Origin of the sequence: Paenibacillus sp. HWE-109 (assembly GCF_022163125.1) — a bacterium.
Classification (GTDB): Bacteria; Bacillota; Bacilli; order Paenibacillales; family NBRC-103111; genus Paenibacillus_E.
The window spans coordinates 1-230686 of the sequence record NZ_CP091881.1 but is presented as its reverse complement, the minus strand read 5'-3'; the positions used below and the strand labels follow the sequence as shown (position 1 = coordinate 230686).

At 46.2% G+C, this 230686-nt stretch carries 214 protein-coding genes, 3 pseudogenes, 1 riboswitch and 1 other annotated feature (1 of these 219 cut by a window edge); of the genes and pseudogenes, 72 read left to right on the top strand and 145 right to left on the bottom strand.

Annotated elements, in window-relative coordinates; genetic code table 11:
- The 6 genes from LOZ80_RS01075 to LOZ80_RS01050 all read right to left on the bottom strand — a co-directional run.
- Positions 1–141 carry the start of a chemotaxis protein CheW gene (locus tag LOZ80_RS01075; protein WP_238169699.1) on the bottom strand. The gene continues 2370 nt to the left of window position 1, outside the view, so the window shows 141 of its 2511 coding nt (coding positions 1–141); the start codon lies at positions 139–141; its stop codon lies off the left edge, out of view.
- On the bottom strand, positions 134–580 hold the full coding sequence (locus LOZ80_RS01070; RefSeq protein WP_238169698.1) for a chemotaxis protein CheW: 447 nt from the start codon (positions 578–580) through the stop codon (positions 134–136). The genes LOZ80_RS01075 and LOZ80_RS01070 overlap by 8 nt, the downstream gene beginning before the upstream one ends.
- A gap of 16 nt (positions 581–596) precedes the next feature.
- Complete coding sequence (locus LOZ80_RS01065; RefSeq protein ID WP_238169697.1) at positions 597–2168, bottom strand: methyl-accepting chemotaxis protein; 1572 nt, start codon at positions 2166–2168, stop codon at positions 597–599.
- A gap of 23 nt (positions 2169–2191) precedes the next feature.
- Positions 2192–2596: a hypothetical protein gene (locus tag LOZ80_RS01060; RefSeq protein WP_238169696.1), complete on the bottom strand. Its 405-nt coding sequence runs from the start codon at positions 2594–2596 to the stop codon at positions 2192–2194.
- 252 nt (positions 2597–2848) lie between these two features.
- A complete protein-coding gene (locus LOZ80_RS01055) occupies positions 2849–3346 on the bottom strand; it encodes a CYTH domain-containing protein (RefSeq protein WP_238169695.1) in 498 nt (165 codons plus the stop codon).
- Between the two features lie 72 nt (positions 3347–3418).
- Positions 3419–4228: a helix-turn-helix transcriptional regulator gene (locus LOZ80_RS01050; RefSeq protein ID WP_238169694.1), complete on the bottom strand. Its 810-nt coding sequence runs from the start codon at positions 4226–4228 to the stop codon at positions 3419–3421.
- 110 nt (positions 4229–4338) lie between these two features.
- Here LOZ80_RS01050 and LOZ80_RS01045 point away from each other — a divergent pair, with 110 nt between their 5' ends.
- Positions 4339–6045 (top strand): glycoside hydrolase family 2 protein, encoded by a 1707-nt coding sequence (locus LOZ80_RS01045; protein ID WP_238169693.1) that lies wholly within the window; start codon positions 4339–4341, stop codon positions 6043–6045.
- A 148-nt stretch (positions 6046–6193) separates the two neighbouring features.
- Here LOZ80_RS01045 and LOZ80_RS01040 read toward each other — a convergent pair whose 3' ends face one another.
- Positions 6194–6934 (bottom strand): FlxA-like family protein, encoded by a 741-nt coding sequence (locus LOZ80_RS01040; RefSeq protein WP_238169692.1) that lies wholly within the window; start codon positions 6932–6934, stop codon positions 6194–6196.
- 211 nt (positions 6935–7145) lie between these two features.
- On the bottom strand, positions 7146–7970 hold the full coding sequence (locus tag LOZ80_RS01035) for an AraC family transcriptional regulator (protein ID WP_238172873.1): 825 nt from the start codon (positions 7968–7970) through the stop codon (positions 7146–7148).
- Positions 7971–8158: 188 nt separating this feature from the next.
- Here LOZ80_RS01035 and LOZ80_RS01030 point away from each other — a divergent pair, with 188 nt between their 5' ends.
- On the top strand, positions 8159–8941 hold the full coding sequence (locus LOZ80_RS01030; protein WP_238169691.1) for a sugar phosphate isomerase/epimerase family protein: 783 nt from the start codon (positions 8159–8161) through the stop codon (positions 8939–8941).
- Between the two features lie 184 nt (positions 8942–9125).
- A complete protein-coding gene (locus LOZ80_RS01025; protein ID WP_238169690.1) occupies positions 9126–13337 on the top strand; it encodes a glycoside hydrolase family 9 protein in 4212 nt (1403 codons plus the stop codon).
- A gap of 729 nt (positions 13338–14066) precedes the next feature.
- On the opposite strand, the gene LOZ80_RS01020 is transcribed toward LOZ80_RS01025, so the two are convergent.
- Complete coding sequence (locus LOZ80_RS01020; protein WP_238169689.1) at positions 14067–15167, bottom strand: glycoside hydrolase family 88 protein; 1101 nt, start codon at positions 15165–15167, stop codon at positions 14067–14069.
- A gap of 25 nt (positions 15168–15192) precedes the next feature.
- Positions 15193–17592 (bottom strand): glycoside hydrolase family 2 TIM barrel-domain containing protein, encoded by a 2400-nt coding sequence (locus LOZ80_RS01015; protein ID WP_238169688.1) that lies wholly within the window; start codon positions 17590–17592, stop codon positions 15193–15195.
- Between the two features lie 189 nt (positions 17593–17781).
- Between LOZ80_RS01015 and corA the strand changes: the two genes are divergently transcribed.
- Genes corA through LOZ80_RS01000 form a run of 3 tightly spaced genes read left to right on the top strand, consistent with a single transcriptional unit; the run spans position 17782 to position 23040 of the window.
- Positions 17782–18732 carry a magnesium/cobalt transporter CorA gene (gene corA, locus LOZ80_RS01010; RefSeq protein WP_238169687.1) on the top strand — a complete coding sequence of 317 codons (951 nt, stop codon included), beginning with the start codon at positions 17782–17784 and terminating at the stop codon, positions 18730–18732.
- Positions 18733–18744: 12 nt separating this feature from the next.
- On the top strand, positions 18745–21861 hold the full coding sequence (locus LOZ80_RS01005) for a hybrid sensor histidine kinase/response regulator (RefSeq protein WP_238169686.1): 3117 nt from the start codon (positions 18745–18747) through the stop codon (positions 21859–21861).
- 24 nt (positions 21862–21885) lie between these two features.
- A complete protein-coding gene (locus tag LOZ80_RS01000) occupies positions 21886–23040 on the top strand; it encodes a response regulator (protein ID WP_238169685.1) in 1155 nt (384 codons plus the stop codon).
- Positions 23041–23087: 47 nt separating this feature from the next.
- Here the strand turns inward: LOZ80_RS01000 and LOZ80_RS00995 are convergent, their stop codons facing one another.
- The 5 genes from LOZ80_RS00995 to LOZ80_RS00975 form a co-directional block, all read right to left on the bottom strand.
- A complete protein-coding gene (locus tag LOZ80_RS00995; RefSeq protein ID WP_238169684.1) occupies positions 23088–23966 on the bottom strand; it encodes an AraC family transcriptional regulator in 879 nt (292 codons plus the stop codon).
- Between the two features lie 75 nt (positions 23967–24041).
- Positions 24042–25052 (bottom strand): zinc-dependent alcohol dehydrogenase, encoded by a 1011-nt coding sequence (locus tag LOZ80_RS00990; protein ID WP_238169683.1) that lies wholly within the window; start codon positions 25050–25052, stop codon positions 24042–24044.
- A gap of 270 nt (positions 25053–25322) precedes the next feature.
- Positions 25323–26117: a nucleotidyltransferase domain-containing protein gene (locus LOZ80_RS00985; RefSeq protein ID WP_238169682.1), complete on the bottom strand. Its 795-nt coding sequence runs from the start codon at positions 26115–26117 to the stop codon at positions 25323–25325.
- A 66-nt stretch (positions 26118–26183) separates the two neighbouring features.
- The gene (locus LOZ80_RS00980) at positions 26184–26801 is read right to left on the bottom strand and encodes a hypothetical protein (protein ID WP_238169681.1); all 618 of its coding nucleotides are present in this window, start codon (positions 26799–26801) and stop codon (positions 26184–26186) included.
- 38 nt (positions 26802–26839) lie between these two features.
- Positions 26840–27403, bottom strand: a complete 564-nt coding sequence (locus LOZ80_RS00975) for a hypothetical protein (protein ID WP_238169680.1) — start codon at positions 27401–27403, stop codon at positions 26840–26842.
- Between the two features lie 686 nt (positions 27404–28089).
- Here LOZ80_RS00975 and LOZ80_RS00970 point away from each other — a divergent pair.
- The 4 genes from LOZ80_RS00970 to LOZ80_RS00955 all read left to right on the top strand — a co-directional run bounded on the left by LOZ80_RS00970 (position 28090) and on the right by LOZ80_RS00955 (position 32949).
- Positions 28090–28854 carry an NAD-dependent epimerase/dehydratase family protein gene (locus LOZ80_RS00970; RefSeq protein ID WP_238169679.1) on the top strand — a complete coding sequence of 255 codons (765 nt, stop codon included), beginning with the start codon at positions 28090–28092 and terminating at the stop codon, positions 28852–28854.
- 54 nt (positions 28855–28908) lie between these two features.
- Positions 28909–29724 (top strand): SDR family oxidoreductase, encoded by an 816-nt coding sequence (locus tag LOZ80_RS00965; RefSeq protein ID WP_238169678.1) that lies wholly within the window; start codon positions 28909–28911, stop codon positions 29722–29724.
- Positions 29725–29769: 45 nt separating this feature from the next.
- Complete coding sequence (locus LOZ80_RS00960; protein WP_238169677.1) at positions 29770–31530, top strand: alpha-glycosidase; 1761 nt, start codon at positions 29770–29772, stop codon at positions 31528–31530.
- 459 nt (positions 31531–31989) lie between these two features.
- Entirely contained in the window at positions 31990–32949 is a 960-nt protein-coding gene (locus tag LOZ80_RS00955) for a cation diffusion facilitator family transporter (RefSeq protein ID WP_238169676.1), read from the top strand.
- A gap of 51 nt (positions 32950–33000) precedes the next feature.
- Here the strand turns inward: LOZ80_RS00955 and LOZ80_RS00950 are convergent, their stop codons facing one another.
- The 7 genes from LOZ80_RS00950 to LOZ80_RS00920 form a co-directional block, all read right to left on the bottom strand.
- Positions 33001–34059: a LacI family DNA-binding transcriptional regulator gene (locus tag LOZ80_RS00950; protein WP_238169675.1), complete on the bottom strand. Its 1059-nt coding sequence runs from the start codon at positions 34057–34059 to the stop codon at positions 33001–33003.
- Positions 34060–34253: 194 nt separating this feature from the next.
- Entirely contained in the window at positions 34254–35066 is an 813-nt protein-coding gene (locus tag LOZ80_RS00945; protein ID WP_238169674.1) for an ABC transporter ATP-binding protein, read from the bottom strand.
- Positions 35067–35069: 3 nt separating this feature from the next.
- Positions 35070–35888, bottom strand: a complete 819-nt coding sequence (locus LOZ80_RS00940; protein ID WP_238169673.1) for an ABC transporter permease — start codon at positions 35886–35888, stop codon at positions 35070–35072.
- A gap of 19 nt (positions 35889–35907) precedes the next feature.
- On the bottom strand, positions 35908–36930 hold the full coding sequence (locus LOZ80_RS00935) for an ABC transporter substrate-binding protein (RefSeq protein WP_238169672.1): 1023 nt from the start codon (positions 36928–36930) through the stop codon (positions 35908–35910).
- A gap of 64 nt (positions 36931–36994) precedes the next feature.
- Positions 36995–37104: riboswitch (guanidine-I (ykkC/yxkD leader) on the bottom strand.
- Positions 37105–37512: 408 nt separating this feature from the next.
- On the bottom strand, positions 37513–38277 hold the full coding sequence (gene sdhB, locus LOZ80_RS00930; RefSeq protein ID WP_238169671.1) for a succinate dehydrogenase iron-sulfur subunit: 765 nt from the start codon (positions 38275–38277) through the stop codon (positions 37513–37515).
- A gap of 2 nt (positions 38278–38279) precedes the next feature.
- Complete coding sequence (gene sdhA / locus LOZ80_RS00925; protein WP_079409780.1) at positions 38280–40043, bottom strand: succinate dehydrogenase flavoprotein subunit; 1764 nt, start codon at positions 40041–40043, stop codon at positions 38280–38282.
- Positions 40044–40059: 16 nt separating this feature from the next.
- Complete coding sequence (locus LOZ80_RS00920; RefSeq protein ID WP_283214730.1) at positions 40060–40713, bottom strand: succinate dehydrogenase cytochrome b558 subunit; 654 nt, start codon at positions 40711–40713, stop codon at positions 40060–40062.
- Between the two features lie 294 nt (positions 40714–41007).
- On the opposite strand from LOZ80_RS00920, the gene LOZ80_RS00915 reads away from it, so the two are divergent.
- The gene (locus LOZ80_RS00915) at positions 41008–41904 is read left to right on the top strand and encodes a LysR family transcriptional regulator (protein WP_238169670.1); all 897 of its coding nucleotides are present in this window, start codon (positions 41008–41010) and stop codon (positions 41902–41904) included.
- Between the two features lie 726 nt (positions 41905–42630).
- Here LOZ80_RS00915 and LOZ80_RS00910 read toward each other — a convergent pair.
- The 4 genes from LOZ80_RS00910 to LOZ80_RS00895 form a co-directional block, all read right to left on the bottom strand.
- Positions 42631–43365 (bottom strand): response regulator transcription factor, encoded by a 735-nt coding sequence (locus LOZ80_RS00910; protein ID WP_238169669.1) that lies wholly within the window; start codon positions 43363–43365, stop codon positions 42631–42633.
- A gap of 77 nt (positions 43366–43442) precedes the next feature.
- Positions 43443–44711: a cation:proton antiporter gene (locus LOZ80_RS00905; RefSeq protein WP_238169668.1), complete on the bottom strand. Its 1269-nt coding sequence runs from the start codon at positions 44709–44711 to the stop codon at positions 43443–43445.
- Positions 44711–45373 (bottom strand): potassium channel family protein, encoded by a 663-nt coding sequence (locus LOZ80_RS00900; RefSeq protein ID WP_238169667.1) that lies wholly within the window; start codon positions 45371–45373, stop codon positions 44711–44713. Before LOZ80_RS00900 ends, LOZ80_RS00905 begins: the two co-directional genes overlap by 1 nt.
- Before the next feature lie 10 nt (positions 45374–45383).
- On the bottom strand, positions 45384–46736 hold the full coding sequence (locus tag LOZ80_RS00895; RefSeq protein WP_238169666.1) for a TrkH family potassium uptake protein: 1353 nt from the start codon (positions 46734–46736) through the stop codon (positions 45384–45386).
- A 209-nt stretch (positions 46737–46945) separates the two neighbouring features.
- Between LOZ80_RS00895 and LOZ80_RS00890 the strand changes: the two genes are divergently transcribed.
- Entirely contained in the window at positions 46946–48580 is a 1635-nt protein-coding gene (locus tag LOZ80_RS00890) for a CPBP family intramembrane glutamic endopeptidase (RefSeq protein WP_238169665.1), read from the top strand.
- On the opposite strand, the gene uvrC is transcribed toward LOZ80_RS00890, so the two are convergent.
- The 3 genes from uvrC to LOZ80_RS00875 form a co-directional block, all read right to left on the bottom strand.
- Positions 48540–50504, bottom strand: a complete 1965-nt coding sequence (gene uvrC, locus LOZ80_RS00885) for an excinuclease ABC subunit UvrC (protein ID WP_238169664.1) — start codon at positions 50502–50504, stop codon at positions 48540–48542. The two genes, LOZ80_RS00890 and uvrC, sit on opposite strands and share 41 nt — an antisense overlap.
- A gap of 95 nt (positions 50505–50599) precedes the next feature.
- Positions 50600–50914 carry a thioredoxin gene (gene trxA / locus LOZ80_RS00880; RefSeq protein WP_189011412.1) on the bottom strand — a complete coding sequence of 105 codons (315 nt, stop codon included), beginning with the start codon at positions 50912–50914 and terminating at the stop codon, positions 50600–50602.
- A 144-nt stretch (positions 50915–51058) separates the two neighbouring features.
- Complete coding sequence (locus tag LOZ80_RS00875) at positions 51059–51466, bottom strand: MerR family transcriptional regulator (RefSeq protein WP_337950991.1); 408 nt, start codon at positions 51464–51466, stop codon at positions 51059–51061.
- Between the two features lie 179 nt (positions 51467–51645).
- Here LOZ80_RS00875 and LOZ80_RS00870 point away from each other — a divergent pair, with 179 nt between their 5' ends.
- Together LOZ80_RS00870 and LOZ80_RS00865 are read left to right on the top strand one after the other, a co-directional pair.
- The gene (locus LOZ80_RS00870; RefSeq protein ID WP_189011414.1) at positions 51646–51789 is read left to right on the top strand and encodes a YqzM family protein; all 144 of its coding nucleotides are present in this window, start codon (positions 51646–51648) and stop codon (positions 51787–51789) included.
- A 143-nt stretch (positions 51790–51932) separates the two neighbouring features.
- Positions 51933–52934, top strand: coding sequence for a globin-coupled sensor protein (locus LOZ80_RS00865; RefSeq protein WP_238169663.1), 1002 nt, complete (start codon positions 51933–51935; stop codon positions 52932–52934).
- A 541-nt stretch (positions 52935–53475) separates the two neighbouring features.
- Here LOZ80_RS00865 and dnaI read toward each other — a convergent pair.
- The 3 genes from dnaI to LOZ80_RS00850 all read right to left on the bottom strand — a co-directional run bounded on the left by dnaI (position 53476) and on the right by LOZ80_RS00850 (position 56594).
- Complete coding sequence (gene dnaI, locus LOZ80_RS00860) at positions 53476–54426, bottom strand: primosomal protein DnaI (RefSeq protein ID WP_238169662.1); 951 nt, start codon at positions 54424–54426, stop codon at positions 53476–53478.
- A 98-nt stretch (positions 54427–54524) separates the two neighbouring features.
- The gene (locus LOZ80_RS00855) at positions 54525–56045 is read right to left on the bottom strand and encodes a replication initiation and membrane attachment family protein (protein ID WP_238169661.1); all 1521 of its coding nucleotides are present in this window, start codon (positions 56043–56045) and stop codon (positions 54525–54527) included.
- A gap of 180 nt (positions 56046–56225) precedes the next feature.
- The gene (locus tag LOZ80_RS00850) at positions 56226–56594 is read right to left on the bottom strand and encodes a winged helix-turn-helix transcriptional regulator (RefSeq protein WP_238169660.1); all 369 of its coding nucleotides are present in this window, start codon (positions 56592–56594) and stop codon (positions 56226–56228) included.
- A gap of 125 nt (positions 56595–56719) precedes the next feature.
- Here LOZ80_RS00850 and LOZ80_RS00845 point away from each other — a divergent pair, with 125 nt between their 5' ends.
- Positions 56720–57754, top strand: coding sequence for a zinc-binding alcohol dehydrogenase family protein (locus LOZ80_RS00845; protein WP_238169659.1), 1035 nt, complete (start codon positions 56720–56722; stop codon positions 57752–57754).
- 60 nt (positions 57755–57814) lie between these two features.
- Here the strand turns inward: LOZ80_RS00845 and LOZ80_RS00840 are convergent, their stop codons facing one another.
- Entirely contained in the window at positions 57815–58696 is an 882-nt protein-coding gene (locus tag LOZ80_RS00840) for an alpha/beta fold hydrolase (protein WP_238169658.1), read from the bottom strand.
- Between the two features lie 73 nt (positions 58697–58769).
- Positions 58770–59060, bottom strand: a complete 291-nt coding sequence (locus LOZ80_RS00835; RefSeq protein WP_238169657.1) for a YuiB family protein — start codon at positions 59058–59060, stop codon at positions 58770–58772.
- 195 nt (positions 59061–59255) lie between these two features.
- Here LOZ80_RS00835 and hemQ point away from each other — a divergent pair, with 195 nt between their 5' ends.
- A complete protein-coding gene (gene hemQ, locus LOZ80_RS00830; RefSeq protein WP_189011428.1) occupies positions 59256–60002 on the top strand; it encodes a hydrogen peroxide-dependent heme synthase in 747 nt (248 codons plus the stop codon).
- Positions 60003–60120: 118 nt separating this feature from the next.
- Here the strand turns inward: hemQ and LOZ80_RS00825 are convergent, their stop codons facing one another.
- A complete protein-coding gene (locus tag LOZ80_RS00825; RefSeq protein ID WP_189011430.1) occupies positions 60121–60402 on the bottom strand; it encodes a hypothetical protein in 282 nt (93 codons plus the stop codon).
- A gap of 27 nt (positions 60403–60429) precedes the next feature.
- Positions 60430–61620: an NAD(P)/FAD-dependent oxidoreductase gene (locus LOZ80_RS00820; protein WP_238169656.1), complete on the bottom strand. Its 1191-nt coding sequence runs from the start codon at positions 61618–61620 to the stop codon at positions 60430–60432.
- A 418-nt stretch (positions 61621–62038) separates the two neighbouring features.
- Between LOZ80_RS00820 and LOZ80_RS00815 the strand changes: the two genes are divergently transcribed.
- A complete protein-coding gene (locus LOZ80_RS00815; protein WP_238169655.1) occupies positions 62039–63040 on the top strand; it encodes an NAD(P)/FAD-dependent oxidoreductase in 1002 nt (333 codons plus the stop codon).
- 330 nt (positions 63041–63370) lie between these two features.
- On the opposite strand, the gene LOZ80_RS00810 is transcribed toward LOZ80_RS00815, so the two are convergent.
- Positions 63371–63526: a sporulation histidine kinase inhibitor Sda gene (locus LOZ80_RS00810; protein WP_238169654.1), complete on the bottom strand. Its 156-nt coding sequence runs from the start codon at positions 63524–63526 to the stop codon at positions 63371–63373.
- Positions 63527–63867: 341 nt separating this feature from the next.
- Here LOZ80_RS00810 and LOZ80_RS00805 point away from each other — a divergent pair, with 341 nt between their 5' ends.
- A complete protein-coding gene (locus LOZ80_RS00805) occupies positions 63868–64029 on the top strand; it encodes a mechanosensitive ion channel protein MscL (RefSeq protein ID WP_189011436.1) in 162 nt (53 codons plus the stop codon).
- Positions 64030–64073: 44 nt separating this feature from the next.
- On the opposite strand, the gene LOZ80_RS00800 is transcribed toward LOZ80_RS00805, so the two are convergent.
- From LOZ80_RS00800 to LOZ80_RS00775, 6 genes are all read right to left on the bottom strand, one after another.
- Positions 64074–64754 (bottom strand): glucosaminidase domain-containing protein, encoded by a 681-nt coding sequence (locus tag LOZ80_RS00800; protein ID WP_238169653.1) that lies wholly within the window; start codon positions 64752–64754, stop codon positions 64074–64076.
- 440 nt (positions 64755–65194) lie between these two features.
- A complete protein-coding gene (locus tag LOZ80_RS00795) occupies positions 65195–65608 on the bottom strand; it encodes a HesB/IscA family protein (RefSeq protein WP_238169652.1) in 414 nt (137 codons plus the stop codon).
- 191 nt (positions 65609–65799) lie between these two features.
- On the bottom strand, positions 65800–67221 hold the full coding sequence (locus LOZ80_RS00790) for a hypothetical protein (protein ID WP_238169651.1): 1422 nt from the start codon (positions 67219–67221) through the stop codon (positions 65800–65802).
- Positions 67222–67463: 242 nt separating this feature from the next.
- Positions 67464–68291, bottom strand: coding sequence for a hypothetical protein (locus LOZ80_RS00785; protein ID WP_238169650.1), 828 nt, complete (start codon positions 68289–68291; stop codon positions 67464–67466).
- A gap of 501 nt (positions 68292–68792) precedes the next feature.
- On the bottom strand, positions 68793–69164 hold the full coding sequence (locus LOZ80_RS00780; protein WP_189011440.1) for a HesB/IscA family protein: 372 nt from the start codon (positions 69162–69164) through the stop codon (positions 68793–68795).
- A 149-nt stretch (positions 69165–69313) separates the two neighbouring features.
- Entirely contained in the window at positions 69314–69490 is a 177-nt protein-coding gene (locus tag LOZ80_RS00775; protein ID WP_238172870.1) for an aspartyl-phosphate phosphatase Spo0E family protein, read from the bottom strand.
- Positions 69491–69830: 340 nt separating this feature from the next.
- Here LOZ80_RS00775 and mqnE point away from each other — a divergent pair, with 340 nt between their 5' ends.
- Entirely contained in the window at positions 69831–70931 is a 1101-nt protein-coding gene (mqnE, locus tag LOZ80_RS00770) for an aminofutalosine synthase MqnE (protein ID WP_189011442.1), read from the top strand.
- Positions 70932–70975: 44 nt separating this feature from the next.
- On the top strand, positions 70976–72040 hold the full coding sequence (locus tag LOZ80_RS00765) for an NAD(P)/FAD-dependent oxidoreductase (protein ID WP_238169649.1): 1065 nt from the start codon (positions 70976–70978) through the stop codon (positions 72038–72040).
- Between the two features lies 1 nt (position 72041).
- Here the strand turns inward: LOZ80_RS00765 and LOZ80_RS00760 are convergent, their stop codons facing one another.
- Complete coding sequence (locus tag LOZ80_RS00760) at positions 72042–72296, bottom strand: YuzB family protein (RefSeq protein WP_238169648.1); 255 nt, start codon at positions 72294–72296, stop codon at positions 72042–72044.
- A 95-nt stretch (positions 72297–72391) separates the two neighbouring features.
- Between LOZ80_RS00760 and LOZ80_RS00755 the strand changes: the two genes are divergently transcribed.
- Positions 72392–72637, top strand: a complete 246-nt coding sequence (locus LOZ80_RS00755) for a NifU family protein (protein ID WP_028558591.1) — start codon at positions 72392–72394, stop codon at positions 72635–72637.
- A gap of 418 nt (positions 72638–73055) precedes the next feature.
- Here LOZ80_RS00755 and LOZ80_RS00750 read toward each other — a convergent pair whose 3' ends face one another.
- From LOZ80_RS00750 to LOZ80_RS00690, 13 genes are all read right to left on the bottom strand, one after another.
- Positions 73056–73847 carry an SDR family oxidoreductase gene (locus tag LOZ80_RS00750; RefSeq protein ID WP_238169647.1) on the bottom strand — a complete coding sequence of 264 codons (792 nt, stop codon included), beginning with the start codon at positions 73845–73847 and terminating at the stop codon, positions 73056–73058.
- A 7-nt stretch (positions 73848–73854) separates the two neighbouring features.
- Positions 73855–74565, bottom strand: coding sequence for a Cthe_2314 family HEPN domain-containing protein (locus tag LOZ80_RS00745; protein WP_238169646.1), 711 nt, complete (start codon positions 74563–74565; stop codon positions 73855–73857).
- Positions 74566–74599: 34 nt separating this feature from the next.
- Positions 74600–75562 (bottom strand): DMT family transporter, encoded by a 963-nt coding sequence (locus tag LOZ80_RS00740; protein ID WP_238169645.1) that lies wholly within the window; start codon positions 75560–75562, stop codon positions 74600–74602.
- Entirely contained in the window at positions 75559–77319 is a 1761-nt protein-coding gene (locus tag LOZ80_RS00735; RefSeq protein ID WP_238172869.1) for a UbiD family decarboxylase, read from the bottom strand. Before LOZ80_RS00735 ends, LOZ80_RS00740 begins: the two co-directional genes overlap by 4 nt.
- Before the next feature lie 442 nt (positions 77320–77761).
- A complete protein-coding gene (locus LOZ80_RS00730) occupies positions 77762–78661 on the bottom strand; it encodes a COX15/CtaA family protein (RefSeq protein ID WP_238169644.1) in 900 nt (299 codons plus the stop codon).
- A gap of 248 nt (positions 78662–78909) precedes the next feature.
- Positions 78910–79254, bottom strand: a complete 345-nt coding sequence (locus LOZ80_RS00725; protein WP_238169643.1) for a thioredoxin family protein — start codon at positions 79252–79254, stop codon at positions 78910–78912.
- A 153-nt stretch (positions 79255–79407) separates the two neighbouring features.
- Positions 79408–83334, bottom strand: a complete 3927-nt coding sequence (locus LOZ80_RS00720; RefSeq protein WP_238172868.1) for an FG-GAP-like repeat-containing protein — start codon at positions 83332–83334, stop codon at positions 79408–79410.
- 236 nt (positions 83335–83570) lie between these two features.
- Positions 83571–84191, bottom strand: coding sequence for a VOC family protein (locus LOZ80_RS00715; RefSeq protein WP_238169642.1), 621 nt, complete (start codon positions 84189–84191; stop codon positions 83571–83573).
- 241 nt (positions 84192–84432) lie between these two features.
- Positions 84433–85377: a copper amine oxidase N-terminal domain-containing protein gene (locus LOZ80_RS00710; protein ID WP_238169641.1), complete on the bottom strand. Its 945-nt coding sequence runs from the start codon at positions 85375–85377 to the stop codon at positions 84433–84435.
- 233 nt (positions 85378–85610) lie between these two features.
- On the bottom strand, positions 85611–86018 hold the full coding sequence (locus LOZ80_RS00705; RefSeq protein ID WP_238169640.1) for a DUF6210 family protein: 408 nt from the start codon (positions 86016–86018) through the stop codon (positions 85611–85613).
- A gap of 801 nt (positions 86019–86819) precedes the next feature.
- Positions 86820–87182: a hypothetical protein gene (locus LOZ80_RS00700; protein WP_238169639.1), complete on the bottom strand. Its 363-nt coding sequence runs from the start codon at positions 87180–87182 to the stop codon at positions 86820–86822.
- Positions 87183–87360: 178 nt separating this feature from the next.
- Entirely contained in the window at positions 87361–88395 is a 1035-nt protein-coding gene (locus LOZ80_RS00695; protein ID WP_238169638.1) for an aminoglycoside phosphotransferase family protein, read from the bottom strand.
- A gap of 130 nt (positions 88396–88525) precedes the next feature.
- Positions 88526–89875, bottom strand: a complete 1350-nt coding sequence (locus LOZ80_RS00690; protein WP_238169637.1) for a hypothetical protein — start codon at positions 89873–89875, stop codon at positions 88526–88528.
- 772 nt (positions 89876–90647) lie between these two features.
- On the opposite strand from LOZ80_RS00690, the gene LOZ80_RS00685 reads away from it, so the two are divergent.
- The 3 genes from LOZ80_RS00685 (at position 90648) to LOZ80_RS00675 (ending at position 92140) form a co-directional block, all read left to right on the top strand.
- Complete coding sequence (locus LOZ80_RS00685; protein WP_238169636.1) at positions 90648–91487, top strand: SPFH domain-containing protein; 840 nt, start codon at positions 90648–90650, stop codon at positions 91485–91487.
- An 11-nt stretch (positions 91488–91498) separates the two neighbouring features.
- Positions 91499–91693 carry a type II toxin-antitoxin system antitoxin gene (locus LOZ80_RS00680; RefSeq protein ID WP_238169635.1) on the top strand — a complete coding sequence of 65 codons (195 nt, stop codon included), beginning with the start codon at positions 91499–91501 and terminating at the stop codon, positions 91691–91693.
- 72 nt (positions 91694–91765) lie between these two features.
- The gene (locus tag LOZ80_RS00675; RefSeq protein ID WP_238169634.1) at positions 91766–92140 is read left to right on the top strand and encodes a hypothetical protein; all 375 of its coding nucleotides are present in this window, start codon (positions 91766–91768) and stop codon (positions 92138–92140) included.
- A 66-nt stretch (positions 92141–92206) separates the two neighbouring features.
- Here the strand turns inward: LOZ80_RS00675 and LOZ80_RS00670 are convergent, their stop codons facing one another.
- From LOZ80_RS00670 to LOZ80_RS00655, 4 genes are read right to left on the bottom strand one after another with little or no spacing between them, the layout of a single operon-like run.
- Complete coding sequence (locus LOZ80_RS00670) at positions 92207–93436, bottom strand: hypothetical protein (RefSeq protein ID WP_238169633.1); 1230 nt, start codon at positions 93434–93436, stop codon at positions 92207–92209.
- 12 nt (positions 93437–93448) lie between these two features.
- A complete protein-coding gene (locus tag LOZ80_RS00665) occupies positions 93449–94282 on the bottom strand; it encodes a hypothetical protein (protein WP_238169632.1) in 834 nt (277 codons plus the stop codon).
- A complete protein-coding gene (locus LOZ80_RS00660) occupies positions 94279–94968 on the bottom strand; it encodes an ABC transporter ATP-binding protein (protein WP_238169631.1) in 690 nt (229 codons plus the stop codon). The genes LOZ80_RS00665 and LOZ80_RS00660 overlap by 4 nt, the downstream gene beginning before the upstream one ends.
- On the bottom strand, positions 94965–95351 hold the full coding sequence (locus tag LOZ80_RS00655) for a GntR family transcriptional regulator (RefSeq protein ID WP_189011470.1): 387 nt from the start codon (positions 95349–95351) through the stop codon (positions 94965–94967). The genes LOZ80_RS00660 and LOZ80_RS00655 overlap by 4 nt, the downstream gene beginning before the upstream one ends.
- A gap of 194 nt (positions 95352–95545) precedes the next feature.
- Here LOZ80_RS00655 and LOZ80_RS00650 point away from each other — a divergent pair, with 194 nt between their 5' ends.
- Positions 95546–96811, top strand: a complete 1266-nt coding sequence (locus LOZ80_RS00650) for a DUF2515 family protein (protein ID WP_238169630.1) — start codon at positions 95546–95548, stop codon at positions 96809–96811.
- A gap of 43 nt (positions 96812–96854) precedes the next feature.
- Here the strand turns inward: LOZ80_RS00650 and LOZ80_RS00645 are convergent, their stop codons facing one another.
- The 11 genes from LOZ80_RS00645 to LOZ80_RS00595 all read right to left on the bottom strand — a co-directional run bounded on the left by LOZ80_RS00645 (position 96855) and on the right by LOZ80_RS00595 (position 109055).
- On the bottom strand, positions 96855–98543 hold the full coding sequence (locus LOZ80_RS00645; protein ID WP_238169629.1) for a putative polysaccharide biosynthesis protein: 1689 nt from the start codon (positions 98541–98543) through the stop codon (positions 96855–96857).
- 29 nt (positions 98544–98572) lie between these two features.
- Positions 98573–99052: a DUF456 domain-containing protein gene (locus LOZ80_RS00640; protein ID WP_238169628.1), complete on the bottom strand. Its 480-nt coding sequence runs from the start codon at positions 99050–99052 to the stop codon at positions 98573–98575.
- Positions 99053–99096: 44 nt separating this feature from the next.
- Positions 99097–99840: a Cof-type HAD-IIB family hydrolase gene (locus LOZ80_RS00635; protein WP_189011478.1), complete on the bottom strand. Its 744-nt coding sequence runs from the start codon at positions 99838–99840 to the stop codon at positions 99097–99099.
- 36 nt (positions 99841–99876) lie between these two features.
- Complete coding sequence (gene asnB / locus LOZ80_RS00630; protein ID WP_238169627.1) at positions 99877–101751, bottom strand: asparagine synthase (glutamine-hydrolyzing); 1875 nt, start codon at positions 101749–101751, stop codon at positions 99877–99879.
- 735 nt (positions 101752–102486) lie between these two features.
- Positions 102487–102924, bottom strand: a complete 438-nt coding sequence (locus LOZ80_RS00625; protein ID WP_238169626.1) for a hypothetical protein — start codon at positions 102922–102924, stop codon at positions 102487–102489.
- Positions 102924–103145 (bottom strand): hypothetical protein, encoded by a 222-nt coding sequence (locus LOZ80_RS00620; RefSeq protein ID WP_238169625.1) that lies wholly within the window; start codon positions 103143–103145, stop codon positions 102924–102926. The genes LOZ80_RS00625 and LOZ80_RS00620 overlap by 1 nt, the downstream gene beginning before the upstream one ends.
- A 1120-nt stretch (positions 103146–104265) precedes the next feature.
- Complete coding sequence (locus LOZ80_RS00615) at positions 104266–106332, bottom strand: peptidoglycan D,D-transpeptidase FtsI family protein (RefSeq protein ID WP_238169624.1); 2067 nt, start codon at positions 106330–106332, stop codon at positions 104266–104268.
- A gap of 18 nt (positions 106333–106350) precedes the next feature.
- Positions 106351–107076, bottom strand: a complete 726-nt coding sequence (locus LOZ80_RS00610; protein WP_238169623.1) for an HAD-IA family hydrolase — start codon at positions 107074–107076, stop codon at positions 106351–106353.
- A 160-nt stretch (positions 107077–107236) separates the two neighbouring features.
- Positions 107237–108385 carry a transglutaminase family protein gene (locus tag LOZ80_RS00605; RefSeq protein WP_238169622.1) on the bottom strand — a complete coding sequence of 383 codons (1149 nt, stop codon included), beginning with the start codon at positions 108383–108385 and terminating at the stop codon, positions 107237–107239.
- Between the two features lie 26 nt (positions 108386–108411).
- The gene (locus LOZ80_RS00600) at positions 108412–108846 is read right to left on the bottom strand and encodes a hypothetical protein (protein ID WP_238169621.1); all 435 of its coding nucleotides are present in this window, start codon (positions 108844–108846) and stop codon (positions 108412–108414) included.
- 53 nt (positions 108847–108899) lie between these two features.
- Positions 108900–109055 (bottom strand): hypothetical protein, encoded by a 156-nt coding sequence (locus LOZ80_RS00595; protein WP_189011499.1) that lies wholly within the window; start codon positions 109053–109055, stop codon positions 108900–108902.
- A 111-nt stretch (positions 109056–109166) separates the two neighbouring features.
- On the opposite strand from LOZ80_RS00595, the gene LOZ80_RS00590 reads away from it, so the two are divergent.
- Both LOZ80_RS00590 and LOZ80_RS00585 read left to right on the top strand, forming a co-directional pair.
- Complete coding sequence (locus tag LOZ80_RS00590) at positions 109167–110333, top strand: MFS transporter (RefSeq protein WP_238169620.1); 1167 nt, start codon at positions 109167–109169, stop codon at positions 110331–110333.
- A gap of 168 nt (positions 110334–110501) precedes the next feature.
- Positions 110502–110855, top strand: coding sequence for a toprim domain-containing protein (locus LOZ80_RS00585; RefSeq protein WP_238169619.1), 354 nt, complete (start codon positions 110502–110504; stop codon positions 110853–110855).
- A 28-nt stretch (positions 110856–110883) separates the two neighbouring features.
- On the opposite strand, the gene LOZ80_RS00580 is transcribed toward LOZ80_RS00585, so the two are convergent.
- The 8 genes from LOZ80_RS00580 to LOZ80_RS00545 all read right to left on the bottom strand — a co-directional run bounded on the left by LOZ80_RS00580 (position 110884) and on the right by LOZ80_RS00545 (position 117492).
- Positions 110884–111516 carry an SCO family protein gene (locus LOZ80_RS00580; RefSeq protein WP_238169618.1) on the bottom strand — a complete coding sequence of 211 codons (633 nt, stop codon included), beginning with the start codon at positions 111514–111516 and terminating at the stop codon, positions 110884–110886.
- Between the two features lie 17 nt (positions 111517–111533).
- Positions 111534–112511: a heme o synthase gene (cyoE, locus tag LOZ80_RS00575; protein ID WP_238169617.1), complete on the bottom strand. Its 978-nt coding sequence runs from the start codon at positions 112509–112511 to the stop codon at positions 111534–111536.
- Positions 112512–112776: 265 nt separating this feature from the next.
- Positions 112777–113637 (bottom strand): urease accessory protein UreD, encoded by an 861-nt coding sequence (locus tag LOZ80_RS00570; RefSeq protein ID WP_238169616.1) that lies wholly within the window; start codon positions 113635–113637, stop codon positions 112777–112779.
- Positions 113630–114289, bottom strand: a complete 660-nt coding sequence (ureG, locus tag LOZ80_RS00565; RefSeq protein WP_189011510.1) for an urease accessory protein UreG — start codon at positions 114287–114289, stop codon at positions 113630–113632. The genes LOZ80_RS00570 and ureG overlap by 8 nt, the downstream gene beginning before the upstream one ends.
- 36 nt (positions 114290–114325) lie before the next feature.
- Positions 114326–115048, bottom strand: coding sequence for an urease accessory protein UreF (locus tag LOZ80_RS00560; RefSeq protein ID WP_238169615.1), 723 nt, complete (start codon positions 115046–115048; stop codon positions 114326–114328).
- Between the two features lie 36 nt (positions 115049–115084).
- A complete protein-coding gene (ureC, locus tag LOZ80_RS00555; protein WP_238169614.1) occupies positions 115085–116800 on the bottom strand; it encodes an urease subunit alpha in 1716 nt (571 codons plus the stop codon).
- Entirely contained in the window at positions 116781–117164 is a 384-nt protein-coding gene (ureB, locus tag LOZ80_RS00550) for an urease subunit beta (RefSeq protein ID WP_238169613.1), read from the bottom strand. Before ureB ends, ureC begins: the two co-directional genes overlap by 20 nt.
- Positions 117165–117189: 25 nt before the next feature.
- A complete protein-coding gene (locus LOZ80_RS00545) occupies positions 117190–117492 on the bottom strand; it encodes an urease subunit gamma (protein ID WP_189011518.1) in 303 nt (100 codons plus the stop codon).
- A gap of 281 nt (positions 117493–117773) precedes the next feature.
- On the opposite strand from LOZ80_RS00545, the gene urtA reads away from it, so the two are divergent.
- The 7 genes from urtA to gerQ all read left to right on the top strand — a co-directional run bounded on the left by urtA (position 117774) and on the right by gerQ (position 124261).
- Positions 117774–119048, top strand: a complete 1275-nt coding sequence (gene urtA / locus LOZ80_RS00540; RefSeq protein WP_238169612.1) for an urea ABC transporter substrate-binding protein — start codon at positions 117774–117776, stop codon at positions 119046–119048.
- Between the two features lie 94 nt (positions 119049–119142).
- A complete protein-coding gene (gene urtB, locus LOZ80_RS00535) occupies positions 119143–120048 on the top strand; it encodes an urea ABC transporter permease subunit UrtB (protein WP_238169611.1) in 906 nt (301 codons plus the stop codon).
- 19 nt (positions 120049–120067) lie between these two features.
- The gene (gene urtC, locus LOZ80_RS00530; protein ID WP_238169610.1) at positions 120068–121144 is read left to right on the top strand and encodes an urea ABC transporter permease subunit UrtC; all 1077 of its coding nucleotides are present in this window, start codon (positions 120068–120070) and stop codon (positions 121142–121144) included.
- A 47-nt stretch (positions 121145–121191) separates the two neighbouring features.
- Complete coding sequence (urtD, locus tag LOZ80_RS00525) at positions 121192–121983, top strand: urea ABC transporter ATP-binding protein UrtD (protein ID WP_238169609.1); 792 nt, start codon at positions 121192–121194, stop codon at positions 121981–121983.
- Positions 121976–122671, top strand: coding sequence for an urea ABC transporter ATP-binding subunit UrtE (gene urtE, locus LOZ80_RS00520; protein WP_238169608.1), 696 nt, complete (start codon positions 121976–121978; stop codon positions 122669–122671). The genes urtD and urtE overlap by 8 nt, the downstream gene beginning before the upstream one ends.
- Before the next feature lie 223 nt (positions 122672–122894).
- Positions 122895–123584 carry a response regulator transcription factor gene (locus LOZ80_RS00515; protein WP_238169607.1) on the top strand — a complete coding sequence of 230 codons (690 nt, stop codon included), beginning with the start codon at positions 122895–122897 and terminating at the stop codon, positions 123582–123584.
- Between the two features lie 221 nt (positions 123585–123805).
- On the top strand, positions 123806–124261 hold the full coding sequence (gene gerQ / locus LOZ80_RS00510; protein ID WP_238169606.1) for a spore coat protein GerQ: 456 nt from the start codon (positions 123806–123808) through the stop codon (positions 124259–124261).
- Positions 124262–124311: 50 nt separating this feature from the next.
- On the opposite strand, the gene LOZ80_RS00505 is transcribed toward gerQ, so the two are convergent.
- On the bottom strand, positions 124312–124605 hold the full coding sequence (locus LOZ80_RS00505; protein ID WP_238169605.1) for a hypothetical protein: 294 nt from the start codon (positions 124603–124605) through the stop codon (positions 124312–124314).
- Positions 124606–124761: 156 nt separating this feature from the next.
- Here LOZ80_RS00505 and LOZ80_RS00500 point away from each other — a divergent pair, with 156 nt between their 5' ends.
- Positions 124762–125745 carry a metal-dependent hydrolase gene (locus LOZ80_RS00500; protein ID WP_238169604.1) on the top strand — a complete coding sequence of 328 codons (984 nt, stop codon included), beginning with the start codon at positions 124762–124764 and terminating at the stop codon, positions 125743–125745.
- A 47-nt stretch (positions 125746–125792) separates the two neighbouring features.
- Here the strand turns inward: LOZ80_RS00500 and sigJ are convergent, their stop codons facing one another.
- From sigJ to LOZ80_RS00485, 3 genes are all read right to left on the bottom strand, one after another.
- The gene (gene sigJ, locus LOZ80_RS00495) at positions 125793–126653 is read right to left on the bottom strand and encodes an RNA polymerase sigma factor SigJ (RefSeq protein ID WP_238169603.1); all 861 of its coding nucleotides are present in this window, start codon (positions 126651–126653) and stop codon (positions 125793–125795) included.
- Between the two features lie 54 nt (positions 126654–126707).
- Complete coding sequence (locus tag LOZ80_RS00490) at positions 126708–127892, bottom strand: NAD(P)/FAD-dependent oxidoreductase (protein WP_238169602.1); 1185 nt, start codon at positions 127890–127892, stop codon at positions 126708–126710.
- Positions 127893–128030: 138 nt separating this feature from the next.
- On the bottom strand, positions 128031–128264 hold the full coding sequence (locus LOZ80_RS00485; RefSeq protein WP_079409854.1) for an alpha/beta-type small acid-soluble spore protein: 234 nt from the start codon (positions 128262–128264) through the stop codon (positions 128031–128033).
- 153 nt (positions 128265–128417) lie between these two features.
- On the opposite strand from LOZ80_RS00485, the gene LOZ80_RS00480 reads away from it, so the two are divergent.
- Positions 128418–128600 carry a DUF5325 family protein gene (locus tag LOZ80_RS00480; RefSeq protein ID WP_189011538.1) on the top strand — a complete coding sequence of 61 codons (183 nt, stop codon included), beginning with the start codon at positions 128418–128420 and terminating at the stop codon, positions 128598–128600.
- Between the two features lie 70 nt (positions 128601–128670).
- Here LOZ80_RS00480 and trpS read toward each other — a convergent pair whose 3' ends face one another.
- Positions 128671–129651, bottom strand: coding sequence for a tryptophan--tRNA ligase (gene trpS, locus LOZ80_RS00475; RefSeq protein WP_238169601.1), 981 nt, complete (start codon positions 129649–129651; stop codon positions 128671–128673).
- 45 nt (positions 129652–129696) lie between these two features.
- Positions 129697–129965: a binding site (T-box leader), on the bottom strand.
- 158 nt (positions 129966–130123) lie between these two features.
- Here trpS and LOZ80_RS00470 point away from each other — a divergent pair.
- On the top strand, positions 130124–131389 hold the full coding sequence (locus LOZ80_RS00470; RefSeq protein ID WP_238173239.1) for a permease: 1266 nt from the start codon (positions 130124–130126) through the stop codon (positions 131387–131389).
- 697 nt (positions 131390–132086) lie between these two features.
- On the opposite strand, the gene ilvD is transcribed toward LOZ80_RS00470, so the two are convergent.
- From ilvD to LOZ80_RS00440, 6 genes are all read right to left on the bottom strand, one after another.
- Positions 132087–133772: a dihydroxy-acid dehydratase gene (gene ilvD, locus LOZ80_RS00465; protein ID WP_238169600.1), complete on the bottom strand. Its 1686-nt coding sequence runs from the start codon at positions 133770–133772 to the stop codon at positions 132087–132089.
- Positions 133773–133895: 123 nt separating this feature from the next.
- Complete coding sequence (locus tag LOZ80_RS00460; protein WP_238169599.1) at positions 133896–134882, bottom strand: ABC transporter permease; 987 nt, start codon at positions 134880–134882, stop codon at positions 133896–133898.
- A 1-nt stretch (position 134883) separates the two neighbouring features.
- Positions 134884–136395, bottom strand: a complete 1512-nt coding sequence (locus tag LOZ80_RS00455) for a sugar ABC transporter ATP-binding protein (protein ID WP_238169598.1) — start codon at positions 136393–136395, stop codon at positions 134884–134886.
- Between the two features lie 69 nt (positions 136396–136464).
- The gene (locus LOZ80_RS00450) at positions 136465–137562 is read right to left on the bottom strand and encodes a sugar ABC transporter substrate-binding protein (RefSeq protein WP_238169597.1); all 1098 of its coding nucleotides are present in this window, start codon (positions 137560–137562) and stop codon (positions 136465–136467) included.
- A 164-nt stretch (positions 137563–137726) separates the two neighbouring features.
- The gene (gene rnhA, locus LOZ80_RS00445) at positions 137727–138374 is read right to left on the bottom strand and encodes a ribonuclease H (protein ID WP_238169596.1); all 648 of its coding nucleotides are present in this window, start codon (positions 138372–138374) and stop codon (positions 137727–137729) included.
- On the bottom strand, positions 138361–138873 hold the full coding sequence (locus tag LOZ80_RS00440) for a hypothetical protein (RefSeq protein WP_238169595.1): 513 nt from the start codon (positions 138871–138873) through the stop codon (positions 138361–138363). The genes rnhA and LOZ80_RS00440 overlap by 14 nt, the downstream gene beginning before the upstream one ends.
- A gap of 162 nt (positions 138874–139035) precedes the next feature.
- Here LOZ80_RS00440 and LOZ80_RS00435 point away from each other — a divergent pair, with 162 nt between their 5' ends.
- Entirely contained in the window at positions 139036–139275 is a 240-nt protein-coding gene (locus LOZ80_RS00435; RefSeq protein WP_079409863.1) for an alpha/beta-type small acid-soluble spore protein, read from the top strand.
- 80 nt (positions 139276–139355) lie between these two features.
- Here the strand turns inward: LOZ80_RS00435 and LOZ80_RS00430 are convergent, their stop codons facing one another.
- The gene (locus tag LOZ80_RS00430; RefSeq protein ID WP_238169594.1) at positions 139356–139724 is read right to left on the bottom strand and encodes an O-methyltransferase; all 369 of its coding nucleotides are present in this window, start codon (positions 139722–139724) and stop codon (positions 139356–139358) included.
- A 292-nt stretch (positions 139725–140016) separates the two neighbouring features.
- Between LOZ80_RS00430 and LOZ80_RS00425 the strand changes: the two genes are divergently transcribed.
- Positions 140017–141267 (top strand): methyl-accepting chemotaxis protein, encoded by a 1251-nt coding sequence (locus LOZ80_RS00425; protein ID WP_337951044.1) that lies wholly within the window; start codon positions 140017–140019, stop codon positions 141265–141267.
- A gap of 53 nt (positions 141268–141320) precedes the next feature.
- Here LOZ80_RS00425 and LOZ80_RS00420 read toward each other — a convergent pair whose 3' ends face one another.
- The gene (locus tag LOZ80_RS00420) at positions 141321–143126 is read right to left on the bottom strand and encodes a M3 family oligoendopeptidase (RefSeq protein WP_238173238.1); all 1806 of its coding nucleotides are present in this window, start codon (positions 143124–143126) and stop codon (positions 141321–141323) included.
- Positions 143127–143283: 157 nt separating this feature from the next.
- Here LOZ80_RS00420 and LOZ80_RS00415 point away from each other — a divergent pair, with 157 nt between their 5' ends.
- The 3 genes from LOZ80_RS00415 to LOZ80_RS00405 are packed head-to-tail and all read left to right on the top strand — an operon-like array spanning position 143284 to position 144847.
- Positions 143284–143448, top strand: a complete 165-nt coding sequence (locus LOZ80_RS00415) for a YycC family protein (protein WP_238169592.1) — start codon at positions 143284–143286, stop codon at positions 143446–143448.
- A gap of 3 nt (positions 143449–143451) precedes the next feature.
- Positions 143452–143694, top strand: a complete 243-nt coding sequence (locus LOZ80_RS00410; RefSeq protein ID WP_189011562.1) for a hypothetical protein — start codon at positions 143452–143454, stop codon at positions 143692–143694.
- Positions 143695–143725: 31 nt separating this feature from the next.
- Entirely contained in the window at positions 143726–144847 is a 1122-nt protein-coding gene (locus tag LOZ80_RS00405; protein WP_238169591.1) for a GGDEF domain-containing protein, read from the top strand.
- A gap of 66 nt (positions 144848–144913) precedes the next feature.
- On the opposite strand, the gene LOZ80_RS00400 is transcribed toward LOZ80_RS00405, so the two are convergent.
- Entirely contained in the window at positions 144914–145618 is a 705-nt protein-coding gene (locus LOZ80_RS00400) for a DUF2225 domain-containing protein (RefSeq protein ID WP_238169590.1), read from the bottom strand.
- Positions 145619–145660: 42 nt separating this feature from the next.
- On the bottom strand, positions 145661–146053 hold the full coding sequence (locus tag LOZ80_RS00395) for a globin domain-containing protein (RefSeq protein WP_238169589.1): 393 nt from the start codon (positions 146051–146053) through the stop codon (positions 145661–145663).
- Between the two features lie 311 nt (positions 146054–146364).
- Between LOZ80_RS00395 and ylbJ the strand changes: the two genes are divergently transcribed.
- From ylbJ to LOZ80_RS00375, 4 genes are all read left to right on the top strand, one after another.
- Positions 146365–147570: a sporulation integral membrane protein YlbJ gene (ylbJ, locus tag LOZ80_RS00390; RefSeq protein ID WP_238173237.1), complete on the top strand. Its 1206-nt coding sequence runs from the start codon at positions 146365–146367 to the stop codon at positions 147568–147570.
- A 1-nt stretch (position 147571) separates the two neighbouring features.
- Positions 147572–150172 (top strand): alpha-glucan family phosphorylase, encoded by a 2601-nt coding sequence (gene glgP / locus LOZ80_RS00385; RefSeq protein ID WP_238169588.1) that lies wholly within the window; start codon positions 147572–147574, stop codon positions 150170–150172.
- 100 nt (positions 150173–150272) lie between these two features.
- A complete protein-coding gene (locus tag LOZ80_RS00380) occupies positions 150273–150917 on the top strand; it encodes a flagellar brake protein (RefSeq protein ID WP_238169587.1) in 645 nt (214 codons plus the stop codon).
- A gap of 11 nt (positions 150918–150928) precedes the next feature.
- Entirely contained in the window at positions 150929–151741 is an 813-nt protein-coding gene (locus LOZ80_RS00375; RefSeq protein ID WP_238169586.1) for an NAD kinase, read from the top strand.
- A gap of 65 nt (positions 151742–151806) precedes the next feature.
- Here the strand turns inward: LOZ80_RS00375 and LOZ80_RS00370 are convergent, their stop codons facing one another.
- Positions 151807–152130, bottom strand: coding sequence for a YutD family protein (locus LOZ80_RS00370; protein ID WP_238169585.1), 324 nt, complete (start codon positions 152128–152130; stop codon positions 151807–151809).
- A gap of 42 nt (positions 152131–152172) precedes the next feature.
- Positions 152173–153048, bottom strand: a complete 876-nt coding sequence (gene lipA, locus LOZ80_RS00365; RefSeq protein ID WP_238169584.1) for a lipoyl synthase — start codon at positions 153046–153048, stop codon at positions 152173–152175.
- 157 nt (positions 153049–153205) lie between these two features.
- Between lipA and larE the strand changes: the two genes are divergently transcribed.
- The 3 genes from larE to larC (LOZ80_RS00350) are packed head-to-tail and all read left to right on the top strand — an operon-like array spanning position 153206 to position 155671.
- Positions 153206–154054, top strand: a complete 849-nt coding sequence (gene larE, locus LOZ80_RS00360) for an ATP-dependent sacrificial sulfur transferase LarE (protein WP_443147004.1) — start codon at positions 153206–153208, stop codon at positions 154052–154054.
- A complete protein-coding gene (gene larB / locus LOZ80_RS00355; RefSeq protein WP_238169583.1) occupies positions 154051–154827 on the top strand; it encodes a nickel pincer cofactor biosynthesis protein LarB in 777 nt (258 codons plus the stop codon). Before larE ends, larB begins: the two co-directional genes overlap by 4 nt.
- A 10-nt stretch (positions 154828–154837) precedes the next feature.
- Positions 154838–155671 carry a nickel pincer cofactor biosynthesis protein LarC gene (larC, locus tag LOZ80_RS00350; RefSeq protein ID WP_238169582.1) on the top strand — a complete coding sequence of 278 codons (834 nt, stop codon included), beginning with the start codon at positions 154838–154840 and terminating at the stop codon, positions 155669–155671.
- 28 nt (positions 155672–155699) lie between these two features.
- On the opposite strand, the gene larC (LOZ80_RS00345) is transcribed toward larC (LOZ80_RS00350), so the two are convergent.
- Positions 155700–156188: a nickel pincer cofactor biosynthesis protein LarC2 gene (larC, locus tag LOZ80_RS00345; RefSeq protein WP_238169581.1), complete on the bottom strand. Its 489-nt coding sequence runs from the start codon at positions 156186–156188 to the stop codon at positions 155700–155702.
- A gap of 117 nt (positions 156189–156305) precedes the next feature.
- Here larC (LOZ80_RS00345) and LOZ80_RS00340 point away from each other — a divergent pair, with 117 nt between their 5' ends.
- Positions 156306–157325, top strand: coding sequence for a M23 family metallopeptidase (locus tag LOZ80_RS00340; protein WP_443147003.1), 1020 nt, complete (start codon positions 156306–156308; stop codon positions 157323–157325).
- A 14-nt stretch (positions 157326–157339) separates the two neighbouring features.
- On the opposite strand, the gene yunB is transcribed toward LOZ80_RS00340, so the two are convergent.
- Positions 157340–158113 carry a sporulation protein YunB gene (gene yunB / locus LOZ80_RS00335; protein ID WP_238169579.1) on the bottom strand — a complete coding sequence of 258 codons (774 nt, stop codon included), beginning with the start codon at positions 158111–158113 and terminating at the stop codon, positions 157340–157342.
- Positions 158114–158923: 810 nt separating this feature from the next.
- On the opposite strand from yunB, the pseudogene LOZ80_RS39345 reads away from it, so the two are divergent.
- Positions 158924–159094: pseudogene (locus LOZ80_RS39345) on the top strand (transposase); the annotation flags it as partial.
- Positions 159095–159169: 75 nt separating this feature from the next.
- Positions 159170–159772 (top strand): hypothetical protein, encoded by a 603-nt coding sequence (locus LOZ80_RS00330; protein WP_238169578.1) that lies wholly within the window; start codon positions 159170–159172, stop codon positions 159770–159772.
- 197 nt (positions 159773–159969) lie between these two features.
- Here the strand turns inward: LOZ80_RS00330 and LOZ80_RS00325 are convergent, their stop codons facing one another.
- The 4 genes from LOZ80_RS00325 to LOZ80_RS00310 form a co-directional block, all read right to left on the bottom strand.
- Positions 159970–160224 carry a hypothetical protein gene (locus tag LOZ80_RS00325; protein WP_238169577.1) on the bottom strand — a complete coding sequence of 85 codons (255 nt, stop codon included), beginning with the start codon at positions 160222–160224 and terminating at the stop codon, positions 159970–159972.
- A gap of 372 nt (positions 160225–160596) precedes the next feature.
- Positions 160597–162249, bottom strand: a complete 1653-nt coding sequence (locus LOZ80_RS00320) for a fibronectin type III domain-containing protein (RefSeq protein WP_238169576.1) — start codon at positions 162247–162249, stop codon at positions 160597–160599.
- A 21-nt stretch (positions 162250–162270) separates the two neighbouring features.
- Positions 162271–163134, bottom strand: a complete 864-nt coding sequence (locus tag LOZ80_RS00315) for a hypothetical protein (protein ID WP_238169575.1) — start codon at positions 163132–163134, stop codon at positions 162271–162273.
- A gap of 104 nt (positions 163135–163238) precedes the next feature.
- Positions 163239–164138, bottom strand: a complete 900-nt coding sequence (locus LOZ80_RS00310) for a LysR family transcriptional regulator (protein ID WP_238169574.1) — start codon at positions 164136–164138, stop codon at positions 163239–163241.
- A 169-nt stretch (positions 164139–164307) separates the two neighbouring features.
- Here LOZ80_RS00310 and LOZ80_RS00305 point away from each other — a divergent pair, with 169 nt between their 5' ends.
- Genes LOZ80_RS00305 through LOZ80_RS00290 form a run of 4 tightly spaced genes read left to right on the top strand, consistent with a single transcriptional unit; the run spans position 164308 to position 169393 of the window.
- Positions 164308–165270, top strand: a complete 963-nt coding sequence (locus LOZ80_RS00305) for an ABC transporter ATP-binding protein (protein WP_238169573.1) — start codon at positions 164308–164310, stop codon at positions 165268–165270.
- Positions 165271–165308: 38 nt separating this feature from the next.
- Positions 165309–166412 (top strand): ABC transporter substrate-binding protein, encoded by a 1104-nt coding sequence (locus LOZ80_RS00300; protein WP_238173235.1) that lies wholly within the window; start codon positions 165309–165311, stop codon positions 166410–166412.
- A 24-nt stretch (positions 166413–166436) separates the two neighbouring features.
- Positions 166437–168092, top strand: a complete 1656-nt coding sequence (locus LOZ80_RS00295) for an ABC transporter permease (protein ID WP_238169572.1) — start codon at positions 166437–166439, stop codon at positions 168090–168092.
- Positions 168092–169393: an MBL fold metallo-hydrolase gene (locus tag LOZ80_RS00290; protein ID WP_238169571.1), complete on the top strand. Its 1302-nt coding sequence runs from the start codon at positions 168092–168094 to the stop codon at positions 169391–169393. Before LOZ80_RS00295 ends, LOZ80_RS00290 begins: the two co-directional genes overlap by 1 nt.
- Positions 169394–169404: 11 nt before the next feature.
- Here the strand turns inward: LOZ80_RS00290 and LOZ80_RS00285 are convergent, their stop codons facing one another.
- The 15 genes from LOZ80_RS00285 to LOZ80_RS00215 all read right to left on the bottom strand — a co-directional run bounded on the left by LOZ80_RS00285 (position 169405) and on the right by LOZ80_RS00215 (position 182135).
- Positions 169405–169977 carry a 5' nucleotidase, NT5C type gene (locus LOZ80_RS00285; RefSeq protein WP_238169570.1) on the bottom strand — a complete coding sequence of 191 codons (573 nt, stop codon included), beginning with the start codon at positions 169975–169977 and terminating at the stop codon, positions 169405–169407.
- Positions 169978–170002: 25 nt separating this feature from the next.
- Positions 170003–170647: a pentapeptide repeat-containing protein gene (locus LOZ80_RS00280; protein ID WP_238169569.1), complete on the bottom strand. Its 645-nt coding sequence runs from the start codon at positions 170645–170647 to the stop codon at positions 170003–170005.
- Between the two features lie 39 nt (positions 170648–170686).
- Complete coding sequence (locus LOZ80_RS00275; protein ID WP_189011623.1) at positions 170687–171295, bottom strand: sigma-70 family RNA polymerase sigma factor; 609 nt, start codon at positions 171293–171295, stop codon at positions 170687–170689.
- 24 nt (positions 171296–171319) lie between these two features.
- Complete coding sequence (locus tag LOZ80_RS00270; RefSeq protein WP_238169568.1) at positions 171320–171895, bottom strand: hypothetical protein; 576 nt, start codon at positions 171893–171895, stop codon at positions 171320–171322.
- 253 nt (positions 171896–172148) lie between these two features.
- Complete coding sequence (locus LOZ80_RS00265) at positions 172149–173171, bottom strand: ATP-grasp domain-containing protein (RefSeq protein WP_238169567.1); 1023 nt, start codon at positions 173169–173171, stop codon at positions 172149–172151.
- Positions 173168–173995 (bottom strand): HAD family hydrolase, encoded by an 828-nt coding sequence (locus LOZ80_RS00260; RefSeq protein ID WP_238169566.1) that lies wholly within the window; start codon positions 173993–173995, stop codon positions 173168–173170. Before LOZ80_RS00260 ends, LOZ80_RS00265 begins: the two co-directional genes overlap by 4 nt.
- A complete protein-coding gene (locus LOZ80_RS00255) occupies positions 173992–175125 on the bottom strand; it encodes a cysteine protease StiP family protein (protein WP_238169565.1) in 1134 nt (377 codons plus the stop codon). The genes LOZ80_RS00260 and LOZ80_RS00255 overlap by 4 nt, the downstream gene beginning before the upstream one ends.
- Positions 175098–176519 carry a phosphoribosyltransferase family protein gene (locus tag LOZ80_RS00250; protein ID WP_238169564.1) on the bottom strand — a complete coding sequence of 474 codons (1422 nt, stop codon included), beginning with the start codon at positions 176517–176519 and terminating at the stop codon, positions 175098–175100. The genes LOZ80_RS00255 and LOZ80_RS00250 overlap by 28 nt, the downstream gene beginning before the upstream one ends.
- Complete coding sequence (locus LOZ80_RS00245) at positions 176464–177567, bottom strand: HpcH/HpaI aldolase/citrate lyase family protein (RefSeq protein WP_238169563.1); 1104 nt, start codon at positions 177565–177567, stop codon at positions 176464–176466. Before LOZ80_RS00245 ends, LOZ80_RS00250 begins: the two co-directional genes overlap by 56 nt.
- Positions 177568–177633: 66 nt before the next feature.
- Entirely contained in the window at positions 177634–178371 is a 738-nt protein-coding gene (locus LOZ80_RS00240; protein WP_238169562.1) for a TerC family protein, read from the bottom strand.
- Positions 178372–178402: 31 nt separating this feature from the next.
- Positions 178403–179662, bottom strand: a complete 1260-nt coding sequence (locus LOZ80_RS00235; RefSeq protein WP_238169561.1) for a TerD family protein — start codon at positions 179660–179662, stop codon at positions 178403–178405.
- A gap of 71 nt (positions 179663–179733) precedes the next feature.
- The gene (locus tag LOZ80_RS00230; RefSeq protein WP_238169560.1) at positions 179734–180321 is read right to left on the bottom strand and encodes a TerD family protein; all 588 of its coding nucleotides are present in this window, start codon (positions 180319–180321) and stop codon (positions 179734–179736) included.
- A 26-nt stretch (positions 180322–180347) separates the two neighbouring features.
- Positions 180348–180929: a TerD family protein gene (locus LOZ80_RS00225; RefSeq protein WP_238169559.1), complete on the bottom strand. Its 582-nt coding sequence runs from the start codon at positions 180927–180929 to the stop codon at positions 180348–180350.
- Between the two features lie 46 nt (positions 180930–180975).
- Entirely contained in the window at positions 180976–181575 is a 600-nt protein-coding gene (locus LOZ80_RS00220) for a TerD family protein (protein ID WP_238169558.1), read from the bottom strand.
- A gap of 113 nt (positions 181576–181688) precedes the next feature.
- On the bottom strand, positions 181689–182135 hold the full coding sequence (locus LOZ80_RS00215) for a tellurite resistance TerB family protein (RefSeq protein WP_238169557.1): 447 nt from the start codon (positions 182133–182135) through the stop codon (positions 181689–181691).
- A gap of 176 nt (positions 182136–182311) precedes the next feature.
- On the opposite strand from LOZ80_RS00215, the gene LOZ80_RS00210 reads away from it, so the two are divergent.
- From LOZ80_RS00210 to LOZ80_RS00190, 5 genes are all read left to right on the top strand, one after another.
- Positions 182312–183832, top strand: coding sequence for a spore germination protein (locus LOZ80_RS00210; protein ID WP_238169556.1), 1521 nt, complete (start codon positions 182312–182314; stop codon positions 183830–183832).
- On the top strand, positions 183825–184718 hold the full coding sequence (locus LOZ80_RS00205) for a GerAB/ArcD/ProY family transporter (protein ID WP_238169555.1): 894 nt from the start codon (positions 183825–183827) through the stop codon (positions 184716–184718). The genes LOZ80_RS00210 and LOZ80_RS00205 overlap by 8 nt, the downstream gene beginning before the upstream one ends.
- A gap of 191 nt (positions 184719–184909) precedes the next feature.
- Complete coding sequence (locus tag LOZ80_RS00200) at positions 184910–186106, top strand: Ger(x)C family spore germination protein (protein ID WP_238169554.1); 1197 nt, start codon at positions 184910–184912, stop codon at positions 186104–186106.
- A 12-nt stretch (positions 186107–186118) separates the two neighbouring features.
- The gene (locus LOZ80_RS00195; RefSeq protein ID WP_238169553.1) at positions 186119–186346 is read left to right on the top strand and encodes a hypothetical protein; all 228 of its coding nucleotides are present in this window, start codon (positions 186119–186121) and stop codon (positions 186344–186346) included.
- 12 nt (positions 186347–186358) lie between these two features.
- Complete coding sequence (locus LOZ80_RS00190; protein WP_238169552.1) at positions 186359–187453, top strand: GerAB/ArcD/ProY family transporter; 1095 nt, start codon at positions 186359–186361, stop codon at positions 187451–187453.
- Positions 187454–187474: 21 nt separating this feature from the next.
- Here the strand turns inward: LOZ80_RS00190 and LOZ80_RS00185 are convergent, their stop codons facing one another.
- The 3 genes from LOZ80_RS00185 to tdh all read right to left on the bottom strand — a co-directional run bounded on the left by LOZ80_RS00185 (position 187475) and on the right by tdh (position 190660).
- Positions 187475–188227, bottom strand: a complete 753-nt coding sequence (locus LOZ80_RS00185; protein ID WP_337950990.1) for a 6-phosphogluconolactonase — start codon at positions 188225–188227, stop codon at positions 187475–187477.
- A 186-nt stretch (positions 188228–188413) separates the two neighbouring features.
- The gene (locus LOZ80_RS00180) at positions 188414–189592 is read right to left on the bottom strand and encodes a glycine C-acetyltransferase (protein WP_238169550.1); all 1179 of its coding nucleotides are present in this window, start codon (positions 189590–189592) and stop codon (positions 188414–188416) included.
- A gap of 27 nt (positions 189593–189619) precedes the next feature.
- Positions 189620–190660: an L-threonine 3-dehydrogenase gene (gene tdh, locus LOZ80_RS00175; RefSeq protein ID WP_238169549.1), complete on the bottom strand. Its 1041-nt coding sequence runs from the start codon at positions 190658–190660 to the stop codon at positions 189620–189622.
- A gap of 148 nt (positions 190661–190808) precedes the next feature.
- Here tdh and LOZ80_RS00170 point away from each other — a divergent pair, with 148 nt between their 5' ends.
- The 3 genes from LOZ80_RS00170 (at position 190809) to LOZ80_RS00160 (ending at position 193837) form a co-directional block, all read left to right on the top strand.
- Positions 190809–191369: a helix-turn-helix domain-containing protein gene (locus LOZ80_RS00170; RefSeq protein WP_238169548.1), complete on the top strand. Its 561-nt coding sequence runs from the start codon at positions 190809–190811 to the stop codon at positions 191367–191369.
- A gap of 77 nt (positions 191370–191446) precedes the next feature.
- Entirely contained in the window at positions 191447–192088 is a 642-nt protein-coding gene (locus LOZ80_RS00165) for an HlyD family secretion protein (RefSeq protein WP_238169547.1), read from the top strand.
- Positions 192089–192100: 12 nt separating this feature from the next.
- Positions 192101–193837, top strand: coding sequence for a DHA2 family efflux MFS transporter permease subunit (locus LOZ80_RS00160; protein ID WP_283214810.1), 1737 nt, complete (start codon positions 192101–192103; stop codon positions 193835–193837).
- 437 nt (positions 193838–194274) lie between these two features.
- Here LOZ80_RS00160 and LOZ80_RS00155 read toward each other — a convergent pair whose 3' ends face one another.
- From LOZ80_RS00155 to LOZ80_RS00120, 8 genes are all read right to left on the bottom strand, one after another.
- A complete protein-coding gene (locus LOZ80_RS00155) occupies positions 194275–195297 on the bottom strand; it encodes an alpha/beta hydrolase family protein (RefSeq protein WP_238169546.1) in 1023 nt (340 codons plus the stop codon).
- 17 nt (positions 195298–195314) lie between these two features.
- Entirely contained in the window at positions 195315–196340 is a 1026-nt protein-coding gene (locus LOZ80_RS00150; RefSeq protein ID WP_238169545.1) for a M14 family zinc carboxypeptidase, read from the bottom strand.
- A 167-nt stretch (positions 196341–196507) separates the two neighbouring features.
- Complete coding sequence (locus tag LOZ80_RS00145; protein WP_238169544.1) at positions 196508–197374, bottom strand: carbohydrate ABC transporter permease; 867 nt, start codon at positions 197372–197374, stop codon at positions 196508–196510.
- Positions 197375–197387: 13 nt separating this feature from the next.
- Positions 197388–198296: an ABC transporter permease gene (locus LOZ80_RS00140; RefSeq protein WP_238169543.1), complete on the bottom strand. Its 909-nt coding sequence runs from the start codon at positions 198294–198296 to the stop codon at positions 197388–197390.
- An 80-nt stretch (positions 198297–198376) separates the two neighbouring features.
- Entirely contained in the window at positions 198377–199915 is a 1539-nt protein-coding gene (locus LOZ80_RS00135) for an extracellular solute-binding protein (RefSeq protein WP_238169542.1), read from the bottom strand.
- A 213-nt stretch (positions 199916–200128) separates the two neighbouring features.
- Positions 200129–202339 carry a helix-turn-helix domain-containing protein gene (locus LOZ80_RS00130; RefSeq protein WP_238169541.1) on the bottom strand — a complete coding sequence of 737 codons (2211 nt, stop codon included), beginning with the start codon at positions 202337–202339 and terminating at the stop codon, positions 200129–200131.
- Between the two features lie 226 nt (positions 202340–202565).
- A complete protein-coding gene (locus LOZ80_RS00125; RefSeq protein WP_238169540.1) occupies positions 202566–208568 on the bottom strand; it encodes a fibronectin type III domain-containing protein in 6003 nt (2000 codons plus the stop codon).
- Between the two features lie 399 nt (positions 208569–208967).
- A complete protein-coding gene (locus LOZ80_RS00120; protein WP_189011798.1) occupies positions 208968–209423 on the bottom strand; it encodes a CBS domain-containing protein in 456 nt (151 codons plus the stop codon).
- A gap of 225 nt (positions 209424–209648) precedes the next feature.
- Between LOZ80_RS00120 and LOZ80_RS00115 the strand changes: the two genes are divergently transcribed.
- The 3 genes from LOZ80_RS00115 to LOZ80_RS00105 all read left to right on the top strand — a co-directional run bounded on the left by LOZ80_RS00115 (position 209649) and on the right by LOZ80_RS00105 (position 212073).
- On the top strand, positions 209649–211550 hold the full coding sequence (locus LOZ80_RS00115; protein ID WP_238169539.1) for a sensor histidine kinase: 1902 nt from the start codon (positions 209649–209651) through the stop codon (positions 211548–211550).
- Between the two features lie 83 nt (positions 211551–211633).
- Positions 211634–211795 carry a hypothetical protein gene (locus tag LOZ80_RS00110; protein ID WP_238169538.1) on the top strand — a complete coding sequence of 54 codons (162 nt, stop codon included), beginning with the start codon at positions 211634–211636 and terminating at the stop codon, positions 211793–211795.
- A gap of 56 nt (positions 211796–211851) precedes the next feature.
- A complete protein-coding gene (locus LOZ80_RS00105) occupies positions 211852–212073 on the top strand; it encodes an alpha/beta-type small acid-soluble spore protein (RefSeq protein ID WP_238169537.1) in 222 nt (73 codons plus the stop codon).
- 76 nt (positions 212074–212149) lie between these two features.
- On the opposite strand, the gene LOZ80_RS00100 is transcribed toward LOZ80_RS00105, so the two are convergent.
- The 3 genes from LOZ80_RS00100 to LOZ80_RS00090 form a co-directional block, all read right to left on the bottom strand.
- Entirely contained in the window at positions 212150–212995 is an 846-nt protein-coding gene (locus LOZ80_RS00100; protein ID WP_238169536.1) for an ATP-dependent DNA ligase, read from the bottom strand.
- A 373-nt stretch (positions 212996–213368) separates the two neighbouring features.
- The gene (locus tag LOZ80_RS00095) at positions 213369–214517 is read right to left on the bottom strand and encodes a response regulator (protein ID WP_238169535.1); all 1149 of its coding nucleotides are present in this window, start codon (positions 214515–214517) and stop codon (positions 213369–213371) included.
- Positions 214495–216321 (bottom strand): sensor histidine kinase, encoded by a 1827-nt coding sequence (locus LOZ80_RS00090; protein WP_238169534.1) that lies wholly within the window; start codon positions 216319–216321, stop codon positions 214495–214497. Before LOZ80_RS00090 ends, LOZ80_RS00095 begins: the two co-directional genes overlap by 23 nt.
- 257 nt (positions 216322–216578) lie before the next feature.
- Between LOZ80_RS00090 and LOZ80_RS00085 the strand changes: the two genes are divergently transcribed.
- The 4 genes from LOZ80_RS00085 to LOZ80_RS00070 are packed head-to-tail and all read left to right on the top strand — an operon-like array spanning position 216579 to position 220608.
- Positions 216579–218042, top strand: coding sequence for a spore germination protein (locus LOZ80_RS00085; RefSeq protein WP_238169533.1), 1464 nt, complete (start codon positions 216579–216581; stop codon positions 218040–218042).
- 24 nt (positions 218043–218066) lie between these two features.
- Complete coding sequence (locus tag LOZ80_RS00080) at positions 218067–219257, top strand: Ger(x)C family spore germination protein (RefSeq protein ID WP_238169532.1); 1191 nt, start codon at positions 218067–218069, stop codon at positions 219255–219257.
- Between the two features lie 3 nt (positions 219258–219260).
- Positions 219261–219509 carry a hypothetical protein gene (locus LOZ80_RS00075; RefSeq protein WP_238169531.1) on the top strand — a complete coding sequence of 83 codons (249 nt, stop codon included), beginning with the start codon at positions 219261–219263 and terminating at the stop codon, positions 219507–219509.
- Between the two features lie 4 nt (positions 219510–219513).
- Positions 219514–220608: a GerAB/ArcD/ProY family transporter gene (locus LOZ80_RS00070; protein ID WP_238169530.1), complete on the top strand. Its 1095-nt coding sequence runs from the start codon at positions 219514–219516 to the stop codon at positions 220606–220608.
- A gap of 254 nt (positions 220609–220862) precedes the next feature.
- Here LOZ80_RS00070 and LOZ80_RS00065 read toward each other — a convergent pair whose 3' ends face one another.
- The 10 genes and pseudogenes from LOZ80_RS00065 to LOZ80_RS00025 form a co-directional block, all read right to left on the bottom strand.
- A complete protein-coding gene (locus LOZ80_RS00065; RefSeq protein WP_238169529.1) occupies positions 220863–221279 on the bottom strand; it encodes a YjdF family protein in 417 nt (138 codons plus the stop codon).
- A 391-nt stretch (positions 221280–221670) separates the two neighbouring features.
- Positions 221671–222070: pseudogene (locus LOZ80_RS00060) on the bottom strand (tyrosine-type recombinase/integrase).
- A 143-nt stretch (positions 222071–222213) separates the two neighbouring features.
- Entirely contained in the window at positions 222214–222543 is a 330-nt protein-coding gene (locus LOZ80_RS00055) for a hypothetical protein (RefSeq protein WP_238169528.1), read from the bottom strand.
- Between the two features lie 232 nt (positions 222544–222775).
- A complete protein-coding gene (locus LOZ80_RS00050; RefSeq protein WP_238169527.1) occupies positions 222776–223270 on the bottom strand; it encodes a hypothetical protein in 495 nt (164 codons plus the stop codon).
- Positions 223271–223277: 7 nt separating this feature from the next.
- On the bottom strand, positions 223278–223874 hold the full coding sequence (locus LOZ80_RS00045) for a DUF6973 domain-containing protein (RefSeq protein WP_443147099.1): 597 nt from the start codon (positions 223872–223874) through the stop codon (positions 223278–223280).
- Between the two features lie 337 nt (positions 223875–224211).
- Positions 224212–224481: a hypothetical protein gene (locus tag LOZ80_RS00040; protein WP_238169525.1), complete on the bottom strand. Its 270-nt coding sequence runs from the start codon at positions 224479–224481 to the stop codon at positions 224212–224214.
- A gap of 13 nt (positions 224482–224494) precedes the next feature.
- Positions 224495–225085: a polymorphic toxin type 50 domain-containing protein gene (locus LOZ80_RS00035; RefSeq protein WP_443147098.1), complete on the bottom strand. Its 591-nt coding sequence runs from the start codon at positions 225083–225085 to the stop codon at positions 224495–224497.
- A gap of 15 nt (positions 225086–225100) precedes the next feature.
- Positions 225101–225217: pseudogene (locus LOZ80_RS39340) on the bottom strand (RHS repeat-associated core domain-containing protein); the annotation flags it as partial.
- Between the two features lie 36 nt (positions 225218–225253).
- Positions 225254–226489 carry an IS110 family RNA-guided transposase gene (locus LOZ80_RS00030; protein WP_238169523.1) on the bottom strand — a complete coding sequence of 412 codons (1236 nt, stop codon included), beginning with the start codon at positions 226487–226489 and terminating at the stop codon, positions 225254–225256.
- A 162-nt stretch (positions 226490–226651) separates the two neighbouring features.
- Positions 226652–227434, bottom strand: coding sequence for a recombinase family protein (locus LOZ80_RS00025; RefSeq protein WP_238169522.1), 783 nt, complete (start codon positions 227432–227434; stop codon positions 226652–226654).
- Positions 227435–227574: 140 nt separating this feature from the next.
- Here LOZ80_RS00025 and LOZ80_RS00020 point away from each other — a divergent pair, with 140 nt between their 5' ends.
- Positions 227575–227790: a helix-turn-helix domain-containing protein gene (locus tag LOZ80_RS00020; protein ID WP_238169521.1), complete on the top strand. Its 216-nt coding sequence runs from the start codon at positions 227575–227577 to the stop codon at positions 227788–227790.
- 206 nt (positions 227791–227996) lie between these two features.
- Here LOZ80_RS00020 and LOZ80_RS00015 read toward each other — a convergent pair whose 3' ends face one another.
- The 3 genes from LOZ80_RS00015 to LOZ80_RS00005 all read right to left on the bottom strand — a co-directional run bounded on the left by LOZ80_RS00015 (position 227997) and on the right by LOZ80_RS00005 (position 230329).
- Positions 227997–228806, bottom strand: coding sequence for a replication initiation protein (locus LOZ80_RS00015; protein WP_238169520.1), 810 nt, complete (start codon positions 228804–228806; stop codon positions 227997–227999).
- Between the two features lie 442 nt (positions 228807–229248).
- Positions 229249–229776 carry a hypothetical protein gene (locus LOZ80_RS00010; RefSeq protein WP_238169519.1) on the bottom strand — a complete coding sequence of 176 codons (528 nt, stop codon included), beginning with the start codon at positions 229774–229776 and terminating at the stop codon, positions 229249–229251.
- Positions 229777–229801: 25 nt separating this feature from the next.
- On the bottom strand, positions 229802–230329 hold the full coding sequence (locus LOZ80_RS00005) for a hypothetical protein (protein WP_238169518.1): 528 nt from the start codon (positions 230327–230329) through the stop codon (positions 229802–229804).
- Positions 230330–230686 lie beyond the last annotated feature (357 nt).

Sequence of the window (230686 nt, the reverse complement as noted above, 5' to 3'; positions counted from 1 at the left end):
GATACGGAAGATCGTTTGCATCGTCTCTGGATTGGACCCGCTTTCCTCCAACTCCAACAAACGCTTATCCAGCAACAGCAACTGCTCACTTAATTCATCCAGAAACACACCCATGTACATTTCTATCTGAAAATCACTCATAGCCCCTCACCTCCTGAAGAAATAGCTCCTGAACATCCAGTATACCGATGAAACGATCTTCGTATTGACCGATCCCATGCAGATAGACACGTCCCTTATGACCGAATTCTTCGGAAACGGGTTTCGTTTCAGAGAACCGTATCACTCTGCTCACACAATCGACAACTAGCCCTAATGTCTTTCCAGCCAAATTAATAATGACGATTCGCGTTTGTTTCGTATCAGGTTCTGTTCTCAGCTGCAGCATCGAACGCAAGCAATAAATCGGGATGATATGACCTCTGAGGTTGATCACTCCGCGCAAGTTCTTATTTGCCCCGGGCAAAACTGTGATTTCATGCATTTTAATAATTTCCTGGATATACATAATCGAGAACGCGTAATATTCCTGTTTGATCTGACATTCCACATATAAGGGGGTAATTGTCGTTGTCGTCATGTATGGCCCCTCTTCCTCACACTTTAAAATTCGATACCGACTGATTCAATTCATCGGCTAGTTGTGCTAATGATTGGGAAGAACTGGCGGTTTCTTCAGCGGCTGCAGCTGACTCTTGGCTTACTGCGGCAATATTTTGAATATAAGTAAGCACTTCTTCGGATTGTGCGGATTGCTCTTCGCTTGCTGCAGCAATCTCGGATACTTGTTGTGCGGTGTTCGCAACCATTTGCACGATATTGTCAAATTGCACGCCGGTAAGCTCGGACAGTTCTGCAGCTTCGGATACAGCTTTTACACTCAGATCCGTGTTGGTTTGCATCCCTTTAATGATAATGGCAATTTGTTTCGTGGCTTCACCACTGCGTTCGGCAAGCTTCCGTACTTCCTCTGCTACAACGGCAAAGCCTCTTCCTTGTTCACCAGCTCTGGCTGCTTCAATTGCTGCATTCAAGGCTAACAAATTCGTTTGATCTGCGATATCATCGATGACCTCGATGATTTGCCCGATCTTCATGGCATCTTGTTCAAGTAAAGACATTTGCTTGGATACATTGCCCATTGACGTCACAGAAGCTTGTACAGCAACTCCGCCTTCTTTGGCGCCATTTCTTGTTTTCTCCGAAAGCTCAGCAACCACTTCCGCATTCTTTGCGACAGAATCGATAGCCACAGAAAGTTCTTTAAACAGATGATTAACCGTTTGTGTCGATTCTGCTTGATGCATGCTGCCTTTGGCAATCTGCTCTGTCGTTGCCGATATTTCTTCAGCGGCGGCGGCTACATTTTGCGAAGATGATACGGTTTGGCCAATCAGTGCACGCAAGTTATCCAACATCTCATTAAAAGATTGAGCTAAGGAACCAAGCTCGTCCTTCGTTTTCACCAATGCTTTCTCTCTTAAATCACCAGCAGAAGCTTTCATAACAACGGACAATAAGGAGTGCACCGTTTTGGAAATGCTGCTAGACAACACCAAGGCAACCGTAATCCCAACAACAATCGCAATAATCCCAAAAATAAGAATCATCAGCGTTCCTTCCTGATTTTGGTCAACCGCTGTATCGACTTCCAGCTTGGCACCTGATTTGTTATAAACAATCCATTTCTCTAACAAATCAGAAATCTGCACACGGAAGGGGCGAACTTGATCGACGATGACTTGTGCTTGTTTATCTTCATTTTTAATGGCTAATTGAATAATAGCGTCCGTTTGGCCTGTATAGGAGGAAATATTCTGAAGAAGTTGGTTATAGATAGTCGTTTCTTCACCTGGATTAACAAGTTCCGCATACTCTTTTAATTCTGCGTTTAATTGTTCTTTACTTTTGTTTATGGTCGTTTGTACGCTAGCAATTTTATCCGGCTCATCTTCCAGTATGATTTGGTGAAGCCCCACTCTGATTTCATAAAAGTTCGTTTTAATTTCATCGATTTTCAAAATGCTTGGAAGCCAATTTCCCTGAACATTCATCGCAGATGTCTGAATGGCATTCATTTTCATGATTGCTACAAGTCCTACCGCAAAAGTTAGCGCCAGTACGATAATAAAACTGGTAAGCAGTTTCATTTTAATAGTTGCTTTCATCACTAAATCCCCCTAATATCTCGTTAAATGTTTTGTATTTGTATAGCCGAGAAAACAAGATCAATAAGCTCTCCTCTTGCTTGATTCAAGAAACCCAACGATGTCTGCTGCAAAAAATCAATGCATACACAAGCTGACAACAAAATTTTATCGGCAAAATAATACATGGACAGCTCATAGGGAGAAGAAGCACTTCTGACCACATCGTGAATATTCGTTTGCTTGTAAGTGTCGGGAAGTTCAATCGTATAAATCATATACAGCGTTTCATCAGGAAATTGAGAAATCTGAAATATTTCTTTGTAAGAGGAATTCGTCTCCGAATGCCAACGAAAACCATAGTGATATAACGGGTCCTCCTCCCAATGATGTTCAAATTGTGTAATTAATTCGAGAAACTGCTGGCGATAATAGTGCTTCAAATTCATAGATGGTCACCTCTCAGTAACCACATCTTACCTAAAAGTTGTTATTTAAAATCTATTTTAAATCTTAGCTAAACATTATTTTTCCTAATAGTTAGCTAACGTAATCTAACATTTGAGCCTTACATTTGTTAGGAATCTGTAAAAAATTACCCGGTACAAAATGGAAAAGGCCGAATTTGATCCCAAGGTTCGGATCAAATTCAACCTTACAAGCTGTGTATGTTTCATGTTCTGCTAGACATGTTGCTGAAACTATAAGTCCTGCTTCTGTAAGGCCACCCACATCGATTTATTGCGAAATTCTTCCTCTTGGCCTAATTCACGCCCGAACCACGCTGGTATTTCAAAGCGCTGCGCTGCTCCTAGATCGTCGAACTCCACTTCCACCACCATCAAATCTACTTGTTTGTATTCATCAATTTCGAATTGCAATTCCTTATATGCAAGTGTCGTGCGAATCTTCTCCAACGGAATTAAACCTGTGCGCTCCAACAACTGCTTGTAGACAGATTCCGAAATGCTGTATTCAATCTCTTCTCGCACGAGCCCATGCCCTGACTTGAAGGTATGCGTGAAATAGTCGGAGCCTGAGCTATCCACCAAGTGACGAACACGGATTTCCTGATCTTCGGAAAACGCCAAATACGTTTGATAAATATATTGTTTGGATACTAGTTTTACTTCTTCACGATTCAATTCCTCCGTGGGGAAGGCTGGCAATAAAAACTTTCTTTCAATTTCTGAACCCATTGAACATCCTCTTTTCCATGTCATATCGATATCACCGTTATTTTACCACGCCACATCCAAAAAAACGTTAGCTCATTTATGCAAGGCACGGAAACGGGCCGGAGAAATCTGATTCCAAGCACGAAACATTTTGCCAAAATGAAATTCATCAGCAAAACCACAGGCATCCGCCACGGCTTTCATCGGCTCCTCTGTCAGAAGAAGCAGTGTCTTGGCCTTCTCATTTCGGATTCTATTCAAATATTCTTTGGGAGAAATGCCTAAGTGACGCATAAAAAGCTTACGTAATTGGGAAACAGAAACATGAAGCGTACGAGCTATTTCTTCCATTCGCAGAGGACGGTTATAGCAGGTTTCCATCCAGAACTTCGCTTCCTGATACGCCTTCAGGTAGGGATCCGACGAAGAATTCATATACTGAATCAGTTTTGACAAATGATATTGGAATTCCGCCCGATCTTCCTGCGGATCTGCATTGGGCGTTGCTCCTATTAGTTTCATCTGTTCGTGAATCCAGACCGCCTGTTCCGGGGAATACGTTTGGATAAAAGGAAGATGAAGCGAATCTACAGCGATTGGCTGCTGCCAAATCTGATTCTCATACGGAATATCCAGCACATCAAATAAAAGCATTTGGATATGGAGAGGGTGCTCTACCGAAGAAACCATATTTAATGTAAACCCGGGCTTCAAGTAAAGCAGAATGCCGGATTGCACATGGATCGGCCTCTCGTCCAGGGAATGAGAGAATTCGCCCTCCCCGCCCATTATCCAGTAGAACGAATGGATGTCCGTCATGTTGCGAATATCTTTCCAACCTGGCACGGGCAGCTTCTCATAGGTTAAACGAAGATGGTACATACGGTGTGATTTTGTTTCCATGGCCCACCATTCTCAAAGCGATTTTGACAAATATCAAACTACTTTCTCCATATATAATGCACTAGTTCCATGATACTCTGTACTAAACATACATGAAAGGGGATTTTCCTGTGATACGTACTTTTCACCAGCATCACCTTCGCCATACCCGACTTTTGGATGGATTATGGGATTTCGTCACGGATCCTGGTCAAATCGGATTGACCGAACAGTGGTACACGCAATTCCCCGCACAGTCGCAAAAGCTTGTCGTACCCTCATGTTGGAATAATGAACTTGGCCTCTATGAATATATCGGTGCCGCTTGGTACCGTACTTACTTCGACACCACACAAGAAGCTAATCTTCGCTTCATTTTTGAAGGGATACTTCATCATGCGGATGTCTATGTAGACGGTCAGCATCTAGGTTATCATTTCGGTGGATACACCCAGTTTGCGCTTGTACTTCCTCATCTTGCGCAGGGTAAGCATGAATTAATTATTCGTGTCGACAGCACTTTGGATTGGCAGACACTGCCTACAGATGTGGCAGACTGGTACTCTTATGGAGGTATTATCAGGTCGGTCGAACTGCAGGAATTGCCTGATGTCTATATTGATTCTTTGAAAATCGATTATACATTAAGCGGCCATACAGCCGATGTTGAGCTGCACGTCCAATTAAACTCACTTAGCTGTGCAGATCAAGAAATTGAAATCGACGTCTCCACAGAGGCGGCTATTTTCTCAACAGCAACTGTCCAGATTAGAGCAGGCCAATCCTCCAAACTTACACTGCGCGGAAGCCTGGCGAACGTTCGCATATGGGACGTAGGACAACCTGAATTGTATACATTTGCGATTCGCGCAGGTGAAGACGATCTCATCGACCGCACCGGGTTCCGCACGTTGGAAGTGTCGAATGGGCAAATTCTGCTCAATGGCAAAACGCTCTATTTGCAAGGCGTGAATCGGCACGAGGAACATCCGGAGTGGGGATTCGCTTTCCCGCCTAAACTCATGCTGAAGGACCTGGCTATTCTCCAGGATATGGGCTGCAACATCGTTCGGGGGTCCCACTATCCGCAAAGTCAGTTCTGGATCGATCTGCTCGACGAGCATGGCATGCTGCTCTGGAGTGAGATTCCGATGTGGGGATGTTTCATGAGCACCGAAACACTGGCTAGCCCGATCTTCACGGATCGCGGCGTCCATATGCTCGGCGAGATGATCAGCCGCGACTATCACCATCCGTCCATTATTTTCTGGGGGGCACATAACGAGATCGATACACGTACGAATGAAGCCCTGGAGCTTACGAAGAAATTCGTCAGCCAAATACGCAGCATGGATGACAGCCGTCTGGTTACTTACGCGACCATGCATCCCGTTGAAGACATCGTGCTGTCCTATTTCGACGTCATTGGCATCAACAAATATTACGGCTGGTACGAAGGCAGCGTCGACGGATTCCGCGACATGCTTCAGGCCTATTATCGGAATGCCGAATCGCAAGGTGCCGGCGACAAGCCGGTCATCATGAGCGAATTCGGCGCCGCGGGCATCTTTGGCGACGCTGGCTGGGAACCGCGCTTATTCAGCGAGGATTATCAAGCTGATGTCGTGCAACAGGCACTGAAGATCTTCCGTGCCGATCCGCGCATCGTCGGCACCTTGATCTGGCACTTCGCCGACATTCGCGTCGACGTGCGCAGTGATCGCCCGTACTTCCGCGATCGGGCGCGGAGCTTTAACAATAAAGGCTTGCTCAACGAGTATCGCAAGCCTAAGCTCGCTTATCGCTTGGTAAAGGAGATCTATCGATCGGAGCGGTAGGGGATTGGGGAGCGCCCAGTAAGATTTCGCTCCATCTGGAAATAACAAAAGAGGCTTTCTCTAGGTTTTCAACCTTTAGAGTTAGCCTCTTTTTGCCCAATCGCCAACCAACATAATCATAAAAGGTGGGGGTTGTAGATCCACCATTTTAAATTCTGATGTCAATCTGTTTAACCTCTATTTTCTTAATAACAACCTGTTTAACCTCATCTTCATTTTTTTTATCTGTGTCCTCTTCCCCGATGTCTTTCTTATCCTCAGTTTGAATTTGCTCGATGGTATCCTTGATTTTAGCATATGTTTTACTGATACTGTTATTTATCACAGCTTGTTTTGCTTCATTTTCTTTAACGATTTCTAATTTACTCTTTATAGTCGTTGCTTCCGCATGTTCAGTCATCACTACTCGATCAATATCATAATTAAGTCTATCCGTTACTGCAGGAGCGAGTTTAAGATACAAACGATCTGATTTTACATTATTTAAGTTATCTTTGGATTCACGCTCAAGCTGCCCATTCATTTTGTTGCTTGCCTTAATACTGTCAAAGTTAACACCGATTTTTAAAATAACATCCATTTTCGTATCATCTTTTGAAACTATATTTTTATCTGCTTCTTTCGCTTCATTTTGCTGCTTATTTAACTTCTCTAATCTTAATTGACTAATTCGCGCTTCTACTTGCTGGATTTGTTCTTGTATCTCACTAATCCTTACCATGCGTTGCTTATCGTTAAGTTCTTTATTAGCCTGAACATTTTGAATTTGCTCCTGCAACTTATCTGTTTGCTGCATTAAATCTTTGATTTGTGTATCCAATGCATCCGTTTTGGGAGCACTCGGCCGATACGCTTGAACAGAATTATTGGAATTTACATTAATATTCATAATAAAGTTTATCTTCCCTTCCAAATCATACTAAGGTATATATCGGTTTTCGATCTGGATTTATTTAGGAAAATATCCTGCTGTAAAAAAAGGGACCTAGCCAACGGGGCCAGGTCCAAAGTTTATATTAAAAAAGGGGGGTCTTGTTTATTATAATACCTCACCAATGTTAGAGGACTGTAACAGGAATGTTCCAATTGTGTTACAAATGCTACGTATGCCCATAGTACTTGGACGGCGCAATTTTATGGAAACGTTTAAATATCTTAGAAAATGTATACGGATCAGCAAAGCCAAGCTGATAGGCAATCTGCTTCACGGTCAGTTTCCCCTCGTACAAATATTCCCTGGCTCGATTCAGCTTGAGACGCGTCATATAATTTTGAGGGGTCACGCCCATTTGGGCTTTGAAAAAAGCATAGAAATATTTGGGCGACATGCCGCTCATCTCAGCCAATTGCTCCACCGCTATGCGCTCTCCGATGTGCGCCTCAATATACGCCAGCACAGGAACCAGCTTGGTAAAATGCTTCGAGTGTAGTTCCGCTCCCTGCAGCCCTATCGGAGGGTGTTTCGGAATCGATAAAAGACGGGCTAACAATGCGAGGAAGAAGCCTTTGAGCATTAATGACGCCATCGTCTCTCTGTTCTGGTAAGCATTGAAGGCCTCTCTGAATAACTCCCTCTCCTTAGTCAGACAGGCCCCGCTAATAACACCCATGAGATCAAACTCATTCAGGAAGTTAAAGCGTTCACCCAACGAGAAATCAAAGTGGACAAATATGTGACTGCAGGAATTCTGGGAACAAGATGCCGTATAGGCCACCCCAGGATTAAAAAAAACGATGTCCCCCTCTTTTGCCACAGACATGACGCCTTGAACATCAACCTCAACTTCACCGTTAGTCACCAGCCAAATATCGTAGTCAGGATGCTGTTTTGCCTCCGTCCAGCCTTTATCATGACTAGCCGTGCCGATGCTGCCTAAACGCAGCTCTACATATTCGCTCAATTCGTCTATGATATTCCGATTCACCAACGTTCATCAGCTCCCCGATGTTCTTACTTCCAGTATACGTACGAATAGACCCTTGAACAACAAAGGGTTTTATGCATATTCGCAATCGTACTGTATGACATCATTCAATACCTTTGACCATTTCCACACGTTTGTATGCTTATTACAATGAACATGAAAGCACTCATCTCAAGGAGGAATGCGACATGAATCAAATCGGTTGGTGTGCAGGAATTGAACAAGCGGAGCTGCTTGCGGCTCATGGATTGGATTATGTGGAATGTGCTCTCTCATCCCTGCAAGTTGAGGATGAACGAGCATTAGCGGAGAGAATTCCCCTGTATGTCAATTCCCCGCTTCCCGTGCGTGCCTTGAATATTTTCGCGCCAGACGGCATGAAGTTGGTAGGTCCGCAAGTGGATCGTGAGAGAATCCGGCGCTACGTCAACAAGGCTGGAGAAGCGGCAAGCCGCATCGGTGTGGAGGTTGTTGTGCTTGGCAGCGGCAAAGCCCGCATGATCCCTGAGAATTGGGAGCCTCAGCAAGCTGAAGCTCAGATGTTGGAGCTGCTGAACTGGATCGCAGAAGAATGGCAAGGAAATGGCATTACATTGACGCTGGAACCGCTGAACCGCAAGGAATCCAATTTGATGAACAACATAGCCGAGGCCGTTCATTTGGCGAAGCAAATCAATAGCCCAACGATAAGGGTGCTTGCCGACTTTTATCATATGGATGAAGAGAAAGAACCTCTGGATACGATCCTCACACACAAGGATTGGATCGCTCATATCCATCTTGCAGATACGGGAAGACATGCCCCTGGAACAGGCGTTTATCCTTATCAAAGGTTATGTGAGGTATTACAAGCCATCAACTACACAGGCAAGCTTTCTGCTGAATGCCACTGGCCTACATTAGATGGCGGACTTAGCGATAGCATCTCCTATATGAAAGAGGTGATTAGCCGCATCCATAAGGGTGCTTAACCATTTGGCTAACATTGATCACACATTGACCATGATATATCATGGCTGACATCCAGTTCTTCCACTATGATCAAAATGACAGCGATTTCAAAGAAAGGGGGGATCCATAAAGTCAGGGGTTTGCTGCAAGGCAAGCACGATACGTTCGCAAGTGTTTTGGATAATACGAAAATGGAGGTTATTCATGTTGCCAACGATTCGCAGTAAGAAAAGAGCAAGAACGTTGCTAGCCCTTTGCTTAGGTTTCCTTTTAGTGTTCAACGCCCTTATCGCTCTTCCTGGTCTTTCTTCCGCTGCCGTAGCACCGCTTCCGGGACCTGGCAATCCCATTAATTATGACGATTTTGCCAGTGGAGGTATTTTCAAAAAAAACTGGATGAATTGGTTTAACCAAGCAGGCGGAACCGGTACTTTCACGAAGTCGACCATCGATTCCCGGACGGTTGGCGTGTTCGCACAAACCCCAGCGACAAGCTCATCTTGGGCCAAGTTCCAGCCTGAGAATGAACTTATCAATTTATCCGGTTATCGTTATGTGAATGTTACGATGAAAAATCCGGGATACGCGGACGCTCGCATTCGCATAGTTGTTAATGACGGGACGGCCAGCTATAACTTAACAGCAGGCTGGGTAGCTGTGCCGACTTCTTGGACGACTAGCCAGTATGATCTCGCAACGATAGCTCCCAACCTCAAAAAAGCTACAGCTAGATTCGAAATCTGGCTCAGACAGCAAAGCGGCACCTATGGCGAGATCCTGATCGATGGGATTACAGCGACTACCGCGTCCACGGGTACGGCGCCAACATTGACATCTATCGGTGTGACTGCCAATTCGACAGGCACCTACAATCAGAATACAAGCTTTAATTTCGCTGCAACTTACTCAGATGTTGACAATGAAGCGCCGTTTGCTATGCAGTTGGTGATCGATGACACAGCTTATGACATGAAAGAAGTCGACAGCAGCGATAAAACATACTCAAACGGTAAAAATTATGCATATCCTACGAAGCTGCCGGTAGGTACCCATACGTACTATTTCCGTACGACCGATGCTACCTCCACTGAAGTTGCAACCTCCGCCCAGTCTCTTCTTATCGTTAATTCCGAACAGCTCATTGATGTCGTTGTCAGTCAGGCAGGTTACAGCGCGAATGACTTCAAAAATGCCAAGGTGACGTCGACAACGGCGGTAACCGATACCACTTATCAAATTCTGAACGGGACTACGGTCGTGGCCTCGGGCACGATGCAAGACGAAGGAGTCATATGGAACCAGCATGTTTATTCCATTGATTTCACTGCGATTACAACGACGGGCAACAATTATACGGTCAAAACAAACGGCATCTCCTCCTATCCCTTCGCGATCCAACCGAATATCTGGAACAACTACAAGGATGAGATGACAGCTTTCTATCGCATTATGCGTGCCAGCGTAGCCACTTCCGACGCTTATCCCGCAGACTACAGCACAGTGGCGCCTTCGGCTAAGGTCTTCCACCCTGCCGGACATCTCGACGATGCCGCCTCTGCTGATCGTACGCAGCATTATGATTTGACAGGCGGTTGGTACGATGCAGGCGACTATGGCAAGTACGGCGGCAATCAATGGGTCGGCGCTGAAATTGCTCTAGCCTACGTCCGCTATGCCGATGCGGCAAGTGTGAAATTCGATAATGACAGCAATGGCATTCCCGACCTGATTGATGAAGCCATCTTTGGCAGTGAATATGTCATCAAATTCGCTGACCAGCTTGGCGGGGCTATGTACAATCTGAAGAACAACGCGAGCTTCGTGCATCCGGAGAAAGCAACGGATAATGTATCCGGCACAGCCGATGATCGCGTACTCAGCGATTATGGGATTGGCGGTTCTGCCAAGTCTGCAGGAACGCTAGCGGCAACTGCACGTGCAATTCAAATCGCTATCGCTAAGGGAGATATTACTCCTTCCAAAGCAGCGGCACTCACATCCTTTGCAGCCAAATGCCAAACAGCCGCAGAGGTCTTCTACAACTACGTGCTTGCCCATCCGAATGATCCAGTAGGCTCTTATACGACCAAAGGCGGCATTGACAATTCCATGCTGCTCGCTGATGTGGAGCTTTATTTGCTCACCAATAACATCAGCTATAAGAATGCGGCAATTGCCAAAATTAACGTACTCACTCTTGACGATCTTGCTTCAACGAACTATTGGGATATGCGTCCTATGTCTTTGGCGGAATTCTATCCTGTTGCTGGCACTGCAACCCAACCTCTTATTCAAAATTTATTGAAAAAACAGGTCGATTATTTTATATCAACTTCCGATGATACGCCATACAGTGTGTTTAATCAGTTCAAAAACTTTGGCGTCAATGAACCTCATGCCTCTTACTTGGGCGATACATTAAGATACTATGAGCTTTTCCATGATCCCGCAGCGCTGCGTGCCGTGCAGAAAGGACTGTACTGGATATTCGGTGAAAATCCTTGGAATATCAGTTGGGTTTCCGGCATTGGCACCGACTATGTCGATTTCTTGCATACCCGTTTCGATGAAGAGTCGAATACCCCTACGGGTACAGGCGTCATCATCCCTGGGGCTATGGTCAGCGGACCCAATATGAAGGATACGAAGGATATGAAAAGTGTAAGCCCTTGGTACAAAGATCGCTCCCTGTACTCGGACGACACCAACCAATGGCGGTATAACGAATTCAGCATCAGTATTCAAGCAGGACTGTTGTATACGATCATGGGGCTCAGCGCAACGACTAGCACGACTTCCCCAGCCGGAACGAACCCGATCCCGCTGCCGATTCTATCACCCGTTATCGGTGACTATGTTCGTGGAAATGTAACCGTATTTGCCGGACCAGCAAACGGTTTGTCTGCAATCACTTATAAATCTGGAAGCTCCTATCTTCCGATGTCCGTTTCCGGCGCCGTCTACGCAACCACGATTGACGAAAGCTTGTCGAGCGCATATGCCAATAAGCGAGTTGACGTCAGAGGCATCGATGCGGCAGGCAATGAAAGCTACAGTTCAACGCATTACACGATTGCAGCACCATTGCCTGACCCTTCGACCCCTCTGCTGTATGATGATTTTAACGGCAAAGGACTCTGGGGCTCCATCGGTGGTAATGGCGAGTGGGTAAACTGGTATAATCAGAATGGTGGAACAGGTACCTTCAGCAGAACAACCGTAGACAGCAAGCAAGTCGGTAAATTCACCCAAACTCCGACCGCTGTCGCTTCAACCGCCAAGTTCCAGCCGTGGCATGATGCTGTTGACGTCTCAGGCTATCGCTATTTGAACTTCGCAATGAAGAATCCGGGTTACTCGGATATGCGAATGAAAATTGAACTGAATGACGGTACTAGAACACAAAATCTGACCGGCGGCTGGGCAGCAGTACCTGCTTCGTGGACAGATCTCCAAATTGATTTGAACGGATTAGCATACCCTGTCAATAAAAAGGCTGTCACGTTGTCCATATGGCTCAAACAAAATACAGTCACTTATGGCGAGCTGCTGATCGATGAAATTAAAGCATCGAATACGAACAGCGGAACCGCACCAACTTTGACTTCGGCAGGCGTAAATGCAGCATCTGGAGATCTTAACACCAATTATACCTTTAACGTCACCTATACGGATGCCGATAACCAAGCGCCTTTCGTCATGGAGCTAGTCCTCGATGGGGTTGTCCATGCCATGGCTCCGGTCCATGCAGCCGACACCACCTACACGGATGGCAAAGCCTATACGTATACAACCAAGCTTCCGCTCGGCATTCACTCCTACTACTTCCATACGACGGACACGTCCACGGATGCCATTAGTACGACCGTTCAAACAGGCCCGATCGTCAGTCAAACGCTATTCTCCGATGATTTCAACGACGGCAACGCCAATGGATGGACCTCGACCAGCGGAACTTGGAGTGTAGTAAGCAACCAATACAGCGGTCAAGCCAATTCCGCGCAAAGCCTATCTCTCGCCGGGAATGCTGATTGGACCAATTATACTTTCGAAGCGAAAGTTAACGTCACCAACAATACAAATGGAAATAAGGATGCCGGATTGGTCTTCCGCTACACGGACGACAATAATTACTATGTGCTGTTTCTGAAAAATAACGATAAAACCGGCCGCAAGATGGAACTCCTCAAAGTAGTGAACGGCGTACGAACAGTTCTGGGTTTCACTAACCCCAGTATTGCAGCAGACACTATGTATACTTACAAAATTGTCGTCAATGGCAGTTCCATTTCAATTTACAAAGACGGTAATTTGGAAATCAGCACCACGGACAGCGCGCTTGCGAGCGGCAAAATTGGAGCTCGTGTCTATGCGAATACCAAAGCGATCTTTGATGACATCAGCGTAACCCGCTGAAGCAGCAATTTAGGCTTGGATGTGAGAAAACGGCTTCGCCGCCCTGAGAGTTGAGCATCTTTCAAGCGACAGCTCCTCCTAAGGGAACTGTAGGGCGCTATTTGGGCAAATAGCAGGGATGCTCGGGGGTTAGCGGAACTACAGGGTCTTATTTCTGCGAAAACCGCTGAATTTCTACTCAAAAAGCAAAATAGCGAACTGGAGTTCCCTCTGACTCGCTTTAATGACACTTTTTGCCGGAATAGCGCACTGGAGTTCCCTTATCTCCACGCGAGACGGTTGGGATGACTCCCCATTTATAATTAAAGGCTGCCTCTTGTTTTCAATGTTGAACTACATGGAAAAGCTACCGTTATTATAGGTATTTTCGCATGAAAAGCCCATTTACATGGAAAAACTCCCGTTATTTCTGATACTTTTCCACTGAATAGCGATTTCTCTCTAAATTAGCTGGAGGTTTTCCAGTTAGATGACCGTTTAGAGCCATTAACGCTAAAATTAGCAGGAGATATTCCTGTAAGTTTTGGCTCCGTATCGAGATAAAAAAGAGGTTGCTCTCTAGGTTGGTAACCTAACGTGGATTGTTGCATTTAGAAGGTAATTGAATGAAAAAATTCCAATGAAAACAGGATGAACAAGGTTCAAACGGGGATTCTATTGGGAATTATCCAATAGGATCCAATGAAAAAGAGCTCCCTTCAAGGAAACTCAAAGGGAACTCAATTCAGCTTAGAAGATTCGCTGCGTCCAGTTTTTCAGCTTGGCTGCGGCTTCTATATAATAATAATCCCCGTAGATCAGTCCTACGTTGACGTTTTGTCCCGCCGGCTTATGCCCGGTGCCTTCTCTGAGGATCGACTCCCTCGATCCATCCAGATCCGCGTAATCCTGCGTCAGCGCATCCATGATCCGGATCGCCTGATTCCGGTATAAATCCGCTTCCTCTGCGGGTACCAGCGAGGCGATTTCAAGCAGTCCTGAAGCCGCGCAAGCGGCGGCGGACGTGTCTTTCAACTTCAAATCCGCATCACCTGTGCGGAAATCCCATAACGGAATGGGATCCACCGTGGTGTTCGCCATGAAGTAATGGGCGACCCGCTTCGCAGCAGCCAAATAACGGCTTTCCCCCGTATAGCGGTACACGTTCGCTAAACCGTGCAAAGCCCATGACTGTCCCCGGCTCCAAGCGGAGGTCGGGGAGAACCCTTGTCCGCCCAACGCCTCGATGAATGCGCCCGTGTCCGGATCAAAGCTAACGATATGACAGACGGAGCCGTCATCCCGAATGAAATGCTCCAAGACCGTATCCGCATGCGCCATGGCAATTTGTTTAAGCCGCGGATCGCCAAGCTCTTCGGCTGCCCAGAGGAGCAAGGATAGATTCAAGCTGGAATCTATAATCGCCCAGCCATGCTTGTCCTGATTCCAAGCGCGCAGGAACTGTCCGGCTTGATTGAAGCGTCCGGCAAGGAAATTCGCTGCGTGCAGCCCTCGTCTACGCCCATCCTGATCCCCTGTCATTTTGTATTTGGCTACTGCCGTAGGCAGGAATTGAAAGCCAACATCATGATGGAAATTGTTCTCCCGCAGGAAGCAAGCTTCTATTTTGGCATCCCAATCCCAGGCTTGCTGACGATACTTGTCTTCTTGGGAGACGTCATACATAATCCATAAGAGCCCTGGCCAAAAGCCTGATGTCCACCAATCCAAACGGGCATCATCGTACACGCCCTCTTTCTCCACGTGTGGAGATTTACTTCCGATTTGCTCGATCATAGTGTCAACTTTGCGTTGCAATTGCGGCCACAGATTCGAAATATTCAATTCCATCCACTCCTAACGGTTGCGTAATATGTCAACTATTCATCTTCACGAACGAAGGCTCTAATCCTTCTCCATGCACGGAGACGATCGATGTCCCGCCCTTTAAATCCACATAAATACGGGCACGTCCATTCGCAAGTTCCAGCGTTCTGGAACCTCTTACTGTTCCTAAGTTATCAAGCAGTTTCCCTGATCCCGCTAGGCCAAAATGCACCAAATTGGCCGCATCCGCGCAAAATACGCCATGCTGGTCGTACGCCAAAGCCTCGACAAAACTGCCATCATCCGGGTGTTGATAAGCGGTCAGCCGCAGTGCGGCAGCTTGTTCCCAGCTTTCCGTCTGGTATTTGAACGTAGTATCGTCTTGAACTACGATATCGCCTTCACCAGAGGCCACAGCTACAAGACGATTCTCCCCTGACGGCAAAATCACATCCCAGCGCAAACCTGCACAAGGATAGTTCTGCGTGTCTCTCGTTCGTTTCCCATAGCTCTTTCCATTGACAAAGAGTTCAACTACCGAACAGTTCGAATACACTTTGATGGTCTGCAATTCATCGGCTTTTCCCGTACGAACAGGCAGGCTTCCGCCATAAATGCGCACCATTGGCTGCTCAGACCAATAAGATTGAAAGACGTAATAGGCTTCTTTCCGTCTGAAATCCCGTTCAACGACGCCCTTCATATTCAAGTAAGGAATCGGCGAATCCGGTCGCACCGGAGTTGAGAAATCTTTGAATGACCACTGCGCAGTGCCGGTCAACCAGTCCATTCCCTGCTGCGCGCGCAAGTACCAATCAATCATGTCGCAGAAATAGGTCTCCGACCAATCCCCCAAACTGGAAACGCGCGGATCGCCGCCAGTCAGCAGGTAATCACCATCGCGCTCGTCAGCCCCTGCCCCGGTTTGGATATCCTCGAATCCTGTATATGGTTTCTTCACATGGCGTCCAGCCACATTATCTGCTCCCCATTCAACATGGAGGAATCGATCCACACTTTCAAATCCTGTACGCGTATAAGTCTCATATTCCGGATAAACACCCCGATACCATCCCGCCCAAATGGAAGGCGAATACACATCAATGATGTCTCGGCAAAAGTCGCAGCGACGAATCGCCGTCAGTCTCGTATCATCCAACGCATGGGACAACGCATGCAGCTCACGCATGAAATCCCTAATTTCCTCTACATCAAAATAGTTGAAATCCGCTTCCCAGTCGTTCTCATTGCCAAGGCCCCACAAAATAATTGAAGGATGATTGCGATGCTGCTCAATCATCGCTGTCAGCATATCCTTGCATTGCTGACGGTAGGAATCGCCGCCGATACCGCCGCGGCACCAAGGAATTTCCTCCCATACGAGCAGTCCCAGCTCGTCACACAGATCCAGGACAATCCGCGACTGCTGGTAATGCCCCAAGCGAATGAAATTCGCGCCCATCTCCTTGATGAGCCGCATTTCCTCACGAATCATCGCCTCTGTCATAGCTGCGCCTACGCCGGCATGATCTTCATGCCGATGTGTGCCGCGGAGCAGCAATCTTTGTCCATTGAGGTGGAAAGGTCCCTTCTCGATGAACTCGAAATAGCGGAGACCGAACCGTACAGCTAGAGCTGTTTCGCTTGCGACAGCCTCATCCACCGGCATCAAAGTAACTTCGCACGTATACAAATGAGGGTGCTCAGGGCTCCATAGCTGAAAATTGTCGATTTGGAAGCGGGTGATTTCGTCCTTGCCTGCCCACGTTTCGTTATCAAACACCCCTGTGAACACTACCTGTCCCGCGGCATCCCAAACTTGCAAACGCATACGTATCATCCGCTGGATCTGCTCAGGATTATACAGTTGCACCTCAACAGCAGCCTTGGCTTGATCCGCAGTCACATGCGTCACTACATGCACAGTCTCAATCGATAGGTTGGGCACATAGACCAGATTGACATATCTGTATAAACCGCCATAGAGATTAAAATCACTCACATCTGATGGAATCGTTTCCAAATTTCTCGTGTTGTCACAGCGAATAGCAATCGGCACCTGATTACCGTAGTAGGCCGGGAATTCGTTTGCCGCTAATTGATCCGTGATATCAAGGACGAACTCATCATAGCCGCCTTGATGTCCGCCGACAAGTTGGTCATACACATATAATTCCGTTTGCTGGCCTGCTCCTTCGAAATGAAGCAGTGTTCTCCCCTTCGGGTACGGGTTGTCGATCGACAATAAGGTCCTGTACCAGCCCGGTCCTTGGTAGTAGGGCTTGTCCGGATCCATAGCATCGAGTGCATTGAAACAATGCGGCAGTTCTACTTCCTGCCAAGCAAGATTATAGTGATTGTTTAATTTATCTTTGCGCCAAACTTCCCAGACGCCGCCTAACGAACTCTGCAAATACTCCCAACCCGTATTCAATCGCTTTGTAAACATAAGCTCCTCCTGATGTACATGCAGATATCTTTCCATTATAAAGAAATCCAAAACACGTCGCATGTACAAAATTAATGTCTACTTGTTTTTTTTTAAGGTGGGCGTCGGCAGAACGTTCTGATCTTCTTTCATTGTATGGTAAAATAGAGCAGATAGAAATAACGAAAATACGAATGTAGGAGTTTTTCAATGATTCGCTCCCTTGCCATAACCAAGGACTTCAAAGTCCTTCACAATGTACCCCTTGACCAACTTGAAGATCCGAATATCCAGTGGTATTGGGTTGATTTTAATAATCCCAGTGAGAAGGATGCCTTGCACCTCAAGGATCACTTCAACTTCCATCCTTTAGCCATCGAAGATTGCTTTTATTTGCTGCAGCGCCCCAAAATGGATCATTATGAACAGATTCATTTTTTCGTCATGCATGCGATTAATGCCAAAACACTGGCTGCTGAAGAAGTGGACATGTTTCTCGGGAGCAACTTTATTGTCACGTTCCACCTGCATGAGTCGCGAGAAATCGAAGATGCTTGGAGTCGTGTATCGGAACAAGAGAACCTGCGGAGTGAAGGGCATATTTATGCTGCTTATCTCGTATTGGACAACCTCGTGGATCAATATTTTCCCAGTGTTTATCAAATTGAAGACCAGCTTGACGATATTGAAAACAATTTGAACTCGGAAGCTACCGAAGTGCTGATGAGCCATATTTTCGAAATACGCGGTAAATTATTAAAATTACGTCGTACTATCGTACCTATGCGCGATCTGCTGTACAGAGTCATTAATACGGATCGGATCGATCAAATCCGCGGGCATCTTGTCTTTTTCACGGATATCCATGACCATCTGCTCAAGCTCTCCGAAATGATTGAATCCAATCGCGACATGACCGCAGATATGCGAGACAGCTACATCTCTTTGAATTCCAACCGGATGAACAGCATTATGAAAACATTAACGGTGATTACGACAATCTTCATGCCGCTAACCTTTATTGCTGGTATTTACGGAATGAATTTCGCTCATATGCCCGAGCTCGAGTGGCACTGGGGGTATTTCGGCATCCTGCTCATTATGTTCGGGATCGGATTCGGCATGTTTCTCTGGTTTCGGAAAAAAGGATGGTTTAAATAGGGGAGATTGGCTATGAACAAAACGTTTCGTTTCTCCATCGTCATGATATGCCTGCTGCTTATTATAGCCGTTGGCTACTATACATCGCAGTTAACCGCCTCTGACCGCAAAGGACCGATTGCCGCTCAAGGCATCCTTGATCTTACGAAAGCGAGCCGTGCACTCGATAATATCGTTGCTCTGGATGGTCAGTGGGAGTATTATCCGAATCAGATGTTACTGCCTGCGGATTTTCAGTTGAATGCGAACGGAACATCTGCGCCTGAATATGCACTCGTCCCTCATCGCTGGGACAAACAGCAAGATTTCAGCTCGGCGCGCTCAGCCAAAGGGTATGCGACCTTTCGCCTGCACATTCGTTTAGCGCCTTCAGACGGTGAAACACCTACCCTCTATGGCATCAAAGTCAACAATATTAAATCGTCACACAGCTTGTACATCAACGGTTCCAAAATTGGAGGAAGCGGCCAGCCGGGTACCAGTCTGGCCGCTACGACTACTTTCAATGCCCCTTATGTACGTTACTTTTCTACGGTTGGCGATACGGCAGAAATTGTTATCCAGGTCGCGAATTACGAATATTTTGTCGGTGGGATTACCCATTCTATTCTGATGGGAAGCCAGGAAAGCATTCAGACCTTGCGGGAGCGCAGTCTGCTGCGCGATACAGCTATTTCCGCTGGCCTGCTGCTTCTAGGGATTTACTTGCTTGCGCTTCACCCGCTTCGCCGCAAAGAACTGCCTTGGCTATATTTGGGTTTATTCGGTCTAGCCTGCTGTCTATTTTCCCTTACCCAAGGTGAAAAGCTGCTGACGCTGCTCATGCCGAGTTTACCTTATCCCGTATTTTTGAGAGTCCAATACCTCTCAGGGATTTTTGGTGAGTTTTTTCTTTTGCGCTATACCCAAATCACAGTAACTCATCGTCTTCATAAGGGCTTTGCTTATTTCACGAACATGATCTTCGTTGGCATTGTCCTCAGACTGATTTACATATCGGTAACACCGATGACCCTATTTTCTGCAATAGAATCCTTTTCTATCGGGTTAACTAGCTTAACTCTCCTGTTTATTGTCGGCGTCATGCTGGTTGGTGCAATCAAACGCGAAGAAGGGGCTGTCTATATGATGATTGGGGCCATGTCCATCCTAGTGCTGGCGATTCTCTATCGACTGCAAGTGCTTGGCAACACACACGTATCCCTACTGCTGCCCATTCCAGTTGCAACTGCCTTATATTCGCAGGTTTTGCTGCTCTCGAGCCGGTTGACCGAAACTTTCGAATCTGTCGAAAAGCTCTCTGGCCAATTGCTTGCTGCGGATCAGCAGAAAGACGAATTTCTGGCCAATACGTCCCACGAAATGAGGACACCGCTGCATGGGATCATTAATTTATCGCAATCTTTGCTTGATGGTGCTGCGGGTCCCATGAATGCGGAACAACGGAGCAACACCTCCCTGATTGTCGCAACAGGACAAAGGCTGGCTCGTTTAATCAATGACATTTTGGATATGTCGCGAATTCGTCATGGAGAGTTAATCCTTCGACCGCGTCCTCTGGCTCTTGCGCCTATTGTCCAGCATGTCTTTCATGTCCATCAATCTTTGGCAGCAAACAAGCCGATTCAACTGCTGCAAGATATTCCGGGCGACCTTCCGCTCCTGCAAGTTGATGAAGACCGATTGGTCCAAATTTTATCGAATTTGGTTGGCAATGCGCTTAAATTCACAGCCGCAGGAGTCATTCGAATTTCCGCTGAGCATAGAGACGAATCGATTTATGTCTCTGTCTTTGACACAGGCATCGGCATCGCTGCCGAGCGGCAAGCGGCTATCTTTGCCCCCTATGAACAGTTAAGCCCAGGCGAATACAGCGGTATCGGACTTGGACTCAGCATTACCCGCAAATTATTAGAGCTGCATGGAGGCACGATAACCGTGGAATCCCAGTTGGGCGCAGGTTCCACCTTTACTTTCTCCTTGCCTGTTGCTGATGCACAACTGAGCTCTTCCTTGCAAGCCGCCGAAAATAGGATTCCTGCTGCTTCTCCCATCGAATCAGCTTCAGAAACAGCCTTATGGGGATCAGAGTGGCCATTGACGGCAGACAGCTCCACGGCCTCCATCCTCGTTGTGGATGACGATCCTACGAATAGAAAAGTGCTCGAAAACTTGCTGTCCATTGATCGCATGTCCGTCACCTCCGTCGAAAATGGCGAACTAGCCTTGCGGCAATTAGCGAATAAGGAAGGTCACTATGATTTGGTCATTCTAGATCTAATGATGCCTGGATTATCAGGCCTTGACGTCTGCAAGAACATCCGGGAAAGGTGGTCATTGTCTGAACTTCCCGTCCTGCTGCTAACCGCTCGCAGCCGCCCCGAGGATATGCTTGCCGGCTTTGAGGCAGGGGCCAATGACTTCCTGGGCAAACCTGTCGATGCACGAGAGCTTCGCACTCGCATTCGCACGCTGCTGGCGATGAAGAAGTCGGCGAGCGAGACCGTTGCCTCCGAGCTAGCTCTGCTGCAAGCGCAAATTAAGCCGCATTTTCTATTTAATACGCTGAATACGATATTAGCCGTAAGTGATACCGACCTGCACAAGACACAGCGGCTGCTTACGCGATTAAGTTATTATTTAAGAAGCAGCTTTGACTTTCATAACCGTGAGCAAACCGTGACGCTGGAACAAGAGCTGGAACTGGTCCAAGCTTACTTATTTATTGAACAAGCCCGATTCGGTGACAGACTGCAGTTCCACTTGGAATGCGATAAGCAAGCGGTCCAACAACATATTCCAACCATGACCATCCAGCCTATTGTTGAAAATGCGGTGCGGCATGGCATCATGAAGCACGAAGATGGCGGCCTTCTTACCATTCGCATCGCCCTAGAAGAAAATTACATTCATGTGATCGTAGAGGATAATGGGATTGGACTGCCTGCAGCTTGTGACAGCTTTGCCGATTTTATCAACCAACGAACATCTTCCCCCGAACAACGTCAAGGCATCGGGCTTACGAACATTCATCGCAGGCTCGTGCACAAATATGGAGAAGGGCTGCACATGTTCAGCCGACCAGGCATCGGAACCAAAGTTAGCTTCCGCATTATCACGAATGCATAAATTGGAAAGACGAGGTGAACCCCCATGTATACTGTCATGCTCGTAGATGATGAACAGCCCGCTCTGCAAAGGCTGCGCCTGCTTCTTGAGAAACATACCGACCTGCAAGTTTCTGGTCTCTATACTAAACCATCGGAAGCGCTGGCTGCTGCAAGCAAAGAACACTTCGATGCCGCCTTTCTGGATATAGAGATGCCGGGTATGAATGGCCTCCAATTGGCTTCTGAGCTTACCCAGACGTATCCTGCGATGGAAGTTATTATGGTGACCGCTTATAACGAGTATGCCTTGCAAGCCTTCCGAGCGAATGCGATCGATTACTTGCTCAAACCGGTGGATACGGATGATCTCATCCGGGCCGTGCAAAAGCTCAAAAAGCGGCTCTCCCCCCTTCAAACAGCGCCCCCGAAAACGGACACAACGGTTGCGCATATCACTGGCTTGGGGGGCTTTGAAGTATACCCAGCCGGTCAGGAAAAGCCCCTTCGTTTTCAAACCGCCAAAGCCGAAGAGCTATTCGCTTACATGCTGGCACATGCGGATAACCATGTATCCAAATGGGTGCTATGCGAACAGCTTTGGCCTGACAATGAACCCGTTAAAGCGGAACAGAATCTGCACACCTGCGTGCACCGCCTGAAGAAAACATTAACCGAGTCTGCATTTCCTGCGCAGTGGCACTCCCAACGAGGCAGCTACCGTATGACTCTCGGGGAACAAGTGAAGTGTGATTGGCTTACCTTCGAGCAAGCGGCTGATAACGCCGTAGAATTATTGGGATTAACTGATCATCAACCAAACATTCAGATTGAACGCCTTGAACAGGCTGTGAGCGTTTATAAAGGGGGGTTGTTTGGGGGCAAAGATTACCGTTGGTGCGAGCCGCTGCGTGAGCGATTGCAACGTAAATTTGCGGACACCGCCAAGGCGCTTTCTCAATTCTACAAACAGTTGGATAAAGCTAGCAGCGCCATAGAACTGCTGCATCGTTTGGGGAACGACTTCCCTTATGATGAGGACGTACAGGAGCAAATTTTGGAGCATTATTTGCGCAAAAAGGACAGATCTGCTTTTTTGCTTCAATATGGCAAAATAGAGGCTGCGCTGCGAGATGGGCTGAACTTGCAGCCGAGCGAACGCATCGCACGCATGCATAAGCAAATGACAGCAATGAAGTGAGGATTTGGCGATGGACCTGGTTGCGGCGTTTCGAGCAGCATGCGCGCTTAATGCTTGCGTATGTCCGCGTTCATCGCCATGAACATGCTAGGCATCACGCCAACATGCGCCTTGAAAGATCGGCTAAAAAGATAAATGCTGGAATAACCCACCTGTTCCGCGATAGCTGTTAAGGTTTGATCACCAGCCATAATCCGAATCTTGGCTTGCTCAATCCGGGTATGCGTCAAATATTGATGAATCGTCATACCTAATTGATCCTTGAATAGAAAGGACAGGTGATTCGTTGAAACCCCCGCATGGCTGCTAATCGACGCATTATCGAGCTCAGGGTTAGCGAAATTCTCATTGATGTATTTTATCGTATGCTCAATAAACACCCAGCCTTTGGTGACCTTGCCCTCTTTCCCATTGACGCCTGCCTGAGCCCGCAAGAATAAAACCAATAATTCTAAGCAGATCGCTTTGGTGATCAGGGGATACCCAGGTCTTTGGGCGAGAAATTCCTGATGCAGAATCAGAAACCGTTTCTTGAGCTCCATTCGGTCCGTTGCTGATAAATGAGCGATTGGCAGCTTGGAAGAGAACTTCATCTCATTCGGGGCCACCACATTTCGTTCAGCTGTAATCGACTGATCCTTCCATAAACTCCGTTGTTCCTCATAAAATAAATCAAAATGAACAATATACTGAATCAACGGCTCCGGCGACGTCGAACGAATCAGATGCGTCAAAAAAGGGGGCATCAGCAAGACGTCCCCCTCCTGAACCTGATACGTAATGCCATCCATGAAAAACTCGGCTTCCCCTTGCTCGATATACGTATAGACATGGTCATAGTCCATCCATTTTCCTGCCAGAGATACTGATTTATGGATCTTGACCATCCTGACCCAAGGGGACAGCTCATTCATCCAAGTCTCCATACATTCCTCCCTCTCTCTGGCAGCATCATGGCTCAATGCCTCGCTTGTCATTTCTATTCTCAGTATAACGGAAGCCTATACCGTACTCCAATCAAATAATACGCCGCTGTATTGATCCTTGTTTACCTTTAACCCCTCATAAGCCTCCTTGGCTTGTTTCGGCTCCAGAACATGGCTGATCAGCGGAGCGATTTGCAGCCTATTATGCTTCATCAACTCGAAGACAATCGTCGAATTTCGGACTAAAGAATGTTTCACGAATTCATTAGGCTCAACTGGATAGCGCCATTCATGCGCCCCTTTGAACGTGATGCAGCCACGGTTATACAGATGGCAGTAATTCAGCACATCCGTGATGTCTGTCTGATACTCGCCTCGAGGACTGCCCAGAAATATGATCTCACCTAGTTTGCCGATGTACGCAAGGCTCTCCACCGCAACCTGGGGCACACCGGTAGCCTCAATATGAGTAGAAACACCCTTCGCCTGTGTAATCTCGGCTATTTTCTCCTTTACGTTGCGGTCTTTCCCGTTGATGGCAACGTGCAAACCGGACTGTTTGGCAATGCGCAGCCGCTCCTCCGATAAATCAATGCCAATCACCGTCGCGCCTTGCGCCTGCGCCAATTGAGCAGCCATATTGCCGATGAGGCCTAGCCCGGTGACGCTTACATAATCGCCAAACTCAATATTCGAAACCCGAATCGCCGTTGTTGCCACCGTCGCCATGCGTGTAAAGGGCACCCACTGCAAGTTCAAACTCTTGGGAACCTTCAGAAACGTTCCGTTTGTCCCCGTAACCTCATACTTGGCGTGATTCCCATAATGGAAAATAATATCGCCCTCTTCATAAGAGGGCACGCCTTCCCCGACTTCCACAATTTCGCTGACTGCCGCATAGCCTGGAATGCCGGGCATCTGAAACCAGGCTTCATTCCCTGAAAGCATCGCTAGCTCCGTACCTGGACTGATTAGCGTGTACAGCTTCTTGACCAACACTTCCTGCGGACCTATCTCCTGCGAAAATATCTCCTGAACCGTCTCCACTTGCCATGGACCCTGAAATACGACCTTTGTATTTTTCACCGCTGCCCAACACTCCTTATTGATTATCTCTCCTTCAATATAGTTGTTTTTGTTGGGGGTGTCTTTGACGTGGAGAATGATTTTTTATCTAAAAGTACGATGTTGGGGCTGAACTATGTTTTTTTTGAAGTTGCTAGGATAACTCCTCGCTCAGTCCAACACATATAAATTCTTTGGAAAAAAGCTTCCACTTCCACCTTACCAGGTGGCTCTGGAAGCCTTGTTCGAGAGACTAGCCAAAACGGCTTTTCCCTTATGGGCGCAGTCTATTTATTTGGTCGATAACGAGTTATAAACTTGGTTAAGGTAGGCAACGGATACTTGCTCAGCTTCTTTTTTATGCATCAAATGAGTGAGGTTTTGACGAAGTCGTTGATAGATGCGGATGCTTGCCTGCATAGCGTTGTAACAGCTCTCGGCATTGTGCGAGGGGACCGTTTCTTCAAGTTCCGTAATTGCGCCCAGAGCTTGCTGTTCCAGTTTCCTCACACCTCGTGGGAGCTGCCCATTTTCAACAAGAATCAATGGTCCTAATACCGTCCCTCGTAAAAAAGTAATCATATCTATACATTCAAATAATTCGCCTCTGCCTAGCTTGGCAGCTCCGTAGTGGACCCAGACCCAAAATCGATCTTCAATCCACTGAGGATCAGGGTAAGGGAAGTCGGGAGTCGTTTGCTCAAGAATCGTGCTCATCTCCCTGTCTCTCTCCCAAAGAACGAGAGGATCCTCTACTCTTTCTTTAAGCTCTGCGGGGGAAAGCAACTTAATATCAACATGTAGGGCAGTTGGACCGTATAAGCAAATAACCAACCTTGGTTCTCCGACATGTTCACCTGTGAATGCGGAAAGCAAGTTGCCAAAACTTCCTACAAGCGTCAATCGCTGCTCCATGATTTCTTCTTGATGAGCAGGGTCATAGACCACAATAAAATCTAAATCACTGTATTCATCCATGGAGCCCGTCAACATGGAACCTCCACCAAGCAATCCAACTAGGCGATGGTCCTGCGCAACTTGTTCTTTTACACGCTCGATAAACTGTTCGTGACCTGGTAACTTCATTGTAAACACTCCTAATATTGGGACCCATGAAAATGGGTATTACGCCATCATATCTTTTTCTAAATGTCATGTCAAAGAATTCAAAACTTTTGATTCTAATATCTTGTGAAAAATCATGATTTTCTCAACGTACTCCTTCTCATTCAAAAATAACAACCAGTTACGATCTTCATAACTCAAACACGTCTCATGTAAATTTGCTCTTTTTGTTTTAACTTTGCATGATATACAGGTGTAAAGAGCCCCGTGATCAAATATAATTTCTTCATCTTCCTTACTATAAACTACCTTACCTCCAACAAGCAGATTACTATCTGAACTTTTTCTATAGTAGTTATGCTTTTTGAGATACTCATCCATCATTGAAGTATAGATATGATGAGGATCAAAGTTTTCCAAAACTCTCTGCTTGATATAATTATCACCGTGGGAAACAAACTTTGATTTTATGTCCTCCAAAAAAACTTCTAGTTCAATCTGATTGTCAAAATTTCTAGACATATTGGAACCGTCAACGAGATAATCTAATGATTTATCGTCTATGCACGTTTTTAATCCGGCTGAGATCGATTTTCCATGAAAATATATGAGAAGGCCAACATCAAAACCGCTAACTTCTTTAAGAAACGCAATATCCCCTGAAAGTCCTGAATGCTTGCTATACTGATAACCAAAACTCTCCATTGTTTCACAAAGACTATTAAGTACTGTTTTATTAAGATTTATTTTTTATCTTCCTTTGAACCTATATAAACAATATCATCTTTTACAATACTGTCATTTGAAAGTGCTTCGAATGAAAAACCCACCAACTTCTCGATTCGCAAGGTATTTATAAATAGATCTAATACCTCTAAAATACGTTCTTCCTCATAAACTGCTTGATATAAGATCTCTTTCATTTTTGTAAATGACATTTTTTCTATTGGCAGCTCTTCAAAAAATTCAAAATTAGCCAACACTAGTTCTTCATTAGTGTAATAAGGATTCTTATCGTAATCAATTTCAAAACTTCCCTTTCTATCCTTACAATTAAACAACTCGTACTTCCAACCGTAATCCGTTGATCCCATAAAGTTTATCACATTTGTTTGAAGTTCTTTAGCAATATGACTAGCTAGTATACCTCCATATTGATCTTGGTTTTCCACTGCAACAGCGACCCATCCTTGATTGGTCTCAATAAGATAAGCAGAAGTGTTCTTTAACTCCAAAAACTTTACAGTTTTCTTAATTACTTTACTACTATTAGCTTGAATTAATATGATAGATGTAAATTGACTCATTTTTATTCTCCTTAAATTAACTATATCTATAAGGTAGCATAACCACTAGGGGTTATAGAAAAAAGATCACCCGAAGATTGATTCGGGTGATCTTTTTGATTTGTGGTGCACTGGGATGTATAAAAAAAGGAACCCAGCCAACGGGGCCGGGTTCAAAAGTTTATATTAAAAAGGGGGTCTTGGTTATTATAATACCTCCTAAACATTATGAAACCATAACAAGAATGTTTCAATTATATTACAAATTAGAAAACGCTTTATTTCCTGTCGTATTATACCTCATTATCCTGTCCCCCCTCCCATCCAGCTAACACTAACAGGAATTCCTCCAGCAAATTCAAGCCTAAGTAGCGTAATATCGTCAATTAGCAGGAAAAACTCCCTTTAAAACAGCCGAAAACCCCCTCCATAACCAGAAAAAATCAAAATTAGCTGGAGCTTTTCCCGGTAATCGGTCTCTTTCAGCAGAAAAGCGATGAAATAACAGGAGCTTTTCCAGTTAGCCTGATTTCCTACGAAGCCGCCGTCCTCTGTCACACTCTCTCTATCACTGTCCCCTCACCATCCCCCATCAAATTTACCATTCCGCCCACAACCTGCGTTTATTTTCTCCATATTGGTTAATGAATAAGATAACCATTCAACGACTCAACCACCAACCATTCATTTCCCAGGAGGAACTCCCCATGAAAATTCTAATCACCGGAGCAGCCGGCCGGATCGGCAGTGTCCTGGCCGACTACCTCAAAGACCGCTACACGCTCCGCCTCGCGGATCTCGAAACAGCATCTCTCACCCGCTATCCTAGCGGCGATCACGAATACATAGCCCTCAACATCACCGATGTCGAGGCCTGCCAACAAGCCTGTCAAGGCATTGACGTGGTCATCCACTTGGCTGCGGATCCTTCACCCAAAGCGGGATTCTACGAATCCCTCCTGGACAACAACATCAAGGGAACGTTCAACATGTTCCGGGCGGCCAAAGATCAAGGCGTAAGCCGCATCCTCACGGCCAGCAGCGTACAGACGATTGAAGGCTACCCGCTCGACTCGCAGCTGTATGCGAATATGCCGACGCGTCCCCATAATTTGTACGGGGTGAGCAAATGTTTTGCTGAGTCGCTGGCCTGCTATTTCGGGTATGCGGAGCATTTGCAAAGCATTGCGATCCGCATAGGAGCTTTCGATGACTCGCCTGCGGAGGAGGAGGACCTGACGGCCCGGGATATGAGCGCTTATCTCCATCCGGCGGACTTGTGCGATCTCATTTTCAAAACAATTCTGTCTACGAACCTAGGTCCCTTCACAATCCTGCATGCCATATCAGACAACAGCTTCAAGCGGCTCGATCTAACGGAAACCAAAACTTTGGTGGACTATGACCCAAAAGCGAATGCTTTTGAAAGGAATCACATTCATTTTCATGACAGCAAACCCGATTCGAACTAAGCGAGCAAGGGTAAATGACTATATAATCCGTTTTACTTTGAGGAGGTTCAAACGATGACCATTCAAGATCAAACCCATTCACAACCATCCGCTGAGGCGGGAAAAGTCGCCATTGTCACTGGCGCCGCATCCGGCATTGGCTTGGCTTCAGCCCTATTGTTGGCTGAAAAAGGCTACAAAGTTGGCCTGCTCAACCGCCCAGGAAGCGAACTGGATGAGGCTGTAGACAGAATTACAGCTTCCGGCGGAGAAGCGATCTCTTTACCCGCCGATATTGCCTTCGAAGAGCAAGTGAAGCAAGCCATTCAGACGGTGATGGACCACTGGGGCCGACTCGATGTCTTGGTAGCCAATGCCGGAATTAATGGCGTACTTTCGCCTATTGCGGATATGGAGCTGGACGACTGGAACGCGACGATCAATATTAACCTGACGGGGACTTTCCTGTGTGTCAAATATGCGGTAGAGCCTCTTAAGCAGCAAGGAGGCAGCATCATCATTACCAGTTCAATCAATGGCAACCGGGTATTCTCTAATTTTGGAATGAGTGCTTACAGTACGTCCAAGGCGGGGCAGGTTGCTTTTATGAAAATGGCTGCGCTAGAACTAGCCCGCTATCGAATTCGCGTCAACGCGATTTGTCCGGGGGCCATTCACACTAACATTGGCGAAAATACAGACCGCAGGCCGGAGCTTGAGGAAATTACGATTCCTGTCGAATATCCCGAAGGCGATCAACCGCTGGAGCACAAGCCCGGATCGGCCAAGCAAGTTGCTAATCTAGTGTACTTTCTCGCTTCCGAGCATGCCAGTCATATTACTGGAACACCCGTCTACATTGACGGCGCTGAATCCCTACTCCATGGATAGACCGCATACGCACGCGTTCATCTCGCAGACAAAGGAGACCCCACTATGCAGATTGAAAGCTTATACCATTCGCCCCATACCAAATGGGCCTATTCCTATGATAGCAGTACGTTCCATCTTCGCGTACGAACCAAGAAAAATGATGTCAACGAAGTAACCGCGATCACTGGCGATAAATACGATTGGGACAACTACCATAATGACTATCCGATGTTGAAAATCGCGACCGACCGTTATTTTGACTATTGGGAAACAGAGCTGTCGCCCGCGCAGAAGCGGTTCTCCTATGCTTTCCGTCTGCAGTCCGAAGAGGAAACGATTTGGATGACGGAGTCAGGAATTTATGAGGAGCAGCCCCACCCTCCTGCTGGTTATTATGAAATGCCCTATATGCACGAAATCGACGGCTTCAAGGCTCCGGAATGGGCCAAGTCAGCGATTTTTTATCAAATCATGCCGGATCGCTTCGCCAATGGGGATACCAGCAACGATCCGGAAGGCGTGCTTGAATGGGGAGAGCAGCCTACCTTAGATTCTCATTTTGGTGGTGATTTCCAGGGGATCCTGAACCATCTCGATTATTTGACGGAATTAGGCGTTACCGCTATTTATTTGACGCCAATATTTGAAGCGCCTAGCAATCATAAGTACGATACGGTGGATTACAGAAAGGTTGATCCTCATTTTGGAGACACCGCATTGCTCAAAGAATTGGTCGCAGCCTGCCATGCTCAACAGATTAAGGTTGTTTTGGATGCCGTGTTCAACCATTCGAGCGTTGACTTCCCGCCTTTCAGAGATGTGCTGACGAACGGCAAGCAATCCAAGTATGCGGACTGGTTCCATATACGCGATTATCCGGTTGAAGTCAAAAAGGAGGGGCCACTCAATTACGAAACATTCGGCTTCTTCGCTTCCATGCCTAAGCTGAATACCACGAACCCCGAGGTCAAGCAATATTTGCTGGATGTCGCCGAGCACTGGCTCCAAGAAGTGAAGATTGACGGTTGGCGGCTCGATGTGGCGAATGAAATCGACCATTCCTTCTGGCGTGATTTTCGCAAAGTCGTCAAACGCGCGAATCCGGAGGCTTATATTATTGGAGAAGCATGGAGCGATTCCCTGCGCTGGTTGCTGGGAGATCAATTCGATTCCGTGATGAATTATCCATTTTCGGATCGTGTACTGCCATTTTTCCAAGCGGAGCAGCCCAATGGACTCTCTTTCGCCGAAAATATGAATCACATTCTCATGCGCTATCCGACACCAACCAATGAGGTCCTGTTTAATTTGCTGGGCAGTCACGATACGCCGCGCGTTTTAACGATGTTCAAAGAAAATAAAAGCCGGCTGAAGCTGGCCGTTACGTTTCTGCTCACTTATCTCGGAACTCCCTGTATCTTCTATGGGGACGAAATTGGCTTAAAGGGCGAACAAGACCCCGATTGCCGCAAGTGTATGGAATGGGATGAATCCAGGCAGGATAAGGACTTATTTGATTTTTATAAGCGTTTGATTGCTCTTCGCAAGGAACATGAGGTGCTCCGTTTCGGCCGTTTCACTTTCTTGAGAGCGGATGCGGAGGATGGCAGAATTATTTATGAACGCAGCAGTGAGAAGGAAGTCTTCACGATCTGGATGAACCATGCGGAGGAGACTTCTATTCTTGCCCAGCCTGCCGATCTAGAGACAGAAGATTGGCAGGATGCTTTCAGCGGTGAACCCGTGAAGCCCAATGATGGATTTATCAGCATGGAACTCGAGCCGTTCGGATTTCGCATTTTGCGCAGATCCCTGCCTAGGTAATTGCAAGGATCAGAACGGCTTCACCACCCTGAGAGATGGGCCTCTTATAAGCAACAAATCCTAATAAGTGAACTACAGGACGCTATTTAGGCAAAAAGCAGAGATGCTGGAGCATTAGCGGAACTACAGGGTCTTATATCCGCGAAAAGCGCTGAATATCTCATCAAACGGCAGAATAGGGTACTGTAGTTCCCTCAAGCTGGCGATAATGTCAACTTTGGCGAGAATAGCGTACTGTAGTTCCCTCAGCCTCGCTACAAGCGACACTTTGGAATAAAATGGCGAGAATAGCTAGAGTAGCGACTTGGCGTATACAATAATCACTTGGAGAAAGCCTGAGAAATCAGGCTTTTTCTTGATCTTCATTATTTTTACAAGAAATTTAGTTGCACCAGCGAGGTCGCTGGCATATAATAACTATATCTTAATTAGAATAATTATAAATAAGGAGGGACCTATATGAGTATCGAATATGATTTCCACCATCTGCACCATGTGAAAGAACAGAGTAAATCAAGAAAAACGTTGTGGATCACACTCATACTGACCGCCTTTTTCACGATTGTTGAAATTATTGGCGGCGTGCTTTCGAATTCACTTGCGCTGCTGTCCGATTCCGCTCATATGATCTCTGACGTGATTGCCTTGGGACTAAGTATGATTGCCTTGCAGCTTGCTACGCGCCAACCCAATGCCAGGTTCACTTTCGGTTTCCTGCGGTTTGAGATTATCGCTTCCTTTCTGAACGGATTAGCGCTTTGTGTGATTGCTCTAGGTATTTTCATTGAAGGCATTCAGCGCATGATTAATCCTCAGCCGATTCAACTGGGCCTGATGCTCGTGATTGCTTCTATCGGTTTCGTCGTGAATCTCGTCTTAACCCTCGTCCTCCATAACAGTGTGAAAGAAGAGGATAACTTGAATGTCAAAAGTGCGCTATGGCACTTTTTCGGGGATCTCCTCAGCTCTGCTGGCGTCATTATTTCGTCCATTGCGATTTATTACTCCGGTTACCTCTGGTTTGATCCTCTCATTTCGATGGTCATTGGCGGCATTATTTTTACGGGCGGGGCCAAAATCATCAAGGAATCCTACCTGATTCTGATGGAATCCGTTCCGGATCAATTCAATCTCGATGACATTCGCGCAGCGATTAGCCAAGTGGAAGGCGTTGAAGATGTCCATGAGATGCATCTCTGGGCTGTTTCCACGGATCACTATTCCTTAACGGCTCACGTGTTCATCAGCCCGAACATTCAACCGTTCTGCGTCATTCTTGCGATTAATGAGACGCTGAAAAACAAGTATGGCATCGCACATTCCACGATCCAAATCGAACACGCCGACATTAACCCGCATGGCGAATACGGCAAGGAATTCTTGCGTCATCAGCGGCAGCTGAACGGCAACTATAGGTAAACAAAGACCGCTCCCCCGCTCTCACCAGAGAGTAGGATTGCGGTCTTTTCGTCATGCCATTGATGATTTACGCACGATCATGTCCAAATCGATTAGCAGCTCATGGCCCTGTACACGAGGCAGATGTTCTTCCAGCAGCGCCGTGCTCTCCTCGTCCAAGGGCTCACTGATCTGCTTCATCAGGAAGGCAGCAACAAGGCTGGTTTGCAGATCCACCGGCATATCGAAGCTAGTGATCGCTGGGTAACTAGCCCTTGAATACAGCTCATTGTCCATGCCGATCAGCTGCACATCTTCTGGCACACGAATGCCACGCTCGTGGCACAAGGCCAGAATTTCCAGCGCCAGCGCATCATTGAACGTATAGATGCCGATCGGTCGGCGCTCTCCGCTCAAGCGCAGCGCCTCATCCAGCGTTCCCGCTATACCCAGCTCCCCCACGTCTAGGAGCGCATGAACCGTCGTTTCCGCAGAATCGCCAAGTCCAGCAAGGAAGCCTTGGATTCGCTGCTCATTGGCTCCCATGCCATTGCGTTTGCCGACGTAGATGACGGATTGGCAGCCGCTTCGCAAGAAATACTGCACGGCTTCTACCGAAGCCTTCGCAAAGTCCAGATTCACGGCCAACTGCACGATATCACCTGGCCAGCCCCAGCCGTTAAAAATAACGAGTGGCGTCCCCACTCCAACCAACTGCTGCGTGGACTGCATACTCATCGCCAAGCCGTGGCTCACGAGACCGTCCACTCTGCGCTGCAGCAGATGTTCGAGATGGCGCTGTTCAATCTCAGCATCCATGCCGGCCGCTGAGAATACGGATAAGTGATACCCGAACCGATGCACCTTCTGTTCCAAACTCTCCGCAAAACGGCCATAATAGCCGCCAAAATGCGGGATGATAAGCCCTAATTCATAGGACCGACGCCGACTCAGATTCGTTGCCATAACATTGCGCCGATAGCCTAACCGTACAATCGCCGCCTCCACTTTACGTATCGTTTCCTGTGCCATAGGAACCTTGCGGCGGTTAATCACATTAGAAACCGTTGCAATGGAAACGCCGGCTTCTGAAGCCACATCGATAATTGTGGGCTGTTTACTTTTGTTCATCAGACTTCCCTCATTCTTAGAACGCTTTAATTCATTTTATCGAGAAGCAATTCACGCGTCAAATATCGCCATTTTGCGCAACGCTCAAAAAAAAGCCCCGAAAGCAGCCCTTGGCCGCTCGGGCTCTTTTCGGGGCTAATCTCAGGGTTGTTCTTTGGTTGATCTCAGGGTTGACATCTTTGGCAGTTCTCGTCCTATTGTTCGGCCTCCTGATGCCCAATCAACGAAATCACCTGCTTTTTCAGCTTCAGGAAAGCTTCGGAATCCCTCACGCCTTCAACCTCGCGAAGCCCCTGCGGAATGACGATTTCTTTGCGAATCGTGCCTGGATGCGCCTGCATCACATAAACGCGCTGCGACAGGAAGATCGCTTCCTCAATATCATGCGTGATGAAGACGACCGTCGTCTTCTCCTTCTCCCAAATGCGCAGCAGCAGTTCCTGCATCGCATTCTTGGTCTGCGGATCAAGCGCACCGAACGGCTCATCCATCAGCAGCACCTCCGGATTGTTGGCCAAAGCCCGAGCAATCGCAACACGCTGTTTCATGCCTCCCGAAAGCTCCTTCGGCAGCGATCTCGCGAACTTATGCAAACCGACCAACGCCATGAAATGATCGGAGATCGCCCGCTTTTCGAACAAGGGCACTCCCTTAAGCGTCAGTCCGAACTCAATATTCTCCCTCACGGACAACCAAGGGAACAGCGTATAGCTCTGGAACACCATGCCGCGATCGGCGCCAGGCCCATCAATTTCATGTCCAGAAATGCTGAGCGATCCCGTCGTCAGCGTCTCCAAACCCGCAACAATTCTCAGCAGGGAAGACTTCCCACAACCAGATGGGCCCACAAAGCTAACAAACTCATGAGCATCCACATGGAACGAAACTCTATCCAACGCAACGAACTGAGACTTCTTCGTGCTGTATACTTTTGTTACATCGGTGGCGTTAATTTTACTCACCACAGCCACATTTTCGCTCAACGGCTCTCGATTCAATGCCTGCATTTGTCAACGCCCTCCTTCCAGCCACGGGAAAAATCTCCGGTGACAATAGGCAAATGTGCGATCCGTAAGTAAACCAAGCAAGCCAATGGCGATAATCCCCACGAAAATGAGATCGGTATTGAGGAACCGCTGAGCCTTCATAATCGAGAAGCCAAGCCCGCTGCTAGCCGCAACCAGTTCCGCGACAACCAGGTACGTCCACGCCCAACCGATGATTAAGCGCATCGTATTCATTAGATCCGGCAAGAGGGCTGGGATCAGCACCTTTTCAATAGCCTGCCAGCGATTCGCCCCGAGTGTATACGAAGTTTGCAGCAAATCATTCGAGACAGACCGCGTATTATCAGCAACCATAAGCATTAGTTGGAAAAAACAGCCTATGAAGATTACAATTACTTTCGCCCATTCGCCAATACCTGCCCACACCATAATCAGTGGAATAAAAGCCGTAGCTGGCATATAGCGTATAAATTCAGTCGGAGGCACTAGCAGCGCTTCGGCGAAACGAAATGTTCCCGCCAGTATGCCAAGCGGAATCCCCAAAATACAAGCAAGCAAGAACCCTGCTCCTACGCGGAAAATACTAATTCCCACATGATGCCAAAACACAGCGTTTTGCAATTGAATGATGAATTGACGCAGCACTTGATCCGGTGTTGGCAGAAACGTGCGATTGACGAAATTGCCGTAACTAAGCAAACTCCAGAACGCCAGCACCAACACCACAATCAGCACAACACCTGAGATATACGTTTTACGATCAATATCGCCCCGTATGGCAAACAACGTTGATTTGCGTCTTTTTTTGATAGTCGTCTCCATAGAGCACCTCACTTCACTTTTATTTCTTGCGCTCCTTCAGCACTTCTTCTACAAAGTGGCTGTCCAGGAAGCTTTCAGCCTTGGGAATGGATGTTAGCATATCCAGACTCTTCAGGAACTCGGCCGTTTTCTGTGACGTGAATGCGAGAGATTCATAGGAATCGCCTTTTTGGAAAGCTTTCACGTTATCCTCAAGTTGGAAAATCTTCACGCTGTCCACACCCGCTTTGTATTCGTCAACCGGCGTTTCTGCCGCTTTGGCCATAATTTGCAAAGACTCCTCCGGATTGGCCTTCCAATAGTCAAGCGCATCGAACCAGGCATTGATGATTTTCTTCACATCTTCGGGACGATTTTTCGTGATTTCTTCTTTGAAAACGAGGAGATCAGGGATAAGTCCAGGTGTGTCTTTGGATGAAAATAAGAGTTTGCCCTTGCCCTCTTGGATCGCTTTGCTCAGGAAAGGTTCCCATAATACAGCGGCATCCAGATTGCCCGAGATGAATGCTGGACCTGCGTCGTTCACTGTCATATTCGTATAAGCGACGTCTTTCTCGCCAAGCCCTTCTTTTTCCAAGGCAGTAAGCATTAATAGATGATCGACGGTGCCCAATTCTGTCGCGACTTTTTTCCCTTTCAAATCCTTCAGCGAGTTAATGCTAGGCTTAACTACAACGCCGTCTCCGCCATTGGAATTATCGTTCACCAGCACGGCTTTCAGCTTAATGCCTTTACTCGCCGGAGCAAGCGTATCACTCAGGGTTTGGCTATTCGCATCCACCTTGCCAGAGGCTAGCGCAGATAAGGAATCGCTGTAGACCGGGAACCATACGAGGTCGACCTTAACCCCATTTTTCTCGAAGAAGCCTTTCTCCTTCACCAAATACCAGACGAACCAACCTGGCCAAGGGCTAAGCGCCAATTTGATCGGTTCTGCGCTGCTCCCTGACTTCGTGTTTGCTGCCTCTTTGCTTGCACACCCGCTAACTACCGTAAACGTCAATAACACGGCCATCATCAGAAATACCATTCTTTGTCTCATTCTGATCTCCCTCTCCCTATGAACTGGTAAAAAGAAAAGCCCAGGATGATATCATATTCTGATATCCTCCCGGGCTTTTATCCCTCCGTGTGCACGATGATGCGTCATCGTGTGTCTTCTCTTGGACCAGACCAACAGCCTTCATTCTGCCGCGGAACCCTAGAAAACATGTGTGCTATGAAATTGGTACGGAGTCTTACATTTGTTCTTATCATACTTTCAACTCGCTTATATGTCAACATATATGACACAAATAAATATTTCGTTGTCAATTGCGCCTTAATTGTAATATTATATAACATATATACATTCAATCGGAGGTGTTTACGATGTATTCGATTCACTACCATATTTATATGTTAGATATTCAGCCAATCAAAACAGCATCTGCACCCTTAGAGCATCCTGTTCAAGTTGACTTGCAAGAAACTCATCCAACTTCCCATCGTCCTCCCTATATTGCCCCTATAAATAACAGTGATTGTGCGACAACAACAGCTTTCCCCTCTTCCTCTTAGCCTCTTCACCTACGAAAAAGCCCGACACCCTGGCAATCAGGGTATCGGGCTTTATTTTTATCACTTACACGCCTAACCATTTCTTGAACAAATGTTTCGTTGTATCTGCATTCAACGCTGCGATGGAAGTCGTGAGCGGAATGCCTTTCGGACAAGAGCGTACGCAGTTTTGCGAGTTGCCGCAACCTTCGATACCACCATCTGTCATCAGGGTATCCAAACGCTCGTCTTTGTTCATTTCACCTGTCGGGTGAGCATTGAATAGACGAACTTGTGATAACGCGGAAGGCCCGATAAAGGAGTTCTTGTCATTGACGTTCGGACAAGCTTCCAAACAAACGCCGCATGTCATACATTTGGACAGCTCATAAGCCCATTGACGCTTCGACTCAGCCATACGCGGCCCAGGTCCAAGATCATACGTACCATCGATTGGAACCCATGCTTTTACCTTTTTCAAGGCATTGAACATGCGTCCGCGGTCGATAACCAAGTCACGCATTACCGGGAACGTACTCATCGGCGCTACGCGAATTGGTTGCTCCAGCTTATCAACAAGCGCTGAACAAGCTTGGCGCGGTTTGCCATTGATGACCATAGAACAAGCTCCGCAGACTTCTTCCAAACAGTTGGATTCCCAACAAACGGGCGTCGTCTTTTGGCCGCTGGAGTTCTTAGGATTACGCTGAACTTCCATCAAGCCGCTGATGACGTTCATATTGGAGCGATAAGGAATTTCAAATTCCTCGGTATAAGGTTTGGAATCCGGACTCTCTTGACGAGTCACGATAAACTTCACTGTTTTTTGTGCGCTTAGTGTCTCAGCCATGATTAATGTCCTCCCTTTTTCTTCTCCGTGGAGTAGTCACGCTTCCGCGGTGCAATCAAAGATACATCAATATCTTCATAGCTGATTTTCGGACCATCCGGCGTCCAATCGGCAATTGTCGTTTTCATGAAATTCTCATCATCACGCTCTGTGAATTCCGGCTTGTAATGCGCGCCGCGGCTCTCGTTACGCAGCAGGGCGCCAAGCGTCATCGCTTCAGCCAATTCGAACATATTCCAAAGTTGACGCGTGAACGCAACCCCTTGGTTGTTCCAACGTGCTGTATCCGTGATGTTGATGTTGTTGTATCTTTCTTTCAAATCTTTGATTTTGCCAATGGTATCTTCCAAACGATCGTTGTAACGAACAACCGTCATATTCGCGTTCATCATGTCGCCAAGCTCTTTGTGCAGAACGTAGGCGTTCTCTGTACCATTGTTCATTTTGAGCAAGTTCTCATAACGGTCCGTATGACGTTTCTTCTCACGATCAAACACGATGGAAGACGTGTCATCAGCATGTTTCTCTAGACCGCGGATATACTCAACCGCTTTAGGACCGGAAACCATTCCGTCATAGATCGCGGAAACGAGCGAGTTCGCACCCAAACGGTTTGCGCCGTGATGCTGATACTCACACTCGCCTGCTGCAAAGAGACCAGGAATGTTCGTCATCATATTATAGTCAACCCAGATTCCGCCCATGGAATAATGAACCGCCGGGAAAATCTTCATCGGGATTTTGCGTGGATCGTCGCCCATGAATTTCTCGTAAATCTCCATGATGCCGCCAAGCTTGATATCAAGCTCCTTCGGATCTTTGTGAGAAAGATCAAGGTAAACCATGTTCTCGCCGTTGATGCCAAGCTTCTGGTCCACACAGACGGAGAAAATTTCACGCGTTGCAATATCACGCGGCACCAAGTTGCCGTAAGCCGGATATTTCTCTTCAAGGAAGTACCAAGGCTTACCGTCTTTGTATGTCCAAATACGACCGCCTTCACCACGCGCGGATTCAGACATCAAGCGAAGCTTGTCATCTCCTGGAATCGCAGTCGGGTGAATTTGAATCATTTCTCCATTGGCATATTTAACGCCTTGTTGGTAAACCGCACTTGCAGCTGTGCCAGTGTTGATAACGGAATTGGTAGTTTTCCCGAAAATAATCCCAGGACCGCCCGTAGCCAAGATAACCGCATCAGCCGGGAACGTTTGAATTTCCATGCTGCGCAAATCTTGCGCTGCGATACCACGGCAAACATTGTCGTCGTCCAGAACGGAACCGAGGAATTCCCAGTGCTCGAACTTCGTGACGAGACCCGCTGTTTCCCAGCGGCGGACTTGCTCATCGAGTGCGTACAAGAGCTGCTGGCCGGTCGTTGCGCCCGCGAATGCTGTACGGTGATATTTGGTTCCACCGAAACGGCGGAAGTCAAGTAGACCCTCTGGCGTACGGTTGAACATAACGCCCATCCGGTCCATCAAGTGAATAATCCCTGGAGCTGCGTCACATAATGCTTTAACAGGCGGTTGATTCGCTAGGAAATCTCCACCATAAACTGTATCATCAAAGTGCTCCCATGTGGAGTCACCTTCACCTTTGGTATTCACCGCGCCGTTAATGCCGCCTTGCGCACATACGGAGTGGGATCGTTTCACAGGTACCAAGGAGAACAATTGCACATGAACCCCGGCTTCTGCTGCTTTAATTGTCGCCATGAGTCCCGCAAGGCCTCCGCCAACGACGATGATTTTCGAATTAGCCACTTCTGTTCACCCTCCCTTAATGCCCCGAATGTGCTTCTACCGGAACTGAAAATTCCGAACCTGTAAAAGCTACCAATGACATAATAAACATAACGGACATCACAACGAACAGAGCCATCCAAATAATGGAAGAATAACGCTGCGCGCGCGGTCCAACTGTAATCCCCCAACTAACCAAGAACGACCAAATTCCATTACAGAAATGGAAGCTTGCTGAAACAACACCAATGACATAAATCGTGAAAATAACTGGATTCGTCGCAATATCGTGCATCGTTCGGCCAAGATCCTCATGCGCTACATTGCCTAGAGCAACCTGTAAACGCGTTTCGAAGAGATGCCAAGCAACGAACAAGAACGTGATAACGCCGGTTACGCGTTGAAGCATGAACATTTGATTGCGGAAATACCCATAGCTGGACACGTTATTTCTGGCTTGATAAGCCACATAGAGACCATAAACGGCATGATAAAGAAGCGGAAGCCAAATCCCCACGATTTCCAAGAGAAGAACCAATGGCAGACCGTTCAGCCAATTAATTTGATCCACGAATGCTGCTGGACCTTTGGTTGCTTCGTAGTTAGTGAGCAAATGCTCAATAAGGAAGAAGCCCACCGGAATGACACCTAGCAAAGAGTGGATCTTTCGAAAGTAATACGAATTACCCATAATGTAACCAATTCCCCCCTCAACAAAATTCATAAACTAAAACTACCATCTGACAAGTTTAGACAAAACAAGCCACATACCATTGTACTCTCGCCGCAAACGAGCGTCAACCCATAATCATCCACGCCTATTTTGCGCCAAAGCAGTGAACGAATATACACGGCTAGCCAATAAATGTGAATAAAAAGTGACATGTACATCGTACCTCTTTCGCGCTTATAATGGAAGTGCCGTTTTTTTATATACACTTATAACTAATTCACATATATAGATGAAAAAGGAGCTGATAACGCCATGGAACTTTTGGACGTTTTCGCGGTTGTTGTCGAACAGGTAAGCCTCAACAAAGCGTCTCAATTGCTGAATATTTCGCAGCCGGCACTATCCCGTAAAATAATGAAACTGGAAGAAGAGCTGGGAGTAGAACTGTTCATTCGCAAAGGCAAAAGACTGGAGTTAACCAAAGTAGGGCAGATTTGTTACGACCACGCCCTGGAGCTTCGTCATCTGGAGCGTAAATTCAAACAAACCATCCAGATGTACAAAGCTGCGGGCAGCCACAGCTCCATCACCATCGGAGCCAGCCTCACGACCTTGCAAGCAACGCTTCCCGATCTCATTACAGACTATTTGAAGGAATATCCATTAACCGAAATTAAACTTCTGACCGGCAAAACCCATGAAATTGTCACCATGGTCAAAGAGCACAAAGTCGACATTGGTGTCGTCGCCTCCCAAATCAATGCTTCCAGCCTGCACTGCGAGCCATTGTTCGATGATCACCTCTGTCTCGTGCTGCCGCTTGGACATCCCTTCATCGATCGCAGCGCGATTACCATGGATGATTTGAACGAGCTGCCGATGATTCTGTTCTCCAAAGGGACCTGGTATCGCATCCTGATGGATGAACTCTTCCATCGTTATACGATTTTCCCCAACGTCCAAATGGAAATCGACTCCTTCGAAGCCATAATTCGGCTCGTTTCCACTTGCAAAACAGCCACCCTGCTGCCGAAATCCTATTTGCGGGAGGATTTAATTCGAAATAACGAGCTGATCTTGCGTCAACTGGTCGAATTGGAGCAAACCAAACGAACGACATCCCTGATCTACTCCGATCATACTTCCGATAACCCAGAAGCCATGAAGTTCATTAATCAGGCTGTCACCTGCTTTGCGAAGCATAAATAGCTGCATCAGACGGTAGGTCAATCATTAGAAAAACGGCTTCGCCGCCCTGATAGATCAGTCTCTTCTTAGCGGTAAAACCTTGCAAGGGAACTAGAGGACGCTAATTAGGCAAAAAGTAGGGATGCGTGCGTAATAGCGGAACTACAGGGTCTTATTTCCACGAAAACGTTGAAAATTCCCATGAAACGGCAAAATAACGTACTGGAGTTCCCTCAACCTCCCGATAATGACACTTTTGGCTAGAATAGCGTACTGGAGTTCCCTCTGCGAGAGGCAGTTGGAATAACTCCGCGTTCACTCCAAACTAGGTTTCCAAGTCACTACACCTCACAAGCCTCCTTACGAACTCAATAACCTTTATTCGGCCAAAATCACTCATTCTGAAAATCTAATGAATGCCAGATGCGCTATTTCAAGCAATTGATTACCTTTCCGCCAATAAAGTGCCCTGTAGCGCCAACTCCGTTCATTAAATCTCAAAAGCAGCCATTTTCCGGTCTATAAGCATCCTACAGTTCATTAGATGCACGTTTAGACCGAAAAGCCCTAAAGCGAATAAGTCTGCTTTGGACGTCATTAAGAAAATCCTTGCTTGCGGTGGACGCCAGCTAAAAAGAGGGAACCCCTTAACAGCAAAATAGCGCACTGGAGCTCCCTCCGCGCGAGGCCGATCCGGGTAAACCAAAAAGCCAACCCCGCATTCACCACTTGGAGTTGGCTTTTCATTTACATATATTTATACCCTACACCCCAAACCGTTCTAATTCGCTGCGGTTCCTTGGGGTTATCTTCGATTTTCTTCCTAAGATTTGCAATATGCACATCAATCGCCCGATCCGTCACATAGGAGTCGAAGCCGCGAACCGTTTGGAGCAAATCCTCTCGACTGAATACACGGCCTGGATTGTTAACGAAGCACTTCATAATTTCGAACTCCGAGTAGGTCGTCTCAACGATCTGACCACGAACCAGCATAGAGCGTGTATGCAGATTGAGCATGATACTCTTATCTCCGTCCTTCTTGGTCACCGCTGCTTTGGGCTGGGCCTCCATGAGAGCGATAGACTGCACGGCAGGAAAATCGCTTTTCTTCTGATACGTATTGGAACGGCGGATGAGCGCATGCACCCGCGCACTCATTTCATGCATGCTGAACGGTTTGCACATATAATCATCTGCGCCGGCTCCAAGTGCGTTGACCCGTTCAACGACTTTGTTCTTCATCGAAACAATCATGATCGGCACACCAGAAGTTTGACGAACCCGTCTGCAAAGTTCAAGTCCATCCATATCAGGCAGCATCAGATCAAGCAAAATAATGTCCGGGGCAAACTTATAGATCGCTTCCGCCCCGTCTTGACCGTTCTCTTTACGCATGACTGTAAAGCCTTCTTCACCTAAATACATAGATACCATATCGCCGATCATTGCGTCATCTTCAATCATTAATACTTTATACATTAGGGGTCCACCTTCGCCTCGTCATTCTCTCGTTGTGCACAGTGCTAAAGTTGAGGGCTAAAAAGTTGAGATATCCTTCATTTGACAGGTTGCGTACTTCCTTTTATATCGGTTCCCTCAGCCTTTACTTCAAGTCCTAATTTCCGGGCTACATAGGCTGTTGTGCTAGCCTGGAATAATATCGTGATCAAGACCGCCATAAATGTAACACTTGCAATTAATTCGCTATGCGCTACGCCCAAACCTGCAACCATCCCACTTAAAGCGGCAGGAATAACGCCTGTTTCTCGCACCCAAAACATAAACAAAATTTCTCGCCAAGTCCAGCCGGCTTTACGATCAGGCCATGTACAAGCTAGAACTGTAAGAGGCCGCGCAACAAAAATAAAAACAAAGATAACGCCTAGGCTCGTCCAGAGATTCGCCACAATCAAAGGAAAATTCACTTGGCTGCCCAAGAGAATGAAAATCAACATTCGCATGATAACGGTCATATTATCGGAAAAATGATCCATCTCATGCCGTTTGTCTTGCATATTCAATTTGAAGGTTTCGGCATTCCCCCACATTAAGCCAGCCGTGAAGGTTGCCATAAAACCGCTGACACCCACATATTCGCCCGCAATATAAGCCCCCAATGAAGTAACAACCATCGCAATCGTCGCATAGTCTCTCAATAATCCTAATCGCAAGTGGGCAGTCAAGTAAGTCATTCCAAACCCTATGACCGCTCCCAATGCGAGTCCGCCAAGCGCAGTCTTCACAAAATCTATAATACCTGAGGCTATAGAAATCTTCTCTGTCCCCAAAATAATCGCCAGCAAGGAGAAGGTTAAAATGGACGCTGTCGCATCGTTGAATGCGGATTCACTCTCTACCGTCTCCCTCACTTTCGTGCGGATCTTCACTTGTTTGAATACGGGAATGAGTGTGGCTGGATCCGTAGAAGCAATAATAGCACCCAGCAGCAAAGCATAAAGCCAAGGCAAATCCAAGAGCAGATGAGCTGTTACCGCGACTGCGCCGCAAGTAAGCAATACACCCGGTATACTTAATAAACCAACTGTCAGCCACACTTTACGCAGCCCAGTCAGTTTAATATTGCGTCCTCCGTCAAAAAGGATTAACGACGAACCAAGAACCAGGATGAATTGATTCGTGAACGAGGTGCTCGTCTCATCAATCCAATGAAAAGCTTGGCCTGCCATCATCCCCGCCACAAGAAATAAAGCCACATCGGGAAGCTTCAACCATTGCGCAGCTTTGCCAAATAACATGCCCAAACCAAAAATTAAAACGAGCAGAATAAGTACATGTTCAATCAGGTGGGATGTTGTATTTTCCATTACCCGATTACTTCACTCTCGAACTTATCAATTTGTTCATTCGTTCCGATAATCACCATCATATCATTCTCATTGACGACATCCGTAGAGGTCGGGGCAATAATGACACCTGTTTGTTTGTTAATAGCAACTACGCTGCAGCCAAATTTGGCTCGCGGGTCGAGTTCTTTAATCGTTAGTCCACACAATCGTTTGGGTACAGAGAGCTCTGCAATCGTGTAATCTTTGGAAATCTCGATATAGTCCAGCAAGTTCGGCGAGTTTAATTGATGCGCTACACGGATGCCCATGTCCCGCTCCGGATATATCACACGGTCAACCCCTAACTTCTGCAAGACCTTCCCATGAAGTTCAGATAACGCTTTGGCAACAACTTTTTTGACGCCCAAATCCTTGAGCACAATTGCCGCCAAAATGCTGGATTGAATGTCATCCCCAATGGCAACCACCGCACAGTCGAAATTACGTACGCCTAATGATTTGAGTACATCCTCGTCTGTAGCATCAGCTACTACGGTATGGGTAAGCACATGACTCATCTCGTCTACAGCTTCCTCGTCCCTATCGATACCAAGCACCTCGTTGCCTAGTTTGATAAGTTCTTTGGAAATACTCGCTCCAAACCGTCCGAGTCCTACGACCACATACTGCGTCTTTTTCATCTTCTTTCCCCTATCCAATCGTGATTTTACCCTCAGGGTATCTAAATAATTCTTTCTCTTGCTTAGGTTGAAGCGCATACGCCAGTGTAATCAGGCCTAATCGACCCGCAAACATCGTCAAGGAGATGAGAATTTTGCCAAATGTCGTTAAATCCGGCGTCAGCCCCATCGTTAACCCTACTGTTGCGAATGCCGAGGTGACTTCAAACAATATTTTGAGCAGCTGCGAATCCTCCGTCGTTGACAGCAGCATCGTAACCATAATGACCAGAAACAAGGCGACCATCGTTAGGGTAATCGCTTTGAGAATGCGATCCTTAGCCAAACGGTAGCGGAAGATAACGATATCTTCTTTGCCACGGATCATCGTGATGATTGCAGCTATAAGAATCGTGAACGTCGTGGTCTTGATACCGCCCCCTGTTGAACCGGGCGATGCCCCGATGAACATCAGAATAACCATGAAAAATTGCGAAGCTTGCCGCATAGCGCCAATATCTACGGTGTTCGGACCTGCTGTCCGCGGGGCAACAGATTGGAAGAATGAAGCTAGAATTTTCCCGCCCATATGCAGCGAACCTATTGTTCTGTTATTCGTATATTCGAATATAAAGATGATGAGGGCACCTAGTACAATGAGCAAGCCAGTCATGCTTAATACGACCTTTGAATGGAGCGAAAGCCGCTTGGTGCTGCGGAAATCAATAGCGTCGGACATGACAATAAAGCCAATACCCCCAAGCACGATGAGAGCCATTGCCACGAAGTTGATCACAAAATCATCCACATATCCCGTTAATGAAATGAAAGGAGCATCCACCGTTCCAAACAGATCAAAGCCTGCATTGTTAAACATGGAAATGGCATGCCAGATGCCGAAGTACAAAGCTTTTGAGAAACCCAAATCAAATGACCAACGAATCGTGAAAATGACTGCAGCTATCGCTTCAATCGTTAAGGAGTAAATCAAGACTCTGCGAATCAATCGCACGATGCCTTCCATGCTGCCTTGGTTGAAGGCTTCTTGCAGAACGAGTCTCTCCTTGAGCGTAATTTTTTTGCGAAATACAAAAGCTAGCAGGGTTGCCATTGTCATGAACCCTAAGCCGCCAATTTGAATCAAACATACAATAACAACTTGTCCAAACATCGTGTACGTGCTCCCTGTGTCCACAACAACAAGTCCTGTTACACAAGTCGCTGAAGTTGATGTAAAGAGCGCATCGATAAATGGAATGGACTGGCCTGTTGCCGAAGCAAACGGAAGCATCAAAAGGCCGGTTCCCAATAAAATAATAACGGCAAAACCCAGCACTAGAATTTGAGGCGGTGTCATTTGCCTGAATTTCATTTTTTTAATCATAACGCCTCCCGTATTAAAGCAAAAACTCTGAATTTCCAGTGCTTTCCCGGTAGGATTCCCCGTTCTCATGAAGAAATTCGGCTTGTCATGCAATTGATAGGTATTATATAACTGTTTAGGTTTCTTTACCACTGAATTGGCAATCTTTTTAAACTGTGGTAACGTGAAAAGATGGGTTTCATAATTGTGAACCAGAAGGGAAATTCACTATGCCAAGGCCAACCTTAAATCGTCATCTCCTCGTTCTTGCCAGTATCGGAATCGCGTTATATCTTGTCATAACCATTCTATACGGACTCCAAACCGAAGAAGCATCAGCCGGTGACAATCCTTCGATCACCAAGGCCGCCGCCGCAGACAGCGCGACACAATTCGTAAGTGGGCGATATGGCGTGAAAGCCTCCGATACTTTCGTGGTCTATCAGTCCAAGAAAGACCGCAGTGGTTATTTGCAAAAGGAAAATTTACTCGAAACTTATAATAAAACGTATGGGGAACGTTACCCGATTGATTATTATCAAGTTAGTGTAAATGACAAGAAAACGAATCGTCAATTCATCGTTGAAGTTAATTATACGAATGCCTCCGTCATTGGCTGGCACGAAATACTTGTCTCCCCCCAAGGTGCGCTCATCAGCAAGCAGAAAGCCGATATTTTGGCCAAGCAGGAAATGCGGACGCAGGGACTTGATCCCGATGAAATGACCCTCATCGACGTTGACAAATCAGAAACGGAGGAAGTTAACGGAACAACGCTTTATTACGAGAAAACCTCTTTGCCTCTGGGTGAGGCTAAGTTTCAGGTGCGCATGGAATTCGATGAGAAGAGCTTGGTCGGCTATACCGCTCAATTCAGCTTGCCTTCCTCTCATAAGGCCTGGATCGACCAACAGGATCACTCCGCTTCCGTGATGACCTGGATTTCTATGGGTTTCACAATCCTTATGACCCTTGCCTCTATCGTCTTCGCAATCATTTATAGAAAACATATGAGATTCAGCAGAGGCTTATATTTAACCGCCATATTCCTAGCCATTTATCTAACAAACAACTTTAATATGTATCCAGCTTTTCGGTCTGTGAGCGGTACAGTGAACGTAGAATTTGCTACTTGGGCAACCATCATTTTCATGGATGTAGTCACAGTTTTACTAGGCGTTTCGCTCTACTTCGCGCTAGTAGCCGGCAACGGTTTGTGGGCTGCCGCAGGTCAAAACAAATGGCCCGCTTGGAAAGAGAGCAAGTTCGGCAGCGATGTCTTCCACGGTATGGGACGCGGCTATTTATTGGCCCTCTTCATTCTTGGCATTCAGCAAGTGCTGTTCTATGCCGGCGAAACGAGCTTTGATGTCTGGGCCGTCAATGACCCTACAGATTCGGTTCTCAATATGCTGGAACCCCGTTTATTCCCGCTGATGGCCTGGGTTGCGGCAATTTCCGAAGAAGCAACCTACCGCTTGCTCGGCATCATTTTATTTAAAAAATTGTTCCGCAACAACTTCATTGCTGTCTTGATTCCTAGTATCATTTGGGCAGCCAGCCATACCCAATATCCAATTTATCCGGTATATACAAGGTTGATTGAGGTTACAATTATTGGCATTATTCTTGGTTATGTGTTCCTCAAATACGGCTTCATCACCGCTGTATTCGCACATGCCTGCATGGACAGCATTCTGATGGGCATGTCACTCTTCTCACTCGGGCACATCAGCGATATTCTAGCTGGTATCTTCTATCTCCTGCTTCCGGCGCTCATTGGTTTACTGCTGGCTTGGATGCATGGAAAAAGACGGCCCCCCCTTACTCCTGGGGAATTGCCGCCTCGCCTTGAAGTGCTTTGATAATTTCGCCCGCCAATTTCTCACCGATTCCCAGAGGCTTGAAGTCTTGAACTTCAGCCTCTTTTATTTTGCGCACGGAGCCGAAATGTTTGAGCAGCGCCTTGCGCCGTTTTTCACCAATACCTGGTATGGCATCAAGTTGGGACACAACCATCGATTTCGCTCTTGTTTCCCGGTGGAACGTGATGGCGAATCGGTGGACTTCATCTTGAATCCGCTGAAGCAAGTAGAACTCCTGGCTATCCCGCGGCAATGGAACGATCTCTGCGGGATCACCGATCATGAGCTGAGCCGTCTTATGCTTCGCATCCTTGACCAGTCCGCAGATTGGGATGAAGAGGCCCAGTTCATTCTCCAGTACATCCACAGCGGCCGATATCTGTCCCTTCCCGCCGTCTACAACGATCAGGTCGGGCATCGTCAAGTTATCTTTGAGCACCCGCTCGTACCTGCGCCGAATGACTTCGCGCATAGTCTCGTAATCATCCGGTCCAACGACCGTCTTCACTTTATATTTGCGGTATTCCTTGCGATCCGGCCGACCGTCTACGAAAACAACCATCGCCGACACTGGATTAGTACCTTGAATATTGGAATTATCGAACGCTTCAATCCGGCGTATCGTGCCCAGACCCAGCCATTCGCCCAGATTCTCGACCGCTTTGGTTGTCCGCTTCTCATCGCGCTCTACCAAGCGGAACTTCTCGTCCAGCGCATTGCGCGCGTTGTCCTTAGCCATATCAACCATTTGCTTCTTGAGCCCGCGCCGTGGAATATGCACCTTGACTTTGAGCCAGGATTCCAATGCTTCGCGGACATCTTTCTCCTCCGCCTCCGCTTGCGCAGCTTCCTTCGTGGGCACGGCTTCTGCCGCTTCCTCTGCGACAGGAGTCGCTTCCTCTGCGGCAGATATCGCTTCCCCTGCGGCTGAAGCCTCTCCCCCCTGCACAGGCATGGTTGGAAGGAAAATTTCCTTAGGCAGCGCCGGATTCTCGCTGTAGACTTGCGTCACATAAGTCATGAAATCACTGTATTCATCGCCGTAATAAGGGAAGAGCGAGACATGGCGCTCGATCAGCTTGCCCTGGCGCATATATTGAATGTGCACAGCCATCCAGCCCTTGTCGACTGCGTAGCCGAACACGTCGCGGTCCAGCGCATCCACGGAGTTGATCTTCTGCTTCTCCATCACCGCTTCGATGTTCAAGATATGATCGCGCAATTCCTTCGCGCGCTCAAAGTTCAGTTCCTCCGCTGCCGCCAACATCTTGGTGGTCAGCTCTTCCTTAATAACATCGTGTCCTCCGTTGAGGAAACGACTGATTTCTTGCACCATCCGCTCGTTCGTCTCCGCGGTGATATCGAATTCGCATGGCGCCAGACACTGCCCGATATGATAGTATAGGCATACTTTCTCGGGCATAGTCTTGCACTTGCGCAGCGGATAAAGCCGATCCAGCAGCTTCTTCGTCTGCTGGGCCGCAAAAGCGTTCGGATAAGGGCCGAAATACTTGCCCTTATCCTTGTAGATCCGCCGCGTGACTTCCAGGCGCGGCTGCGCTTCATTGGTAATCTTGATGTAAGGGAAAGTCTTGTCATCCTTCAACAGGACATTGTATCTGGGATGATGCTGCTTAATCAGATTACACTCGAGGATTAACGCTTCCATATTCGAGGACGTAATAATATATTCAAAGTCGCGGATTTCGCTGACTAGTTTTTGCGTTTTTGCACTGTGACTTCCCGTGAAATAGGAACGCACACGATTTTTCAATACTTTGGCTTTACCCACATAAATAATGGTGCCTTCGCGGTTTTTCATAATGTAGCAGCCTGGTTTGTCAGGCAATAAAGATAGCTTGTGCTTAATCACTTCTAAACTTTGTTCACGAACTTTGGGGTCTTCCTGTTCCTGCTCGGTCATGCTCTCGTCTCCTTTCACACAACAAAAAAGCTCTTTCTCAGCATAGCAGAAAAAGAGCTTTTTCACACGAACAATTGTTTCTAGTTTCTAACAAATTATTGATGACGGGAAACTACATTTTTGAGCGCTTCTTTGGATTGGAAGCCCACAACTTTATCAACAGGCTGTCCGTCTTTGAAAACGATCAGTGTTGGGATACTCATAACGCCAAAGCGAGCAGCGGATTCCGGATTGTCATCCACGTTAACTTTTGCGATTTTCAACGTTTCGATTTCTTTATCAAGCTCTTCCAATACAGGAGCGATCATTTTACAAGGTCCGCACCAAGGCGCCCAGAAGTCTACAAGTACTGTACCTTCTCCTTCAACTTCTGCTTTAAAGCTGTTATCAGAAACATTCACGATTGACATGATAGTTCCTCCTTCTAAGAATGGATTTGATTTATAGCATCAAGTAGGACTAAGCTACCGATGAACGTCAACAAGTAAAGTATACCACACCACTAGGTCATTTCAACCAAGCCAACATTTAGCCACCGTCAGTTGAGAGCATTCCTAAATCGTCGGTAAACCTACAGGCAGCCCCTGAAGCCTTTGCTGCTCAATAAAAGCGATACGATCCTTCAAATTCGCTTGCAGCAGCTGCAGCATTTCCATTTGTCGCTCAATGTCTTGCAGCTTCTCTGTGTAGAGTGGCAGCAAATCATCGCATAACGACTCCTGATTTTTCATGACACAGTTGAGAAAGCTTTCGATTTGTTCGGTCGTGAAGCCTAAACTTAAATAGAATTGAATGGTTTTCACACGTTCCACAACCATCTGATTGTAGACTCTGTAGCCATTTTCTTCGCGTTGTGTCGTGATGAGTCCTTTGGCTTCATAGTACCGCAATGAACGAATGCTGGCACCGGTAAGCTTGGATAATTCACTAATCCGCATCGCCATCACCTTTTCCTTGATCAAGTAAGGATATACTCATTGTAAACCATGACACTAATGTTAGAGTCAAGTCTTATTTTACAGAATCCGCTCTTAACGGTGATTGTTTTCATAATTGTCACTTCGATTAGCTTTACAACTTTCGACGAATTTGGGTATACTAAACTTAAACTACGAATGTCGGACGTTAGGGGGGTAACCACATGAGCGATCCTAAACACCCTGAGCTTCACGTGTATGAAGAACCGCGTAACGATTTAATGGATGTAGGCATTGGCTTTGGCGGATTCTTCGCAGTCTTGTTTATCATTGCAGCCATTGCTACAGTGATTCAAGTTATGAAATAGAACCGTCCAAGCCTAAGTAACAAAGCCGCTTTGCACTCACCTGTGAAGCGGTTTTTTTCTTGCAGTTTGCTTGTCCAACAGGATGTAAAATATAAGCAACGGACCACCACTTACATGTAAGACAGAAGGAGACCGATTATTCCATGATTAAAGTTCAACCAGAACGTCAGAAACTTATTTCCTTCATCGGCCTAACCGATGGGGATCTACAGCTATTGAAAAGTAAAGAAGCCGCTTTTCAGCTTGTCGTGGACAAGCTTGTAGACGAATTGTATGCAGAGATTATTAGATGGCCTGAGCTCGTCGCCCTTATTGAGAAACACAGTACCATTGAACGGCTCAAGGAAACACAACGCTGGTATTTCTTATCCATGGCATCCGGTGTGATTGATGAAGAATATATCAAAAAACGCCTTTTTATTGGCAACGTACATTCGCGAATCGGCTTAACGACTTCCTGGTACCTCGGCACTTATTTAAAATATGCAGATTTAGCTACCTTTCATTTCAAGCAGCATCTTCCCGAGGACTGGGCCCAAGTTCTTCATTCGCTGAGCAAAATGTTTAACTTGGATTCTCAGCTTGTCCTCGAGGCTTACGAGCACGAGGAGAAACAGAAGATCCAAACGCTTGCAGATGAGCAAAATAGAATGCTGACAACGATCACCAGCGCCGTCCAAGATCTTGCATCCATGATGGTTGAGCTTGGCGGCAGCAGCCAGACGGTTGCTGATACAGCGATTCAGACTGCTGAATCCCAAGAGCTCTCCAACACGCGTATCGATGAGCTCAACAATGAGATCAAAGACATCGCGAAGATGGGCTCCGTCATGAAAGAAATCTCCGATCAGACGCATCTGCTCGGATTGAACGCAGCCATTGAAGCGGCCCGTTCCGGCGAGCATGGCCGCGGCTTCGAAGTCGTCGCCAACGAAGTGCGCAAACTCGCTTCCCACTCCAGAGAATCGCTGGATCAGATTCAATCCAAGCTAAAGCTGATTACGCAGAAGCTTGATCTGGTCAAGAAAGGCTCCGAGGAAACAACGCACTATGCGCGTACCCAAGCAGCCAGTGCTCAGGAGCTGACCTCATTCGTGCAAATGATTGAGAATGTGACAGCTGAGCTGGAGAAGTTGAAGAAATAGCGAAAATGACCGTCAGGAGGGATTGTTCCTCTTGACGGTCATTTTAATTAATGCGCTTAATACCGCCAACAGTGTGCTTAATCCTGCCGATAGTATGCTCCGATACCATGCTTATCCCTCGCCGATAAGGGGATCAATTTTTCCATCCCAACCCCGCTAAAGGGAACTACGATCCTCTATTTTGTCGAAAATCGACCAAAAAGCTACCCAAGCGGAACTACGATCCCTTATTTGCCCATTTTGGCTTCTGAAGCCTGCTTATTATGGCAAATAGCGCCCTGTAGTTCCGTTTCACTGTGAATCCACGGATTTCTTCCTCATTAGCGTATCCTAGTTCCCTTTCAGCGGTCTTGCAGGTCTTGCGGGTCCTGCGGATCTTGCGGGTCTTGCGGGTCTTGCGGGTCTTGCGGGTCTTGCGATTCAAGAGTTTCCAGCTATTCCGCCTGTTCCGCCTGTTCTGTCTGTTCCGCCTATTCCGCCAATTCCGCCCGTTCCAGCTGTCCTGCCTGTCCCTGAGGTTCTAGCAGTTCCTGCTATCCCATCATTTCCCCCGCTTATTCGTCCCCGTCACCTCAACGACATCAACAAAAGGGCGAATACGGTCCATGATGCGCTGCCCTTTGTACTCCTCATCGCCATCCTTGTTGGTGAAGCTGAAATGCTTCTCCAAATCGTGAAGCGCGTAGTTCGAAGTGAAAAATGTCGGCTTCCGGTTCATCCGATGATTCACGATGGCGCCTATGACATGGTCCCGCAGCCATGGATTCAGGTTTTCCGCACCAATATCATCGAAAACCAGCAGATCCGTATCTTTCAGGAGGTCAATCGTTTCCTTGAGCTTATTCGGCTCTTGGAACATCCCCTTCAAGTCCTCGGCGAAATCCGGCATATAGACTATAGCGCCTGTCATACCAACCTTGGCCAATTGATGCAGCATGTAACCCATCAGAAACGTTTTTCCCGTCCCGAACGATCCAGAAAGGTATAATCCACGCGGCTGCAGCCCGTCCTCCATCGTGAGGCTGACATAGTCGTTGATTTGCATGACCGCTTTGGCTCGATCCAAATCCGTTTCGAGGATTTCTCCGAACGAGTAGCTGCGCGAGATCATCCGCGGATCCACGTGAAAGGTACGAATACGACTGCTGATCGCATCCTGCAACTGCTTCGCATTGAACTTCTTGCAGGCTACCTTTTCCTCATGAATAAAAGCTTTCTCATTCACGGAGTCAGCCGTAAGCATCGTATAATGTCCTGTCATATCATTGGGACATCGGTCCAAGCCGGGGCAATTCGAACAGCTTTTGAACTCGGTTACGTACTGGTAGAGCTTGTTCATATTAATCTTGACCGTATAGTCATCGACAAATGGGTACTTCTGGCGAAATTTGTGAACCAAGGCATCGTCCATAACTGCCCTGATTTTGTCTTCTGCCTTCCGTCTCCATTCCGAATTCGGCATTGATTTGAGTAAGTGCGACAGGGATTCCATGCTTGCGGCACCTCCTAATTTATCAGGCATGCTATTTAAAATTACTTATCTAAAATGTGCGGCACTCCCGTTATCTCATGGACACGCTCGGCCCTTGGCTAACTTTTGCGGTTAAAGCGCTCATCCAGCTTCTGCGCCATCCGGCGCGCTGCCTCCAGTTCTTCTTCCGTCAGCCTCGATGAGGCTGCGGCACCGGCATCCGGCACCACAATCGGGATGTGCGGCTTCTGCGTCTTGCCTTGACGGCCTCTGGTTACAGAGCCGTTGCTCGCTTTGGCTGCTTCCACCTTGGATGCGGCTTTCAGTTTGTAGCTGATCTTCTCGCGAACGTACTCGACCGCGTGCTCATAGGAACTGATTTGCTTGCCCAGCATGTCTGAAGCGACTGCTTCAATCGAAGATTTGGCCCATGAACGACGATCAATGTGCAGGAAGTGAATCAGTACATTGATGACTTCTTCCTTTAATTTATAATTCAAATCAATTTTCTCAAATATGTTAAGTACACCGTCAGGTATCGAGCCCTGAGTGAAAAACATTTTCAAGACTGCGGTATACGGCTCGTTACGCATAATGTAATTGTACTGATGGTCGGTACACTCGCCGCGCAGCTGCTGCGGCACTTCCAGGTAATACGCCATTTCAACGGACTTATCGCCCGCCGTGTCTTGGGAAATATCCGACTCTTTGCCTTGTGACTTGTCTTCTGAACGTGCTATTGTCCGCTCGCGGTCCTCATCGCGCTTCTTGCTCTGCCTGTAGAACAGGTTTGCATTGTATTGCATCAAATCCATCTGAAGCTCGCCATCTTCGGCAAAAACGCCATCCTCGTCAAGCAAACGGCATGTTTCCTGCAAAGACAGGTTGTATTTCTTAGCAACAATATTAATAGCGGCCATCTGATCCGGCTTATGCTTGAGCGCCTCGACAAATATCCGATTGCTCGCTCCGCGAGGGAACCTCATGATGATGTCGGCATACTGGAAGCCTTTGGTCGTGACATCCATTCGCGCGTCCCCCTGCTTGCTCGCAGAAGCCTCGTACAACGCTTGTTCCAGCTCATAGTCGACCACTTGGGTATTGAGACGAAACAAATCGTAGAAGGGAACCGACAAGTTCTCTTCACTGGCATCACGGCACTCTTCGGGCTCCGGCGATAAGAGATCTTCCCGCAGAGACAGCAGCATGAATTTGCCAACCTTATCGCGCAGCAGCAGCGTTAAGTGCTGATTGCGGAAAAACTCATTAGGGCTCAAAGGTTGGAACAAGGTGTAAACGAACACATAGTCTTCTTCACCTGGCAGAAACTTGCGGGTCGTTTGCAGAAGGCCAATGGCCTCCAGCTTGGAGGATTGTTCGATCAAATACTTGCGGCCGCGCTCTCCTTGTTCAAGCTCAAGCAGCAAGAATAATTTGCGCTGTTGTTCCATCGGTGAAAATCCGACTTTTTCTGCACTCATCTGCTGATAGAGAGCTTGATAGAGGCTAATTGCCAATCCGCCTATCATCGGTTGATACATCATTGCCAACATTTTATAATCCAAACTGCTCAAAGAAAACTCACGGCTCACACAAAACCTGTGATTCTCCGTGAAATGCAGCATATTCGTCATTCGCATCCCGTTACAGCACCATCCTGCCTCAACCGTTTACAGCTCCAAAAGCTACTCGGTTTCTCTCTATTAGTCTACCACAAAAATCGACAATCTTGGTATCTACCAGAGAAAAGATAATATTACCTAAAAAGAAAAAACAATGAAAAAACCAACTTCGCCGTTGGCCGAATAATTAAAAAATTTCTATTGATCTCCGGTGGACGCGCACTCCGTTTGTTTTTTGTAGCTGATGCCCCATTCTTTCATAAGCAAAATAATCGGCACCAGCGTTAGTCCAAACTCCGTCAGCGAGTATTCTACCTTTGGCGGAACCTGATGATAGACCTCACGGTGGACCACGCCATCTTCCTCCAGCTCTCTTAGCTGCAAAGTCAGCATTCTCTGGGTGATCGTCGGACAGATTCTTTTGAATTCATTGAATCTTTTGGTCCCTCCGATCAGATGGTACAGAAGCACGCTTTTCCATTTGCCGCCTATGACATCCAATGTATATTCAACTGGACAGGCTTCCTTATTCGGACTATCTCCGTATCCACTTTTGCGATTACGCAATCAGACCCAACTCCTTAACAGTATATAAATTGATACTACGTAACATCATTGTGCGTACTTACTATTCTAGAACGGATCGATTAAACTAACAACCATAGAAACAATTATTCCTAGGAGATGAGCATATGACTGCAAAAGAAACAATGAAAGCGGTGGGTCTTTATCAATATTTGAACGTTGAGCATTCAGAAAGCTTGATCGATCTGGTGCTTGAAAAGCCGGCTCCGACAGGCCGTGATATCCTCGTGCACGTCAAGGCAATTTCCGTCAACCCCGTTGATGTGAAAGTCCGCGCCCCGAAAAGCAAAACCGAAGCCTCTCCCAGAATTCTCGGATGGGACGTTGCCGGCGTTGTTGCGCAAATCGGACCCGACTGCACCCTGTTTCAGCCCGGCGATGAAGTCTATTACGCCGGCAGCATCACACGCCCAGGCGGGAACAGCGAATTCCACCTCGTCGATGAGCGCATCGTTGGGTCGAAGCCAGCAGCATTGGACTTCGCTCAAGCGGCTGCACTGCCTCTGACAGCTATCACAGCCTGGGAAGCCTTATTCGATCGGCTCGGCGTGTCCAAGACCAGAGACAACAATGCTGGCAAGAGCATCCTCATCATCGGAGCTGCCGGAGGTGTAGGTTCCATCGCCACCCAACTGGCCAAACATGTCGGACTTACCGTTGTCGGCACGGCCTCCCGTCCAGAGTCAGCCGCTTGGGTGAAAGATATGGGGGCTGACCATACGATCAACCATTATGAAGATTTCGTCCCTCAATTGAATACCCTCGGCCTGTCCAATGTCGACTACATCTTCTGCCTCAACAGTACCGAGCAGCACTGGCAGAACATGGCCGATGCGATTGCGCCTCAAGGGAAAATTTGCTCCATCGTCGAAAACGAGCAGCTTTTGAATTTGACTTTGCTCAAAAATAAAAGTGTTACCTTTGTCTGGGAGTTCATGTTTACTCGCTCGATGTTCCAAACGGCCGATATGATCGAACAACATCATCTGCTGGATGAAGTAGCTCAATTGATCGCTGCTGGAACCCTTCGCAGCACTTTAGCGGAAAAGCTCACTCCCATCAACGCTGCCAATTTGCGCAAAGCTCATGCGATCCTCGAAGCAGGCTCAACCATTGGCAAAGTTGTTTTAGAACACTTTTGACACAGAGTCACGCTCAAGCAGAAAAAAACCTCAATTCCACATAAGTGGGGCTGAGGTTTTTCAATCTTGTGCATCTTGTACATCCTGTTCGTGCGCTGCCTCCCCATACATAGCGGGATTCAGCTTTCTGGCAATCGTCCGATCCAACTGGACCCGTTCCGTTGCAACATCCTCCAAGCTCTCCACCCAAAGTCGAATCAAGTCATTCATCTTAGGCGCGCTGCGGAAAGGGATTTGATGCTTGGCATCCTTGAGAAAATAAAGCGAGCTGTGCGGCAGTTTCTCATGCAGCATGTTCGCATACCGATGGAATCCATGGTCTTTCTGACCATAGATCAGAAGCACTGGATGCTCAATGCGGGCTAAACGACGCGTGCAAGAATACGTAAGGGACTGCTCCAAATAAGCTTTGACATTGTCTGGCGCATCATGTTTAGCACTTTCAAGCTGCTGCCTATACGTCGTTTCCTTGTCCGCATTGCCATAGATGACGGCTCTCTGGAGCAGCTTCAGAAGCAGCTCTGAACCTGCCATCCGCGATGCGAGCCATACCCTGCCTTTATTGTAGACATCCGTTAATTCTGACATCCCGCTTACGACGATGCCTCCTAGGAAGCGCTGCGGGTTCGCAAGCAAGCCTTCGAGAACGACCGATCCGCCTGTCGAATAGCCGCATAGATAAGCTTTCTCAATGCCTAGATAATCCATCAGTCGGCAAATATCCTCTACAATAAGGGCATAGGTGAAAGTTCTTTGGGATGGATTGCTGGCGCCATGACCTCTAATATCAAAAGTAATAACTCGGAAATGCCCGGATAACTGTTCTTTTTGATAGGCGAATGCCTGTGAGGTCAACAAAGGCGGATGAATGAAGATGAGAGGTGTGCCCGTTCCCGTGCTTTCATAGTGCAGTATCGTCCCATTCACATAAGCGAAAGGCAAAGTTGTCTCCTCCATCAGATCAAGTTGGGCAATCCCACCTTAGCCTGACCAACTCTGCCTGCTTTTATGATAATTAAAACATTTTGAAGCCGCGGATACGCAGCGCTTTAATCGCCGATCCACTAAGAATCGCCCCTGCCAAGCCACCGATAGCCGGAACGATATCAACAATCGTAAAGCTTTCGTCGCTAGATAAAAAAGAAGCCGAAGCCGTTCCTACAGATCCATAAATCACGACCCCAACGACGAGTGCAAGGAATGCATAGAGTGGAAACCATGTCGTTTTCATTAACATGTTCAAAATAAAACCGATTCCAAAAAATAACACCATCATCAAGACAGTGGCAATAACCATTTGCAGCAATGTATGTACCCCCTTAAACTTGTCAAAACTCTTTCGTTTGCTTTACCTAACTTCCTTATAATTGTAATCTACGAAATGGTACAGGTAAAGTGTACACAAATTGAACATTTCATTCTTCACCCTTTGTTCATTTGCCCTTTCCCCATGAATTGGATACAATGTAGGGGATATTAGCCTTGAATGGAGGAACCACTCATGAGTGAAGCCGTACAAACGCTGGAAGGCTGGTATGCGCTGCATGATTTCCGTCTAATCGATTGGAACGCATGGCATGCTGCAACCCCACAAGAGCGTAAACACGCAACAGAAGAGCTGAACACTTTCCTGTCCCAGTGGCAGCAAGTCGAAAACGATAAAATCGGCAGCACAGCCGTTTATAGCATCGTTGGTCAGAAAGCCGATTTCGTATTCATGCAAATGCGTGAAACACTAGAAGATTTGAATGATCTTGAGAATGCCTTCAATAAATCCAGCTTCGCTGCTTTCACAATTCCGGTCTATTCCTATGTATCTATCGTCGAATTAAGCAGTTACCTGGCCAAACCGGGAGTTGATCCTGCGGAAGATCCGGAGCTGCAAGCACGCTTGAAGCCGATTCTGCCAAAAGCGAAGCATATCTGCTTCTATCCAATGAACAAACGCCGCGATGGCAATGACAACTGGTACATGCTCCCTGCGGATGATCGCAAAACGATGATGCGCAGCCATGGCATGATTGGACGTACATACGCTGGTAAAGTAAAACAAATCATCACCGGCTCTGTCGGCTTGGATGATTGGGAGTGGGGCGTTACGTTATTTTCCGAAGACCCGCTTCACTTCAAGAAGCTCGTTTATGAAATGCGTTTCGATGAAGTGAGCGCTCGTTTCGGCGAGTTCGGCGACTTCTATGTCGGCAACCTGCTTTCACCGGAGAAATTCGCCAAACTGATTCAAGTTTAAGATATAGTCAAAAAGTGATAGACCCCCGTGGTCTGTCACTTTTTTTGTTCATTCGCATACATCAAGTATAAAAAGAAGCACTGCCCCGTAGTGAGCAATGCTTCTTATCGCTTCAATTCTATTCCTCATCGTCATCATCGCGCAGTGCCGCCGCTAGCTCGGCTTCCAACTGCGCTTTGCGCGCCAGATAAACTTCCGTATCCCGGTCACGTTGACGGCCTTTCTCCTTGAGACGTTCAATGGCAGGAAGAATCAGAATATCTATTTCTTTTTGTACAACAGCTACATGATCGTACCGTTTCTCAGTCTCTAAGAAGTGACCGACCTCGATCAGGGCGTTGTAACGATCCAGTTCATCCCGGGTAAGAAGTCCTCTTACTTGGACACTGCAGTGCCGCATGGCGATCCCCCCGTTGTTTGAAGATGACTAGAAACGACCTTTGCGAATTACAAGCGGAATACCGCCGATAATGTAAAGGTAGCGCATATCAACCACTTTTTTCATCATGGCTGCAACGTTGCCTTTCAATTTACGGGAGCCAACAATACCGATCGCTTGACCTTTGCCAAGTGAAGCTACTGTTCCTTTATTGGAGAACTTGAATGTCTTCATTTGCGATCCGCGAATGGAAGCAATCAGGTTGTGCGCGACAGCTTCCCCTTGCTGCATCGCGATTTGCGCTGTTGGCGGGAAAGGTCTGCCTTCATCGTTCATCACGATGGAACAGTCACCTACCACATAGATGTTGTCGAATTGAGGAGCACGCAAATGCTCGTCAACTTTGATCCGGCCGCGCATCGTTTCGAAGCCTGCTTCATCCAGCATGTGGTTGCCGCGGATACCGCCCGTCCATACCACTGTTGCTGCTTTGATGAACTCATCGCCGGCAATCAGAACACCCTCAGGCGTGCATTCTTTGATTGCTGTACCGATTTTGAACGTAATGCCTTTGTCCGTCAGTACTTTCATCGCATACTCAACAAGCTCTGGATCGAAACCTGGCAGTGCGGTTGGTGCAGCTTCAATATTATAAATCTTCACGAGGGAAGGATCTACGTCGAACTCTTTGCACAGCTGTGGAATACGGTCAGCAAGTTCACCAATGAACTCGATGCCAGTGAATCCAGCTCCACCGATCACGAATGTCAGGTAATCTTTGCGGTCCGGTTCACGCTTGAATTTGGCGAATTGATATTCAATGTGCTCACGAATGAAACGAACACTATTGATACTGCGGATATTCAGTGCGTTTTCTTTAAGTCCCGGGATGCCGAAAGTTTCCGCCTCGCCGCCGAGACCGATAACCAGATAGTCGTAAGAAAGCGTACCGTCTTCGAGAATAACCTTTTTCTCGTGCGGACGGATTTGGGTTACGGTGGATTTCACGAAGTCCACTTTAAATTCATCGATTAATTTCAAAATGTTCACGCGTGCATTTTCAGGATTATCCGTTCCTGCCGCAGGCATGTGCAGATGGGTAGTGATATAATGGTAGTCATGCTTGTTTACGAGCGTAACGTCAGCTTCATTGTAATTTAACTCTTTTTGCAAACGAATCGCAGAAAGAATCCCGCCATAACCGGCGCCCAAAATAACGATTCTTGGTATTCTACTCATATCTCTCTCACTTCCATATCCGTATTTATAGTCCTATGATCTCTCTATTTTGTGAAAAATTACACAAACAGCTTCAAAAGTAGTATACTGCTTCTAGTTTGCACTCACGGGCAGCGAATTATGATGAAACAGGCTGAAATTCGTCACAACATGCGTAAAGCGATTCTCATGATATAATATAATTTTCATAAGTAAATATCAAGTGCTATTTTGGCTTAAAATAAGGCGTGAGGGGCATTCTAGCTTGTCCATGCATTGTAAGCATAACTTATCATATATATAAGCGATTTATATAAAGAAATCACACTTTTCTGTTTCCTTCATTTAAAGAGACGTTTATAATGGTATAATGATTGTGACTGTACTGAGAATTATTCTTACTCACATCAAAGGAAATGAATCGGAGGAGTTTAAGCAAATGAGCCAGAAAGAAACAAATCAAGACATCGTCGATATTATTGTAATTGGTGGCGGCCCTGCTGGGATGTTCGCTTCTTTTTACGCAGGTATGCGTCAAGCATCCGTTAAAATTATTGAAAGTATGCCGCAGCTCGGCGGGCAACTTGCAGCCCTTTATCCAGAGAAGTACATCTATGATGTAGCAGGCTTCCCGAAAGTGACTGCACAGGAGTTAGTGAACAATTTGCTTGCTCAGATGAAGCACTTTGCTATCAATGTTTGCTTGGAAGAGAAAGTTCACCAAGTCGTGAAAAACGAAGAGCGCCTGTTCGAAATTACGACAGACAAAGGTACTCATTACAGCCGCGCTGTTATTGTTACTGGCGGAGTTGGGGCTTTCGAACCACGTCGCTTGGAACTTCCTGAAGCAGCCCAATTCGAGAAAAAGAACCTGCATTACTTCGTTAGCGATTTGAATGCATTCGCTGGTCAAAAAGTATTAATCAGCGGCGGCGGCGATTCCGCAGTTGACTGGGCGTTAATGCTTGAACCGATCGCTGAGAAAGTTACCTTGATTCATCGCAGAGATAAATTCCGTGCCCATGAACACAGTGTTGAGAACTTGATGAACTCCAAGGTTAACGTCGTAACACCTACAGAAATTACGTCATTGCAAGGAACGGACCGCATTGAGAAAGTGACGCTGAAAGACATCAAATCCGGTGAAGAAACGGTGCATGATGTAGATGCCGTTATCATTAACTTCGGTTTCGTATCTTCCCTTGGACCGATCTCCGAGTGGGGCCTTGAAATCGAAAACGGCTCTATCGTTGTCGATTCCCGAATGGAAACGAACATTCCGGGTATTTTCGCTGCTGGGGATATCACAACCTACCCTGGTAAATTGAAATTGATTGCAGTTGGCTTCGGTGAAGCGCCTACGGCGATTAACAATGCCAAAGTCTACATTGATCCATCAGCTAAACTTTCACCTGGACACAGCAGCAACCTTAAATTTTAATCATCTTTCTACATAAAAAGGGGTATTCTATTCCTAATCTGCCGATTAGGAGGAATACCCCTTGTCTTATATATGTCCGGTTTGTAATGGTTGGCAAGATTGTCAAACGGAATGTCCTCAATGCGCACAGCTTGCGAATGACTGTGGTAAGTTAAGTGATTATGTCGGCCCCTACTCGCCCTACCAAGAGATTGATTCATTCACTCTCTCCTCAGTATCGGCAGAAGCCAATCAACCAGCAGAGTGTGTCCATCTGGTGGCTTGTCCCGCCTGCCAATATAGCTTTACACGCACTATTCAAACACTATGATGACTGGTTAAATTCAGGTACTAATTAAGAGGCGTCTCATCTTTCATGTACACTTGCAGCTTCAAATTCCTTCTTTGAATTTCTGCGAACAGCAGGTCAACAAAATCTGTTTCTAATCTCAAGTCCAGTGCTTTGTAGTAGGAATCGATCAATGTTTCATCGCTAATTTGTCTCACTGAAATCACCTTTATCCTATAATTTGTAATTATATTATCATGGGGGCAAAATTAGAACAAGCGTTCCGTTATCCACAGAACATTGTGTATATCCTGTGGGTAGATTGTTGATATGTCCTTAAATCTCTTTAAAAGTACAGGGTATAATGTGTATAAAGTTATACACACGCTAGGTTCCCCTCAAATCGATAAAAAAAATTGATCACTTTTTCGTGTTCTTTTAACTCTCACTTAACAAAACATTAAGGTTGTTCACATATTTGAAAAGAAATTTTAATCGTCATTTAACATTCATCGCATACAATGATAGTAGAAAGACAAATCAAAGGAGTGAACTGACCATGCTCGTATATGACATTGTAGTAAACGGAGAAATTAAAGAAACGATTAAACCTCGTAAAAACCGTCTGAAAGAAATCTATTCATTTATGTTGGAACAAAGCAAGCTTATGCAAGCTAAATATGGAGAAAACGTTAAAATTAAAGGCCGCATGGTGTATTAGGATCGTATCCTAACTTCACCCGCAGCCCTTTTTTTTACTCGACCTTAAACAATCCCCTTGCGATGCAGCACGGTTAACAATCGATAGAAATCGTAGCTGCCATTCTGCGGCGAGTCGATTAAGCCTGCTTGAATAGCTGCTTTCACTGCTGCCTCAGCCCAATCAGGTATAGTATCCAGTGCCATTCGCCCTTCCAAAGCGGCAACTTTGTTTTGCAACGCCTCGATTTGCTCCTGCAATTTCTCCAGCATGTCTGCAACCTCCTCATCGTATTGTGTTAACTGATTGGTTTGAATGATGGTCATTAGCTTCTGCGCATAGGCCGGGTCCGTGGCATATCCACTGTTGGATAAAGCTAGTGCCTGCTCACTTGGACTATCTGCCGTTCGAACACCGGCGTATCTTGACGAGCTAAATAGCAGATCCTGATCGCGAAACCCCGCTTCAATCGTGGGGTACGCCCGAAAATCACCAGGCACGTTATCCTGCCTCGTGCCATCGATGACTTCCCACGTAATCGTTGAGACGTGAGCGCCTTGCCAATAAGGTGTCAGCACCCCTCTGCCCACTTTGTAACCGACTAGGTTATTCCACGCGTTCACACTTCCACCCGTCTCCAGAATCGCCTGCGCAATGCGCACAGATGGATAAATCGGAGAACCTTCTAAACGAAGTTTCACCGCAATAGGCGCGATGAGGTCAATAAACGCTTGCCTTGTGGCCATTCCATCACCTCCTACTCCACTTCTATAGTTAACTCTTCTTTCTATATATTCTATTCTTTCATGTTCGCAAATGGTTCCGCTCATGCTGCTGATAGATCCGTCTCTTCTTAGCAGCAACACCCAGTAAGGGAACTGGAGGACGCTAATTAGGCAAAAAGTAGGCATACGAAGGGTATAGCGGAACTACAGGGTCTTATTTCCACAAAAAGTATTGAAATTCCCATGAAACAGCAAAATAGCGGACTGTAGTTCCCTCAACCTCCCGATAATGACACTTTTGGCTCGAATAGCGCACCATAGTTCCCTTACGTCCCCGCGAGGCAGTTGGAGCAACTCCGCTTTCACTCCAAAACGTATAATATTAAAAAAAGACCTTCCAATCAGTGGTTGCCCACCAATTAGAAAGTCTCATTTAAAACATCTCAATTGCAAAGAGTTTATTAAGCTTCTACCTTATCGTCGCACTTCTCAACCAGTCCCTCTTCATCCTTCACTTTGAAGGAAGGGCCGCACCCACACGATGCTACTGCATTCGGGTTGTTGATGGAGAATCCGCCGCCCATACCTGCGTCCGTGTAGTCAATTTCTACACCGTACAAAAGCGGGCTGGTTGTTATGTGGCTGCGTATTGAAGCTGACGACATGGGGTAAGTATAGATAAAAGGAACCTTACCGAAGACGAGTAAGGTTCCTTTGCGTTGTTCAATGAGGCTATATAATATAAGTATTATTTCTTTGATTTCTTTTTCTTGGATTTTCTTTCCACGTTTGAGACTGTTGTTTGAGATACACCTAAAATCTTTGCTACTTGTTTTTGGGTGAATTTTTCTTTCCTCAGGCTTATGTTGTCTCAATTCTGCTTTTCTTATCTATTGGAATCTTTATCTCCTGGTGCAAACCTTGTCCTAGTTCGGTTGTTTCAAGTGCTTGAAAACTACCTGTAAAGGACTTTAACCATTGTCTACTGGACTTCATTGTTAAGAGATCAAACAGCACTAAGATTGACTCCTATAGCGTCTGGCTATGAATAAAATACGAGTTTTATTTATTCATTATTACTACAATCACATTCATTAATTATCTTTGATATTCTATTGTAGTTCGACAAATCGACATTCGGAATACTTAATATTTTTTCTTTGTTGTTACAAATAATACGCTTGCAACTTTCTTGATAAATTTTTCCATTAGAATATGAAGAAGGATTACTTCTATAAGCCATACTATATTCTAGGCTATCAAGTGCGGAATTTAAGGTTTTAATGCACTCAATGTCCCAGTCTAAATAATTAAAACAACATTCTATGTAATGAGATTCATCTGAAACTAATTTATGATAATTATCATATTGTGAATTTGAATCTGTCTTAAAGAACCAAGGTGATTGTTCAAAAATATATTTTTTGAAGATATTATTCTGGTTAAGTATCCGCAGTTTTCTTTCGTCTGGTTCAAAGGAAGCGATTAAAGCGATGGTACGATATAAAATTTTATCGAAATAAATACCATTATACCTGTCTAATGTTTCGACTAATAATTTCCAGAACATCTTCTGATTATTATCTAAAAAATAGAAAGGTTCACATAACCAATCTGATAATCTCTCCACTATAAATTTTGAATCGACCGAAATAGCCAATTCGAGTACTTGTGGGAAATATTTATAAAAGTTAAAGAAATTAAATGGAGTTGCTGAAATTTCTTCAATAATACCTTCTATAATATTTTCATGTTTAGATTCAAGTATATCCTTCCAAAAAGTAATATTAGATTCCTTTACTAATAGCTTACTTGGCTCATTTTTTCTTAAATTAGTAAATAATTCATGGAAGAAGTTCTTGGATTTTTTCTTAATAGTTACGTTTAAATCGTTTATTATTGCGGTTACTCTTTCTGGACTCACTATATCAGGATAACTATAGTATTTATATATATTTTCCAATTCTTTTAATGTGTACTGCTCACCACCTAGGACATAAAATTTATTCAAGTTATCAATCAAGTAATTCCAAAAAGATTCTACGGTTGAACTATCAATGGTTACTTGTTTTTTTGCATGTACGCAATCATTTCTAATGTCTCTCCAATAATTATAAGCTGACTTTGTCTGTTCCCCATTAGTAAAATGTAAAATACCAATAGGTTTTCTATTGTTTTCATCCGCACAAGAAGCTTCAACAATAGTATTTAAGGAGCTTTCCCAACTATCATCATTCTCTAATTTCTTAATAAGTTCGTTTTCCCAAAACAAAGGATTTGGATTGGAACTGACAGCTTCTTTACCATAAGGACATTCTAATATTCTATTTCTTACAATAGTTTTAAATGCTAGATAAGACATAACAAATGCAGACTTATAAGCCCCAATTTTGTAGCAACGAACAGATTCTTCAAAAAAATCATGTGCAGAGTCTGATTCCTTAAATGGTTTGGTTTCCTCAGCCCATTTTTCGATTCGAAGTTTCATAAGAATAGCCCCCACTATATATTTTTTTGTAATTGTAATAAATATACAATTAATTCACTTTATAAGTAAACATTTGTCGAATAATGGAACTCTACCGTATACTACTTTGAAATCGTCTTTGTCCAAAAGATAGTCTAGAATTAATAGACGCTCAGGGACAATCCTAGAGCGTCTGATTTGATGCTATTCGCCTTCTCTCACTTTATGAAAGAAGAATTTATATAAGACATACTCCCACCAATCTATGGACTATCATACGGGACTTTTAATACTATATGTTTACTTGGTTTATAAACAACTTCTGATAAATCCAATTTTGGCATTTTATATCCACCGCTAGGCTTTGACCACTTATCTTTTTCATCCCAAAAGTATTCTTTACCTAAGTTTTTGACTACTTCTCTTTCCAAGTCAGTGCGCTTAATTAAATTTACTGGATGATCGTTAAGAGTTAGAATGAACGCACCGTTATCTAAATATTCTAGTTCACATCTATCTGAATTTATTTCTTTTTTAATATTAAGCACTTCTTTATAATCATTATTAAAATATGTCTGCCAGTGAAGTCTAGGTATACATTTGCCAAATCCCCAACCTTTGTAACCGCTACCTAAAGAATTGTCATCTATACTGCATTGACCATACAAAGCGTCTAGTTTTATGCAAAGATTTAGCCACATTTCTCTCAATATATTAAAATATTCCTTGTTCTCATAAACATCTAAGTCATTACATGCTAGATAAAAATCCACACGATTAATTGCCATGTAGCGGTTATTTTCATACATACCTTCGGGGCATTTTGTCCAAATATAACGTAGATTAAATATATCTTTAATTTTATATACTTGTACATATCCTTCATACAGATAAGTAGCCGGAACTTGGGCTATCACTTCTTCAAGTTTATCGAAGGAAAATTTGCCTTTGTTTTTATATTTATTGATCTCATATTTTGTAGGCACAAGCTGTTTCGGAAGTTTTTCTATTTCAGAAAATAAAAATCTGACCAAATCTTCTTTGCCCAAAAATTTAGTTGTATTGAGACTAAAACTAAGGTATTTCCCCATAAATTACTCCATTTCTTACTGAATCTTAGTGTCATCATTTAGGATGTTAGAATTGCATTACCATACTTCTCCACTTTTGATTTACGAATGTCGGGCTTAGAATTGTACGTTTTTGACCAAACAGTTTGTTTAATAGTGACATAGCCTATCTCCTAACATTTGTGGGGTAAAGTTTGATTGGTAGGAGTTATTACCTAACTTTACAGTAAGATTATACCATGTACTTTCAATTTTGCATCCAGTACAAACAATCTTGAATATAAAGCTACGACTCCATTAACGTAAAATGTTGATATTTAATTTTGTCTGGTTCTTAATCTTCGATCTTTCTTTTTTAACACAACAAAAAACCTCCTAAGACAAGTGTATTTGCACCATACACAAGCTTGGAGGTCGTAATCCGCAACCCAGAAATCGTATTTCTAGGGTTGTGTAAATTCAATGATTGCGGATTGTCGATTTTCCCACTCAATCCATAATCACTTCTCAATATCTTTGGTATTAAGCCTCAACCTTATCGTCGCACTTCTCAACCAAACCCTCTTCATCCTTCACTTTGAAGGAAGAGCCGCACCCACACGATGCTACTGCATTCGGGTTGTTAATGGAGAACCCGCCGCCCATACCTGCGTCCGTGTAGTCAATTTCAACACCGTACAAATATTTGGAGCTGTCATCGTCAACTACGACTTTGAGACCATGTATGTCAAATACTTTATCGTCAGCCTTCTGATCATCGTCAAAGCCCATGCCGTAGGAGAAACCACTACAGCCTCCCGCTTTTACGCCAAGACGCAAGAACAGGTTCGATGATTCTTCAGATGCTAGAAGTTCTTTAATTTTATCTGTTGCTGATTCACTAATGTTAATCATAACGGAAATCCCTCCCTAGAAGTTCTCTTTTAAAAAGAAAACTGGCATTATCCATTTGCATTTGTAATGCTTACTTTCAAGTATACTCCTAATCCACGCATAGCTCAAGGGCAGCTGCGTAGTGTTCAGTAACCAGAATAGCCAGCTCTTTACTGCTTAGGTCGCAAAGCGTAGTACTGCAAGAGCAACAGGTCCAGCTCCCGGCTGCACTGTTGGACATCTGGGTGCAGAAACCCATGTGCGTTGCCGAGGGAAACCATCTGGCTTCTTAACTGCTCGATTTCTATGTTCAATCGTTCCTGCGGTTCGGTCACGAAAAATGGCATCACGATATAATCACCTTTTAACCCTACGTAATCACATTGCAATAGTATACAGGAATTTGTTAATATTGGGAATAACATTTTCTGAAAATAAATGAAAATTTTCTATCATTTCGTAGATTGTCAATTTATCTTCATCATCCTGATGTTGCCCCTCCCAACGCGGAGGTTTATAATAGAAGGGATGGTTTGTACGTTTATGAATCAAACGGGTGTGAATTCCTGAACCGAACTGGCTGACAGGTATGCGAGCCACTCACATCGCAAGGCGCATTGAATTCTTACTGAGCTCTATGCGTCCATTCAGTATGGGCTTTATTTTGTATTCATAGGAGGAGTTAGGATGAGTGTGATCACCACAGACCCCATCAAACGGATGGCGGAGATTGCTGAGAAGGTTGAGAATGGCGAACGTCTTAGCATGGAAGATGGACTCTTTTTGTATGAGTCCGACGATCTACTGACTATTGGTCAATTAGCAAACAAAGTAAATACGCGAATGAACGGGAACAAGGTTTATTTTGTCCAAAATATGAGCTTGTACTTCACGAATGTGTGTGAAGAGCATTGTGCTTTTTGTCATTTCCGCCGCGATGAAGGTGAAGAAGGCTCCTACACGCTCACACCGAGCCAAATGTTGGATTATGTAGCCGAGAACTTCAATCCCGAAATCAGAGAGTTTCATATCAGTCAAGGGCATAACCCTCATTTGCCTTTTGAATATTATGTGGATTGCATTCGTCAATTGAAGCAAGCTTATCCGGATGTAACCATTAAGGCGCACACCGCGGCTGAAATTGAATTTTTCTCCCGGATCAGCGGACTTAGCTACCGCGATGTCCTCAAAACGCTGATGGATGCTGGCTTATCCACGCTTCCAGGCGGAGGAGCCGAAATCCTGACCGAACGGTACCGCACGAAAATGAACGTGGAAAAAGCTTCCTCTGAGGAATGGCTTGATGTTCATCGCAACGCCCACCTACTGGGCATGAAAACACATGCAACGATGCTGTATGGTTCTATCGAAACCAAAGAAGAACGTATTCGCCATATGATCCTCCTGCGAGAACTGCAAGACGAAACCGGAGGTTTCCTTGTCTTCATCCCGAATTCCATTCAACCGGCAAGCAAGAATGCGGGTCTCAAGCGACGCGTTCCTGCCTGGGACGAGCTGAAAACCATTGCGATTAGCCGATTGATGCTCGACAACTTCCCTCATATTAAAGCTTATTTCATTAATATTGGTACCAAATTAACACAGCTGTCCTTCACCTTCGGAGCATCTGATGCGCATGGAACCATCGTGAAAGAGAAAATTTCGCATGCAGCAGGGGCTCTATCGCCTGAAGGTCTTACGCGCGATGAGCTGGTTTGGTTAATTCAAGGCGCAGGACGTGTTCCTGTTGAACGTGATACCTTTTATAATGAAATCAAAGTTTATTAGTCATACTAGAGAAGAGATATTGTTCAGAAGGGATATTGGATAGCATGAAAAAGTTTGTCATTCTTGGAGGAGGTTATGGCGGTCTGACCATAGCCTTGAACATGTTGGAAAAGGATCTGCCGGAAGACACGGTGTTGGAATTGATCGACCGGAGCCCTTTTCAAGGACTAAAAACAGAATATTACGCCTTAGCTTCAGGAACTATCGCTGAAACTCATATTCGAGTTGCTTATCCGGATGACCCTCGGCTGCTTCTTACGTATGGAGAAGTCTCTTCTGTTGATTTGAACAGCAAGCAGATTACTTTCACAGACAAAGAGCCCATCACTTATGACTGGTTAGTCATCGGACTGGGCTGTGTGGACAGTTATCATGGCATCATTGGTGCAGAGGAATATTCATCCAGTATCCAAACACTTGCACAAACACGTGCTACCTATCAACGCATTAACAACATCGCCCCTTATGGACAAGTGTCAATTATTGGCGGTGGACTAAGTGGTGTAGAAATGGCAGCAGAACTGCGTGAAAGCCGGGCTGATCTGAACATTCGTTTGATTGATCGCGGGCCCAGCTTGCTCTCAGCGTTCCCGAGTAATCTACAGCAATACGTGCGCGAATGGATGACAGAGCATCATATTGAATTACGTCCACAAGTCTCGCTAGTTCGTTTGGATGGCGGGGATTTATACAATCAAGAAGAAATTATTCGCACAGATGCAACGATTTGGACAGCTGGCATTCAGCCTAATCCCATTGTCGAAGCGCTGAATGTGCCCAAAGACCGCCAAGGTCGCATCGTGCTAAATGAATACCACCAAATAGCCGAATATCCAGAAGTGTATGTGGTTGGGGATTGCGCTTCACTGCCATTCTCACCGAGCGCCCAAGCTGCGCAAGCGCAAGGCAAGCAAATTGCCGAAGCCATGCAAGCGATTTGGAAAGGCGACACACCGCGTCTAGGTAAAATAAAGCTAAGAGGCACCCTTGGATCTCTCGGCAAGAAGAGCGGTTTCGGGATTATGGGTAAACGTACGCTGATGACCGGTAAAATTGCTCGTGTTCTCAAAAGCGGTGTGCTGTGGAAATCCAAGCGCCACTTCGGGTAAATTAGTCACCAAGAAGATCGTACATCGCTTCAATCGTTTTAATTTTGGCTATAATGAGTTCGTGGAGAGCATCGGCGCTTTCAGCCGCAACAATTTCGCCATTCAACAGCGCATAGGGTTCCATATAACATTGCCCGCAATTGCCTAGGCAGCCGTATTCGATAACATCATAATCTGGATCTTCTTCCAGTGCTTTCATGACTTTGTCGGTACCATGGTGCATATTGCTTGCACAAAATTCAATGATCGGTCTCATAATAAAAATTCCACCTTATGTTGATATTCGAGTTGAAAACCATTTTCATTTAAACAGTATTGTACTATAATAATAAAAGAAAGGAGATGAATCAAATGACTGAAAAAACAAAAGAAGCAATTTATGATGAAGTCCTTGAGGTTTTAGATAAACTCCGTCCTTTTCTACAACGCGATGGCGGTGACGTTGATCTCGTTGACGTAGAAGACGGTATCGTGAAGCTGAAACTCATGGGTGCTTGCGGAAGCTGCCCGAGCTCAACAATTACGTTGAAAGCCGGTATTGAGCGTGCACTTGTTGAAGAAGTTGAAGGTATCACTGAAGTCGTACAGGTATTCTAATACGACTATATCATAAGAGCTTACCAACTGTTGTATGGATTTTTCCACAATTCCATACAACAGTTGGTATCTATAATACGAGCTTCACAGCCATCCTGCATTTGGATGGCTTTTTTTTCATTCGGGGCGAACATCCGATAGCAAATTGAGGTAAAGGGCCACACCTCGACCTCTCCATAACCTCTCCGTTAAATGCAAGAAACCTAGCCTGCGGGGCTAGGTCATCTACAATTATGCGCGAACTGAATTGGCGTTATCGAGTAGCTTACAGGTGGAATGGTGACCGTTTACATGAAATAACGCTTAGGCAATTCGCTAGATTTTCAAAATGAACGATTTTGAGCGAATAAAGGTTATTGAGTTCGTAAGAGGGCGCTGGTTCTGGTCTGGTCCCGCTCAGGTTCTGCTCAGATCCCACTCAAGTTCTGCGCTGGTTAAGCGCAGGCAACGGTTGAATCGGATCCAATCCTCCAGAGATATCCATGATATTGCCTGTAAGGAAATCAGATGCCGGCAAACAGAGGAAGTCGATTACACGAGCCACATCTTCGCCTGTCCCCGGTCTTCCCACTGGGGTCTCCTCATCGATTTCCAATCGCGCTTCCTCCATCTTACGTTCCTTGTTCTTGCCCCGAATATCTCCCGGACAAATCATATTGACCGTAATCCCATGGCTTGCCTCTTCCTCCGCCAAGGTTTTGGTGAAAGAAACCAAACCTACTTTGGCCGCGGCATAGACAGCACGATGCGTCCACCCCCTTGCCTCGGCAGCTTTGCCAAAGCCAAAGTGAATAATGCGGCCCCAGCGTCTCTCGCGCATCATGGGCAGAACGAGATGATCCAGCTCCATCACACCGAGCAAATTCCCACGCATCAAATATTCGATTTCATCGACACCATAATCAGCGAAGAAGCGCCGTTCCCGGAAAAAGGGCCCTGCATTATTGACAAGAATATCGATTGGCCCCAGCAGTGAAGCGGTTTGCTCCACCATACGGACAATATCCTCCCGCTTGGCAACATCGCCCTGAACGGCTAGGCTGCGAACACCCATATGTTCCAGTTGAAGGACTAGCTCAGCAGCTTCCTTTTCACTATTTACATAGTTAACAGCGACCTGACATCCCCGCTGGGCCAGGGTCAAGGCGGTCATTTTACCGAGCCCCTTCGCACTGCCTGTAATAAGAACGGTTCGGCCTTTTAATTCCATGGTCCACTTACCCCTTTGCCACATTTGCCGTAATATAAGTAAACGCTATAAGTAAGGTTCGGCATGCCATATCAAATCCCTGCTGGAGGTCTACAACATTGGATCTGACGTTTTCAACGTGAATCCGATCTCCTGGATACGGCTCTTTTTGCAAAAGATCATCCAGCATCTCGGCATTGATATAGTGAATCTCCATATTCCTTTGGTTACGCAAGCGATCCAGCGCGGCTTTGTGATCCATTTTCAAATTGTACAGTTGAACTTCCAATGAACCGTGAATATGTTTCTCATGCATCCGACGCAGAACGGTAAAATACGAAAATCGAGATTTCAACGTCTCCGTTTTCAACTCGAAAAGATCATTCATAAACGTACCCAATTTATCTAAAATGGAAAATAAGCGAATAAGGCCATTCTTATAAAAATATACAAAACGATGATACGATTCCATCTCCTGAGCATCCATTTCTTCAAGAAAGGCTTTGTGAATAAGCTCAGCGTAGCGTTCACAGCAATATTTGCTTTGTTCCAGCTCGTCCAGCGCATCAATAAAACCTTTGCTCCAGATGGCTTGTCTATGATATTTGGCATATTCCGATGTTACGTGGTTGTTCTCTCTCGATTCCAAATGTTCAATATATACTCTAACGGCATTGCCTGCTTCTAGAAGAAGCCCGCTATCCACCCGTTTCGGTTCATTAAACAGTACGCGCAGCATCAGGGCACCCCTCCATTGATTAAAATTGTAAAATTCAAGCTTTCTCGCTAGTATGCTCACTCATTTCTATTTTCCGCCTAATGGCTTGCGCACGGTCCCTCTGAACCAAATACATAGCTGCAAGCACCCCGACACCGCCAAATACTTGATTCAACGAAATCGATTCATGCAGAAAAAAGTAGCCTGCAACAGCTGCTGTTATTGGAAGCAAATAGCCATACGCAGAGGATTTGAACGGTCCTAGCTTGGACAGGCTCCAATTATGAATTGAAAACCCTAATGCTGTAGCCAGCAGGGAAGTATAGATTAAGGTAATCCACCCTGTGGATGAAATCGCTGCCAAGTAGGCGCCGTCTGCTCGCATAAGCACAAAGGGCAGTAAGGATAAGGCGCCTGCTGTCATTTCCAGGGAAATGAGCAAAGGCAGCGGATATCGCACGACCAAGCGATTCATCCCAATCAGATAGATGGCTCCCATCACACTGCGCATGACGAGTAAGATATCCCCTTTGAACGTATCTCCTCCGAGGTGAAAACCATCAGGTCCACCCGAAACGATGATAATGACACTGGCCAATGCAAGGGGAATCCCGAGCAGAATGCGCCAAGTGAGGCGAACCTGACCTGCGATCAAGGCAAAAATCACCGTGATGACCGGCATAAAGCCTCTGCCTAGGACGGCTCCATTGGCTGAATTGGAAAACTGCAGCGCATATTGCAGAAGTGCTTCCATGCCTACTGCATTCAGAATCCCCAATCCGCATATGAGCAAAAGATCTTTGGGATCAATCTGCATCCGGAGAGAACGGGAACGATAATAGAAGTAAGTATAGACCCAGAGGATTGGAATCATACTTGCGAAGCGAAGTCCGTTGAACACGAGGGAATCCCATTCTCTCCCCCCGATTTTTAGCGAAGCTAAATTAATCCCCCATAGTATGTAAACAAGGACGAAGCCGATGTGTGGATAAAAGGAACGAAGCCGCTCTGCATTCATGCGAAATATTCCTTCCAGCGGCGATCAACCAGTCCCACGATATCCTCGCGTGGGAACAATTCCGCAGGATGCCCCGGCTTCCTTCGAGCATCAATCACTATCGGCAATTCATAAGCGATATGATGATGTTTCACTTGCGATGCAGCATACATATCGCTAGCCGGATTAAAGCATGTGAATACCGTCCACAAGAACTTGGTTTGGTCATTCACGATGGCGCTGGCCTCATCCACCAGGATGATCAGCGGCCAATCAGTGAGACGGCTTGCCGCATTCGCCAGCAAGCGTTGAGGCAGTTCCGGCTCCGCCGCGTAGGACGCGCCTGAGACTACCAGACAGCCGCCGCAATACACGGCAATATCTTTGATCTCGGGCAGCTCGCCTGCGGCGTAAGCCCTTGGCAGCTCGCGCACAGGCACCCCTGTGCCGAGGAGCACGGCTTTACTGCCGCGATTGAGCTGGTTATCTGTATGATCAAGCGTTCCCTGCGATGTTTGGTTGAAAATGAGCAAATCCTGACCTGGATCAAAACGTTCGAGCACGCTCTCGAGCAGTTGTTTGAAATTGGCCAGTTCTACTGGCTGATCCGTGATGATCAGAAATTTCGTGAGCGACAGCTGGCCCTCGCCCAAAATCCGAAATGCCGTGCCAAGCGCTTCACGGCTGTAGCTCTCGCGGACGACAGCAGCAGTTAACGGGTGGAACCCGGTCTCAGCGTACGTCCACAGACTTTGCACTCCCGGCATCGCCAGCGGCATCACGGGCCCCAGCAGTCTTTGCAAGAATTCACCAAGGAAGTAATCCTCTTGGCGCGGTTTGCCGACGATCGTCGCCGGATAAATCGCGTCTCTACGGTGCCACACATGATTCACATGGAAAATGGGGAAATCAAGGACGCGTGAATCATACCCTAAGTGGTAGCCGAACGGCCCTTCGGCACGTCTAGTATGGGCCGGAACGACGCCGCAGATCGCAAACTCCGCCTCGGCTGCGAGGCGGTGCCCCCCATGGGGATTCTCCACCATGGGAAGCTTCTGACCAAGGATGAGCGAAGCGAGCATCAGCTTAGGCAGAAGCTCAGGCACCGGGGCAATCGCCGCAGCGGTGAGCGCGGGCGGGCCGCCCAGGAACACGGTGGCGGGCAGCGGTTTCTCCCGCTGCTCGGCTTCGTGGTAATGGGCGCCGCCGCCTTTATGTATGTGCCAATGCATCCCCGTCGTCAAATCATCATATACCTGCATGCGATACATGCCCAAATGATGATGACGGCCGTCCGGATGCTCCGTATAGACGAGCGGCATCGTAACGAACGGGCCGTCTTCTTGCCAGCTCGTCAGGACGGGCAGTCCGGCGAGCGGGTGGTCGCGCTTAAAGCCGCCAAGAATGGGCGCTTGGTTGGGCTGCAGTTTCTTCGTACCCACCTTCAGCAGGTCGAAGAGCAATGATCTCTCGCCCCAGAGCGCCTGGGGCGTAGGCGGCAGCAACGTGTTTGTTGCGTTGATAACCGCTTTCATGAATTGCTCTGGTTTCGTGCCGAACGCAAGCTCAACACGACGCTTTGTTCCGAATAGATTCGTAACGACTGGGAATGCGCTGCCTATGACATTCGTGAACAGCAAAGCCGGTCCCTGCTCATCAATGACACGGCGATGAATTTCGGCAAGCTCCAGATTCGGATCCACGGGAACCGAAATTTCAATCAATTCATTCTCGCGGCGCAACACATCCAGAAAAACTCGCAAATTCGTTGAAACGATGAGAATCTCCCCCTTTTCCAAAATCGTCGTTCCTTTAATTATCGTGTAAGAAAAACGGCTTCGCCGCCCTGATAGATCAGTCTCTTCTTAGCGGCTAAGTACAGAGGGAGGGAACTAGGGGACGCTAATTAGGCAAAAAGCAGGGCTGCGAGGGTAATAGCGGAACTACAGGGTCTTATTTCCACAAAAAGCGTTGAAATTCCCATGAAGCAGCCAAATAGCGTCCTGTAGTTCCCTCAACCTCCCGATACTGACACTTTTGGCTAGAATAGCGTACCGTAGTTCCCTTACGTCCACGCGAGGCAGCTGGAGCAACTCAGCATTCACTTCAAAACATACAAACTCTTATAATTTAATAAAAGGAAATAGCCTTCCCTAAGAAGGCCTTCTCTTCCACAAAGCTTCCTGTGCATCATGCTCCCAAGGAGCTCGCTCGACACCACTAAGCTTTGCGGTCATATAAAGTTAAGACGCACAGATAACATAAGAATCCGAACATACAAGCGACAATAACCGCATGGATCATGCCAGTGAATAGATAGGCCACTTCATTGCCCATCGACCAAGTGACAACCGCGCCGCTAGCCACTTGCAGGGAAACAAGAATGAGCGACCATTTGCTGCCAAAGCGCAGCTTGTCCGAATCGTGATAATGCTTTTTCGCTTGCAAATACAGAAACAGGATACAAATAAAGAGCAGCAGCGCCGCGATGCGATGAGTAAAAACAATCCCCGTAGAACCACTTAATTCAGGGATGACTTCGCCATTGCATAGAGGCCAGCCTGAGCAACCGCCCGACGAAACCGTATGGCGTACAAATGCCCCCAAATACACAACAACATAACTGTACACCGTTGTAATCCACACGATAGCTTTGAAGCTGCTGCGGATCGCGGTATTTCGCTGGAATTGCCCCCACGATGTAAATACAAGGGCCAAGAGCAATGAAAAAGCAAAAGCTAGCAAAGAGAGTCCGAAATGAAGCGCCAGTACGAGAGAAGACTGCGGCCATACAACAGCCATTGCCCCCATCGCCGCTTGAATCAGTGTCATCAATACGGTGGCAGAAATAAAAAATTTAGCATCTTTACGTTTCACATAGCGAAAAACAAGAATGAATGTGGCAACCAGAATTAAGGTTACGATACCAACCACTAAGCGATGGCTGTACTCGATCATCGATGAGATCGTATGCGCAGGGACGAATTTCCCATGACATAGCGGCCACTCATCTCCGCAGCCTCTGCCTGCGTCCGCCTTGGTAACCAAGGCGCCCATAGCAAGAATGAGAAACATGCCGATGGCGGAAAGATTGGCTAATCTTTGAATCAGTTTTTGCATGATTGCACCTACTTTTATGTCGTGACTTCTGTCCATCATGTCGAAAAAGGGAGTTCCGTTTTCAATTATAGCTTTAAAAACAAGGCAAATCCATTCGCAATTGTTACAAAGCTCCGAAACCAAGCTAAAGCAGGCTTGCGTGTTCATCATCTATTCACGTATTCAAATTGGCAGCTCAAAAAAATCTCTCTTCCCCGTACATCAAGGTCAAAGACCTTTTGTACAGAAAAGAGAGATTTGGGTCGGTTTTAGGTATGCAAAGCAGCCGAAACTTCCAACGCACGCCCAAGGAACTGTTCGATTTCTTCGCGTGTTTTGCGCAGTTTATTAACGAAACGGACTAGTTCTTTGCCATTCTGGAAAGCAATAAAGCTAGGAATACCGAGAATATTCAGTTGTTCGCAAAGCTCCGGCACTTCATCACGATCCAATTCAATAAAGGTGATACGCCCTGCATAGTCTTGCTCAACAGACGGCATGAAAGGATCGATATAATGGCAATCTTTGCACCACGTTGTCTTGAAGATGGCCACGGTCAAAGCAGGCTGCGAGATTAGTTCTTGGAATGCTTGGTCATTGGAAACTTTCAACATAGCGAGCACCTCACTGCATAGGAAATGTATAACTTGTAGCTTTTAGCATGCCCCAAAAGCCAGATCAAGTCAATGATTCAGGAAATAAAGTTCGTTAGTCAATGTCCAGTATTTATGAACAAAACTGCCTAGTCCGCGGCTCTCTTTATGTGATTACTTATTAATCAACTTTGCTTGCTGTAACAATCTCGTTACAATTGCAGCTGTTTGTGCACGTGTTAGGTGACTTGCTGCTGTAAGATGTTGATTATCGCCTTGCATGATATTGTTAATGACCATAAGTGCCACGGCTCTCTTCGCCCAACCAGAAACTTGTTGACTGTCCTCAAACGGACTTAATGCAGTATTCGCTTCGGCATCTGTCACAGTCGATGCAAGCGAAGTGATCGCCATCGCTCTAGATAAGATCACAGCGGCTTCTTGCCTTGTAATCGTCTGATAAGGTCTGAACGTATTATCCTCATAGCCTTGAACAAGTTGATACGTTAAAGCCGCTTGTACAACAGATGCATACCAATCTGAGGACTTCACATCCTGTGGCAAGTTGATTTGCTCCATTGACTTCAAGCCCAATGCTCTAACAACAATCGCGAGAAACTCTGCACGGTTGACATCTTGATCAGGTTGAAAGGATGTTGTTGTAACACCATCAACAATGAGGCGTGAAGCCGTATTATTGACATCATTCTGACTCCAATGTCCTTGCACATCGGCGAATTTCTTTGAGTTCCATATAATCGAATAGATACTATTCGTTAAGCTATTCATTACGGCATGTGTTTTGCCGTCTTTTGTAAAGATATTTGTTGGTATATGGGATATTGTTCCATCTGTATTTAATACAACACCAGTTGTTATTTGAGTGGAATCGATTAAATTCGGCAATACAATCTCACGTGACACATAATGATCGAATCGATCGATCTTAATGGTACGATCCCCATACGTAGCAATAATTTCAAAATTAATCGCTGGAGCAACCAAAGTCACATTTTGGTTTGCAGCGGCAGAATCTAGCGACTTCTTACTTTCAGCAGAAGGTTTTCCCATATGAATGCTTAACTTAATGTCTTCTAGTTTCACGTTATTGCCAAACTGAGACGCGATTTGATCAATCTTTAGCTGATTCGATTGGATGGTATAAATCGCATCATTGGTACGAATTTCAATAACTGTATTTGTCTTCTCCAATGATTTAATCATTTTACCGTTCAATTCTGTCTGGATTACATCTGATATAGAAGTAACTGGAATAATGAGTGTTTGATTGTTTTTACCTTCCAGAATAGCAATCAATTTCTCAGTATCAATGGACACAATCGTCGTCGATTGTCCTCCCACAACAACCTCTTTCAACGTCGTCAATTTATCAAGCTTTACACCATCCAATATAATAAGGTTGCCTGGTTGTGTGGCTGATGATCCACTATCCGAACTCGAGGATGAACGATCTTCTTTTTCAATTTGGAGTACTGCCGTTGAAGGAGTACCGATGACCGCATCTGCCGAAGGAGCACTTATTTGAACATTCAACGATTTATTGCCCGCGTCTATATGATTGTTCACGATCGGTATCATAAAAAATTGGCTAGTCTCACCATCTTGGAACTGTAACGTACCCGTAGTTGCCGTATAATCGACACCAGCTATTGCAGTTCCATCCGAAGTCGCATATACAACACTCGTTACGCCTGTACTATTGCCTTCCCTACTAACAATAACCTTCGCGCTGCCGCTATTCTCTTTAGCACTATAGGTTGTTGCAGCCAGCTTCACTTTCCATTTAGGAGGGAAGCTTTTGATAATCGTGACATTGCCGGCAAAGTCGTTTGCCGTTGCTAGATCATCTTTACCATCGTTATTATAATCGCCAGCCGCTACCGACCGAGGCGCGACATCGGTACTATAACTATTTTCCAAGCTAAAACTGCCCGTACCATCACCCATAAATACAGATATTGACTGTAATAAAGCAGGAACTGCAATATCCAACTTCTCATCCCCGTTATAATCACCAACTGCTAGTGAATAAACCTGATTCGGAAATGTAGAAATCGTTTCATCTCGGAATGTGCCCGTTTGATCACCAAAGAGAATATGAAGTGAATATCCTGACGGACCATTATTAGCAACCGCTATATCAGTCCATCCATCACGATTAAAATCACCTGTAGCAAGCTCACTTGGCTCGCTGATGCCCCCATATTCGCCACCTGAGGTAAACGTCCCATCCCCTTGTCCATACAAAATATATACTTTCTTCGTTCCCTTGTTAGCTATAGCTAGATCGATCTTGTCATCATCATTAAAATAACCCGAAACGATGGAATTGGGCGAGGCGAGGCGATTATCAGCTGGTTGATCCTCCAACTCAAATTCCCCTTTGCCGTCTCCAAGCATCACACTTAATTGGTTGGATCCTGTATGGACTGCGGCTAGATCGGGATTATTGTCCCCATTAAAATCAGCAACAGTAATTGTTCTAGCTTTAGAATTCGGTACGATGCTAGAATCAAATTTTTTGCTAATAAATGATCCTGTCCCATCGTTTAATAAACGTGTTATGGTATTATCACCCGAATTAGCAATGACCAGATCAGGTTTACCATCGTGGTTAAGGTCAACTGACAAAAGTTGAACAGGCTTACTCCCAACTGCATACTTAATGGCGGCTGCAAACTGACCTTTTCCATTACCTCGCATGATGGACACATTATTAGAATTATAATTTGCCGTTGCTATATCCAAGTTACCATCTCCGTCAAAGTCGAAACTTGTAACTGACAATGGTAGACTGCCACTAACATCATAATTAACGGATGCAAGTAAAGTTCCGTCTCCTCTACCTAGTAAAATGGCAGCAAAATTCATATTATTACCAAACTCATCATAATTTGTAGCGACTACATCCAATTTATTATCAGAATTAAAATCAGCAATAACTACCTGAGAGTAAGAACCTTGTACACTATATCGATCTGCAGCTTGCAATGATAACCTGGATCCTACGCTATCATTTAATAAAATGGATACTTGCGTTGCCTCCGAACAACCAACGGCCAAGTCAAGATCACCATCACCGTCTAGATCAGCGAGAGCAAGCGAGTATGGATCATCGAGAGCAGGTACGTATGAATTTGGACAGCTAGCCTTAAATTTAACGGCAGGTGTAAAGAAACCGTGTCCGTCACCTTGAAGAATAGAGATTCCAGCCGAATCTCCAGTAGTAACCACAACAATATCCGCATGACCATCCCCATTCATATCTCCAATAACAGATGTTTTTGGGTTATTCCCTGCAGGATATTCAGCAGTTAACATTCCCGTCAAATTTCCACGATTTGTTAAAATAGAGACTTTCCCAGCTCCGCTATGGGTAACAATAAAATCTAAGCTGCCATCCCCGTTAATGTCACCCGCAGTAATAGAACTAGGCTTATATCCTACTTGAATCGGGATCGGCTCACTAAATGCAAGCGTCCCATCGGATTCTGGAGGTTTACCAAGTAGCAATACAATGTGATATTCATTTGTACCAGTGTCACCGTTAGATACAGCCAAATCCATAATCGAATCTTTGTTGAAATCCCCTATCGTTACTGAATTAGGCGTAAATGTTTTGTATTCAGCACTATTGATATAGACATTATAGTTTACTGTGGACTTAAACTCCCCGCCTGCTTGACCTATCAGTACAGAAACCGTACTAGAATTACTAACACTATCTCCATCCCCACTGTTAGCTGTTACAATATCTACGATATTGTCCCCATTCAGATCGCCAACAGCTACATCACTGGGATTAATACCAACTGGAAATTGTTTCTCCTGATAATGACCAGCACGATCATTAAGTAGGATAGAAATCTGGTTCTCATACGAGTTCGCAGTTACTAGATCAGGTAGTCCATCTTGATTAAAATCACCAACAGCGGTCGCATTAGGCTGAGCGCCTAATCTGAAATTCTCCGCTCTTTCAAAGTTTGATATGCCTAATGCGGTAGTAGGTAGAATAAGTACAAATAAACATAAACTTACAACAATAAATTTCAATCTCCTGAAACTAACTTTCTTCGCCATAATTCTCAAAATATCCAACTCCCTTACATAATTCGACACGTTTACTAGCGCAAACATACCATAAAATATTCCAGTTGATCAATATAAAAATAGTCACCAATCTGACTCTAAATAGCATTATGAACACAATAACCAATACTTTAATGAAAACAAAAAGGAGCTGCTTCAATACAGCTCCAGCGCTATCTTTCCCCGTTAGTTGAATGGATAGTTGATTAAAGTTCACATAAAAATCATTACAATATGTGATACGGCAAATGTGGGAATGAGTATTGTCTATCGCTGTCTTTGATTTTTACCATGACTGGGAATATTTGTGCCTTATCATTTGTTGGATACCATTCACGATCTATATCTACTAAAATAAAAAGCCCATGTTCGTCACCAACAGGCTGAAATGATTTTCCATTTCCTTTCCATATTGGAAGATTAATTTCTGATTCTAACGTTGATGCTAAGTTTGAAACGTCCAATACAGGTAATCCAACTTCACTTATACAAAGTATGTCTTTGTTAGTGAATTCATCAGTAGCAGTACTTTTAATATTGTGGCGTGCAATGTATTCCACAATGTTTCCTGAGGGATCATAAAAATAAACAGCATGTGCGTTCCAATCTATAAATTCAAACTCATCATGGGATTCATTTTGCAATAAAGTTACCCTTTTTGATAAGTATTCTTTAGCTAGTTTAAATTGGCTCTCATTAATATTAACAGCAAAATGGTAAAATGGTCTGTCATCCTTTTCATCTGTTTGTATAAATGTAAGACTGGTTTCACCAACCGTTAATGTAAACGAACTATCATCTTCTTTTAATAAACCTGTGCCTAAATTCTGAACATAGAAAATTTTCAATTCCTTCAGCAAGCTAGTCTTAAATTTAACTTCTTCAAAAAATCAAGTTCTATCACTCCATTCTTCTGAGCATTCAATTTTAATAATCTATTTTAACATAAAATAGATTATGCAACGAAGGGGATCAGGGACTCTCTGTTGAGCTAATCTGCCCGTTAGCATAACGCGGCTGCCGATCCATGCCGGCAGCCGCGTCTAAGTTGATTATTAGGCTAAAAGTTCTCCGTTTAGTTTATAAGGATTACTTTTCTTGAAAATCCATACTTTCTAGAATTTCGTGGAAATCTAGAATTGAACTCTTATAAGTAACTTCATAGGATGAATTCCTAATACTATAAAACTGGGAGTCAGACTTGAATACGATGAGGGTATCAACACGCTTGTCCCAATCATTATTATTCACGTATGTCAACTGTCGAGCGTCAAATCCAAACAGCTTGATTTGTTTTTCTCCGAGGATATCAACGTTAGATATAGCTGCTTTTTTCTTGGCACGATCCAAATACTGAATCAGATCCATATCTTTAGTCTTATCTATATCCGGCTCAGCTGAAATAAATAACATGGTGTAATTAAAGTAACGTAGAGCTAATTGTAAATACTCAACATCTTCAACCATAACGAAATCTTGAACTCTTTCATCGACCTCAGATTTGATTTTATCTAGGCCCCCCATATTTCTCCAAAGACCATAAGCGGTAAAATGAAATTTGCCGTCGGCACTTGCATAATTATTCTTGCTGTAGATAACTACTGTTCGACTTGCATCATTCCATTCAACCTTTGATTCAACAGACTCCGATATGAAGCGAAGTGGAACAAATGTATTACCATCTTTTAACTTAGGGGCCACAGATAATGTTATAGAATTACCATTTACTTTGGCTACTGGGTTATCAATCTGTAATTCGATTTGTACGCCTTGCTTACGTCCTTTGACAGTGCGAGTGAACTCATTCCATGAGACTTCAAGACCCAAGTTTTCAAAAATAGGTCTGAATTGTACAAGTGTTGTGGAGTTTTCAATATATGGCGGCTCACTAAATGGAATCAAATTTGCGTCTAAGATAACACGAATATTGCTATCCGAAATATTTGAAGCTTTTACTTTGACAATTCCTGGCCCCATAAATAAAAGAGTTACTATTAATAGTAACCTTGCAGAGCTAATAAATATGTTACTCAATCAGCACACATCCCTTAATTTATAAATAAAGTAAAATCATTATAGTATTTATTCTGAACGGTGAATACAACTTCTTTTCGTCAACGCTTTATATAATAACTAGGACTTTAAGATGTTCACAAACAGCTCATTCCTACTCGTTACTTCAAAGAAAACCAGGGAGCAGATGCCACAAGGCAAATTGCTCCCTGATAATTGAACTATAGTTCCTCGTCAGTTCAATGTTTTCCAACCTAATCACTGTTACTCCAAGTCAATATTCCTTTATCTTCATCAAATCCATTAAGAAATGCTTTATCCATCGTTTCATTATCAATAATCACATTGAGCCACGCTTCCATGGAGTCGTCCAGTCTTTCTCTATCTATTGACATAAACTCCCCCGCTCTGTTTGTTCGAAGTAAGTCGTCTAAAAAATTTGCATCTTCTATCGTTAACTTTGTTTTATTAAAACAATAATCAGACAGGTTCTTCAAAAGTAGTTTTGTGTCATCATCAAGTATTGCAAGTATTCCTTCTACTGAAGGTTGTAAACAAGAATAACCACCGACTTGGTTATAGTAAAAAACTCCCGACTTTGATTTTATAATAAGTGCAAGCTGTTCCAAGCCATATAGACAGACTTTACGTTCTTTTTGCATGGGAGTAACCTCGTTTCATATCTTCATCCATTTACCATCATAATACCATAATTAGTATACACTTTGACTCTAAACTGCCCGTTAGCGGGGAAGAGGCAGCTGCTTGATGCCAGCAGCCTACACTATGTTTTATTGAACTGTCATGTTCCGATAGAGGGAGTAATACTCATTTCTCGTGCTTCGGATAATATTCTGTAAATAAATGCTTCCACTCGTTCATAAAGTCACTTTGAAAAGTTCTATTGTAATAGCTAATGTGCTCATTCCAGAAATCAATTGAATTACAGTAATAATTACCTAAAATGAACGATGGGTAGTTATGTACTGAACTTGCCATAATCCTTATCTTTTCTGTCTCTTTCCGATCAATTACATTTAATAAACTTTCTAATATGTACTTAATCGGTCTAATGCTTTGATAAATCCTTTCAATATTTTTGGTCCTGTTAAATATTCTGACCTTCTTAAGCTTAGAGATAATTGCTGCTTTATATTGGTGGTCTTCAACTAAATTTAATTCATTTATTAACTTATTAATTGAACGATTATTAATTACCAAATCTTTATGTAACCAGTATTGATACTTATGTAAAAGATTATAAAGTACAGGATTCATTGGATCAGATCTAATAAATATAAATAGGTAAAATAATGAATCCATAAAGTTTCTTGCATACATTCTCTCTAAAATAATGATCACCTATTTTTCTTTTTGTACATACATTCTGCCGATCCATGTCGGCAGCCGCGTCTAAGTTGCTTATTAAGCTAAAGTTCGCGTAATGTGTTGCCACGCACCAGTTAAATAAGATTACCTTCCCAATCAACAAAAATCAGTTGGTCTTTAGGAAGTAGGCACCATTCGATAATTGTCCTAACAAGCCTAGGTGTGATAATACGATCATCCCAAATTGGAGTTTGTACTCTAACCCATCCTTGACGATAATGATTTTCTAAGCCCCCAAACTCCTTACCCTGTATTACAATATGTGGTATCTTATCATGGTCTGACTGCGCTACATGATATGAAACAATTAATTTTTTATCTTCTGAAACAATATTAAGATTAATTCTTCCATAATCTTCGTCATCTTCTTGGACATTCCAATAATACCTCTGGCCGCTGTACTCTAACTTCCGTCTTCCTTCTGAGTTTACTCCCACAGGCTTGTTCCTCTCTTATACAGTCTTATTCGCTTTCCGTGTTTATTCGAGGCAGCATGGAAGTGTTTCCTCAATTGACTATATTCATAATAAAACCTCCCATTAGTCCTATTAAATCTAGGTTTTCTTCTAATAAGAGGTTTTAATCTGCTGTATTGAACTAGCGTTCCCCGTTAGTTTAGGCTATGTTACCAGACGTGACCAACAAGGGTATGGTCTTCATTTCATTGATTTTTTGGAGAGTATGGACATGCTTCGTCTTCTCGTCATCAGCCTCTGTGTGGAGATACCCCTCCACAAGTCTGTACCCGAATACGAGAAGGATTATCTCGTAGACACAATGATCGGCGATTCGGGATACAGCCGCATACTCCGAAAAGCCTTTGTAATACGCAGGGATGCATCGCTGGTAATGTTCGACCATGTGATTAATATCCGGTTCATCCGCGATCAGGCTTGCGAGATCCTCACCCAGGTAGCCCCATCCGCTGGTATCCCAATCGATAAGCGCGAAATTCCCGTCAGCATAGATAAGATTGGTTACCCAGAAGTCCCGGTGACATAGCACGAGGGGTAATTTTTCAATACGGGCGAATATCTCATCTGCTTGCTCATCAATGTCGATGAGCATTTGCCGCAAGTGCAGAGGCAATTCGCAGTCCTCCGATCGTATATAATCGTAGACGACCGGCCATGACCGGTAATGCAAATACGTATTCTTCATTAGATCCGCATGACTCAGGTTGGTCAGGCTCTGCAACACGGCGGGGTGCTCTGCATACAGCTTGCCTTGAAAGCGACCTAACTCCAGCGCGGCCTTTTCATACATGTCACCGGTCAGGTCTAAACCGGTTACGCCATCGATATATTCCAGCCACAGATGGTATTCAGTAACTTCGGCATTAAACTCAGCGTAATAACATATCGGCCAGCGAAGGGCTTGCGAGAAAGTCGCTCCCAAATCAGATGAATAGAGATCATATTCCCGACGCCATGAACCCGGATCGCCGTAACGCTCCCATTTGTTCTGGATTTTTAGAACTATACGGTAAGGCAATTTTTCGCCATCCACGTTTTCGGCTATCCCCGTTACCAGGCACACATTCCCCACAGTTCCGCCCTGTAATGGCATAGTTTGGAAGTCGGTGGAGATGATATTCGTCTTGAACCGTTGGCTTAAAGCATAAATCAGCTTTTCAAGTTCAATATTCATTTATTCCTCCATTTTCTTCTTTGTCGATGAGGTAGCGTGTATTATCCTTGATATACTCGTTATCATGAACTATCGTGTCCATAATCTCAACTATTTTGTGTGTAATGGACAATCAATCATTATCAAATTATTATTTCAGCGAAGCAATCGAATCGACTTCGAGCTTAACGTTTACGTAGTGCTTCAAACCGCCGGAGATGACACATTCGAATGCAAAAGGTGTCCCTTTACCAGGATTAGCAGCATCAGTAATCAGATCAAGAGGCACTGTCCCAATCACTTGACCATTCTGATCCGTGAAGGTGATTCGTCCTTTCACTTGATTCGCTCCCTTTGCATCAAGCTCGTACTGCCCTTTGATGATGCTAAATTCTCCGTCCTGTCTCACGCTTACTTTTCCAATCCGGAATTTCGGCTGTGCAGGATCGGCGATGTCCATCGGTGCAGAAGGATCAAGTTCAGGGTCCTTTTTCTCATTCATCCTAGTAATCTGTACCGTTGCGTAAACATACCCTTGATCCAAGCTGCCATCCACCAATAAATCCAACGATTTCGACTCAGCGCCGTTTAGCTCAGCGCGACCTGTTCTGGAAGCAGCGACTCGCTCTCCCTTTTCATTATATAAATTGAACTTGAAATCGACGTTCATAGCTTCCTTCACTTCACGCCACTTCGGTCCAAGCTTTACGCCTACAGTCATATGTGTCAGCTTAGGATCTTTTTCATCAATGTGCCTATAACCAAAGTTGACTTCCAAAATGTGGCGCACATCCACCGCATTCGCCTCGTACAGCTTAAACCAGACAGGTCCTAACCAGGAATCGATTCGATGCCAATTGCGCCATACTTCTTTGACCTCTACTGTTTGTGATGATAGACTGGATCCTGTTTCCAAACCGTAAGGATGTCGCATCAGTGGCGTGAGATTCAACAATTCCACTTCCTCCTGAACCTCCCTTACCCCTTCTAAAAAAAGATAAGAAGGACGAATCCATTTGTCCCCGGACTTCGTTTCGATCAAATAATGTTCATCCCATTTCGCTTTCGTTGTTACGATTTGGGGAGCCAATTGCCCGCCTGTTGGCTCTGACAGCAGAGGATCGTTATAGAGCGGTTCAATCCGACCGAGATCTAGTTTCGTCACGAACGGCTGCGGATTCCCCAGCAAAGCCCGGTTAGGAGCGATCCATCGATCACCAAGCCATGTGGAGATTAAGTAAATGGGTCTTCTGTAGCCTTCGCCATGTCCCCATCGAACCTCCCGCGTCTCCAGAATTTTCACCGTCTGCGGGCCCAGCAGTCCTACCTCTTTCCATGTTTCATCATACACAGAAGTATCTTCCAGAAAAGTGATCGTATCCCCACCTGGATGAGGAAGCTCTAAGATGGTGGATTCCGCATAAACACCGTTCGCCCTCCATTCGCCACTCATACACAGATAACAACTAATTGATAAAACTAACACCAATTTTTTTCGCATCGTTTGCTGCACCTCCATTACTTTCTTTCAGTTCCTTGTCATCATCTTCATCATGTCATCAGAATTAAATATAACAACGATGAAGAGTAGGTCATGAAGATGAACGTATCCCGCTCGATGGTCGGCATTCCCTTGCCATGCTTGTATGTTTCACAATTTTATCAATCATCCGCTTAAAGCCTGCGGCATCCCCTTATGATTATTGGGTACTCAGTATGTACGCCAATAAATGGAAAAAGTTTTCAGCTCCTCAACTATCGTTCTTCCATCAGCGCGATAGACTCGCCAATGATTAGTACTATAAAACCGGACTAGCAAGCTAAAGTTCCTGAGTAGCTAATATCCAAATGTTTTGATTCTTTTGCGAATTAGATCCCATGGTGTATTTAATTGTTTGCCATCGGGGGTCCCGCCAACCAAATGACGTAAAACCGACGACATGCCAATTTATTCCATAAGAAGCTAACTTCTGCCCGAGAGATAAACAAAGGCTCCCGAGCAAATTTACCCGGTAGCCTTTGTTTATGATTATTCCGATTGCTTAATCATACTAGAATTTTCGACGGTACCCCTCATCTAGAATTTTTTTCAAACCTTCAGCTCTTTTATTAATAAATGTGTTCCAAAATAGCTTTCCTTTTTCAGCCAGTTTCCCTTGATCAAGCCAACATGGCAGTGCTTATTTATGCGCTAGCTATATTTACATTTAAAGGAATAAGTGATATCATTTAAATATCAAAACAATATGTGAATTGAGAGAGGTTGTTGCCCGATGAAAGAAACAAGCGCTTGGTCTATCAATGGATTTCTAGGATTATTATTATTTGTTGTTGGTGCTGGAGTCGGTGTTCTGCTTCTTACGCAAGAATACTTTGCATTCGGCGTTATTTTAATCGTGATAGGCATTATTTTCGTTTCAAATATTACCGCCGTACAGCCTAACGAAGCCTCAGTCATCAATTTCTTCGGCAGTTACAAGGGGACGATTCGCAAGAGCGGACTTTGGCTGATCATCCCCTTCTCTACACGCAAGAAGATTTCATTGCGCGTGCGTAACTTTAACAGCGTCAAGTTGAAAGTAAATGATATTGAAGGAAATCCGATCGAAATTGCAGCTGTCGTTGTTTTCAAAGTCGTCGACACATACAAAGCTCTATTCGATGTAGACAGCTATGAGAAATTCGTTGAAATTCAAAGTGAAACCGCACTGCGTCATGTTGCCAGCAAATATCCCTACGACCGCTTCGATGGCGAAGGCTACTCCCTAAGAGGCAATGCCGATGAAGTAGCCGCTGAGCTCAGCCTTGAATTACAGCATCGCCTATCTGTTGCCGGTGTTGAGGTTATTGAATCCCGCTTAACACATCTGGCTTATTCCACAGAGATTGCCAGCGCTATGCTTCAGCGCCAACAGGCGTCTGCTATCTTGTCTGCTCGCCAAACCATTGTCGATGGTGCCGTCGGCATGGTTCAAATGGCTATTGCTCGCTTGGAAGCAGAAGGCCTCCATTTGGACGAAGAAAGAAAAGCGGCTATGATTAACAATTTGCTCGTTGCAATTGTATCTGACCGCTCAGCGAGCCCGGTCATTAATACCGGTTCGTTGTATTAACGGGATGCTTTATGGCACCTAAGAAAAACTTCGCACTCCGCCTCGATCCCAAGCTCTATGAGGCTTTGGAGCGTTGGGCAGAGGATGAATTCCGCAGCGTGAACAGCCATATCGAATATGTCCTGCGCGAAGCTCTTCATCGAACAGGACGCTTGCCCAAACCTGGTCCGGCACAACCCGTTTCAGATCCCGACCAAGAGCAATGAATCTCTCCGTTGTTTCTACCATTCCCGAGCAGGGTATATAAGTAGTAAATCAAGGTGAAGGAGAGATGCAGCATGCCGAAAACAACCTACTGGGTTAGCGTTGGCAGGCAAGAAGTCGTTCCCGCCAGCCAAACAGCCCTCCGCAGCAACTATGAGTTTGAAATTCGTGCTGATGAAGCCGAACTGCTTCAGTTGAACGAACAGTTTCAGGATATCAAACTTGTAGACAAACAATTGATGAACAGGGCACGTACACCTTATGAAGCTTTCCCTGAGAAAGATCAAGACATGAAAAATCGCACCTACGATGAACAACTCAAGGATATTTATTTCCTAGTTCACCGCTTAGGGACGCAAGAAACCAAAAAACATATTGAGATGATGAATCTAGGCGATTTGCCTTATTATCAGAATATCAACAGCAAGCCAGAACAGTTGAAAGCATAAAGCTATCGAAACAAAACAGAGGCCGCTCACAAGGTTTTTTAACCTTTGAGGCAGCCTCTTCTTTCTTTATTCTTTCACAGTTATGTCAGAAAACGCTAGTTTGTCCACTTTCACCATATCCTTACGCTCAATTACACCTTGGTAAATTGTCTTCTTGGTCGCCAAATCAACAATCGCAATGGCAGGATTCTGCTTCCCGAACATCAGCATATACAAGCGGTTATTGACGATTTGGAATATCCCCGTCCGTCCCCACTCACTTTGCAAGGACTGGAGTTCCAGGACCACATCACTATTCACTTTATTATCGGAGATGCTGTAGCTAAGGACTTCTGAGGGACCTGATTCTGAAAACAGATTGAAGTACACATTATCCCCCGTCTGACGGATGATTAAATCATCACCGCTTTTCATCAAAAGTTTCTGAATAGACTCATTTTGAATTTTGGTCAGTTGACCTTTCCAAATATCATAAGCAAATATCTCATGATTCAGCAGCTCGTCATTGCTTGTATCCGGCCTATGATCTTTGACATCTTTCAAGGCATAGGTCGTTTGATCAAAAATGATATATCCTTTCGCGCTCAGCGGCTGAGTTCCCCACACATTGTAAACAATCGTTCTAAGCTTCGCATCCTGCTTGGCACCTGTCTCAATTCGCTCATGCGCCACAATGCTTCGCTTGTCGAGATCGATGGTATACAGATGATACTCTGTACTTGCAAACTCCGTTTCACTGTGGAACTTAGGTTGGTAAGCCACAACCACCTTCATCGTCCGCTCTTTCACTTGAACGTCTGAAACGCTTATGAACTCATCTTTGTTTTTCTTGATTTGTACTTTGAAATCCGCGCTTTGCTTTTTCTGTCCTTTGTCATATAGAGCAATATTCAGAATATCAGATTGCTCTTTCTCTAGGCCGAACGGTGACTCTGAGCCAGCATAACCAATGACCTTTTCATCCTCAAAAAAGGCATTCACATCCCGCTTCCCTCGCATGAAAGAACGATGCTGCTCCCGCAGGCCAGCCAAGTCATCCAAGAAATAATCACTGGAATCCAACTGTTTCCAATACGTTTGATGATCACTGGGGTAATAACTACCTTGCGTTGTAACCGAAATCGCTTCAACTTCATAACTGCCTTGAACAACGACTTTTGCCGCGTTTTCTTCCTGACCAGCGATCGTTTTCAAATAATACTCAGGCTTTGGCGATTGAGCTTCTGCCACATAGTAATAACTCATAGAACATACAGAAAAAACAATCAATACAATAAGCAGCCAGTAACGTTTCATGCTGTACCTCCTTTAAACCGTAACTTTTTTGCGTAATAAATAGGAACTAAACCATAACGAAAGAATTGTGATGCCGATACCCACAATGGTTTGAAACAGCAGAACTTCGCTTGGATACAAGTGTTCATCAACCCAATTGTTTGGAAGCAGAAACGGCAATAAAATTAATACAGCAGTTGCTCCAGAGTAAATAATACCCGCCGCGATTCCTTTCCAGCGATAACTGCGTTCCAACAAAATGCTCGTAAACACCACGGCAACTCCCATCAAGCCAGCTCCGTAGTACAGAACAAACTCCGTGAAATAAGTTGGTAGTACCATATGCAACAACGTATTATTTCTAATAACATCAACGACCGATGTGACTTGTCTCAAGTCCAGTGGAATCATGCGATTGAACAGCGCAAGCTCCATCGGAAGCAGGATAAATTGCAGGGCAACGATTCCCCAGACGAATAAGATCAAGGCACTCAATTTAGCCAAATAGACATTCATTCTGGATGTAGGGAGCATAAGCAGCCTATACGCAAACGTATTTTTGCCAAGCCACTCTTTGTACCATATCCAAAAGATATACAGCAGAAGGGTAACGGCGGACACCGCAATTGAGCCTTCGAACCAGAGGGATTGGAAGTTGCCGACCATTTTGGCAGGACCAAACTGTGCCACATACTGTGCCACCGATAAGGATCGGAGCCGCATAATTTCTTGCGCATTGTTCATATAGGAATTCGCATTCGACCATATCCCGACAAATTGGGCAACCAGCGTGATTAACGCTAGAACACCATAAATTTTGCTGAAACGTAAGATTTCCCAGTTCAGCAGTTTCCTGTAGCGGCTCATCGACTATACACCTCTCTCATGACATCCACAACGGATTTACCTTCTGTCAAGCGCATATCCTCTGTGTCAAACTGCTTCATGACGCGGCCCTCATCGAGCAGAACGACCTGATCAATCAAATGTTCGATATCATGGATTTCATGTGTCGTGATCAGAACACCGCGATCCTCAATCAGATGACTGGTAAAAACGCTGGCAATCAGTTCCCGGCTAAACATATCGATACCGGAAAACGGTTCGTCCATGAGCAGATAATCCGCATCGAGCGAGAGTCCGAGCAGCAAATTGGCTTTCGCTGAATTTCCTTTGGACAAACTGCCAATTCGCTCGTCAGCTTTCAATTTGAAAAACGTTAGCAGTTCCTCTGCCCTTTGTTGATTCCAAGTCGTGTAGAAATCCTGCATAAATTGCATAGCTTCTTCAATTTTCAATTGGGGAGGCATCGTTAACGTGTCCGGTATGAAAACAACCTTCTCGTAGGTATGTTTGTCCACAGGCCTACCGTCAATCCGCATTTGACCGCTTTGAATCGGTGTCAGCCCCATAATAGCTTTCATAATCGTCGATTTTCCGACGCCGTTAATCCCGATCAGGCAAGTAATTTGCCCTTTCTCTGCCGTGAAGGAAACTTCATCAAGCACTCTCTTACGTCCGTAAGTCTTTCCTATTCGATCTACTTCAATCACTCGGTATCCCTCCCTGTGCGCTCAGATTCGTACTTCTCTTTGACAAAGCGCAAAAGTTCATCGGTTGGCAGCTCCATTTTACGGATCGATTGCACGAAGACCTCCACAGCCTCTCTGATTAGCTCCTCGCGAATCGAGTTCAAGATATGTGCATCAGTCGTAATTCGGCTGGGAGAATTACCTTCGGTTGTAATCAATTTTTGTTCCTCCATCTCTTTGTAAGCTTTCTGCGCGGTATTGGGGTTGATCTGAAACATCCCTGCCAATTCACGTCTCGAAGGAATTTCCTTGCCTGCAGCAAGCTTCCCTGTTGCGATCTCTTCTTTGAAATATCTGACCACCTGCAGATACACCGGATCGCGGTTGTTAAATGAAAGGTTCATCTATCCATCTCCTTGCTTGCGCCCAGTCTCTCTTCGATAGTGTATTACTCGATTAATACACCTCGAAGTGTACTATACACGTAATACAGCAAATGTGTCAAGCGATCTCTTGCAAACCTGCACATAGCAGCAGCAACTTGGGTGAAACATATAGAGAGACAACGGGCTGAAAGAGAGATTCGGGAGGTGAAACAGTGGGAGGAACGACAAAACAGAGGAAGTGGAAGGATACAGCACTTTGGGCAAAAATAAGGCAATTTCCTTCTCAGCTTAGAGGCTTCATCGAGCAGCACATGAAAGAAAAAACTTCGCTTTTCCAGCCTGTACCGGTATCCAAAGACACCGTTCAGCGACTGGACTCTGAATGGACGAAGCAGCTTGAACTCACACAAGGTGGTGTAGTAAGCAGCCAGGCTGCCGAGGAAGAAAGTCAGCTCCTCCAGCAGATACGGACGATTACGGAACAAAAAAACAGAAATAATGTGACGCGAACCGAAGCCTATTGGCACATATATGCGGAGAATCCGGAGCTCCACTGGGCACTCCTTGCTCACATGGTTTCCCGCAATGGCGGTTGGTGCATGACGGATTTGCAAGGGGATATGCTGCCGCGCTTGCTCCCTGCTAAGCTTGCTGACAGTTTGTTTGCTTTCTTGGAACGAGCCAACAGCTTAATTTTCCATGATGCTTACCCGCAACTGCTTCTGTATCAAGAAAGCAAAAAAAAAAACAAGCCTTTGTTCCATCTTCTCACTGCGCTGGGAGTTTCCTCATGGATGCTGCCGGTTTGGGAGGAATTTTGGCGCAGCCATGATGCTGCCGTTCTCACCATTTCGCTCATAGTTAACGAGCAAAATTTCATCGAACATCGAATCGTTCAGAATGAGCTTTATCAGAAAACGGTACTAGATCAGCTGCTTTTCAAAAGCCAAGCCTTTCTGCAACTGAACCAAGTCGCCTTTCCTTTTAAGCTGCGGTCAGCTAATGAACCGGGAAATCCCTGGCATTTTGCTGGTCTGATTCTGGAGCATTTTGCACATCTCTCAGAGCGCATTGAGTTTGGGAAAAGCTTATACGCCATTATCTACGGTGTGCCCGAAGTCCTTCAAGGCGTAGTCAGGTTCGCTTCCTCTACACCTCATACAGGATCACGTGCCGACTATTGGCCTAAGCACTACTCCCCCATAGCAAAAACCTCCCCTGATACGAAGTATCAGAGGAGGTTGGATGGTTCAGCGTGGAAAGCAAATGCCGTACCGCTGTATAGTCCGCCACTTGCTCAAGCGTGGCCAGATAGGCTCGTGGCGCCAGTAGAGCCTGGCGACTGGTTCACGGATGTGTCGAAGCCGCTATCCCATATGACGGCGATTCCTGTTCCGGTACCATTTGATATGACGAACGAAATATTTGACGGACTTAATAAATTGGAACTGGCTATATGTGCTAAGGAACTGCTGTAGTTGTAAGACAAAGTTATGTGCGCTTAAGATTGTTTAGGAGCGTTTAGGAGCGTTTCAAAACCTTGCCAGCCTTAGAGATAAGCTTCTGAACAGGTGCAGGGAAGTTCTTCACGTCGTCCTTCGTAACAACACGAGTTGCCATCAACAAAACGGGATACAAAGCAGCAGTGAAGCCACAGACGAGAATAGCATTAATCCCTTCGTTCAGACGGTACCAGCTTGTTGGCTGAATATAGGTATGTGTGAGCCATTCTGCCGCATAGCCAAGAATAACCATAACCAGAATGGTGACGAACAGGCCGATGAATCGTCGACCTAGAATCGTAAACTTGACTTCCTTGCGTAAAGTTCGCAAGTTGAGCCAAGACATCGCTATAAAGCAAAGTCCTGTCGAAATGATGATTCCATAGATACCAAGCCATGGAGCAAGCAAGAAACTTCCAGCAAGCTTAACCGCAATACCCGCGCCAACATGAAGCATTAGCGGCTTCATTCGGCCCATCCCCATCAGGACGGCGCCTGAAGTTTGCATCACAATTTGAAACATTGCGCCCAAGGTGAGCAGAGAGATCATGTAGGGTCCATGACTCATGCCATATGCCGTATCCTCATGTCCGAACATGAAAAAGTCCAGTGGGCGAGCAGCAATTGCAATCACTAGCACAGCAGGCAATCCAGATAAAATGGACAGTTGCAGCACCCTCGTGGTCTGGTGGCCAACTTGCTTCAAATCTTTGCGAGAATACGCCGCTGAGATGATAGGTACAACCGATTGACTCAAGGCTATCGCCAAAATGATCGGGATACCTGCCAACGACTGGGCCCGCCCACCAATAATACCAACCAAGCCAAGCGCCTCGCTGCGGCCAATTGTCCCCTCTAAGAGGGGGATAATAATCGATGTGTCAATGGCATAGACCAGTGTCACCGTTACCGAGAAAATAACAATTGGAATCGAGAGCTTAAGTAAGCTGCGGTAAATATCCCGATATCTCGCCGGAGCTTGTTGGGAGGCGATGCTCCCCGCTGCCGCCGTTTGGTTAACCACAGCTTGAGTAGCGCCGCCTTTCAGCGACTGCGCATCTCTGCGCTTCATTTTCCACGCATAATACAGCATGACGGCAAGGGCTGCTATACCACCCATCACACCGCCGAAAGAAGCGCCCGCAACTCCCCAGCCTAAACTGATATTTAATAATAGGAATGCAAGTCCAATGGATGTAACCAACCTGAATACTTGTTCCACAACCTGGGACACCCCGTTAGGCATCATGTTCTGTCTGCCTTGGAAATATCCTCGCATGATAGCTATAAGCGGGAAGAACAGCATCGCCGGCGCTATCGCGCGGGTAGCTAGTGTAGCATCAGGACCTCCATGCGAAATTCGTTCCGCATAAATAGGAGCAAAGAAATATAGCACAACCGTCATCAGAACACCTGCTGCGATCGCAAACCAAATGGCTGCGCGGTAGATCCGTTCTGCTTCCGCAGGCCTGCCAATGGCATACTTCTCCGACACCATCTTACTTAGTGCGCTTGGAATACCAGCTGTAGCGACAACAAGCAGGATGGAGTATAAATTGAAAGCAATGGAATAACTGCCCATGCCCCCCTCATGCAGCAGGTGCACCAGCGGAATCCGCTGAAAAACGCCGAGAAACCGCGCTACTAGCGCGGCCACGGTGAGAATGAGCGTCCCTTTCACAAGAGAATCTTTGGTTTCCTTCGTCAAATCCGTTCCTTCTCTCTCTCATTCTGTCATCAAAAAACCCAAATCAAGAAAACAATAATCATAGCCAATTGCAGGACAATTTTCACCACACTGCTGGCGAAGAAACCGACGACAGAGCCGACGCCGGCGCTGACCGCCTTTTTCCAATTGGTCCCGATGATGATCTCGCCAATGACTGCCCCGATGAAAGGGCCAATGATCAAACCGAATCCCGGGATCACAAAAGGCCCAACGATCAGTCCGATCGTACTACCGATAATCGCAGCCTTCGAACCGCCAAATTTTTTGACGCCAAGCGCGCTTACCGCGTAATCCGCCACCAAAATGATCACAACAATAATGGTCTGAATAATCCAGAACAAAACAGTGAAAGGCTCAAAGCTAATCAACCAGCCATAGAGAAAGAATGCCCCATAGATGGCTAAGACGCCAGGTAGAACCGGATAAACCGCGCCAATCATCCCGACAACAAATAAAATAATAACTAAACTCCAGCCTAAAGCGATCAAGGTCAGGACCTCCATTCATTCTTTGAGGCATTTGAATAGGCCATTTAATCTTGCAGCATATACGTACGAATGACCTTCGCAACCGCATGTTCCTCGTTCGTCACCGTTGTTACATCCGCGATGCGCTTTACTTCGTCCTGGGCATTCCCCATGGCGACGCCGAGACCTGCCTCACGAATCATCGTGATGTCATTCTCGCTATCGCCCATCGCAATAACTTCGGACATTTGAATGCCGAGCAGCTGACACACCATCTCAACACCGCTTGCCTTGCTAATGCCGCGTGGATTTAACTCAATATTGCTTGGATGCGAGTTCGTAATCTCAAGAATTCCCCAGTTTTCGACGATACCGCGAATTCGCTGCAATTTCTCTGGATTTTCCGTATAGAATCCGAACTTTAACCAAGCTTGTCCCTCAATGTCCAATTGCTCGCTTTCGCGATTAAAGACGCCTTGATCCACAGAATAAGCCCACCACCAGCAGTCGTGTTCTTGAGCCAGTGTATGCAAATTGCGCACTGTTTCTGTGGCCAGCAGGGTCCTTTTATGCAGCTTCGTCGGTGACTCCCATACTTCGCTGCCATTGACTACGACAAGAGGCGTGTTAAGCCCCAGCTCTTCAATATAGGGCATTGCGCTGATAGCCCCGCGGCCTGTAGACATAATTACAGTCTTACCCAAAGCAGTCGCCTGTTGAATCGCTTCACGATTTTCATCCGAGATTTTCTTATCCTCGTTCAGCAGTGTGCCGTCCATATCAAGAGCAATTAATTTGTAAGTTCCCACGTTCATCCATCCCCTGTCTTTACATCAGTAGTAAACCTAGTAAGCAGTGAGCACTTTCTTAGGCAGTTCTTCCATGAATGTCATATGCCAGAGGGCAAAAATATAGATAGTCCAGATCCGGCGCGCGTAGTCGCCTTGCCCATTCTTATGCTTATGGAGCATGCGTTCCACAGCTTCCATATTGATATAATCTTCGATACCGCTGGATTTGATTTGCTCGAGCAGCACATTACCCATCGAACCTTTCACCCAATCGCGCAAAGGTACCGGGAAGCCTAGCTTAGGACGATTCAGGATCGGATCCGGAATAATGCCTTCCATCGCCTTACGGAAAATGTACTTCGTCGTGCCATTCGCAATCCGGTATTTCGCCGGAATACGCCGAGCCACTTCGAACAGCTCTTTGTCCAGGAACGGAACACGCAATTCCAGGGAATGCGCCATTGTCATCTTATCGGCTTTCATCAAGATATCGCCAGGCATCCATAAATTCATATCGATGTACTGCATCCGGCTAACCGGATCCAGATGTTTCGTTTTATTATAATAATCGCCGGCAATCTGCACCGGATTCTTATAGGCACGCAGCATTTCACTGTCGAGGCGGAGCACTTCGGCTTTCATATCCTCGGAGAAAATCTTCGCGTTGCCGAGGAATCTCTCTTCGAGCGGCGTGGTACCGCGCAGGACGTAGTTGCGGCCCTTCACGCTGTTCGGCAGCATGCGCGCGAAGCGGTTCAGCATGCGCTTCACCGATTGCGGCAGCTGATCGATCGGCCGCAGCGACTGCGGCTCGCGGTAAATGCGGTAGCCGCCGAACAGCTCGTCCGCGCCTTCGCCGGACAAGACCACGGTCACGTGTTCGCGCGCGAGCTGCGCCACGTGATACAGGGCGATTGCCGAAGGATCGGCGACAGGCTCATCCTGATGCCAGATCGCCTTCGGCATCGTGTTGAAGAAATCATCCTTCGTGATGATTTTGTCGTAGTGCTCCGTGCCGAGCGTCGCTGCGGTTTGCGCGGCAATCGGCGTTTCGTTGTTGGCGCCTTCGAAGCCAACCGAGAATGTGCGGATCGGTTCAATATTCCGCATATGTGTAGCAATCGCTGTCGAGTCGATCCCGCTCGACAAGAAACAACCACGATCCACATCACTGACCATGTGGAGCTTGACCGAATCTTTCAATGTTTCACGAATTTGTTCCACATAATAATCAAACGGGCGATCCTCCGGCTCAAACATTGGGTCCCAATATTTATGTAGGGTCATCTCACCGTCAAACGTGATCTTCACGGAATGCCCAGGAGGCAGCTTGTGTATGCCATGAAACATCGTGTTAGGCTCTGGCACGTATTGAAAGGTCAAGTAGTTCAGCAAGCTGTCCGTATGGATCAACCGATTCATGCCGTCCGCAGCCAGCAAGCTCTTAATTTCTGAGCCAAACAAGAACTGACGATCATTGACATGATAGTAAAACGGCTTAATGCCGAAGTGGTCTCTCGCTCCGAACAGCTGCTTCTTTTTCTTGTCCCAAATCACGAAACCGAACATGCCGCGCATGTGCTTGACGCATTCCTCTCCATACTCCTCATAGAGGTGAACAATGACCTCCGTATCACTTTGCGTGCGGAATTGATGACCACGCTCCTGCAGCATACTGCGTAAAGCTTTATAATTATAAATCTCCCCGTTAAAAATGATCCAAACGGAATCATCCTCATTAGCCAAGGGTTGATGCCCTTCTTTCAAGTCAATGACTGACAACCGGCGAAAGCCGAGGCCAATCCGATTATCCGTCCAAAACCCGGAATCATTCGGTCCGCGATGCACAATCACATCTGTCATCTGCTGCAGCATAGCTACCGTTGGTTCTCTATCTTCAAAATACATGACACCTGTAATACCGCACATGGTGAAACTCACTCCTCCGTACCATTCATCAATCTTTCTCTAACGACAACCGATACATTAGTATACCATATCAGCCAGTCATACTGGAAATACGATGAAAGCACGGGAACAGGCGAATTCTATAGAAAAATGATGGAAATGAGTAGTCGTTTCAATGAAGCCGAGAGCCGCGTCTTTTTCATAGGACTGCACCACCTTTCCTTCATGCACAAATGTTTGCCTGAGGCAACTTTCGGGGTAGACGAAGGTCATTCCCCTTTCTTTAGGATATGCTTATGGCTGACGATTGGTGCCTCCCCTTGGATATTGCTTTAATAAGCAGCGGTGAGAGTCCGATTTTTGCATGAAAGCAAATGGACGAGTGAGTCGAATGATGAAAACTTCCGTGAGCGACGTTACGTTCCATCGACCAATGCATTTTGAGCAGTCACAACTTGCTTGTTCCACACAGGGTGCGAAGTGATCCATTATTAAAGATCTATCCCATAAACTTTCAATCCACGCACCCGCCAGAGGAAGAAGCTAACCGACTGGTAGCCATCTTAAACAAATCAATTGTACAAAAAAAAGCAAATCACTAGGAAAAAGGTGACTTGCTTTTTTGTTGTATTTTCAGGCTCAAATCCAGCGAAGCTGTTACCAAGTGCCAACATTTTATTCATAAATATTGGTTTTCTCATAGATCATGTCGGTGTAACGATGGTGAAAGCCATGATTGTTTTATAACGACAGCAATCACTTCACTTCCACTTTAATAACAAATACAACATGTCCTTCAGACCATTCAGCGAAATATGAGTACGTATGAATTCCTTCGGAATATGGAACAACAATTTCATTTTTTGAATTGTCCAGTGCAACTGATTCTTTTTCACTAAGAACTTCATGAATTCTGCCTATTTTTTTAGGACTTCTATCAAACGAAATGACGATTTTTGAATTAGGCGGTATGACGACAGGTTCAACATCAACATCAATGGCTGCCGAATCGCCATAATCCGTTTCTGCTCCCCAGCGGTAAGTATGATATTTAGCGGGAATGGCAATATCCGTGTTTTCAACATAAGCTGTAGAAGTAGGCAGTGGTTTATTGCGAATATTGCTAAACATCGATTCGCAGGAACTGAGAAGCAAACAACAACATATCCATAAACTAAATAACATGATTCTCATTAATTGATGTCCTCTCTGATTGCCAGCGCAATAATCTCATCTTCATTCTGTTGTCCCGGCTCGCCCCTGAAAAACAATGACTGCAAATGAATGGTATAGGCCAGAGGTGATTTCATCGAATCATAAATAATACCACGGATTGGTGCAAGGAAGTTCGTCTGGTTGCCGCTGCGTTTTTCTGCCGCTTTCAGCTCTTTGGCTTGGAGTTTGACCGCAGCCATGCGTCGGCTACAACGCGCGCCCAGGATTCGCACGCGTTGTGCAAAGAATAAAATATGGATCCGAAACGAAAAGTGCTGCTTTTGGGTAAGTCTTCTTCTTACCATCCATGAAGGATGATTTCATACCACTAAAGCCTTTCTTTCGCATACGCCACTTTTTAATTTCATTAAAAAGACGGAACATTTTCAAGGGGTGTTCACAATTTATGGAAAATAGTTGGAGAGAGTTTCCTCAAAGTTCAAATCTCCTTACGGGGAAGCTCCTTACGAACTCAAGAACCCTTATTTGACCCAAAATGGTCCATTTGGAAAACTAACGAATTCCATATACGTTATTTTAAAAAAATGATCACCATTCCACCTATAATCTGCTCGATAACGCCAATTCAGTTCATTAGATCTCCAAAGTAGCCAAATTCTCGTCTTTAAGCATCACACAGTTCATTAGAGTGACACAAAGATTGTGGGGCGGCTTAGTGATGGGCGGACATGCCGGTAACGCTGTTTTTCAACGTTACAGCTCTCACTTTCGCCTCAGTCGCCGCCTTAACGCTGGTTTTCAGCGTTAACTCAACTGAATTGCCCTTCATCGTGCTCATTCACTGACGGTAACGTTGTTTTTCAACGTTACAGCTCTCACTTTCGCCTCAACCGCCACCTTAACGCTGTTTTTCAGCGTTAACTCACCTGAATTGTCCTTCATCGTGCTTATTCACTGCCGGTAACGTTGTTTTTCAACGTTATAGCTCTCACTTTGGCCTCAACCGCCACCTTAACGCTGTTTTCCAGCGTTAACTCACCTGAATTGCCCTTCACCGTGCTCATCCACTGACGGTAACGTTGTGTTTCAACGTTACAGCTCTCACTTCGACCTCAACCGCCACCTTAACGCGGTTTTTCAGCGTTAACTCACCTGAATTGTCCTTCATCGTGCTCATTCGCGGACGGTAACGTTGTTTTTCAACGTTACAACTCTCACTTCGGCCTCAACCGCCACCTTAACGCGGTTTTCCAACGTTAACTCACCTGAAACCCCCTTCATCGCGCTCAGCCACCTCCGCCAACAACGCAAAAAGGCTGCTCCCCAGGTTTTCAACCTTGGGAAACAGCCTCTAATCCTTTACCACGGCTTCTTGCCGCCGCCGAGTTTCGTCAAGATGCCATCATTCGCGGCATCGTACGCTTGAAAAATCTTCGCAGCAATCGGCGACGCTCCGTAACGTCCGTATCCGCCTTCCGGTACGACGACAGCAATCGCGAGCTTCGGATTCTCAACAGGCGCGAAGGCAATGAATACGGCGTTGTCGATCGTCCCGCCTGACACAGCTTGCGTCGACGTTCCCGTCTTGCGCGCTACATTGTAGGGCAGCTCTTCGATACCTTCCGCTCCACTCTTCATCCCGTGAATGATCGTGTTCCAATCGCCTTTGGCGAATAAAGCCGTCGAGTCTTCCATGACCTCGGGCTCGACTTTTCTGACCAAGTCCCCTTCAAAGCTGCGGATTTCATCAACGAACAAAGGCTTCATTTTCTTCCCTCTGCTTGCTAATGTAGCCGCGAATTGAGCCAGCTGCAGTGTGGTCGTCTTCTCGTTTTGCCCCCATGAAGCGTAAACCATGGCAGACTGATAGCTATCTTTTTTGGCATTTTTCACAAAGTCGTTAGAGCCTGCGTTCTCACTCGGCAATCCGCTTCCGGTTTTAACGCCAATCCCGAACTTGGCTAAGTATTCCGCCCATTTATCGGTGACTTTGACGTTCTCCCCGCCATACTTCGAATAGAAGGGAATGCCCACTTTGGCCGACATATACGTATTCGAGGAATGCTCGATAGAGCCAGCGGCATCCAGATTGCCGTATGCCACTTTCCCGGAATTTGAGATTGAGCTCGTCGATCCCGTTTTACCGAACGTAAATGTTCCGGTATCGTTATAATATTGATTCGCAGGCGTAATCAGTTTCTCCGTTAAACCGATTAGTACCGACAACGGCTTAATGGTTGATCCCATGAACACGATGGAAGATGGGTGCTTCGGCCGTTCTTTATCGGTATATTTCGGATAGGCTGTAGTAATCGATCCATTTGCGATGAAAGATCCTACCTTATCCAAATTGACCTGGGAAATCCCGCCCGTCCACACATTCGAATCATAGTCGGGGAAGTTGGCCATCGTCACGATGCGCCCTGTATCGACTTCCATCGCTACCGCATAACCAGCCTCCGCATTTGCCCCGTATTTGATAAAAGCATCATTCCGCGCATAAGGCGTATGCAGGAAAGCGATTTGATCTTGAATGGCTTTCTCCGCTGTTTTCTGAATATCCTTGTTGATTGATAGGTACAGATTGTTGCCTTTGATCGGTTTGGTTACTGTCGCTCTGCCGATAATTTTCATAGCCGCGTTCACAGGATACACTTTGTACCCGTTTTTGCCGCGCAAATCATCTTGGTACATTCTTTCGATGCCGTCAAAACCAACATTTTCTGCAGGCAAATATTCTTTGCTTTCCGGATTATCCTTGTACATCTCCTGCGCAGACTGTGTCGAGTATTTATTGAGATATCCGATCAACTGCGGGGCAATTGTCGTTGTGCCGTCATCGTCCATTTCGTAAGTACGGATACTTTCTTCTGTGACTTCAAGCCATTTGAATTCATCGCGATGCTCTAATAAATACGCAATTTCTTCCTTGGAAAGGTCCGTCTTGATTTTACGGGGAACCCAATAATAGCTGGGGTCCTTTACTTTATTTTGATTAATGTCATAACCCAAATCCATGGCTAACACAATTTCTTCCGGTGTTGGCTGTACAGCCGTCTTTTTGCCGTATTTATCAAAAACATCCGTCTTGAGTCGACGTGCAAGGTTAATAATTTCTTCCTTATCTTGCTGACCAGGCTCAATCCTGAAAAATAAAGACTGCACAGGGATCGTATAAGCGAGCGGGGACTTGGTTGAATCATAAATATTGCCGCGGATAGGCGCAATTTTGTTCGTCTGATTCGTGTTCGTATTCTCGGCCGCTTTGAGATCTTTGGCTTGCACGAATTGTAAAATGGCTAAACGCACGATTAACACGGAAAACAACACGAATGTTACAAAGAAAAAAATATTGATCCGAAACGAAAAGTGCCGTTTTTTGGTGATTTCCTTTTTCTTCGGATCATCCATAATGGATGACTTCATCACTTCTCAGATCCTTTCTTACCCAATTGCTTGTTGATCTTGAAAAAGCTCGAGCAGGGTACGAATACCTTCCCCGGTATGATAGGAGTAGCGGATAATGCGAATCGCATCGATCCCTGCCTGATTTGGCGCCCAAACATCATTCGTCTCATGGTCACCGATATAGAGAACGTCCTTAGCCTCTACGCCGGCCCGCTCCAAAGCCAACTTGAAGATCGCCGGATCCGGCTTCTCCAGTCCCACCTCAGTCGATACGAGAACAGGATCAAAGTAATGCAGGATCCCCTTATCTGCCAGAATCGCTTTAAGCGTAGGCGCGAAATTACTGATAATTCCGATTCGAAAGCCTCGTTCTTTCAGCTGTTCCAGGAATGGTTTCACATCGTCAAATAGTTCATAATACTCCGGTGCTGTAAAAATATCATAGAGTTCATGACAGCAATCGAAAATCTCTTCCTCTGTCCATTCCTCGTGAATCCCTAGTTTATGAAGCACATATTTATATAGCTGAACCCAGAATTCACGATCCGATTCCGGACTGCAAACAACGAAATTATCCTGCTTATCTACGTAATAAAAAAGACGAAAAGCTTCGGTGAAAAGTTCATTGATATGGGATTCATCGCGATCCACGGACCGCAGTTGCAGATATTGTTTCAAAATCGTTTGAGCCGCTGGAATGGTGAGCAACGTGTCCCCCGCATCCAGATAAATCATAGGGTAGTCCTGAATTGCTTTGCGCATACTTTCTCCTTTTCACAATCATCAGATTGGCACCTACTTAGTGTACCACATTTATTTGGGGATGAGAAAAAGCAGCCAATGATAATTCACAAATGTAAAAAGCCCCCTCTTTAACGTTCTAAAGAAAAGGCTTCTCTGCATGCTTTATGCTAATAATCTTCTAGGCGTCTTTCACATGGGTTTGATCGAAATTCGGCGGATTGAACCAATTGCCTCCGCTTGCCACCCATGTGGAATCCAGTGGTACCCAACGATTCGTTTCCTTCAAATAAACTTCATTCCAAGCATGAGGTCCGTAGCTGCCCTGCCCATCATAGCCCAGGCCCGTCACTACTTTCACATCAAGGCCAATCGATCTGGCCATTTGGGCATATAATCGGGAATAATCAATACAAACGCCTTCGCGTGTGTTAAAGGTATCCTCTGGCGTCTGCTCCTTCCAGATTCGTTTCTCTTCATACAGCTTAACCTTGTCCCAATCATATTTAACGCGGCTGCCTACCCAGTTATACAGCAGCTTCGCCTTCTCTTCATCCGTTGTTCCGCTAGCCGTTACTTCCTTGGCGGCATCCGCGATATTGCCCGGAATCTTGGCATCAAGCACTTCATATTTGCGCTGTAAAATATTCGTGAATTCATCTTCCACAGCTCGCGTGAAAACAGGCACCTTCTCGGTTATGAAATCCCCTGTAAAGGGAGCGATGACTTCTTTAGCCCCTTTTTGATACATCTGGGAAGATTCAATATATGTTGTAACCGAGGAATGCGGGAACAGTGTCACATAGATGAACAGAACAGCAATAAGCATGAGTGCTCTGGCGAAGCCTGCAACAGAACCTATCGCTCCGCCCGAAACGGAGCTGAGCATGGATTTCCTGCGTTCCTGAGACGTATAGCGTTCAGCCAACCAAGTGCCGATTAACGGATATACCAACAGGTTAAGCAATTGCTTGACGATCATATAACCAAGCAAGAACAGCACGCCAAATCGCAGCAGCGGAAAATCGCGAATACTCGTTATCGCCGTATAGTAGGTCTGTTTCAGGATGCCAATATCAGCACTTGGAATTTGTAAGTTTTGAGCTTTAAGCCAGGTTTGAATCAAGGGAGACAACAGTTGAACGCCTTTCCAGGCGATAAACATGGAGATAACAGCGACGCCAGCTTCCACAAGCATAGAAATCAGATGCTTCGCTGATCCTGATCCACCCCGTCTAAAGCCTTGTATGATGGAACCTGCGAATAGGAGTACAATCACGATGGATATCAGATTTATTGAAGTTGCTTGGAACCACGTCGTATCCGTCATGACTTCTCACCATCCTATCTAACTACTTATGGCTTGGCATTCTTCTTCGCTTGCTCAATAAAAGTATTTATCGCAGCGTTTGCATTCATTTTGAACGTTTTTCCGAGGAAAGTAACCTGCACTTCATCAGATCCTGACTTTCCTTCCACTTTCAAACTCTTTGTTGTTATGAGAAAGGAGCCGTCCGGATTGGCTTTGAACTGCGCATCCTTGGCTTCTTCTGTCAGAGTGCTGACTGCCTTCTCCGTAACTTCATTCCCGACTTGGGAAACCACGCTTGCCCCAATATCCTTTATTTTATCCTTATAACTCGCTCCATAAACAACCAAAGCCCCGACAATCGCTATAACAACGACCCATTTTACAACGGTTTTCACAATACCAACTACGATAAAAAGCACAATAATAGCAGCTACAATTAAGTACCAACGATCCTGTGCAAAAGTAATCCACTGATCCAAACAAACCCCTCCTAATTATCCAAAAGTCCTTCCTATCATACTACAGAGGCTGCTTAGTCTTCATCTCTTTTTTTCCTTAACTGGGCTAATCGTTGCTCAATTTCTTCCGTTTTATCGATTCTGCCCCGCGTCTTGCGAAAAGCTTGTCTCAACCGGAAGATAAGAAATATCGCTACACAAGCAAGTAAAACAATGACATACGTATCCATAAAATCCTCCTTTGCGATGAATTGTGTCATTTGGTTGGAAAGGTTATATCTGTAGGACGAGCGGCGTACAACTAAAGAAGAGACAAGTTAATGAATCGAGGTGGCAAGAACATGCGAACAGCAATATGGTTGTACTTATTTATGTTTGTGGCGTTTTTTGATTTGCACGCGCAGTACCCGATTCTTTCCCCCTTCGCCTTATCTTTGGGCGCAGCTCCTTCTTTTATCGGGCTTATCATGGGAGTTTACTCCCTCACACACTTACCTGGCAATCTGCTTGCCGGCTACGGCGTGGATAAATACGGCAGTAAATTTTTTATCGTCTTTAGCCTGATTGTAGCAGGGATCATCTTGCTTTTTCAATCCAATGTTAAAGATCCATGGCACTTGCTATACATCCGCTCCATCAGCGGCTTTGTTCTCGCCTTCTTATCGCCAGCCTGCTTAACTCTGCTCGCTCGCATCGCCAAAGACCGCATCCATCAGAGCAAGCTAATGGCAGGCAACGGGCTCGTTCACACTTTGGCATCTGTCGTTTCCCCAGCCGCTGGCGCAGTCCTTGTTGCCAAAATCGGCTTCACAACGGCATTCTCTGTTTTGGGATGGGTCCTTATTATTACAGGGATCTTGGCAATCTTCGGGGTAAATGAGAAACAGATGTTGGGACAAACAGCCAATAAGTCCGTCTTATTGGATCCTCATGGGCATGAGCTGCCGGATAAAGATTCGGATGTGCCAGACGACGTGTCTATGCCTTGGCTATTTTTCCTCATTCCAATGGCTCTTTCCTGTTCGCAAGGCATCCTTTTCTTTGAGCTGCCTTTAATGAAATCCGCCAGAGAATCGATTCTTACTTCCGGGGTATTTTTCACTTTAATCAGCTTGGGCGCATTATTAAGCATCAGCTTCTGGTTCCTTAATAAAGTGCCGCCCTTTATTCGCACCGTGTGCGGCAGCTTATCCCTTGCCGTCGTTTTCTTCGGACTAGCTATTCAATGGCCAATTCCGCTTACCGTCTCTCTCTTCCTGATCGGTATGGCCAAAGGCGTCATTTATCCGGCATTAGCTGCTCTATTAGCCAGCATAACGAGCAGCAACCGCTATGGCCGCGTCTTTTCTTTGCTGTCGATTTCCTATTCTGTCGGCGCTTTTATTGGTCCGATGATGGCTGGGCAGCTCCGCGACCATATATCCTCCTATTTCATCGCTTTCTTTATCTTAATGCTCGCTCTTTCCCTTCTCCCTTTGCGTTCTTTTAAAGCACCCGTAACGACGTAAACAGCCATTTTATCGGGCGGCCTGAGCCAATCAGGCCGTCTTTGTGCTGTCAATCTGTGTCATTTCCCGGGAAATGGCAACGGATTATTTGGCAAACGTCGAATCAAATCCTTGGAACACATGCCAAAACGGGTTATACTACAAAAAAACCTGGTTGGAGGAGATCCCATGTCGATCGCTATCATTGTAGAAGGTAAAAACGACAAAAGCCGCTTAAAACGAGTGGTTGATGACAGTGTTCTCATCCTCTGTACATTCGGCACCCCCAGCTCCTTAACGCTGGACGAACTGCGGAAAAAAGCAGGCCACAAGCACGTTTACTTATTCACGGATAATGACGCTTCAGGCAAAAAAATCAGATCCTTGCTGCGTGATACGTTCCCAGACGCTGAACAAATCTATACCCGCAAAGGTTATGCCGGAGTCGAAGGAACGCCAGAGGAATATATCATCCAGCAATTAGAAAAAGCAGGCCTGGACGAGTATATTATATACCCTTCGACAGAACCTGCTGTTGAATAATTAATGCTATTAATAATTGCGTTTTGCGTTATTTCCCTTTAGACAAGGTCACCACGTCTTTGACAATGTGGTCAGCGTCTAACTCTGGCCGGCTTGCATCGTAATAATTGCGGATTTTCCCTTTGGGATCAACGAGTAAAATGGCGTTGGAATGCGAGAAGTTGCCGTCTTTCTCTTTGATGACCATAATGCCGTAATCTTCAGCAAGCTTGTGAATCTTCGCTTCTTCGCCGCGGAGGAACATCCATCCACTCGGATCCGGCTTGGACTCAAATTTGGTTCTGAATTCCTTCAGCACCTCAGGCGTATCGCGGTTTGGGTCCACCGTGATGGATAAAATTTCTGCTTTCGTTCCGAACAAACCTTTTTTCTTCAGTTCTTCCTGTACTTGTGTGAGAAGGAATGTTGTAGGCAAGCAAACATCGGGACAGAAAGAATAAAAGAAATAAACCAAACGAACCTTGCCGTCCGTATCCTGGGAAGCTACCGATTTGCCATCCAGATCCTGCAATTGAAAAGAAGGCGCTTGTTTCATTGCCGTCAACCGGGGGTCAGCTTCATTGCTGTTCGCCCACAATTTGTAGGCGAATGACGCGATCATCGCAATGAGAATGACACCAAGCGCTAATTTGAACCAATTTTTCTCAAAAAAAGTATTCATTCTGTTAGCCCTCTATTCTAGCTTATGTTCACAGTATCAACGACCATGAGGATCGATAAAAATGTTAAATACATAATTGAAAATAGGAATGTACGCTTAGCCCATTGTACTTCAGCTTCGCCTTTTTCTTTGAACCCTTTGACACACATCAACACCCAGATTAAACCAAGAACTGTTGATCCAATTAAGAATACATAGCCTAGATAACCATACGCCGTTAACATCACGGTAACAGGCACGAGCAGTACGACATAACGCACCATGCTGATTTTGGTTACATAAGAACCTTTAACAACAGGCAAAAGTGGAAAACCAGCTGCGCGGTACTCTTCCATCCGGCGAATGCCCAGCGCCCAGAAATGAGGCGGCTGCCACAAGAACAAGAAAGCAAATAATAAAATAGCTCCCGCATCCACCGTGCCGGTAACGGCACAATACCCGATTACCGGAGGCGTCGCCCCGGAGAATGCCCCTACAAATGTACTCCATACTGAGGTTCGTTTGAACCAGGCGGTGTAGAGCCACACATACAAGAACAATCCAAGCAAGCCTATAAGCGCTGCCAGCGGTGATGCAGCGGCAAAATACAAAACAGACAATCCGATTATCCCCAAAATAATGCCGTACCACAGAACGACATTTGCGCTAAGTCTGCCGCTTGGCAAGGCTCTGTTCTTGGTCCGTTCCATCTTCGCATCCATTTCACGATCCAGGAAATTGTTCAACACCGTGCCGCCTGCCATCACAAGCGCTGTACCCAGCATTGTCCATATCAGATGCATCCAACTGACATCCCATCGTGCCGCCATCCAGTATCCGGCAAATGCTGTCATCAGATTCGAATAAATAATACCTGGTTTCACCAAGCGATAAAACTCTTTTGCCGTTACAGGCTCTGCAGATGAATGTTTATTGCTAGCATCTATGGATTCGGTCCCTACAGATCCTTGTGGCGAGCCGCTAGTTATTCTGTCATAACTTGCTTGATTTTCCACGTTATTGCCCTCCCTCTATGTCGAACTTCCGAGCTATTTGAATTTAGACCACTTTCATCATACCAACCCGTACAACGTTTGACAATGAAGTGCAGCCAGTTGTCATCATATTGTCGATTCTCCTACCAGTATGCGTGTAAAAAGTGCTTACCATTCTCTGCCATTCGAAAATCCTGTGACAGAACCGGGAACAAAGTAGATTCTCCCGATCCACAGCGCCATCAAAACAAAAAGAAGCCCAAGGGCTCCTTCCAGCGAACAACTATTATTTATGCACCATTAATGGGGTTAAGGCAAACAAGCTGCGGCGAATCTCGTGCCACGCTTGCGACAACGCGATCTGCACTTCCCAGGCATGCCGTCCCAAGACCGAGACAATCAGCCCATATTTATAGGTCAGACTGGCTCCGACACGCATATGGCTGCCTTCGCCATTCAGCGTTTCCAAGCACTCCAGCAGCGCCTCGAGATGCTGGTGCTTGAGACGGTCCGAATACACGTACAGATTGCCAAGATGCGTTTCGTGCTCCCAACAGCCCGGCGCGGTCAATGGCATAACCGCCGGTTCAATTCTCTGATTTTGATAATATATCAGTTCGTTGGCGTACCGAACCTTCAACCGATTCGTATATCGGGTATAATGAAAAATTTCACCGCGCTGCGTTCGTCCAGGACAGAGGACATCTGATAAGATAAGCACAGAACCCGGAGCAAGATGAACCTCCATCTCCGCAGCCAAATTGGCATCCTTGTACAGCATCAGCGGCTCCGGTATATACTCCAGCAGCGCGTCCGCTTCCAAATACAGCGTTTGCCGCTGTGTACTCCCACTACCGGCCGCTGAAGGATGAACCTTCGTGAACGACTGGTTCGTGAGAAAAACACGGGCACCTTCCCTCAGGCGCATCGTGATTTCGTAATGATCCCCAGACATCAGGCCTGGGGAACAATCCATCATATAGACGCCCAGCTGCTCCGCAGGAGGGGTGTCCTGAGAGATAGTTTCGTTCTCGTATCGAAACGTTTTGGCAATTTTGAGCGGGGAGGCGTGATATTTGTGTACGAGCTGCGTCAAGCCGCTGCGCACCGCAAATTCCGCTTGAATCTCCCCGGTCACGCTAGGCATGGCTGAACTCCGTTTCCACCCATGCGACAATGTCATCAAGCCCTGTGCCGCCCATCAGGTTGGAGAAGATATACGGACGGTCGCCGCGCATCTTCTTCGTGTCCGAATCCATCACTTCCAGGCTGGCACCCACGTAAGGGGCGAGATCGATTTTGTTAATGATCAACATGTCGGATCGCATGATGCCAGGGCCGCCTTTGCGCGGAATTTTCTCGCCTTGCGCCACATCAATGATATAGATGAATCGGTCGACCAATTCCGGACTGAACGCCGCCGCCAAATTATCGCCGCCGCTTTCAATAAAGATAATATCCAGATTGTCGAACCGCTGCTCCAATTCTTCAATCGCTTCGAAATTCATCGAAGCATCCTCACGAATGGCGGTATGCGGACAACCTCCGGTCTCTACCCCAATGATGCGATCCTCTGGCAGCGCCTCAGAGCTAATCAAAATACGGGCATCTTCCTTTGTATAAATGTCATTCGTAATAACCGCAATGCTGTAGCGGTCATTCAGTTTACGGGCTAATCGCTCGACCAGGGCTGTTTTGCCGGAACCTACGGGACCGCCGATCCCGATACGCATCGGACGACTCCGGTCCACAGCTGGCTTTTCCCACGGGTGATGATGATGACCTTGACCTTGACACATAGCCATTCCTCCTCAAATTGGATTAGGGTGTTAGCCCTAAGACATAAACAATCGCGAATATAGGGTTTCATGCTGCATCATAGCCAAATCAGCGGCCGGCGAGTTCGTATACGCATCCAAGGGATCTAGGTGAGCCACACGCCGCCACTCCTGCTCCGTCAATGGAACCAGCTTGGCAAGCAGAATCTGCCCTTGCGTCTGCCCCATGGACATGAGCCTCAGCGCGCTGTTGATGCAGGTCATGATGCAGCTGTATAAATATCCTTCCACCGCTTGATCCAGCGGCACCCCAAGTTGATAGCTGACCCATCCATGAATCATCGGATGATTGGCACTGCAACGTCCTGCCTTCACAGCCTCATCGAGCGGCTGCCAAGGCAGATTCGGATACATGGACCTAGCTAGCTGAAGCAGTCTGCGCCCCATTTTCTGAACACCGATTCTAGTTTCGCTTGCAGCACGCTGCACGTGCAGCATGTGGTCGATCTCCCAGAGCTGCTCCCATGACTCGCTCGGCATAAGTTGATACACCGCTTTGATCACCATCGCATCTGAGGAAGCCCAGTTGTTCGCAAGCATCGTGCCGATGTAAGCTTCAAGCTCATCCACCGTTTGCAGACGACCTTGCTGAACTAACGTTTCCAAACCAAAGGAGTGAGAAAAGCCGCCAATCGGCAGAGCGGAGTCAAGCAGTTGTTGATAAGCGAGCCAGTGGAACTTTGGGGGCGTTTGCTGTGAAGTCGTTCCTGTTGCCGTCATTTATGCTCACCTCCGCCAGGGACTTCCCTTATCTTTTTAAAATAAAAAATATAACTGCGCCATCGGCAGCTCGGTCGCCGGCTCGCAGGTAATGGCTTCGCCGTCCACTTTCACTTCGTATGTTTCGGGATTCACTTCAATGGAAGGTGTCTCGTTATTATGAATCATGTCTTTTTTCGAAATATCACGACAGCCTTTCACAGGCTCTACCCGCTTTTGCAAACCTAATTTCTCCGCGATCCCGCGGTCATAGGCGGCTTGCGATACGAATGTAATGGAGCTCTGTGTCAACGCTTTGCCGAAAGCAGCAAACATCGGTCTGCCAAAGACAGGTTGCGGCGTCGGGATGGACGCATTGGGATCCCCCATTTGAGCGTAGGCAATGCTGCCTCCTTTAAGGACGAGATCCGGCTTGACGCCAAAGAACATCGGACTCCAAATAACCAAATCCGCGAACTTCCCAGGTTCAATCGAACCGACAAGATGCGAGACACCATGCGTAATCGCAGGGTTTATCGTATATTTGGCAATGTAGCGCTTGATTCGGAAATTGTCGCCTTCCTCCGTATCCGGGGACAGCGGTCCACGCTGTTTCTTCATCTTATCCGCTGTTTGCCAAGTCCGGATAATGACTTCGCCGACCCTGCCCATCGCCTGCGAATCCGAGCTCAGCATGCTGAATACGCCCAAATCATGCAGGATATCTTCCGCCGCAATCGTTTCCGGGCGAATCCGCGAATCAGCGAAAGCGACATCCTCCGGAATACGACTATCTAGATGATGACAAACCATCAGCATATCCAAATGTTCCTCGATTGTATTGATCGTGTATGGCCTCGTCGGGTTCGTGGAAGACGGGAGAATGTTAAGTTCAGCAGCCGCGCGGATAATATCCGGCGCATGGCCTCCGCCCGCTCCTTCTGTATGATACGTATGAATCGTACGGCCCTTGATTGCCGACAGCGTATCCTCCAGAAATCCCGCTTCATTTAATGTATCCGTATGAATGGCTACTTGAACGTCGTATTGATCCGCTGCTTCCAGGCATGTATCAATCGCCGCCGGTGTTGTTCCCCAGTCTTCATGAAGCTTCAAACCAATAGCTCCAGCTTCAATCTGCTCCACTAAAGGAGCGAGGAACGAGGCGTTTCCTTTGCCCGTAAAACCCAAATTCATCGGGAAGGCTTCCGCCGCTTCCAACATTCGCTGCATATGCCATGCGCCCGGTGTACATGTTGTGGCGTTGGTCCCTGTAGCAGGACCCGTTCCACCGCCAATCATCGTTGTCACCCCAGAGGACAGGGCTGTCTCGATTTGCTGCGGACAAATGAAATGAATATGAGCATCGATGCCGCCCGCTGTCACGATTTTACCTTCTCCAGCAATCACTTCCGTGCTGGCTCCTACGATCATATTGGGGTGAACGCCATCCATGATGTCCGGGTTTCCGGCCTTGCCGATTCCCACGATGTGACCGTCTCGGATACCGATATCCCCTTTGACAATGCCCCAATGGTCGATAACAACAGCATTCGTGATCAAAGTATCAAGGACGCCTTGATCGCGTGTAGCGCCGCTGGATTGCCCCATGCCGTCACGAATCACTTTACCGCCGCCAAATTTGCATTCATCCCCGTATACCGTGTAATCATGTTCAATCTGTGCCCATAATTCTGTATCAGCCAATCGAATGGCATCTCCAGTTGTAGGACCGAACATCGAAGCATAGCTCTTACGATCTATTCGATTCACCGGGATTCCCCTCCCATGTTTGCAATCTATCTTTCACCTCATTGGGCATTTGCCCTTTGACAGCCGAGCCCTTGCTCAAATTATTCAGGCCATAGGATACCTTGGCTCCGCCTAATTCAACTAACTGGACAGGCTTCTGCTCGCCAGGCTCGAATCGGACAGCAGTACCTGCCGGAATATCAAGCCGCATCCCATAGGCAAGTTCTCTCGGAAATGCCAAGGCGCGATTCACTTCAAAAAAGTGAAAATGAGAACCTACCTGTACAGGACGGTCTCCTGTATTCGTTACGATCACATCGACCGTCTGTCTGCCAACATTCAGTTCAATATAGCCTTTACCTGTTCGAAATTCTCCCGGAACCATGTTGTCGCCCCTTTCCTTTCATCATCTAGGTAATTGGTTCGTGAACGGTCACTAACTTCGTACCATCAGGAAATGTCGCTTCGACTTGAACCTCGTGAATCATTTGTGGCACTCCTTCCATGACTTGCTCAGCCCGCAGAATCGTTGTCCCGAACGACATCAATTCAGCAACGGTCAACCCGTCTCTGGCTCCTTCCATGATTTCCGATGTGATCAGCGCTATACTTTCCGGATAATTTAATTTCAAGCCTCTTCCAAGTCTTCTGCGAGCTAAGTCTGCGGCGACTGTAATGAGTAATTTTTCTTTCTCTCTCTCCGTTAAATGCACATCTTCACCTCTTCAAAAACCGAATGATGGTAATCCTTTACACTCATTATATTCGTGTATTTAACGATTGTAAATCTCATATGTCATATATAGTTACATGAAAATAAGGTTTTTCGAAGAAATATTTCGGGTTTATGTGATTGTTCCAAAGTTTTTAACGGCGTTTGTGCATAAAACACAAAAAATAATTCATTTGTGTCATATATATTGACACCATCTTCTTTTCCCACTTATCATAGGCCTTGTAATCCAAATCTTGTAAGTAAGGGAGTGGTTAGGGAATGAGAGAGATAAGAAACAAAGGTAAACTCACAGTCGCTTTGAGCATGGCTATTATGTTGGTCATCGCGGGCTGTGCCAAATCGGTTCCGACGGCATCAACATCAACTACACCTAAGGCGTCTACAGCTGCGGAGGCAAAGGCAGATTCGAAGGATGATACCGTACCTGTTGGTATTCTTCACTCTCTAACGGGAACGATGTCCATAAGCGAGGTATCTGTTCGAGATGCCGAACTGATGGCTATTGACGAAATTAATGCAGCCGGGGGACTCTTAGGCAAGAAAATCAAGCCCGTGATTGAAGACGGTGCATCCGATTGGCCTACTTTTGCAGAGAAAACTAAGAAGTTACTGCAGAAGGACAGCGTTGTAACGATCTTTGGCTGCTGGACATCAGCAAGCCGCAAAGCCGTTCTTCCGGTCGTCGAACAGAACAAAGGACTGCTTTGGTATCCAGTCCAATATGAAGGCGTGGAATCATCACCGAATATTTTCTACATTGGCGCAACAACGAACCAACAAATTATCCCCGCTGTAACCTGGCTCCTGCAAAACAAAGGAAAGAAATTTTACCTCTTAGGTTCTGACTACGTCTTCCCAAGAACTGCCAACAAAATCATTAAAGAGCAGTTGAAAGCCGAAGGCGGTACGCTCATTGCTGAAGAATACACTCCGCTTGGACACACGGATTACAACACAATCATCAGCAAGATCAAAAAAGACAAACCGGATGTCATTTTCAATACATTGAACGGTGACAGCAACGTTGCCTTCTTCAAACAATTGAAAGATGCCGGCATTACAGCCAAAGACTTAACGACGATGTCCGTCAGTATTGCGGAAGAAGAAGTGCGCGGCATTGGAGCGTCTGTCTTGGATGGACACTATACGGCTTGGAATTACTACCAAACAACGGATACGCCAGAGAACAAAAAATTCGTTGAAGCTTACAAAGCCAAATATGGGAAAGACCGTGTAACTGATGATCCCATTGAAGCAGGCTATACAGCTGTTTATTTATGGGCAGCCGCGGTCAAAAAAGCAGGTTCCTTCGAGGTCGAGAAAGTGAAAGCCGCTGCCAAGGGCATCGAATTCAACGCACCTGAAGGGAAGGTTGTTATCGACGGCGAGAATCAGCATATATCCAAAACAGCGCGTATCGGTCAAATTACGGCTGATGGGCAAATCAAAGAAATTTGGAACTCCGGCCAACCGCTTAAACCAGATCCATTCCTCAAAACATACCCATGGGGTGGAGAAGTAACGAAAAAATAAGAGCAACTTAGGAAGATCGTACTTGGAGCCAGGACTGCCTTGCGGCAGTCCTGGATTTCATCATTTACTCGGGCTTCACTGGGGGAGGATTGTTATGAGTCTGCTGCTGCTTCAACTGTTCAACGGCTTAAGCCTTAGTTCCATTCTGCTCCTGATTGCCATCGGTCTCGCGATTACCTTCGGTCTTATGAATGTGATGAATATGGCGCACGGCGAATTTATTATGATCGGCGCCTATATGGCTTATCTGGTTCAACAATGGTTTCAGAAAATGCTGCCAGCCTCTGCTTTCGGGTGGTACTTCATTGTTTCTCTGGGCGTCGCCTTTGCCGTAGCCTTCTGCATCGGCTGGCTGCTCGAGGTTTGCTTGATCCGCTTCATGTATGGAAGACCGCTGGATAGCTTGCTTGCAACCTGGGGCGTGAGCCTTGCGCTGCAGCAGCTCGCGCGCACCATCTTTGGCGCGCCGAACGTAGCCGTTAAAGCGCCGGAATGGCTGGAAGGCGGGTGGCATGTAACAGCCGACCTTATTCTTCCATACAAGCGACTCTTTATCATCGCCTTAGTGGCGCTTTGCATTCTCATTATTTATATGTATCTCTATCACTCCGCAGGCGGCAGACGCATGAGGGCTGTCATGCAGAATCGCGAAATGGCCGCTTGTTTGGGCATATCCACACGCCGGGTAGACGCTCAGTCATTCGCCTTCGGTTCAGCCATGGCAGGCATTGCAGGATGTGCTTTAACACTGTTAGGACCGATCGGACCGACCATTGGCACTTATTATATTGTTGATGCTTTCATGGTTGTTGTGCTTGGAGGTATCGGCAAGCTCATCGGAACCGTAGCAGGAGCATTAGGCATTGGCGTTTTCAATACAGCCTTGGAATACACCACGAGCGCTACGCTCGGCAAAGTGCTAGTCTTCACGCTGATTATCGCCTTCTTGCAATGGAAACCGATGGGACTTGTAACGATCCGTTCCAGATCCTTAGATTAAGAAAGGATGTGCCACCTCCATGCTCTTAGCCGGACAATCCAAACTCAAACTTATCGTGTATACCGTTTTCTTAATTGCTATCGCGCTAGCCCCACTCTTCTTGTCTGAGTTCCGTCTCTCGCTGCTCGGCAAATTTCTCGCTTATGCCATTATTGCCATGGGTATTGATCTCATATGGGGATATACAGGCATTCTAAGTCTCGGACATGGCGTTTACTTCGGACTAGGCGCCTATTGTATGGCTATGCATCTAAAGCTGGCTGCAACACCTGACCAACTGCCGGACTTCATGTCCTGGAGCGGTGTCGAGAGCTTGCCTTGGTTCTGGGTCCCCTTTCACAATGCGGGAGCGGCATTCCTGCTTGCCCTCATCGTACCGATGATTGTCGCCTTTATCTTAGGCTATTTCACTTTCCGAAACCGGATCAAGGGCGCCTTCTTCTCCATTCTGTCCCAAGCGCTCGTCATCATTACGGTCACTTTATTCGTCGGTCAACAAGGGTATACCGGAGGGACGAATGGACTCACGAATTTCAGTACGTTTCTTGGCCTGGATTTGCAAGCACAATCCACAAAACTGTTATTTTTCTATCTCACGCTTGCCATCGTTGCTCTCGTCCTGATTCTATGCAGCATCCTTGTCACCAGCCGTATAGGCAACATCCTGACTGCCATTCGCGATGGAGAGAATCGCGTTCGCTTCATTGGCTATAACCCGGTCACGTTTAAAGTATTTATTTACTGCGCATCAGCCGGATTAGCCGGGCTTGCCGGTGTGCTCTTCGTCCTCCAGGAAGGGATTATCTCCCCTGCACAAATGGGAATCGTCCCCTCCATCGAGATGGTGTTGTGGGTAGCTATCGGTGGACGTTCTACGATCGGAGGCGCTGTTCTCGGAGCTCTGGTTACCAATGCAGCGAAAACTACATTCAGTGAAGCTTATCCCGCTTGGTGGCCGATTATGTTAGGAGCCTTGTTCATTATCGTCGTACTTTTGCTGCCCAAAGGCATTGTAGGAACGATCACCCACTACACATCCAATTGGAAAAAGCCCGTGCTTCCCAAACCGATCTCTTCTTCGCAAGAAGTCAGCTAGCCCTGTAAAATCAACGTTTTTCTGAACAAAGAAGGAGGAAATTCCCCATGCTAGGACAATTAGCGAAGCATGAACCTGCAGCCAGCGAGAAGATCCTGAGCGTAAAAGGACTTGAGGTGAGCTTTGATGGTTTCAAAGCCTTACGGAACCTGGACTTTTCCTTGCAATACGGAGAACTCCGGTTCCTCATTGGACCGAATGGAGCAGGAAAAACAACGCTCCTGGATGTCATTTGCGGGAAAGTGAAACCTTCACACGGCCACGTTTATTTCAAAGATGCCATTGATTTAACGAAGCATCAAGAGCATCAAATCGCTCAACTCGGCATCGGGCGCAAATTTCAAGCGCCTTCTGTCTTCTCAACCCTCACTGTTTTCGAAAACTTGGCTCTATCCATGAAGCAAAAACGCGGTCTACTCAGCGCCCTATGGGCGAAGACTACAAGTGAGCAACTGGATCGATTGCATCTCAGACTTGGGATGATTGGTTTGCACAACAAGAGCAAGGAGCGCGCAGGCTCCCTTTCTCACGGAGAGAAGCAGTGGCTCGAAATCGGCATGCTACTGATGCAAGAGCCTGATCTGCTCCTGCTCGATGAACCGGCTGCCGGAATGACAGACAGTGAAACCGAGAAGACAGGCGAGCTGCTGCACGAGATCGCTGCCAATCAGACCATCATCGTTGTCGAGCACGATATGGAGTTCGTTCGTCAATTCGCCAGAACCGTTACTGTGCTGCATGAAGGCACTGTCCTGCGGGAAGGCACCATGCAAGAAATCCAGAATGATGACAAGGTTGCTGAAGTTTATTTGGGAAGGAGAGTGGAACGCGGTGCTTAACCTTCAGAAGTTGGAAGCCGGTTACGGCGAAAGCATGGTTGTGCGGGGCGTCAACCTCCAGGTAAAACCCGGGCAAATCGTCTGTCTCATGGGACGTAATGGTGTAGGGAAGTCTACGCTGATGAAGACGATCATGGGGATCATTAAGCCTAAGTCTGGCACAATTTCCTACAATGAGCGGGATATCACAGCGTCCCCCCCGGATCGGCGAGCCAAGGCGGGGATCGGCTACGTACCGCAAGGACGTGAAATTTTTCCTCAGCTTAGTGTTGAAGAAAACCTCTTGCTCGGCCTAGAAGCTGCAACCGATGGCCGAAAGAAATTGCCTGACTCCCTCTTCGAGACGTTTCCTATACTTGCACAGATGCTTCATCGCAAAGGAGGCGACCTCAGCGGTGGACAGCAGCAGCAATTAGCCATCGCACGCGCGTTAGCCCCCGGTCCAAAGCTGCTGCTGCTCGATGAACCGATGGAAGGCATCCAACCCTCCATTGTGATGGAAATTGAGGCGATCATTGAGTCCATTAAGCGCAATCGTGAAATCGCCGTACTGCTCGTGGAACAAAGCTTGGAATTCGCAACCAGCATCGCCGACTATTATTATGTCTTGGATCGGGGTACCATTGCTGCAGAAGGCCAGGCTGAGCATCTAAGTGAAGATCAAGTCCGAAAGCATTTGACTGTATGAATTTGGTAGTTATGACCCATCCTATACGAAGAAGCTGGAATACTTGACCTACGCAGTAGGTATCAAGTACCCCCCAGTTTCTTTTTTTCTGCAAAATGACCTATTTATTAACATAACACTGGACGTCACAAAATGGATAATGATAACATGACTATAGAAAACAATTATTTGCGTCCGGCATATCGAGGACCAAGCCTTTTGAAGGAAAGGGAGGGGAACGTTTATGTCTAAAGTTTTAATCATTGAAGATGATTTAAGCATTGGTGAAATGATGTCCATTTATTTGTACGAAGAAGGTTATCAAGTCATGCGGGCAGAAACTGGCCGCCAAGGTGAAACCCTATTCCGTGACTTTGAGCCTGATGTTATCGTGCTGGACATTATGTTGCCTGATGTGGATGGTATTCAGCTATGTACGCACTTTCGATCCGCCTCGATGATTCCTATTCTTATGGTTTCTGCGAAGAGCGAAGTTTCCGACCGTGTTAAAGGCTTGCAGACCGGCGCTGACGATTATTTATGCAAACCTTTCTCGATGAGAGAGCTAGCGGCACGCCTACAAGCTCTACTGCGCCGTTCCCATGTCTTTGTGCCGCCGACGGCTCAGACGGAGGAATCATCTGACCCCATTGTCCATTTGGATTTCGAGAAACGATGTCTGTTTGTCCAAAATAAATTGATCGAAACGACCTTCTCTGAATTCGAAATTATGAAGCTGTTGTGGCAAAATCAAGGGCGCGTATACAGCCGCGAGGAACTTCTGAACCGGGTTCGTGGCTTCGATTCTTATGTAACGGAACGTGCTATCGATGTTCACATCGCCAACCTTCGCAAGAAAATAGAAGTCGATCCCAAAGAACCGAAGTACATAAAGACCGTCTGGGGAGTCGGTTATAAATTTTTATTCTCCTGAGCCTCTTCTGAGGCTTTTTTGTTTGCCAAAAAATGCTGAAAATCAGTCACCATATAGGCAAACGCACAATATGATGATTATGGATAATGACCTTGCTGAAGCTGGCTGTTTCAAAAAGCTAAAATCGCGGCGCACAAGGTTCTAGGAAAAGCATAGTTTCGCATATCTAAGAAGATCAGAAGAATGCTTTCACAAGGAAAGCTTAAGGAGGATTTACTTTTATGTTGAATAACCCTTTCAAGATTGGCAACCAAGCCAACCCGCAAGCGCAGTACGGGTATCCCTACCCTGCCTATCCGGTTCCTACGACGATTACGAACAAAGTCGTACCGCAAACACCCAATGGCGCATTCCTGCCGCAAACTGGCAATCCTGGACCCGCAGGCGTGAACCCTCCCGGGCTTCTTCCTTTGGAAGAATCCTACATCGAGAATATTCTTCGCCTGAACTTAGGCAAAATTGCTACCATCTACATGACATACGAGAACAATTCCGAATGGAATGCCAAGATTTTCAAGGGCAAACTAGAAGCTGCAGGACGTGATCACATCATCATCAGCGATCCAGCGACAGGCATGCGCTACTTACTGCTTATGGTTAATCTAGACTACATTACATTCGACCAGGAGCTTCAATACTACTATCCATACGCGGGCGGCGCTGGCCCACAAAGATAACCGCACTATGATTGAACCGCTTGCTCGCTTGCTGAGCAGCGGTTTTTTCGCTATGTGCTCGGAACCTCAGCGAAATGCCACATATGCAATTTGCGCAAACCGCCTTCTACCCAGTCCTCCCACATTGGCTGCGCGCCTATTTCCACATCTTGGAGTCGTTCCCGCTTGAATTGGGTATACTCTTCATAGGTAACGTCATGCCAAATTTCTACATAAAGCCCCTCTTGGTCCGTTCCCTCCAATAGCTCCAAACGCCCTTCCCTCTGCCGCCATTCCTGCATATAGATGAGAAATGGCTCACGAAAAGCCGTTTTTATGGCATACTCTACAAAAACTTTAGACATTTTTAGATCTCCCTCCGATTTATTTTTTGCTCTAAAATGGTAAACTAATAAGAAGACGGAAAAAGTGGATTCATCGGAAGCCCTTTTTCCAACCGTACAATCAGCCTTGTTTACGAGAATTGTTTTCCTATGGAAAACGCTTAGGAGGAAACCAAGTTGGACACAGGAACTCACCTAGTTATTGGTTTAGGGTTAGCAGGGCTGTCGCAAATTGATCCTAGCGTTTCGGCGGATTCAGCAGCCACTACAGCGGTCTTCATCGGAACGGTCATTGGCTCACAGATTCCGGATGTGGACGGGCTGCTTCGATTCAAAGGAAACGCCACGTACATTCGCAATCATCGCGGTCGCTCGCACTCTTTACCGGCGCTATTGCTTTGGACGCTGCTTATTACCGGAGCACTCGCGCTATTCTTCCACGGAGTCCCGCTGCTGCACCTTGGGATGTGGGTAGGCATCGCCGTCTGCTTTCACGTTTTCACCGATTGTTTCAACACATATGGGACACAAGCGATACGGCCTTTTTCAGAAAAGTGGGTGTCGTGGAACATTATTCACATATTTGACCCTTTTATCTTTTCAAGCCATATCGCGGCGATCTTCATGTGGTCCTTTCACATTGCAAGTCCCAAGCTCGTATTCCCGTCGTTGTACGGAGTCCTTGCCCTCTATTATATATGGCGTTCACTTGATCATTACATTGTTGAAAAAGGGCTTTACCGCAAAGATCCAACCCATCAGCCGGGAGATAAATACACGCTTATTGTAACATTCAACCTCTATGTATGGAATGTCGTGAAACAGAGGACGGATGGCACCTATCAATTGGGTGAACTCAAAAACGCAAAGCTCAGATGGATTGATACCGTCAAATGTGAAGATCATCCAGCAATTGAAGCGTCCAAGCAGCATGAGGACATTCAAGCACTCCTCTACTTCTCATCCTTCACCTGCGCCGAGGTCAAAGAGCATCGTTGGGGCTACGAAGTCAGATGGGCGGATGTCCGTTATCGCCACCGCAAGCAATATCCTTTCGTCGGTGTCATTCTGATGGATCACAACTATCAAACGTTGGATTCGTATGTTGGTTGGGTGAATGATACCCGACTGGAGAAGAAACTGCGTGTCGATCTCTACTAGCAGGCAAACAAAAGAAGCAGCAGGCCATCAGGTCTGTTGCTTCTTTGTTAGTGTAACAACCTCAATTTATCTGGATTCCGGATGAGATACACATGACGAATCCGCTCCCGTTCTACATGAAGCAGAATAATTGAGTCGATACCTGCCCCGGTGCGAATCAGCAGTGCAGCCTGCCCGTTCACTTCCTTAAACTCCGCTTGAATAGCTTCAGCACTTTGCGCGAACTTGTTCTTGATCCCAATAAGAAAACGTGCAACACGAATACTCGTTTCTACCGGTTGAATGGCTGCTGTCACTTTACCGCCTCCATCCGAGAACAACACAACATCCTCAGAGAGCAGAGATACCAATGTATCCAGATTGCCCTGCTCAAGGGCTGACATGAAGCGGCCGACCCATTCTCCTGCGTCAGCCTTCCCTGAGACTGTTTCTTCCTCGCTAATCCCCATCTTCGCTCTGGCGCGGCTCATTAGTTTACGACAGTTCGTTTCGCTGAGATCGAGGAGACCCGCTATGGTCGGGTAATCGAACATAAGTGCTTCTCGCAGTACAAAGACAGCTCTCTCCCGAGGCGACAAACGTTCCAGCATCACTAACATCGCGTAAGACAACAAATCGTTGCGCACAACAGATTCCAATGCGTCTTCTCCTGATGTAAGGATCGGCTCCGGCAGCCAAGGTCCAACGTAATGACGCCGCTGACGTTTGACTGATCGGAGTTGATCCAGACTGCGATTGGTTACCATACGGCAGAGATAAGCCTTGGGATGCTCAACCGTTTCCAGTTGGACATCATAAGCTTTCACGAACACATCCTGAACAGCATCCTCCGCGTCTGCCGATGAACCCAAAAGCTGATAAGCAAGTGTAAATAACAGAGGTTTATATTGCGCATAAAAAGTATCCATGATCGAGTCCTTTCATCAAATCGAGCACTAGGCATGCCAGCTCAGCCTACCTAACTATTGTAACAAACTCGCTTGATCCCAGGTGAACTTTCGCACTTTCCAACCAAGTTTGCCCGTAATCATGAGATCCAAGCCCCATTTGCGGGTCCACACCATGCCATGCCCAGGGCCTAAGCCAATACAGAAAAAATCCATGAACGAAGCATGCTCAGGCGCTCGCGTCCCTTCGATGTCAGCGCTAATGACCTTAGCCAAGCGCGCAGCCTGCGCGGTCGCTTCCTTGCAAGTCAACCGATCCGCTTGCCCTGTCGCAGGATCGATGATTTGAGCGCAGTCGCCAATAGCGTAAATGCCGGCTGTTCCCTGAACCCGATAGCATGCATCCACGATCAATTGCCCCTCCTTGGTAGTGGCTAAGCCTAGCGTGCGCAGAATTGGATTCGGCAGCAAACCAAGCGTCCAAATGGATAGACCTACAGCAAGCTGCTCCCCATTCGAGAGAGTTAACCTGCCGTCCTTCTCGTACAGCGCTTTGAAGCCGTGCCGCACGATTACACCAGCATTCGTGAGTATGTGTTCAATCTTCCGCCCTACCTTAGCAGGTCCCTCTTGAAAAAGCCGCTCTTGCGCATTCAAAAGATACACTTTCACCGCCGACGGGTCCAGCCCCTGTTCCTTTGCCTCTTGCTTCATCGTGTACACCAATTCGGCAGCAGCCTCTATTCCGCTTATCCCTGCACCTGCTACAGCTACGCTGAGATGGCGTTCACGTTCTTTCTTATTCTGACAATGAATGGCTTTCTGCAAATTCGATCTCCACTGGGCCCGAATCTGTTCCGCTGTCTGCAGATTCGTCAACGCAATCCCTCCCAGATCAGGATCTGTCTGCCGAACTATGCTGCCAACCGTAATAACGAGCTGATCATAAGCCTGCGAACACGCGATACCTTTCGCACTGGTGTAATGGAGCTGCTTGCTCTCGCTATCCACCTTCATTACCGTCCCTTGAATGAATTCAACCCCTTCCGGAAATAAATCCGCCAAAGGAATCGTAATATTTTCGCCTCCAGCAGCCGGTTTGAATAACAGTACTTTACGAAGGTGATAGGATTCTTTATCGATTAAAAGAATACGGAGTTTCCTACCGGTTGGTTTCCCTTGAAATCCTTTGAGCAATGCTTTAATCGTATGAATGCCAGCATAGCCGCCACCTACAACAACACACGTTTGTTCACGCATATAATCAGCTCCTTAATTACGATTTACCCATGTAACGACAGAGCTGCCTGTTTTGTGACACATAAAAAACCCAGAGGATTGCTCCTCTAGGTTTTATTTCACCATATTCGGTAAAAGCTATGAACGAAATCAGGTTGCCTAGCTGCGGAAGCCGGATTGACCTGCTAGCGTTTGTTCGGCGATTTGTACCAACCGGCGAGTAATGTGTCCACCGATTGCTCCGGTGTCACGAGTTGCCATATAGCCATAGTAACCGTCTTGAGGAATTTGGATGCCCAGTTCTTGAGCCACCTCATACTTTAATTGATCTAAAGCTTGGTTGGCTTGTGGAACTACCAGCGTATTGCTGTTGCGAGATTGTCCTGTACCCATAAGGATCAGACTCCTTTCAGTCAGCTATGATCTTTGATGTATTTGCAAGCTTGCAAAGATAGTATGTGGAGAAAATGAACTTATATGCATAGCGCTGAAAAAAGTTTAGAATAAGAAGATATGTTTCAATCTTCTAGAAAGTAGGTCACATACATGAGCAAACCTCTCGCGCTTCTGTTCGCTGTAGTCGGCACGCTTCTGCTCGCCGGTATCAGCTTATTTATCGCCCTTCGCCAGCCTTGGCTGGTGCTTCTCTGCTGCATCGTCTCCTTGGGATTCATCGGATACGGCTTTGCTGTTAAAGCCAAAATTCGCAAAAGAAATAGCCGGCCTTAAACGCAGAAAACCCTTCACCCCATAATCGGAGTGGAGGGTTTTTCGTCACTTCTAAGTTCAGCAGCCTAATCTAAACGACAAATCCCATCCGCTTCTTCACTTCAAGCAGCGTTTGATCAGCCACTTCAGCTGCTTCCCGGGCGCCTTTTTTCAAAATATCAAAAATCTCACCCGACTTGCGGATTTCATGATAACGCTGCTGAATCGGCTCTAGGACGGCTACTACTTGCTCCGCCAAATCCTTTTTGAAAGGGCCATAACCTTGGCCGTCGTACTTAGCCTCAATCTCAGCTACACTCATATCTGCAAAGTGGGAATAGATCGAGATCAAATTACTAACCTCAGGCTTGTTCTGAGGATCATATTTCACCTCGCGCCCGGAATCCGTTACCGCACGGCTAAGCTTCTTGCGAATGACAGATGGCTCGTCAAGCATTCCAATGAAGCTGCCTGCATTCGGACTGCTTTTGCTCATCTTCTTGGACGCGTCGTCCAAGGACATGATTCTCGCGCCAATCTCCGGCGTATACGGCTGCGGCATCACGAACATTTCACCAAAACGATGATTGAAACGGTTCGCCAAATCACGCGTCAGCTCCAGATGCTGCTTTTGATCGTCGCCGACTGGGATCAGGTCAGCATTGTACAGAAGAATGTCGGCAGCCATCAAAGAAGGATAAGTGAACAAACCTGCGCCGACGGATTCTTTGCCTTCGGACTTATCCTTGAACTGCGTCATGCGCTCCAGCTCACCCATATTCGTTAAAGTCGTCATAATCCAGCCAAGTTCCGCATGCGCATGGACGTGCGATTGCAGGAAAATGGACGCCTTATTCGGGTCAAGCCCTGCTGCAATATACAGCGCAGCAGCGGATTCCGTCTGCTCCTTCAAAGCGGCAGGATCCTGCGGAACCGTAATCGCATGCATATCCACCACCATAAAATAGCAGCGGTGCAAATGCTGCAGCTTAACATAATTGCGAAGTGCGCCAATATAATTACCAATCGTCAGCTGACCGCTGGATTGCATGCCGGATAAAACTCGTTTCATCTGAAAACCCTCCTCATTTTGGAAAACGCAAAAAGGCCTCTCCCCGCAAGGGACGAGAGACCGTGGTACCACCCTAATTTGTCTGTGAACATAGCAACGTTCTGAGACCTTCAGGCTCTGATAACGGAGAGCTACCGTTTGGCATACTTAGTCAGTTGCAGATCGTTCACCGGCCTAGGTTCCGGCAACCTGCATACTGTGTTCAGCCTCAAGCTCAAGGATCCATTCGATTTGCGCGTTCCACCGGTTCACACCAACCACCGGCTCTCTGAGAAACGGGAGACAAATTTACTTGTTCCTATCATCGCTTATTGATTTTCTATTATTATACACCTTGACTTCCTAATGTCAACCAAGGACATTGTCCTATCTGGCACAACCTGTACATAGGATAGATCATACAATCTATGGACAAAGGGGTGTCGACGAATTGTCATCAACTCTATATCGATGGAGCTTACCGATCTCCACGATGATATGCGCACTGCTGCTCTTCCTAATCATCACAACAAGAGAGCTGCCGCCAATGGGCTTGGTCATGCTTCAAGGAAAGCAGGTTTTCACAGCGTTTCTGGACATTTTTCTGGATGCTTTACCGTTCATGATTCTGGGTGTCTTGTTATCCACCGTCGTCGAAAACTTCATCCCGGAAGGCTTCATCCGCAAAATGACCCCCAGACATCCCATCGGAGGCATCCTATTTGCCTGTGTGCTAGGGATCATGTTCCCACTTTGCGAATGCGGTATGATTCCGTTCGTGCGTCGTCTGATGCAAAAAGGAATGCCCGTCTACATCGCCGTCATCTTCATCTTGGTCGGGCCGATCCTCAATCCGATCGTCTTTGCCTCGACATTCATGGCCTTCCGCGGTGATCCAGCTATGGCTTACTCGCGCATGGGACTTACCTTTGGCGTCGCACTGGTCGTTGGACTCTTCCTGACACGCTTCCTGAGGAGCAATCCGCTTCGCCACCCTATCCAAATCCAATCGAATGTTGGTGATGCTCATGGGCACACGCATGTGCATAAGCGTGATGATGGCCACCGTGACCATGACCGGGATCATTTGCATCATGGCCACGACCACGATCACCAACATCTGCATCATGGCCACCACCTTGACCACGGCCACGATCGCCAACATCAGCATCACGGCCATCACCATGACCATGACCATGATCGCCAACATCTGCATCACGGCCATCACCTTGACCATGACCACGATCGCCAACATCTGCATCACGGCCATCACCTTGACCATGACAAACTTCAACACCACAACCAGGTCCGCGACCATCACGACCATCACGGTCACGCACACGCGCACGGCGGTCGAGCCATGACAATGCTCAGCCACGGTACGACGGAATTGCTCGAAATGAGCAAATACTTGATGCTCGGCGCGTTCCTAACCGCTTTGATTCAGACCTTCGTAGCGCAGGACAGCCTATCGAGCATCGGCCAAGGAGCTTTCATCTCTCACGTCTTCATGATGGGCTTCGCCTACATGCTTTCACTCTGCTCCACGACTGACGCCTTCGTGGCTGTCTCCTTTGCCAAGACATTCTCTCCAGGCTCCCTGCTCGCCTTCCTGGTCTTCGGCCCCATGATTGACGTTAAAAGCACCTTGATGCTGTTATCCATCTTTAAAGCGCGTTTCGTTCTCACCCTATCCATACTCGTTGCCGTTACCGTCTTGACGGGATCCTTGCTATTCATGCATTTCTCTTTGACCTAATCAGGCAAAAGCCAATCAACTAAAATACCGTAACCTCCTGCGAAAAGGAACTACAATCCTCTATTTGTCTCAAAAGACGATATTTGCAGTTGAAAGGGAAGTAGGATCCCTTATTTCACCTCTACAGGTGGAAAATCCATCAATTTAGACAAATTAGCGTACCCTAGTTCCGCCTGACTAGCCAAATGCCTAATTATACTAGAAATAAGGGAACATAGTTCCCTTTCATGGGTCAATGTTAGTTGAGGCAGTTGGGGCAGTTTTGGACGTCAGTTTGTTGAGGCAGTTGGGGCAGTCCGGGAGGGCAGCTAGTTGAGGCAGTTAGGGGAGATTGGGACGTCAGCTAGTTGAGGCAGTCCGGGCAGTTTAGTACGTCAGTTTGTTGAGGCAGTTGGGGCAGTTTAAGACGTCAGCTAGTTGAGGCAGTCGGGGCAGTTTAGTACGTCAGCTAGTTGAGGCAGTCGGGGCAGTTTAGGACATCAGTTAGTTGAGGCAGTTGGGGCAGTCCGGGAGCGCAGCTAGTTGAGACAGTTAGGGAAGATTGGGACGTCAGCTAGATGAGGCAGTTGGGGCAGTCCGAGAGGTCGGGGATCGAGGCTCCCTCCATCCTCACCAAGCAAGAGGCGAGCCTTGCCCCCTCAAACCTAAAAAAAGGAGCTCGCAACCATCGCGAGACTCCTTTTTTTCGATCCAATGATTAAATTTTCAAGATAGCGCCTGCGCTAGCATTCGTTACCATTTTAGTGTAACGCGCCAAATATCCGGTTTGGATCTTCGGTTCGAAATCTTTCCAACCTTCACGACGCTTCGCAAACTCTTCATCGCTGATTTGCAGCTCGATTTTGCGTCCATCCATGTCCACATCAATGATGTCGCCATCTTGTACGAAAGCCAGAGGTCCACCCTCAGCCGCTTCCGGTGACATATGCCCGATGGAGATACCGCGGGATGCGCCGGAGAAACGTCCGTCTGTGATCAAAGCGACTTTCGCGCCTAGACCCATACCGACGATTTGGGACGTTGGAGCCAACATTTCCGGCATACCAGGTCCACCCTTAGGGCCTTCGTAGCGGATAACGACAACGTGGCCTTCTTTGACTTTACCGTTCGCAATTCCGTACAACGCTTCGTCTTGGGAGTTGAAGCAGATCGCAGGACCTACGTGACGTCCGCCAACGGATTTATCCACGGCGCCAACTTTAACGATACTGCCTTCTGGAGCCAGGTTGCCGAAAAGAACAGCCAAACCACCGCGCTCGCTATGCGGGTTCGTCAAAGGACGGATAACGTCCGTATTCTGAATTTCGCATCCAGCGACATTCTCACGCAGTGTTTGCGCCGTTACGGACAAGCAATCACCGTTGAAAGCGCCTGGTTTCTTCAATAATTCATTGATAACCGCGCTCACACCGCCTGCCAAATGCACGTCTTCGATATGGTAATCGGAAGCCGGAGCAATTTTCGCAAGATGAGGCACGCGTTCTGCTACTTCGTTAATACGAGAAATAGGATAGTCCACGCCAGCTTCGTGTGCAATAGCAAGCGTATGAAGAACCGTGTTCGTGGAACCGCCCATCGCCATGTCCAAAGCGAACGCATTGTCGATCGCATCAATCGTAACGATATCACGAGGCTTGATGTCTTTCTCGATCAGCACCATCAATTGCTTCGCACAGTCTTTAACGAATTGCTTGCGCTCTTCAGCAACAGCAAGAATCGTACCGTTACCTGGCATCGCCAGTCCAAGACCTTCAGCCAAACAGTTCATGGAGTTTGCTGTGAACATACCGGAACAAGATCCGCAAGTCGGACAGCCGTATTGTTCAAGCTCTTCCAAACCAGCCTCATCCAATTTCCCCGCTTGGAAAGCTCCAACGCCTTCGAATACGGAGGAAAGGGAAATCGATTTACCGTTTTTATCTTTACCGGCTTTCATCGGTCCACCGCTGACTAACATCGTTGGGATGTTGACGCGAAGAGCCCCCATGATCATACCCGGTGTAATTTTATCACAGTTAGGAATACAAATAAGTCCATCGAACCAGTGGGCATTTACGACCGTTTCCAGAGAATCGGCAATAATTTCACGGCTTGGCAAGGAATAACGCATACCAATGTGACCCATGGCAATTCCGTCATCTACCCCGATAGTATTGAATTCGAAAGGCACGCCGCCAGCTTCACGGATCGCTTCTTTCACAATTTTGCCGAACTCTTGCAAGTGAACATGTCCTGGAATAATGTCTATATAAGAGTTGCAAACGGCAATAAACGGCTTGCCGAAATCTTCCTCTTTAACGCCGGCTGCACGCAGCAAACTGCGATGCGGAGCGCGGTCGAATCCTTTTTTAATCATGTCGCTGCGCTGTTTTGGATGAGCCATACTCAATTCCTCCTAGAATTCTTTTCGTTTGAGACAACAATGAATCTATCATACCACACTTTTCGGCAAAATTCTGCCTTTAGTGTGTTGACGCGTCAATGTGTTAGGAATTGATAGAAAACCCTAAGCTTTTTTGCGGTTCAAATGGACAAAAGTAATGGCCAAAGCGAGCACCAGGACGCCGCCTTTGACAATATCGAAGCCAAAATAAGGAACATTCAGCATCGTCAAACCATTGAGCAGGATACCAATCAGAACAGCTCCGAAAAACGTCCCGATCACATTCGGCTTCCCGGCGCCAAGCACCGAATACCCGACGAACACGGAGGCAACAGCTTCCATCAAGAGCGGCGCCCCCGCGTCAATCTGTCCGGAACCTACCCGAGAAGCATATAGAATGCCTCCGAATGCAGCAAATATACCGGATAATACGTAAGCGGCCAGACGAATTTTGTTCACGGAAATCCCAGACAAGCGAGCCGCTTCACGATTGCCGCCTGTCATGTACAGTTGTCTGCCCCAACGCGTATAGGTCAGGAAAATATGTACAGCGATAACTGCTACGAGCATAAGAAGAACCGGCACTGGCACGCCAAGAAACTTGCCTTGTCCGATCCAGAGAAACTCAGGCGTGAATTTCCCTTTGGCCACCGTTCCATCTTGGAATCTCATATTGTTATAGATGGAGAAGCCTTTGGTGTAAGTTTTTTGGACACCGCCGATGATGTACATAACAGCTAGCGTTGCCAGCAGATCCGGTATCCGGATCTTGACGATCAACAGTGCATTCAAAAGTCCAATCACAGCCCCAATGATCAGAGGAACGATAATAACGATAATCAAAGGCTGTTGGTACCACACCATCAAAGCCGCCGCACCCACTGTTGACAAGGAAACCGTCGAGCCCACGGACAAATCAAAGCCGTCTACAATCTGCGATAACGTAACCCCAATGGCGACGAACATAACAATCGAAATCGACCGCAAAATGTCAGCGATATTGTCATAGGTCATAAAATTTTCATTAATAATGGAAAAAACGACGATGACCAAAGCAATAATGAACAACGCACCGTATTTAAAGGAAAAATCCAAGCTTTTTTCTTTCATGTTATTCGGCCTCCCCCGCACTTGCATACGTTAAAATGAGATCCTGCGTCGCTTCCTCGCGGGAGAGCTCTTTCACGACAGAACCATAGCTCATCACTAAAATGCGATCAGCAATTCCTATAATTTCATTGAGTTCACACGACAAGTAAATAATACCTTTGCCTTCTGCAGCCAGTTGTCCGATGAGTCGGAAAATATCGCTTTTGGCGCCTACATCAACGCCTTTGGTCGGCTCATCGAACATATAGACATCCGCATTCGTCGGCAGCCATTTGCCTACCGCGACCTTCTGCTGGTTGCCTCCGCTGAGATGCTTAACGACGCGATTCGGATCGCCCGGCTGCACGCCGAGCTGCGACACCATCTTAGTCGCGTGCTCACTTTCCTCTCGCTGCCGCACGAAGCCCAGCGAGCTCAGCTTGCGCAGGATGGGAAGCGACAGATTGCGCTTCACGGTCTCCTCCACGAGGACGCCCTGCTTGCGGCGCTCCTCGGGCACGAGCGCGATGCCGGCGCGCACGGCATCGTCCGGCTGGCGCAGCGTGAGCTTGCGGCCGCTGAGCCACACCTCGCCGCCATCCGCGGCGTCGGCGCCAAAGATCAGTCGGCTCAGCTCCGTCTTGCCGGCGCCGACCAACCCCACGACGCCGAGGATTTCACCTCGGCGGAGGGCAAAACTAACGCCGCGCACCTTCGTGCCGCGGCGCAGGCCCTTCACCTCGAGGAGCGTTTCGCCAATGGGCACATTGGCTTTGGGAAACTCCTCGGTGAAGGTCTTGCCCAGCATCGCCTCAATAACTCCGGCGATGTCCATCGAAGCGGCCGCCTGCGTGAGCACCTGGCGGCCGTCGCGCATGATCGTGATCCGGTCCGACACGCGGAACACTTCTTGCAAGCGGTGGGAGATGAAGATAATCCCCACCCCCTCTTGCTTGAGGCTGTCCATAATCTGAAACAGCCGCTCCGATTCCTCCAGACTGAGTGGGGCCGTCGGCTCATCGAAGATCATGACCTTCGCCTTGTGCGCCATCGCTCTGGCAATCAAAACAAGCTGCTTCTGCGAAATGCTCAGCTCGTCCACCTTGCGACGCACAGAGAACGTCGCCCCAATCTTGGCAAGGATCGCTTCCGCTTCGCTATGAAGCTTGCGCCAACTGATCCAGGCTCCCCCTTGAACCATCCGATCCATCATCACATTCTCAGTAACCGTAAGTTCAGGAACTAGTGCTGTATCTACTTCCTGGTAGACGCAATAGACGCCATGAGCCATAGCTTCCTTAGGTGTTTGAATCGATTGTGCCTTACCGCTTATCGCAATCTGACCGAACTCGCAGGTATAAGCACCGGACAAGACTTTCATCAATGTGCTTTTCCCGGCGCCATTCGCACCCAGCAAGGCATGAATTTCACCCGCATGCAGGTCAAAATCAACCTCCTGCAGCGCCTTCACACCCGCAAATGATTTGGAGATGCCACTCATCTGTAATAAAGCTGCACGATCCTTCACCGACATCCGCCTTCACCTCTTTCGGCAATCTGAAAGTCCCATCGCAGATTAGGCGATGGGACCCCAGGGTTCCTCTTATTTTTTTTCTGCTGCTTTCAACCAATCCGTGTAGCCTTGTTGGCTTCCGCCCCAGCCTTTTACGAATTCGCCTAATTGCGTTGTATTCACTTGCTTGTCCTTAGGAAGTTGGTCTCTGGAAACGTACACGGGATCCAAAACGACTTTATCAGGCGTTTGATCGCCATGCAGCTTTTGGTACAGGTAACGCACTTGAACGCGTCCGATATCTTTGGGATCAACAGCAGCAGACGCTACCCATGGGCTTTTTGGATCTTGCAGAAGCTGCAAGTCTTCATCGCTCAAGTCGATGCCGTATACTTTAATCTCTGTACGGCCAGCTTGTTGAATTGCTCGGGATGCTCCTTTGGCGAACTCGTCCCAAGCTGCCCATACCGCTGTGATGTCGCCTTTGTTCGGGTATTTCTTCAAAATAGCTTCCATTTGCGTTTGTGTATCCAACGCAGGATCTTTGGCTGTACCGAAAGCCGCTACTTCTTTGATATCCGGATATTTCTTCTGGAAAGCTTGGTAAGCTTCTTGTCTGCGCTCCATAGGAGCGAAGCCTGCTACCCATACTTTAACGATATTCCCTTTGCCGCCAGCGTCTTTAGCCAATTGCTCCAACGTGGTTTCAGCCATCTTTTTGTCGCCTTGCTCCAGGGAAGTTACGCCTGGAACCGTCAGGATGGAGTCGAAGCTGACAACCGGGATTTTCTTCTCCAGCGCTTTCTTCACACCCGCTTCAAGCGCTTCAGCCGTACCATGGTCGATCAAGATGCCATCGAACTTCTGGTTAATTGCTGCATCCAGATTGGAAGCCATTTTGGCAAGATCCGTGTCCGCAACGAACACCGTTACTTTACCGCCAAGCTTCTCAACTTGCTCTTTCACACCTTCCACATATTGAGAAGAAAAAGTGCCTGTATTAAATTGCATGATAAGTGCAATTTTCTTTCCGCTTAAATCAGCAGCAGCCTTCGCAGTTTCTGTCGCTTTCGCGCTTGCCGCTGGCGTTGCTGTAGCACTGCTGCTCTCTTTTTGTCCGCAGGCTGCAAGCAGACTTCCAAATACCGCCAAAATAACAAACAAACTAATCAATCTTGTTCTTTTCATGATTACCCTCCCGATCCATGCTCATCTCTATGTCCCACCTAATCTATCGGATTAATATACCGAGTTGATTAGTAGGAATTAACTTATATTAGCATCGGAAGGATATCTCGTCAATAGTTTTGGAGAGAACTTTGCTATTTTCCACGCTATTTTTCGACATTCTTCTACTTACGTCCGAAGTCAGCCTTAATTTCTCCCCATTTCTTCGTATCCCATTTCACAATTTTATTGGTATAACGGTTGCTGTGCAGCCATTTCAAAGCACGATCAACAAGCGTCCAAATCTCTTCCGTGGATGAATCTCTAACCAAGTTCGTAGATACTTCTTTCTTCCGAATCCAGCTCAAAGCTGTCACCGAGTCCGTGTAAATCGTTTTATCACTTCCTTGCTTCTGCAAATAAGCTAACCCATGGACGATCGCCAAAAACTCGCCTAAATTATTCGTCCCTTTGGAAATAGGGCCTTGATAGAAAATGATTTCACCCGTTCTCGTATCAACCCCTTTGTACTCCACAATGCCTGGATTTCCGGAGCAGCCTACATCGACGGAAATACTGTCATAATCAACTTCCGGCGCAGTTTCAGGCGTTGCGGACTTACTGGCAGAAGTCCCTGCGCTGCTTCCTTTGCCGGAGAAATTCAGCGACTTTTGCCAGCCTTTTTCCAAAGCTTGACGGGCTTCCGCCTCCGATTCATAGGATTTAAATCTCGCCTGCGGATACCCTTTCGTCTGTGCCTGACAATCCGCCCAACTTTTATAAATACCTGGTTTATGTCCTACCCAAACCACATAAAATTTAACTGCCGCCATCTGATTCACTCCGTACTTGTTGATGTAATTGATCCACTAACCCTTCCACAACTTTTACCGTATCCGCCAAAAAGGGTCTGTAATCCAGGCCTTGAATAAATTGAAGATACGTTTCTCCAACAGCGAGCACTTGCTTCGTATAATCCTTGCTCGAAATTCGGTGTGTTTCGAGCTCGCGGTAGGTGCCGTTCGTGCGTTCTTCAACCTCAATAAGTTCAACTTGCGCGTCTGCCAAATGATGCACAACAAACGAAAACCCTCTGCATTCGGGATCTCCGCAGCCGCACACAAAGAACGGCATCCGTTCCCATTGATCGGGAGGAGCAAACCGATTCGGAGCTGTGTCGTGCAGTGCGCTGTATAGGAAAGCCGGAAGCCCAACATCCACACAAAGCGGCTCTTCTACAAGAACACTGTCATCCACCGCCATTAGGACATCCGCCTGAATAATTTGCAAATCCTTATCGTGGGACCAGCCCTTTATAGAAACATCAAACATGATCCTCGCCCCCCATCTCTTCCAAGTACTCACTTTTCCTATTATAGCAAAGACTGCCTCTGTGTGCTTTCGGCATTCAATTGCATGGTGAAAATTTCCAATTATTTCGTGAGTATATTTTTGAAAAACGATTATACTACCTATTACTGGAGGTGATATCAGATGGCATCAGGACAATCTCGCAGCAGCAACTCCCTCGTTGTTCCTCAAGCTTCACAAGCTTTGGATCAATTGAAATATGAAGTTGCTCAAGAACTAGGTATCCAAATTCCTCAAGACGGCTACTATGGGTACATGACTTCCCGTGACACAGGTTCCATTGGCGGAAGCATTACTCGTCGCCTCGTTCAAATTGCTGAACAGCAACTTGCAGGCGGTAGCGCTAATCGTTTCAGCAGATAACAGATCTTCCTATACTTACACAAAACAGCCCTAGTCATTCAAGTGACTAGGGCTGCTGTTTGCAATATGAGATATAAGTGCTAAATCGTTCTTGCCATGTTAGCCATGTTGTAATTGCTCTCAAACATAATACTTGCCGACACCATATTCTGTCTAATCGTAAAATCAAACAAAATTTCACCATGGGTCCAGCTTTTCTTCCGTTTCAAAGATTCAATCGCCATTTTGCGAAAAGATTGATACTGCAATTCCGTCAAACCTTTCATCGGAGTTGTTGGCAGTTCACCGTCTTTGCTCTCGAACGGCAGATGTTTGATACCAAACTTTCCAATTTCATTGTTGCGAATATGTACGAATACAGTCCCCGAGTTGACATGTGACAATTCCTCTTTAATCTGCCTAAATACCAAATCAATCTGCCTCGCTAATGGGATATGCTGCAAATTCATCACTTTCCTCCTTAAATTATTATTTTTTACTAATTGTGTAAATTCTATGACTGTAGACCTATTATATCCATTCAAATTGTACTTTTCAACAGATATTTTCCCAATTTTCAGCCAATTCCGTCTATTTTTTAGGTTATTTTTTTATAAATCCCAAATTTACCCTATAAATCAGACGATTATTGTCGAAATCATGTAGAATGTTTCCAAATTCAGTGTTATAATTTTCAAACATAACCCGCATTTTCCTGCATAAATAAACAAATTTCGCGAGGAGTCGGTCAGATTGGATAAAATGTCAACCCTATCGTTTAGAAAGAAGCTGCAGCTAGGTTGCTATGCACTGATTGGATTAAACTGTGTTTTCATGCTGATTCTAACGTTTGCAACGGATTGGAACCGCTTACTAGGAATTATTTTCCTGATTGTGCTTCTTGCATTAAGCTATCCTTTCATCAGATGGTTCGAGAACCAGCTAACAGAGCCTGTAGCCGATCTTTCCCGCATTGCACTTAATATTTCCAAAGGCGACTTCTCTCAAAAAGTGACCATCACCTCCGACGATACACTCGGACAATTGGGCCAATCCTTCAACAAAATGATTGATAAGCTCCGCGATATTCTGAGGGATACAGGTTCTATTTCGAAGCAAGTCTTTCAAACCAGCCGCGATATTTATGTGAAAAATGAGAACTTTCGCACGGTCCTAGAGCAAGTAAGCATTTCGGCCCATGAACTTGCCTCTGGTGCCGGACAAATTTCCGAGGAAGTATCTGGCGTTTCCATTACTTCCAAGGACATTGAAGTGCGCATCGTCAACTATGCAAGTTCCGCCAAGGAAATGAAAGAGCGTTCAGATCAAATGATGACACTGGTTGATAAAGGCCGCACATCTGTGGAAAGCCAAGGCGTTGGCATGAAGCGAAATGTAGAAGTCACACAGCAAGTGTCTGATACAATCGACATGCTCGCCAAGCAAGCAGCAGGCATCTCGACGGTAACCCGATCTATTTCTGAAATTGCCGAGCAAACGAATCTGTTGTCGCTCAATGCTTCCATTGAAGCGGCAAGAGCGGGCGAACACGGCCGCGGCTTTGCGGTGGTTGCTCAGGAAGTTCGCAAGCTCGCTGAGGAATCAACCTCCCTCACCCGTGAGGTATTCGGATTCGTCAAAAGCATTGAGCAAGGAATCCAAGAAGCGATTCGCAGCATTCAAGTCAATGAGGATGTTGTTAAGAAACAGACGGTTTTGATCGATCAAACCGAAATTGTTTTTGCAGAAATCGTTGGCAGCGTAGGCTTTATTTCTGAAGAGATCACCCGCTTCGCAGAAGAGAGCGAGCAAATGTTAGCCAGCTCCGGACAAATCGCATCGGCAATGGAGAATATTTCCGCGATTACCGAGGAATCAGCAGCAGGCACACAGGAAGTATCGGCCTCCATGAATGAGCAAATTGCCACGGTACAAGGCATCGTCTCCCAGGCTGAAGAAATGACCCGCGTCGTCACGCAACTGCAGCAAACGATTCAAGTTTTCAAACTATAAACCGTCTCCTCCAAACCAAAAAGGCTTTCCCTCACTGCGAGGGAAAGCCTTTTTTAGCCGTTGATTTTCGATTCGGTCAATGCCATGAACTGTTTCACATCTTGCGCTGCCATATCGACTGCGCTCTGCCAGAAATCAGGCTCCGTCAAATCAACGCCAAGATGTTTGTGCGCCAACTCTTCCACGTTCATGCTGCCTGTATCTCGAAGCAAAGAAATGTACTTGTCTTCAAAAGCTGCGCCTTCCTGAGCCGCTCTAGCATAAATTCCCGCGCTGAACATGTATCCAAACGTGTAAGGGAAATTATAGAAAGGGACATCCGTCGCATAGAAATGCAGCTTAGCCGCCCAGAAATGGGGATGATAGCTGCTTAAAGCATCTTTGTAAGCCAGCTTCTGAGCATCCACCATCAATTCATTCAATCGCTCTACACTTACAAGGCCTTGACTGCGTTCTGCGTAGAAATTCGTTTCGAATATGAATCTGGCGTGAATGTTCATGAAGAAGGCAATCGCACGCTGGATCTTATCTTCGAGCAGAATAATTCGCTCCTCATCTGTCGATGCGCTTTTTACTACTGCGTCCGCGACAATCATCTCAGCAAAAGTGGAAGCGGTCTCTGCCACATTCATCGCGTACTCCTGCGCCAGAGCTGGCATATCCGTCATAACATGCTGATGGTAGCCATGACCAAGCTCATGGGCGAGCGTAGAGACGTTGTTTAAAGTTCCGCCATACGTCATGAATATGCGGGTCTCTCCCGCTACAGGGAAGGACGTACAAAAGCCTCCAGGGCGTTTGCCTGCGCGATCTTCCGCTTCAATCCAGCGCTGCTCGAATGCAGCTGTGGAGAAAGCCGCAAGCTTAGGGCTGAAGCGCTCGAATTGTTCGATAATGAGACTTGCGCCCTCATCGTACGAAATCTTCTTGGAGGAATCCCCAAGCGGCGCATCCACATCGACCCAAGCTAACTTCTCAACCCCAAGCAGCTTCGCTTTGCGGTTCAAATAATCAACGAAAATCCCCTTGTTGCGGTCAATAACTTCCCACATCACATTCAACGTTTTCTCTTTCATCCGATTGATCGCAAGCGGTTCTTTATGTATGCTTTTCCAGCCTCTGTATTTATACACTTGCAGACGGAACCCGGCCAGATGATTGAGTGCTTCTGCGCAATAATCTTCTTTATCTGTCCACGCTTTTTCCCATTTTTCAAATAAAGCAAGGCGTTCTTCGCGGTTCTCTGTATGCAGCTTGTTGAACGCTTGACCGGCAGACAGCTCTACCTGTTCACCTTCTACTTCAACCGGCATGCGAAATTGACCAACGGTCGAATTATACAAATCTCCCCACCCATGATAGCCGTCTACGGCCAAATCATTGATTAGAGCCTCTTGCTCGGGCGGCAGCTTTTCTTGCGCTAGAGCACGACGCTCTTCCAGTGAAAAGGCAATAGCTGCAAATGGCTCTTGCCTAAGAATTTCTGACCATACCTCATCCGGAATTCCTGTCAGCACTTGGTCGAAGCGCGTAAGAGATGACAAATGCTCGGCAAACAAGCTTTTCACTTGACCGCTGAGCACTGGGGCCTTCTTGTCTTTCTGGTTATCAGCCAGCAAACAACCAACGAAGGAATCGGCCTCCAGAATATGTGTCAAATTATGCTGCAACAAGTCAACTAATTTCGCTAACGAATCTGAATCTGCTGCCTTCTGCGGGGAAGGTGTAGCCAATACTTGCTCTTGAAAAGAAGCGATGGAGGCTTGCAGCTCTTTCAAATGAGCTGCGAATGCGGGAGACTCGCTCCCACCTGGGAAAAAGCTTTCTAAATCCCATGTTTGATTAAGCGGTACATGCAGCAAAGTGATCACCTTTCCTTTCCTCTTTTATTAAATCATAAACGATATGCGATCGGCAACGATCGTAATCTTCCTCATTGCTTCTAGATAAAAAGTATGATTCAATAAAGTAAGTTCCTTCCACATAAATAGGAACAGAATGGTGTGAATGACAAGTATGAAACCGTTACAAATTTCGCCTGAAACAGCCGTGAAACTGGCTGAGCAACTGAAAGTACCTCTAGAACATCTCATGCATATGCCACAACATATTTTACTTCAAAAATTAGCAGAGCTCGCGAAATCTTCCACAACGGAAACCAGCGATCCAGAATCGAAGTAAGCTTTGATTCCATTTGCTAATACTTGGCCCTATGACATTATCATGAAGGACATTTATGTGGCCGAATGTCCTTTTTGCCAAAGCCCTAATGTGCTGCTGCCGCTGAAACTCCACGAACTGAAGTCCATTCACGAAGGCAAGAAAAAGCTGCTTGTGTTCCCTTGTTGTCATAGTAAACTGACGCTCGTTGATACAGACCGCGATTATTTATTGGCGGATACCGCCGTTCGGAATCATCAATCGTAGCTTTCAAGCGCAAGGAGTAAACAGATCCCGTATGAATGAGTACCTTGTTCCTTTGACAAGCGCATGTACTTTAGTCACACTTAATTACATTGCCATGAAAGTGCGCAGCAGGATGCTTTTCGAGTCCTATGAGCAATTCCTTGCCCCCTTGCTCACAGGTCTCGCTTGCATTATTATGATGCTCGAACCTTTGCCAGAGGCGCTTGGGCTCATCGATTTACGCTCCTTGCCAATCTTCATGGCGGGGCTGCGCTATGGGCTGCCGGTTGCCTTGTTGTCCACGGTTTTGCCTTCTGGTTTTAGTCTCATTTCGCACGAAGACCATGCCTGGTTCATCATCGCTCAAGACCTGCTTGCTCCCGCGTTAATCAGTTCATTATTTCATAATAAAGAATACCGCAGCGGCTTCCTGGACATTCCTATCCGCCATGCACTCCAGATCTGCTCCTACGTTTTTCTCCTTAGACTTGTCATTTATGGATTCCTTGCGAGCAAGTTAACATGGCTTTATGCCATTGATCAGTTATTTATGCTAGCTATTATGTCAGCCGCCTTCATCGTCATCACCGTCATGGTGAATGACGAGAACAAGAGCTGGCGTCTGCAGCGCCAGTTGGAACTGCAGGCGAATCAGGATAGTTTAACGAAGCTGCCCAACTTGCGCAGCTTTATGCCGATCGCTGCGAATGCGCTTCACAAACGAAGAATATCTATTATGATGATTGATTTGGATAATTTCAAACAATACAATGATCAATTCGGCCATCTGGAGGGAGATCAACTGCTGAGAGACGTCAGTAGTGTTCTTAGGCAGCATATTGATGAACAGGATTACATTGCCCGGTATGGCGGAGAAGAGTTCATCCTGCTCAGCACCGAAACCGATCCACAGCGGCTTCAAGCTTACGGAGAGCGGTTATGTTCTGTTGTGATTGAAGCGTTCCTCCATAAACACCAGCATGATTTAACATCGATCACTGTATCCATCGGCATTTCAACGGCTGATTCGCTTGAGGTCGATCTGAAACGAGTCATCTTCGAAGCGGATCAAGCTCTATATGAGTCCAAGCATTGCGGGAAGAATCGTTCAACGCTCTACGCCGATATGCAAACAGCAAGCGCATCTATAGCCAATCACAAAAAGAACGCTTAAACCTTTCAAGGGATTTACCTTTTCCCAAGAATAGTTAAGCGTTCATTTTAATTTAAAGGGCGTACATTATGTAGCTTGTTTCATCTCTTCAGGGAGCTCCATACGAATGGCAAGCATGTCCTCACGGGCTATGACCCATTGTTCACGGCTTGCTCTAATCATGGCGGCATCCATGATTTTGCGATCATTGATGATGCGCGAGAACCATTTCACAGCTTCATGGAAGCGCCCTAATCTGCGATTCAACTCACCCATTAAATACATGAGTCTGGCATTATTCAGATCCATTCCTTCCGTCTCAAACACACTGACATAGGCGTCCAAGGCAAAAGCCAGAAACCGCTTCTCTTGCTCCCAATCTCCAGACGCGCGGTACAACCATGCCAAGTGATGAAGGAGTCCGGCAATGACACGCGCTTTCTCATCTTTGATCTGCGCACTGAGGAGAGCAAGCTTGTAGCTCTGCAAAGCATCTTCTCTCGTTCTTTCTCCGCAATAATCGCGCATCGTCCATTTCTGCGAAACTTCGGTGTAGAACGCTTTCTTTTGATCCGGCTTCCATTTATCCGAAAAATTCTCCGAATGCGCATAACCACAAAACGGACAGATCCTCACTACATAATAGTCGGGGTTGATGTCTTTATAATGAACACAGAAATCCGCATCCGTTTTACTCGCTTTTTTGAAGCTGGGGCGAACCTTCATCGTCTTGAAGGCATTATCGCAAAATGTGCACTTGACTGTAATTTCATATAAAGGTTCAACCATCATGCAACCCCGCCTTTTTTCAAAAAATGGTATAGGATCTAAGAACTATTCTTCTTCACTTGTATTAATAAAATGATAGGCAGAACCTTTGAGCCGTTCTAACAAAAAATCCCGCAAATCCGGAGGTAGTCCTACCTCTGCCAACGCTTCAGCCATACAGCCTAACCAAGCATCTGCTCGCTCCTTGGTAATAGGAAAAGCCATATGTCTGGCTCTCATCATCGGGTGTCCATGGGCATCCGAATACAAGGTTGGGCCACCGAAAAACTGGCTTAGAAATAAGTATTGCTTTTCAATTACGGGCTCTATATCGGAAGGGAACAGAGGCGCTAGCAATGGATGCTGCTGCACTTTCGGATAAAAGGCATCAACAATTCGCTGAACGGTTTCTGCGCCCCCCATCAATTCGTATAACGTGCTGCGTTCACGATCTGACATGTGAAAGACCTCTCTACTCTTGGTTCTTAATAGTTTTCTAAATCCTCATCCCCTGCATGCATAAGTGTTTCCCGAATGACAAACACAAACATACAAACGAACAAACCGGCAATGATACCTGTCATTAGAATCACTCCCACTGCCTAGGATATAAGACTTTGACTAGTTCTATTTTACCATAAAATCATGCCATGCACAGTACCAAAGTCCAAGTTTTTTGGGACGGCATGTATGTCCCATTCCCTTCATATAGTTGAAGAGAAGGAGGTGTCCTATCCGTGCAGAAACGAAACTTCACTGCTGCGCTGCTGATGGCCTTTGTGGTGATTGCCATTATTCTATGCTTATTTGCGTTCCCTCATGACGGCCTTCGAGCCGCATTGCGCGGCGTTTCCATTTGGTGGGATGTGCTTTTTCCCGCACTGTTCCCGTTCTTCGTCATATCGGAAATTATGCTCGGCTTCGGTATCGTCCATTTCTTCGGGACACTGCTCGACCCGATGATGCGCCCTGTCTTTCGCATTCCCGGCATCGGCGGGTTCGTCATGGCGATGGGTTTCGCAGCCGGCTATCCTGTTGCCGCCAAATTAACATCCCAACTGTGGGAGCAGAAGTTGGTGAACCGCGAGGAAGGCGAGCGGCTTGTAGCCTTCACCACAAGCTCCGATCCCATTTTCTTGATCGGGGCCGTTTCTATCGGCTTTTTTCACGATGCCTCGTTAGCCATGATACTCGCTGTGGCTCACTACGGAGGCTCCCTGTTGATTGGTCTCATGATGCGCTTCCACGGCCGCAAGAGTCTGCCCACGCCACAGAAAAGCAAGAGCGGCGGCTGGATCTGGAAAAGAGCCTTCGATGCCATGCATACTGCGCGGATTCAGGATGGCAGGTCGCTCGGAACGCTGCTCAGCCAATCCATTATACATTCCTTTAACCTTATTTTTGTAGTAGGCGGTCTTGTCGTCTTCTTCTCCGTCGTTTTGGAAGTGCTAACCTCAGCTCACGTAATGAATATGATGTATGTTCTCATCTCATCCGTTCTACAGCTTACTGGACTGCCCAGCGAATTATCGCAAGCTGTCATGAATGGTTTGTTTGAGGTGACGCTAGGGGCCAAAGCTGCAGGTAACGCCCCGGATGCGCTGGCGCTTTCCAGCAAAGTCGCCATCGGCGCTTTCATATTGTCCTGGGGGGGCATGTCTGTTCACGCTCAAATCGTAAGCCTGCTGAGTCATACGAACTTGCGCTACTTGCCATTCTTCGTTGCTCGGCTTATTCATGCCTTGCTCTCCGCTGCTATTGTGCTCGTCATTTGGGAGCCTATGCAGGCGTTCCGCGATGCCAAAGCGGCCTTTTTCCCGCAGTATGAACCTTCATCTCCGGTTCTCAGTTATTTAAAGCTCATGCTGCCAGTCAGCGTATCGGTCACCTTAGGCGCTTTTACAGTCATCGCAGGGCTCTTCGCTGCATATTCCTTACTTAAACTCGTGTATGAAAAGGTTGGTGGAACAAGATAATATGGGTAATCACGATCACGCTAATAAAGGGAGAGAACCTCAGGATATGCAAGCAGCCTTCCAGCAAACAGTGAAACATTTGCCTCCGACCATTGAACGATTAAGCGAGTTGGCCGCCAATTTATGGTTTAGTTGGAACCATGAAGCCTTGCAGCTTTTTGCCCAAATCGATCCTGCCAAATGGGCCGCGTCCGGCCATAATCCCGTTCGTTTACTGCATGACTTGGAAGACACCCAACTTGCAGCCCTAAGTACGAATACGGATTTTATAGCAAGCTATCATCAAGTTATTAGCGCCTTTGATTCTTATTTAAACGGCACGACCTGGTTTCAAACGACATATGCCGATCGTGGCTATGTGCAAATTGCCTACTTCTCCGCAGAATTCGGCTTCCATGAATCACTGCCTATTTATTCGGGCGGCCTAGGTATCTTGGCAGGCGATCATACGAAATCAGCCAGTGACCTCGGCATCCCCTTAATCGGAGTAGGCCTCCTGTATAAGAAGGGCTATTTCACTCAAAAAATCGATGCCTCCGGCGGCCAGCAAAGCGAATTATATCCGTATGACTTCGCCAAACTGCCGATTGAGCCTGTGGTCCACAATGATCAACAGCTTACCGTGTCGATTGATATGCCCGGGCGCACCATCACCCTGCAGGTGTGGCAAGTTCGCGTTGGACGTAATCCCATCTATCTGCTTGATGCGGATCACGAAGCGAACCAGCCGGCGGACAAAGAATTGACCGCTCAGCTGTACGGGGGCAATCAAGATACACGGATTGCCCAGGAAATTGTCCTTGGCATCGGAGGCGTCAAAGCGCTTCGCGCACTGGGTGTTTACCCCAACGTGTACCATATTAACGAAGGCCACGCAGCTTTTCTCACGCTGGAGCGACTGAAAGAGCTGCTGCATCTGGGTCTTCCGTTTCACGTAGCGGTCGAAACGGTTCGTTCTGCAACGGTTTTCACAACCCATACGCCTGTACCAGCAGGCCATGATACGTTCTCGATCGAGATGGTGGAGCATTATCTCGGCCCTTTGCTGCAAGAGCTTTCGCGCCATAAGCAAGAGATCGTTGCTCTTGGTCTGGACCATCATTCGGGTCAATTCAATATGACTCATCTAGCCATGAATACAGCCGGCATGCGCAACGGCGTCAGCAAGCTTCACGGGCAGGTATCCCGTGAAATGTTCAAAGAATTTCACGGCCATATCGATGCCAGTGAAGTCCCGATCGGCTCCATCACCAACGGCGTTCACCTGGATACATGGACAGCCCCGCACTGGAAAGAGCTGTTCGATCGTTTCCTCCCTGGGACTTGGCGCGAGGAACAAGCCAACCAGCATCAATGGCAGCAGGTTGAGGTCATTCCCGATGAGTCTATCTGGAAGGTCCACCAGCAGTTGAAAGACGATTTGGTGCGTTTCGCTCGTCAGAATTTACTGGAACAACGCAGGCGCAACGGCGAATCTGAAGAGCGGATTCAGGAGGTCAGGCAGTACTTGAACCCCAAGGCACTGACTATTGGATTCGCCAGACGATTCGCCACCTACAAGCGGGCGAATCTGATTTTCAATGACTTGTACCGGCTTAAGAAGCTGATTAATGACCCGGAAAGACCGGTCCAATTTATATTTGCCGGCAAGGCTCATCCCGCCGATTACCCCGGCCAGGAACTAATCCGTGAGATTTATCGTGTTTCTCAGATGAAAGAATTCGCCGGCAAAATCGTCATGCTTGAGAATTACGATATGAATATGGCTCGCTATCTCGTCCAAGGCGTAGACGTTTGGCTGAATAATCCCCGCAGACCGCTCGAAGCCAGCGGTACCAGCGGTCAGAAGGCCGCGATGAATGGCGTGCTTAATTTTAGTGTACTTGATGGTTGGTGGGAGGAAGGCTACAACGGGACCAATGGTTGGGCCATTGGGTCAACAGGAGCCGCGGATTGGGCCACACAAGAGAAAGAAAACACACACGCCATCTATCACATTTTAGAGAAGGAGATCATTCCACTCTATTACAATCAAGGCGCGCTTCCTCATCAATGGATCAGTCGTATGAAACGCTCGATTCAATCGTTGAGTCCCACCTACAACACACATCGTATGGTGCAGGATTACACGGAAAAAGCTTATCTTCCCACAGCCGAAAGAGCCCGACTTTTCGTCGCGAACCAGTATGATGTGGCCACCAAAGTCGCTGACTACAAGCAGTTCATCCGCAATAACTGGTATCACGTCAAAATTATTGGGATTGATGATCGCTCAGCGAAATTATCCACAGAGGTACCGCTTCATGAAATAAAACCATCCATGAAGGACGTCACAGCCCAAATCCACTTCGGCCCTATTTGGCCGCAAGATACCGCGGTAGAAGTCATCTATTATGAAGAACACGGCGACTCTTGGGAGCAAAAAATTATTTCTATGGAACCTACTGGTGAGCTTATTGAACAACAGCAAAGCTTCAAAGGCACGATTCCTAGTCATTTAGTGCATGGCCCGCATTTTTCGATTCGTGTTCGACCCATTTCCGCAAACTTCGCCCATTCTTTTGAGCTTTCGCTCGTCACAAGCACCTTATCTTGGCAATAAATCCCGATTTTCCGACATAAAGCCCCGTTTGGGGCTTTTCTTATTTTCTTTTATAAATTATTATGAAAAGGGAATGCAAATCTAACCAATTGGTGATGCTATGGATTGGACTAAGAATACAGACTGTCAATTGATCGTTGTAGGAGAATCCAAAGATGGACAACCCTTCTGTTACGAAGAAAAATTCACGATCGATAAAATTGGTGAAGATTCGTTCACTGTTTTTTTAGAACTATCCGTGTTCTTTCCATTTGACAAACTTGAACACGTTTCATTCATTGAATTTTCTTTCCGAGAACGTGGAATTTTATATTACACGTATGTCGATTTACTCCAGCTTGAGGTAAAAAAGTCGATTTGCTACCTCACATTATCCATTCCCGAGGAAATTCATCAGCATCAGAATAGACAGTATAACCGAGTTAAACTCTCCCTTCGCACACCGATTACACTCCAAATTGTCGGCATTCGCGGCCTATCTGCACGCAAGGGCGTCGCCTTCACCGGACAGCTGCTTGATATTAGCGCGGGTGGTCTTTCTTTTGTCACGACAAATCGGCTATTTTACCCTTTATTCTTAGAATTCAGCTTCATCTTGCCCGGGTTTCCACATCCCATTACCGCTTATGGTGAGATTGTCAGAGTGTCGAACTTCAGCAATGACTCCTATCGTGTCGCGACAGAGTTCCGTCATACACCTGATTCCATTCTGCAAGAAATTGATAAATACTGTTCGTTGGATTAGGAGGAACACCATTGAAATACAACGTCATTGAACGTGGAGATGACATCTCCAAGGAACTGACAGAGCGCTTCCACACTCTCGCCGCACAACAGGGCATGCCTAGGGATGAAGAGAATCCCGATATCGTCCTCTCCATTGGCGGAGACGGCACGATGCTGCAAGCTTTTCATAAATATACCAAGCAATTAGATCATATCGCTTTTGTCGGCATTCATACAGGTCATCTCGGTTTTTTCGCGGATTGGAAACCTCATGAATTAGATGACCTTGCTTCCCTAATGTTTAGCGTAACTACACCCGAGGAGCTGCATGTCGTTCAGTACCCTGTTGTAGAAATTGAAATCACGACAGAACAAGGTATAGAGACCCATCTTGCTCTCAACGAATTCACCTTGCGGGGAATCGAGGTTTCCCTGGTCGCTCGCTTGCACGTCAACGATGAGATGTTCGAAATGTTCCGCGGAGACGGCATCTGCATCTCCTCTCCTGCGGGCAGTACAGCCTATAACAAAAGTTTAGGCGGGGCTATGGTTCACCCTTCGCTGGAAGCCATCCAGATTGCAGAAATCGCTTCGATCAACAACCGTGTTTATCGAACGCTAGGTTCTTCAATGATTCTGCCCAAACATCACCATTGTGATATTTATCCCAAGGCGCAGCAGAACATGCTCCTCTCCCTCGATCATTTGTACATGCAGCGCAGCGATGTCGTCTCTATTCGGTGCCGTGTTGCTTCTAACGTGAAAGTAAAGTTCGCCAGATTCCGCCCATTCCCCTTCTGGAACAGGGTTCGTGAAGCCTTCGTAGGATTAGAACTCAAATAACAGCAAACAAAGACGCCCCCATCTCGGAAGAGAGAGCGGCGTCTTTATTTTTGAACACTAGTATGTTATGGGGTCGTTGCAGTTGCAGCCACTTCAGAAGGCGCTTGTTGTTTTGCGCCATTCACTTTTTCAATAATGAAATATGCGCAGCCGAAGTTGCAGTATTCATTCAAGTAATCTTGTAGTGAAGCAATCGATGACTCCTTCGTAGCTTTGGGGTGGATTTCTTTGAAAAAACCTCTCAGCCTAAGCTGACTGTATCCCCAGTCGCCTACGATATAATCATAACGTTCCAGCACTTCACTGAATCGTTCTTTGAACACTTCAAAGTTCCAGCCATTCTTGTGATCTGTTACGAGCTCGTATGTTTTATTGGCGATATGAATCATGATGGTAGGAAGCTCTCCTTTCTTATGATCCGTTAAGTTCATCTAAGCATGAGTTGCGGCTTTCACTTGTTCATGAGCATGATAAGAGCTGCGTACCAATGGCCCTGACTCCACATGCTTGAAGCCACGCTTCATGCCTTCCTCTTTCAGCAAGGCAAACTGCTCAGGCGTATAATATTGGGATACAGCCAAATGAATAGTTGACGGCTGCAAATATTGCCCAATCGTCATAATGTCGCAGTTCACGGCACGTAAATCGTCCATCGTTTGCAGCAATTCGTCCCACTCTTCCCCTACGCCAATCATGATACTGGATTTGGTCGGGATGTTCGGAGCAATAAGTTTGGAGCGTTCAAGCAGCTCCAGCGAGCGACGATACTTAGCTTTGGAGCGGACGCGATCTGACATGCGCTCAACGGTCTCCATGTTATGGTTCAGGATATCTGGTTTCGCCTCCAGAACCGTCACTAGTGATTCTTCACGTCCCAAGAAGTCAGGGATCAGCACTTCTACCGTGCACAGCGGCAACTTTCGACGGATTGCTTTGATCGTCTCTGCGAAGATCATGGCGCCTCCATCTTTCAAATCGTCTCGTGCAACAGAAGTAACGACGCAATGACGCAATCCCATTTGGAGAGCAGCATCAGCAACACGTTCCGGTTCTTCCAAATCCAGTTCTGTGGGAAGGCCTGTCTTCACGGCGCAAAAGCGGCAAGCTCGGGTACAAATATCTCCCAATATCATAAAAGTAGCGGTGCGATTGGCCCAGCACTCATGAATATTCGGGCATTTGGCTTCCTCACAAACCGTATGCAGCGTCTTGGAACGCATCATTGACTTTATTTCTTTGAAATTCTCGTCTGTCTTGAGATTAATTTTTAACCAGTCTGGTTTTCTCTCTAATGGCTTTGTAGGCACTATAAATCCCGCCTTTTTTGTTGGTTTCTCATTGTTGTTATTATAACATGAATGACTGACAAAACAATCCACTTTGGCAGTCAGTTGTGATACACTAATCTAGATGCACCAAAACAGCTCAGCTTATGACATAAAGGCTGTATGGGAGGGAAGAAACTTGAGCATACCAGAAGTAACACGAGAGAAAGACCGCAAGCTGGGAGAAATTTTACGTGGTATGGGCCGTGTATTAATCGCCTTCTCAGGAGGCGTCGATAGTACATTTGTCCTCAAACGCGCAAAGCAAGAACTTGGCGATCAAGTCCTAGCCGTCACCGCCGCATCCGAAACATTCCCTTCACGGGAATTCGATGCAGCCGTTGAACTTGCAGAACAAATCGGTGTCCCACTGTACAAAACAGAGGTCAAAGAATTGGAGAACGCGAACTTCGTCGCCAATAATCCAGATCGCTGTTATCATTGCAAAACGGGACTTTATTCTCACTTGCAGGATCTAGCCAAAGAGTTAGGTTACCCTTATATTCTGGACGGCTCCAACATGGATGATCTCGGCGACTATAGACCGGGACTTCAAGCCAAGAACGAGCAAGGCGTTCGCAGTACACTTCAGGAATCCGGCATGACCAAAGACGAGATCAGACAACTTTCCAAAGAGTTGGGTCTGCGCACTTGGAATAAACCGTCTTTTGCTTGTCTGTCTTCACGCATTCCTTACGGAACACAGATCGAGAAATGGAAAATCGACCAACTGGATGAAGGAGAATACTTCCTGTCTCAGCTTGGCTTGTATCAAGTGCGTGTACGTCACCACGAAAAAATTGCCCGGATTGAAGTTATGCCGGATGAAATACATAAAGTCGTGGAACACCGTGACGCCATTTATGAAAAGTTTAGCAAGCTCGGTTTTACGTACGTCACGCTGGACTTGCAAGGCTATCGCACAGGCAGTATGAACGAAGTGCTGTCCAAAGAAACTAAAGATAAGGTGAAAGAAGCATCCCTATGATGGACTTGGAAAAGATTTTAAAGCTTGTCCAGACAGGTGATCTGGACGTAGAAGAAGCCAAAAAGCAAATCATCAAGGATGGCGTCGGCCAAGGGCCAGGCAACCTTGATCTTGGATTTGCGCAGCTTGATATCGATCGCGAGAAGCGAACGGGCTTCCCCGAAGTCATATTCGGGGAAGGCAAGACCGCCGAGCAGATCGAGGCCATCTTCCGGCGGCTGACAGAGCACACCGATCGCGTACTTGCTACGCGGGTCGACGCAGCCAAAGCCGCCCATGTTGTCGCTGCCGTGGAAGGCGTCACCTACCACGAAACCGCTCGGTCGCTTACTTGGTTCAAGCGACCGCTGCTCAAAGTCCACGACGGCTACATTGCCGTCGTGTGCGCCGGCACCTCCGACCTCCCCGTGGCGGAGGAGGCCGCTCTTACAGCAGAATGCCTGGGCAGCCACGTCGAACGAATTTTCGACGTGGGCGTAGCAGGCATTCACAGGCTTTTCCGCCGGCTGGACCTCATTCGCGGTGCTAACGCGATTGTGGTCGTCGCCGGCATGGAAGGCGCGCTCGCCAGCGTTGTTGGCGGGCTGGTGTCCAAGCCCATCGTCGCTGTGCCGACGAGTATAGGCTATGGCGCGAATCTTGCAGGTATCGCCCCCTTGTTGTCGATGCTCAACAGCTGTTCGCCGGGTATATCCGTCGTTAACATCGACAACGGCTTCGGAGCCGGTTACTATGCCGGGCTCATCAACAAAAATATGTCGAAACGAGCGTGAGGTTCCCACAATGCGCATTCTATATTTAGACTGCTTTTCAGGTATCAGCGGCGATATGACTCTCGGCGCGTTAGTAGACGCAGGGGCAGATCGAGTTTACATTGAAGAAGAGCTAACCAAAATCAAGCTGGAACCTTATCACTTGGAATGGAAACGCGTCGTCAAACGCGGAATTTCAGCCCTCAAGCTTGATGTCATCCAAGATCCGAATCATCCGCCCAAACACCATCGTCATTACTCGGAAATCGTCAAAGTGATTCAGTCAGCTGGATTTAATGAGCGAGTAACAGCCTTAAGCTTAGCTATTTTCGAGAAAATCGGAATCGCCGAAGCCAAAATCCATGGCATCCCGGTTGAAAAGGTCCATTTTCACGAAGTCGGTGCGATCGATTCCATCGTTGATATCGTCGGTGTTGCTCTTGCCGTTGATTCTTTGCAAATAGAACGTATCTTTGCTTCCCCGGTTCCCTTAGGTTCTGGAACCATTCATATCGATCACGGGACTTATCCGGTACCCGCTCCGGCTACATTAGAAATGATGCGCGGCTTGCCTATCGCTTCAACCAGCTATAGCCTGGAAATGACGACCCCGACAGGTGCCGGAATTATTTCCGGTATCGTCGACGAATTTTCCAAAAGCTTTCCTCCGATGATCGTCGATACAATTGGTTATGGTGCTGGTACAAGAGATTTACCTAACCAGCCTAACGTGCTTCGTGTCGTAGTAGGGAAAGTCGATCCTTATATCGGCAAATGGCAAGTAGGCCACGAACATCTTGCCCATGAGCATGGACACAGTCATGGTCACACCCATGATGATCACCATCATCATCACGATCAATAATAACGTCAAAACGCCTCTTCTGATCAAGTCAGGAGGAGGCGTTCTTTATTTTTTGCAGCCTGAAACTCGCACGAACTTCTTCGTAAACCAGCTTCAATGGAACTTGATATTCTTTCGCTATCTGCTCACATTCCTTGAACTCCGGTGCAAATTGAACCAATTTCCCTCGATGGTAGCCCACCTTCACAGTCATTGTTCCCCATTGTGTGTCTACCCTTTCAAATTCCCTGGCCAATCTATGGCAAGAAGCATGCAGATACCGTATACCAAGCGTTGTCGTTTCGCTAAAAATAATACCCTCGATATCGGATAAGCGCCCGTCTTCCACCAGTACATTCAGCATAATTCCGGGACGGCCCTTCTTCATAATAATCGGCACAACATACACATCGTTAGCACCAGCCTCAAAGAGCTTATCCATAATATAAGAAACCCACTCGGGATTCATATCATCCAAATTCGCCTGAATTAACAGCATATTTTCATCAACATGCTCATCCCTGTGATTAAAGCTCACAATCCTCACCTCTTACTGGCATCATAGCAAAAAATAGAACTTAACGGAAGATCAAGTGGATAAACATTCCCAGAAGAGCACATCCTAAGAACTAACATTTCAGGAAGGATGATAGAGATGAAAAGCAGACCGTTTTGGTCGCGGGTTCTTGTTCTTAGCCTCCTCCTATCAGCAACCGAATCCGGGAGTCTTTCAATCAAAGCTGCATCCATTGCAGATATTAAACCACCTCAGAACCTTAACGCGGAGCGAAAAGAACTTTTCGAGAAAACAAGTCTCGTATCCGGTATTCCATGGACTTACCTTGCAGCTGTTGATCAATATGAACGAACAATGAATGTTGCCAAAAAAAGAAACGTTCATCAAAGAATAACCAGCATTTACTTTACTGACTCAGAATGGACTGGCTTATTAAATCCAGATCAGCAAGATACCAATCCTAAGAGCATTTCCTTCTTTCATGGCTTTGGCCGAGATGGCTCAGGGGACGGCATCGCAGACCGAAACAACGATCTAGACCTACTTGCAGCTATGGCTCAGCTCATGACCAAAAACGGTATGCAGGAAGAAAATTTACAAATCAACCTTTGGAATTATTATCAAAACTCACGCAGTGTTGAGCGCATCAAACAATTCGCAACCATTTTTGGCACATTAAACACACTTGATGTCGGAGAGCATGCTTTTCCGTTACCCGTGAATGCAGACTACTCTTATCGCAGTACATGGGGAGATAACCGTGGATGGGGCGGGCATCGCTCTCATGAAGGAACCGACCTATTCGCCAGGTATGGGGTGCCTGTAAGAAGCACCTGTTATGGCATTATTGAAGTAAAAGGCTGGAATCCCTACGGCGGCTGGCGGATAGGCATTCGAGATGCCAGCAATATCTATCATTACTACGCCCACCTTTCCGGATTTCAAAAAGGAATCAAAGAAAACGACGTCGTAAAGCCCGGTCAAACCATCGGTTGGGTAGGCAGCTCCGGCTATGGCAAACCAGGGACGTCCGGGAAATTCCCGCCTCATCTTCACTTTGGACTTTATCGGGATAATGGACTCACAGAGTGGAGCTTCGATCCCTACCCTTCTCTTCGTAAATGGGAACGTGAAGAACTCAGCAAGCTAAAAAACTAAGAACAGCTAAGCCCTTAATGGGTAGTCTCTCCCTCTGGTTCAACCGTCGGCGTGTTTGGTTTACCTGCATTTGGTAGCTGGGGAATGGATATACTGGGTAATCCGGAGTCTTTATTGCCTCCAACAGGGTTACCTTTATTGTCATAATAATAAGTAGGCACATCGCCAACCACTAATGAATAAGAAATCGGAATTTCCGTTTCCACAATTTCAGTATCCGAATCAAACGGAATAATCACAGAAACCTCGGCAATAATTCGGACATACACCTCAAACATCACCATATTGATGCCTGCATTTTGCGAACGAGTATTCAAATCAACCTTCACACTGCCAACTGGCAGCAGCCGAATCGGAATATCTGGGCCAAAAGAGGATAGAATAGCACTGTTCAACGCCTGCCCGACGGGAATATGTTCAGAAATACTTTGTAAATTATCAAGCTCTCCCTGCACCGTTTTAATCGTCTCGGAAGTAATCCGCATATGTTCATTATAATTCAGCATAAAGCCTGTAATCTTCCCATTTTTGTCCATCTTCCAGTCAATCAACTGCTCGGCATTCGTACTCCCAGCCACATGGTCCGCTATGGCCGTATTAATAGCTTGTGTGGCAATCTGCTTTATCCGCACTTTGGCCAAATTCATTAATGGCGGCCTAAGATTGCGTTCAACGAAAATAAAAAATTGCACACCAAATAAAACAAAGATGACAAGAGCAATCAACAGTACCTTCTTGCGGCTCGTTCTCCCTGTAGGCCTGCTTCTCCATCGTCGCCTTTGCAGCATCTCATTCCCTCCCCTAGCGCGTTGTTTCATTAGTACTACCTTATGCGGACATGAATTGAAAAAGAAGGACACTTTCCATGAACTCTCCCTATCCTCATTGACTACCTGTGCCTGCTATCCTAGGCAGATGATCTCCTGCTTCCATCTTATTATCGTCGCTTCACAACCTCCTATCCCGGCAATCCAAAGCCGATGAGCTCCTGCTTCGATCCTATCATCGCTTCACAACCTCCTAATCCCACTATCCAAAGCGGATGAGCTCCTACTTCCGATCCTTTCGTTGCTTCGCAAGCTCTTATACCCGCTATCCAAAACGGATGAGCTCCTGCTTCGATCCTATCGTTGCTTTGCAAGCTCCTATACCCGCTATCCAAAACAGATGAGCTCCTGCTTCGATCCTATCGTTGCTTCGCAAGCTCCTATACCCGCTATCCAAAACAGATGAGCTCCTGCTTCGATCCTATCGTTGCTTCGCAAGCTCCTATACCCGCTATCCAAAACGGATGAGCTCCTGCTTTGATCCTATCGTTGCTTCGCAAGCTCCTATACCCGCTATCCAAAACAGATGAGCTCCTGCTTCGATCCTATCGTTGCTTCGCAAGCTCCTATACTCGCTATCCAAAACAGATGAGCTCCTGCTTCGATCCTATCGTTGCTTCGCAAGCTCCTATACCCGCTATCCCCATCCCTCAGTTCAGCACGCTCGCTTCTAGTTGGAAATAAATAGTATTTCATCTTGATAATTGATTAATTATTAGGTATAATAGAGATAGGAACATTTGTTCTAAAACCTATTTCCAGGAGACTCTCATGGACTTTTCCAATATGTCACTTGAGCAATTTAACAATCAATTCACAACTGAAAATAGCTGCGTCGATTACCTTTTTAGTGTTAGGTGGCCTCAAGGTTTCATATGCCCTCGTTGTTCTCATCGTCATGCTTATGTAACTTCTACTCGTCGACTTCCACTATATGAATGTTGTCATTGTCGATTTCAAGTTTCCCTTATTTCCGGTACCGTGATGGAAGGCAGTCGAACGGAGCTACGCAAATGGATGGTTACTTTTTTTCTGCTCGCCCGTCAAGATAAGGGGACAACCGCAGTTGAGCTCTCCCAGATCATTCAAGTTACATATAAAACAGCATGGTCAATCTTGCACAAAATCCGCTCGATGATTCATAAATCAAATAATCAAAGTCCACTGACTGGTTCCATAAGCATTAACTCAGCCGTCTATGGGCGACCCTTCAATCCCTCCGTTTACAAACACCCAAGAGAGCACCTTCTTCTTATCGCTGCATCTCCTAACTACACAGAAGAAACTACCACCTTCCTCAAAATTAAGCATGTTATCCCTGACAATCCCACATCTAGACACATTACACGTTCTGCAATTATTAACTTTCAAACGCAACATATTGACTCATCTGCACAAAATATTTCAATTACTACTGGACTGTATACTCCCAAGCGACTCCGCCCCTTACTTTCAATCGCTAAACAAGCTTCCCAATGGATTAATACGACTTTCCATGGTCTTGGCGCCACTCATCTCCAATTTTACCTTGAGGAATTTATTCTTCGTTTCAGCCTTTTTTCTAAAAACATTTCCCTATTTCCTCGCTTAGTAAAGCTTTGTTTCAGCATATATCCCTGACAATATGTAAGTTATAATCTCATTGTTTTCCCTTAGGTTTACTATGTATTCTCCGTGTACTTTGAACACGAATTCATACTTTATCTTTGCAAACAACAACAACAACAACAACAACAACAACTTGGTTTATTTGTTCTGCTGTTTGTACTTCCAGTTTGTTCTTTTGACTGCGTTACTTTGTGTTCTTATATTATTATTTACTTTTCTTTTACTGCTTGATCTTCTGTCTGTTGTTCATCTGCCAGTTCTTCTGTCCGTTCTTCTGTTTGTTCTTCTGTTTGTTCTTCTGTTTGTTCTTCTGTTTGTTCTTCTGTTTGTTCTTCTGTTTGTTCTTCTGTCCATCCTTCTGTTTGGTTCTTCTGTTTGTTCTTCTGTCCAATCTTCTGTTTGCTCTTCTGTTTGTTCTTCTGTCCATCCTTCTGTTTAGTTCTTCTGTTTGTTCTTCTGTCCATTCTTCTGTTTGGTTCTTCTGTCCATTCTTCTGTTTGGTTCTTCTGTCCGTTCTTCTGTTTGGTTTACTGCTTTTTTCACTTTTTTACCATTTTTTATTTATTTCCACCATTCCCCATTTTCTGTTTCTTCTGTTTATTCCCTCGTTTCTTAATTAGCATTAAAAAAAGACCATACCTAATTAATTAAGTTCAGGCACTTCTGAGGAGATGGGATAGTCCTTATAGCACGCAAGAACAAAGCATAACATGAGGAGGAAGCGGTCAAGTCGCGTCGGCCTGGGGTTGGGGTTGATATAAGCAGATAAAAACCACCTTCAGCAAAGGTGGCTCCAAGCTTTTAGAGGGCTTGGACCTCAAGATATGGGGATGCTTTTAATGAGAAGCAGGGACCAACGAGGTTCCGCCAAGGCCACTTGGCGTGCTGCTTGTTTTGCTTAAGGCGATTTTATCGACCCGTGCACCGTCTTCTCTTACTTTGATATACAGCGTGTGTGTACCTGTTGCTAGTGAAATTGTGCTGCTCGGCTTTTTCCATGCCCAGCTGGAACCGCCTGTTGTGACTTGCTTGTTGCTGCCGGAATCAACTGCAATGTTAAAGCTGTCAGAACTGCTATCCGGACTTTGCGAAAGCAAGTAGATGTAGAAGGAGCCTCCGTTGGTTACCTCGAGATCGTATCGCAGGTAGTTCGTATCGCTGTCACCTGAACCATTCGGTGTTTCCATGTAATTGGAACCTGAGCAGGATGCACATGCCGTAGCTATGAATGTTCCATTTTTTGACGTATACGTTTCAGCTTCAATGTACGAAACGGAGCTTCCATTCACGTTATAGTACAGAGTACCGTTTCCTGTACCACCGCTTGCGGCAGTGGTAGCACTTACAGCTGTAGATGCTGAAGATTGGTTACCGGCGGCATCTTTCGCTACAATTGTGTAGCTATAAGCTGTCGAAGGGGCAAGGCCAGAATCACTGTAAGATATCGTAGTTGGGGAGCCTACTTTTACACCATTGCGATAAACGTCATAGCCTGACATGCCCACATTATCAGAGGAAGCTGTCCACCCCACTTGGATTTGTGTGCTGGATGTCGGGGTTGCTGTTACGTTAGTCGGGACTGTTGGCGCAACAGTATCTGGTGTTGACGCTGTTGGCGCATAACGTTCCATGATTAGGCTTGTTTTAAGGATGTCTGATTCAACAAGCCAACCTTTTGAACGGAGCAAGTTTATTAGATCAGTACGTACACTTGTTGCTTCACTCAGACTGTCTGTTTTGAATGAAGCCTCGACGATGTCTTCCGTGCCTGTTTTTGTAGCATTGAGTATTGTCCAAATCTCGATATCTAGTTCTAGGTTTTTATATTCGCCTTTATATCTTTTGAAATCGACAGGTCCGTAAATAACTGCATTGTTTAACTGCGATGTTCCCCAGCCTGTGCTGGTCCAATTGCTGAATTTACTTGGCGCATTGGCGATAGAAACAGAACGCGAGGTGGCTAGATTCGGCGCATTCAAACCGCTTCCGCTGTACCCAGAAACGGTGACATCTTTCTCGTACTGTACACTCAAGGTTTGTTTGCTGAATGTCCAATCGACTTGAAACTCAAAGCCGGCAGCGGAACTATTTAAGCCATCACCCGCTGCTGTAGTCAAAGCAGCATTAATATCCCCGCCTGTAACGGGATATCTCTTTTTGAACTGCAGCTGATGGGTGCTTTGGTCGCTTCTTTTGCGAATACGATCGCTCCATCCCAGACCATCCAAAGAGCGTGCAGCTGTATCCATATACTGTACACGATAGCTTTTCGCCGAAGAACCTGTAGCGAATTGGCTGCGAACGCTGCTGACAAGGTTATGACTGGCATCAGCTACGATTGCGGGAGCTAGATTGAGTTTAACTTCATAGCTAGGCGTGCCGTTTGCTGCTGAAGCCTGCTGCGGGGAGAAAACCCCGCCTGCCAAAAGAACTGCTGCGGCCGTTGTTGCCAGAACCAGTTTAGATGTTTTGTTCAGTGCTTGAAACATTCGCTCATCTCCTAAAATAGTCTAATATCGATCCATTATAAGTTGTGTTTTTAGAGAATCTTGAGCCAGGAACCATCCTTTGTTCTGCAAATAGGTAATAAGCTCATCATGCTTGGTAGACGCCGTTGTTTGACTATTTGTTTTGAAGGAGGCTTCTACAACATATTCTGTGCCTGTACCAGACGCATTAAGTATTGGCCAAACTTCGATGTAAAGCTGCTGACCACTCCAGGTACCGATGGAGCGTTTGGCCAAAACAGGCCCATAAATACGAGAAGAAGAGAGTTTGCTTGTCCCCCAACCACTGGACACCCAATTATTAAATTTATCAGGCGCATTATTGATAAGAAGGCTTCTTGAATCGCTTTGGTTCGTTAAATCCATACCGCTATAGCCCGATTTGCTGCCGCTTTTGGTCCGTGTTATGCTGAGCGTTTTCTTTTGATACCCCCACTCAATCTGAGCTTCGTATCCGGTGTCACCGGAATTGAAACCTTCTTGATTGGCTAAGGTCAAAGCCCCGTTAATATCGCTGCCTGTCACTGCATAGCGTTTCTTGTAGCTGAGTTCGAAGTCATTTTCACCTTCTGTTTTACGAATCCGCGTGCTCCATCCATTGTTATAAATATCTTTGGCATTCGTATCCAGGAACTGGACGTTCATTTTGGTCACCGTGTCCGGCATACCAAAAGCTGTTTTCACACCGCTGGTAAGCTTGAAGTCTGATCCCAGAACGACACTTGGATCCAGCAGCAGCTTCACTTCATAATTGGGCACCATATTGCTGGCAGCTTCCGCTTGTTGCGGAGCACTGCCGATACCAGTTACTAATGTGGTTCCTACTACGGCAGCCATAACGATGTTCAACACATTCTTTTTCAACATCAATTCATCTCCTCATCATCTGGAAAAGTTTTCCCTACAGACTTGAGATTAAATGAGATTTGTTTTTGGATGATCAGCTGCACGTGTAGTTTTTGTAAAAAAATTCAGTACGTCCGTACGGAATCGCGCAGATAATCAAAAAAATTACCGAAAAAGGACGAACGTATTCGGTCCTCATTGTATGTGAAATAGATGTAGCGTTTAAACGGATTATGCGGAATTACATGATAGACCAGCTCTTTACGCTCTATTTCTTTGGCGATAGCGATCTTAGAAATGACAGAGACGCTGTCTCCGGTAAGCACAGCTTGTTTAATAGCTTCCAGTGAATCCATTTCCATGACAGGTCTAAGTTCGATCCCCAAATTTTTTGCCCATTTTAATGTCATTGTGCGCGTGGTGGATTCTTGACCATGTAGAATGAATGGCACATCTTTTAGAAATTCGGGATAAAGAGTTTCATACCTAGCCAGACGATGATCTGGGCTGAAGAAGAAAACAAGCTCGTCTTCACATAAGGTTTCACCAATTAAAGGTGCCCATTGAAATGGTTCTGCTGACATCACACCGATATCAATCTCATGATTGAGAAGCATTTCTTGAATAACAGGGGAGGTTCTCACGGTAAGTGAAATGGAAATATGCGGATAACGCTTGGAAAATGCGCTAAGAATGCTTGGCAGAACATAAGTCCCCGGCACATAGCTGGCCCCTATTTTCAAATGTCCGCTTCCCCTCTCATCAAATTCTTTCACTACTCTTTCTGCTTCCTGAGCAAGTGCGTTAATTTTTTTGGCGTAATGATTCAAGGATTGTCCTGCGTCTGTTAAATGAACTTTCCCTGCCTTGGAGTAAAACAGTCCGACGCCCAGCTCTTGTTCCATATTTTTCATATGAAAGGATACGGTCGGTTGTTTCAGCCCCAATTCATCAGCAACAGTTGTAATTCGTTTATGTTTATCTATTAATTCAATGATTTGAAGCTTAATCAAATTCCAGTTCATCGGCATGATTCTCCTTTTGGGTATCGTTCGTGATCATTATAGAAAAAATCTATGCGGTTGAATAGATTACAAACAAAAACTTAACAATCTATTTACTTTGCGTTGACACTCTGCTGATTATAAGATTCTAAACTAAAGTTGAGTTCCTAAGAACGGAAGGATGCCTAAAATGCCTTTACACCTTAGCGGTATCAACAAAACATTTAGTGGGTCGCCTGCGTTGGAAGCTATCGAGCTGACTGTGACAAAAGGGAAATTCACAACTTTGCTGGGCCCATCTGGATGCGGCAAAACAACTTTGCTGCGTATCATCGCCGGTTTGGAAACGCCGGATGCGGGAGACATTCACTTAGGAGAGTTGTGCCTGTTCTCCAAATCCCGCAGGATCAACCGTCCTGTTCATCAGCGTGATTTCGGAATGGTCTTTCAGGATTTTGCTCTATGGCCGCACTTAACGGTGCTGGAGAATGTGGCTTTCGGTTTGAAAGCAAAAGGGGACACAACCAACTGGCGTACTAGATCTATGGAGGCTATCGAACTTGTCCAATTGCGAGGTATGGAGAAGCGGTTTCCACACCAGCTCTCCGGAGGTCAACAACAACGTGTTGCTTTGGCCAGAGCGATTGTTGTTCGCCCACAGCTTGTCCTTTTCGATGAGCCTATGAGTGCCCTGGACGCTCTTTTAAGGGAAGAAATGCGTGTAGAGCTGATGAGACTGGTTCGCCAAATTGGGTTTACGGCCGTTTATGTCACTCATGATCAGACAGAGGCCATGTCGATGTCCGACGAGATTGTCGTCATGCAAAACGGCCGCATTTTACAAAAAGATGTGCCTGAGATCATTTACAGTAAACCCACCCACGCTTTCACAGCACGCTTTATCGGAAAAACGAATTGGTTGGAAGCCGATAAGCGGCTCGTTCGTCCCGAGCATGTCCGATGGACATCTGGTTCAGCGAATGACCTTACCTATTCTGGAGAAGTTCAAACGGTAAGTTACATCGGTGAACGCTATGAAATTACTGTGCGCTTAGAGAATGGCAATGTTTGGATGGCCTACCATCCATCACGACTGGTTGTAGGAGATCACGTTAAGCTTTATATTTCATCAGATCAGATTCATGTACTTTAATTTTAACTCAGAGAGGGTGCTCGCAATTGAAAACATCAATGAAAAAATCGTTAAACATTAGTTCCTTGGCTCTAATGACTGTTCTGGTAGGTGTAAGCTTGACCGGTTGTGGAACAGCAAAACCAGCATCGAATGGCAATGCAGCTACAGCAACTCCCGCTGCTACTGCTACTGCTACTGCTACTGCTACTGCTGTCACGACTACAGCAACACCAGAGGCTAAAAAGCTTAGTGGTAAAATTGTTGTATATAGTGCTGGACCGGCTGATCTAGCTACCAAAATCCAAAAAGGCTTTCAAGCCAAAACAGGTGTAGAAGTTGAAATGTTCCAAGGTACGACTGGTAAAATTCTTGCCCGCATGGAAGCTGAAAAAGCTAACCCCGTTGTTGACGTCGTGGTACTAGCCTCCCTCCCTTCCGCGATTGGGATGACAAAAAGTGGATTGACCCTCCCCTACAAAGAAGCGAAAAATGCCGATAAGCTAATCCCTGCCTACAGTGATAAGGATGGCAATTATTTTAGCTATAGCCTATCTGCACTGGGAATTGCTTATAACACCAAAACGGTTACGAATCCTCCGAAAGAGTGGAGCGATCTGACAAAGCCGGAGTGGAAAGACATGGTAAATATTCCAGATCCCGCTCAATCCGGTTCTGCGCTTGATTTCATGACAGGCTATACGAACAAAAATGGTGACGCTGCTTGGGATTTATTCGGTAAAGTGAAAGCAAATGGCGCTATCATTGCCGGAGCGAACCAAGAAGCCATGGATCCTGTTATTTCCGGAGCAAAAAGCATTGTTATGGCAAGTGTGGATTATATGACCTACGCTTCCAAAGCAAAAGGAGAACCTATTGATTTGATTTATCCAGCAAGCGGAACGGTTATTTCCCCTAGACCTGCCATGATTATGAAAACAAGTAAAAACGTTGATAGCTCCAAAGCCTTTATTGAATATTTACTTTCGGATGAAGCTCAAAAAATGGTGACGGATGCTTACTTGCTTTCCGGTCGCAGTGATGTGCAAGTCCAAGGCAGAATGAGCGCAAAGGATATTCCTACGATTCAGGTAGACTGGAATTGGATGAATGACAACCAGGCTTCCGTTACACAGAAATTCACCCAATTGTTCAAAAAGTAAGCGCCGGACGGGGATGACTGTCAGATGAGAATCAAACGTATGGGGACGTTCTTGGCACTGCTGCTTTTGGCTGTGCTAGTCGTCCTTCCTCTTTTATGGGTATCTTTCAAAAGTATTTGGATCAATGGGACGCTGGACTTGCTGGCACCTATTCGAACGGTTTTGGAAAAAGATTTAACTGGCGTGTTCAGTCACTCCTTGATACTAGGCGTCAGTGTCGTTGCAGGATGCACGCTGCTTGCTCTGCCTCTGGCCTGGCTAATGGCCAAAACACCGCTGCGTAAACACCGCTGGCTTGATATTGTGCTGCTCATCCCCTTCATGACACCGCCATACATAGGTTCTATGGGTTGGATTTTGTTCATGCAGCCTCGTGGTTATCTAGAGCAGCTGTTTCCAGGGGCTAAGTGGGTCAGCAGTCACTTTTTTAGCCTGTTCGGCATGATTACGATCATGAGCCTTCATTTATTTCCCTTTCTTTACTTGATTCTGCGCAATGCGATTCTACAAATCGGCGGAAATAAAGAAGAAGCCGCTGCTGTGCATGGGGCCAGCTTCATGTATACGGTAAGGCGTGTGATGCTGCCGCTTGTTTTTTCAAGTTATGTGATGGGCGCTTTGCTGATCTTCGTGAAAACCTTGGCCGAGTTCGGCACACCTGCCACTTTCGGTAGGCGCATTGGTTATTTCGTGTTAACGACAGAGATTCAAGCTTCCATCTCCAGTTGGCCTGTGGATTTCGGCAAAGCCACTTCGCTGGCCTCCCTTCTCCTTCTGGCTTGCCTTACACTTTGGTACATCCAGTCTATCGTCGTCCGCAAGCATTCGTATAACCTTGTAGGCGGCAAAGGTTCCCGTGAGAAAATCGTCGGGCATCGCAGCTGGCAGCAGGCGCTTGCTTGGGTATATGTCGTGCTGCTACTGGGTGCAGCCATTGGCATTCCCTATTTCTCCATCGTCTCCGCTTCGCTGATGAAGCTCCGGGGCAATGGGCTCGCTTGGACCAACCTGACGCTGCAGCATTATGGCGAGCTTCTGACATGGGGCTCACCGAGCATGAAGGCGCTGACGAACAGCATGGGGCTCGCCCTGCTCGCCGCCTGCCTAGCCGTCGCGCTCGGCACTTGGTTTGCCTTGAGCATCGGCCGCGCCAAGCAGTTGCCGCAGCGCATGACCGATATGTTCAGCCTGCTGCCGAACACAGTGCCTGATATGGTCCTGGTCGTCGGACTCATCATGGTATGGAACGCGCCATGGATGCCGATCCATATCTACAATACCTACGGCATGGTCGTCCTCACTTACGTGGTGTTCTTCCTGCCGTACACCGTTCAATACGTCAAAGCCCGCAACGGGCAGTTGGACGAATCCTTGCGGCAAGCCGGGCAAGTTTTCGGTGGGAAGCCCTGGTACGTGTTCCGACGTATTGTCTTGCCACTGCTCCTGCCGGGTATGCTGGCCGGCTGGATGATGACCTTCACCATCTCGCTTAGAGAGCTGGTCGCCTCGCTGATGGTGCTGCCGCCGTCCATGCAGACGTCAGCCACCTACATCTTCGCTCAGTTTGAACAGGGACAACTGTCACTTGGGATGGCGATGGCCGTCGTTTCCGTCGGTCTTACCACAGGCTTGCTGTTAATTGTCAACAACATGAATTCGAACAGAAAGTGGAATGCGTAATGATGCAACTACATGTATGGGGCGGCGCCGGTGAACACGGACGCTCCTGCTATTGGATCGGTAACGATCATACGAGCATTTTGCTCGATTGCGGCGTGAAACGAGAAGGATGCGGTGAGTATCCGTTGTTGGATCCCACGCGAATTGCTCGTTTGGACGCCGTTTTTCTTTCCCATGCCCATGAAGATCATTCGATCACGATCCCTTGGCTATATAAAATGGGCTATACCGGGAAGGTGTGGACCACGAGCCTTACGGCCATGCAGTTGCCAGGGTATTTTGCGTCCTGGGCAAACTATGTCAGTCAGCAAGGCGGGACGCTTCCTTATGATGAGGAAGACCTCGCAGCCATCCAATACGCCTACATCGAAGATGAAGTTCCGCCGCTGCAATGGGCAGCGTTGTCGCCAGCACTGCAGATTTGCTGGGGGCGCAGCGGTCATATGTTAGGGTCCATCTGGCTGCTCATAGAATTAGAAGGGAAACGTTTATTCTATTCAGGGGATTACACAGAGGAGTCATTTCTGTTGGAAACCGACACACCGGAGGGTGAAATTCGAGGGCCTGCGCATTTGCATGGGGCCATCGTAGATGCCGCTTACAGCACAGATGCGGAGCATCAACCCGAAAAGCTGGAGCAGCTCTATATGGCTGCTGCGAACATCCTATCAGCAGGCGGGCAGCTGCTTATGCCGGTTCCCGTTTCCGGCAGAGGGCAGGAACTGCTGCTGCTTCTGCGGCGGCGGTTCCCTGATACGCCGATCCGGGTCGAACACGAGCTCATCGACGCGATGGAGCTCATGCTTGAACATGCCAGCTGGCTGAAGCCGGGCATGGATCAAGTGCTTGCTGATGCTTTGCGTCTCAGCAGCTTTGAGATTGTGCACGGTGATGAGCAGCGTGCACATCTGCTAGAGCAGGACATGGCTGCCGGGCGAGCGGCCATATGGTTTACGAACGATGGCATGATGCAGTCAGCTAAATCTCAGTGGTACTATGAGAAGCTACGGACTCATGCCGGGAGCGGCATCCTGATTACCGGCCACGTTGCCAAGGGGACGATGGCCGAGCGGCTGCTGGGTCTCAGTGAAGCGCAACGCGGCTGTCGCATGGCGGTTGTACGATACAAGATTCATCAGGGTAAACCCGATGTACGCAAAATGACCCAAGCTATGAACAGCAAGTTTACACTGCTGGTTCATGCGCCCAAACGGGATACGGATATCCTGCTTAAGCAGCTTGAGTCGGAAGGTTATCGTGATTTACTGTCGTTACAGCCAGGTGACATCATCCATCTATGAGGCAGGATCGCCTATCCTGCCTCTGTTTTTATAATGTCGAGAAGTTCATCCCAAGAGGTGATCCGCGGTATTTGAAGATGCTGATTGTAGGATCTGTCTTTGACATAGACGTTCACAGGCATATGAGACAAGGTCTCCAAGACAGTGGGTTTATCGTCGAAATAATAGTCCAGCTTCAACTCATCAATAATATGAACCTTCTCGGAATCGCTCATGCCACAATAGAAATGGCCGTCCGCTACCGGGAAATCATTGGCAATAAGCCATTCACGGGTTCGATCCGTATGCTCCTTAGCTCTGGCCGTTATGTAATAAACTTCATGGCCTTGGTCGACTAAAGCATGCAGGACTTCCCGGGCATGAGGAAATACCGCACATTTGGAATAATAAATGTCATCCCGGAGGCTGGACCACAGCTTCCCGCCCTCTTCCTTGGTCAAACCGAAGGCGCTGTGGATTTCCATCGAAGGCAAGGCGTGAAATACATCGAGTCCAACATTTTGCTGCAATCTATCATTGTAAATATGAAAAGCATGTTCCCTCAGGTTGATGAGTGTATCATCAATATCAAAACCAAATTTCACCGTTACGTCCTCATTTCATATCCCGTTATTCCTTCAATACGAGTCCAAACAAATTTGCAAACACGGAAGCTTGTCCTCTGGAAATAATACAACCGCGCAAGTCATCAATACTCACACCGAGACTCGTGAACTCGCAACTGCTGATATCAATGCCTGAAAGCTTCGTTCCAGTAAACTGCGCCCGATCCAGTTGGCAAACCTCAAAATGCGTTTTTTGCAGCGTTGACTCATAGAAATCGGCGCTTAACAGCGAGCAATCCTGGAAATTAATTTGCTTGAAATTAGCCATACGGAAAGTGGCATAATCAGCTAAACAAGCATGGAACAACACATTCCGGATCGTGGCACCCGTCAGATCCATCCCGATAATTTTACAATTACGGAATTCGGTCCGATGTATAGTAGCTTCTCCAAAATCAACGTTGGATAAATCACAACGATCAAAAATGACATCGGTCAGTTCAATTTCCTTCATTGAAATGCGCGTAAACGTCACATTGCGAAAAATAATTTTATCGAAAGCGACTTTGTATCCTGATTGATTGTCAATCGTGCAATCGCTAATTATTCCTGTATGAAAGCTTTCCTCGGATTCGAGTTCCTCGTACGGCAGCTTAATTTCGGGTAATTCTTTAGGTATTTTGGGTGCTTCAATTTTGGGAAGGCTCATTCCGTTACTCCTCTGTCCTCAAATAATGGGTTCATGCTTTTAGAAAATTATGACGGAAGTCAGGCTTTGCACCAAGAAAAATAAGGATCCCCATTTTCGTTTGATGTAATTCCGGCCGCGGAATAATCTCGTTTTGATCGTCGATACAGGCAGATTGACTTCTTTGCTAATATCCTCCAGCGACATATCCAAGTAATACTTGTATACAATCAAGTTTTTGTATTTATCAGGCAAATCTTGAATCATCCGCTCTACTTGCGCCGCGGTTTCCAACTCGATCAGTTGAAGTTCTGGCGTTTTCTCTTGACTGGTGAGCTTTTCATAAAAAGGAAGGGAATCCTGAAACGGATTCGGATTCGTATCCATGGACAGCTCGGATTTTTTTTTGCGCAAAACGTCAATCGTCACATTTTTGCCAATACTGAAAATCCAACTGGAAAAGTTTTTCGTAGTGTCAAACCGATGAGAATGCAGATAAGCGCGCAGAAACGTCTCTTGCACAACATCTTCCGAATCCGATTTATTGCGCAGCATACGATAGGCTAATCGATATATTTTGTCTTTATAAAGCTCTAGAAGACGATTGAACGCTTTAGAATCCCCTTGACTCCACAAGGCGGCAAGCTGACTATCGTTTAATTGCAGCATGTTTAAACTCCTTTTTGATGAAGGCTACCATCTTTTCTTTCCACCAGATTCATCGGGATCACTGAACCCGCTCATCTTCTCATAGGCCTCTTTCCAAGTCGTGAAAATGGCTTGAATCTGTATGAATTCCTTATCTGCAGGTCCGGCTCCTTGCATAAACATAACTTCTAGCATCCGTTTGTAAAAAGACAACCGTTTATGAATGATGGCTCTTTCGATCTCCATAATTTCTTCCAGACTGTGATAGTCCATAAAAGATTGAACGTCTTCCGGCTCATCTTGCTCCTGGGGAGGTCGTTCTTCCCGCGGATTGCGCTCCGGCATAGCTGGACTTGGTCGATCACTCAAATCTACAGTCGTTCTAATCTCAGACAAGAGAATGTTTTCCTTGGCGCACATCACATGAAAATATTTGTTCTTGAGCAGTTCGTTGATGACTAGCTGACACATATCTTTATTCCGAATCAACATGCCATCAAAGGGATGAAGCGTCCAAACCTGATCTTTTTCATATATATTGAAAGTAAACCATTCATTGGCGTATAAAATTTTGGTGTTAATTGTGTAGGCATCAATAATTTCAAAGCTAAAATCGAGCAATGTACATCCCCCTCCTGAGCATGCAAACCCTATCTTCCATTCTACCAAATCGGATCAAAAAAAAGAAACCTTTTCAGGTTTCAAAGTTGTCTATTTATCTATATATTTGGACACAACTTCGGCTTTTTCAGCACTGGCGATGACAATGAGAACGACGATTATGCCGAATAGGATAATTCTGCCTACCATCATACTCTGCACCTTCTTCGACAGATTTGAACATCTATACTCAAGATATGATGGGCAGCCTTATTTATTCACCAAGATCCATAATAATGTATTTTTCGATATGGCTGGCCAGTATGCCGTAATTAGGCCTTTGCACGTCCACATGCCCACCTAGAATTGATTTAACCGCTAAATAAGGGAAATTAATCCCGGATAAACACGTGACATGCAGGCCGCCGGACATCCGCGGATTAATTTCAAGCAGCTTGGGAACACCTTCGTTGTACTTCACCTGGATGTTGTAGTTGAACGGAATTCGATACGTAGCGGCGACTTGATTAGCAATTTCGATAAGTTCCGGCACTTCCTCCAGCAAACGCAGGCGTCCATCTGCTTTTCTACGGGGCACAGCGGCCAGCAGTTCACCCGATGCAGTAGCCAAACAGTCAATACTGTATTCGTACCCGTTCAGCAGTTCCATCACCATAAGATCATCGAAACGATCCACAGATGATAAGATTTGATAAGCTTGATCCGTAGACAGATACGGTGTCACTGTTCCGAACAAATCGCTCAAGTTGTCGCGCTTGTTGCTGATGATCCGAAAGCCCATTCCGCCTTCCGCATTCGTCGGCTTCATGCAGACCTGATGTCCAGCTCCACTTAGAACTTCGTAAGCCGACATGAATTCATCAGCAGTGTTCACGACACGGTAGTCCGGAATCGCGAGAATATTCTTCTCCCGGATGGCTTCATAAAATTTCTGCTTCTCTAGCAAATTCTCTAGCAGCTCTAAATCCCGGCAAACCGTCACTTTCGTTCCTACGCTTTCAAACGCATCTATATGTTTGGCGATAGCGTACATGTGCAGGCGTGGAATAAAGACATCAACACCATGCTTTTTGCAGAAATTCAAAGCAAATTCCACATAGTCATCATCCCCTAAGACCGGCTCTGTTTCTGCGAAATCAGCTGCTTGCAGCGCCATGTGGGAACGATCCGGATGTGTGCCATACATTTTGAATTGCACGCCATCTTCGTTGTTGCGAATGCTGTTCATATAGTGATAAGCAACGGAAAACCAACGGTTGAACCATACTTTTTTCATGAGGACTCCTTTATCTCGAATTGAGCTGTAGTGACAGACTGTACGTAGTTTAAAATTTCATCGGTTGCAAAAATACCGGACTCCTCGGTAAAGGTATAATTCCCTGTTGGCGCAAGCTGTTGCTGCCGGAATAACTCCCCATGTCTAGGCGCGATCGAATAGTCAGCGAAGTCCAATAACACTTGATCCAGCAGCGAATCACCGGAAGCTACAACTTTATCTTCGCCTAGGAGCTGCTTGATGTGGGCGACGGCATCTCGCTTATTCACGGCATGCGGTACGACATAAACCTTCCTTCCCTGAATGGAAGTGCTCCAACCCATCTGGTGAAGCTCTGCGCTCATATCCATCACTTCCTGCAAAGGCATCTTATCCCGATGCACGATGTGGGAAAAGAAAAAATCATCACAGTATGTGGAGCCAATGACCCATGCTGGATTCAACACCTTGTCCGTCAGCGTACGGACATCCTGAACATGCACGCTAGTTTCACTGACGCGGGCTGCGATGGCTGCCTGCCAATCAGGATCAGGCTGCCCAGCCACAACAATATTCCCGCCGTTGCTCGTCACGGCGTATTGGGGCTTTACCATTTGACTAATCAAATGGATGCGCAAGTACTGCTGAATCGTTCTTGTCGTCACCGGAACGAAGATCAGCTCCGCCATCAACGCCTGAAGCCGCTGGAAGGCGCTGGCAGACATATACGATCTTGCTTTGCCGTCAATCAGCTCGGCCAAAAGAATCCGACTGCCCAGCTCTTCCGCTCGCTCTGCCGGCTGTGAATAAATCAGCGTCTGGTCCAAGTCGCTTGCAAAAATCATTCGGCATCTCCCTTCACTGATTTGATAATGCCGCAGCACGAATACGTGAGCCCCGGGTATACTTCCACCGGCACATCCCTCGCTTCTGCCAGGAGCCGGATATGGCGGATATTCGGATTATCCAGGCGGTCAACGAGGATTTTCCACGGAACTCTGCGAAGCAGTACACGTGTCGTCTCGCCGACGCCAGGTTTGATCAAATTGATGTCTGGTATGTGATATTCACTTTGGATTGCCTCGATATCGTGCAGACCCTTCCAGGTAACTTCGGGGGGATTCGCTAGGAATTCATTGGCTCCCCGCTGGGCTTGCTCAACAATCCCGCCAAAAAGCGGCGCAATTTCAGCAATAAAATGATTCGATAGATCCTGATCCAGCCAATCTTTATAAAACTTGGATCCATGAAAATCATACGGTCCGATAAGATCCTCACGGAGTACCGTTCGGCTCATTAAGCCGGATACCGTGGAATTCAAGCATGCGCTCGGAATCAAGAAATCCTCCCTCGTTCCGAACATGTCCGTGCAGTGGCCTGGATCCGCCAATACCGCAAGCTCGTCGTCCAGCTTGATCCCATGCTCTTGCTCTAGCTTCTGACAAGCCTCCGTCAACACCTTGCGAATAGCCCCTTTGCCGGTCCACCCATCGACGAATTGCAGTTTGGCGCCTGGGTGTTTCTGCAGAATGTAAAATAGCGCATTCTCATCTATCCCTTTGCCACGAATAATTGAAATGCTATAATGTGGCAGCACGTGCTGATGAATGTCTTCTACATAGCGCTTAATCAGAATCCCAACCGGTGTGCCTGCTCTCGCCAAAGAAACCAGAACGGTGTCAGGCCCCTTTCTATGCAGAATCAGCTCAGCCGTTATGCCAACAGCCAGTGCAACCTTCTCGGCTGACTGCTTGAGCGTCTCTTGATATAGTTCCAAATAGGCCGCCGTAGGCTGCTTCTCTTCGGGAAGCATTTCTGAATAATGCGTTCCCGACTGAATCGCGCGTTCTCTGGCATCAAGCGACTTCTCCAGCTTCACCTCGCTCAAATCCTTGAGCAGAAAGATCACATCGGATGCGGGGTAACTGCCCAAACGGACAGGATCGTTTATTGGCCGAGTACGCCAGTCTGCCATGTTGGATGCTCCTTCCAAGCTGTCGTCTGGGGCGAGAATATCACAATATGGATCTGTTTCAGCCCCCGCGTCAGAAGAATCTCAAGCAATGGCTGCATCGCCGCGCGGTCCACTTCTCTTTCCATGAACAAATAGAGATCATCGTACTGACCTTCTTTGATATTGTAAAGAAAATACGTAACGTCCGGATCTTCCGGAGCTGGGTACGGATAGCCTACTTGAACCGCGTAGTCTTCTCGATCAATACAATGGATCGGACTTCTCGTCGTCGATTGGTAGACAACACCTTCGCCCATCTCAGCGGCAATTCGCATTGGCAGATACATAAATTCGCCGGTTCCAACGCACAATGTTGCGGTGCCTATCCGAGACTGCTTCAACAGTTCAGCAGCTTGTGTGACTGCTTGATCGGATTGTTGGCAGTCCTCTGGTGTAAGACCGAAACGGCCGCTATCGCGCAAATAAGGGCGCTCATTCGCAGCAGGCGGAACATGTCTAAAAAGCTGATCCACATAAATAAAATCAATGCAATCGCTTTGGTTTGCTGCTTGCAGACGAGTATGATCCTGCCGTGGGATACTTTCGGATGAACCTCGAACCTCTACCTCACCTTTGATCAGAGAGATAACGTGAATCGAAATGTCCAGTTCCAACTCCAGCTTCCGGAATTGCTCCTGATCCTTCTCTGTGCGCCAATCCAGCAGCGCCAGAACATAATAAGCCTTCTTAGGAAATTTCCCCTGCATATCTCTGATAATATTCAAGGACGTTTTGCCCGTGGTTATTTCGTCGTCCACAAGGACTACCAGATCAGCTTCGGTTAGCAGATTAGCGTCCAGCGCATAGCAGTAATGTGCAACCGCATGGGAATGCTCCTCGCTGAAGCTGATGATGGAAGGTAATCCATCAATCACCTCACGCGTTGTATGGATATAACTTCCGTTATGTCCAAAAGTCTGAAAGACAGCATGTCCTATCGCTGTAGCCGTTTCGGCGAAACCAATAAAAGCTACAGATTGAGGCAGGGATAATCGATGGGACATGATTTCTTTATATGCGGCTTCTGCTTGAAGTGGCTCCGTCATACCTTGAATCGCAAGCGGCAGCAAATCTTCCGCCACTTCACCATGAAGAGTCTGCTGCAGCATGAGAGCCAGCGAAACTCCACTTAACAAAGAAACATACGGTTGAACAGGAATATGTTTGCCGAGCACCTTACTGACAAATAGAAACGAGCGTTTCTTATTGATTCTTGCCGCCATTGCAAACAATTGATCGAGAGGAATATCATAGGGGTTTGAAGTCACGTTCACTTGAAGTTCTAAATCTCCGGCAATGCTATACGTACGCCCGATCTTGTTTGGACAATAATCCGAAATATTGTTGTTGTTCATGCAGCACCCCATAAATGTGTGATCGTAAAAGAATCCGTCTAGCCCAGCTTAAATGAGGTTTAATTTCATTCATTTTATTCGCATATGCGCTCTTGATCACACCATGATCGCCATTATTATTGGAAATAATGCTTGTCGCATCCGCATACTCCTCATGCGTTACGGCATACAGCGACTGCACAGGTTTGATATGTGTTGGATGAATAATGGTTTTGCCAATCAGCCCGTTTTCTTTATCCATGATCACTTCCCGAATTAGCCCCTTCTGAGGGAAATATTCCCATACAGGACCAGAGATCACGAACGAAGCGTCCACACGCCCGAATATATTTATAATATCAGCTACACAATCACGAATCGGCGTAATGTCATAGATGGTCATTTCCGAACTGCGTCTCAAGCCAAACAAACTGGAGAAATCGGTAGCGCCTATCCGAACATTCAGAACGAGATCTTTGTATTTGGTCAAAATATCTTTAATCCCTTGCAGCGTTTGAAAACGACTTTCTTTATAAATAATTGCGCCGGATTCCAGAATAGGAAGACCGTACAACTTAGGGGCAGACACTGGTTTCTCATCATTATAAGTTTCTAAAATATGAAAGTAGGCCTCGCCATTCGCCATCGTAAACTTAGGAAATACAAAACCGGTTAGCAGTGTGACATTCTCTTCCAAACGCTCAATCAAATAATTCAATTGATTCTCACTTCTCACTCGAACAAATAATAAGGGGAGGTTGTCCGCGCTCAGAATACCTACTTCAACTAATGCAGCCAATTTGTTCATTTGACTCACTAACGATTCTTCAGCGTCATGCACCTCGTTCTCCCCTACGGCATCTTCCAAATCAAGAACGACGGAGACAAGCCCTTCAATTTTGCCAAAAGCAATATCTTCCGCAAAGGTAGGACGTGTAGCAGGCATATAAAGTGCGGCACCAATAGAATGAGCTAGAATATCTTGGTTCGAATGATTATGAAAAGAGGTGGGCGGAATATAAAATAAAGCTTTTTCTTCATCGGCTGTTAAATAATTAAAATATCGCAATCCGATCCCTCCCTCATTTGGTGAAAGAACAATCCCTCCATATAGGAGGGATTGTGAATGTTAAGTTTAGTTAGCAGACTCTGGTTTATTTTTCTTGCGAAGCAAGCTAAGGATAATCGTACCACCAAAGATGACAATAAGGATACTAAAGAAAATAACATGGGAGACATGGAACCCGAAGGCGCCGGCAATCATTTTAAGACCGATGACGATAATTAGGATGAAAGCTGCTTTCTCCAACTCTGGAATCTTGTCAATGAGCTTCAAGAAGACTTGCGCAACGCCTCTCATCATTAATACCCCGATAATACCACCAAGGAACAATACCCAAACCTTGTCACTGACACCGAAAGCAGCAAGCACGCTATCGACGCTGAAAGCAATATCCATGATTTCTACGGCTAGCACCGTGCGCCAGAAGGAAAGTCCCTTATTCTTAACTTCCCCTTCTTCTTCATGCTTCTTGAAGAAGAGGTTACTAATGGCAATCCATAAGAGATACCCACCACCGAGCACTTTGATCCAGGTAATCTGTACGAGGAAAGTACCTACCCCAATAGCGATGAACCTGAACACATAAGCTCCTAGCAATCCGTAAAATAAAGCTTTCTTCTGCTGCTCTTTGGGCAAATGTTTAACCATGACGGCAAGAACCAAAGCGTTATCTGCGGATAATAAACCCTCTAGGATAACCAGCGTACCGATAATTCCCCAGCTGACCGGGTCTGAGAGCGTGGCTGAAAGCACGTCCCAGTTAAAAAAGTTGGTGAAATTGTCAATAAAGCTCTGAAAAAAATCTGCCATGCTGTGACCCCCCTCTATCATTTTTCATTCATTATTTACTGCCTGCAACCCATCTCATCCCCCATCCAAAGGCTTCATCCAGCTGTTTATGACCGGAGAAGTATTGGACAAGACGTTCAATACTGAATGTTTCATTATTTTGATTACGAATAAGAGCAATAGCGCACATCCCTTGACGATTATTATGCTCGTTTAATTTCACGATGATGTCAGGTCCGCCATCCTGCTTAATGGAAACGACCCCATCAGCCTCAGACCATGTTGTTGCTCCTTCATAAATGAACGTGAAAATAAGAATTCGTTCAAATTCCGTCAACTTATTACCGTTGATTCGTATATTTTCACCTGTGGTTACTGAGCCAGTGCGGTCATCACCATCTAAGGCTATATACGGCTCTCTGTTTAACGCGCCGAACTGGTTGCCAAGTGCTTGGATGACACCTTTTTGACCATTTTTCAGTTCATACAAACAGGCAAGATCCAAATCAATCCCTTTGCTTTTTCCAAAAAAGCCTGTTGACTTCTTCTGATTCCAATTCAAATTAATGAGAATTTCTCCAAGCTGACCGGCACTCTTCTTCTCTAAACTGATCCGATCTCCCTTCTTTTTCAGCTCAATCTTGTTCAGATTGATGGGAGCCGGAGGGATAAGTGGTGGCGTACTGCTAGGAATTGGTGCTGCTGTAGGGGCAGGTGTCGGCGCAGGCGTCGGATTCGTTGTCGGAGGAGCTGTAGGCTCGTCCTTCACTTCGATGCCAAAATTACCGCACAGCGCTTTGAGGCCGCCCGAAAAACCAGATCCAATAGCACTGAACTTCCATTCACTGCCGTATCTATATATTTCTCCAACAACAATCGCTGTCTCAACGGAGAATTGATTTCCTAAGTCATATCGCAAAATATCTTGTCCCGTACCCTGATGGAAAATCCGGATATAAGCTTGATTGACCAAACCGAATTGTTGTTTCAGCTTCTCCCCTTCATAAATCGTCAAGGTGATCGCTATCTTCTCAACATTCGTTGGCACCTCAGAGAATTGGATTGCGAATTGTTTCTGATCTTGTCCAGATGAAGGTTGATCAATAAATTTCACGCCATTTTTGGTTGGGTTGTTATAGAAGACTAATTGATCATCATGATCGACTTTGCCGTTGGCGCCTAATAAGAATGCCGATGTGTCCAGGTCCACATGTGCAGGAGCCTGCCAACCGATACCGATACCAATCGTGGAAAGTCCCGGATTTGTTTTTGTAAGATCGGCCTTTTGGCCTTTAATAAGAGAGATGTGCATGAAGGACTGTCACCTTTCCGTGCCAAAATGGAAGGGTGATGCCTTGCACGCACCACCCGTAGTACTAAACACTACTCTGCATCAAGCCCATAATTTTTGCATAACGCTTGAAGACCGCCTTGAAAACCACTGCCAACAGCTTGGAATTTCCAATCTTGACCTTGGCTGTCTCTGTACAACTCACAAATAACAACCGCCGTCTCAACGGAGAAATCCTCACCTAGATCGTAACGCAGAATTTCGCGATTCGTAATTTCATCGACTAGCCGAACGAACGCATTGGACACTTGTCCAAAGTTTTGGTTCCGATTAGGCGCATCATGAATCGTTACCGCAATGCCGACTCGGTGAATATGCGCCGGTATTTTGGAGAAGTCAACCTTGATTTGCTCATCGTCTCCATCCCCGTCACCTGTTCGGTTATCGCCGGTGTGCTGCACAGAACCACCCGCACCCACCAGATTGTTGTAGAAGATGAAATCATCTATTCCTTTGGCTTTGCCATCGGCATGAAGCAGGAACGCCGATGCATCTAGATCAAAGGAATGGCCGCCGCTATATTTGTTCGTATCCCAGCCTAATCCGATAATGGCTTTGCTTAAACCTGGATTCGTTTTGGTTAAGTCAATTCTTTGACCTTTGGACAAGCTAATTGTCATTTGGGCATCTCCTTACCGTTCAATGATTAAGAAGTTTGCAAACCGTAGTCACGAGCCAAACCGCCTAGACCGTCTCTGTATCCGCTGCCGATAGCGCTGAATTTCCACTCGCCGTTGTTGCGGTACAACTCGCCTACTACAACACCTGTTTCTACGGAGAAGTCTTCGCCTAGATCAAAACGGATCAACTCTGCGCCTGAAGCATCGTTCAAAATGCGCACGTAAGCGTTGGATACTTGTCCGAAGTTTTGCGCTCTTGCTTCAGCATCATGAATCGTGATGCAGAAAGCAATTTTTTCTGTTTCAGCTGGAACTGATGCCAAGTCAATAACAACTTGCTCGTCGTCTCCGTCACCTGCACCTGTACGGTTGTCACCTGTGTGAACAACAGAACCATTCGCATTCTTAGGGTTGTTGTAGAAGATGAAGTCGGATTCAGATCCAACTTTGCCCGTAGCATTCACACAGAAGATAGAAGCGTCTAAGTCGAAATCTTTACCACCATCATATTTGTTCGTGTCCCAGCCAAGACCAACGATCACTTTCGTTAAACCTGGGTTTGTTTTTGTTAAATCTACTTTTTGACCTTTAGATAGAGAAATTGCCATTGTAGTTAACCTCACTTTTAATTGGGATTTGGTTTATTTTTAATTTTTAGTTATAGCGTTTCACTAATTGTCCAATTGTTGTATCCGTGCTGCCTTCGCCAATTGCAGTAAATTTCCATTCTCCGCTATGACGATACATCTCACCAACGATCAGAGACGTTTTACCTGAATAGTTGTCGGTTAAATTAAATTTAACCAATTCAGCTTGGTTAGAATCATTCAAAATCCGGATATAGGCGGATTGAATGAGTCCGAAATCTTGCTTTCTATTTACACAATCATAAATATTGACAACAAATACAATTTTACTGACATCCGCAGGCACTTGACCCAAATTAACAGCGATTTGTTCATCATCGCCATCGCCTTCGCCCGTACGGTTATCACCGGAGTGAACGACGGAGCCATCTGGACTTTGCAGATTTGCGAAGAATACGACGTTCTTCTCTTTTGTCAATCTGCCGTTCTCATCCAACATAATGACAGAAGCATCGCAGTCAATTTCTACGGTTGTTTTTTTGGTTCCGAAAAAACCTTTTTTCTCAACGACAGCAGGATCCCAGCCTAGCCCTACAACTACTTTAGATAGACCAGCGTTTCCTTTCGTTAAATCGATCTTCTGACCTTTGACCAGATTGATTGTCAACGTGGTCACCTCCCTTCGCAGTTTTGCTTGTTTTTTGTCTTGCCTATTATTCTGATACGGATGAATGTCCATCACGTTTCACAATTCTACTGAAATATTTATACTTTCGACCTTTACAGACTAAATTCGCTAGGATTCAGGTTAAGAGTGGTACAAATATCTCTTACAACACGCTTCTCATTCTCATCAAAGTCACCATCTGCAGCACCGATGGCACAACAAACAGCAATAATAATACGGCCAACTTCCGGCTTATTATTGAACTTGGCAATCACTTTAAGCGCTTCTTGTTTTCCAACAATATTGGAGAACTCAAAACTGCCGGCAAAATGATTGAAACGAGCAATCACGTTACTCACTTCAAATACTTTCAATTCTTCGCTGCGGCTAATGTAGCCGACCATTTTCTCTTTCTCTTCGTTTCCGATACTTCCATCAGCAGCGGCTACAATCGCACATCCCGCAACGACTGCGTCCAGAAAATCTTTGTTTTGAAACTTCTTCACTTGATCCGTTAAGCCTGTTTTGGCACTTGAAAACCAAGATTTAAATGTACTCATTTGGGCACCACCTATATGATTTAGTTACAGATTTTGACTATAGGCTACATTTTTCACCAAAATAGCTCTATATCCTCAGTTTATATGATTAACTATACGTTTTCAAATATTGGCAATTGTTTAGCTAATCACATTATTGGACAAACAGATAATTATCACTGTTAAGGAGCACTCTTATGGATACATTTTCTTCGGATTCATCAGAAGCCGTTTCCTCCTCGATAGATAGTAACCTTCAGATGCTAAAAAGCATTTACGATAAATGCAAGGATCTTCATTTCCACGAATTCATCATTGGGGGGACGACCAAAGCTTTCGTGTTACATTTCGAGGGCATGGTGAATCTGGAGATATTGGATCGAAATGTCCTGACTCCTTTACTTGCAGAATCCGCAGAAGAGTGGAAGTACACGGAAAAGGACTTGTCCTCCTTGATTAGTATCTCTGACATCAGGGAGACGGCGACTTTAACAGAAATGGTAGCCCTTATTTCTTCAGGATCCGTAGGGCTTTTCATTGACGGTGTGGCCAAAGGGTTCGCTCTAGGTTTAGCCAAATGGGAAAAAAGAAGCATTGAAGAACCTTCCGCTGAGTCCATTATTCGGGGACCTCGTGAAGGTTTTACAGAAACGATGAGTGTGAATACGTCCATGCTTCGCAGGAAAATCAAGAGTTCATCCTTGAAAATGGTCGCTTATACGGTAGGCAAACATACACAAACCGAAGTCGTTCTCATCTATATGGAAGGGATCGCGAATGCCTCGCTAGTTGAAGAGGTCTCGCAGCGGATTGCAGATATCCAAATTGACGGAATTCTGGAAAGCGGCTATATCGAGGGGCTGATCGAGGATAATCCCTTCTCGCCTTTTCCACAGATTCAAGTGACAGAAAGACCCGATGTTGCCTGCGCTGCCTTATTGGAAGGAAAAGTTTCTATTTTAGTCGACGGGACACCTTTTGCCCTTGTAGCGCCTGCTACGTTGTTCTCGCTCTTGCAATCGCCAGAGGATTACTATCAAAGGTTTATTATTGGCACTTTTATCCGGTGGCTGCGCTATTTATTTTTCTTCATCACACTCCTGCTGCCCTCCTTATATGTGGCCATTCTGACCTATCATCAAGAAATGGTCCCTACATCGCTATTACTCAGTATCGCAAAATCCAGAGAGGATATCCCGTTTCCTGCACTTATCGAAGCGCTGCTGATGGAAGTTTCATTCGAAGCCCTCCGCGAAGCAGGGGTTCGACTGCCGAAGCAAGTCGGTGCAGCTGTCAGTATCGTAGGCGCTTTGGTTATCGGACAAGCAGCTACTTCAGCCGGTCTGGTCTCCGCGCCTATGGTCATGGTCGTAGCGATTACAGGTATCGCGTCGTTCATGATGCCGCAATACTCGGCAGGGATTGCCTTGCGGATGCTGCGATTCCCGATTATGTTCCTGTCCGGCATGCTAGGTCTGCTTGGGCTTATGCTTGGATTTATCGTTATCGTGATTCATCTGTCTTCTCTGCGCTCTCTGGGGGTCCCTTACTTGCAGCCGATTGCCCCAATGAAGGGAGCCGAGCTGAAGGATGTGCTTATTCGCGCCCCCATCTGGGCTATGCGAACATGTCCGAAATTTACCGGGAAATCGAATTCAACCCGACTACCTGCCAAACAAAAGCCGGAAAAGCCCAAAGGGAATGAATCTGATGATTGAAAAAGGCAAAATATCGCCACTGCAGCTAGCAATTCTCATGCATCCTACAATATTGGCTACGGCAGCCCTTTCGGTTCCGTCGATTACCATTCGCACAGCCGGCATCGATATGTGGATGACTCCCCTCATTGCGTCACTTGTAGGATTCTGGATGGTCTACGTTGTTGTCCGACTGCACAAAGCATATCCCAGTCTTACTTTTATTGAATATTCCCAAACGCTTCTTGGCCCCTATGGCGGAAAAGCTATTGGGATTCTTTTCTTGGGAGCACTCCTATTTACAAATGGGCTTGTGCTCCGCGAATACGGCGAATTCATTAGTAGCAGCTTCCTGCAAGAAACGCCGATGCTGATTGTTATTACTTGCATGGTTAGCGTCTGTGCCTATGCTATTCATGCGGGACTCGAGGTCCTCAGCCGCACAGCGCAGATTTTGATCCCTGTGGCTGTGTTGATTATTTTCGTTATGGTCATTTTGATGATTCCCGATTTCGAGCTTAAACAAATGTTTCCAATTTTCGGAGAAGGGCTGCTTCCGCCTTTGTTGGGTTCAATCGTCCCCTCTTCCTGGTTTTCTCAATTTTTCGTTCTTGCCTATCTCCTTCCCTATGTAAGTCATGGAGAGAAGATATTGAAATGGGGATTTATCAGCGTTGTTTCTGTGCTGCTAACCCTTTTAGCAATCAATCTTTCGATTTTGTTCTTATTCGGGACATTAACCGAAGGATTGAATTATGCTTTTCTGGCTGCGGTTCGTTACATTTCTATTGCAGATTTCCTCGAACATGTAGAATCACTTCTTATGGCCATCTGGCTTATTGGCATATTCATAAAAGTAGCCATAATTTACTATGCAACTGTTTTGGGGATTGCCCAACTGCTCTAGCTTGCCGATTATCGTCCGCTGATTATCCCTTGCGGAATTCTGACTATTCTATTCAGTGTCTGGGTATCACCTAATTTTCAGCAACTGAAACACTATCTGGGAACCACCTTGCCTTTCTTCTCACTCCTTTTGCAAGTCGTCGTTCCTAGCATGCTGTTCCTTCTAGTTACAGTTAAAGGGGCTTTCAAACGATGATCATCCGAAGCTTTGGACATACGATGCGGTTAAGCTGGGGATTGGGGCTCTTGGCACTTCTGCTCACGGGATGCTGGGATCGGAACGAAGTTAATGATTTAGCGTTAATTACAGGGGCGGCCATTGATAAGCATGACAACAAAACGATTGAACTGACCGTGCAGATCTTCGTGCCGCGGGGCTCAAGCAATATTTCGATGGATAGCGGATTAAAAGGCAGCGGCGGCGGTAGTCAGTCATCGTACGTCAAATCAGCCTTTGGCATAAACCTTGCTGATGCCCTTTCTCACTTGCAAGAAAAGCTGCCTAGGAAACTCTTCTGGGGACATGCCGAGGTTATTATTTTCGGAGAAGCTGTTGCACGAAGCGGTATTCGCGACGATCTCGATTATTTCATGCGAGCCCCTCAGCCCAGGGAACGAGCTTACATGTATGTCAGCAAGGGAGAAGCACGTAATATTCTCGAACTGAATACCAAGCTTGAACGCAATACAGCGGAGTCTTTGCGTGAAATCTCAAAAAGTAAACTCACGCTAAGCGTAACCTTGGCAGATCTGGCTCAAATGCTCGGGGGTGGTTCCCGCGCGGCTGCTCTGCCCTATATGGAGTTAACAGCCCCTTTATCATCGAATAACCCTGATAAAAGCGAGAGCTTTATTAATGCCACAGCTGTTTTTAAAAATGACAAAATGATCGGTAAAATTGACGATAGCACCACAAGAGGCGCCTTGTGGCTGCGAAACGAAATCAAACAAGCTGTGGTCACTGTTGTGCCCGAGAACACCGAAGGAACCGTCTCGGCAAACTTAATCAAAAGCAAGACGACCCTTGAACCTATTATCGAAAATGGGAAATGGCGGATGAATGTTTGGATCCATACCGAAGACGACGCGCTTCAGAATACGACAGAGCTCAATTTAGTAGAAGATTCGAACGCTGTAAAAACGGTGGAGAAAGCCTTGAACGCTGACATTGAGAACCGTGTTCGATCCGCTTTGGATAAGGCGCAGCATGATTTACAAGCAGATATTTTCGGGTTTGCCGGAGAATTCCATCGCGCATATCCCAAAGAGTGGAAAAAAAATCAACAACGCTGGGACGAATTATTTCCCACTGTCGAGGTTGCGATCCATTCCGATGCCAAAATGCTTCGCCCCGGCCTCTCCAGTATTAGAGCGACTCAACCTGAATAAGGAGACTGCGTTATGACAAGTAAAGGTATCCCCTTATTCATGGCAGGGTGTTTGGTCATCACCCTATATCAATGGTTCCGGCTTAAAGGCACTCCGAGAAATGAAAAAATCACGTACATCGCTATCCTGGCTTTATGTTGGATTCTTGCCATTTCCTTGGTCGTAAACCCCACCTTGCCCGGCCCTTCCCAGATGGTGGATTCGCTCTTCCGTCCGATCGGCAAACTCATCGATAAATAAAGGAGCCCCTCTATGGACATGAGGATTAACGGGAAACAACTCTTCTGGCTGATGGTTACGATGCAGCTCGGGATGACCATCCTGCTAACAATTAATCCAAGTATTCAAGTATCCAAACAGGATGCTTGGATCTCAACGGGCTGCGCGGCTATCGTAGGCGTATGCGTGGCTTTTATTTGCTCTCGCATGAGCTTGATTTATCCTCGGCAAACGTTCACAGGTTATGCCAAGATCTTGTTTGGCCGTGCGCTGGGAAACGTGATCATCTTTATTTATTTCATTTTCTGGTATTCTGTCCTTGCCATCATCTTACGGCAGTACGCAGAGTTCATTCTAGCGACCATACTGCCTAGAACACCTGTCATCATCCCAATGATTGGCATGCTGTTAGTTGCTGTTTATGTGACCTACTCGGGCATTGAGGCCATTGCCAGGAGCAGCGAACTGCTGGGTCCGCTTGCTTTGCTAGGAATAACCATCCCGCTCCTGCTCTCCATCAAGAATATCCAAATTGCTAATATTCTTCCGATTTACGCGGATAGCAGCCCTATGATCATTCTGAAAGGCGCCCTGCCCTCTTCCACATTTCTAGGTGATTGCATCATGTTGATCATGCTCTTTGGTTTTGTTGCCGTACCTAGATCCGCAGTTAAGCCGGCATTGCTTGGGGTAGGTACCGCTGGTTTCTTGACCTGTGTTTCTACTTTTTTAATTATTTCCGTCTTTGGTAATGAAGCGGCTGCTCTCCATACCTATCCTTATTTTAATTTAGTGCGATATATCTCTTACTTTGATTTCTTTCAGAACTTGGATTCTATCGTAATCGCCATGTGGATTGTCGGTGTTTTCGTTAAAGTATCGCTTTATTTCTTCGTATGCACCTTCGGAACAGCGCAATGGATTGGCATTCAGAAATGGCGCAAAATGATGTGGTTCGTTGCGCCAGCTGTCCTGCTGCTAGCCCTTGTTCCTCGTGATTTTATCGACAGTTCCATTTTCTTCCCGCAAAAGATCGCAAATCCGTACTTCTTTCCCCTTCATATGCTTGCCTTGCCCCTTCTGATGTGGGGGGTGGCCAAGTACCGAAATCGCAAAGGATCCTCTTGAGCTTTATGCTATGGCTATGAACTAGACATGCCCGTAGGCATCGCGATCAACATATAATGTACAATTAGGATGATTCCGGAGTATGGTGGATGGGCAGTTGGGAGAAACCGGTTCATTCAATGTCCGCTTAACAGCTTGATGCTTGCTTTTGCTGGGCGCCATACAAAACAGAAATTCGCCTGCCAGCAATGCGGGAATCGTTAAGGTTAAGGCATGTGTAGGAACGTCATCAAAGGATGGAAAACAGCCGTCATTGACCTGCTGCTGCCGGCTGGCATCATCTAATTGAACTTGTTTCACAAGTTCAGGGTCCTGAAAGTCAGCAACCCGTGGATCATTAAAAGCGAGATGTCCATTCTCGCCGATTCCGAGGCACACAATATCAATTGGTGCTTCCTGCAATAACTGCGTGTAGCGAAGACATTCGATATCGCTTGCATTCGCGTTGTCTATCCAATTCACAACCTGCGGATTGACTTGGCTGACAAGATGCTTGTGCAAGAAGTGGCGAAACATTTGCGCAGCATCTTGGGGCAATCCCAGATATTCTTCCATTTGAAACGCGGTTATCCTCGACCACTCTATTTCCTGATCCTCTGTCAAATAGCTTAAAAGTTCTTTCTGCGATGGCGCTGCTGCAAAGATCATCCGAATCGCCGGCTTAACAAGCAGCAGTTCTTTGATCTTGGCAGCTACATCAGCGCCAGCATCTGCTCCCATCGTCCTGCGATCCGAATAAATATGGATATTCAAAGCATCAACACTGGTTTTCATGATCATTTTTATTCACCTCGTTCAAATCCTCTTCAACATTATTCATGATTTCACCAATTATACCAGATTTATGTACATTGCGTATCTTTTGGTTGCATGTTTTCTATTTATGAAGAAAAAAAGACAATCCCTTAGACCTTGTCAGGCCTTCTGGGACTGTCTTTTGTTTTTGTCGCTTTTCTTGTATTAAGAAATCAATCCAAACTCCCGACCCACCTGCTGCAAGGCATTTAGCGCAAAGGCAAGATCTTCCTTCGTATGCTGCGCTGTCACGATGAGCCTCACGCGGCCTTTGTCCATAGCAACCGTCGGATACACAATTCCTTGGGCGAAGATGCCTGTTTCCAGCAATCGATCCGAAAAGCGCATCGTTCGAGCTGGATCACCTACAATAATCGGAATAATCGGCGTTTCACTCGCTCCCGTATCGAAGCCTAGCTGTTTCAGCTGCGTTCGAAAATCATTGGCATTGTCCCACAGCCGGGTAACTAAATCCGCGCTCTCCTGCAGCACTCGAATTGCGGCTAAACAAGTCGCCGCAACAGCCGGAGGCTGCGATGTACTGAATAGAAACGGCCGGGCCGTATGAATCAGATGCTCCTTCAGCAGTTGGGCGCCAGCTACATAACCGCCTACAGCACCGATGGCTTTGGATAATGTGCCAATTTGAATGTGTACTCGCCCGTGTAGACCGAAATGATCGGTCGACCCCTTGCCGTTTTTGCCGAGAACCCCACTGGCATGCGCATCATCGACATAGACAATTGCGTCATAAGCTTCCGCCAGTTGAACAATTGCTGGAAGCGGCGCGATGTCACCGTCCATACTAAATACACCGTCAGTAACGACAACACGTTTGCGGTGGTGCTGCGTTTCTTTCAAGACTGCTTCCAGTTGATCCATGTCCTTATGAGCAAAAATTTTGCGGCTCGCCTTGGTCAGCCGGATACCGTCAATGATGCTCGCATGATTCAGTTCATCGCTGATGACCACATCGTCAGGCCCGAGAATCGAAGATAGAGCCCCCTGATTCGTCGTGAAGCCGGACTGGAATACAAGCGCTGCTTCTGTTCCTTTGAATTTGGCCAGTTCGATTTCGAGTTCCTCATGAATATCGAGCGTACCGGTAATCGTCCGTACGGAGCCGCTGCCTACGCCATATTTGTCAATAGCCTGACTAGCAGCTTCCTTCAGCTTAGGATGATGAGTAAGTCCCAGATAGTTATTGGATGACATCTGCAGAATTCGTCTTCCATTCAGCGTCATCCAAGTATCTGAGCCGCTCTCCCAGACCTTGATCTTACGGTATCGTCCATCCTTCTTCCAGCCTTCAATATCCGAAGCTAAATCGTCCAAATAACCCATAAGTTTCTCCTCCAATCGCTTCACCGATTAATGAATAAATACTATTTTCCCACATTGCCCTTCGGCCATTAAACGAAATGCTTCCTCATAGTGATCAAGTGTAAATCGATGGGTAATCACAGAGGCAAGGTCGATGCGCTTTTGATTCAGCAAGCCTTTCATTTGATACCAGGAATCGTACATTTTGCGACCGGTGATTCCCTCTACCCGCAATCCTTTGAAAATGATATGATTCGTCACATCCAAGCTTACCTCACGGGTCGGAATGCCAAGCAAGGAAACACGCCCTGCTTTGGCTGCAGCTTGAAAACCCTCTGCAATCGCTTGCGGACTGCCGGACATCTCGAGGACAACTTCCACGCCTTCCCCATCCGTCAAAGCAAGCAGCGCTTCTGATGTTCGTGTTTCTAGAGCATGAATGCCGTGGTCCGCTCCCATATCCATCGCCATCTGCAGCCGCTTGGCATTGATATCGACCGCGTAGATCGTCCCTGCCCCGCAGGCTCTGGCCACTTTAATCGCGAGGAGCCCAATCGGGCCTACGCCAATGATAGCCACCGATTTCCCCACGATATCGCCAGACAGCACGGTTTGCACCGCATTGCCCAACGGATCTTGCAAGCAAGCGATTTCAAAAGGCAAATTGACATCGTTGTGTATAATATTGCTGGCTTTCACCACTGCATATTCAGCAAAACAGCCAGGTGCCGTTATGCCAAAACTTTTGGTATTCGGGCAGACATGAGCGTTACCGGTTCGGCAAGCTTTGCAAATGCCGCATACGATATGTCCTTCAGCCGATACGTGATCACCTATTTTAACGCCGGTTGCCCGGGCGCCCGTTTCCACTACAATGCCTGCAAATTCGTGTCCAAACACATTAGGTGTAAGCACCGTTTGATCTGCCCATGCATCCCACTTGTAAATATGCACGTCCGTTCCGCAGATAGATGTGGCTTTGATCTTAACTAACACCTCATCCTCCCCGCAGATCGGAATAGGAACTTCTTTCAGAACAGCACCTGGCCCTCTCTGCTCTTTCACTAGTCCAACCATCGTTCCACCCATGCCGTCCCCCCCTATCTCGTTTACTATAACATACATTTGTGCGTTTTCACCCTTATGTATACGATACTACACGAATGTATGTTATATTGTAAATAGGCACTTTTCAAAAACCAGGAAATATTTTTCCCATGATCTAGGAGGATGTACAATGAACGAGCCCATACATAAAATGGTCGGTAGAAAGCTTCTTAACATACGCAAAACACGGGGATTAAGCCTGGATCAGGTCGCGGAATTGACCGGAGTGAGCAAGGCGATGCTAGGTCAAATCGAACGAGGGGATTCCAATCCTACGATATCCGTACTTTGGAAAATTGTAAGTGGACTGCAAATTTCCTTTACGAGCCTTATCGAAGATGATGAGCCGAAAATCACGGTGGTTCGAGCTGCGGAGCTCTCACCTTTCGAAGAGGAAGACGGCGCGTACCGCGCTTACCCTTTGTTCCCTTTTCATCCACAAAAAAGCTTTGAGATATACACGGTCGAAATGGAGGCAGGCTGCTCGCATGCATCCGAACCTCATAACGACGGCGTTGAGGAGTACATCCTCATGGTAGCAGGGAAGCTGGAGCTGACCATTGCGCAAGAGAGCTACCTGCTTGGCATTGGAGATGCGATTCATTTCTCAGCAGATCGGCCTCATACCTATCGGAATGTATCTGATACCAAAGCCATTTACAAAACTTTGATTTATTATCCCTCTTCATAACCCCCTCACATATTCCCTTTTTTTATAGGGAATATTATTTGTGTTAGCACCTATTTCACAGAAAAGGCGGTTGATCCATGAAGGGTACGATCAAAATGATTGTTCTCAATATTGTTCTCCTGATCATTCTTGTCGGAGGGGCAGGGCTAGGCTATTACTTTTACAATCGGTCGATTAACTATTTAAGTACGAATAACGCTCAGATAAGTGGTGAGCAGATTGTCGTCAGCTCTTCGGCTGCCGGCAAACTAACGAGTTGGTCAGGAGATGTGAGCAAGAAGGCTTCATCCGGAGATCGACTAGGAAGTGTATTAACATCGACAGGTTCTGTAGAAATCGCAGCCCCTAAAGGGGGAACGATCGTTCAACAAAGCGCCGTTGTCGATGCGATGGTATCACCAGGTTTACCGCTGGCGTACATCTACGATTTGGACCGGCTATGGGTGACCGCGAATGTGAAAGAAACGGATTTAAATGATGTAAAGGTTGGACAAGCGGTAGACGTCTATGTGGACGCCTTTCCCGGAACTACCTTGGGGGGCAGAGTGGAGCGGCTGGGATTAACGACAGCGGGGACCTTCTCGCTGATGCCCTCGTCCAATGCAAATGGCAACTATACGAAAGTGACACAGGTTATTCCTGTTACCATTTCGTTGGAGGGCAATCGCGGATTGGGAATTATTCCAGGCATGAGTGTTACGGCACGTATCCATAAGTAAGGGAGCACCATGATGAATATGTATGCAGCCGGTTACGCGCTATTCAGTTTGTTCGTTCTCTTCGCCGTGAATTGGATTTACGTCAGAAATAGAAAGAAACGCAGCCCGCTCCCGATTGGCCCCTATACCCCGATTCCTGAACCGTCCAACTTGCTCGTCGAAATGTCCGATGAATTGAGTGGTCAATTCGAATCTGGCGGTGAATCCGCGGTGCGATCTGATCTAGAAAAGAAGGCAGAAATCAAAGTCGGACAGCTGCTGACCGTGCTTATGCTGGGCGCCTTTGTCTCGATTCTGAATCAGACACTGATCAACGTTGCCATTCCCCATATCATGACGGATTTCAACGTTTCGGCCAATGTTGTACAGTGGCTCACGACGGGTTACATGCTGGTGAACGGGGTGATGATTCCCATTACCGCCTTTCTCATCGAACGCTATGGATCCAGGTTTATGTTCCTCACTGCGATGATTTTATTCACTGCCGGAGCCGTCATTTGCGCTGTTGCACCTAACTTCTCCATCCTAATGGCCGGCCGAGTCGTACAAGCATCCGGCGCTGGAATTATTATGCCGCTGATGATGACGGTATTCTTGACCGTATTTCCTCCTGAAAAAAGGGGCAGCGCTATGGGAACGATGGGCATTGCCATGATTTTCGCACCGGCGATTGGCCCTACGCTTTCCGGGTGGATCGTCCAAACCTATACTTGGCGACTCTTATTTTATATCGTTCTGCCGATCGGGTTGATCGATATCATCCTGGCTTTCTTCCTCATGGGGAATGTGACCAAGATGTCGAAGGTAAAGTTCGATTTCTGGGGCTTCCTCTTCTCCACTGCCGGCTTTGGAGGCTTGCTCTTTGCCTTCAGCGAAGCAGGTTCTGCCGGATGGCTGAGTGTGAAGGTGCTGGGCACGATGCTTGTCGGCATCGTCAGTCTTATCCTCTTCGTCTGGCGGGAGCTGACGGTGAAAGAGCCTATGATTGACTTGCGTGTATTCACCTACAACATTTTCACGTTAACGACGATCGTCAGCTCCATTATCAATATGGCGATGTTCGCAGCTATGATCCTGCTGCCTATCTACCTGCAAAACATTCGCGGCTTCACCCCGCTGGCTTCCGGCTTGCTGCTGCTGCCGGGCGCTATTCTGATGGGGATTATGCAGCCGATTGCCGGGATGATTTTCGACCGTATTGGCGTTCGATTGCTAGCCATCGTTGGGCTGCTCATCACTACGGTCACGACCTGGGAGTTCAGCCAATTGACGGCTGACACCACGTACAATCATATCTTGCTGCTCTATTGTCTACGCATGTTCGGCATGTCCTTCATGATGATGACCATCATGACAGAGGGCATGAATCAGCTGCCGCGGCATCTGCACAGCCATGGAACGGCGATGTCCAATACGCTTAGGCAAGTGGCTGGTTCGCTGGGCACTGCCCTTCTGGTCACGGTGATGAGCTCCAGAGCTGATTTCCATTTGGGCAACAAAAGCAGCACGTTCACCTCAACGAATCCCTTCATCATGAGCGAGCTCAGCCGATTAGGCAACGGTATAGCCGCTATGGCGCATATTCCGGTAGCTGCGGGAACGAAGCTTGTATCCACATTGCTGTATGCCACTTCGGTGAAGGATTCAACGATTAACGGCATCAATGATGCCTTTCTGATAGCGACGGGGATTACCGCTGTGGCGCTGATTCTTTCGTTCTTCATTAGTCGGGTGAAACAGCAATCGTGAGAACCAGAGGGAACTCAAATCCGTTATAATGCTGAAAACCGCCTTATTCCGCTCCAGAGGGAACTACGATCCGTTATTTCACCATTTCCTGCTCGGAATCAGCATGTTCCGCTTAATTAGCGTACCTCAGTTCCCTTTCATGCTGCTTTTACCCCTGTTCCCGTCAATTAGCGGATCGTAGTTCCTTTTTCACACTAGGTTCTGTGTCATCGCATAGCGCAAAGAGGAACGCCAGTTCCCTTATCTCTGCGCCGAGGGAGCCGGAGGAACTCCCCGTTCACACCAAATTAAGGAGCTAAGCAGCTTGTATGCAGCTCCTTTCTTTTTGTCATCCACTGCTGCTTAATTGAACAGAAAGGGCTTCTTCCACAAAAATGCTGCATCATGACAAAAAAAAAAGCCCGGTGACATTGTACCGTCACAGAGCATGAGAGCCTTCATTGCTTTAGCCAATCATCCAAAAAGGCATAAGCCAACATGCGGATCTCCGCAGGAAAATCATGCCCCCCATCTCCGAGATAGGATCGGAAACGGTCCGCTTTGCCTAACCAGCCGTACAGCCTCGACAGCTCCAGCATTCCTTCTGCTACAGCTTTCCAATGGGGGAAAATAGTGTCCGCCTGAGCTGCATAGTTGAAGAATGGTACCGGGGCGCATAACGCAGCGATCTCATGGAACTCGAATGGAATTTGATCGATAGCCAAATCTGCCGATATTTTTGGAATGTGCGTATAAGGATAGTTCCGGTAGCTCCAGTGTGCTGGATAGGGGTCACCCGTAAAGGGACTGAAACCGCAGCTGGAAACGACGGCTTTCACACGCTTGTCAATGCCCGCGAGAAAGTAAGAATTGTAGCCGCCGAACGAGTGGCCAATCGCCCCGATAGCTGATGGATTTACATAATCCAGCGTGCACAGCACATCCATGCCCTGCATGTGGTCCGTTATATTTTTGGCAACGGTTGACCAGCCCGGGTGCTGCTCATAGAAAGGCCCGCTGTTAAACGCAGGCTTATCCGGGTAAATGCGCTCCCCCGCCGTAAGTGCATCCGGAACGAGCACAACATACCCCCGTTCCACCAATTCGAGGGCGTAGATTCGATTCTTGCGACCTGAGGACATGGCAATATCGTCCTTCCCCAGCTCATGCGTCGGATGCAGCGCGAGCATGGCCGGGTATCCGGCTGGCCCCGGCGCTTGTGCCTCTGGAACGAGCAGATAAGCCGTAACGGTGTCGCCATAAACCGTATCATAGGCCACATGCAGACGGGTATGGCCAGACTGTTTGCTCTGGGAACGAACCTGCAGCTTTACAGGTTCCCTCTGCGGCAATTCTCCTATATATTCCAGCCAAGTACGGCGAATACCCGCTAGCTTCTCTTCCCACTGCGTAATGTTCTCGATGCCTTGCAGAAGCGGCGGCATGCCCGTTTGGTTCAATTGCGATAAGTTGTATGCCATGTGTGGATAACCTCGATTCATTGGTTCTGTTTCGCTAGGAAGCGAAAGGCTTCCTCGAACAGCAGCAGGTGGCTGTCCAGTATTTCATCCGGTGTGAACTTCACTCCAGGATCATCCAATCCCATGTTAGACTCATACGTGATACTCATCCCACCGCAAACATGATGGATGGCCGATGTTAAATTCATCGCCGGAAATGGATATTGACCCTCATCTGCAACGATTTGATTCAGATTCGCATAGGGAATTCCATGCTTGGCGTAGGCGCTCTCGAGCCGAAGATTGAAAGCCTGCTGGCGCTGCATGATGAATTTCGGCAAATGATGGATCGGGGGCAGATGTACCGCATGATTGGCCCCGCTATGCAGCAGAACGGTGAAATCCGGCGCCTCAACATCCGCCAGGGCCAGCAGTGCAGCGGTCTCGCGTGCCATCGGGGCAAAGAAATTATCGTGCATGATATTCACGCCGTCATCGTTGAAATACGAGCCAAGGAAATCCGATGCTTCCTTAATCGGATGAACGGCCTTGCAGTCCGGCCACCTGCACAATGTACCGTCCTTCCATGATCCCTGCATATAATAAATGAATGTCTCCGTCGGCACATCAATCAGCGAATCAACCGGCAGTCGCGCGCGACCATCCGGATTCATGCAGGGAATAAGCAACAGACGGTATTCGTCAGCATGTTCGACGATATAATCGTATCCCTGGCCCCTGTAGTCCTCCCCTGTTTCCAATAGCTTAATCAAATTAACGACGGCAGAAATGCCCTCAAGCTCTCCGCCGTGAATGCCCCCGACTATGAGTAGAACAGGCTTGTTGCTGTCTCCTTTGTGGGCATAATGTTGCGGATTTCCGGCGCCGCATGCCGAATTGAAATTGGCTTTGCGACCGAAATCCTCCTTCTCGCCATATTCGACCAAATAGATGTCTCGTCCACCCGCAGAAACGGCAAGCTTCCTCGCACGTCCCCTCTGCACGTTCGCTACACATTCTTCGATTTCCACCAGTTTACTTCTCCAAAATGGTACAACCATCATGCAAGCCTCCATTCCCTTGCAGCGTCGCTGCTGCTTCCCATAAATTCCGTTTCCTTCATTCATAGTAGCGGTATTGGAGCTGCCCGAGTACTATCATTTTTGTTAAAGGCTCAACTTTTTTGCTTAAAACTAAAAATTGTACCATTTCTCGTAAAACAGCCCTGTCCTTATCCTTTCACAGATCCGATCAAGGCGCCTTTTTCAAAGTATTTCTGGATAAAAGGATACACCATGATAATGGGCAGCGCAGCTATCAGAATAACGCCATACCTTAAGGATTCCAATACAACATGCTGTCCGCTGGCTGTGGAGGTTTCCACGATGTCACCAACTTGGCCCACGATTACCATGTTGCGGATGATGAGTTGAAGCGGGTGCAAACTGGCATCGCGCAGAAAAAGCAGCGCGCCGGTAAAAGAGTTCCAGATTTCAACGGAGTAGAATAAACCGATTGTCATTAGAACTGGCTTCGACAATGGGATAACCATATGCGTCAATACCCCGATGTCGGACAAGCCGTCGATCCTGCCAGACTCCTCAATCTCCTTGGGAAATCCTTGGAAAAACGTACGGACGATGATGAGATTAAACGTATTCAGTGCGTTAGGCAGCACCATCGCCCAAATTGTATTCATCAAGCCATATTCACGTGCCACAATGTAAAAAGGGATAACACCGCCATTAAACATGATTGTGAAGACAATCAGCAGCATGATGGTTTTGCCGAACATCAGCGACTTTCTCGATAGCGCGTAAGCCCCCGTTACGGTAATAAACATAGAAATGATAGTGCCTAGAACGACATAAATGAGTGTATTCTTATAGCCGATCCAGATACGCTGGTCACTAAGCACCGCTTTGATGGCATCCAATTGAAAGCCTCTTGGCCAAAGACCAACTTCATTCTTGACCACATGATCAGGCGTGCTTAACACGACAGAAGCCATATGGATAAAAGGGAACAACGCTGCTGCAGCAACCAGAGCGAGCAGCAAAACATTGATGATATCAAAAACGCCTATGCGCCTGGACAATCGCTCATCTCCTTTACCATAAACTGGTATCTCCTACTTTGCGGGCAATCCGGTTCGCGGAATAGACGAAAATAAATCCTACAATCCCCATGGCAAGATCAATGGCTGCCGCATAACTAAAGCTTCCTTGCAAGATACCGATCCTGTACACATAAGTAGGAATGATATCAGCCGTTTCCAAATTCGCTGCATTCCCCAGCAGGAACGCTTTGTCAAAAGCCAAATCGAGTACTTGGCCCAGCTGTAAAATGAAAATAATGACCATCGCCGGAATAAGGGAAGGCACTGTGACATGCAGCGTTTGCTTCCACCTGCCCGCGCCATCGATTTCCGCTGCTTCATATAAATGAGGGTCGACCGAAGCCAGGGCGGCTAGATAAATAATCGTGCCGAAGCCAGCCGATTGCCAAATATCCGAGGTGACATAGATAGCCCGGAACCATTCCGGTTTCTGCAGGAAACTGATGGGTTCGAGCCCCCAGGACTGGATGATATTGTTCACTACGCCGGTACTTGGCGACAAGATCATGATGAGAATGCTGGAAACAACGACAGTCGAAAGAAAATAAGGCATGTAGCTGACAGACTGGACGAATTTTTTAAACCGTTTAAATCTCATTTCGTTAAATAACAGCGCGAGAATGATAGGCGCCGGAAAACCGAAAAGCAGTCGGTATCCGCCTAATACAACCGTATTCTTGATAATGATCAACGCATCGGGATTGCTAATAAACATCCGGTAATATTTAAGCCCCACCCATTCGCTCGCCCAAACGCCTTTGAACAGATTATAGTCCTTGAAGGAAATAATAATCCCGAACATAGGCACATAACGAAACAGAATATAGTAGAGCAGTGCGGGGGCAAGCAGCAGAAAGTAGACTCGGTCCCGCATCAATCTCTGGAAGATCGTTTGATTCAAGACGGCGCCTCCTCTTTTATTATTGTTGGGCCATATGCCTGTCTCACCGGGAATATGACCCAACGAATATCGATCATACCTTATTTACTTGCATTTGCTTTTTGCCGATCCAAGGCAGTCTGGTACGTTGACAGCATTTTTTTCAAATCATATTTGTCCAGATCCTGCGTGAATTTATCCCATTCGGTCAGCGGTGTTTCTCCCAAAATAAACTTGCTGAGCGAGGACGTGTAGAATTTGAACAGTTGGTCGCCCGGTACGGCGATAGAAGCCGCTTCCTCCTGGGTCAGAACAGGCATTCTATTATAGGTTGGGAAGCGATATTTCGGAGCCTCCTGATAAGAGAACTGCTCGCTTTCCTTGACTAGCGCCAACCAGGCGTTAAAATCAAACCATCCGTAGGTTCCTGCTGTTTGAATTCCGGATTCTCGGCGCAAATCGTTGGCCTCTTTGTAAACAGGCTTGAACTTTCGCTTGCCGCCCTCGATCGTATACGTCTCTCCTTCTTTTCCCCAGCTCTGAATGTCCTTGCCTTTCTCCGAATAAATGTAATCCAGATAGCGAAGAGCGGCATCTTGTTTCGTCGTTTTGGAAGCGACCGCGAAACCAAATTCCTCCGTACCGCCTCTTGGCAAATACGGCTGTGTCCCCGCCCCGACCGGCGGCGCCATGAATTTCAAATTGCCTTCTTTGAGCTGGTTGTTCATGATCTCGATTTGACCGATAAATTGTACAGTAATGAACGATTTATTCGAGGACATGAATTGTGTCCATGCTTTATAGTCCATTGTGAGCCAATCTGGCGGAATCAGCTTGTCTTTCTGAAATTTATTTAAATACGTAATCATCGACTTGGCAGCCGGTTGTTTCATGCCATAGTCCATTTTCCCTGTTTTCGGATCTTGATAGAAGCTGGGATAGAAGCCGAAAGAAGGACTGAACGTATCCAGTGTGGCAATGCCATGACGGAATACGAACGGATAGCTGTCTGGATACAGTTCTTTCAGCTTTTTAGACGTTTCGTATAGCTCATCCCATGTTTTGGGTACCTGCAAATTGTTCTTCTTGAAAATATCTTCCCTATAAAACCACACCATCTGGCTGCCAGCGCCCGCTCCGTCGTTAATAATGCTGTAAATTTCTCCGCCTGGCATCGTAATCCGTTCGCGGATGTCGGGATTCGCCTTAAGATAGGCTTTGACATTCGGCATTTTATCCATGTATTTGGATAAATCCAAGAACGCTCCTTGTGGGCCGAACTTCTGGACCTCGTTTGGAAAAACAGACAGGACATCCGGCATGTCTCCCGATGATACGGAAAGCGAGAGTGATTCCGGGCCTGTAGCCAGTTCCTGTTTAACCGTAATGTTCGTTTCTTCCTTCACCCATTTCCAGGTGCCCCAGTCTGCTTTGGCCGGCCATGCCGTCTGATTTTCCGTAAATACTCGAATGGTCGCCGGTTCCGGCAGCTTGCTTGCTGCGGCAGCAGGAGACGCTGTGTTCGGTTGATTGGTTGCCTTGTCTGTCCCTTTGCCCGTTTCACTGCTGCACGCTGTCGCAATCAAGAGCGATGATGCAATTACAGACAGGACTAACGTATTTTTCCTCATTTGTTTCATTTGGTAACCCCTTTCTGTGTGTGAAATCATTTGCGATCCTTGACACCTTCATCATAGGGAAGAGCTGCTATTCGGTAAATAAATGAAAGCCGCGAAAACATCAACTTTATTCAGATACCTAAAAATACGATTAAGTTTCGATAAAAGTGTTTAGTTTCTCAGAGTCACACCGCGTAGAAATGAAGAAAAGCCCCGCTGGCGCGAAGCTTTTGACTAGGATCTGGGGGTTGATTTTTTGCGAAATTCACTTGGTGTGATCCCTGTATACTTTTTAAACATCCTGTTAAATGAAGTGATATTCCGATAACCGACCGCTTCGGCGACATCATGGATTTTCAACTTGTTTTGTTCGAGCATATCGGTCGCCTTGCCAATGCGAATTTCATTGATATAATCGACAATGTTCATACCGGTTTTCTCCTTGAAATAGGAGGACAGGTAGCCGCCGCTCAAATTCAGCTGTTGGGCAAGCACATCCAAATACAAATCTTCAGCGTATCGTTCGTTCACATAATCCATGATGAACACGGTGACCGGATCTTTCTGCTCCGTTTGCTGCTTCTTCTCCCTGACCGCTTGGGCAGCCCGGGCGACTGTTTGCTGCAACAGCAGCTCCAATTCGCTGACGGCGACACATTCCTGCACCTTACTCTGCGTTTGCTCCACAAGGGTTTGCATCGTGTCAGGGTTGTCCAACACATTGGAAACTTCGTTTTTGATTTTATCCAGCAGCATGTCAGCAAAGCGGGCTAACGTCGCAGCGCTCATCTGCTCCCCTTCCCATCTCGCATAATAGCGCGTCATGAAAGTCTCCAACTGTTCAACATTGCCTTCACGCAGATTCACACAAAATTCTTTGTCCTGATTGGTCGTAAAAACAGGCAAAGGATACATATCAAGCGGAGCTGATACAATTTGAACAGCGTCGATCAATCTCCGCTTGCCCAGCACGCCTTGAACCTCTTGATAAGCAGTTGCGATATGCTCCGAATGACGGTATTCGCTCGATACAGCCATGGTCATCAAACCATATTCCCGATCTTGTCCGAAAGTCTCTTTCATCCGTTCAAGTAAAGTGTCCAACTGATCTCTGTGCTCGTTGAATACAAGGCTGAGGATTTGATTATGTTCAATCTGGAAAGTCAGGGAATCCGGGAAGCTTTGGTTCAGTTCATTTTCAATAAAGGCTTTCATATAATAGAGCCATTTCTGGAACGAGACATGCTCCCAGTCGTAATTTTTCTTGCCCATCACATGAAAGAGTACGAATACATAACTTCTTTCCCTGAAATCCAGCAGCGCTGAAGTCGTTTCGTCCTGCCGAATCGCCTTCAAATGGTTGAATAGGGCAAGCTGCTGATCTGTTTTTTTCTTATCGTACAATTGATGGCTGATGAGATCGAATTCCCGGATGCTCGACCTAAGCGGTCTACCTTCCTGGGTTGATCTGATCACTTTTTGCAGCGGATTGTTAATCCGTGCGGCAATGAGCAGAGCGGCGATGACGCTCAGCGTCACCGAGAGCACGAGAATCGCAACAAGTGTTATATTCAGCCGCGTCTGGGATACAATCTTATCGACCGGAACACGATGAATGTAGGTAAATCCGCTCACTTTGCCTGAGCCATAGAAATGATAATCGCCATGACGAATCAATGCGTTGCTATCCTTCTGCAAATCGCTTAAGGCGATGAAGGGTCTTGGCCCTCCGCTGTTGAAAATGATTTGTCCCTGCTCATTGTACATGACGAAGTCGTCGCTAGGCGCTACATGAAAGGCCTTGAACATTTTATCTGCATCCAGAAAGACAATGATCATGAACTCGTTGTTTCCCTTCGTTTTATACACAATCGGGATCAGCTTGCTGCTTGCGGCACGGTAACTATTCATCTCATTATAGAAAACGGCGGATGGCAATATGCGGCTGCTATAGTTCTCTTCGAACTGCTTTTGCCAGAATTCGAGCGGATAGTCTTGACTGACATGGAACACATTGAACATGGTTGACGCGTCGGTGCTTGTGCCTTTCTCCAGCACGAACGCATCACGCTTGGCATACAACACGATATTATCGATGAACAAATAGGAGTTGGACACCCAGGTATTCATTTCACGCTGAAGAATGGGATAATTGATGTATTGGGGGTTGTACTGAAGCCGTTGGACTTCTTCGTTATAGAGGTATAGATGCATCTGCTTATTAAGCATCTCGAAATGCTTCTCGTAGCTGTCCATCGTGCTGTTCAACATAAGCGTGTTATATTGCACAATTTCCTTGCGGACATTGGACTTAGAGACGGAAATGGAATACAGCGTGAGGGAAACTAAAAGGATGATGATGCACAAAAAACCCGCAACTAATCGCAGGAATAAAGAGTTCGACTGATTACGGATTAATAAATAAATAGGTTGAAGCTTCTTCATTCGGGCCTCCACCTCTTATGTTAGATTCGCCGCATTATGTTGTCTGGTACCTATCTAGTTCCTATTAAAACAAATAATATAATTGTTGTAAAGAAAAATACATGCTCTGGCTGGCATCTGCTCAGACGGAGTGTCGGTCAACGCACATACTTAAAGGGTTATCCCTCATCCTTGCGGACTTCGGGATAACCCTTAAGTAGGTGATCTTAGCAATGATAAGTGAGCGTTACTTGATTGACATCGGCGCTGAGGCTGGCAACAACGCCTCCGTGTTGTACATCGTCAGATCATCGAACCAATAGTTCCCAGTAAACCGATAAGCACTAATCCGCACGGCATCAATTTCCGTTATCGCGATATTATTGTTATAGAACGGGATAGCAGTGATTCGGTAAATCCCGGTTGAACGATCGAGTGTGCCAGGAGCATCCACCGTTCCCGTGTAGCTTTTGAAGGCATCTGACTGCATGGCAACCGCGTACGTTTTGGCTGTCATATCCAGATCAAAGCGCAGGGTGACCCATTGGTTGCTCGGCAGGGTGAACCCGCTCTTGGGAATTCGGAAAGCAGTATTATTGCCATTCACCATTCTATAATAGCCAAGTGAACTGTCGGAAAATAACGTGAACCGGACGGCATCCGATGAAGCGCTGCGCAGCAGAAGATCCAGATTGCCTCCGGTGTGATGCAAAGGACTAAACATAAATTTGGTCTCGAAAGTGACCGTCCCGCCTAGCGGGAGGTTTCCCCTCTTCGCCATGGGCATTTCTACGTATTCGTTCGTGGAACTGTAGGTATTATCGACCAGCTTTAACGCTTTGCCTCCGCTGGGCAGCGGCTCAATGGTTACCGTCGAACCCGGTGACGTATTCGTCGACCAACTGCCGCTGTTTCCTAAGTTGCCAGTCGCCATGTCATCGAACGTTTCATAATATTCCCCATGGCTGCTAGCTGTAGGCAGCGTTACAGTTAACGTCGGTCCATGCAACGATTCATTGCCTTTGGCATCCGCAGCCTCCACTTTGAAGGTGTACGTTGCCCCAGGCTGGAGCCCTTGCACATCATACGTATTGCTGGAAACTGTCGCCAGCTTCACAGCTGTGGCTGGTGAACCGTTCAGTTGGTATAACGAATACGCGGTGACTGTACCTGAATTATCCGTCGCCTGATCCCATTCCAGCCTTGCCGTCTTAGGGAATAGTTGGACCGGGCGGAGCGATGCCGCCCCGCTCCATATCGGCGGCGTAGTATCATTCATCAGCACCGTCAAAGGGCTGCTCGTGGCGCTCAGACTGCCGTTGCCACCGATGGCTTTCACCGTAACGGCATACGTATGCCCTACTTCGAGACCATCCAATGTGGCGGAAAGCGTGTTTGCTGGGACGGTTGCTTTCTGCGTACCATCCGCATAAATCTGATACTCCGTTACAGCCGTATTACCTGTCGCAGGACTCCAAGACACGGTCGCTGATACATCGGTTTGGGAGACCAGCTGCACATTCCCCGGAGCTAGCAGCACGGGCTCTGTCCGTTCGTACATCGTTATATAGTCAAACAAGAAGCTGCTTTTGTACCGGTACTGCCGAATAGAGAACTTATTTAACGCCGTGCCGGTAAAATTGCTTTCAAAGAAAGGAATTGCTCCTGACTGATATACACCTGTGGAAGGGTCTAACCCGCTGAAAGCCAAGCCACCCTCGTTAATAAGTGCCTGCGTCTGCATCTTTATAACATAAGTCTTAGAAGCCGTATCCAGGTCGAAACGCAGCGTGATCCATTGGTCTTTGGGAATCAGGAATTTTTCCATTGGAATCTTGACATTCACATCTGCGTTGTTCACTTTCTTGCGATAACCTATGGTCCCGTCACTGAAAATAGTGAAGCGCACCGCATCTTTTCCGCCTCCACTCAGATACATCTCTGCGTTTCCGTAGTTGTAATCATCCACCTTGCTGAACATAAATTTGGTTTCGAAAGTCACTTTGCCATTAAGCGGTGTATTGTCTCTGCCGATGGCTGTGCTTTCACCGTATTCATTCGCAGAATCGTACCAATTATCCAACATCTTCAAGGCTTTGCTGCTGGAGCCTGGCAGCGGCACAATTTCAATCGTCGTGCCATGCTCTTTGTAGAAGCTCCAATTGCCGGTCGGGCTACTCACATTGGCATTCGTCCAGTTATCAAACGTCTCATAGTAGCTGTTGTTAGTCAAAGTTGCAGGCATCGTCACGGTAGTCGTCGGTCCGGTTGCAGATTCATTCCCTTTGGGGTCTTTCGCTTTCACCATAAAGGTATACGTCTCCCCGGGCTGCAAGCCTGATACATCATTATGCTGTTCATTGAAAGTTCCTATTTGTGCGAAAGCTGCTTGCCCGGCCTGTTTCTGGTAGATGGTATAAGCTGCGATCTTACCGGAATTATCCGTCGCTTGATCCCACTCCAGCCTTGCTGTTTGTGTGAATAACTGCGGTGCGCGGATGGCTGCAGCCGCTCCCCATTCAGGAGCTGCCGAATCATTGGTCGTCACACTTAGCGCAGCACTTGCCACCGAAAGATTATCACTCGTATCCACTGCCTTGACTGTTAGTGAATACGTATGTCCTGCTTCTAGTCCTGTAATCGTGGCAGAAAGCGTACCGCTCGGAATTACTAGTTTCTGTTTACCATCCACATAGACATTGTATGCTTTGATAGCTGCATTATCGGTAGAAGCACTCCAAGACAATGCGGCTGTTGTTTCCGTCTGAGCGGCAGACTCCAAGTTGCCAGGGGCTGTAGGAACATACTCATCATCCTTGACTTGTATGATCCCAACATAGTCCAGATTCATCGCTCCCGCCGCATTCCACATCGTTATTTCGATGGGACCAGCAGGCAGTGGCTGCCCAGTCTTCAGCCTGAGTCCTCGCCAATATTGAGATTGCGTTCCATAATCTTGCGTTGTTGGCGCCTCAAAATAGTAAGGCTGGCTTCCGATCATTGCAAAACGAGCTGTTTGCTGGCCCGCAGGAAGGTTCCAGCCAGCTACATACTTTAGAAACAGATCGTAATTACCTGCTTGGGGAACGTCAAACTTCCACGTGACCCATTGACCGGGCTGATCCCAATCACCAATCCCGACCCCTCCGGATAGGAAGGCTCTGGTCGTATATTTAGAGAAGGTTTTACCGCCTGAAGCCACGAAATTCTCCGCTTCCTGCCACTGCATAGAAAGCGCTGACCGCTTGGCATCCGGATCCTCCCATACCAAAGTCTCTGCAGCACCTCCATCGCCAACACGTTTTAGCTTGAGCAACCCGCCTACTCCACGGTTGATAATGGCGGCATTCTGCTCCAAATACAAACTGTTCGGGCGTCCATGCTTTTCGAAAATGAATCCAGCAGGCGCTGCTTCCACTTCGTAAAGGCCGGCTGGGTTGTTGATTTTCCCCCAAGCGACAGGGACGTCTTCCGTATCGCTGTAAACTTGAAGCGTAACGGTGTCAGATACGCCTCCGATCAAAGTCTCCAGAGTTGCAGCGTTCAACGGATGAGGCATCGGCGTGTTGTTGAGTTTGAAAGCCCGCTGACCCTTCTCCACACGAAGGGTCAGCGTACTGCCGGCGAACTCCCAATAAACGCCGCGATCCGCCATCCCATCCGCAACGGCTCCTCCGCGCGGAATGTCTTCACCGCTGCTGCTCTCGCGCAGCCGCGTTAGTCCCGGAGCCTGCACGGCAACCTCCGTTTCTTGCAAACCGGATACCGATAAGCCGTCGTTTCCATATACAATCGTTGAAGGCTGGCTGCTCTCGATCAACGTGATCCCGTTCTTCATCACTTTGGTACCGTTCACAAGCAGCACGGTATCTCCCTTAGTAGCCACAGCCGCTCCGTTAAACCGGATCGTCCCGGCGTCAATTTCACCACTCATTGTCAGCCTGACATACACGACTGAACCATCTTCATACGTCAGTTTCATATAATTGCCATGATTTTCGGAGACCACATTGGGCGGAGTCGTCCCTCGCTTGAAGGGGTTAAGCGTCGCCACGAACGTCGTTGCTGTCGTGCGGGGAGCGATGAAAGCCGCATGCTTCTGCTCTTCGTTCGCGAAACTCCCCTTCGGCTTCTGCTCAATGCCGTATTGATCCAGAAATTTATCTTCCGTTGCCGCGTGAAGATTCGCTGGCGCCAACATCCGAACCTTGAGCCCCGCATCCCGTTTCATAATCGTCGCACCAGCCTGATCGGCATCGATATCGAGCTCGTCTTCAGCATGAAGCCGCCACTCGAATTCATTCCCGCTCGGATCATTGCTTTGCAATTGATCAATGACGACAAAGGCATCCGGTCTGATATAGATGACATGACGGTCATCTTTCGCCAATTTGCCCATGTACGCGGCAGACGCATCCCCGCTCGTAGCGTCGAAATCTGGACTGGTGACGAATCCTAAGATTCGGCCGTCGGCATTCAAGTCATCAATGGGCTGTCCCTGCTTGCGGTCCATGGTAATGGCATTGGAAGCAAACGTTTGCTTCGCATATTTGGCATCATGATCACTAAAATATGAATCATAGAACCCACTGTCAATCGCGAGCGATTCGCCATAAGCATTCAGGACGAAGCCGTTCTGATTAGCATGACTGTGGCTGAAGCTGCCGTAAGGGCTGGATTTAAAATAGAAGGAGATGCGAGCTGGATCATACAGCTCAGAATGCATCGCGACCTGCCCCACATCTTGGAACCACTTGGCATCCGGCAGGTCCATAGGAGGTCTTGGCGTTAATGTATCCGTTCCATAGAAATAATTGTTCAAATCTGCTGTAGGCTTCGTGCCGATCGCTTGCGCCGCCCACTTCAGATGTGGATCGCCATACATCTGAGCAAGACGGTTATACACCGTTACGCTTGAGCTGCCAGGCACTTGTTCACTATCGTCTCCGAAGTTGCCCTTTGGACTTCCGTTCGGAAAAGTATATAGCGGATACATCCCTTCATTGCGCGAATAAGCTTTGGCATATAAGTTCATTCCGCTTGCTGCCAAAAGGACATCCATAAACTGTTTGTTGAAAAAGGATGACCACTGCCAATAGCCTGTTCCTTGTCCCCAACCGCCATCCTCGCCACCCCAGGGAGGCAAAATATTGATATAGGCCGGAACAACATCTTTGAACCATTGCTCGGCTTCCGGAATATCGTTAAGCATCGCCGTGGCGATGATGCCGATGAACCCTATGCCAGTCCAACCATGCGGGTCGTAAGGGTTATTTGCAATAGAATGTGTCACAACTAAGTCATTGACTAGCGTTTGCGTCCGGACTTGAATCATGGATTTGATCTTTGTTCGTTCTACAGGTGTCAATAAATCATACATCCAGTCATAGGCCATGGCCGAGCAAAGTGCGATATACCGGTGAACTTGGGTCTGAATCTCGTAGCTTGTCGCGCCGTTCGGATCCCAGCTTGCTATGCTTAATAGCCGATCTTTCGCATTTTGTCCAGCAGCGGCAGAACCCGACACCAGATAAACAAATGCCGCATCCATCATCTGATTAACGACATTATCGGAATAGCTCCTTAGCGTGGTTGTTGCGTTCGCCCACTCCTCATCACGAGGATGTGATAATTCGTAGGGGAACGTCGGCGGTGCAGGAACGACATTCGTTAGCGATGCTAGCTTCGCATCGTAAAAAGCTTTCCCTGTCGTTTGGGAAAGACTCCGAAATTCAGCAAGCTTATCAGGTGTCGTAAATATCCGCGGATGCTGCGTACTGATTCGGCCCATCAATTCTTCAATTGGCGGTACAACGAAGGGCACATTATGCTCCTCGATGCGAAACTTCCGAATGTCGCTCCATACCGACCATCCGCCAGCTGCTGTGTGGTAGCGGACCCGCCAATACCAAGTGCCGTCATCAAGCACATGAGGAAAATTATAAAAATTGACCGTCAACGTTTGATTCTCATAAACCACTTCCGACACGGTCGCGCTGCGGCTGACTTGAAGATCGTATTTGTCGGCGCCGCTAACTGCTGGCCACTTGAAATCAGGCGGGTTCTGCGAGGTGACCAGCGAATCCGCTGGTCCGAATGGCATATGAAGTCCAGACAACACAGCAGGAGGCCAGCTGGACGCTGCTTGGGCTATAGGCGTACCTGCCGTTGACCATGGACCGAACAAACCGAGAATCAACAAAAATATGATTCCTACTGCCGTTCGCTTTTGTAATCTTATACTCATCATTCTAATGAATCAGCTCCTTTTCATGGATGGATACGATTGTTCCTATACCTCCTGACAAAACGATTTCTCCGCTGCATTCCTGCACACGACTCTTCCCTCCCTTCTTCCTGTTCATCATAAAAAACGCCCACTTGCCCGTAAATTAGCAAATGCCGCTGAAAGATCAACTTTCTTCGAAAAACCTTAATTAAGCCCACTTATCCCCAAAATGCTTAAACCAAAAAGGCTGCCCGCTGGGCAACCTTAGGATGGACATATCTCTTCATTCTTCAAGACTATACCGAACTGATCGAAAGCCCCGCCTGAGGCGAAGCGAGCTTTGCGTTTCCGCCTTATGAGATGAGCACCTTACAAGCGACAAAATTCCATTAAGGGAACTTCAGGCCCTGTAGTTCCCCGTTATAAAATGAACTGAAAAGAGTGCCTGATTACATCGCCTCGACTGATGATGCCGACTAGAACGCCTCTGCGCAGGACGGGCAGTTTTTTTATTCTTTTTTTACCCAGAATAGCCGCAATTTGCTCAATGTCCTCTTCCGCGTCAACAGCAATGACCTTTTTCCTGGCCATTTTCATAACATTTAAAGGAAGCAGACTGTGAACTCTTTCATGGAATTCTTCATTATCACCTTTGAACACGGCTGTGTAATAATAGGAAGCGAAAACATGATCATCGTGCTTACCGATGTAACGCATAATATCGCCATCGCTGATATAAGCGACTACTTCATTGCGGTCATTAACGACAGGTAATCCGCTGATTCTGTGTTCAATGAATTTCTCAATCACGACACGCACAGGATCGGATTCCTTCACTTTGTAAACTTGACGAACCATAATGTCTTTTGCTTTGATGACGGTTTCCCCCCCGCTAAAATGTCTTTCAGCCAAGCAGATTGTAAAAAATGACATTCACACTTGCATTATATAACGATGTAGCTTAGAGTCAATTAAGATTTGTCACGATTGTAGAACATTCTCAAAAATATTCAAAAAAAGGAAAGGTTCACAAAGCAGGAATACGTCGAATTTTGTAGAAATTAGAGGATTAATATTACTGGGAGGGGTGATTTCCGTTTCATGACATTCATACATAGAACGCTTTGGATCGCAGTGCTTATGATAATCATTGGATTCGGTTTCAGTTCATCCCAGCTGCAGGCTCAAAGTCAGGGTGAGAAAGAAATTATCACCGAATGGAACTTGATATGGGGGAATGAACCAAATTCCATTGATAGCATATTGAAGACGAATCATTCCGACTGGCTCCGTATCCCAGACTATCGCGCGTTTCCTCAGAAACCCAAAGAGATCTCAACCGCTTGGGCCAAAGTGGACTTACCTTCCCAATTACCCGGTCAATACAGTATTCTAATAAACGAAATATACGCTCAACATATGATGGTTTATTTAGGCAAGGAACTTGTACAAGAGGTAAATTACGAATTTCCTTATGATGTACAACGTATATTAATCCCTGTTAACAAAGAAGATGCCGGGAAGAGTATTTATCTCAAACTGGAAACTACGCTTGATCGCCTGGGCATCAACTCTGACATTCAACTTGGCAATCATGCTCAGTTAATGCGGCAATTTCTGAAGCAGGACTTAGTCAGTGTCATTATAGGCTGTTCGTTTATTTTTATTGCTTTCATTATGTTCATTTGCGCCATTTATTTGAAGCGAATTCAAATCGCAAGCTGGATTTCGCTAAGTCTTATTTTTATTACCATGGGCGTTATTTTTATTACGAATACACCGCTGACTTATATTTATTTTGCCCAATTCGGAGCTATTTTTTCCGATATGTTCGACATTGCTCTGGCTGTATTCCTACCTACGCTAAGTTACTACTTCGAAAAAGTTTTCGAAAATGGTCAACTTCATCGCTTTCGAAGTTTTCGGAAATTCCAAATTATTTATTCCGTTTTTTATCTGCTGTTCATGATTATTAATCGATTAAGTGATTATAAGTATAATAATGCTTATTACTTTATGACATCAACCGTCTTAGGCTTCATCATGATTATACAATTTGTCTTATTGATCACTCTTTCAGTGCTCTTTGCGAAAAGAGGAAATAAAGATGCCGTCATATTTTCAATTGGTTTTGCCCTGTTCGCCTTGTTAGCAACGATCGATCTTACTTGGTACTATCTCAGTTCGCAGACGCATCAGCTCTTTTTATGGAAATGGGGAATTCTCGGATTCAACAGCACACTAATCGTCATATTGGGAAGAAGACTAGCAGCCTCTCAAGATTTGCTGATGAATTACTCCAAAGAACTTGAATTTTATAACCAACATGTACAGGTGTCAGAAAAAATGGAAATGATAAGCTCGCTTACCGCCTCTGTCGCTCATGAAGTAAGAAATCCGCTTCAAGTTACCCGCGGCTTTTTACAGTTGGTCGCAGAAAGCTCGAATGAGAAGAACAAAAGCCATATTAGCATCGCTATCGGGGAGTTGGATCGAGCTTCCGATATCATTACTGATTTTTTAACTTTTGCCAAACCGCAGGAAGAGGAGTTTACCGAACTTAATATATCCAAAGAATTGAAACAAATTGAAGGCATCATCGTTCCCTTAGCCACTTCACACGGCGGCAACGTGTATCTTCATATCCCCCGTGATTTATTCATGCAGGGGAATTCTCCCAAATTAAAGCAAGCGTTGATTAATATCATCAAAAATAGCATTGAAGCTTTTCAAAAGGATGGACAGATTCATATCAAGGCCTATGAAGAGCAGGATGAGGTTATTATCCTCATTAAAGATAATGGGAGCGGAATTGAACCTGCTCAATTATCTAAGCTGGGGGAGCCCTATTTTACAACGAAAGTAAAAGGAACTGGGCTAGGTCTCATGGTCACCTTCCGAATCATTGAAGCTATGAAAGGCACGATCCGCTTCAGCAGTCAAAAAAATGTCGGTACAGAAGTGATGATCCGCTTTCCCTCTATTCGCAAAAAAAGTTCATAATTGCTGCCCACACCCTCATACCAGGATCCAAAAGCGAATTCTATAGGAAAGAAATATAGGATTCATGATTGAGGAGGACTCCCATGCTAGCTCATACAGAGGAAAGAAAGATCACTAGCGGCGATATTGACCAGATGATTGCCGAGATCGATAAAGGTTGGGAAGAACTATTCGACATACACTTGTCCTGTCAACATATTCATATAGATTTGGCTTTGATCTTGAAATCTTTGGACGATGAATGAATAAAAATCCAAATAATCCACAAAATACTCCTAACCTAATAAAGGAGTGATTCCCAGTGGCAAGAAATAGAAGCAGCAATACCTTAGTGGTGCAACAAGCAAGAGCCGCTCTTGATCAAATGAAGTATGAAGTTGCGCAAGAATTAGGTATCCAAATTCCGCAGGACGGCTACTATGGCAACATGGCGACTCGGGACACCGGAGCAATCGGCGGCCATATTACGAGAAGACTGGTTCAGATTGCGGAACAACAGCTCTCCGGCGGAATAAGACGCTAATTCCAAATCTACATTAGACGATACATGATAACGAAAAGACTGAATCCACCTTATCCAAGGAGATCCAGTCTTTTTTTCAAACAACAAATTCCATAAACACTGGCGAACGCAGCTTTCCGCTTTTCGTCCAGTTTCTAGTCTTGATCCTCGCCATGAGCAGCGGTTCCATATAAGCGAAATTCTGATCCTCTTTGAACACCAGGCGATGTTTCACCCGCTCTAGCGTTTCTTTGTGAAGCGCGGTGACCCCCATCTCAATCACGCCGGCCGGAATTTTGGACCCATTCGCTGAATCGATAGAAGCCAGCAAAGCAAATTCATTTTTCCTGTAACCTGAAATATAGACATCGGCGTAAGTCCAGTTAATCACTTTTTGCCACTGTTTGGAACGCTTGCGAGTCTGATATCGGGAATTGTCCTTCCTGGACTTCATCACGATGCCTTCCAGCCCTTCACGTCGGATCTGTTCAAAATAATCAACGGCGTTCCCCTCATGCACACTAACCTTCCGATAGCTCTCATTTTCAACGAATGCCTGATCGAGCAGTTCTTTGCGCTTGAGCAAGGGAAGGGCGGTCACGTCAATTCCTTTGTATCTCAAGATGTCAAAAGCATAGAATATCACTGGCGTTTTATTTTTTCTAGCGTAAAATCTCGCTGTCATGGCTTCATAATCCGATCTGCCTTGATCATCCAAAACAACCAATTCCCCGTCGAGCACGGTTCCCTCTGGTAAAGGACAATTATGTAACTCTGGAAATTTGTGGGTAATCAAGTCACTTTGCTTCGTATACACATACAGTCGATCCATATTGGAAACAATACACCGCATACCATCTAATTTAAGTTCCGCAATATAGTTTTTACTGCGAAAAGCTTTGTTATCCTTCGCTTCTTGCAGCAACATAGGAGAAATGAACATCGGCTATCACCCTAAGTAAATGATACTTCAATGCCATTCATCTGCCTATAGGAACTTGAAGGGAAAAGAACGCCCTGCTTTTACCCCGGTTCCTATCAATTAGCGGATCGTAGTTCCTTTCACACTGCGCTCTGTGTCATCGCAATGCCCAAAGGGAACTAGAATCCGCTATATGGCTGAAAACCGCCATATTCCACTCCAAAGGGAACTACGATCCGCTATATCACCGATTGCCCGTCGTAATCAGCATCTTCCACTAAAATAACGTACCTCAGTTCCCTTTCATGCTGCTTTTACACCGATTCCCGCCAATTAGCGGATCGTAGTTCCTTTTCACACTGCGAGACCAAAAAACCGCAAGCTATGCCTGCGGTCATTTTCTATCTGAGAATCGGCTTACCAACCGATCATAGAGATGAATCAAATCCTCGGATGGGCGGATGCCAAGCTCTCGGCTGAGCAGTCGAACATAATCCGTGTATAGAGCCGTCAGTCCTTTTTTGTCTCCGGTCATTTCCCGGATCCTCATTAGGAGGTGAATAACGGATTCGTCCAACGGATTGCGCTCGTTGAGCTTGAGGAGCAACCTCGACGCCGAGGCCGTATCCTTTAATGAAATTAGCACAGCGGCTAACCGCTTGACGAATGATGCGTACAATTCTACATAATGCTCCGTTTCATGAATCGCCCACACATATGCCTTATCCCCAAACAACTCGCCCGTATACAGACGTTCAATTTGCAGCGCTCTCTCTATATTGCCTATATCAATGACCTGTAGTTCCTCCACTTGCTTCTCAAACTCTATATAATCGATCATAGGATCCTTTAATTCCAACGCATAGCCATCGTTCTCTGATCGTACGACCTCGCGCAAGCCAATTAGTTCCAGGGACTTGCGCAATTGATAGACCGTCGTATTCAGATAGCTCTCTGCCTTCGATTGATGCATTCCTCCGAAAATATCCGTAACCAGTCTCGAGCGGGGAATCCGTTTGCCATGGTTCAGCTGCAAATACGCGAACAGCTCCGCGCACTTCCGCGAGATCCATTTCACGCGGACCGCTTCATTGCTCACGACGACGTCCCCCAGCATCTTAAGAACGACCTTTCCCGGATTCATCGGTGCGGCAGTTGAAAGTAACGGAGAGAGAACGCTTCTCTGGTTCAGCCGCGCACGATTGACGGCCCGCTCCAGCCGCTCTTGGGTTACAGGCTTGACCAAATAATCCAGTACGGACAGTTCGTAAGCTTTCAAGGCATACTCCTTATGCGAGGTGATGAAGATGATTTGCACATGAGATTCCGCAAGCTCGATCTCCGCGGCAAACTCCATGCCATTCCCCCCCGGCATAGAAATGTCTACGAATGCAAGGTTGATATCCGCATTCTCGCTCAGAAAGGAGGCTGCGGACTTCGTGTTCGTGAACGCAGCCGCTACGTGCACATCCGGCAGCTTGGCTAGCATTTTGCGCAGTATCAAATGCATTGTCGGCTCGTCATCCACCATAATCACTTTCATATCCGTCTTCCTCCAATCCTCCATCGTCGAATGCATCCATCCTGCCTGCCGTTGCAGGCAAGCTGAATGAGAAGGTCGTGCCGATGCCTGGCTGGCTCTTGAACCAGAGGCTGCCGCCGTGGATGCGGACGAATTCCCGCGTCAGAGCCAGTCCGAACCTTGTGTCCCCCGAGTCTCCCCCATTCACCATAACCTTTAGGAACGGTTCCTCCTTAAGCAGCAATTCCATGGTCTGTTCATCGATCCCCACGCCATTGTCGCTTACGGACACGATAACCATTTTACCTTCCAACCTGGCTTCGATCTCAATCTTGCCACCGATGCCAGTAAACTTAATCGCGTTGGAAAGCAGATTCCGCAGAATCAGATCCAGCATCTCTTTATCTGCTCTAACTCCGAACTTCTCGTCTATATGCTCTGTCAGTCGAATTTGTTTCATACCCGCTTTCGTACCGGCAAGCAACAAGGCTTGTCTCACGACTTGCTGCAAATTCCAGCCTAGCGGACGAAACACGACTTTCCCTTCCTGGCTGCGATACCAGTCCAGCAAATTTTCGACTAGATGGAATGTACTCTGCACTTGCCCTTTCAGCTCCCGCACTAACTCGGCATGCTCAAAGTCTGACGCTGTGAGTTCGTCGCCAAGCAGCTCAGTCAAGCTGACGAGCAGAGCGATCGGATCGCGAATATCATGCGCCACGACGGTAAACAACTTGTCCTTGAAAGCGTTCAGGTCGGATAACTGCCTGGCGTTCTCCCTGAGCCGGTCCTCGCTTTCCTTCATCTGCGTAATATCGTTAAACATTAATATCTTACCGATTAAGACTGTACTGGATTCGTAAATGAGCGACAAACTACAACTGTAATGCCGGGTTCGGTTTGCGTACATTCGGTGAAATGGGAAACGGTCGTCCCCGTCGCTAGCGGCACGAATATGTTGGATCAGAACCGGGCTGGCTGACAGAACCATCGCCATATCGGCAGGATAGCGTTTCGTCAAGCCGAGCTCGGGAAAAACTTTTTCCGCTGCTCTATTGTAACTGATGATTTGATCCTCATAATCGAACAAGATGACGCCGTCACGGATCGTTTCGAACACTTTGGCATAAGCAAGCGGTGTTAAGCGGAGCAAATTAAACCGAAGAATTCCCCACACATAAGCAACTCCCGAAACAGCAAAGCCGAACGGCGTCAAATCGACGGTCACCCCGAACCAGAAGAACATATTGAACAACATCGGGGCAATCGCGCCCAAAAGAAGAACCAAAATCTGTTTGCGCACAATCGGCAAAGCTTTCCAATACATAGGAATAAACAGCAGTATCCCATACAGTAAAGCAGAATAATTATAGATGGTATGCACTTCATACCAAGGCCCTTTGACTGTCGTATACAAAGGAATCGAAGATTCCACATTCAACACATAGCGCTTATAGATGAGATGATGCCATTCATTCGTTGCATGCAGGACAAAGACGGTTATGGGAATAAGGAATAGCGCAATTGCGAGCTGCTTGCGGTAACGTGAGGCAGTCCCCGTAAACTGAATGACTTGAAAAAGCCAAAGCGTGGTCACGAATGGAATGCCCAAATATTCGATTTGAAGAGACAACTTCACTTCTTTCAGGTTTCCGCTCAACACTTCAAAAGCATAACCAAACGCATAGCAAGCCGCTGCCAGCATAATAAAAATCATCGTTTTGGCAACAGGCAGATGACGTTTCCGATAAGACAGGAAGGAGATGAACAGCATCAGAGCTGTTGCGATAAAAAGCGTTACCGACATCCATTGTTTCGTGTCCATGCCTCATCTCCTCATGTATCTATGAACTGTTGAGCCATTTAACGGGGCAGTTCGACAATATTCTACCAAAAACAGGATATCACTTTTCTCTAGCTGGTGTCCACGATTCTCTCTTGGGAATAAAGAAACAAGAAACATACATGTATGTTTCTGCCTCCAATTGGTCAATATAACCATAATAAATTTCTGGAAATAGGAGTTGTGCTCCCATTCAACCAATTTCGATTACGCATGATTGCTTGGATATCGACCTAGACATGAATATTCAAACGATTCACAATGCCTTGGGAGGCAGTCCAGATCTTATAATAAGACACATGGTTTTGATCAATGAATGGCAGATCGCCTTGTTTTATATGAATGGTTTAACCGACATTGAAATGATTCAATCTGATATCATCGGCTCGCTAATTGATCTCAAAAAATTGAACACCGAGTTCGATCTCATTGATGAAGACAACCCGCTCGCTTACCTCAAAGAACAAACCCTTTCCGTAGGCGACATTGGCTCTATTCAAGAGCTGAGCTCGCTACTTACCCATCTTCTGTCAGGTGACGCCATCCTGTTGATGGACGGTTATGCAGAGGGGCTGCGGATCGGCGTTACTGGGCGCGAAGAGAGATCTATCAGTGAACCGACATCTCAACCGAGTATTCGCGGTCCGATGGATGCTTTCACTGAAAATATCAAAACGAATATTTCATTGATTCGCCGCAGAATCAAAAATCCGCACTTATGGCTGGAAGTGCATGAAATTGGCGAAGTTACGAAAACAAGCGTCGCGATTATGTATATAAGCCAAATTGCGGATGATCATATTATCCGAGAAGCTCGACACCGCCTGAGCCAAATTAATATAGACGGCATATTGGAAAGCGGCTACATCGAAGAGTTTATTCAAGATAAGTCGTTCACCCCTTTTCCTACCGTGTATAACACGGAGCGACCGGACACGATCGCCGCAGGTCTGTTAGAAGGTAGAATTGCTATCTTGATCGATGGGACCCCCTTCGTATTGCTCGTCCCGGCGTTATTCGTTCATTTCATGCAAACCTCTGAAGATTATTATCAACGGGCCGACATCAGTACATTAATACGCGTGATTCGTTACTTGTCATTCTTGATCGTACTGCTCGTTCCGTCCATGTACATTGCGATTACAACCTACCATCAAGAGATGCTGCCGACCAATCTTCTATTGAATCTAGCTGCGCAACGGGAAGGTGTACCCTTCCCCGCTTTTATCGAAGCTTTGTTGATGGAAATTATTTATGAAATATTACGTGAAGCAGGCATTCGAATGCCACGAACCGTCGGTCAAGCTGTATCCATCGTGGGCACTCTCGTCATTGGCCAATCTGCCGTGGAAGCTGGGATTATATCAGCCGCTGTGGTGATCATCGTTTCTATCACAGCCATCTCAAGTTATGTAATCCCTGCGAATGCCATGTCCATTTCTGTACGCATGATTCGTTTTGTATTAATGGGCTTAGCCGCTTCTTTTGGTTTATTTGGAATTCTCTCCGGGATTATTATACTGGCGCTTCATCTCAACAGTCTCCGCTCCTTCGGAATTCCTTATATGAGCCCGCTGGCTCCGATTGTTTTTGAAGATCAGAAAGATACTTTGTTCCGCTTGGCATGGCCACGAATGATTACCCGCCCTAGACTATTTAATCAAAAAGATAAAGTTCGTCAGCATGCACCTAAACACAAATAACGCAGATTTCAGAGGTGAAGGCCTATGATACGAATACCAAGGGGGCTTGTAGTCGGCATATTACTTATCATGGTGTTGACCAGTTGTTGGGATCGGCGTGAATTGAATGAACTAGGCATTCTTGCGGGGGTTGCTATCGATAAAATAGGTAGTCAATACCAACTCACTGTACAAGTTGTCGTTCCAGGTGAAGTAGGTACCCGGGCAAGAAAATATGGCGCCCCTGTAACCTTATATCAAGCAACTGCCCCTACCTTATTTGAGGCCTTCCGCAAACTGACTGAAACGAGTCCACGAAAAATTTATACGGCGCACATACGAGTATTAATTTTGAGTGAAGCCATTGCCCAGGAAGGAATAGCCAAGGTTCTGGACCTTCTAGTCCGAAATCCGGAAACTCGAGTTGATTATTACGTTATGGTTGCGAGAAAGACTTCTGCCGAAAACATTCTCAAAATCTTGACGCCACTGGACAATATTCCAGCAGAAGCCTTATTTCATTCCCTTGACACTTCGTCCAAAGTGTGGGCTCCGATCACGAAAGTTACCGTCGATATCTTAATTGACCAATTGATGACCAAAGGTATGAATCCGGTATTGCCCGGCATTTCGATTGTTGAACATGGCCTTGCTGAGAACAAAGTTGAGGATATTGATCAACCTGTCAAGTTGCGATATTCCGGATTGGCCGCTTTTAAAAATGATAAATTGGTTGGTTGGCTCACTATAGATGAAGGCAAAGGCTATAACTACATCCAAAATCAAGTAAAAAGCACGGTTGGTACTATTCACTGTCCCGATGGTAAAATGATCTCTTTGGAGGTACTTCGTTCGCATACGGATGTCAAAAGCTTCATGGAACAAGAGGACCCTCATATGCTGGTGGCGATTAAAATGGATGTGAATATTGGCGAAGTAACCTGCCACATCAATTTAAATGAACCTCAAACGATTGAGTGGTTGCAAAAAGAAGCTGAACATGATCTGGAAGCCTTGATGAAAAAATCAGTTGAAGTGATGCAAAAAAAGTATAAAGTCGATATCTTCGGTTTTGGTCAATCCACTTACGAAGCAAGCCCTAAATTATGGAAATCGATTGGAGACGATTGGGACAACCATTTCGCTGATCTTAAAGTCGTATATCAAACGAACATTAATATCCGTAACATAGGAATGATCACCAACTCCGTGGAAAAAAGAATGAAGGAGAAATAACTCGTGCTGTATACAATACTCATCGTGGCAACGTTGGCGATACTAGCTGCTGTATGCGAGCTCCCTGCATTAATTAGACAAGCCCGCAGAAGAGATGTATTCACGTATTCGATTATGTTGATTATCGGCTCTATTCTTAGCGTATTTGCACTAAATGAAATCCAATTTCCCAGTCTGATGAAACTGCCTGAACTCATGTACAAACCGCTGAATGAGTGGATGAAGCACGCACTGAACGTAAAGGATGGTTAATAGGATGGAAAATAGAATCATAAGCACCAAACAGTTAGCCATACTTGTTATCTATTTTATTATCGGTGATATGCTGCTGATCCTTCCCTCCCTATCTGCCGCGGCTTCCAAACAAGATGCTTGGCTATCTGGAGGCACTGGATTTCTTGTCGGATGGCCGATTGCCTGGCTCCTATTTCGCTTTAGCCGATTATTCCCAAAACTAACTCTTGTTCAATATAACCGTGTCTTGCTGGGCAAATGGGCAGGTGGCTTCATCACGATCTTCTATTTATATTATTTCCTCACCTCTGTCTCCATCTTGATCCGAGAAGTAGGAGACTTCTTGAAAACGCAGATATTCACCGTAACCCCACTGCATGCCATTCATATTATGATGATCATCCTGTTAGTTTGGGGCGTCAAAAGCGGGTTGGAGACGATTGCGCGAACAAGTGAAACTTTCTTCCCTTTGTATTTACTACTATTCTTTTCTCTCTTTATTTTGCTCATCCCCCAAGTCAAATTTGAGAAGCTCCATCCCTTCATGGGTGAAGGCATGCTGGCTATCATTCATGGCTCTTTATACAGCAGTACCTTTACATTTTGCGAGCTGTGCACGTTTCTGATGATTTTTCCCCAAGTGATCTCCAAAGATCATACGCAAAGGGATTATCTACTAGGTGTAACTTTCGGCGGTATTGCCATTAGTTCAACGATACTGCTCACCATTATAGTCATCGGCCCCAACTTGGCATCCATTGAACTTTATGCTGCTTATCTGACCGCACAGAAAATCAACATCGGTAATTTCGTCCAACGGGTTGAAGCCATCCTTGCGATCAATTGGATTATATCCACCTATTTTAAGTGCATCTTGGACTTCTATGCTTTACTGCTCGGCACTTCCCAATTACTCAACCTTCGCGACTACCGAATCCTATCGGTTCCGGCTGGGTTTGTAATCTTTGGACTTGCCTTTGCAATAACCACGAATATCGTTTATTTCAATTCCATTGTCAGCTATTATATTTTCTGGGATGCTACCTGCGCGCTAGGCATTCCTTTGCTCCTTTACTTCGTTTATTTAGTCAGGAAAAATAAGTTGATTATTGAGTAGGCAAGCTGATTTTGATATTGATCCTTCATTGCTCATAGAAAAAGATCTAGACTTAGGTTGGTCACTAGTGAAGTCAAAAACTAAACTTGATAATAGTAAAGAAAGGTGGGGCGATGATAAGGTTCTCGACAAATCTGTGGTAAGGTGATCGTTCAAACACTTGCACAAGAGTTGATGTTCTGTTCATATTTCTTATGTGGTAATCAAAATAGACAACAAAAAAGCAACCGCAAGTCATACGGTCACTTAAATTATCATCTTCCCTTGTGCTTGTGCTTAGCTTTTTGAACTTTTATCTCATACTTTTTTTCCTTCAACTCTTCTTGCGCTTGTCTGGATAATATCTTGGTCTCTTTTTTTCGATTCTCTAGTTCAAGTTTGATGACCTGCTGTGCATACGTAGACATGCCTCTCTGTTGTATTTCCGTTGTCACGAGCCTTGCAAGACGCTTAGGATTAATCCTCTTGTCCTCTTTGTACTTGGTTTCTACCGTTTGTTTAGTTCGACTAATTAATGGTAACATTTGATGATTAACGAACTCCAGAATCTCCATTTCTTTGGGCTCTTTTCCAAATATATGGCGGCACGCCCTTAGTTCGTTGTTCTCTTCCGATTCAATAATCCCAATCCAAAATTTACACTGATCCTCGAAATAAATGGTAAGCTTCATCCAGAAATCCCCCTCATATGAACTTAGAGTGACGGACATCCCGAGGGGGGAAGGCTACTAACACGGCATTTATCGTGCACCCGGACTACCAACCGAGCTGTGATTTTACACTCCTTTTTCATAATATTAAAATCCGAATGTTTTATCAAGCGCTAAAGAACCATATTTACACAGAAAAAGTGAATGCCACCAAAAGTATTACATTATTTTCAAATCAGTCAAAGAGATACCTATTATTTCACTGTAAAATACCTCAAAAATTTCTGCACCCTTGCTGGCGGCTGCTTTTTCCCCGTTAAAAGCCCCCCTTCCCAGCAACGACAAAAAGAGTGGCTCATCACCACTCAATATTCGCCAATGCAATTTCCATATCCAGCTGGGTTGTCAACGTTTAGATATTCGTCGTGCTTACATGGTCATGTCCCAGTATCTGCTGAATAGTGGTCAATGGGTTCGTTTTAACCAACCTATACCCAAGAGTATACCTGAGCATATGCGGAGTAACCTTCACTTGAACCTGATCACCACCATACTTATTCAATATCAAGTTGACTGCATTCCGTTCAAATGCGCCGCGCTGCCCTATGAATAAGTATTCCGATTCGCTTCCCAGCCTAACTTCCAAGTATCGTGTGAGTGCTTTACATAGGATGCGTTCGTTGGGCATTTCCTTTCCCAAGTATCCGCAATAAATGCAATAAACCTTTACGTTCGTTCATGTCTATATCTTTTAGCCTGATACCGACTAATTCGCTTATCCTGATACCCGTCCCAATCAGTATTTCGATCATACATATATGCATTCGGTTACCGAGAACATTGGATGCTTTATTTGCATATTCATACCAAGTGGCAGGAGCAAAATCCAATTTTCAATCTGCTTAACATATTCGGACACTTGCTCATAAACTTGGAAATTCCAGCAAACGTCGATTCAACTTAAGTACCAGTCCTCCGTTCTAACGTGAATGTGAAATAATTCGTGTAACCGTTGATACAACCTTTGGAAGAAGAGAGGAATATCGCTCTCTTTCAGGAGGATAACATTGTTACCGTAGAGAAATTTAGGGATGGAGATTTGAAATTCAAGTAGTTGATTGATTTCTCTGTATACGATGTACGGTATGTATTTGTCATGGATTTTATATATGGACTTATGAAAGCCTGTGTTGTGATCGTAGTAAGTTATTGGCTGATTATCGTAGGTATGAAGTAAATCATGGGCAATATGGATATAAGTTTTCAAGGTTATGGTATCGAACAATGGCATTCCTCCTAGAGTTGTATAGATTCTAAAATATAAGATACGATTCGGCATGTTATAAGAACAAAATTTATATCTTACAATAATAGTCTATGTCGCAACGCACTTCTTGTAAAATAGCTATTTCGCCCACTCATACTCTCTGAGCGGTTATTTGTGTTGTTAGCGATACAGCGGCAGGCAAAAGAAAACCACCCTACGATGGTTAGTGGTACGGTGGCAAAAATGGTTCTTATTCCTTTTCATTGGTAATTCGATAATAAAATTGATTGTCATCCTTTTTCTTAATTCCTTTTAAAACTGCGTTATCAACCATAAAACTTATGCAATTAGGTTCTTTCGGGGTTTTATCCAAAACAATCCACAATTTACTAGGCTTTTCAGGATAGTAAGGTATTATTTCTTCATGTACAATCTTATTGTCTTTTACAAAAATCATTCCTGTCATCATATCGGTTGGGCCGCTATATTCAATTCCTAAAGCCTTACTAATTTCAGACTTGGAACTACCTATTTGAAAAATAACCATTCTATCCCATTCGAAATCTGTTACTTCTTTAATTGATATTGTACAAGTACCATTTTCTCCACATTCCCCATCTATTTCCTTGATAATTTTATCAGTTAGATTAGATTTGGCGGAGCATCCCACTGATGCCAGTATTACTAATAACAACATAACACAAATCTTGAAATAACTACTTATGCCGTTCAGAGATTTAATCATTTTTATTTTACCTATCCTCCTCACAAAAGCCATCATCATCTAGCTGTTCTAGCCTAGCTTTTGCTGTAACATATTGCTCGTCTGATAGCTTTTCTTGAATAATTTTATATGTTCCATCGGACTGTTGCTGTACAACCCAAAGCCCAGTATTGTGGTAATAATCCAAAACTGAAATTGACATTTCCTTTCTTGAACTATTCGCCTTCTCCCCCAAATATCTGCCGATTTTGTTATTCAACAAATCAATTGACTCATCGGCTTTAGATAACGTCGTGAATGTGGCGTTGCTAAAATCTGTTTTTCCGCTGATTGCAAATCCATCTTCTTCATGCACAAACCCGGCTTCAACTGCTATCGTTCTTCCTAATTCTTTAGTTATCATTGTTTGCCACAAAGCATGTCTGAACGCATTGACTTGTGAACCTTCTCGTGCATCATTCTCCTGAAAACCGAGGTCATTAGTAGAAAATCTTATTGATACGTTGGTAATATCTGTTTTTCCTTTTCCAGGATTCGCCACTCCAATTTTCAAGGCAGCATATGGACGTCTTATTGCAAATGAAATTTCTTTAAACTTATCGTGTCCTGTCGGGTCAGTATACATCAAAGGATTATTCTCCACATAAGTATAAAGGTTCAGTGAGAGTGGGTTGTTGATCTGCCCCTCATACGTATCCTAATTAATAAAGCTTGGAAATCTATTTAAAAAGGTGGGGGCGACCACGAATCCGATCACCACCACCTATTATACCTTACTGCATAATTTTGGAACAGATTGTTACTTTTCCAACATTTGATCTAGCGTTCGTTTAACCAAATAGCCGTTTCGTAAGCCGTCGCTGATACTCTTTGAGTGGTTATTTGTGTTGTTAGCGATACAGCGGCGGACAAAAAGAAACCACCCTGCAAAAATCGCAAAGTGATTTCTCTCTTATAGCAGATTAGATACTCCAAATAATATTGCCAAACTTGTCTTTAATAATATTTGGCGGATCTTGGCTAGAAACTTCATATAACATTCCAGAAATCAGTTGCTTTTCTCCTGCAATAGTCACTATCATAAATGCACAAGCATAAAAATCTTCACCATCATCATTTGTCGTTTCATAAATTGTATCAATTATTCCAGATAATTTCAGTCCTGTATTCCATTCCAGATAAAGTTCAGTGCCATTAGGGTAACTGCTAAGTAGCTTTAATAACGCATCCAATTTGACTACCTCCTTATTGTGGTCGAGCAGGTACAATGTGTGCGCCATCTTTTCCATAGTGAATAATACCTTTAGAGGTATCAGTATACGTCTGAGATTGAGGGTCATAATACTCACCGATTATGTCTCCAAAATCCACTCTCTCTTTATTAGTTCCAATCCATACTCCTGAGCCAGCATAAGCATCTAATAATTTCTGTGCTTCAGAAAGTGTACCATTAAATTTACTTTTCACCTTACCGTTTGCTAGTTCCTGATTATAATTAGGGGCACCAACTATGTGTTTTTCTTGCTGACCAGCCTTTATTTTTGCTTCAAAACCATTCACTTCTTTGAATGTAATGATACTTCCTGCTTCATTAATTATTGGTTGAGTAATAACTGTAGGCTTCTGGTTTATAATTGGCGTTGTTATTACAATTATTTCATCATCTTCGAATTGCTGATCTAACACTGTTGGTTGCTGGTCTTGAAAAGGTGTAGTGATCACTGTTGGTTCGTCTTGGATAATAGGTGTTGCAATAATACCAAGAATTACTAATATTCCGGTTACTAAGCCTTGACCACTAACTGATGCCCCACCACCTCCTGGTGATATATACAAATCAGATTGGGCAGCATGCCCACTTGGGTCTTTGTATTTCAGTGGATTATTCATCACATACGTATAAAGATTCAAACTCAGAGGATTATCAATCTGCCCTTCATTGGTATCCTAGTTAATAAAGCGGCCTATTTGGAGGAAAAAGGGCGGAATCTACCGCCCATTATATCACCCCGCCACCTTTATCGGGAGAGTAGGTGCCTTGTATTCTGTGCCTTCCTTCATCATACGATAAATAATGTTGACTAGCTTACGCATGATGCATATGATAGCCTGTTTCTTCGTCTTACCAGCTGCTAACCGCTCTTGATAGTAGTTGTAGAAGTACGGGTTACGTGGCTCCTTTTTGCCCCTTGTGACAGCAATTTGCCTTACCGCTAACTGCTCGAATAGGTCATGTAAATCCCGATCTCCAAGCTTGTTTTTCCGGATTTTATGCGTGTTTCCCGAACCCACTATGATAGGGGCAATACCTGCAAACCTAGCCATTTTGTCAGCACTTGCAAAACGGTTAACACTACCGATTTCAGCGGTAAAATAAGCCGCCGTTACATGGTCTATTCCCGTCATAGACTCAAGTTTTAAGTTAAGCCGCCCCATAACATCTTGCAACTGTCCATCTACGCGTGCAATCTCCTCTTTGTTGAAACTGATCGTACGAACCATACTTTGCACAATAAAATCCCGCCTTTCTTGGAACTCCCTATGCGTTTCCCCGTCCCCTTGGATATGTCGCAGGATTTCAGCCGCCTTCTTCGTAGAAAGTCCGTTATTACTGTATGTTCGTAAAAACTTAGCCAGTTGCTCGTTATTGAACTCCCTCAAATGGTGCGGGGCGGGGAAGTTCTCCCAAAAGGCCAGTGCCGTTTTCCCATCAATCTCGGAAAAAAACTTGCCGTAGCTTGGATAGTGGTACCCTAGCTGTTGGTGCAGCTTCCTAACATGAGAGTACAAGTCCTTTACCAGTCCCCGCCTTGTCGTAACAAGCTGGCTAATTGCCCAGTAAATATCCATGGGATTGGCATCGGGCAGGTGGTGCAGTTCGTCCTTCAGCACTCTGGCTACACACTCCGCGTCCCAGCTATCCGACTTCTCAATGATGGCATGGCTTTTTCGGCGGTTATTGGCTAAAGCGGGGTTTACTTCTTTTACAACTTGCTTGTTTTCCTTCAAAAACACCGCTAGTGCTCGTCCATACCCCCCTGTATCTTCCAATCCATAGATAGGGGTCATCCCTCTTTTCATATGCTTCTTTACCTCAATAAGCAGTTCGGGAAAGGCGGTAGGTTTGTTGCCAATTCGGATTTCCCCTAACTTCTCATTCCAAAAGTTAATAATGACAGCCGTATGGTGCTGCTTATGCAAGTCTACGCCAATGAACAAATACTTTAGCTGCTCCTTCAAACAGAAATCACCCCTATCTTGGATACGTTAAGGGCAAGGTTGCATCCTCAGTTTCGAGCGGTCCAAGCCGCAAAGATACGTTAGCAATCACTTACCCTATTTCAACGTTCGACTAATATATATCAAAACGAGTCAATTATTTAAGTGCGATAAATATTATTTTCAAATAATCGCTTGGTGCTGTCCTAAAGCTACAACATTGCCGTATTTCACCATGCCTTTATATAGGCTCTCGCGGTCTAAAATCCGTTTTACCTGTACTTTGCTAAACGGTTTGCACTGCTTTGTGGTATAACCGTCTGCGTTAAGTTCTGCTGCTAGTTGTGTAAGTGACCATGTTGGGTATTGTTGCCGTAATTCAAATACCCTTTTAACCGTAATAGCTTGGTTCTCGTTAACCTCCGGCGCCTTACTCCCCTTATGCATGGTGTAACCGTAGGCAATACCACCGCCAGCATAACCACCCTGCTCCGCTTTCTTCCTCCTCCCTCGACTTAACTTGCATGTTATCTCTAGTCGTTGGTACTGATCTAGCAGCTCCAACATGCCGTTTACCAAAAAATCATTGGGGTCATGTGCAAATATGCTGTAATTGGGCTGTTCAATTGCCCGTACATCCACTTTGTAACGCTTTAAATCCCGATGTACCAACACTTTAGCCATATCGGAACGCCATAACCGGGAGGTATTCAGTACAACAACGTAATTGATTGGGTCGTGTTTTAAGTCTGCCAACATCGTTTGCAGTCCTTCACGTTCAACAGTTAAACCATCCTCATCTACTTTAGCCCCGCTAATGCCGCGATCCTCATAAATGTGTACCAGTTCAAGGTAGTTCTGTTCGCAATATTGCCGTATTTCCTCGACTTGGTACGTTAAGCTGTACCCATCCTTTACCTGTCCCATGGTGCTGACACGCACATAACCAACCACTTTCTTTCCCATGGTTTCACCACCTCGTTACAGTATTTGGAATACCTGTTACGGTAAAAAGTAACTTTACTATATAATCCTCTTAACATATTTACAACCATTTATTCCCAGTTTAAACTAGAAACACAATACGCCTGAGGGGAGGTTACGTTATGCTTACCATACGTGTTCGCTTGCGCGATGTACTACATTCTAAGCAAATATCGCAACGACAACTAGCTGAATTAACAGGCTTTCGACCCGCCACTATTAATTCGCTATGCCGCGATAATGTTAGCCGCATTTACTTGCACACACTAGCTACTATTTGTAACGTGCTACAAGTTGAAATAGGGGAAGTATTGGTTATTGAACAATCCAACGGTTAAATGCTGCTTTTCAAAACTGCGACATGAGGTGTCGTTTTCAAAACTATGACATGAGGTTTGTTTTTAAAAAGGCTGTTGTCATAGTTTCCCCTTACCAAACGTCTCGCTCACGATTTTGGGTTCTGCGGTTAGAAAAGAGACGAAACGTAAATAGCCCTTCCTGTTACGTTCAAACATTAATACGCTCGCTTGTCGTTTGTCTGCTATTATCCAATTAACTTGTTTTCGTTTACTATTGTTGCCCAATGTTCACTTGCTAGCTGGTTAAAATTCAACTCATACTGGCTAACAAGTGATTCTTTTATTCTATTTCTTACATGTAGGGTATATCGCTCTTCCCCAGTTTGTAATTTGTTTACCCGATCGCGTTCTTTAGCGGTTAATGCACCCATGTCGGTAAGTACCTTGGCAAAGTAATATTTGTTAAACTCAGGCGGGTGCACCACCAAATCGTTCAACGGTATTTTCATACTTGGCTTATACACCATTTCAATTCGGGTTAGATCATATCCTAAATCAATTCCTTGGGTTAGCAGCTGTTGCCGTTTATTATAAGCTCGGCAATAGGCATGTAATTTGCGCTGATGGGGTAAGCCAAAATACCGCGTATCTTTATACAGTCTAATTCTCCGCCGCGCATGATTCGCAATGATAAGTACATTGTCCAATACTTGCGGCACATCAAAAGCAACATCGCCGCTAACAAAATACACTTGCTCTGCCGCGTTCCATATAGGTTCTAGTAAATCCGTTAACTTGGCATAATGTTCGGGATGAGTTTCAATCCGCAGCGTATACCCCTTATAGCTGGCTACCTCTCTAAAGTTCTTAAAAAACACATGCAGGTAAACACCCTTGTCCAGTCTAACGTGCATTTGGTAGCAATATAGCTTCTTATACCTAATGTGCTTAGTCCTGTACTGTGTCGTTAACCGTATGCTCCAAGGTAAATAGTCTGACAGCCGAACCCCCTCAAACTCTAGCATGACCTTGTCCATTGAAACTGCAACTTTCATGTTACGCACCTCTCCTATCGGTTTATGGTAGGTTGCGCCCACGTGTTGTTGCAAAATTTAATAGTTATTTGACTATATAATTATATCGGGACGCAAAAAAGCACCTGAGATAACCCTTAGGGGGATCATTCAAGTGCTCTAAGTTTGATTTAAGTTTGGTTTATTAAGTTGCTCGGGCGACTCGCCTCTGCATCTCTTATTATGACAGAGCGGTTGCTCTTTGACAATTGGTTTTTTGCTAGCAAATAAAACCACAACACGAGGTAGTCGCATTGAAGTTTTGACAAAGACAGCTATCAAGCTTGTATAGTTGCCTACGCACACTCCCATACTCTCTGAGCGGTTATTTGTGTTGTTAGCGATACAGCGGCAGACAAAAAGAAAACCACCCTACAATGGTTAATCGCAAGGTGGCTATCTGTCTTCTATAAAGTCTCCAATATTACTTATAGAGTATTCCTTCACCCTGAATTGCATTATACTCTACTTTTAACCGTGTCATATCAGGAAGATTACTCTCATTATATCCTGATTCCTGTAGACCTGAAATTATATTGAAAAGAACTCTTTTCCATTCTGATATAAAGGACTGTTTAGATAGAGAAATAGCTCCTTTTGAGTCCAATAATTGTTCAGTATGTCCTAAAACAGATCCCCATTCAGAAGTTATTTCCACTTGCTCCTCCAGCCACCTTATATGCCATACATTAGCAAATGTATTCGATGCCCAATTCACGGATATCTCACCGGATGGACTGCTTCTAAGCTTTTCAAGAATCTCAAGAATATCATCTATCATACAGCTAATATCATACTTATAACATAACGGGATATATATGGTTTTCCAAACCATAATAGCTTTTTCTGTCATCATGGGAAATATTGTTTCAATAGCATTTGACAGATTTTGGTCATCTTCATCAAAAATTCCTGTACAATTAGGGCTACTTGTCTGGATCCAAAAATCCATTATTACCTACCTCCTCTTAAATTTTTCAGGGCATCGGATACCCATGCCACGTTCCAGTTCCATTATTTCTAACCCACATTTTTGTAGCTGGAGTAGTAGTCCCGTCAGGCATGTAAACAATAGATTTTGAACCAGTCGGCAAATCAAAATATCCACTTTCTCCAGATTTTAATGTATTTGCCATCGTTGTAGCATAATCTAAATCTTCTTTGTTCCATTGCCCTTGAGGTTTTCCTTCATTTATTGCTCGAGCTGGCCCCTCCTTCCAACTAACTCCATGTTTTTTACTTCCAGTTACAGCGGCTTCCGGTCTGACAAGCTTGGGAACCATAAAACCACCATTTACACCTGAAGATTCAGGACCGAATGAGTAAAGTAGCACTTGAACCTGCATAAAAGCAAATAGTCGATCATTGTCTGAAGTATCATCAGCAAACAGTGTATTTAATGTACTCTTTGCATTATTATACGCTTGAGAAGTTTCATCAATTTTAGCATCTAGGACATTTTGGAAATATTCCTTAACGTTTGAGTTGTCTTTGAACCAATGCACAAATTCTTGTTGCCATGTAACAGAACCATCAGTATTAGGCTCTGGTTCTGCATTATAATGTCCTGAAGGGTCAACCCAGCGTAACGGATTATTTGTAGTATACGTGTATAGATTAAGAGTCAGCGGATTATCAATCTGCCCCTTATACGTATCCTACGCTATAAAGCTCGACCCCTAAAGACAGAGAAGTCCTATCCATAAAATAGCATTTATTTACGGTTTTTGGAACCATTTTCAGTTGTTTAGCAGCACATTCTTGGTTTTAAGCGGAACTTTCCATCTAACCCGCCAGTTACAGGAAAGTTCCAACCCATCAAAACCAAGATTTCTCCCGCGCCTTCGCTTGAGCTTCGTCCT

Bases quoted from the DNA above. Each gene is read 5' to 3' on its own strand.
- LOZ80_RS00605 (WP_238169622.1), bottom strand. From the start codon at position 108,385: ATGACGGATACGACGTGGTTCCAAGCAACTTCAATAAATCTGATATCC.
- LOZ80_RS00310 (WP_238169574.1), bottom strand. From the start codon at position 164,138: ATGAACTGGAATTTGATTAAGCTTCAAATCATTGAATTAATAGATAAA.
- LOZ80_RS00725 (WP_238169643.1), bottom strand. From the start codon at position 79,254: ATGTTGAAAGTTTCCAATGACCAAGCATTCCAAGAACTAATCTCGCAG.
- LOZ80_RS01030 (WP_238169691.1), top strand. From the start codon at position 8,159: ATGAATCAAATCGGTTGGTGTGCAGGAATTGAACAAGCGGAGCTGCTT.
- LOZ80_RS00675 (WP_238169634.1), top strand. From the start codon at position 91,766: ATGCCGAAAACAACCTACTGGGTTAGCGTTGGCAGGCAAGAAGTCGTT.
- LOZ80_RS00815 (WP_238169655.1), top strand. From the start codon at position 62,039: ATGAGCCAGAAAGAAACAAATCAAGACATCGTCGATATTATTGTAATT.
- LOZ80_RS00455 (WP_238169598.1), bottom strand. From the start codon at position 136,395: ATGTCGGTGAAGGATCGTGCAGCTTTATTACAGATGAGTGGCATCTCC.
- LOZ80_RS00070 (WP_238169530.1), top strand. From the start codon at position 219,514: ATGGAAAATAGAATCATAAGCACCAAACAGTTAGCCATACTTGTTATC.
- LOZ80_RS00970 (WP_238169679.1), top strand. From the start codon at position 28,090: ATGAAAATTCTAATCACCGGAGCAGCCGGCCGGATCGGCAGTGTCCTG.
- LOZ80_RS00315 (WP_238169575.1), bottom strand. From the start codon at position 163,134: ATGTTGAAAAAGAATGTGTTGAACATCGTTATGGCTGCCGTAGTAGGA.
- ilvD (WP_238169600.1), bottom strand. From the start codon at position 133,772: ATGGCTCATCCAAAACAGCGCAGCGACATGATTAAAAAAGGATTCGAC.
- larB (WP_238169583.1), top strand. From the start codon at position 154,051: ATGATGGACTTGGAAAAGATTTTAAAGCTTGTCCAGACAGGTGATCTG.
- LOZ80_RS00910 (WP_238169669.1), bottom strand. From the start codon at position 43,365: ATGTATAAAGTATTAATGATTGAAGATGACGCAATGATCGGCGATATG.
- LOZ80_RS00610 (WP_238169623.1), bottom strand. From the start codon at position 107,076: ATGCGCAAAGCAATTCAGGACTACCCTATGATTTATCTGGATGCGGGG.
- corA (WP_238169687.1), top strand. From the start codon at position 17,782: ATGATTCGCTCCCTTGCCATAACCAAGGACTTCAAAGTCCTTCACAAT.
- LOZ80_RS00820 (WP_238169656.1), bottom strand. From the start codon at position 61,620: ATGAGTAGAATACCAAGAATCGTTATTTTGGGCGCCGGTTATGGCGGG.
- LOZ80_RS00050 (WP_238169527.1), bottom strand. From the start codon at position 223,270: ATGATTAAATCTCTGAACGGCATAAGTAGTTATTTCAAGATTTGTGTT.
- LOZ80_RS00415 (WP_238169592.1), top strand. From the start codon at position 143,284: ATGAAACCGTTACAAATTTCGCCTGAAACAGCCGTGAAACTGGCTGAG.
- LOZ80_RS00100 (WP_238169536.1), bottom strand. From the start codon at position 212,995: ATGTTCATTTCTCCTATGTTGCTGCAAGAAGCGAAGGATAACAAAGCT.
- LOZ80_RS00625 (WP_238169626.1), bottom strand. From the start codon at position 102,924: ATGAGAATCATGTTATTTAGTTTATGGATATGTTGTTGTTTGCTTCTC.
- hemQ (WP_189011428.1), top strand. From the start codon at position 59,256: ATGAGTGAAGCCGTACAAACGCTGGAAGGCTGGTATGCGCTGCATGAT.
- LOZ80_RS00015 (WP_238169520.1), bottom strand. From the start codon at position 228,806: ATGAAAGTTGCAGTTTCAATGGACAAGGTCATGCTAGAGTTTGAGGGG.
- uvrC (WP_238169664.1), bottom strand. From the start codon at position 50,504: ATGACCGAGCAGGAACAGGAAGACCCCAAAGTTCGTGAACAAAGTTTA.
- LOZ80_RS00130 (WP_238169541.1), bottom strand. From the start codon at position 202,339: ATGAAGAAGCTTCAACCTATTTATTTATTAATCCGTAATCAGTCGAAC.
- LOZ80_RS00755 (WP_028558591.1), top strand. From the start codon at position 72,392: ATGACTGAAAAAACAAAAGAAGCAATTTATGATGAAGTCCTTGAGGTT.
- LOZ80_RS00900 (WP_238169667.1), bottom strand. From the start codon at position 45,373: ATGAAAAAGACGCAGTATGTGGTCGTAGGACTCGGACGGTTTGGAGCG.
- LOZ80_RS00680 (WP_238169635.1), top strand. From the start codon at position 91,499: ATGGCACCTAAGAAAAACTTCGCACTCCGCCTCGATCCCAAGCTCTAT.
- LOZ80_RS00380 (WP_238169587.1), top strand. From the start codon at position 150,273: ATGGATTGGACTAAGAATACAGACTGTCAATTGATCGTTGTAGGAGAA.
- LOZ80_RS00155 (WP_238169546.1), bottom strand. From the start codon at position 195,297: ATGGCATACAACTTATCGCAATTGAACCAAACGGGCATGCCGCCGCTT.
- LOZ80_RS00790 (WP_238169651.1), bottom strand. From the start codon at position 67,221: ATGAAACTTCGAATCGAAAAATGGGCTGAGGAAACCAAACCATTTAAG.
- LOZ80_RS00750 (WP_238169647.1), bottom strand. From the start codon at position 73,847: ATGGAATTAAAAGGCCGAACCGTTCTTATTACAGGCAGTGCGAAGGGG.
- urtB (WP_238169611.1), top strand. From the start codon at position 119,143: ATGAGTCTGCTGCTGCTTCAACTGTTCAACGGCTTAAGCCTTAGTTCC.
- LOZ80_RS01040 (WP_238169692.1), bottom strand. From the start codon at position 6,934: ATGAATATTAATGTAAATTCCAATAATTCTGTTCAAGCGTATCGGCCG.
- LOZ80_RS00240 (WP_238169562.1), bottom strand. From the start codon at position 178,371: ATGGCAGATTTTTTTCAGAGCTTTATTGACAATTTCACCAACTTTTTT.
- LOZ80_RS01005 (WP_238169686.1), top strand. From the start codon at position 18,745: ATGAACAAAACGTTTCGTTTCTCCATCGTCATGATATGCCTGCTGCTT.
- LOZ80_RS00255 (WP_238169565.1), bottom strand. From the start codon at position 175,125: ATGGCAGACTGGCGTACTCGGCCAATAAACGATCCTGTCCGTTTGGGC.
- LOZ80_RS00995 (WP_238169684.1), bottom strand. From the start codon at position 23,966: ATGGAGACTTGGATGAATGAGCTGTCCCCTTGGGTCAGGATGGTCAAG.
- LOZ80_RS00975 (WP_238169680.1), bottom strand. From the start codon at position 27,403: ATGAGTCAATTTACATCTATCATATTAATTCAAGCTAATAGTAGTAAA.
- LOZ80_RS00290 (WP_238169571.1), top strand. From the start codon at position 168,092: ATGATGCAACTACATGTATGGGGCGGCGCCGGTGAACACGGACGCTCC.
- LOZ80_RS00665 (WP_238169632.1), bottom strand. From the start codon at position 94,282: ATGAGCCGCTACAGGAAACTGCTGAACTGGGAAATCTTACGTTTCAGC.
- LOZ80_RS01020 (WP_238169689.1), bottom strand. From the start codon at position 15,167: ATGGAATTGAATATTTCGAATCTGTGGCCGCAATTGCAACGCAAAGTT.
- LOZ80_RS00745 (WP_238169646.1), bottom strand. From the start codon at position 74,565: ATGCTGCGCGTACTGTTTAATGAACCGAAACGGGTGGATAGCGGGCTT.
- LOZ80_RS00800 (WP_238169653.1), bottom strand. From the start codon at position 64,754: ATGGCCACAAGGCAAGCGTTTATTGACCTCATCGCGCCTATTGCGGTG.
- LOZ80_RS00490 (WP_238169602.1), bottom strand. From the start codon at position 127,892: ATGCGTGAACAAACGTGTGTTGTTGTAGGTGGCGGCTATGCTGGCATT.
- LOZ80_RS00955 (WP_238169676.1), top strand. From the start codon at position 31,990: ATGAGTATCGAATATGATTTCCACCATCTGCACCATGTGAAAGAACAG.
- LOZ80_RS00320 (WP_238169576.1), bottom strand. From the start codon at position 162,249: ATGTTTCAAGCACTGAACAAAACATCTAAACTGGTTCTGGCAACAACG.
- sdhB (WP_238169671.1), bottom strand. From the start codon at position 38,277: ATGGCTGAGACACTAAGCGCACAAAAAACAGTGAAGTTTATCGTGACT.
- LOZ80_RS00460 (WP_238169599.1), bottom strand. From the start codon at position 134,882: ATGAAAGAAAAAAGCTTGGATTTTTCCTTTAAATACGGTGCGTTGTTC.
- ylbJ (WP_238173237.1), top strand. From the start codon at position 146,365: ATGGCCTTTGTGGTGATTGCCATTATTCTATGCTTATTTGCGTTCCCT.
- ureB (WP_238169613.1), bottom strand. From the start codon at position 117,164: ATGGTTCCGGGAGAATTTCGAACAGGTAAAGGCTATATTGAACTGAAT.
- LOZ80_RS00235 (WP_238169561.1), bottom strand. From the start codon at position 179,662: ATGCACATCTCTCTTATTAAAGGCCAAAAGGCCGATCTTACAAAAACA.
- LOZ80_RS00895 (WP_238169666.1), bottom strand. From the start codon at position 46,736: ATGATTAAAAAAATGAAATTCAGGCAAATGACACCGCCTCAAATTCTA.
- LOZ80_RS00085 (WP_238169533.1), top strand. From the start codon at position 216,579: ATGAATATTCAAACGATTCACAATGCCTTGGGAGGCAGTCCAGATCTT.
- LOZ80_RS00190 (WP_238169552.1), top strand. From the start codon at position 186,359: ATGGACATGAGGATTAACGGGAAACAACTCTTCTGGCTGATGGTTACG.
- LOZ80_RS00865 (WP_238169663.1), top strand. From the start codon at position 51,933: ATGATTAAAGTTCAACCAGAACGTCAGAAACTTATTTCCTTCATCGGC.
- LOZ80_RS00330 (WP_238169578.1), top strand. From the start codon at position 159,170: ATGGTTACTTTTTTTCTGCTCGCCCGTCAAGATAAGGGGACAACCGCA.
- LOZ80_RS00250 (WP_238169564.1), bottom strand. From the start codon at position 176,519: ATGAACAACAACAATATTTCGGATTATTGTCCAAACAAGATCGGGCGT.
- LOZ80_RS00855 (WP_238169661.1), bottom strand. From the start codon at position 56,045: ATGCGAATGACGAATATGCTGCATTTCACGGAGAATCACAGGTTTTGT.
- LOZ80_RS00890 (WP_238169665.1), top strand. From the start codon at position 46,946: ATGCCAAGGCCAACCTTAAATCGTCATCTCCTCGTTCTTGCCAGTATC.
- LOZ80_RS01070 (WP_238169698.1), bottom strand. From the start codon at position 580: ATGACGACAACGACAATTACCCCCTTATATGTGGAATGTCAGATCAAA.
- urtA (WP_238169612.1), top strand. From the start codon at position 117,774: ATGAGAGAGATAAGAAACAAAGGTAAACTCACAGTCGCTTTGAGCATG.
- LOZ80_RS00150 (WP_238169545.1), bottom strand. From the start codon at position 196,340: ATGATGGTTGTACCATTTTGGAGAAGTAAACTGGTGGAAATCGAAGAA.
- LOZ80_RS00125 (WP_238169540.1), bottom strand. From the start codon at position 208,568: ATGATGAGTATAAGATTACAAAAGCGAACGGCAGTAGGAATCATATTT.
- LOZ80_RS00260 (WP_238169566.1), bottom strand. From the start codon at position 173,995: ATGATTTTTGCAAGCGACTTGGACCAGACGCTGATTTATTCACAGCCG.
- larC (WP_238169582.1), top strand. From the start codon at position 154,838: ATGCGCATTCTATATTTAGACTGCTTTTCAGGTATCAGCGGCGATATG.
- LOZ80_RS00045 (WP_443147099.1), bottom strand. From the start codon at position 223,874: ATGTATACTGACCCGACAGGACACGATAAGTTTAAAGAAATTTCATTT.
- LOZ80_RS00940 (WP_238169673.1), bottom strand. From the start codon at position 35,888: ATGGAGACGACTATCAAAAAAAGACGCAAATCAACGTTGTTTGCCATA.
- sigJ (WP_238169603.1), bottom strand. From the start codon at position 126,653: ATGGATACTTTTTATGCGCAATATAAACCTCTGTTATTTACACTTGCT.
- LOZ80_RS00785 (WP_238169650.1), bottom strand. From the start codon at position 68,291: ATGGGGAAATACCTTAGTTTTAGTCTCAATACAACTAAATTTTTGGGC.
- LOZ80_RS01055 (WP_238169695.1), bottom strand. From the start codon at position 3,346: ATGGGTTCAGAAATTGAAAGAAAGTTTTTATTGCCAGCCTTCCCCACG.
- LOZ80_RS00440 (WP_238169595.1), bottom strand. From the start codon at position 138,873: ATGTTTGATGTTTCTATAAAGGGCTGGTCCCACGATAAGGATTTGCAA.
- LOZ80_RS01060 (WP_238169696.1), bottom strand. From the start codon at position 2,596: ATGAATTTGAAGCACTATTATCGCCAGCAGTTTCTCGAATTAATTACA.
- LOZ80_RS00670 (WP_238169633.1), bottom strand. From the start codon at position 93,436: ATGAAACGTTACTGGCTGCTTATTGTATTGATTGTTTTTTCTGTATGT.
- urtC (WP_238169610.1), top strand. From the start codon at position 120,068: ATGCTCTTAGCCGGACAATCCAAACTCAAACTTATCGTGTATACCGTT.
- LOZ80_RS00090 (WP_238169534.1), bottom strand. From the start codon at position 216,321: ATGGACACGAAACAATGGATGTCGGTAACGCTTTTTATCGCAACAGCT.
- LOZ80_RS00430 (WP_238169594.1), bottom strand. From the start codon at position 139,724: ATGAATTTGCAGCATATCCCATTAGCGAGGCAGATTGATTTGGTATTT.
- tdh (WP_238169549.1), bottom strand. From the start codon at position 190,660: ATGGGTGGAACGATGGTTGGACTAGTGAAAGAGCAGAGAGGGCCAGGT.
- LOZ80_RS00020 (WP_238169521.1), top strand. From the start codon at position 227,575: ATGCTTACCATACGTGTTCGCTTGCGCGATGTACTACATTCTAAGCAA.
- LOZ80_RS00780 (WP_189011440.1), bottom strand. From the start codon at position 69,164: ATGATTAACATTAGTGAATCAGCAACAGATAAAATTAAAGAACTTCTA.
- LOZ80_RS00195 (WP_238169553.1), top strand. From the start codon at position 186,119: ATGACAAGTAAAGGTATCCCCTTATTCATGGCAGGGTGTTTGGTCATC.
- LOZ80_RS00010 (WP_238169519.1), bottom strand. From the start codon at position 229,776: ATGGATTTTTGGATCCAGACAAGTAGCCCTAATTGTACAGGAATTTTT.
- LOZ80_RS00470 (WP_238173239.1), top strand. From the start codon at position 130,124: ATGATATGCGCACTGCTGCTCTTCCTAATCATCACAACAAGAGAGCTG.
- LOZ80_RS00205 (WP_238169555.1), top strand. From the start codon at position 183,825: ATGATTGAAAAAGGCAAAATATCGCCACTGCAGCTAGCAATTCTCATG.
- LOZ80_RS01000 (WP_238169685.1), top strand. From the start codon at position 21,886: ATGTATACTGTCATGCTCGTAGATGATGAACAGCCCGCTCTGCAAAGG.
- LOZ80_RS00905 (WP_238169668.1), bottom strand. From the start codon at position 44,711: ATGGAAAATACAACATCCCACCTGATTGAACATGTACTTATTCTGCTC.
- LOZ80_RS00450 (WP_238169597.1), bottom strand. From the start codon at position 137,562: ATGAAAAGAACAAGATTGATTAGTTTGTTTGTTATTTTGGCGGTATTT.
- ureG (WP_189011510.1), bottom strand. From the start codon at position 114,289: ATGTGTCAAGGTCAAGGTCATCATCATCACCCGTGGGAAAAGCCAGCT.
- LOZ80_RS00435 (WP_079409863.1), top strand. From the start codon at position 139,036: ATGGCATCAGGACAATCTCGCAGCAGCAACTCCCTCGTTGTTCCTCAA.
- LOZ80_RS00570 (WP_238169616.1), bottom strand. From the start codon at position 113,637: ATGCCTAGCGTGACCGGGGAGATTCAAGCGGAATTTGCGGTGCGCAGC.
- LOZ80_RS00595 (WP_189011499.1), bottom strand. From the start codon at position 109,055: ATGGATACGTATGTCATTGTTTTACTTGCTTGTGTAGCGATATTTCTT.
- LOZ80_RS00980 (WP_238169681.1), bottom strand. From the start codon at position 26,801: ATGGAGAGTTTTGGTTATCAGTATAGCAAGCATTCAGGACTTTCAGGG.
- LOZ80_RS00405 (WP_238169591.1), top strand. From the start codon at position 143,726: ATGAATGAGTACCTTGTTCCTTTGACAAGCGCATGTACTTTAGTCACA.
- LOZ80_RS00960 (WP_238169677.1), top strand. From the start codon at position 29,770: ATGCAGATTGAAAGCTTATACCATTCGCCCCATACCAAATGGGCCTAT.
- LOZ80_RS00480 (WP_189011538.1), top strand. From the start codon at position 128,418: ATGAGCAAACCTCTCGCGCTTCTGTTCGCTGTAGTCGGCACGCTTCTG.
- mqnE (WP_189011442.1), top strand. From the start codon at position 69,831: ATGAGTGTGATCACCACAGACCCCATCAAACGGATGGCGGAGATTGCT.
- LOZ80_RS00620 (WP_238169625.1), bottom strand. From the start codon at position 103,145: ATGGCTGCGGTCAAACTCCAAGCCAAAGAGCTGAAAGCGGCAGAAAAA.
- LOZ80_RS00300 (WP_238173235.1), top strand. From the start codon at position 165,309: ATGAAAAAATCGTTAAACATTAGTTCCTTGGCTCTAATGACTGTTCTG.
- urtD (WP_238169609.1), top strand. From the start codon at position 121,192: ATGCTAGGACAATTAGCGAAGCATGAACCTGCAGCCAGCGAGAAGATC.
- LOZ80_RS00295 (WP_238169572.1), top strand. From the start codon at position 166,437: ATGAGAATCAAACGTATGGGGACGTTCTTGGCACTGCTGCTTTTGGCT.
- LOZ80_RS00985 (WP_238169682.1), bottom strand. From the start codon at position 26,117: ATGAAGTTACCAGGTCACGAACAGTTTATCGAGCGTGTAAAAGAACAA.
- LOZ80_RS00230 (WP_238169560.1), bottom strand. From the start codon at position 180,321: ATGACAATTAGCTTGTCCAAAGGTCAAAGAATTGACTTAACCAAAACG.
- LOZ80_RS00210 (WP_238169556.1), top strand. From the start codon at position 182,312: ATGGATACATTTTCTTCGGATTCATCAGAAGCCGTTTCCTCCTCGATA.
- LOZ80_RS00740 (WP_238169645.1), bottom strand. From the start codon at position 75,562: ATGAATGCAGAGCGGCTTCGTTCCTTTTATCCACACATCGGCTTCGTC.
- LOZ80_RS00580 (WP_238169618.1), bottom strand. From the start codon at position 111,516: ATGAATACTTTTTTTGAGAAAAATTGGTTCAAATTAGCGCTTGGTGTC.
- LOZ80_RS00265 (WP_238169567.1), bottom strand. From the start codon at position 173,171: ATGAAAAAAGTATGGTTCAACCGTTGGTTTTCCGTTGCTTATCACTAT.
- LOZ80_RS00825 (WP_189011430.1), bottom strand. From the start codon at position 60,402: ATGCGGCACTGCAGTGTCCAAGTAAGAGGACTTCTTACCCGGGATGAA.
- LOZ80_RS00180 (WP_238169550.1), bottom strand. From the start codon at position 189,592: ATGGGTTATTTGGACGATTTAGCTTCGGATATTGAAGGCTGGAAGAAG.
- LOZ80_RS00720 (WP_238172868.1), bottom strand. From the start codon at position 83,334: ATGGCGAAGAAAGTTAGTTTCAGGAGATTGAAATTTATTGTTGTAAGT.
- dnaI (WP_238169662.1), bottom strand. From the start codon at position 54,426: ATGGAATCCCTGTCGCACTTACTCAAATCAATGCCGAATTCGGAATGG.
- LOZ80_RS00590 (WP_238169620.1), top strand. From the start codon at position 109,167: ATGCGAACAGCAATATGGTTGTACTTATTTATGTTTGTGGCGTTTTTT.
- LOZ80_RS00425 (WP_337951044.1), top strand. From the start codon at position 140,017: ATGTCAACCCTATCGTTTAGAAAGAAGCTGCAGCTAGGTTGCTATGCA.
- LOZ80_RS00765 (WP_238169649.1), top strand. From the start codon at position 70,976: ATGAAAAAGTTTGTCATTCTTGGAGGAGGTTATGGCGGTCTGACCATA.
- LOZ80_RS00135 (WP_238169542.1), bottom strand. From the start codon at position 199,915: ATGAAACAAATGAGGAAAAATACGTTAGTCCTGTCTGTAATTGCATCA.
- yunB (WP_238169579.1), bottom strand. From the start codon at position 158,113: ATGCTGCAAAGGCGACGATGGAGAAGCAGGCCTACAGGGAGAACGAGC.
- LOZ80_RS01050 (WP_238169694.1), bottom strand. From the start codon at position 4,228: ATGGAAACAAAATCACACCGTATGTACCATCTTCGTTTAACCTATGAG.
- LOZ80_RS00215 (WP_238169557.1), bottom strand. From the start codon at position 182,135: ATGAGTACATTTAAATCTTGGTTTTCAAGTGCCAAAACAGGCTTAACG.
- LOZ80_RS00280 (WP_238169569.1), bottom strand. From the start codon at position 170,647: ATGAGCCTTCCCAAAATTGAAGCACCCAAAATACCTAAAGAATTACCC.
- LOZ80_RS00560 (WP_238169615.1), bottom strand. From the start codon at position 115,048: ATGACGGCAACAGGAACGACTTCACAGCAAACGCCCCCAAAGTTCCAC.
- LOZ80_RS00370 (WP_238169585.1), bottom strand. From the start codon at position 152,130: ATGATTCATATCGCCAATAAAACATACGAGCTCGTAACAGATCACAAG.
- LOZ80_RS00920 (WP_283214730.1), bottom strand. From the start codon at position 40,713: ATGGGTAATTCGTATTACTTTCGAAAGATCCACTCTTTGCTAGGTGTC.
- LOZ80_RS00685 (WP_238169636.1), top strand. From the start codon at position 90,648: ATGAAAGAAACAAGCGCTTGGTCTATCAATGGATTTCTAGGATTATTA.
- asnB (WP_238169627.1), bottom strand. From the start codon at position 101,751: ATGTGCGGTATTACAGGTGTCATGTATTTTGAAGATAGAGAACCAACG.
- LOZ80_RS00775 (WP_238172870.1), bottom strand. From the start codon at position 69,490: ATGCCATTTTTCGTGACCGAACCGCAGGAACGATTGAACATAGAAATC.
- rnhA (WP_238169596.1), bottom strand. From the start codon at position 138,374: ATGGCGGCAGTTAAATTTTATGTGGTTTGGGTAGGACATAAACCAGGT.
- LOZ80_RS00305 (WP_238169573.1), top strand. From the start codon at position 164,308: ATGCCTTTACACCTTAGCGGTATCAACAAAACATTTAGTGGGTCGCCT.
- LOZ80_RS01015 (WP_238169688.1), bottom strand. From the start codon at position 17,592: ATGTTTACAAAGCGATTGAATACGGGTTGGGAGTATTTGCAGAGTTCG.
- LOZ80_RS00615 (WP_238169624.1), bottom strand. From the start codon at position 106,332: ATGAAGTCATCCATTATGGATGATCCGAAGAAAAAGGAAATCACCAAA.
- LOZ80_RS00760 (WP_238169648.1), bottom strand. From the start codon at position 72,296: ATGAGACCGATCATTGAATTTTGTGCAAGCAATATGCACCATGGTACC.
- LOZ80_RS00170 (WP_238169548.1), top strand. From the start codon at position 190,809: ATGAACGAGCCCATACATAAAATGGTCGGTAGAAAGCTTCTTAACATA.
- LOZ80_RS00690 (WP_238169637.1), bottom strand. From the start codon at position 89,875: ATGCGAAAAAAATTGGTGTTAGTTTTATCAATTAGTTGTTATCTGTGT.
- LOZ80_RS00115 (WP_238169539.1), top strand. From the start codon at position 209,649: ATGACATTCATACATAGAACGCTTTGGATCGCAGTGCTTATGATAATC.
- trxA (WP_189011412.1), bottom strand. From the start codon at position 50,914: ATGTCAATCGTGAATGTTTCTGATAACAGCTTTAAAGCAGAAGTTGAA.
- LOZ80_RS00935 (WP_238169672.1), bottom strand. From the start codon at position 36,930: ATGAGACAAAGAATGGTATTTCTGATGATGGCCGTGTTATTGACGTTT.
- LOZ80_RS00805 (WP_189011436.1), top strand. From the start codon at position 63,868: ATGCTCGTATATGACATTGTAGTAAACGGAGAAATTAAAGAAACGATT.
- LOZ80_RS00730 (WP_238169644.1), bottom strand. From the start codon at position 78,661: ATGCAAAAACTGATTCAAAGATTAGCCAATCTTTCCGCCATCGGCATG.
- LOZ80_RS01065 (WP_238169697.1), bottom strand. From the start codon at position 2,168: ATGAAAGCAACTATTAAAATGAAACTGCTTACCAGTTTTATTATCGTA.
- LOZ80_RS00965 (WP_238169678.1), top strand. From the start codon at position 28,909: ATGACCATTCAAGATCAAACCCATTCACAACCATCCGCTGAGGCGGGA.
- LOZ80_RS00080 (WP_238169532.1), top strand. From the start codon at position 218,067: ATGATACGAATACCAAGGGGGCTTGTAGTCGGCATATTACTTATCATG.
- LOZ80_RS00110 (WP_238169538.1), top strand. From the start codon at position 211,634: ATGCTAGCTCATACAGAGGAAAGAAAGATCACTAGCGGCGATATTGAC.
- LOZ80_RS00095 (WP_238169535.1), bottom strand. From the start codon at position 214,517: ATGAAAGTGATTATGGTGGATGACGAGCCGACAATGCATTTGATACTG.
- LOZ80_RS00065 (WP_238169529.1), bottom strand. From the start codon at position 221,279: ATGAAGCTTACCATTTATTTCGAGGATCAGTGTAAATTTTGGATTGGG.
- LOZ80_RS00400 (WP_238169590.1), bottom strand. From the start codon at position 145,618: ATGATGGTTGAACCTTTATATGAAATTACAGTCAAGTGCACATTTTGC.
- LOZ80_RS00185 (WP_337950990.1), bottom strand. From the start codon at position 188,227: ATGAAAACCAGTGTTGATGCTTTGAATATCCATATTTATTCGGATCGC.
- LOZ80_RS00025 (WP_238169522.1), bottom strand. From the start codon at position 227,434: ATGGGAAAGAAAGTGGTTGGTTATGTGCGTGTCAGCACCATGGGACAG.
- LOZ80_RS00870 (WP_189011414.1), top strand. From the start codon at position 51,646: ATGAGCGATCCTAAACACCCTGAGCTTCACGTGTATGAAGAACCGCGT.
- LOZ80_RS00505 (WP_238169605.1), bottom strand. From the start codon at position 124,605: ATGTCTAAAGTTTTTGTAGAGTATGCCATAAAAACGGCTTTTCGTGAG.
- LOZ80_RS00165 (WP_238169547.1), top strand. From the start codon at position 191,447: ATGAAGGGTACGATCAAAATGATTGTTCTCAATATTGTTCTCCTGATC.
- LOZ80_RS00325 (WP_238169577.1), bottom strand. From the start codon at position 160,224: ATGGACAGAAGAACAAACAGAAGAACTAAACAGAAGGATGGACAGAAG.
- LOZ80_RS00340 (WP_443147003.1), top strand. From the start codon at position 156,306: ATGAAAAGCAGACCGTTTTGGTCGCGGGTTCTTGTTCTTAGCCTCCTC.
- LOZ80_RS00845 (WP_238169659.1), top strand. From the start codon at position 56,720: ATGACTGCAAAAGAAACAATGAAAGCGGTGGGTCTTTATCAATATTTG.
- LOZ80_RS00695 (WP_238169638.1), bottom strand. From the start codon at position 88,395: ATGAATATTGAACTTGAAAAGCTGATTTATGCTTTAAGCCAACGGTTC.
- LOZ80_RS00585 (WP_238169619.1), top strand. From the start codon at position 110,502: ATGTCGATCGCTATCATTGTAGAAGGTAAAAACGACAAAAGCCGCTTA.
- gerQ (WP_238169606.1), top strand. From the start codon at position 123,806: ATGTTGAATAACCCTTTCAAGATTGGCAACCAAGCCAACCCGCAAGCG.
- LOZ80_RS00655 (WP_189011470.1), bottom strand. From the start codon at position 95,351: ATGAACCTTTCATTTAACAACCGCGATCCGGTGTATCTGCAGGTGGTC.
- glgP (WP_238169588.1), top strand. From the start codon at position 147,572: ATGGGTAATCACGATCACGCTAATAAAGGGAGAGAACCTCAGGATATG.
- LOZ80_RS00395 (WP_238169589.1), bottom strand. From the start codon at position 146,053: ATGTCAGATCGTGAACGCAGCACGTTATACGAATTGATGGGGGGCGCA.
- LOZ80_RS00200 (WP_238169554.1), top strand. From the start codon at position 184,910: ATGATCATCCGAAGCTTTGGACATACGATGCGGTTAAGCTGGGGATTG.
- LOZ80_RS00945 (WP_238169674.1), bottom strand. From the start codon at position 35,066: ATGCAGGCATTGAATCGAGAGCCGTTGAGCGAAAATGTGGCTGTGGTG.
- LOZ80_RS00275 (WP_189011623.1), bottom strand. From the start codon at position 171,295: ATGCTGCAATTAAACGATAGTCAGCTTGCCGCCTTGTGGAGTCAAGGG.
- LOZ80_RS00160 (WP_283214810.1), top strand. From the start codon at position 192,101: ATGAATATGTATGCAGCCGGTTACGCGCTATTCAGTTTGTTCGTTCTC.
- LOZ80_RS00485 (WP_079409854.1), bottom strand. From the start codon at position 128,264: ATGGGTACAGGACAATCTCGCAACAGCAATACGCTGGTAGTTCCACAA.
- trpS (WP_238169601.1), bottom strand. From the start codon at position 129,651: ATGAAACGAGTTTTATCCGGCATGCAATCCAGCGGTCAGCTGACGATT.
- LOZ80_RS00515 (WP_238169607.1), top strand. From the start codon at position 122,895: ATGTCTAAAGTTTTAATCATTGAAGATGATTTAAGCATTGGTGAAATG.
- LOZ80_RS01025 (WP_238169690.1), top strand. From the start codon at position 9,126: ATGTTGCCAACGATTCGCAGTAAGAAAAGAGCAAGAACGTTGCTAGCC.
- LOZ80_RS00705 (WP_238169640.1), bottom strand. From the start codon at position 86,018: ATGCAAAAAGAACGTAAAGTCTGTCTATATGGCTTGGAACAGCTTGCA.
- LOZ80_RS00950 (WP_238169675.1), bottom strand. From the start codon at position 34,059: ATGAACAAAAGTAAACAGCCCACAATTATCGATGTGGCTTCAGAAGCC.
- LOZ80_RS00225 (WP_238169559.1), bottom strand. From the start codon at position 180,929: ATGGCAATTTCTCTATCTAAAGGTCAAAAAGTAGATTTAACAAAAACA.
- LOZ80_RS00915 (WP_238169670.1), top strand. From the start codon at position 41,008: ATGGAACTTTTGGACGTTTTCGCGGTTGTTGTCGAACAGGTAAGCCTC.